The 179,927-nt window shown below is 37.8% G+C and carries 150 protein-coding genes, 2 tRNA genes, 2 rRNA genes and 5 pseudogenes (2 of these 159 only partly in view); 89 read left to right on the top strand and 70 right to left on the bottom strand.

Annotated elements, in window-relative coordinates; translation table 11 throughout:
• The 5 genes from G3I01_RS12040 to G3I01_RS12020 all read right to left on the bottom strand — a co-directional run.
• A 23S ribosomal RNA gene (locus G3I01_RS12040) occupies positions 1-1,669 on the bottom strand (it extends 1,166 nt beyond the left edge of the window).
• 229 nt (positions 1,670-1,898) lie between these two features.
• Positions 1,899-1,972 (bottom strand) — tRNA-Ala (locus tag G3I01_RS12035).
• A 120-nt stretch (positions 1,973-2,092) separates the two neighbouring features.
• Positions 2,093-2,166: transfer RNA gene (locus tag G3I01_RS12030), tRNA-Ile, on the bottom strand.
• A gap of 171 nt (positions 2,167-2,337) precedes the next feature.
• Positions 2,338-3,866, bottom strand: a 16S ribosomal RNA gene (locus G3I01_RS12025).
• The 16S and 23S rRNA genes sit together here with 2 tRNA genes alongside, the layout of an rRNA operon.
• A 638-nt stretch (positions 3,867-4,504) precedes the next feature.
• Positions 4,505-5,215, bottom strand: coding sequence for a DUF4294 domain-containing protein (locus tag G3I01_RS12020; protein WP_219548197.1), 711 nt, complete (start codon positions 5,213-5,215; stop codon positions 4,505-4,507).
• Positions 5,216-5,334: 119 nt separating this feature from the next.
• On the opposite strand from G3I01_RS12020, the gene G3I01_RS12015 reads away from it, so the two are divergent.
• The 4 genes from G3I01_RS12015 to G3I01_RS12000 all read left to right on the top strand — a co-directional run bounded on the left by G3I01_RS12015 (position 5,335) and on the right by G3I01_RS12000 (position 10,270).
• Complete coding sequence (locus tag G3I01_RS12015) at positions 5,335-6,423, top strand: M42 family metallopeptidase (RefSeq protein ID WP_219548195.1); 1,089 nt, start codon at positions 5,335-5,337, stop codon at positions 6,421-6,423.
• A 127-nt stretch (positions 6,424-6,550) separates the two neighbouring features.
• On the top strand, positions 6,551-7,633 hold the full coding sequence (locus G3I01_RS12010) for a DNA topoisomerase IB (protein ID WP_219548193.1): 1,083 nt from the start codon (positions 6,551-6,553) through the stop codon (positions 7,631-7,633).
• 40 nt (positions 7,634-7,673) lie between these two features.
• A complete protein-coding gene (locus tag G3I01_RS12005; protein ID WP_219548191.1) occupies positions 7,674-9,596 on the top strand; it encodes a DUF294 nucleotidyltransferase-like domain-containing protein in 1,923 nt (640 codons plus the stop codon).
• On the top strand, positions 9,593-10,270 hold the full coding sequence (locus tag G3I01_RS12000; protein ID WP_219548183.1) for a 3'-5' exonuclease: 678 nt from the start codon (positions 9,593-9,595) through the stop codon (positions 10,268-10,270). Before G3I01_RS12005 ends, G3I01_RS12000 begins: the two co-directional genes overlap by 4 nt.
• Here the strand turns inward: G3I01_RS12000 and G3I01_RS11995 are convergent.
• From G3I01_RS11995 to G3I01_RS11980, 4 genes are all read right to left on the bottom strand, one after another.
• Positions 10,267-10,977, bottom strand: a complete 711-nt coding sequence (locus G3I01_RS11995) for a hypothetical protein (RefSeq protein WP_219548181.1) — start codon at positions 10,975-10,977, stop codon at positions 10,267-10,269. The two genes, G3I01_RS12000 and G3I01_RS11995, sit on opposite strands and share 4 nt — an antisense overlap.
• Positions 10,978-11,024: 47 nt before the next feature.
• Positions 11,025-12,932: an acetate--CoA ligase gene (gene acs, locus G3I01_RS11990; protein WP_219548179.1), complete on the bottom strand. Its 1,908-nt coding sequence runs from the start codon at positions 12,930-12,932 to the stop codon at positions 11,025-11,027.
• Between the two features lie 159 nt (positions 12,933-13,091).
• Complete coding sequence (locus tag G3I01_RS11985; protein WP_219548177.1) at positions 13,092-14,045, bottom strand: phosphoribosylaminoimidazolesuccinocarboxamide synthase; 954 nt, start codon at positions 14,043-14,045, stop codon at positions 13,092-13,094.
• Positions 14,046-14,066: 21 nt separating this feature from the next.
• Positions 14,067-15,020, bottom strand: coding sequence for a PhoH family protein (locus G3I01_RS11980; RefSeq protein WP_219548175.1), 954 nt, complete (start codon positions 15,018-15,020; stop codon positions 14,067-14,069).
• Positions 15,021-15,230: 210 nt separating this feature from the next.
• On the opposite strand from G3I01_RS11980, the gene G3I01_RS11975 reads away from it, so the two are divergent.
• The 5 genes from G3I01_RS11975 to dnaN all read left to right on the top strand — a co-directional run bounded on the left by G3I01_RS11975 (position 15,231) and on the right by dnaN (position 20,091).
• Positions 15,231-16,064, top strand: a complete 834-nt coding sequence (locus G3I01_RS11975; RefSeq protein WP_219548173.1) for an SAM-dependent chlorinase/fluorinase — start codon at positions 15,231-15,233, stop codon at positions 16,062-16,064.
• Positions 16,065-16,361 (top strand): antibiotic biosynthesis monooxygenase family protein, encoded by a 297-nt coding sequence (locus G3I01_RS11970; protein ID WP_219548171.1) that lies wholly within the window; start codon positions 16,065-16,067, stop codon positions 16,359-16,361.
• A 1-nt stretch (position 16,362) separates the two neighbouring features.
• On the top strand, positions 16,363-17,100 hold the full coding sequence (gene gldF, locus G3I01_RS11965; protein WP_219548169.1) for a gliding motility-associated ABC transporter permease subunit GldF: 738 nt from the start codon (positions 16,363-16,365) through the stop codon (positions 17,098-17,100).
• The gene (gene gldG, locus G3I01_RS11960; protein WP_219548167.1) at positions 17,100-18,770 is read left to right on the top strand and encodes a gliding motility-associated ABC transporter substrate-binding protein GldG; all 1,671 of its coding nucleotides are present in this window, start codon (positions 17,100-17,102) and stop codon (positions 18,768-18,770) included. The genes gldF and gldG overlap by 1 nt, the downstream gene beginning before the upstream one ends.
• Positions 18,771-18,972: 202 nt before the next feature.
• Positions 18,973-20,091 carry a DNA polymerase III subunit beta gene (dnaN, locus tag G3I01_RS11955; RefSeq protein ID WP_219548165.1) on the top strand — a complete coding sequence of 373 codons (1,119 nt, stop codon included), beginning with the start codon at positions 18,973-18,975 and terminating at the stop codon, positions 20,089-20,091.
• Positions 20,092-20,321: 230 nt separating this feature from the next.
• Here the strand turns inward: dnaN and G3I01_RS11950 are convergent, their stop codons facing one another.
• The gene (locus tag G3I01_RS11950) at positions 20,322-20,660 is read right to left on the bottom strand and encodes a DUF4870 domain-containing protein (RefSeq protein WP_219548163.1); all 339 of its coding nucleotides are present in this window, start codon (positions 20,658-20,660) and stop codon (positions 20,322-20,324) included.
• A gap of 106 nt (positions 20,661-20,766) precedes the next feature.
• On the opposite strand from G3I01_RS11950, the gene mnmE reads away from it, so the two are divergent.
• The 3 genes from mnmE (at position 20,767) to G3I01_RS11935 (ending at position 24,265) form a co-directional block, all read left to right on the top strand.
• Positions 20,767-22,191 (top strand): tRNA uridine-5-carboxymethylaminomethyl(34) synthesis GTPase MnmE, encoded by a 1,425-nt coding sequence (mnmE, locus tag G3I01_RS11945; RefSeq protein ID WP_219548161.1) that lies wholly within the window; start codon positions 20,767-20,769, stop codon positions 22,189-22,191.
• Between the two features lie 222 nt (positions 22,192-22,413).
• Positions 22,414-23,556 carry a site-specific integrase gene (locus G3I01_RS11940; RefSeq protein WP_219548159.1) on the top strand — a complete coding sequence of 381 codons (1,143 nt, stop codon included), beginning with the start codon at positions 22,414-22,416 and terminating at the stop codon, positions 23,554-23,556.
• Positions 23,546-24,265, top strand: a complete 720-nt coding sequence (locus tag G3I01_RS11935; protein WP_219548157.1) for a hypothetical protein — start codon at positions 23,546-23,548, stop codon at positions 24,263-24,265. The genes G3I01_RS11940 and G3I01_RS11935 overlap by 11 nt, the downstream gene beginning before the upstream one ends.
• Before the next feature lie 7 nt (positions 24,266-24,272).
• Here the strand turns inward: G3I01_RS11935 and G3I01_RS11930 are convergent, their stop codons facing one another.
• Entirely contained in the window at positions 24,273-25,529 is a 1,257-nt protein-coding gene (locus G3I01_RS11930) for a HipA domain-containing protein (RefSeq protein ID WP_219548155.1), read from the bottom strand.
• Between the two features lie 3 nt (positions 25,530-25,532).
• A complete protein-coding gene (locus G3I01_RS11925; protein ID WP_121346087.1) occupies positions 25,533-25,820 on the bottom strand; it encodes a helix-turn-helix transcriptional regulator in 288 nt (95 codons plus the stop codon).
• A 290-nt stretch (positions 25,821-26,110) separates the two neighbouring features.
• Here G3I01_RS11925 and G3I01_RS11920 point away from each other — a divergent pair, with 290 nt between their 5' ends.
• The 6 genes from G3I01_RS11920 (at position 26,111) to G3I01_RS11895 (ending at position 30,396) form a co-directional block, all read left to right on the top strand.
• A complete protein-coding gene (locus tag G3I01_RS11920; RefSeq protein WP_121346088.1) occupies positions 26,111-26,395 on the top strand; it encodes a helix-turn-helix domain-containing protein in 285 nt (94 codons plus the stop codon).
• A 15-nt stretch (positions 26,396-26,410) separates the two neighbouring features.
• Entirely contained in the window at positions 26,411-27,595 is a 1,185-nt protein-coding gene (locus tag G3I01_RS11915) for a VapE domain-containing protein (protein WP_121346089.1), read from the top strand.
• Positions 27,596-27,800: 205 nt separating this feature from the next.
• A complete protein-coding gene (locus tag G3I01_RS11910; protein ID WP_219548153.1) occupies positions 27,801-28,652 on the top strand; it encodes a toprim domain-containing protein in 852 nt (283 codons plus the stop codon).
• 107 nt (positions 28,653-28,759) lie between these two features.
• Positions 28,760-29,056, top strand: a complete 297-nt coding sequence (gene mbpA / locus G3I01_RS11905) for a mobilization protein MbpA (RefSeq protein ID WP_121346091.1) — start codon at positions 28,760-28,762, stop codon at positions 29,054-29,056.
• Positions 29,053-29,931: a relaxase/mobilization nuclease domain-containing protein gene (locus G3I01_RS11900; protein ID WP_219548151.1), complete on the top strand. Its 879-nt coding sequence runs from the start codon at positions 29,053-29,055 to the stop codon at positions 29,929-29,931. The genes mbpA and G3I01_RS11900 overlap by 4 nt, the downstream gene beginning before the upstream one ends.
• Positions 29,932-29,943: 12 nt before the next feature.
• Positions 29,944-30,396 carry a DUF6730 family protein gene (locus G3I01_RS11895; protein ID WP_219548149.1) on the top strand — a complete coding sequence of 151 codons (453 nt, stop codon included), beginning with the start codon at positions 29,944-29,946 and terminating at the stop codon, positions 30,394-30,396.
• A gap of 290 nt (positions 30,397-30,686) precedes the next feature.
• Here G3I01_RS11895 and G3I01_RS11890 read toward each other — a convergent pair.
• Positions 30,687-31,399, bottom strand: a pseudogene (locus G3I01_RS11890) (transposase); the annotation flags it as partial.
• A 413-nt stretch (positions 31,400-31,812) separates the two neighbouring features.
• Between G3I01_RS11890 and G3I01_RS11885 the strand changes: the two are divergent.
• The 4 genes from G3I01_RS11885 (at position 31,813) to G3I01_RS11870 (ending at position 38,093) form a co-directional block, all read left to right on the top strand.
• Positions 31,813-33,153, top strand: a complete 1,341-nt coding sequence (locus tag G3I01_RS11885; RefSeq protein WP_219548147.1) for a TolC family protein — start codon at positions 31,813-31,815, stop codon at positions 33,151-33,153.
• Position 33,154: 1 nt separating this feature from the next.
• The gene (locus tag G3I01_RS11880) at positions 33,155-34,210 is read left to right on the top strand and encodes an efflux RND transporter periplasmic adaptor subunit (protein ID WP_219548145.1); all 1,056 of its coding nucleotides are present in this window, start codon (positions 33,155-33,157) and stop codon (positions 34,208-34,210) included.
• 10 nt (positions 34,211-34,220) lie between these two features.
• Positions 34,221-37,382 (top strand): efflux RND transporter permease subunit, encoded by a 3,162-nt coding sequence (locus tag G3I01_RS11875; RefSeq protein ID WP_219548143.1) that lies wholly within the window; start codon positions 34,221-34,223, stop codon positions 37,380-37,382.
• A gap of 111 nt (positions 37,383-37,493) precedes the next feature.
• A complete protein-coding gene (locus tag G3I01_RS11870; RefSeq protein WP_219548141.1) occupies positions 37,494-38,093 on the top strand; it encodes a TetR/AcrR family transcriptional regulator in 600 nt (199 codons plus the stop codon).
• Between the two features lie 77 nt (positions 38,094-38,170).
• Here G3I01_RS11870 and G3I01_RS11865 read toward each other — a convergent pair whose 3' ends face one another.
• From G3I01_RS11865 to G3I01_RS11830, 8 genes are all read right to left on the bottom strand, one after another.
• Positions 38,171-39,031, bottom strand: coding sequence for a lysophospholipid acyltransferase family protein (locus G3I01_RS11865; protein WP_219548139.1), 861 nt, complete (start codon positions 39,029-39,031; stop codon positions 38,171-38,173).
• Between the two features lie 190 nt (positions 39,032-39,221).
• A complete protein-coding gene (locus G3I01_RS11860; protein ID WP_156282221.1) occupies positions 39,222-40,052 on the bottom strand; it encodes a phosphatase PAP2 family protein in 831 nt (276 codons plus the stop codon).
• On the bottom strand, positions 40,049-41,206 hold the full coding sequence (locus G3I01_RS11855; RefSeq protein ID WP_219548137.1) for an adenylate/guanylate cyclase domain-containing protein: 1,158 nt from the start codon (positions 41,204-41,206) through the stop codon (positions 40,049-40,051). Before G3I01_RS11855 ends, G3I01_RS11860 begins: the two co-directional genes overlap by 4 nt.
• A 29-nt stretch (positions 41,207-41,235) precedes the next feature.
• Positions 41,236-42,075, bottom strand: coding sequence for a phospholipase A (locus G3I01_RS11850; RefSeq protein WP_219548135.1), 840 nt, complete (start codon positions 42,073-42,075; stop codon positions 41,236-41,238).
• A 40-nt stretch (positions 42,076-42,115) separates the two neighbouring features.
• Positions 42,116-43,507 carry a TolC family protein gene (locus tag G3I01_RS11845; protein ID WP_257710579.1) on the bottom strand — a complete coding sequence of 464 codons (1,392 nt, stop codon included), beginning with the start codon at positions 43,505-43,507 and terminating at the stop codon, positions 42,116-42,118.
• Positions 43,467-46,583, bottom strand: coding sequence for an efflux RND transporter permease subunit (locus tag G3I01_RS11840; RefSeq protein WP_219548133.1), 3,117 nt, complete (start codon positions 46,581-46,583; stop codon positions 43,467-43,469). Before G3I01_RS11840 ends, G3I01_RS11845 begins: the two co-directional genes overlap by 41 nt.
• Positions 46,584-46,598: 15 nt before the next feature.
• Positions 46,599-47,690: an efflux RND transporter periplasmic adaptor subunit gene (locus tag G3I01_RS11835; RefSeq protein ID WP_257710578.1), complete on the bottom strand. Its 1,092-nt coding sequence runs from the start codon at positions 47,688-47,690 to the stop codon at positions 46,599-46,601.
• Positions 47,680-48,270: a TetR/AcrR family transcriptional regulator gene (locus G3I01_RS11830; protein ID WP_219548131.1), complete on the bottom strand. Its 591-nt coding sequence runs from the start codon at positions 48,268-48,270 to the stop codon at positions 47,680-47,682. The genes G3I01_RS11835 and G3I01_RS11830 overlap by 11 nt, the downstream gene beginning before the upstream one ends.
• A 186-nt stretch (positions 48,271-48,456) precedes the next feature.
• Between G3I01_RS11830 and G3I01_RS11825 the strand changes: the two genes are divergently transcribed.
• The 5 genes from G3I01_RS11825 to G3I01_RS11805 all read left to right on the top strand — a co-directional run bounded on the left by G3I01_RS11825 (position 48,457) and on the right by G3I01_RS11805 (position 52,719).
• Positions 48,457-49,020, top strand: a complete 564-nt coding sequence (locus tag G3I01_RS11825) for a TetR/AcrR family transcriptional regulator (RefSeq protein ID WP_219548129.1) — start codon at positions 48,457-48,459, stop codon at positions 49,018-49,020.
• A gap of 332 nt (positions 49,021-49,352) precedes the next feature.
• On the top strand, positions 49,353-49,844 hold the full coding sequence (locus G3I01_RS11820) for a glutathione peroxidase (protein WP_219548127.1): 492 nt from the start codon (positions 49,353-49,355) through the stop codon (positions 49,842-49,844).
• 240 nt (positions 49,845-50,084) lie between these two features.
• Entirely contained in the window at positions 50,085-51,119 is a 1,035-nt protein-coding gene (locus G3I01_RS11815; protein WP_257710576.1) for an aldo/keto reductase, read from the top strand.
• A gap of 131 nt (positions 51,120-51,250) precedes the next feature.
• Positions 51,251-51,670, top strand: a complete 420-nt coding sequence (locus G3I01_RS11810) for a PaaI family thioesterase (RefSeq protein ID WP_219548125.1) — start codon at positions 51,251-51,253, stop codon at positions 51,668-51,670.
• A gap of 239 nt (positions 51,671-51,909) precedes the next feature.
• Positions 51,910-52,719 carry a class III extradiol ring-cleavage dioxygenase gene (locus tag G3I01_RS11805; protein WP_219548123.1) on the top strand — a complete coding sequence of 270 codons (810 nt, stop codon included), beginning with the start codon at positions 51,910-51,912 and terminating at the stop codon, positions 52,717-52,719.
• Between the two features lie 89 nt (positions 52,720-52,808).
• On the opposite strand, the pseudogene G3I01_RS17125 reads toward G3I01_RS11805, so the two are convergent.
• The 5 genes and pseudogenes from G3I01_RS17125 to G3I01_RS11780 all read right to left on the bottom strand — a co-directional run.
• A pseudogene (locus G3I01_RS17125) lies at positions 52,809-53,109 on the bottom strand (IS1595 family transposase); the annotation flags it as partial.
• Between the two features lie 266 nt (positions 53,110-53,375).
• Positions 53,376-53,543 (bottom strand): annotated as a pseudogene (locus G3I01_RS17215) (IS1634 family transposase); the annotation flags it as partial.
• Between the two features lie 85 nt (positions 53,544-53,628).
• Entirely contained in the window at positions 53,629-53,784 is a 156-nt protein-coding gene (locus tag G3I01_RS11790) for a hypothetical protein (RefSeq protein WP_219548110.1), read from the bottom strand.
• A gap of 259 nt (positions 53,785-54,043) precedes the next feature.
• Positions 54,044-54,231 (bottom strand): annotated as a pseudogene (locus tag G3I01_RS11785) (hypothetical protein); the annotation flags it as partial.
• Positions 54,232-54,594: 363 nt separating this feature from the next.
• Positions 54,595-55,086, bottom strand: coding sequence for a transcriptional regulator (locus tag G3I01_RS11780; RefSeq protein WP_219548108.1), 492 nt, complete (start codon positions 55,084-55,086; stop codon positions 54,595-54,597).
• A gap of 865 nt (positions 55,087-55,951) precedes the next feature.
• On the opposite strand from G3I01_RS11780, the gene G3I01_RS11775 reads away from it, so the two are divergent.
• Together G3I01_RS11775 and G3I01_RS11770 are read left to right on the top strand one after the other, a co-directional pair.
• Positions 55,952-56,776, top strand: a complete 825-nt coding sequence (locus G3I01_RS11775; RefSeq protein ID WP_257710574.1) for an alpha/beta hydrolase-fold protein — start codon at positions 55,952-55,954, stop codon at positions 56,774-56,776.
• Between the two features lie 317 nt (positions 56,777-57,093).
• Positions 57,094-57,615 (top strand): hypothetical protein, encoded by a 522-nt coding sequence (locus G3I01_RS11770; protein ID WP_219548104.1) that lies wholly within the window; start codon positions 57,094-57,096, stop codon positions 57,613-57,615.
• Between the two features lie 77 nt (positions 57,616-57,692).
• Here the strand turns inward: G3I01_RS11770 and G3I01_RS11765 are convergent, their stop codons facing one another.
• Positions 57,693-58,034: a MotA/TolQ/ExbB proton channel family protein gene (locus tag G3I01_RS11765; protein WP_219548102.1), complete on the bottom strand. Its 342-nt coding sequence runs from the start codon at positions 58,032-58,034 to the stop codon at positions 57,693-57,695.
• A 391-nt stretch (positions 58,035-58,425) separates the two neighbouring features.
• Between G3I01_RS11765 and G3I01_RS11760 the strand changes: the two genes are divergently transcribed.
• The 4 genes from G3I01_RS11760 (at position 58,426) to G3I01_RS11745 (ending at position 63,534) form a co-directional block, all read left to right on the top strand.
• Positions 58,426-58,947, top strand: a complete 522-nt coding sequence (locus G3I01_RS11760) for a LytTR family DNA-binding domain-containing protein (RefSeq protein ID WP_219548100.1) — start codon at positions 58,426-58,428, stop codon at positions 58,945-58,947.
• A 162-nt stretch (positions 58,948-59,109) separates the two neighbouring features.
• Positions 59,110-60,549, top strand: a complete 1,440-nt coding sequence (locus G3I01_RS11755) for a hypothetical protein (RefSeq protein ID WP_219548098.1) — start codon at positions 59,110-59,112, stop codon at positions 60,547-60,549.
• A 310-nt stretch (positions 60,550-60,859) separates the two neighbouring features.
• Positions 60,860-62,803 carry a helix-turn-helix domain-containing protein gene (locus G3I01_RS11750; RefSeq protein WP_219548096.1) on the top strand — a complete coding sequence of 648 codons (1,944 nt, stop codon included), beginning with the start codon at positions 60,860-60,862 and terminating at the stop codon, positions 62,801-62,803.
• A gap of 194 nt (positions 62,804-62,997) precedes the next feature.
• Positions 62,998-63,534 carry a hypothetical protein gene (locus tag G3I01_RS11745; RefSeq protein ID WP_219548094.1) on the top strand — a complete coding sequence of 179 codons (537 nt, stop codon included), beginning with the start codon at positions 62,998-63,000 and terminating at the stop codon, positions 63,532-63,534.
• Positions 63,535-63,738: 204 nt separating this feature from the next.
• Here the strand turns inward: G3I01_RS11745 and G3I01_RS11740 are convergent, their stop codons facing one another.
• Positions 63,739-64,239, bottom strand: coding sequence for a nicotinate-nucleotide adenylyltransferase (locus G3I01_RS11740; protein ID WP_219548092.1), 501 nt, complete (start codon positions 64,237-64,239; stop codon positions 63,739-63,741).
• A gap of 249 nt (positions 64,240-64,488) precedes the next feature.
• On the opposite strand from G3I01_RS11740, the gene G3I01_RS11735 reads away from it, so the two are divergent.
• The gene (locus G3I01_RS11735) at positions 64,489-64,671 is read left to right on the top strand and encodes a Lacal_2735 family protein (RefSeq protein ID WP_219548088.1); all 183 of its coding nucleotides are present in this window, start codon (positions 64,489-64,491) and stop codon (positions 64,669-64,671) included.
• Between the two features lie 352 nt (positions 64,672-65,023).
• Here the strand turns inward: G3I01_RS11735 and G3I01_RS11730 are convergent, their stop codons facing one another.
• Positions 65,024-65,497: a hypothetical protein gene (locus G3I01_RS11730; protein ID WP_219548086.1), complete on the bottom strand. Its 474-nt coding sequence runs from the start codon at positions 65,495-65,497 to the stop codon at positions 65,024-65,026.
• A gap of 284 nt (positions 65,498-65,781) precedes the next feature.
• Between G3I01_RS11730 and G3I01_RS11725 the strand changes: the two genes are divergently transcribed.
• Positions 65,782-66,813 carry a hypothetical protein gene (locus G3I01_RS11725; RefSeq protein ID WP_219548084.1) on the top strand — a complete coding sequence of 344 codons (1,032 nt, stop codon included), beginning with the start codon at positions 65,782-65,784 and terminating at the stop codon, positions 66,811-66,813.
• A gap of 39 nt (positions 66,814-66,852) precedes the next feature.
• Here G3I01_RS11725 and G3I01_RS11720 read toward each other — a convergent pair whose 3' ends face one another.
• Positions 66,853-67,818 carry an IS110 family transposase gene (locus G3I01_RS11720; protein WP_219552817.1) on the bottom strand — a complete coding sequence of 322 codons (966 nt, stop codon included), beginning with the start codon at positions 67,816-67,818 and terminating at the stop codon, positions 66,853-66,855.
• A 395-nt stretch (positions 67,819-68,213) separates the two neighbouring features.
• Between G3I01_RS11720 and G3I01_RS11715 the strand changes: the two genes are divergently transcribed.
• The 8 genes from G3I01_RS11715 to G3I01_RS11680 all read left to right on the top strand — a co-directional run bounded on the left by G3I01_RS11715 (position 68,214) and on the right by G3I01_RS11680 (position 73,336).
• Positions 68,214-68,627, top strand: a complete 414-nt coding sequence (locus G3I01_RS11715) for a cytochrome c oxidase assembly factor Coa1 family protein (RefSeq protein ID WP_219548082.1) — start codon at positions 68,214-68,216, stop codon at positions 68,625-68,627.
• A 156-nt stretch (positions 68,628-68,783) separates the two neighbouring features.
• The gene (locus G3I01_RS11710; protein WP_219548080.1) at positions 68,784-69,290 is read left to right on the top strand and encodes a hypothetical protein; all 507 of its coding nucleotides are present in this window, start codon (positions 68,784-68,786) and stop codon (positions 69,288-69,290) included.
• A gap of 237 nt (positions 69,291-69,527) precedes the next feature.
• Positions 69,528-70,226 (top strand): DUF6090 family protein, encoded by a 699-nt coding sequence (locus tag G3I01_RS11705; RefSeq protein ID WP_219548078.1) that lies wholly within the window; start codon positions 69,528-69,530, stop codon positions 70,224-70,226.
• Between the two features lie 50 nt (positions 70,227-70,276).
• Positions 70,277-71,092, top strand: coding sequence for a helix-turn-helix domain-containing protein (locus G3I01_RS11700; protein ID WP_219548076.1), 816 nt, complete (start codon positions 70,277-70,279; stop codon positions 71,090-71,092).
• 73 nt (positions 71,093-71,165) lie between these two features.
• Positions 71,166-71,534, top strand: coding sequence for a VOC family protein (locus G3I01_RS11695; RefSeq protein WP_219548074.1), 369 nt, complete (start codon positions 71,166-71,168; stop codon positions 71,532-71,534).
• A gap of 4 nt (positions 71,535-71,538) precedes the next feature.
• Positions 71,539-72,018 carry a DUF6265 family protein gene (locus G3I01_RS11690; RefSeq protein ID WP_219548072.1) on the top strand — a complete coding sequence of 160 codons (480 nt, stop codon included), beginning with the start codon at positions 71,539-71,541 and terminating at the stop codon, positions 72,016-72,018.
• 217 nt (positions 72,019-72,235) lie between these two features.
• Positions 72,236-72,571: a hypothetical protein gene (locus G3I01_RS11685; RefSeq protein WP_219548070.1), complete on the top strand. Its 336-nt coding sequence runs from the start codon at positions 72,236-72,238 to the stop codon at positions 72,569-72,571.
• Between the two features lie 405 nt (positions 72,572-72,976).
• Positions 72,977-73,336: a hypothetical protein gene (locus G3I01_RS11680; protein WP_219548068.1), complete on the top strand. Its 360-nt coding sequence runs from the start codon at positions 72,977-72,979 to the stop codon at positions 73,334-73,336.
• A gap of 52 nt (positions 73,337-73,388) precedes the next feature.
• Here G3I01_RS11680 and G3I01_RS11675 read toward each other — a convergent pair.
• A pseudogene (locus tag G3I01_RS11675) lies at positions 73,389-74,353 on the bottom strand (IS110 family transposase).
• A 360-nt stretch (positions 74,354-74,713) separates the two neighbouring features.
• On the opposite strand from G3I01_RS11675, the gene G3I01_RS11670 reads away from it, so the two are divergent.
• The 4 genes from G3I01_RS11670 (at position 74,714) to G3I01_RS11655 (ending at position 78,978) form a co-directional block, all read left to right on the top strand.
• On the top strand, positions 74,714-75,799 hold the full coding sequence (locus tag G3I01_RS11670) for an SMP-30/gluconolactonase/LRE family protein (protein ID WP_219548066.1): 1,086 nt from the start codon (positions 74,714-74,716) through the stop codon (positions 75,797-75,799).
• Between the two features lie 311 nt (positions 75,800-76,110).
• The gene (locus G3I01_RS11665) at positions 76,111-77,430 is read left to right on the top strand and encodes a hypothetical protein (RefSeq protein ID WP_219548064.1); all 1,320 of its coding nucleotides are present in this window, start codon (positions 76,111-76,113) and stop codon (positions 77,428-77,430) included.
• A gap of 235 nt (positions 77,431-77,665) precedes the next feature.
• A complete protein-coding gene (locus tag G3I01_RS11660; protein ID WP_219548062.1) occupies positions 77,666-78,100 on the top strand; it encodes a hypothetical protein in 435 nt (144 codons plus the stop codon).
• Between the two features lie 311 nt (positions 78,101-78,411).
• Complete coding sequence (locus G3I01_RS11655; protein WP_257710573.1) at positions 78,412-78,978, top strand: DUF2306 domain-containing protein; 567 nt, start codon at positions 78,412-78,414, stop codon at positions 78,976-78,978.
• A gap of 159 nt (positions 78,979-79,137) precedes the next feature.
• Here the strand turns inward: G3I01_RS11655 and G3I01_RS11650 are convergent, their stop codons facing one another.
• A complete protein-coding gene (locus G3I01_RS11650; protein ID WP_257710572.1) occupies positions 79,138-80,295 on the bottom strand; it encodes a transporter in 1,158 nt (385 codons plus the stop codon).
• A gap of 148 nt (positions 80,296-80,443) precedes the next feature.
• Here G3I01_RS11650 and G3I01_RS11645 point away from each other — a divergent pair, with 148 nt between their 5' ends.
• The 3 genes from G3I01_RS11645 to G3I01_RS11635 all read left to right on the top strand — a co-directional run bounded on the left by G3I01_RS11645 (position 80,444) and on the right by G3I01_RS11635 (position 83,971).
• Positions 80,444-81,712, top strand: a complete 1,269-nt coding sequence (locus tag G3I01_RS11645) for a HAMP domain-containing sensor histidine kinase (RefSeq protein ID WP_219548058.1) — start codon at positions 80,444-80,446, stop codon at positions 81,710-81,712.
• Positions 81,696-82,403, top strand: a complete 708-nt coding sequence (locus G3I01_RS11640) for a response regulator transcription factor (protein WP_219548056.1) — start codon at positions 81,696-81,698, stop codon at positions 82,401-82,403. Before G3I01_RS11645 ends, G3I01_RS11640 begins: the two co-directional genes overlap by 17 nt.
• A gap of 176 nt (positions 82,404-82,579) precedes the next feature.
• Positions 82,580-83,971, top strand: coding sequence for a vanadium-dependent haloperoxidase (locus G3I01_RS11635; RefSeq protein WP_219548054.1), 1,392 nt, complete (start codon positions 82,580-82,582; stop codon positions 83,969-83,971).
• 72 nt (positions 83,972-84,043) lie between these two features.
• Here G3I01_RS11635 and G3I01_RS11630 read toward each other — a convergent pair whose 3' ends face one another.
• Positions 84,044-84,784 (bottom strand): LytTR family DNA-binding domain-containing protein, encoded by a 741-nt coding sequence (locus tag G3I01_RS11630; RefSeq protein ID WP_219548052.1) that lies wholly within the window; start codon positions 84,782-84,784, stop codon positions 84,044-84,046.
• The gene (locus tag G3I01_RS11625; protein WP_219548050.1) at positions 84,774-85,934 is read right to left on the bottom strand and encodes a histidine kinase; all 1,161 of its coding nucleotides are present in this window, start codon (positions 85,932-85,934) and stop codon (positions 84,774-84,776) included. The genes G3I01_RS11630 and G3I01_RS11625 overlap by 11 nt, the downstream gene beginning before the upstream one ends.
• A 371-nt stretch (positions 85,935-86,305) precedes the next feature.
• Between G3I01_RS11625 and G3I01_RS11620 the strand changes: the two genes are divergently transcribed.
• The 4 genes from G3I01_RS11620 to G3I01_RS11605 all read left to right on the top strand — a co-directional run bounded on the left by G3I01_RS11620 (position 86,306) and on the right by G3I01_RS11605 (position 92,129).
• Complete coding sequence (locus G3I01_RS11620) at positions 86,306-87,124, top strand: hypothetical protein (protein WP_219548049.1); 819 nt, start codon at positions 86,306-86,308, stop codon at positions 87,122-87,124.
• A 99-nt stretch (positions 87,125-87,223) separates the two neighbouring features.
• Complete coding sequence (locus G3I01_RS11615; RefSeq protein ID WP_219548048.1) at positions 87,224-87,955, top strand: hypothetical protein; 732 nt, start codon at positions 87,224-87,226, stop codon at positions 87,953-87,955.
• Between the two features lie 320 nt (positions 87,956-88,275).
• Entirely contained in the window at positions 88,276-90,507 is a 2,232-nt protein-coding gene (locus G3I01_RS11610; RefSeq protein ID WP_219548045.1) for a TonB-dependent receptor, read from the top strand.
• 230 nt (positions 90,508-90,737) lie between these two features.
• Entirely contained in the window at positions 90,738-92,129 is a 1,392-nt protein-coding gene (locus G3I01_RS11605; RefSeq protein WP_219548043.1) for a vanadium-dependent haloperoxidase, read from the top strand.
• A gap of 99 nt (positions 92,130-92,228) precedes the next feature.
• On the opposite strand, the gene G3I01_RS11600 is transcribed toward G3I01_RS11605, so the two are convergent.
• Positions 92,229-92,960, bottom strand: a complete 732-nt coding sequence (locus G3I01_RS11600) for a LytTR family DNA-binding domain-containing protein (RefSeq protein WP_219548041.1) — start codon at positions 92,958-92,960, stop codon at positions 92,229-92,231.
• Between the two features lie 2 nt (positions 92,961-92,962).
• On the bottom strand, positions 92,963-94,018 hold the full coding sequence (locus G3I01_RS11595) for a histidine kinase (protein ID WP_219548039.1): 1,056 nt from the start codon (positions 94,016-94,018) through the stop codon (positions 92,963-92,965).
• Positions 94,019-94,465: 447 nt separating this feature from the next.
• Between G3I01_RS11595 and G3I01_RS11590 the strand changes: the two genes are divergently transcribed.
• The 6 genes from G3I01_RS11590 (at position 94,466) to G3I01_RS11565 (ending at position 101,321) form a co-directional block, all read left to right on the top strand.
• Positions 94,466-95,497 (top strand): c-type cytochrome, encoded by a 1,032-nt coding sequence (locus G3I01_RS11590; RefSeq protein WP_219548037.1) that lies wholly within the window; start codon positions 94,466-94,468, stop codon positions 95,495-95,497.
• Positions 95,497-96,849: an OprD family outer membrane porin gene (locus G3I01_RS11585; RefSeq protein WP_219548035.1), complete on the top strand. Its 1,353-nt coding sequence runs from the start codon at positions 95,497-95,499 to the stop codon at positions 96,847-96,849. Before G3I01_RS11590 ends, G3I01_RS11585 begins: the two co-directional genes overlap by 1 nt.
• Positions 96,850-97,397: 548 nt before the next feature.
• The gene (locus tag G3I01_RS11580) at positions 97,398-98,789 is read left to right on the top strand and encodes a hypothetical protein (protein ID WP_219548033.1); all 1,392 of its coding nucleotides are present in this window, start codon (positions 97,398-97,400) and stop codon (positions 98,787-98,789) included.
• A gap of 241 nt (positions 98,790-99,030) precedes the next feature.
• Entirely contained in the window at positions 99,031-99,663 is a 633-nt protein-coding gene (locus G3I01_RS11575; protein WP_219548031.1) for an SDR family oxidoreductase, read from the top strand.
• Between the two features lie 33 nt (positions 99,664-99,696).
• Complete coding sequence (locus G3I01_RS11570; protein ID WP_257710571.1) at positions 99,697-100,050, top strand: hypothetical protein; 354 nt, start codon at positions 99,697-99,699, stop codon at positions 100,048-100,050.
• A gap of 191 nt (positions 100,051-100,241) precedes the next feature.
• Positions 100,242-101,321 (top strand): hypothetical protein, encoded by a 1,080-nt coding sequence (locus tag G3I01_RS11565; RefSeq protein ID WP_219548029.1) that lies wholly within the window; start codon positions 100,242-100,244, stop codon positions 101,319-101,321.
• Positions 101,322-101,402: 81 nt separating this feature from the next.
• Here the strand turns inward: G3I01_RS11565 and G3I01_RS11560 are convergent, their stop codons facing one another.
• The 18 genes from G3I01_RS11560 to G3I01_RS11475 all read right to left on the bottom strand — a co-directional run bounded on the left by G3I01_RS11560 (position 101,403) and on the right by G3I01_RS11475 (position 118,494).
• A complete protein-coding gene (locus tag G3I01_RS11560; protein WP_219548027.1) occupies positions 101,403-102,032 on the bottom strand; it encodes a thioredoxin family protein in 630 nt (209 codons plus the stop codon).
• A gap of 17 nt (positions 102,033-102,049) precedes the next feature.
• Entirely contained in the window at positions 102,050-102,649 is a 600-nt protein-coding gene (locus tag G3I01_RS11555) for a TlpA disulfide reductase family protein (protein WP_219548025.1), read from the bottom strand.
• A gap of 71 nt (positions 102,650-102,720) precedes the next feature.
• Complete coding sequence (locus G3I01_RS11550; RefSeq protein WP_219548023.1) at positions 102,721-104,904, bottom strand: xanthine dehydrogenase family protein molybdopterin-binding subunit; 2,184 nt, start codon at positions 104,902-104,904, stop codon at positions 102,721-102,723.
• A 27-nt stretch (positions 104,905-104,931) separates the two neighbouring features.
• Positions 104,932-105,918 carry a xanthine dehydrogenase family protein subunit M gene (locus G3I01_RS11545; RefSeq protein WP_219548021.1) on the bottom strand — a complete coding sequence of 329 codons (987 nt, stop codon included), beginning with the start codon at positions 105,916-105,918 and terminating at the stop codon, positions 104,932-104,934.
• Positions 105,919-105,949: 31 nt separating this feature from the next.
• Positions 105,950-106,750 carry a 2Fe-2S iron-sulfur cluster-binding protein gene (locus tag G3I01_RS11540; protein WP_219548019.1) on the bottom strand — a complete coding sequence of 267 codons (801 nt, stop codon included), beginning with the start codon at positions 106,748-106,750 and terminating at the stop codon, positions 105,950-105,952.
• 153 nt (positions 106,751-106,903) lie between these two features.
• The gene (locus G3I01_RS11535; RefSeq protein ID WP_219548017.1) at positions 106,904-107,659 is read right to left on the bottom strand and encodes a sulfite exporter TauE/SafE family protein; all 756 of its coding nucleotides are present in this window, start codon (positions 107,657-107,659) and stop codon (positions 106,904-106,906) included.
• Between the two features lies 1 nt (position 107,660).
• The gene (glp, locus tag G3I01_RS11530) at positions 107,661-108,827 is read right to left on the bottom strand and encodes a gephyrin-like molybdotransferase Glp (RefSeq protein WP_219548014.1); all 1,167 of its coding nucleotides are present in this window, start codon (positions 108,825-108,827) and stop codon (positions 107,661-107,663) included.
• Positions 108,827-109,819, bottom strand: a complete 993-nt coding sequence (gene moaA, locus G3I01_RS11525) for a GTP 3',8-cyclase MoaA (protein WP_219548012.1) — start codon at positions 109,817-109,819, stop codon at positions 108,827-108,829. The genes glp and moaA overlap by 1 nt, the downstream gene beginning before the upstream one ends.
• A complete protein-coding gene (gene moaCB / locus G3I01_RS11520) occupies positions 109,812-110,708 on the bottom strand; it encodes a bifunctional molybdenum cofactor biosynthesis protein MoaC/MoaB (protein WP_219548010.1) in 897 nt (298 codons plus the stop codon). The genes moaA and moaCB overlap by 8 nt, the downstream gene beginning before the upstream one ends.
• Positions 110,709-111,152, bottom strand: coding sequence for a molybdenum cofactor biosynthesis protein MoaE (locus tag G3I01_RS11515; RefSeq protein WP_219548008.1), 444 nt, complete (start codon positions 111,150-111,152; stop codon positions 110,709-110,711).
• Positions 111,145-112,155: a HesA/MoeB/ThiF family protein gene (locus tag G3I01_RS11510; protein ID WP_219548006.1), complete on the bottom strand. Its 1,011-nt coding sequence runs from the start codon at positions 112,153-112,155 to the stop codon at positions 111,145-111,147. Before G3I01_RS11510 ends, G3I01_RS11515 begins: the two co-directional genes overlap by 8 nt.
• Entirely contained in the window at positions 112,155-112,391 is a 237-nt protein-coding gene (locus G3I01_RS11505; RefSeq protein ID WP_219548004.1) for a MoaD/ThiS family protein, read from the bottom strand. Before G3I01_RS11505 ends, G3I01_RS11510 begins: the two co-directional genes overlap by 1 nt.
• On the bottom strand, positions 112,388-112,996 hold the full coding sequence (locus G3I01_RS11500) for a nucleotidyltransferase family protein (protein ID WP_219548002.1): 609 nt from the start codon (positions 112,994-112,996) through the stop codon (positions 112,388-112,390). Before G3I01_RS11500 ends, G3I01_RS11505 begins: the two co-directional genes overlap by 4 nt.
• A complete protein-coding gene (locus tag G3I01_RS11495) occupies positions 112,993-114,147 on the bottom strand; it encodes an XdhC/CoxI family protein (RefSeq protein ID WP_219548000.1) in 1,155 nt (384 codons plus the stop codon). The genes G3I01_RS11500 and G3I01_RS11495 overlap by 4 nt, the downstream gene beginning before the upstream one ends.
• On the bottom strand, positions 114,144-115,298 hold the full coding sequence (locus G3I01_RS11490) for a cysteine desulfurase family protein (RefSeq protein ID WP_219547998.1): 1,155 nt from the start codon (positions 115,296-115,298) through the stop codon (positions 114,144-114,146). The genes G3I01_RS11495 and G3I01_RS11490 overlap by 4 nt, the downstream gene beginning before the upstream one ends.
• Before the next feature lie 73 nt (positions 115,299-115,371).
• A complete protein-coding gene (locus G3I01_RS11485) occupies positions 115,372-115,710 on the bottom strand; it encodes a winged helix-turn-helix domain-containing protein (RefSeq protein ID WP_219547996.1) in 339 nt (112 codons plus the stop codon).
• A 15-nt stretch (positions 115,711-115,725) separates the two neighbouring features.
• Positions 115,726-118,002, bottom strand: coding sequence for a molybdopterin cofactor-binding domain-containing protein (locus G3I01_RS11480; protein WP_219547994.1), 2,277 nt, complete (start codon positions 118,000-118,002; stop codon positions 115,726-115,728).
• A gap of 27 nt (positions 118,003-118,029) precedes the next feature.
• A complete protein-coding gene (locus G3I01_RS11475; RefSeq protein ID WP_219547992.1) occupies positions 118,030-118,494 on the bottom strand; it encodes a (2Fe-2S)-binding protein in 465 nt (154 codons plus the stop codon).
• A gap of 296 nt (positions 118,495-118,790) precedes the next feature.
• Between G3I01_RS11475 and G3I01_RS11470 the strand changes: the two genes are divergently transcribed.
• From G3I01_RS11470 to G3I01_RS11465, 3 genes are read left to right on the top strand one after another with little or no spacing between them, the layout of a single operon-like run.
• A complete protein-coding gene (locus G3I01_RS11470; protein WP_219547990.1) occupies positions 118,791-120,602 on the top strand; it encodes an alpha-amylase family glycosyl hydrolase in 1,812 nt (603 codons plus the stop codon).
• A 2-nt stretch (positions 120,603-120,604) separates the two neighbouring features.
• Positions 120,605-120,730, top strand: a complete 126-nt coding sequence (locus tag G3I01_RS17120; protein ID WP_257710570.1) for a glycerol-3-phosphate dehydrogenase/oxidase — start codon at positions 120,605-120,607, stop codon at positions 120,728-120,730.
• Positions 120,731-121,807 (top strand): FAD-dependent oxidoreductase, encoded by a 1,077-nt coding sequence (locus G3I01_RS11465; RefSeq protein WP_347709010.1) that lies wholly within the window; start codon positions 120,731-120,733, stop codon positions 121,805-121,807. It abuts the gene before it with no gap.
• A gap of 102 nt (positions 121,808-121,909) precedes the next feature.
• Here the strand turns inward: G3I01_RS11465 and G3I01_RS11460 are convergent, their stop codons facing one another.
• Positions 121,910-123,037 carry a porin gene (locus G3I01_RS11460; RefSeq protein ID WP_219547988.1) on the bottom strand — a complete coding sequence of 376 codons (1,128 nt, stop codon included), beginning with the start codon at positions 123,035-123,037 and terminating at the stop codon, positions 121,910-121,912.
• Positions 123,038-123,434: 397 nt separating this feature from the next.
• On the opposite strand from G3I01_RS11460, the gene G3I01_RS11455 reads away from it, so the two are divergent.
• Together G3I01_RS11455 and G3I01_RS11450 are read left to right on the top strand one after the other, a co-directional pair.
• Positions 123,435-123,641 carry a hypothetical protein gene (locus G3I01_RS11455; RefSeq protein WP_108173122.1) on the top strand — a complete coding sequence of 69 codons (207 nt, stop codon included), beginning with the start codon at positions 123,435-123,437 and terminating at the stop codon, positions 123,639-123,641.
• Positions 123,642-123,693: 52 nt separating this feature from the next.
• The gene (locus tag G3I01_RS11450; protein WP_219547986.1) at positions 123,694-123,933 is read left to right on the top strand and encodes a hypothetical protein; all 240 of its coding nucleotides are present in this window, start codon (positions 123,694-123,696) and stop codon (positions 123,931-123,933) included.
• A 49-nt stretch (positions 123,934-123,982) separates the two neighbouring features.
• Here G3I01_RS11450 and G3I01_RS11445 read toward each other — a convergent pair whose 3' ends face one another.
• Positions 123,983-124,204 (bottom strand): CDGSH iron-sulfur domain-containing protein, encoded by a 222-nt coding sequence (locus G3I01_RS11445; protein WP_219547984.1) that lies wholly within the window; start codon positions 124,202-124,204, stop codon positions 123,983-123,985.
• Positions 124,205-124,448: 244 nt separating this feature from the next.
• On the opposite strand from G3I01_RS11445, the gene pckA reads away from it, so the two are divergent.
• On the top strand, positions 124,449-126,026 hold the full coding sequence (pckA, locus tag G3I01_RS11440; RefSeq protein ID WP_219547982.1) for a phosphoenolpyruvate carboxykinase (ATP): 1,578 nt from the start codon (positions 124,449-124,451) through the stop codon (positions 126,024-126,026).
• 1 nt (position 126,027) lies between these two features.
• Here pckA and G3I01_RS11435 read toward each other — a convergent pair whose 3' ends face one another.
• Entirely contained in the window at positions 126,028-127,170 is a 1,143-nt protein-coding gene (locus tag G3I01_RS11435; protein ID WP_219547980.1) for a hypothetical protein, read from the bottom strand.
• Between the two features lie 172 nt (positions 127,171-127,342).
• Here G3I01_RS11435 and G3I01_RS11430 point away from each other — a divergent pair, with 172 nt between their 5' ends.
• The 7 genes from G3I01_RS11430 (at position 127,343) to G3I01_RS11400 (ending at position 139,657) form a co-directional block, all read left to right on the top strand.
• On the top strand, positions 127,343-130,591 hold the full coding sequence (locus G3I01_RS11430) for a SusC/RagA family TonB-linked outer membrane protein (RefSeq protein WP_219547978.1): 3,249 nt from the start codon (positions 127,343-127,345) through the stop codon (positions 130,589-130,591).
• A gap of 13 nt (positions 130,592-130,604) precedes the next feature.
• A complete protein-coding gene (locus G3I01_RS11425) occupies positions 130,605-132,023 on the top strand; it encodes a SusD/RagB family nutrient-binding outer membrane lipoprotein (protein WP_219547976.1) in 1,419 nt (472 codons plus the stop codon).
• The gene (locus tag G3I01_RS11420; protein ID WP_219547974.1) at positions 132,020-132,811 is read left to right on the top strand and encodes a DUF4886 domain-containing protein; all 792 of its coding nucleotides are present in this window, start codon (positions 132,020-132,022) and stop codon (positions 132,809-132,811) included. Before G3I01_RS11425 ends, G3I01_RS11420 begins: the two co-directional genes overlap by 4 nt.
• Positions 132,808-134,286 carry a DASS family sodium-coupled anion symporter gene (locus G3I01_RS11415; protein ID WP_219547972.1) on the top strand — a complete coding sequence of 493 codons (1,479 nt, stop codon included), beginning with the start codon at positions 132,808-132,810 and terminating at the stop codon, positions 134,284-134,286. The genes G3I01_RS11420 and G3I01_RS11415 overlap by 4 nt, the downstream gene beginning before the upstream one ends.
• Before the next feature lie 28 nt (positions 134,287-134,314).
• Positions 134,315-136,102: an Ig-like domain-containing protein gene (locus tag G3I01_RS11410; protein WP_257710569.1), complete on the top strand. Its 1,788-nt coding sequence runs from the start codon at positions 134,315-134,317 to the stop codon at positions 136,100-136,102.
• Between the two features lie 75 nt (positions 136,103-136,177).
• Positions 136,178-137,542 carry an Ig-like domain-containing protein gene (locus G3I01_RS11405; protein ID WP_219547970.1) on the top strand — a complete coding sequence of 455 codons (1,365 nt, stop codon included), beginning with the start codon at positions 136,178-136,180 and terminating at the stop codon, positions 137,540-137,542.
• A 450-nt stretch (positions 137,543-137,992) separates the two neighbouring features.
• Positions 137,993-139,657: a Zn-dependent hydrolase gene (locus G3I01_RS11400; protein WP_219547968.1), complete on the top strand. Its 1,665-nt coding sequence runs from the start codon at positions 137,993-137,995 to the stop codon at positions 139,655-139,657.
• A 74-nt stretch (positions 139,658-139,731) separates the two neighbouring features.
• Here the strand turns inward: G3I01_RS11400 and G3I01_RS11395 are convergent, their stop codons facing one another.
• Positions 139,732-141,219: an NAD(P)/FAD-dependent oxidoreductase gene (locus G3I01_RS11395; RefSeq protein ID WP_219547966.1), complete on the bottom strand. Its 1,488-nt coding sequence runs from the start codon at positions 141,217-141,219 to the stop codon at positions 139,732-139,734.
• Positions 141,220-141,655: 436 nt separating this feature from the next.
• Between G3I01_RS11395 and G3I01_RS11390 the strand changes: the two genes are divergently transcribed.
• From G3I01_RS11390 to G3I01_RS11380, 3 genes are read left to right on the top strand one after another with little or no spacing between them, the layout of a single operon-like run.
• Positions 141,656-142,018 (top strand): hypothetical protein, encoded by a 363-nt coding sequence (locus G3I01_RS11390; protein ID WP_219547964.1) that lies wholly within the window; start codon positions 141,656-141,658, stop codon positions 142,016-142,018.
• 1 nt (position 142,019) lies between these two features.
• On the top strand, positions 142,020-142,427 hold the full coding sequence (locus tag G3I01_RS11385; RefSeq protein WP_219547962.1) for a hypothetical protein: 408 nt from the start codon (positions 142,020-142,022) through the stop codon (positions 142,425-142,427).
• A 36-nt stretch (positions 142,428-142,463) separates the two neighbouring features.
• The gene (locus tag G3I01_RS11380; RefSeq protein ID WP_219547960.1) at positions 142,464-143,267 is read left to right on the top strand and encodes a hypothetical protein; all 804 of its coding nucleotides are present in this window, start codon (positions 142,464-142,466) and stop codon (positions 143,265-143,267) included.
• Positions 143,268-143,273: 6 nt separating this feature from the next.
• Here the strand turns inward: G3I01_RS11380 and G3I01_RS11375 are convergent, their stop codons facing one another.
• Positions 143,274-143,978, bottom strand: coding sequence for an arylesterase (locus G3I01_RS11375; protein ID WP_219547958.1), 705 nt, complete (start codon positions 143,976-143,978; stop codon positions 143,274-143,276).
• Positions 143,979-144,049: 71 nt separating this feature from the next.
• Between G3I01_RS11375 and G3I01_RS11370 the strand changes: the two genes are divergently transcribed.
• The 4 genes from G3I01_RS11370 to G3I01_RS11355 all read left to right on the top strand — a co-directional run bounded on the left by G3I01_RS11370 (position 144,050) and on the right by G3I01_RS11355 (position 151,022).
• On the top strand, positions 144,050-144,730 hold the full coding sequence (locus tag G3I01_RS11370) for an ABC transporter ATP-binding protein (protein WP_219547956.1): 681 nt from the start codon (positions 144,050-144,052) through the stop codon (positions 144,728-144,730).
• A gap of 2 nt (positions 144,731-144,732) precedes the next feature.
• A complete protein-coding gene (locus G3I01_RS11365) occupies positions 144,733-147,291 on the top strand; it encodes an FtsX-like permease family protein (protein ID WP_257710568.1) in 2,559 nt (852 codons plus the stop codon).
• Positions 147,292-147,436: 145 nt separating this feature from the next.
• The gene (locus G3I01_RS11360) at positions 147,437-148,471 is read left to right on the top strand and encodes an AraC family transcriptional regulator (RefSeq protein WP_219547954.1); all 1,035 of its coding nucleotides are present in this window, start codon (positions 147,437-147,439) and stop codon (positions 148,469-148,471) included.
• A 400-nt stretch (positions 148,472-148,871) separates the two neighbouring features.
• Positions 148,872-151,022, top strand: coding sequence for a M3 family metallopeptidase (locus G3I01_RS11355; RefSeq protein ID WP_219547952.1), 2,151 nt, complete (start codon positions 148,872-148,874; stop codon positions 151,020-151,022).
• 73 nt (positions 151,023-151,095) lie between these two features.
• Here the strand turns inward: G3I01_RS11355 and wrbA are convergent, their stop codons facing one another.
• A complete protein-coding gene (gene wrbA / locus G3I01_RS11350) occupies positions 151,096-151,698 on the bottom strand; it encodes an NAD(P)H:quinone oxidoreductase (RefSeq protein ID WP_219547950.1) in 603 nt (200 codons plus the stop codon).
• Positions 151,699-151,801: 103 nt separating this feature from the next.
• On the opposite strand from wrbA, the gene G3I01_RS11345 reads away from it, so the two are divergent.
• On the top strand, positions 151,802-152,386 hold the full coding sequence (locus G3I01_RS11345) for a pseudouridine synthase (RefSeq protein ID WP_219547947.1): 585 nt from the start codon (positions 151,802-151,804) through the stop codon (positions 152,384-152,386).
• Between the two features lie 70 nt (positions 152,387-152,456).
• Here the strand turns inward: G3I01_RS11345 and ggt are convergent, their stop codons facing one another.
• The 5 genes from ggt to G3I01_RS11320 form a co-directional block, all read right to left on the bottom strand.
• Complete coding sequence (gene ggt, locus G3I01_RS11340; protein ID WP_219547945.1) at positions 152,457-154,166, bottom strand: gamma-glutamyltransferase; 1,710 nt, start codon at positions 154,164-154,166, stop codon at positions 152,457-152,459.
• A 132-nt stretch (positions 154,167-154,298) separates the two neighbouring features.
• Positions 154,299-154,856, bottom strand: a complete 558-nt coding sequence (locus tag G3I01_RS11335; protein WP_257710567.1) for a biliverdin-producing heme oxygenase — start codon at positions 154,854-154,856, stop codon at positions 154,299-154,301.
• Positions 154,837-155,397 carry a response regulator gene (locus G3I01_RS11330; protein WP_219547943.1) on the bottom strand — a complete coding sequence of 187 codons (561 nt, stop codon included), beginning with the start codon at positions 155,395-155,397 and terminating at the stop codon, positions 154,837-154,839. Before G3I01_RS11330 ends, G3I01_RS11335 begins: the two co-directional genes overlap by 20 nt.
• Positions 155,398-155,463: 66 nt before the next feature.
• Complete coding sequence (locus G3I01_RS11325) at positions 155,464-157,677, bottom strand: ATP-binding protein (RefSeq protein WP_219547941.1); 2,214 nt, start codon at positions 157,675-157,677, stop codon at positions 155,464-155,466.
• Positions 157,678-157,684: 7 nt separating this feature from the next.
• Positions 157,685-161,347, bottom strand: coding sequence for a chemotaxis protein CheB (locus G3I01_RS11320; RefSeq protein WP_219547939.1), 3,663 nt, complete (start codon positions 161,345-161,347; stop codon positions 157,685-157,687).
• Between the two features lie 616 nt (positions 161,348-161,963).
• Here G3I01_RS11320 and proC point away from each other — a divergent pair.
• From proC to G3I01_RS11285, 7 genes are all read left to right on the top strand, one after another.
• A complete protein-coding gene (gene proC / locus G3I01_RS11315) occupies positions 161,964-162,770 on the top strand; it encodes a pyrroline-5-carboxylate reductase (protein ID WP_219547937.1) in 807 nt (268 codons plus the stop codon).
• Positions 162,771-162,802: 32 nt separating this feature from the next.
• Positions 162,803-163,576: a glutamate 5-kinase gene (proB, locus tag G3I01_RS11310; RefSeq protein ID WP_219547935.1), complete on the top strand. Its 774-nt coding sequence runs from the start codon at positions 162,803-162,805 to the stop codon at positions 163,574-163,576.
• A gap of 36 nt (positions 163,577-163,612) precedes the next feature.
• Positions 163,613-164,812, top strand: a complete 1,200-nt coding sequence (locus G3I01_RS11305) for a glutamate-5-semialdehyde dehydrogenase (protein WP_219547933.1) — start codon at positions 163,613-163,615, stop codon at positions 164,810-164,812.
• A 100-nt stretch (positions 164,813-164,912) separates the two neighbouring features.
• On the top strand, positions 164,913-166,784 hold the full coding sequence (locus G3I01_RS11300) for a peptidase M61 (protein WP_219547931.1): 1,872 nt from the start codon (positions 164,913-164,915) through the stop codon (positions 166,782-166,784).
• A 118-nt stretch (positions 166,785-166,902) separates the two neighbouring features.
• Entirely contained in the window at positions 166,903-168,906 is a 2,004-nt protein-coding gene (locus tag G3I01_RS11295; RefSeq protein ID WP_219547929.1) for a cation:proton antiporter, read from the top strand.
• A 48-nt stretch (positions 168,907-168,954) separates the two neighbouring features.
• Entirely contained in the window at positions 168,955-170,625 is a 1,671-nt protein-coding gene (locus G3I01_RS11290) for an AarF/UbiB family protein (protein WP_219547927.1), read from the top strand.
• 29 nt (positions 170,626-170,654) lie between these two features.
• On the top strand, positions 170,655-172,139 hold the full coding sequence (locus G3I01_RS11285) for a carboxypeptidase (protein ID WP_219547925.1): 1,485 nt from the start codon (positions 170,655-170,657) through the stop codon (positions 172,137-172,139).
• A gap of 5 nt (positions 172,140-172,144) precedes the next feature.
• On the opposite strand, the gene thrC is transcribed toward G3I01_RS11285, so the two are convergent.
• From thrC to G3I01_RS11260, 5 genes are all read right to left on the bottom strand, one after another.
• Positions 172,145-173,440: a threonine synthase gene (gene thrC / locus G3I01_RS11280; RefSeq protein ID WP_219547923.1), complete on the bottom strand. Its 1,296-nt coding sequence runs from the start codon at positions 173,438-173,440 to the stop codon at positions 172,145-172,147.
• On the bottom strand, positions 173,437-174,357 hold the full coding sequence (locus G3I01_RS11275) for a homoserine kinase (RefSeq protein WP_219547921.1): 921 nt from the start codon (positions 174,355-174,357) through the stop codon (positions 173,437-173,439). The genes thrC and G3I01_RS11275 overlap by 4 nt, the downstream gene beginning before the upstream one ends.
• 2 nt (positions 174,358-174,359) lie before the next feature.
• Complete coding sequence (gene thrA, locus G3I01_RS11270) at positions 174,360-176,807, bottom strand: bifunctional aspartate kinase/homoserine dehydrogenase I (protein WP_219547918.1); 2,448 nt, start codon at positions 176,805-176,807, stop codon at positions 174,360-174,362.
• 335 nt (positions 176,808-177,142) lie between these two features.
• Positions 177,143-178,606 carry a magnesium chelatase gene (locus tag G3I01_RS11265; RefSeq protein WP_219547916.1) on the bottom strand — a complete coding sequence of 488 codons (1,464 nt, stop codon included), beginning with the start codon at positions 178,604-178,606 and terminating at the stop codon, positions 177,143-177,145.
• A 10-nt stretch (positions 178,607-178,616) separates the two neighbouring features.
• Positions 178,617-179,747, bottom strand: coding sequence for a hypothetical protein (locus G3I01_RS11260; RefSeq protein ID WP_219547914.1), 1,131 nt, complete (start codon positions 179,745-179,747; stop codon positions 178,617-178,619).
• A 167-nt stretch (positions 179,748-179,914) separates the two neighbouring features.
• On the opposite strand from G3I01_RS11260, the gene G3I01_RS11255 reads away from it, so the two are divergent.
• A protein-coding gene (locus G3I01_RS11255) for a phosphatase PAP2 family protein (RefSeq protein WP_219547912.1) crosses the window boundary here: on the top strand, positions 179,915-179,927 show its start. The gene runs 809 nt beyond the window's last position; the window shows 13 of its 822 coding nt (coding positions 1-13); its start codon is at positions 179,915-179,917; the stop codon falls past the right edge of the window.

Raw genomic sequence — 179,927 nt, 5'->3', positions numbered from 1 at the left:
AATTTTGCCTAGTTCCTTAGCCATGAATCTCTCGAGCACCTTAGAATTCTCATCCCAACTACCTGTGTCGGTTTAGGGTACGGGTTGCCTCCACTCGCTTTTCTTGGAAGTCGCTCCTCTGGATTATCACTCCGGCCGTAGCTTTTGTGTACTATCGGGGTGTTACCACTCCCTTCAACGTACTATTCCGTCAGTACGCACCAAATTTACGCCTCCGTCCGCTTTAACGTGGGGCAAGTAGCAGAATATTAACTGCTTGTCCATCGACTACCCCTTTCGGGTTCGCCTTAGGTCCCGACTAACCCCCAGCTGATTAGCATAGCTGGGGAAACCTTAGTCTTTCGGTGTGCAGGTTTCTCGCCTGCATTATCGTTACTTATGCCTACATTTTCTTTTGTAACCGATCCAGCAAGCCTCGCGACTCACCTTCATCTCTGTTACAATGCTCCCCTACCACTATAGTAAACTATAGTCCATAGCTTCGGTAGTATGTTTATGCCCGATTATTATCCATGCCGAACCGCTCGACTAGTGAGCTGTTACGCACTCTTTAATGAATGAATGGCTGCTTCCAAGCCAACATCCTAGCTGTCTGGGCAGTTCAACCGCGTTTTTTCAACTTAACATACATTTGGGGACCTTAGCTGATGGTCTGGGTTCTTTCCCTCTCGGACATGGACCTTAGCACCCATGCCCTCACTGATATGCATCATTTTATAGCATTCGGAGTTTGTCAGGAATTGGTAGGCGGTGAAGCCCCCGCATCCAATCAGTAGCTCTACCTCTATAAAACTAACTATATCGCTGCACCTAAATGCATTTCGGGGAGTACGAGCTATTTCCGAGTTTGATTGGCCTTTCACCCCTACCCTCAGGTCATCCCAAGACTTTTCAACGTCAACGGGTTCGGTCCTCCACTATGTGTTACCACAGCTTCAACCTGCCCAAGGGTAGATCACACGGTTTCGCGTCTACCACTACCAACTAAAACGCCCTATTCAGACTCGCTTTCGCTACGGCTCCACAGCTGAACTGCTTAACCTTGCTGGCAACGGTAACTCGTAGGCTCATTATGCAAAAGGCACGCCGTCACCCCACGAAGGGGCTCCGACCGCTTGTAAGCGTATGGTTTCAGGATCTATTTCACTCCCTTGTTCAGGGTTCTTTTCACCTTTCCCTCACGGTACTGGTTCACTATCGGTCTCTCAGGAGTATTTAGCCTTGGCGGATGGTCCCGCCGGATTCATACAGGGTTTCACGTGCCCCGCACTACTCAGGATACCACTATGTTTTATACGAAGTTGCTTATACCGGGCTGTCACCGTCTATGGCCAGGCTTTCCAACCTGTTCTAATTCCTTGTACAAACAATATCGTGGTCCTACAACCCCAATAAGTCCGTAAACTCATTGGTTTGGGCTACTGCGCGTTCGCTCGCCGCTACTAGCGCAATCACTATTGTTTTCTCTTCCTCCGGGTACTTAGATGTTTCAGTTCTCCGGGTTCGCTTCCTTGCGGATGACATATCTTCAATATGCCGGGTTGCCCCATTCGGATATTCGCGGATCAATTTGTATGTGCCAATCCCCACGACTTTTCGCAGCTTATCACGTCCTTCATCGCCTCTGAGAGCCTAGGCATTCCCCATACGCCCTTATCTAGCTTGTATGCGCTTTGCTTAATGCTCTAATCTAACTTGATTGCTCAAGTTAGAAGTATTATAATGTATTACTTATATTAAATATTTCTATCTAATAGTGTTCTCGTATTCTTTGTTTCTCAATATGTCAATGAACTTTTTTCCTTATCTAGCGATATAACTTCGATGATCCTACAAACTAAAAACGTATGTTTCCTGGTTGTTTGTAAAAACTATACCCATTATACCTCAAGGAATCGTGGAGAATATCGGAGTCGAACCGATGACCTCCTGCGTGCAAGGCAGGCGCTCTAGCCAGCTGAGCTAATCCCCCATAATGAATTCAGAATTTAGAATTCAGAATTTAGAATTAGAATTCCTTAGCTTCTAGAATTTCCTTCAGTATTTCAATCAATGAACTTCATAAACCTGATGGCTTACTTTAATTAAAAAGTAGTCTCAGGCAGACTCGAACTGCCGACCTCTACATTATCAGTGTAGCGCTCTAACCAGCTGAGCTATGAGACTGTCCATAAATAGACACCAGTCTTCAGACTTTAGGCGTTAGACAATCTAACATCTTATATCTTAAGATCTCACATCTATATATAATCGAATTGACGATAAGAATCAAGACCAAATTGGCCTCTGAACTTCCCTTTCGTAATTGTCGCTTGTCACTAGGTGACAAAGCTCTAGAAAGGAGGTGTTCCAGCCGCACCTTCCGGTACGGCTACCTTGTTACGACTTAGCCCCAGTTACCAGTTTTACCCTAGGCCGCTCCTTACGGTGACGGACTTCAGGTACCCCGGCTTCCATGGCTTGACGGGCGGTGTGTACAAGGCCCGGGAACGTATTCACCGCATCATGGCTGATATGCGATTACTAGCGATTCCAGCTTCACGCAGTCGAGTTGCAGACTGCGATCCGAACTGTGATAGGGTTTGAAGATTCGCATCCCCTCGCGGGGTAGCTGCCCTCTGTCCCTACCATTGTAGCACGTGTGTGGCCCAGGACGTAAGGGCCGTGATGATTTGACGTCATCCCCACCTTCCTCGCGGTTTGCACCGGCAGTCTGGCTAGAGTTCCCACCATTACGTGCTGGCAACTAACCACAGGGGTTGCGCTCGTTATAGGACTTAACCTGACACCTCACGGCACGAGCTGACGACAACCATGCAGCACCTTGCAATCTGTCCGAAGAAGGGTCTGTTTCCAGACCTGTCAGACTGCATTTAAGCCCTGGTAAGGTTCCTCGCGTATCATCGAATTAAACCACATGCTCCACCGCTTGTGCGGGCCCCCGTCAATTCCTTTGAGTTTCATTCTTGCGAACGTACTCCCCAGGTGGGTTACTTATCACTTTCGCTTAACCACCCAGCCCTCAATTAGGCCGGACAGCTAGTAACCATCGTTTACGGCGTAGACTACCAGGGTATCTAATCCTGTTCGCTACCTACGCTTTCGTCCCTCAGCGTCAATATATTATTAGTGATCTGCCTTCGCAATAGGTGTTCTGAGTAATATCTATGCATTTCACCGCTACACTACTCATTCCAACCACTTCATAATAATTCAAGAACAACAGTATCAATGGCAATTCTACAGTTAAGCTGCAGACTTTCACCACTGACTTATTATTCCGCCTACGGACCCTTTAAACCCAATGATTCCGGATAACGCTTGGACCCTCCGTATTACCGCGGCTGCTGGCACGGAGTTAGCCGGTCCTTATTCATACGGTACCGTCAAGCATCTACACGTAGATGTGGTTCTTCCCGTATAAAAGCAGTTTACAACCCATAGGGCCGTCTTCCTGCACGCGGCATGGCTGGATCAGAGTTGCCTCCATTGTCCAATATTCCTCACTGCTGCCTCCCGTAGGAGTCTGGTCCGTGTCTCAGTACCAGTGTGGGGGATCTCCCTCTCAGGACCCCTACCTATCGCGGTCTTGGTAAGCCGTTACCTTACCAACTAACTAATAGGACGCATACTCATCTTTAAGCCATAAATGTTTAATATAATCACCAGGAGGTGTCTATATACTATGGGGTATTAATCCACGTTTCCATGGGCTATTCCCCGCTTAAAGGCAGATTGTATACGCGTTACGCACCCGTGCGCCACTCGTCAGCGGATTAGCAAGCTAATCCCTGTTACCGTTCGACTTGCATGTGTTAGGCCTGCCGCTAGCGTTCATCCTGAGCCAGGATCAAACTCTTCATCGTTAAATCTTAAATATATTCAACAACTACTAAAGAAATTGCTCAGTATGACTTTTTCTAGTCTTAATTCTTATACACTTGATTTTATCTATCGCTAAATAAAATCCTTGTCAATTCAATATTTCAATGAACTCGACCAGTTTCCCGATCTTCTCTTGTTAAAACCCAAGGAATCGAACCTTTCTATATCGCCCCATCCGGCGGTTTCTCTTAACTTCAGTCTGTTTTTGTGAACGCTTGCTCTGTCTCAAAGCGGGTGCAAATATACAACGCTTTTTCTTTATCCACCAAAACTTTTTTAATCAAATTTTTAGTTTCTTTTAAAGCCTTCAGCATCAATTTACTAACTCCCCTCTCTTCCCAATGAACATCACTTCGTTTCCAAAGCGGGTGCAAATATAAAACGACTTTTCCTCTCCAACCAAATAAAAAACAATCTTTTTTTTATTTAATTTTTAAAGGCTCAACTCGCGCTATACCCCATCCCCAGTACTTTCAGTGAACATCCGCCTTGCTCTCAAAGCGGCTGCAAATATACACCAACTTCTTTCTTACCGCCAAACTTTATTTTAAGTTTTTTTAAGGAAAATTAAGAAATACCAGTAACCTCCTAATTACCAGTATAAAATTGTAGAAAAAAATTAGCTGCTTTTCTTAGGACTTGGACTCTTGTTCCATTTATCGCTCAATTCAAGGTACTCGAAATCCAAAGCACTATTCTGTCTTTCCAGAATATTATCCCTGAAAGAACGCTGAAGAATGTCTTCTATAAGAAAGTCTTCCTGATTAGATTCAGGATTATATTCTTCTTTTAAAGAGATGTCGAACATGCTGGCAGTTGTATTATACCAGAATGCCCTCCATCCACTTTTAAGATCCTTGACCAGATCAAAAGTGGTTATTCCGGTTTGCCGGTGAATCAATTTCACAAGGATCTGTCCTTCTGTCCTGGTAAGTTTCTTTAATTCGGCAGAAAATTCCTCCTCTATATAGTTCTGTACTATTTTGGTGTATTTCTTTCTCGCCCTATTACCTTTAATATGGTCTAATCGTGAATTCAATTCTACTAAACGTTCAGATGCCAATTTAGCATAAGGATAAACCTTTCTCGTCTTCCGGCGCAATATCAAATAACGCTTTCTATCTGCATTACTATTAAATTTCAACTTTCTAAGTAATACAACTTCTTCTAGGTCTATGGCTTCTCGAGGAATGGAATCCCCTTCAATGATCATGTAGAATTTTTCAATAGTATCATTTTCAACACTATCTTTTGGAAAAGGACGTGTGGACTTCTGCCCTATCGCATTGAAGCCAACCAGGAAAATTAATATGGAAAAATATCTAATCACTAATAAGTATAATTTCAATCTATTAATTACTCAATGAAACCAAAATCATTCCAAAATTAATCAATAGCAAGTTGTCACCAATCTAAAACTTTTTAAATTCGTAAAAATTATTCTGAACTATGAAGAAAAGTAAAGTATTAGATAAGAAATCATTAGAGTTCCTGGAGAACTACCTTAATAATGCAGCCCCAACTGGTTATGAAGCCGAAGGCCAGAAACTTTGGATGGAATACCTTAAACCTTATGTAGATGAATTCATTACTGACACTTATGGTACTGCCGTTGGAGTAATTAACCCGGAAGCCGAATATAAAGTTGTCATAGAAGGACATGCAGACGAAATTTCATGGTATGTTAATTATATAAGTGACGAAGGTCTTATATATGTTGTACGTAATGGTGGTAGTGATCACCAGATCGCGGCTTCAAAACGTGTTAATATCCACACTAAAAAAGGTATCGTAAAAGGAGTGTTTGGCTGGCCAGCAATACATACAAGAGACAAGGAAAAAGAACAGTCCCCTAAAATGGACAATATCTGCATTGATGTTGGATGTACTAATAAAGAAGAAGTTGAAAAACTTGGAGTCCATGTTGGCTGTGTAATCACTTATCCGGATGAATTCTTTGTACTAAATGAAAATAAATTCGTTTGCCGTGCACTGGATAACAGGATTGGTGGTTTTATGATCGCACAGGTAGCAAGACTACTAAAGGAGAACAAACAGGAATTACCATTTGGTTTATACGTAACCAATTCTGTCCAGGAAGAGATCGGACTACGTGGAGCAGAGATGATCACTCACAGAATACAACCGAACGTTGCCATAGTTACCGATGTAACTCACGACACCACTACCCCAATGATCGAAAAAAAGACCAATGGATTGAACAAAATTGGTGATGGTCCGGTAATATCATATGCTCCCGCGGTACAGAATAAACTTAGAGAGCTTATAATAGAAACAGCGGAAGAAAAGAAAATTCCTTTCCAAAGACACGCTTCTTCCAGGTTCACCGGTACAGATACAGATGCATTTGCATACAGCAATGGAGGTGTCCCTTCAGCATTGATCTCTTTACCATTAAGATATATGCATACCACTGTTGAAATGGTGCATAGAGATGACGTTGAAAACGTGATCAACCTGATCTATGAATCTATATTAAAGATCAAGGAAGGAGATAGCTTTAGCTACTTCGACTAACCTATACAGGTCATAAATTAGTGTTAAACTCCCTGATACCAGGGGGTTTTTCTTTTTTAGACCTAAAAGTTTTCACAGTTCTTTAAATATTTAGGAGCCTTATTCCGCTTATATTTAAAGAAAAAAGATGACGCTATCTCCAGATGATGTTGAAACGGTAATGTCTGATCCCCACGAAGCTGTGAAACTAGCTAATCTTAGATATGTTTCCGAAAGCCATTTATCCATACACCGGAAGAAAGTTGGACGAGGGTTCGCCTATTATAAAAAGGAAGAAAAGATCTCAGATGATAAAACGCTGAAAAGAATTAAAAGCCTCGTAATTCCGCCGGCATGGAAAAATGTTAGGATCACCCACCTTGCAAATGGTCATCTACAGGTTGTAGGGCGGGATGAAAAAGAACGCAAACAATATATGTATCATCCCGTTTGGTCTAAAATCAGGAATCAAACTAAGTTCTTCAAAATGACCTCTTTTGGAAAAATGCTTCCGAAAATAAGAAAACAGGTAGATAAAGACTTATTGCTGGAGGGAATGCCAAAAAGAAAAGTTCTTGCTCTGGTAATTAGACTTATGGAAGAAACGCACATCAGGGTTGGAAACCATTATTACGCAAAAAATAATAAAACCTACGGTCTTTCCACTTTTAGGACCAGGCACGTAAAAACCTTTAAAGACGGCATTAAATTCGAGTTCGTAGGTAAAAAAGGTAAAGAACATTCTATTACTGTGGAAGATAAACGGTTGATCAATCTTATAAACCAGTGTGAAGAAATTCCCGGTTGGGAACTTTTCAAATTCTATAATGAAAATGGAGAGAAACAGACCATAGACAGTGAAATGATCAATGACTATATTCATGAAATAAGTGGAGATATATTCTCAGCTAAAGATTTCAGGACCTGGTCTGCTACCAAGATATTTTTTGAAACCTTGATGGAGATTGGTCACACAGAAGATGAAAAAGAGAATAAAAAGAATATCCTCATAGGATTTGATTCAGCAGCTGAAGGTTTAGGAAACACCAGGGCGGTTTGTCGCAGTTATTACGTACATCCTAAAGTAATTGAAACTTATGAAACAGGAGAAATAGTTCCGTATTTCAAAAAAGTAAATGAAGATAAGGCCCCGGTTTATACCCAGCTTTCAGAAACAGAAAAGGCTATTCACAAGCTTATCAAAGATTATAAAATCGAAATTGAGGATTAATTTAATTTCGTAATTGTCATATTTCAGATAAATTTGAATCATGACGAATTCAATCGCTTCGAGGATCGCGGATTTCCTGAGTAATTATCCTCCTTTTTCTTTACTTGACACCTCGCAATTAGAACTGATCGCCAGGGAGATCAAGGTCATGTATTTTGAGCAGGGCCAAACCATCTTTTCCAAAGATGAAAAGGTGCATGATTACTTTTATATTGTACAGAAGGGAGCCGTAGATCTGCAAAAGACAGATAAAAACCAGGAACCCGAAACTATAGACAAGTGCGATGAAGGAGACGTATTTGGTCTGAGGCCCCTTTTTGCAAAGGAAAATTACCAGATAAACGCGATCACAGATGAGGAAAGTGTCATTTATGCAATTCCGCTAAACGTTTTTAAACCTTACGCCATTAGCAATCCCTATGTTGGTAATTTCCTTATGGAAAGCTTTGCTTCTAACACAAGGAATCCCTATTCGAATGAACAAAAAGGTAAACTATTTGCTGATGAAGAGGATATTGTCCTAAAAAGAGAAGCTCTTTTCGAATTACAGCCGATCCCGATCATCAAAAAAATGGTGACGGTTTCCCCGGAAACCAGCATCCAGAAGTCGGCAATCCTAATGAGTAACCGTAAAGTGGGATCGGTCGTAGTTGTTGAAGATGAGAAACCTGTTGGAATTGTAACCGATGTTGATTTCAGAGAAGTAGTAGCAACAGGTAAATTACCCATTAATAGCCCTATAAGTGAGGTCATGAATTCTCCGGTGATCTGTTATTCGAAAGGCCTGACCATTGCCCAGGCCCAGCTCACCATGATGAAGCATAATATCAACCATATTTGCATTACCAAAGACGGCACCCCAAATACAAAGGTTAAGGGAATAGTTTCTGAGCATGACATAATCGTTTCCCAGGGTAACAATCCTGCGGTTCTGATGAAAGCGATCAATAGAGCCGGGAGTACGAAAAAACTGAAGAGAATCAGGAATAAGATCATGATCCTACTTAACGGTTACTTAAAAAGCAATATTCCTCTTACCCACATTTCCAACATTATGTTTGAATTGAATGATGCTACTATTAAAAGAACCATTCAACGTTGCATCGAAAAGATGGAAACTCCTCCTCCGTCTAAATTCGCCTGGATGTCTTTAGGAAGCCAGGGACGAAAGGAACAATTATTACATACAGACCAGGACAACGCTTTGATATTTGAAGATGTTCCAGAAGAAGAACTTGAAGAAACCCGGGCCTACTTTATAAAACTAGCCACCAAGGTTACTAAAAGACTGAATATTATAGGATATGAATTTTGCCCCGCCGAGATGATGGCCAGGAATCCAAAATATTGTCTTTCTAAATCTGAATGGAAGGGCCAGTTTTCTGAATGGGTGACCACTTCGGGACAGGATGAGATCTTACTTTGCCAGATCTTTTTTGATTTTGATATTTCTTTCGGAGAAGTAAAACTCACCAATGCGATCTCTGACCATATCTTCGATATATTAAAAGGCAACAAGAACTTCCTTAACCGGTTGGCTGCCCAGGCCTCGAGAAATCCTTCACCATTAGGTTTTTTCAGGCAATTTCTGGTTGAACAGGATGGAGAGAAAAAAGATCTTTTTGACATTAAAAAACGGGGGATTATGCCCCTAACCGATGCTGCAAGGTTACTTATACTTGAACATCGGGTAAAGAATATTAGCAATACTTCAGAAAGGTTTGAAAAACTGGCACAGCTTGAACCTAATAATAAAGAGATCTACCAGGCCTGTGCATATTCTTCCAGAGCTCTCATTAAGTTCAGGACCAAGCAGGGAATAAGGAATAAAGATAATGGCAGGTTCATTAACCTTGAAGACCTGGGCAAGGAAGACAAGATAAAATTGAAGCGCTGTTTTAAGACCATTAAAGAAATTCAGGAACTTATAAAAGTTCGATTTGAAACCACCTATTATTTATGATCAAAAATTGGTTCAAAAAAAGTCAGGATGAAGAAGATCTTCCAATTTTCTGGCAGAATTACTCAAAGAGTTTTGAAGACAAACTACCCGAGGAAATATCGAACATCAGATTTGTTGTTTTCGATACAGAAACTACCGGTTTTGATTTTCACCTGGATCGAATTTTAAGTATTGGAGCAGTTAGAGTTCAAAATAAAAGTATAGAGATCAGTGATAATTTTGAAGTTTTCCTGGAGCAAACCAAGTTCAACCCAGAAACAGTTAAGATCCACGGGATCATTCAGAACGAAAAATTTGAAAAGCTTGCTGAATTAGATGCACTGAAGAAATTCCTTAGTTATATTCAGAATTCAGTTCTGGTAGCGCATCATGCAGGTTTCGATATTAAAATGGTGAATAAGGCCTTATCCAGAAACGGACTTCCGAAATTAAAGAACAAAGTACTGGACACCGCCGTACTTTATAAAAGTACCAGGATCGCTACCAATTTAATAGACCGGGATAAGGTATATTCCCTTGATGAAATTGCCGAAGCATATAATATCGATCTTACAGACAGGCATACCGCTTCCGGTGATGCCTATATTACTGCGATTATTTTTCTGAAATTATTAGGAAGGATCAAACATAAGAAGCCTTTGACCCTTAAGGATCTATTTAAAATAAAGAATTAGATGGAATCATAGAATTCTAAAAACTCTACAGCATCCCGAACTTCTTTCAGCTTATGCTTATCTAGATATTCTTCAGCTTCACCATCCAGCTTTAATGCTTTTTCAAAATCTTTATTTTTGAGACGTACCGAATTTAAATTCTTATTCCCCAAATAATAATTCACATCGACTTTATAATTCGCTGGTTTTGACGCTGAGTAACCTGACCTAGGCTTCGTGGCTTCTCTTACCGAAATAACCGGGAAGCCATAAAATTTAAGATCGTCTGTTTCAAAATATTTAATAAAATATCCTTTCTTCCATCCATCTTCAGTTAATTTATTCTCCCATGAAAATTCAACACCATCAATGATATAAGTACTGAATTGATTTCTGGGTAATACGATCACCTCTGAATCTTCATTCACTTTTATTTCCATTTGATTAGAAAGAACATTGAACCTTAAATATCCCGGAATTTTCTTTCCACCTGAAATCACCATACCTGGTTTAAAATCTTCAGATAAATATGGTGAACCTGAATAATTTTCAGGTAACATGGCAGGATTCATGGCTCTTCGATTCATTTCATCAAAAAAATCCATAGAGACCTGGCTTACATCACGCACATTATTCATGGAATTTGATGGCATACTACCATCACCACCATTTTGAGCTCCAAGGATTGTAGAAAATAGAAGACAGACGGGTAATGTGAAAAATTTCATTATATTTTTTAGTGGCAAACGTTATAAATGAATTAGTGTGCCGCAAATTATAATGATTTCTCTATGATACCTTCTACTACCTCAGGATTTAAAAGGGTTGAAGTATCCCCAAGGTCTGATGTATCTTTAGAAGCTATCTTCCTCAGGATTCTTCTCATGATCTTTCCGCTTCTTGTTTTAGGTAATCCTTCAACGAATTGAATCTTATCTGGTTTAGCAATAGGTCCTATCTTATCTGAAATTTGTTGATTGATCTCTTTCCTAAGATTATCCTGGTTACGGGATTCTCCTGCCTCTTTTAGAATCACAAAACCGTATAAAGCATTTCCTTTAACTTCGTGAGGGAATCCTACCACAGCAGATTCTGCTACCGCCGGATGTTCATTTATCGCATCCTCAATTGGGGCTGTTCCTAAATTATGACCGGAAACGATAATCACATCGTCTACCCTACCAGTGATTCTGTAATAGCCCGTCTCGTCCCGTAAAGCTCCGTCACCGGTAAAATATTTATCTTTGAAAGCCGAAAAGTACGTATCACGATATCGATCATGATCACCCCAAATAGTTCTGGCCATTGAAGGCCAAGGGAATTTTATACAAAGTCTACCATCCACCTGGTTGCCTTTGATCTCTTTTCCTTCTTCATCCATCAACACAGGCTGAATACCTGGAAACGGCAGGGTTGCAAATGTTGGTTTTGTTGGTGTTACAAAAGGGATTGGAGAAATCATGATCCCACCAGTTTCTGTCTGCCACCATGTATCGACGATCGGACTTTTACTTTTTCCGATATTATTATCATACCAGTGCCATGCTTCTTCATTTATAGGTTCTCCAACAGTTCCGAGAACTTTCAGAGAAGAAAGGTCGTATTTATCTACAAAATCCAGATTCTTTTTGGCAAGGGCACGAATAGCCGTAGGCGCAGTATAAAACTGGCTTACTTTATGTTTTTCAACGATCTGCCAGAATCGGCCAAAATCAGGATACGAAGGTACTCCCTCGAACATTACCGTCGTGGCGCCGTTCAGTAATGGTCCATAAACTATATAAGAATGCCCAGTGATCCAGCCGATATCTGCAGTACACCAATAGACATCATCGTTCTCATACTTGAAAATATTCTTGAAGGTATATGCTGAATAAACCATATAACCTGCAGTAGTATGCAGCATTCCTTTAGGTCTTCCAGTGGAACCGGAAGTATAAAGAATAAATAAAGGATCTTCTGCATCCATGATCTCTGGAGCACATTTATCTGAAGCCTCATCCATTAAAGGTTTTAGCCACTTATCGCGGCCATCCTTCATATTTATATCGGCCCCAGTCCTTTTGGCTACCAGCACGGTTTCTACATCTGGACATTGCTCCAGAGCCTTGTCTACAATTCCTTTAAGATCTATAGTTTTATCCCCCCGGAAGGAACCGTCTGAGGTAATCATCATTTTACAATCTGCATCTTGAGTTCTCGTCGCTAATGCAGATGCAGAAAAACCAGCAAAAACAACAGAATGAATAGCTCCGATTCTTGCACACGCCAAAACGGCAAAGGCCAGTTCAGGGATCATTGGCAAGTAGATACATACCCTGTCCCCTTTTTTAATGCCATTTTCCTTAAGAACATTCGCGAATTGATTTACCTTCTTATGTAGCTCTGTAAAACTTAAGTGTACAGTTTCATCTTTAGGATCGTTAGGTTCCCATATGATTGCGGTCTTGTCACCCTGGGCTAAAAGGTGGCGATCTATACAATTCTCAGTAATATTAAGTTTAGCATTTTCAAACCATTTTACCTCAGGTTTTGAAAAATCCCAGCTAAGTACATTATCCCATTTTTTTCTCCATACAAAATGCTCTTCAGCAACTTCCTGCCAGAAATTCTCTGGCTCTCTAACAGATTTACGGTAAACCTGGAAATACTCTTCCAGATTTTTAATGTGATAATTACTCATAATTCAAGTTGGTTTAATTAAAAAAACAGAACCGGAAACACCGGTTCTGTTTTTAAAAATATTAAATCGTAAGGAATCAAAAAAGTTATTATGAACTAAAAGCAAAATAATATTCTAAATCTGTTAAAATAGCATCTGCTTTCTTAGCATAAATTCAATTTATCGGTTTTTTAAATAAGATTCCACATTCTTTTGTATCCTGTCTTCGATATGAGAAACATCAGCCTTTTGAAATTTATCGCCGGTGATATTCTCGTAAAGCTCAATATATCTTTCAGAAACAGATTCGATATACTCATCGCTCATTTCAGGTACTTTTTGCCCCTCCAGACCCTGGAATCCGTTTGATATCAACCACTGACGTACAAATTCTTTGGACAACTGCTTCTGAGCTTCACCCTTTTCCTGTCTTTCCTCATATCCCTTTTTATAGAAATACCTGGAAGAATCTGGAGTATGGATCTCATCAATCAGGACGATTTCTCCTTCAGGAGTTTTTCCAAATTCGTATTTCGTGTCTACAAGAATCAGATCCTGTTTTGCTGCGATCTCGGTTCCGCGTTCAAATAATTTCCTGGTATACTCTTCAAGTTTAAGGTAATCCTCCTTAGATACAATTCCTCTTTTAATAATATTCTCACGGGAAATATCTTCATCATGATCTCCATGTTCTGCCTTTGTTGCAGGAGTTATAATAGGTTCTGGAAACTTATCGTTTTCCTTCATCCCTTCAGGCATCGCAACACCGCATAACTCTCTCTTTCCAGCTTTATATTCTCGGGCTGCATGCCCAGACATATAGCCACGAATAACCATTTCGACCTTAAATGGCTCACATTTCTTACCAATGGCCACATTAGGATCTGGTGTAGCTTCCAGCCAGTTTGGAACTATATCCGCAGTTTTTTCCATCATTTTGGTCGCGATCTGATTCAGGATCTGCCCCTTATATGGAATTCCTTTTGGCATTACCACGTCGAAAGCTGAAAGCCTGTCTGATGCTATCATTACCAAAAGGTCATTTTCAAGCGAGTAAACATCCCTCACTTTACCTTTATATACCGATTCCTGACCGGGAAAATTGAAATTCGTTTTGGTTATCGTATTACTCATAAAGAGTTTATTCTATAATAATTAATCGTTGTGTTCAATAGTTTTATATGCGGCAATGATCTTTTTCACCAATCTGTGACGGATAACATCTTTATCATCAAGATAAACTGTGCCAACGCCTTTTACATCCTTAAGAACCAGTAGCGCTTCCTTTAATCCCGAGATCACTCTTCTTGGCAGATCTATTTGCCCCGGGTCTCCAGTGATCATAAATTTCGCATTCTTACCCATCCTGGTAAGGAACATTTTCATTTGGGCATGAGTGGTGTTCTGTGCTTCATCAAGGATCACAAAAGCATGGTCTAATGTTCGTCCACGCATAAAAGCCAGCGGCGCGATCTGTATAACCCCTTTTTCAATAAACACCTCTAATTTCTCATGAGGGATCATATCCCTTAGGGCATCGTATAAAGGCTGCATATACGGATCCAGTTTTTCTTTAAGATCCCCTGGAAGAAAACCAAGGTTCTCCCCTGCTTCTACCGCAGGCCTGGTTAGGATGATCCTTTTCACCTGTTTTTCTTTGAGAGCTTTTACCGCCAAAGCTACCCCGGTATAGGTCTTTCCTGTTCCTGCAGGTCCAATAGCGAATACCAAATCATTCTTTTTGGAAAGCTCCACCATTTTTCTCTGGTTGGCGGTCTGGGCTTTGATCACCTTTCCGCTAATTCCATGAACTATGGTTTCTCCACTTTCCTTTGAAGTTTCATAATCTTCTTCGCTCTCACTGGTCAAAACCCTTTCGATAGTATTTTCGTCAAGTTTGTTGTATTTCCCAAAATGATCCATCAACATCGAAAATCGCTTATCGAATTCTTCCAGCATTTCTTCATCTCCAAAGACGCGTATCTTACTACCCCTAGCAACGATCTTTAATTTTGGAAAGTACTTTTTTAAGAGTTCTATGTGTTCATTTTGCTGCCCGAAAAATTCTCGAGGGCTAATTTCTGAGAGTTCAATAAGAAGTTCGTTCAAAAGCTGTGGTTTTTAAGTTGTAGCATTGTAGATTTTTCAGGTCATTTTTATTTGTCCTTCGAGTTTCAATATCCTAATTTTGAAACCGAATTTATGGTATTTTTTACCTTTTAGTCCGCGCGAATCCCTAAAAATAAAATTATATTCGCCTTCTATACAAACTTAAGGAAAATAACCAGTCTCAGATTAAAAAAATATTAACAATCGCCTATGGCAATCATTACTTTAACGACCGATTTCGGGGAGAAAGATTATTTCGCTGGTGCGGTTAAAGGAGCTATCTATAGCGAATTAAGTGATGTTAGAATTGTTGATATTTCACATTCTGTTTCTCCATTTCATATTAGCGAGGCTGCTTACATTATTAAAAACGCCTATAAGAGTTTTCCAAAGGGCAGCATTCATATAATCGGAATAGATTCTGAACTTACTCCAGAGAATAAACATTTAGCGGTTAAACTGGATGAACATTACTTTATCTGTGCTAATAATGGAATCCTTTCTTTACTAGCTTCAGAAATAAGACCTGAAAAGATCGTTGAGATCAACATACATGATAAAATTCAGACTAATTTTCCTGTCCTGGATGTATTTGTAAAAGTGGCCTGCCATATCGCACGTGGCGGTACCCTGGAAGTGATAGGTAAAAGTGTAAGCCAGATCAAGTATCTCAAACAGTTTGAACCAATTATCAATTCAGATAAGAATCAGATTTTAGGTCATGTAATATATATTGATAACTACGGAAATGTGATCACAAATATTTCCAGAAAACTTTTTGAAACCGTTGGGAAGGGACGAGCTTTTAAAATAAGTGCCAGGACGGTTAATTTTAATGTGATCTACGAGACCTACAGTCATGCTATTAATTTTGATGTAGAGAAAGAAAAACGAAAAGAAGAAGATGGTAAAAAACTGGCTGTTTTTAATTCGGCAGGATACATAGAACTGGCCATGTATAAAAGTAATCCAAGTACTGTGGGAAGTGCAGCAAGTCTTTTTGGGCTTGAATACCTAGATACCATAACTGTAAATTTTGAATAGATGTTTGTAAGAATAGTAAAAATGGGCTTTCAACCGGAGAAGATCGATGAATTCCTGGCTAATTTCGAAGAGAATAAGGCTAAAATAAGAGGATTTGAAGGCTGCCTGTTTTTAGAACTCTATCGGGGAAAAGACAATACAAACCAGTTTTTCACGTATTCATACTGGAAAGATGAAGAATCCCTTGAAAACTATAGAAATTCTGAACTCTTTAAAAATGTCTGGGCAAAAACGAAAGTTTTTTTCAATGAAAAACCTGAAGCCTGGAGTGTTGATAAATTAGTTACGCTGGACTAGTATGCTTGCAATACTGAATAAAGAAATACAATCCTTCTTTTCTTCCCTTACAGGTTATCTCGTAATTGGGTTATTCCTTATTGCGTGCGGATTTTTTCTTTTCATTTTTTCTGGCGGATATAATATTCTGGATAGCGGTTTTGCAGATCTTAAACCATTTTTTAACCTGGCTCCATGGATCTTTCTATTCCTGATACCGGCCATCTCCATGAAAAGTTTTGCTGATGAAAAGCGAATGGGTACCATGGAAATACTGCTTACAAAACCAATAGGGCTTTGGAAGCTTATTACCGGAAAATATTTGGGAGTTGTTGTATTAGTTATTCTGGCTATAATTCCAACCCTGCTTTATGTTTTAACTATTAGTCAGTTGGGCAGACCTGTTGGAAATTTTGATGTTGGTGCGACCATTGGTTCTTATATCGGATTAATCTTTCTAGGCGCCTGTTATGCGGCAATTGGGATATTCGCATCGAGCTTATCCTCCAACCAGATCGTTTCATTCTTACTCGGAGTATTTCTTTGCTTTATTTCCTATTACGCATTCGAAGGACTGGCAGAAACTAATATTTTTGGTGCCTCCAGCTATATCCTGGAATCCTTCGGTATCAGTTTTCATTATAAAAGTATAAGCCGCGGTGTTATAGACACACGTGACATTATATATTTCCTGAGTTTGATTTTTCTTTTCCTGAAACTGACTGAAATCAATCTTTCAGCAACTAAGAACCGGCGATAATGAGAAAATCAAATAAGATAAAATCACTTTTGATCTTACTGGTTATTCTTGTAGCCGTGAATTTTCTTGCTTCAGAATTCTATTTACGTTTTGATCTTACCCAGGACCAGAGATATAGTCTCTCGCCTGCAGCTAAAGAAATTGTTGCCGATGTAGAACAACCCGTTATTTTTGATGTTTTTCTTGAAGGTAGTTTTCCATCGGAATTCAGAAGACTGAGAAATGAGACCCGGCAAATGCTGGAAGAATTTTCAGCCTATAACCGGAATATCAAATTCAATTTTGTAAATCCGCTTGAAGAAGGCGATGATGCCAACGCCATTGCCGAAGAATTCTATAAAATGGGAATGACCCCAGCAAGACTGAATGTTCAGGAAAATGGCAAGAATAGTGAAAGCATTATTTTCCCGTGGGCAATCGCAAATTATGGCGATAAAACGGTTAAAATTCCGCTGCTAAAAAATCAGATCGGAGCAACCGATGAGGAACGCGTAAACGCTTCGGTACAGCAACTGGAATATTCGCTGTCGGACGGTTTAAGCAAACTGATCTATCCCCGTGAAAAGAAGATCGCGGTGATGCGTGGGAGTGGAGAACTACCGGATGCCAAGATCGCCGATTTCATCAAGACTATCCAGGAGTATTACTTTATGGCTCCCTTCACCCTGGATTCCGCTGCTACCAATCCCGAAAAAACACTTGCAGATCTCAAGGAATACGACCTCGTACTGGAACCCAAACCAACACAGCCATATTCTGAAAATGAAAAATACGTGCTGGATCAATATCTAATGAATGGTGGCAAAATGCTTTGGCTAGCTGAAACTACTAACATGGAAACAGATAGTCTTTTCAATGAAAGAGGAACAGCTATTGCCCTACCGAGAAATCTCAATCTGGGGGATTACTTTTTCTCCTACGGAATTCGCATAAATCCCGAAATTGTAAATGACCTCTACTCTGCCCCTATCATCCTTGCTAGTGGAGACGGAAATAACACCAGGTTCAATCCTTATCCCTGGTTCTACAGTCCGCTAACAAGTTCGCCGAACCATCACCCGATAATAAACAATATCGAGGCAGTAAAATTCGAATATGCAAATCCAATCGATACGCTGGCCAACGATATTAAAAAGACGATTCTTTTAAGCAGTTCTCCACGTACAAAACTGGAAGGAGTACCTACGCAGATCAGCCTTAATATGGTTGGAGAGAAACCGGATATAAGTACTTATGACGCAGGAGAGCAGCCTTTAGCTGTTTTACTGGAAGGTAGATTCAAATCTGTATATAAAAATCGTATAAAGCCTTTTGAAATTTCGAACCCGCTTGATGAAGGTAAGGAGTCGAAAATGCTGGTAATTTCTGACGGTGATGTGATCAAAAATGATATCCAGGCAGGAAAACCACTTGAATTGGGCTTTCAGCGATATACCGGAAACACTTATGGGAATAAAGAATTCCTTCTAAATTCCGTGAATTATTTGCTTGATGATACAGGATTAATAAACATACGGTCCAAAGAGATCAACCTGGCCTTTCTTGACAAGGAAAAGACAGCTGCCCAAAGGGAACAATGGCAATTGATCAATTTGACGGGACCACTTCTATTATTAATCATTTTTGGAGTTTCTTTCAGGTTCTATAGAAAGAAGAAATATGTAAAGTAAAGCTTCCTCAGAATCCGGAGAAGCTTTTAACAAGCACATATTAACAATTTTGAATCGGTTTAAATCCTCAAAACCTTATTTTACAGCATCTTATATCATTTTCACAATACAAGTCTGTTAATAAAAACTCTTTGAACAACCCGTTATTTTTGACTTATTAAAATATATTTGTAATTGATTCAAAATAAATCAATAAAAGCCGATGAAATTTATTGTATCCAGCAACTATCTGCTGAAACAGCTACAAATACTTGGAGGGGTAATCAACAACAGTAATACATTACCAATATTAGATAATTTCCTTTTTGATCTTAATCACGACGAACTTACCGTTTCTGCTTCAGATCTTGAAACCACGATGTCTGCGAAACTAAAGGTAGAATCAGATTCTGAAGGTAAAATTGCAGTTCCTGCGAAATTACTTCTAGATACGTTAAAGACCTTTCCAGAGCAACCGCTAACCTTTGTAGTTGAAGATAACAATACCATAGAACTAAGTTCGAACCACGGTAAATATGCACTTGCTTATGCCGATGGTGAAGAATTCCCAAATCCGGTAGAGCTTGAAGATCCAAGCAGCACGGTGGTGGAAGCCGATATTCTGGCGTCTGCTATTTCCAAGACTATTTTCGCTTCGGGGAATGACGACCTTAGACCGGTAATGAGCGGGGTTTTCTTCCAGTTCAAGGAAGACGGACTTACTTTCGTGGCTACCGATGCTCATAAACTTGTAAAATATTCCAGAGAAGATATCAAGGCCAATCAGGATGCTGAATTCATCATGCCTAAGAAACCTTTGAACCTTCTTAAAGGAATCCTTGCCGGAAGTGAATCTGAAGTATTGATCGAATACAACGAATCCAATGCCAAGTTTACATTTGACGAAACTCAGCTGATCTGTAGATTGATCGATGGGAAATACCCAAATTATGAGGCGGTAATTCCGAAGGAAAATCCGAATAAACTGACGATTGAAAGAAACCAATTCTTAAGCTCTGTAAGAAGGGTTTCTATTTTCTCGAATAAAACCACTCACCAGGTTAGATTGAAGATCGCTGGTGCCGAGCTTAATATTTCTGCAGAAGATGTAGATTACAGCAATAAGGCAGAAGAGCGTTTAACCTGTTCATACCAAGGCGATGATATGCAGATTGGTTTCAACTCAAGGTTTCTTATTGAAATGCTGGGCAACCTAACTGCAGATGAAGTAATGCTTGAAATGAGCTTACCTAACAGAGCGGGTATTCTAACTCCGGTTGACGGGTTGGATCCAGGAGAAAAAATAACCATGCTGGTAATGCCAGTAATGCTTAACAGCTAAAAACTTTCCCTACTATTACAAAGATAAGGGAGCATTAAGAGAGTTTTATTTTTATAAAAAAAGCCCGTTCATTTATTTGAACGGGCTTTTTCTTACTAACTGAATAAAACCAACTAATTAAATTTTTATTGAGTCAAGCTTTGCCGAGGCGTCGGGGGGTTTTAGCTTCTATTCTATAACTTCTAAGTTGAGATCCTGAAATAAATCCAGAATGACGTTGTTTAATTTTCTTATTTCAGAAATTCTATGGTCAATGGGTAATAGGGCATTTCCCCATTACTGACTTTCAAAGCGTTTATTATTGGTAAAATTAAGGCGATCAATCCTATGATGATCAATCCCAGAAATCCTAATCCGAATAAAAGGATCAGCGGAATACATATGATGGAATATATAAACAAACTTATCTGAAAGTTCAGGATCATTTTTCCGTGCATATCCATTCCGGCTACTTTATCTTTTTGAGTTAGCCAAAGAATAAGGGGGACTATAAATCCGCCTATACCTGTAACCAGGTCTAATAACTGACTCAGGTGCGTCATGACTAACATTTGTTTGTCTTCTCTCATTTTTAATTTTTTGATGGTTATTGCTGGTGTCTATATAAAAGACGAGTAAAAATCAGCTTTGTTACAGAATTAGGCTTAGGAATGATTTCTTTTATAAATTTGCCACATGAAATTGAATGATACTATTGTTGCTCTTGCCACGCCTTCAGGTGCCGGTGCTATTGCTATTATAAGGGTTTCTGGACCCGAGGCCCTCAAAATTGTTGCTCCGCTTTTTAAAGCGAAAAGCAAAAAAGATCTTGCCGAGCAACCTACTCATACCCTGCACCTGGGAAATATAATGGATGGCGAAAGGACTATAGATGAAGTTCTGGCTTCCGTTTTTCGTGCTCCAAAATCCTATACCGGTGAGGAAACTGTGGAATTATCCTGTCATGGGAGTCCTTATATTCAGCAGGAGATCATTCAATTATTGATCAGAAAAGGATGTCGTTCAGCCGAAGCCGGGGAATTCACCCTACGGGCATTCCTGAATGCAAAAATGGACCTTAGCCAGGCAGAAGCTGTGGCCGATCTTATAAATTCTGAAAATGCCGCTTCTCACCAGATGGCCATGCAACAGATGCGCGGTGGTTTTTCAAATGAAATTCAGAAGTTACGTGAAGAATTATTGAATTTCGCATCCCTGATCGAACTCGAACTTGATTTTGCCGAAGAAGATGTAGAATTTGCCAATAGAGATCAATTCAGAGATCTGGTTTCCAGAATCCAGACAGTTCTAAAAAGACTGATCGATTCATTCGCAACAGGAAACGTGCTGAAAAACGGAATTCCCGTGGCTATTGTGGGTGAACCGAATGTTGGAAAATCGACCTTATTGAATGCATTGCTGAACGAGGAAAGAGCGATTGTTTCTGATATTGCCGGAACTACTAGAGATACAATTGAAGATGAAATGAGTATTGGAGGAGTTGGATTCAGGTTTATAGATACCGCTGGGATTAGGGAAACCAAAGATGTGGTGGAAAGCATCGGGATCAAAAAGACATTTGAAAAGATAAGCCAGGCACAGGTTGTAGTATACCTGGTAGACAGTTCACAGATCGCGGTAAACAGAGAAAGGCTTCAGGAGGTTAGAATTGAAATTGAAAAGATCAAGAACAAATTTCCACAGAAACCATTATTGATCATCGCCAATAAAACCGACCGACTTGCCCCTGAAGAAGTCGAGAACTTAAAAGTAAAGCTGGAAGATATTTCCAGTCATGCAGAAAGGGCTGAATTTCTCTTATTATCTGCAAAAACCAATCTTGGAGTTGAGGAATTAAAAGACAGATTACTGGAATTTGTAAATACCGGAGCACTTCGCAATAGTGACACTATAGTAACCAATTCAAGACACTATGCAGCCCTTCTAAAAGCCCTGGAAGAAATCAATAAGGTAGAAGACGGGTTAAACGCCGATCTTTCCGGAGACCTACTGGCAATCGATATCCGCCAGGCTCTGCATCATTTTGGTGAGATCACAGGTGAGATCACAAACGATGATCTTCTCGGGAATATTTTCGCGAATTTTTGTATTGGAAAATAAACAGAAGATTTTATTTGATACCAAATGACATCAAATAACACCAAATAATACTAAAATAGAGGCTTAAGAGCCTCTATTTTATTTTCATATTTTCCGAATCTAATTTCTTTTTACACCTTTCTTTACACTTAATTTACACCTCGTTGTTAAATTTCATCAATGAGGTGTATTTTTTTACACCTCAATATTTATTTTTCTTATATTTATAGAAATTAACCAGTTATGAAAATCAAACTCAAAAAGAAAAAATTAAAGACTGGAAAGTATAGCCTTTATATTGAATATTATAAAGGCTTCATCCAGAATGATAAAGGTAAGATTGAACATAATAGGGAATTTGAATATTTAAAAGAATACCTTATTATTGAACCAAAGACAACTAAAGAACGCCAAGAAAATGCTGAGGTCCTGTTGAGAGCCGAGCAGGTGCTATCAATCCGTAAGGCTGAATATGCACAAGGCAAATATGGTATAAAAGATAAAAATAAGGATAGACTACTCTTTATCACTTATTATGATAAACTTAAAGAGGATCGTTATGAAAGCAAAGGTAATTACGACAATTGGGATGCTGCTCAAAATCACCTTGAGGATTATATAGGTAAGAGAAAAATAACATTTGAAGATGTTGATGAAGATTTTGTTCTAGGCTTCAAAAAGTTTTTAAATCATAAATCCCGAACAAAATCGAATACTCCTCTATCTCAAAACTCAAAGTATACTTATTACAATAAATTTAAAGCAGCTTTACGGCAAGCTTTTAATGATGGCTATACGCGAAGAAATTTCGCTGCCACGGTCAAAGGATATGCCCAGGGTGAAACCTCCCGAGAGTATTTAACTCATGAAGAATTACAGGGGCTTGCTAAAGCCAGATGTAAACATCAAATACTAAAAAATGCATTTCTATTCAGCTGCTTAACCGGTTTAAGATGGAGCGATATTAATAAATTGAACTGGGCCGAAGTTCGAGATGAAGATGAAGGCTCCCGACTTATTTTTAAACAGAAAAAGACTGCCGGTCAGGAATACCAGTATATTTCAGGTCAGGCCAGGAATTTACTAGGAAAAAGAAGAAAAGAAAATGATCGGGTTTTTCAAGGTTTGAAGTATGGTGCACATTTTAATGCAGAAATTCTAAGGTGGTGCATGCGGGCCGGTATTACCAAGCATATTACCTTTCATAGCGCCAGACATACTCATGCAGTACTATTACTTGAAAACGGAGCAGATATTTATACGGTTTCAAAAGTACTCGGCCATAAAGAAATAAGAACCACTCAGGTATATGCTAAAATCGTAGACAAAAAGAAAAAAGAAGCAGCCTATTTAATTCCAGAGTTACAAATGGATTATGAATTTTGATATAATTACATATCTATCTTTCTTTGCATTTATATACGTCTATAGTCGTTTAGCTATTCATTATCTCCCCGTAATTTATTCACACTTTTTAAATGAAAATTTAAGCTTAGTCAATTCAGTAGAAAAACCAAGATTATTATTTCATTTTACTGGACTAAGTTTTATGCATTTGATGTCTAATTTTCATCATTCAAATCAAACTTCAAATTTGGCCGTCCAGCTTATAATAGTATTAGTCTATTTGCTAGGATTATATTTCTGCCTTACTTCCTGGAGAGAAAATTTTAAATCTTCTTTCTTAAAAAAAATAATCTCTAATTCGGATAAGTCTCCAAATAATTTCAATCTATCCATTTCGGATATTCATTTAACTCAATTATATAATGAAATGGTACGCTTTGATTTAATTGACCAGGAAGCAACTTCCCTACTAGATTTTAAAAACGTTTTACTAGAGGATTGGGGTAATAAACGCTCGAGAATTCATTTAAAAATGGACGGTCCTAGTTGCAGAGAATTTTATGATCACCTAATTAAAACATTTCCACACAATTCAATAACCTTGAAAAATCTATTTGTTACCTCTGGATTACTTATTAGACCTGATGGCAAGAAATACAATTATAACACGTTGAAAAATGCTCCTACCCGCTCTCCTATTTCTAAGCAACATGAAGCATTAGAAGCCATTTTTCAGAAGTTTAAATAAAGGCTTTTTATAGTTCCACTTTGAAAGCGGGTTCCATAATTAATTGCTCTTTCTGGGCAATACCAATCTTTTTTGCATAGTGTTTCCAATTACTTATTACAGATAAAATTTCTTCAATAATCTGATTCATATCATCTTCCCCTAAACGAAAATATTCTCCAACGCCTATGGCTAGATCTAAATCGAGTGCATTGTCGTCTGCATCGATATTCAATGCTAGTCCATCCTTTTCCACAGAAGGATTTATATCATAAGCCGGTGATAACTCCCATCCTTTTTCATTCATTATAAAGCCGTGATTTCTTAAATGATCATCAGTATTTGATACAGCGATATTAAAAATTAAACGGCGCCATAATTGATGTAAATTCTCCTCCACATTAATACCATAATTTTCAATTACATCAACGATATCAAGATAACTTGGACTAACATTTTTTAAAGATTCTTCGGTATTACCGGTCATTGTCATTGCTGAAGAAAAATGAATTCTTTGTCCGTCTTCACGATCGAACCTCTTTGTCAAAAATGTATGGTAAGGTCCTGTAATTTTTTCAATTTTCGATTCTGCCATTTCTATCCCACAATCAAGGGCTAGTCTATATGTTAGGAATTCCCATGCCCCCTTGTCAATTGTATCCGTTTTAGAAGGAAATTTTGCAATCCAAAGATCTCCATTTTTCCCTAATACATTGGCCTTTGGTCTGGCACCGCCAAGAGAAGATCCTGGAGCAATCAGTACAGCAAGCCATTGTCTGATAGTATTAGTTTCAGAATCACTTTCTATGTGATTTACCGCCTCCTGCAGATCGCCCAAAGAGGACCACGGCGGAGTTGGATTCTTAGTATCGTTATCTAAAAATGGTCCCTTCCTATCGGTCTTAAATCGTAAAGCCCCCATTCTACTTTCATCATAAACACCTAACAAGTAATCAATTTCATAGAGTTTGGGTATTTTTTCATTTCTAGATCTGGCCTCCTGTGCCGCCCTCCTCTTCATCAAAGTTTTACCCCATGTATCGGGCATACTATCTAAGAAAACTCCAAAATTTTCTTTATCTGTCGGATACTGAGGCCCGGAAAAAAAATTAATTTCAGGGTCCAGTAATTGATAAGAATTGCGCTTCAACCAATCTTTGTTGTACTCAAAGCTGAATGCCTTTTTGCCTTTAGCAAATTGTGTTGAAAGTACTCCGATCTCGGTGGGAGCTTCTAGTCCTTTCCAGTCGGCATACACGTATATATTGATTTTTCCTTCCGGCATAATTTAGAGTAAATCAAGGTCCTGAAGTTTACGACCAAGTTTATCATCATTTGCCAGATTAGCAAAATCCTTTTCAAGATTTAATACTTTCAGTACATTAAAATAGATACCTATTGCAACGGAAGGATCTCCCTTTTCTACTCTATGTAATGTTGCACGATGGATGCCCGCTCGTTCAGCCACCTGTTCAGCAGTTAGTTTTCTGCGTTTACGAGCAAGCTTAATATTTTCTCCTAATCCTGCGAATATCTTTTGATATCTCGGAAGAATTAATGCTTTTTTAGAATTCATATGTCGCTTATTTGCATCAAATATATATATTATGATATAAATAAACTACATTATGGTATATTTTTCACTATTAGAATGCAATGTTTTAAGGAAGGTCTTTCTTTTTCATAAATATACGAACTCCATTATCCCTATTATCCTCCTGCCACATATTTTCTCTTACATACCATTCAAATAGATTTGTATACCCAGCACGCATAGCACACCTTCCCTTTTATTTCACTTGCTAGTTTGGCTCCATGAATCGCTCATAAAGCGAAAATCAATCTCTAACTAATAACACTTTAATCATGGACTCATTACAAATACTTGAAAAACTTGACCGAATAGAAAATATGGTTCGCGCCAATAAGAATGTGTTAACCATTGAAGAGGCTGCGGAGTATACTGGTATCTCACGTAGCTACCTGTATAAACTAACTGCCAACGGAGACATTCCATTTTCAAAACCTCGTGGTAAAATGATTTACTTCTCAAGAGAAAAACTGGATGAATGGCTGCTATCCAGTCCCAGTAAATCAAAAGCTGAAATTCAACAGGAAGCGCTTAACTATACTTTCCGAAACAGGAGATAATTTTCTTGATCAGTTATGGACAGTAAACCACCAAATATCTATATGGTCGAGAATCCCAAGAAGAAAACCATTTACGATTATATGGAGGAATATTTATTTGATAAATACCAAATTCGATATAATGAGATAAGCCAGGATTTTCAAATCTCCCTGAAAAATTCTAAAAACTGGGAAGAACTTGAAGTTAATTCAGTTCTTATTGAATTGGCCAAATGTAATATTGAGGTTCCTCCCAATAAACTTGAGATCTTTCTAAGATCCTATGTTGTTCCGCATTTTAATCCTATTAGTAAATATTTTGAAGAATTAGAAGACTGGGATGGCCAAGATTATATTTCCAAATTATGTTCCTATGTTCCAGTTCAGGATTCTGATAGTTTTGCCTATCATTTTAAAAAATGGTTGGTTAGAACTATTCGATGTGCCCTGGAGGAAAGTTATTTTAATAAACAATGTCTAGTTTTAGTCCACAACCAACAGAATTCAGGCAAATCAACCTGGTGTCGCTTTATATGTCCTCCCCCTCTCTCTAAATATATAGCAGAAGACATTAGTAATGATAAAGATGCCCGAATTCAGTTAACCCGAAATTTTATTATTAACCTCGATGAACTTTCCATGCTAAACAAAAAAGACATAAATAGTCTTAAAGCATATTTTTCTAAAACATTCATAAATGAACGATTGCCTTATGACAGAAAAAATTCAACGCTATCTAGGACCTGTTCATTTATTGGTTCAACCAATCAGGCTAATTTCCTGAATGACGAAACAGGTTCTGTCCGTTGGTTATGCTTTAAACTTCTTAGGAAAATTGATTTTAATTATTCCAAGGAAATTCAGGTTAACCAGATTTGGTCACAGGCATATCATTTGGCCTATTCTGATCCTGATTTTTCTCCGGAACTAACTCTAAAAGATATTGAGGAAAACGAAGAAAGAAATCGCGAGTTTCGTCAGTTATCTACGGAAGAAGAATTAATCACCAAATATTTTGAACCGAGCCAGGATATAAAAGATTTTCATACCTCTTCCGAAATTCTAGCTAAACTTTCATGCCTCAATATAAGATTGAATGTAGTTTTTATCGGCAGAGCTCTGAATGCTTTGAACTTTCAACGAGTGAAACACCCTAAACGACAGGTCTATGGTTTCTTGACAAAACAATTGTTTACATCGAGCCCTTGGGAAATAACATAAATACTACTTACCTACTTACCTAAAGTTAGATCATCCCTTTTATGACAAGGCTTAAGACCAGGTAAGTAAAACTTAATTCATCTTACCTAAGTTACCTAAAACCTGGAATTTAGGTAAGATAGGTAACTAAAGGTAACTAGCATTTTTATTTGAAAAGCCTTGCTATGACTGGAAAAGGTAAGTAGGTAACTAAAATTATAGAAAAATGAAACTTCAAAAACTAACCTGTGAAAGAGCCCGCAATATTTGCATCGTGGAAACCCTCGCAAAATTGGGCCACTTCCCCAGTAGGAAAACGGAGAAAGAAGCCTGGTTTCTGAGTCCCCTTCGGTCAGAAACACAGGCCTCTTTCAAAGTGTCTTTAAAACTGAACCGATGGTATGACTTCGGAATTGGTGAAGGTGGGAATATCATTGATCTGGTGTGTCTACTATCAAATTGCAGCGTTGGAGAAGCACTGCAGTTTCTCTCGGATGAATTGCCTGTATTTAGCTTCCAGGGTACTATAACCGATACTTCAGAAAAGGAATGCGGTAATACCATCATACAAGTAAAACCGATCACCAAGAGCTACCTAAAGAAGTATGTAAGATCTAGAGGTATTTCCCTTGAAGTTGCCAGAAGCTACTGTAAGGAAGTCTGGTACGAATGCCGGGGAAAATCTTATTATGCCATCGGACTTCAAAATAAGGATGGTGGCTGGGAACTGCGCAGTCTCTATTTTAAAACTTCCAGTTCTCCTAAAAGCTATACCTACCTCCAGAATGAAAATGATAACCTGGTCGTCTGTGAAGGAATGTTTGATCTATTATCCATTGCTGAAATATATCCGGAGGAATTAAATGGTTCGGATATCATCGTTTTAAACTCGCTTTCATTTTTACAACAGATAACATCCTATTTCAAAAACTATACGTCGGTTGATCTCTACCTGGATAATGATCAATCCGGGAAGAAAAACGCAAAGAAATTATTTCAGTATTATCCCCACTTAAAAGACCAGAGTAATCGCTATAAAAACTATAAAGACCTTAATGAAAAACTAGCTTGTGGGTAGTCGATTTACAGTGGCCATAAATCGTTTTGAGTAGCAAAGCAAGATGTGTCATTGTCATGACAATCTTGCTTTGCGCCCGGAGGTTGCAAAGAAAATAAATATTAAAAATGAAACGGGAATACATCCAGATACGCTGCTCGATCTACGAGAAAAAGCTACTCAAAAAAAGAGCGGCCCGGGCAGGAATCTCCCTTTCAGAATATCTCCGGGCTACCGCTTTTAAAATCAATATCGTGGAACGATTAACTCCGGAACAAGTAGAATGCTACCAGCTACTGATCCAGTATAAAAACAATTTTATGCGAATCAGTAATATGTTTAAAAAAAGTGATCCCCGGCTGGCGAAAAATGTTGAAGATCTCGCTGAAGAAATTAGAACGCACCTTCAAAACTTTAAAAAATGATTGGCAAAGGACAGTCTATAGCAAGCACCAAGGCTTCCCTCGACTATGGATGGAATCAGGAAAAAGAAGCAGAAGTAGTTCTCAAACAACACCTGGCCGGTGATACGCCCGGGCAGATCACCGATGAGTTTAAGATCATTCAATCTCAAAATGACCGCTGTACTAAAAATACCCTGAGTTTTATAGTAAGTCCAACCATCAAAGACGGGAAGGAATTAAGCCACCAGGATTTAGAAAAGATTGCCCAGGGATTTATAAAGGAAATGAATCTCCAGAATAATCAGGCCATTGGTTTTGTCCATAAAGACAAGGAACATACCCATATTCACATCTATGCAAATCGTATCAGCTTAAAAGGGGAAGTTTATAAAGATAGCTTTATAGGAAAACGAAGTCAGATCGCCGCAGATAATGTAGCCAAACAATTAGGGCTAACCCGGGTAAGAGAAGTACAACAGGGAAAGCTACAGGAGTTAAAATGGCAGCGACTGGCCATTAAACATATCCATAACAAAGTTCTGGAATCAAGGCCCAAAACCCTGGATGAGTACATACAAAAAATGAATGCACGTAATGTAAAGGTCATTCCCAGTATCAACAAATCCAATCAGCTGCAGGGCTTCCGGTTCGAATATCAGGGCGCCAATTTAAAAGGAAGTGAGGTCCACCGGTCCATGAGTGGTAGTAAACTAATCGCAGAAATTTCTCAGAATAATTGTTACAGTAAACTCAGGGAAGTACCTAAGACTTTAAAGCTGGTGAATAACACCGTACAACTTAGCACAAACATGGCCAGTAAAATAGCTAAAGATCTGGCTAAACAGGTGATCAAGCGAGGACTTGATACCGGTATGGGTATGGGAATGGGCTACTAAATATTAATGAGTATGAAAAAACTAGATGAGATCATGGAACTGATGGCTGATGAAATGGCCGATTTTAAAGTTTCTATTTTAAAACTGGATTTATTATCCAAAAAGCTCAATAAAATGAGTATTCCTATCAGTAAAGCTGCTATTGATGAGAATCTAAAGAGCTTTCTTCAAAAACAGGAAGAGGCTGATGAATTAAAAAATGAATTATTTAGAGATATCAATATCCAGTTGGAAAGAGCCAGTCTGATCCCCAACTATATTCTTGTGTTATTTGGGAGTATTCTGATCCTGCTTTTATCCGGATTGGGATATTTTATTTACTCTTCCAAAATAACCGAAGGAGAGAAATTTCGGATCTATCGAACTATTTCTGAATCAAAACTTGAATCCTATCAAATCTTTTTCTCGGAAAATCTGGAAATAAAAGAAGGTTATTGCAATTGGCTGGAACAGTGGCATAAGTAAGTATGCCCCCTATGCTGTTTTTACTTTACGCTTAACTTTCCGTACACTATAAAAACAGCACAGGAACCACGCGCAAGGTTAGTTATGGGAGATATGGGGCCATAAATTGTGACTTCCTCGTAAAATAAATATTTGTGTTTGTTCCAGAACCAGATGGAATTTGTAAAAAGGTTCCATGCACGAAGAAAATAAAATAAGAAAGCCCACGCCGTTGTATATGCTTTACGCATTTAGTGAGTGCAACTAATGCCTCACATTACGGGTGTACAAGCACCCTCATAACCAAAACTTTAATCTATAATAAGTTCAATCCCGGCTTTCTCAGCCTTGTATTTTATTTTAGTGGTCAGCTCATAATAACTCCAATTTCTAGGACAAATTCCTCCTCTTTGGCAATGCCTATCTTATTTTCCTGGTTTATTAAAATTAGCGTTCCTGCTTGGTGTTTCACACAGAAATCAATTAATTTCCGGCTGTATAGGTGGAGGCGATGACTAACATAATTCTTTTCCTTTTCATGGAATCTTTGCACTGCTTTTGTTTTTCTTTTACGTCCTTGTCCTGATCTGGAAAAAGTAGCTCCTGCCTCTGCCCTTTTCCGTGCAGCCTGTATGGCTAACCTCCGATATAAAAACTCTTCCCTGGTACCAATGCTAAGTTTTGTCATTCCGATTTTTACAACAATCGGGTATTCAAGGGATAAAGAAGCCTGGGCAATAACATCCGGTTTCAGGGTATGCCTTTCCTTTTCAATTTCAAAAACCGCCAGTAAATAGGTTTTATTATCTTTCAGTTGAATCTGCGAGGCGCATAGCTTAGTTTCGCCTGCTACTAACCGCTCTAGCAATCTACGTTTATCGGTGTAATCTTTTCCTAAGTAGGTTTTCATAGGAACTGAAAATAAACGAAAACAGAATGCTTTTTTCTCTTCGTTATAGGTTAATCCACTGATACCTTCCATATCAAAAGGAAAAGCCAGATCTCTTTTGAAATTCATCAATGAAGCTTACAGATAACTTAACTAAACTAGTAACATTGTACAATTTTTGGTGATAATGATAGGTCGACTACCAGCTCAGACACCTGTTTCCTACAGCGTCCTGACGTATGACAGATGCTATTGGATCCCGATCATATATGAGATCGTTTGTATCATATAGTAGAAATGATCTTGGGTCAGTACATGACTTCCTTTTAAATCATAGGCATAAATTTCTTCATTTTTAATTGACATGATCCTATTTGATCAGAACGAAAACAACCGGTTCTAGTGGGGCATTCCACCATTAAAAAAAAATTTTCATTTTTACTTGGAGACTAATTTAAAAAAACAATAAAACTATTTTTGTATCATAGTTTCCTTTGTTTACCTTTGCGCCTGATTTCAGAAAAGCAGAAATTAAAAATAAAGTTTAAATGAAAAAAATACTGATATGTTTTCTTCTGGTAACGAGCCTTACTTCTGGGCAGGAACCAGTTATTTTAAGCCTGCCAGAGGCTGTTTCTTATGCTTTAGATCATAAAGCCGAAGCAGAAAAAGCACGTCTGGATATTATTAAGGCCAATGCGCAAATCGCCGAAGTAAGATCTAACGCACTGCCACATCTTAACGGAAGTGCAAATACATCTTATAATCCTCTTTTGCAGGAGAATATCCTGCCCGGGGAATTCTTTGGAAGGCCGGGCGAAGATATAGCTGTGGCATTTGGAAGAAAATGGAACTCGACTGCCACGGCGCAGTTGACGCAAACACTGTTTGACCAGGCGGTATTTACCGGCCTTAAAGCGGCTAAATCCACAAAGGAATTTTATCAACTGAATGCACAGCTTACGAACGAAGAAATTATTGAAAAGGTTGCAACTGCATATTACCAGGTATATCAAACCCTGCAAATGCTTGAAAATTTGGAGAGCAATCTGGAGCTAACAGAGCAAACTGTTGAAATCGTAAAAGGCCTTTATGAAACCGGACTGGCAAAAAAGATTGATTATGACAGAAGTAAAGTAGCATTGAATAATCTTATCGCAAACAGGCAGCGGATGATTAATGCCGTTGAGCTGAGTGAAAATACCTTGAAATTTATGATCGGGATGTCTATTAGTCAGGAAATAAAACTACCAGAACAAAATTTTCAGCCTTCATTGCTCCCCAATGAAAGTCTGGAAATGACTGAAAGAACAGAGCTTCAATTGTTGGCAAAGCAGATCGAGCTTTTAAACTGGCAGAAAAAAGCGACCCTTGCCGAATATTATCCTTCGGCATCTCTTTCCGCTAATTATGGCTGGCTTGGCCAGGGTGATGAGGTACCCCTTTGGAACGGTGAAGATAAAGGCGTTTTCTGGTCGGATCTTGCATCTGTTGGAATTAACATCAGAATTCCCATTTTTAACGGTTTTGCTACCAAATCCAAGGTAAAACAAAACCAGATCGACATTGAAAAGGCGCAGGCAGATTTCCAGGAAACAGAACTTGCGTTACAACTGGCCTACAGCAATGCTGTGGCACAGCTAGAGAACAGTTTTCTCACGATCGAAACCCAGGTAGAAAATGTAGAGCTTGCGCAGGGAGTGCTCGAAGACAGCCAAAACAATTATGAATTGGGACTGGCAAGCTTAAATGACATGCTTGATGCTGAAAGGGATCTCGCCGAAGCAAAAAATAACCTAACCAATGCCCGCCTTGATTATAAATTAGCCGAAGTGGAGCTATTAAAGTCACAGGGGAAACTAGAAATACTAAAAGAAAATAAGCTTTAAGATGAAAAAGAAAACAATCATAACCATTGTAGTGCTAATCGGCGTCGCCGTAGCTTTCTTCCTGATCCTGCAAAACAATAAAAAAAACAATGAAGAAGAACTGGAAATAGTTGCTCAGAAAAATTCAGAAGTAGCTGTAAGAACTGCCACCGTTCAAAAAGAAAGCCTTAGTGGAATGTTCACTGTAAATGGTACTTATGAACCTCAGACAAGGGTGCAGATTTCAGCCGAAATGAATGGACAGGTTGTGGCAATTTATGTTGAGGAAGGAAGCCGGGTCAAAGAGGGACAGGTTGTAGCAAAGCTTTCTGGTGATAAGACTAATGTAAACGTGACTAATGCAAAAGCCAATCTTGATAATGCCATTTCCAGTTTGAATAGGTTCGAAGCAGCCTTTAAAACAGGAGGTGTAACCGCAGCACAACTGGACCAGGCGAGGTTGCAGGTAGAAAATGCGAGAGCACAGTATCAATCTGCACAAATAAGCTCCGGAGACACCAACATCCGCTCCAAAATCAGCGGAATTGTAAATGAAAAAATGGTGGAAGTAGGAATGGTTGTAGCTCCGGGCAATCCAATCCTAGAAGTAGTGGATATTTCTTCCCTTAAATTACGCGTAGAGGTAGATGAAGCTTTGGTAAGCCAGTTACAAAGGGGCGACATTGTAAAAATGGTACCCAGCGTGACCAAAGATACCATTAGTGGGAAGATCAGTTTCATTGCGCCTGCCTCTAATGGAGCCCTTAAGTTTCCTGTGGAAATTACTGTGGACAATTCCGGAGGAAATTTAAGAGCAGGAATGTATGCTACTGCAGTGTTTAACGAAGCAGGGCTGGATAACATTTTGACTATCCCAAGAAAAGCATTTGTTGGTAGTGTAAGTGATAATAAAATATTTCTTGTAAAAGATAGTATCGCACATCTTACTACCATTAAGACAGGTATAAATTATGGCGATAAGGTTCAGGTTACCAACGGTCTTTCAGAGGGTGACGTGATCGTGACCAGTGGACAAATCAATCTTACTGACAATGCAGCGGTGAGAATCATAAAATAAAGAAAAACAAATGAAATTAGCAGAAGTATCTATAAAAAGGCCCAGCCTTGTAATTGTAATGCTCGCATTACTAATTATTGGTGGTCTTTTTAGCTATAGCCAACTCAGCTATGAGTTGATCCCAAAATTTGAAGTAAAGGTGGTTACCGTCATGACCGTTTATCCCGGTGCAGCTCCTGCCGAGGTGGAAAACACCGTATCCCGTAAAATAGAAGATGCAGTGTCTTCCCTTGAGAGCATTAAAAAGATCCAGTCGAAATCTTTTGAAAGCCTGTCGTTGGTGACTATTGAATTTGAAAACGAAGCGGATGTCGATTTTTCGCTCAATGAAGCACAGCGAAAAATAAACGCCATTCGCTCTGATCTTCCTGATGACGTAGAGGAACCTTCGCTCTCACAGTTCTCAATTTCAGATCTACCTATAATGAGTATGGGAGTAACCGCAAATCTCACAGAAAGTGAACTTTATGATCTAATTGATGAAAAAATAGAACCTGCCTTTTCACGGCTTCGGGGTGTCGCACAGGTGAATCTTGTGGGAGGACAGGAAAGAGAAATCAGGGTAAATTTGGATCCTGACAGGCTTCAGGGTTACGGGCTTACCGTTCCAATGGTGCAGCAAATAATAAGTGCTTCAAACCTGGATTTTCCTACTGGAAACCTTACCACCAGAGAGAATACTACGCTTATCCGGCTCTCTGGAAAAATTCAGTCTGTAGAGGAATTGAGAAATCTTACAATAGCTTCTCAAAACGGACAGAATATTAAACTTTCTGATGTTGCCGAAGTTCAGGATACGCAAAAGGAAGTAGAAAAGATTGCACGTATTGATCGTCAAAATACCATTTTACTTCAGGTTCAAAAACAAACCGATGCGAATGCGGTGACTGTAAGTGAACTTGTGCAGGAGAAAATTGATGAAATGGAGCAGCAATATGCCGAGCAGGGAGTACAGATAACAATAGCAGATGATTCTTCAGAATTTACACTTGAAGCGGCAAATTCAGTAATAAAAGATTTATTTATCGCTATTGCACTTGTAGCATTCATAATGCTTTTCTTCCTGCATAGCTATCGAAATGCCCTTATCGTAATGGTTTCCATTCCTACTTCGCTTATTGCCACTTTTATAGGAATGTATTTGATGGGATACACCCTCAACCTGATGAGCTTACTCGCACTTTCCCTGGTAGTGGGAATCCTGGTGGATGATGCCATTGTGGTTATCGAAAATATTCATCGCCATATGGAGATGGGTAAAAATAAAATCCGTGCCGCATATGACGGTGCTTCAGAAATTGGGTTCACGGTAACAGCGATCACCCTGGTAATCGTGGTGGTTTTCCTCCCTATTGCGATGAGTACCGGCCTTGTGGCAAATATTATTGCGCAGTTTTGTGTTACGGTAATCATTGCGACCCTCTTGTCCCTATTGGTTTCCTTTACGGTGGTGCCATGGTTATTTTCCAGATATGGAAAACTGGAGCTTATAACCGATAAATCTTTCTTCGGAAAGATAATAAATAAGTTCGAAGCAGGGATTTCCTGGTTTACTGCAGAAGTAACAAATATCCTGAACTGGTCTCTTGACAATAAAATTAAGACTTTTCTGGTAGTGATTGGTTTATTTGTAAGTTCTATTGCTCTTGTTGCAATGGGCTATATTGGATCTGATTTCTTTCCGGAAACAGATAGGGGAGAGTTTCTTGTTCAGTTAGAAATTGATAAAGATGCCTCCATTGAAGAAACCAACTTTATCACTCAACAAGCAGAAGCTTATCTGCAGGACATGCCACAGGTGGAGAGTCTTCTTACCACAGTTGGCCAGTCCAGTAGTGGAGGAATGGGCGCTGCGCAGGCTACCACTAATAAATCTGAGATCAATGTTACTTTAGTTGACAGATCTGAAAGAGAAGATAAAACCAATGTCTTTTCCGCTAAATTACAACGTGATCTTGAGCAGAAACTAGTGGGTGCTGAAGTAACTGTCGTCCCTGTGGGAATAATGGGGGCCCAGGCAGCCCCACTCCAAATGACTGTTACTGGTAATTCATTTGAAGAAGCTTTCGCCTATGCCCAGGCTGCTGAGGAAGTCTTACGGACTGTGGATGGTGCCACCGAAGTGGAGACAAGTGTGGAAGATGGTAATCCTGAAATCTCGGTAAGTGCAGACAGGGATAAAATGGCTTCCCTGGGATTAAATGTAGCCACAATTGGGCAAACTTTGCGCACAGCGTTTAGTGGCAATACAGACAATAAATTTAGAACCGGAGACAACGAGTATGACATTAATATTATTTTTGATGAAGCAGCGAGAAATGATATAGAAGATGTAAGAAATATCCAGTTTGTTAATAACAGTGGACAAAGGATCAACCTAGCCCAGTTTGCAGATATTAATTATGAATCAGGCCCTTCCCTGCTTGAACGTTACGACCGTTCGCCCTCTGTAACCGTTTCGGCACAAACAGTAGGTAAAACGACGGGAGCAGTGGCCCAGGAGTGGGAAGAAAAACTTGGGAATATCGAGCAGCCTAAAGGTGTGGAATGGACCTGGGGCGGAGATATGGAACGCCAAAGCGAAGGTTTTGGTACGCTGGGAATTGCCTTACTGGCAGCTATTATGTTGGTGTACATGATCATGGTGGTACTGTATGATGATTTCGTGAAGCCGTTTATAGTGCTGTTCTCTATTCCTCTATCCTTCATTGGAGCATTATGGGCACTGGCTCTTACCAACCAAAGTTTAAACATTTTCACCATTTTGGGGATAATAATGCTTATTGGGTTAGTTGCTAAAAACGCGATTTTACTGGTAGATTTTGCCAATCATAGGCTGGACCATGGAGAAAAAATAAGAACAGCTTTAATCCAGGCAAACCATGCGAGGCTGCGTCCAATTTTAATGACGACCATTGCCATGGTTTTCGGGATGCTTCCTATTGCACTGGCCTCGGGAGCGGCTGCGGAGATGAATAATGGTCTGGCAATTGTAATTATTGGAGGATTATTATCATCGTTATTCCTTACCCTGGTAATCGTACCGGTGGTATATATGATTTTTGTACGCCTGGAGGAGAAATTCTCTTCTAAAGAGGAAAAGAATTATGAGGAGCTGATGGTAGCAGATTATGAGCACATTCATCCTGAACAGGAATTAGAATTTGATTAAAGTGCAATAGCTGACTGTTAAAGGGCAGTCAGCTCCTTTTTGTACTAAAGCATAAAAAGGAATATTTTTATAAAACCAATTACCTAAATAAAATTTTTAAAACCAGAACAAATGGTGAAAGATATTGAATTACTAGAGAAGGTAGCAGATCTTTTCATCTACTACGGAGCCAAGACAGTGACCATGGATGACATCGCCCAGGAACTAAAAATTTCTAAAAAGACGTTGTACCAGAAATATAAAAATAAGGAAGTTCTGCTGGAAGAGGTGCTAACCTATAAGTTGGAAAAAGTTCTTTTAAAGATGAGAAATCTAGATGAAACCATAGATAACGCCGTGGAAAGGATGTTTGCCAGAGATGAGGATATTGAAAGAGCTTCAAGAACTAACGATTCCATTATGCTAAGGCAGCTAATAAAATATTATCCTGAGATATTTAATAGACACATGCTATATTTTTCTGAAAAGCTTTCGGAAATTCTTGTGCATAATATTGAAAGAGGTAGAAAACAGGGACTCTACAGGGAAGATTTTGATGCTAATCTATATTCAAAACTTTATTTTCAATTAACGATGACCTATGATAATTCACCCTTTTTGGATACCACTGAAATATCCAGGGCCCACTATCAGCATGAATCGTTAATGTTTTATATGAATGCTATAACTAATGAAAAAGGTAAGGTAAAAATGAAAAATATTATTTCTTAGATCATCTAAGTGCCAAAAAACCGCTAAGAAATTTAATTTTCGATAATGTAAGCTTAGCCTTAGCCTATAGTGAGTATCTATGAGCTCAATTTCCATCTTTTGTGACTCCATAACCATAATTCAGGACTTTTTCTTATGGAACTTTCCAAAAGTTTAATATAATTATCTATAATACTGCTTGTCTCCGTCTTTTCGACAATATGAAACTGTAACTCGTAATGTCCTCTTTTTATTTTTCTAAAATTTGGAAAAACCACGGCGGGTCCAGTTCTATCGGCGATTTTTTCTGCACCGGTCAAAAAAGCTGTTTCCCTATACATAAATTCTTTCCATATTTTTGCCTGTTTTCGTTTGGGGCTTTGATCCCCTATTATACAGTTCATTACGGATAGGTTTTCATTCTTCTGTCTTATGATAGTCCTGTATCCTTTTTTCGCCGCTATACATTTTACCCCGAATCGTTCTCTTATAGTTAAAAACAGTTCATTGAAATATCCATTTTTTAATGGTTTGTAAAAAGTATATGAAGGAATTTGAAAATATATTGGCAAGTAAACTAACCACTCCCAATTTCCCTGATGTGCGGCATACATTAATATACTCTGGTGCTTTTTCTGAAAATCTAGTAACAATTCTGGATTACGTATAATTAATCGCTTTTTGATTTCTTTTTCACTTATTGTAAGTGTTTTAATAGCTTCTACTGCAATATCACAAAGATGGTGATAAAATTTCTTTTCGATTATATTTATTTCGTATCCAGTTCTTTCTGGAAAAGCATTTACAAGATTATATCGAACTACCTTTTCTCTATAGCTAACAACTTTATAAACAATAATATATAAAACATCAGATATGAAATATAAAATAGGCATTGGTAATAGGGAGATCAAATAAAAGGGGAAAAATTTTAGACGGGCAATGTATGTTAACTTCATATGATTGAAATATTAGTATTTTTAAATCCTTTCTAAGCTAATAACCATGGTTTTCCATATGATTTAATATCCTTTATTAATATTCAGTTTGACCTATAATCATCGTAATGATAGAATATCCTTTGGGTATTTTTTCAAATCTTTCTAACAAATTCTTTCAATTTTTGATTAAAAAAACTTATTTAAAAAATCAGAAAGTCCCAATTAATCCTACTCTTCCTAAACCTATATTAAATTTCCAGCTTATACTATTCTTAAAACCTTGACCGTAATCTCTTTTTGTGTTTAGATAATTATCTATCGTATCAACTACCAAAATACTTATGGCCATGCTGAGTCCCACATCCGTTAGCCAATGAGCTCCTGCCCAAAGCCGCGAAACTGGGGCTATCATTCCCACTCCGTAAATTGCTGCTTTTAGTAATGGATTTTTAAATTGTTTACCTATAGCATAGGCTGTGGTAAAGGAAAGAATGGTGTGTCCAGAAGGGAAGCTATGGAAACCACCTTCTTTGCTAAAGGGCTTGAAAGAACCTTTGCCTTCTCCGGCACCAGGACGGCCTCTTCCTACAGTTATTTTAGAAATGGTTTGAATAAGGCCAGCTGTAGAGGCTGCTGAAATTAGCAAAACCCCAGTTTTTCGTATTTTTTGGTTTTTCGTTATCAAACCGTACAGATACACTACTCCATTTATTGCGTAATTATTTTGTGGACTGCCATAATACCAGCCGAAGTCTTTTATTATTCCTGGAATATCTTTTTCTTGATTTTCAAACCATATATTAGACTCTTCGTCAATTAGATACAATGCTCCTGTACCTATTATTATAATTCCAGCTGTCAGAAAATTGTTTTTTTTCCATTTCAAAGGTTTTGTGTAGGTGGTAGTTAGTCCATTGAAAGTACTGACTCCATCATATTTTAAAAGTTCCAGTGTAGTAGGAAGGCTGTCATTTTTTTTATTTTGGCTAAATAATAAAGACTGAAATGCCAAAAAAGCGATAAGGTATATTTTTTTCATTTATCTAAATTTTTATATTTATTTGTGTGGCGTCTTACACTAAATACCTCTATCGGTGACTCACGACCTTCCAAATTTTTTTGACCCAAAGAAGTTGTATGATACCTGTTTTGATCCTGGATAGAATTTTTTACCTCTCCGGAAATTAACAATGAGCTATCGTAGCTTTTACAAAGGTTTTCTAGCCTTGAAGCAACATTCAAAGTATCGCCATGATAAGCCAGTTCCCTTTTAACATCTCCTACTTCTATAACTGTAACCATACCCATATGTATTCCAGCTTTAAAAGTAGGAACCTCTCCAAATTGTTTATAGTAAAAATCCTCTCTAGAATTAAGTTGATCTTGAACTGAGAAAAGGAAACCTATTGGAGAGTTACCTTGGAATTTTTGAAGTGGCCAGCTAATTACGATTTCATCCCCCACGTATTGATAAATTTCGGCATGATATTCCCTGACAATTCTATTTATATCCAGAAAAGAATGCTGAATAAGTGAACTATATTTTAGATGGCCCAATTCTTCGGCTAATCTCGTGGATGAGTTTAAGTCCAAGAACATAAAAACCCTCTCTTGCTCTCGAGGAAAGCGGAATGTACCTAGAATCATATACCACAAATAGCCTGGGCCGAATTTAGAAGCTATTTGATTGAAGAAACTGATTACGAGTGTCATCAAAAAAGTATATATCAATAAAATATATTCAATACGTTCTCCACTTTCTTCTAAGATTATTGCAGATAATGAATTTTTCTCTATAAAATAGTTCGAAAAAACCTCACTTGCAGATCTAATAGCAATTACAAGTCCCGCAAGTAGACAAAAGTAAATGAACCCTCCAGCCAGAATATTTAATCCTAATGAGTGATTTCGATGATAAATTTTTGTAAGTAAATGATCCAACAAAGCCAACGATGTTCCAAAAATAACTCCTATTAAAACTGTAAATTTAACAGGGGGATCTCCTACTGGTAGCTCCTGATTAATTTCCAATTTTTGGCCTATCACACTGTACATTGCAAGTAGATTTTGATGGGCAATGAACATTAGGAGACTGTAGGAAGCTATCCAAAAAACTATATATTTAAGAATTTTAGATAAAAGGGGGTTGCTATGAATCAAATAAATAAAATCAATATTATAGTTTTGTTTCATAAAATCTATTTTAATATAAAGGACAAAACCTACCTAAGCTGCGCAGGTTTTAATAGTTGAAGGTCGGTTGACCTGATAATATATCCAATCCGGAGCATACTTCTATATTTGTCAAAAGCAATCAAATTTTCTCCATAGCCATTAAACCATTCCAACATAATGTACTGATTCGTTCTTTTAGCTATTGAATAAATCAAGCGACTTCTTAAGCTTCCTTTCCAGTTCCATTGATTACCCTTTTTAGCATTGAGTTCCAATTGTAAATCATTACTAATATTATGAACCAAATTTATTTCACCATATCCTATATATTTTATTAGCTTTGGATTATCTGATTTATAGGAGAATGGAAACCAGGTCTTTATACTTAAAAGTGTTTTCTTGCTAATTCGTGTATGGTAGCTAAGGGATATACTGTTCCAACTCCTAGAATAATAACTATCGCGACCATTAGACTCATGCTCAATTTTAAATTCTGTAAGACCAACCAGTTTATCACCGTTATTGAACAGAGGTTTTCCAAAACCGATTCCTGGATTAAAATTTACTTCCTGAAACGGACTGGAGAATGCATATACATCCCAAAAAGACTTTTGGGTGTACGTAATAAACAACTGAGTATTAAAAGGCAATGTATGCCTTGTTATTAATTGCTTAAAACTTATCTGGTATTTGGCATCTGCAGTTTCTTTAGAAATTCCTGTATGGGTGGGAACTCCTGTTATAAAATAAGTATCCTTATAGATTGAAAATGAAGGAAATATAGTATCTTTTAATTCATCTCTCGTAAGACGCTGAGATTGGACCTGGTGAAAGGAAAGTAGCGCTATAATGGTCGTGTAAAAAGATAATTTGAATGATATAGGCATCTTAAATGCATATTTAATTGTGGCTAAACATGATAAATTTTTAATTGAAATTTTGATAGTGTTCAGAATATTTATCTTCTAAATTATCTGTAACAAACAAGTATTTAGATTCTGCCAGTTTATAATTAGCATAAGCATTTATATATTCCGCCTCAGCTTCTTCTTCCTGTTGTTGAGCATCTAATAGATCGGTCAAATTATTTAGGCCACTATTGTAATTATCCCTTTGAACTTTTAAATTCTCGTTGGTATAGTACAAATTTTCTTGAGCATAATTAATTTGCTTGTAGGCATCGATAAGATCATACCAGGATTTCATAATACCAATTTTAAGCTGGTCTTTTTGCTCTTCCAGATTATTTTGAGCTATTTTTTCCTGAAGTATTTTTTGCTGAACTTTTTCCTTTCCTGCTCCCCACCAATCGGAAATTGGAATGCTTACCATTCCCAACCCAATAGGCTTAAACTGGCCAGGAAGATTATTGGAAAACGATCCAAAATAGGCGGCATTCACACCCACTGAAACTTGTGGTAAAAGATCGGCTTTAGTTATTTTTGTCATTAATCTGGCGGCTTCAACCGACTTTTCGATAAGTCGGTAATTATCATTGCCGGTCAAGTCTAAATCTGGTTCAGAATATTTAAGCTGTGGTGGGTTTACTTGTCTCAAAGTATCTATTGCAACCGTAGTAGTATCATAAATTTTTCCTACATATAAGCCAAGGTCCAATAATGCCAGTTTCCGCATATTCGCAAGTTTACTTTGTTGTAAAAGCACACGACTACGATTTGTTCTCACTCTTAGTAATTGATTTTTTGCAATAAGTCCGGCTCCTAACAGGTCTTCTTGTTGTTTCAACAATTCGGTGAGGTATATTTTGCTTGCTTGTATGGACCTTAGTTGTTCCTGTACCTTTACTAATTGCCAATACTTATCTTCGGTTGTATAAAGTACAGAATCTATAGACTGCTCTGCCTGTATTGTCTTGGTTTCCACTTGTAAACCTGCTAAATTGCTTGAGTTCCTAACTTTCCCGCCCGCATAGATTATTTCTGTTGCCCCAGCACTGGCCAGATAGATATTATCAATACCAATAGGTAATATATTCTGGATAGGATCTATAATATTGTTGTTAAATCCGTAAAGAACGGTCCCCTGTCCATTAATTTGGGGAAAGTAATTGGCAATTGCTTCACGTTTAGCTGCTTCAGCCTGTTCAATTCTTATTTCTCCGTTTTTTATACTATTACTATGAGATACCGCAGTTTTTTTAACCTCCCCCAGATTTAAGGTTTCCTGTGCAAACAAGCTTCCGAAGGATAGAAAGCTTAACAGGCTGCAAGCTATGATATAAGAACTATGCTTTGGATTCATATTTTCTATAGTTATATTAGGAATTCGCTTGATTTTCTTGGGATGCTTCACTTTCATTTTTTTTATTTCTGAAAAACAACCAGTACAATACCGGTAAAACAAATAATGTAAGCACCATCGAAACCATTAAGCCAAAAGCTATTACTGTACCTAAAGGCCCCCATAAAGTGGATCTACTAAGGATCATAGGAGTCACACCAACTGCTGCTGCAGAAGAGGTAAGGAAAATAGGTCGCATTCTTCTTTTGGCAGCCTGGGCAGCAGCTTCGAAAACTGAATACCCGTGATCTCTTCTTAATTCATCTGCAAAATCAATAAGGATAATACCATTTCTAACCACAATTCCACAAAGTGCTAAAAGGCCTAAGAAAGATGTAAACCCAAAAGGATACTGCATTAACAATAAGCCTAATGCTGCCCCAAATATGCTGAGTGGCATGGTGATAAAGCTTAAAACCGCATATGTAAAAGATTTAAAGTGCCAAAGCAGGATAAGGAAAATAATGAAGATGCTTATTAATAGAGAAATGCCCATAGGTAGTAGATTTTCCTGGGACATTTCGTATTCACCGCCGTAACCAATTGTAATATTATCAGGAATTTCTAATTCTTCTATTTTTGGGCGTAATTTTGCGAGCACTTCATTGGCAACAGCTCCTTTAGCAATATCTATCCGTACCGTTAAACATCGTATTCCATTACGTCTCACAATTTGTTCCTGTTCCCAATCGGGTTTGATATTCGCAATTTGCCGTAGGGGAATACTTGTACCTGTTCTAGGTAAAATTATTGCTAATTCCCTTATTGTTGATACTTTTTGGTCGGTTGGGTTCTTAGATTTTATCTTAACGTTTATGCCATATTCATCATCCCAGACTTGTGTTGCTATTAGTCCCTCCATATTCATAGCAATAGTGTTGGCAATATGTTCTCGTGTTAGGCCTACACGGGACGCTTCTTCTTCTTTAATATCAATAGAGATGGTTTGCTGAATTTCACCATAATTAGTCCTGGACCAAATGGTTTGTGGGGTTTTGCGAGAAAGGTCAATAATCTTATTTCCATACTCCTTTAGTCTATTGACATCTTCTCCAAAAAGCCGAACTTCCACCTGTGCCGGTTTCGCTATCATATTAAGTTGCTTCATTCTTAAATATGCATTGGGAAACATGTTGGCGTATTTCGCATCATATTCTTTAAGCACTTCTACTGTAGCATCATCTGAGGAGGTGGTAACCAAAACTTGGGCATAGTTCTTTGCTGGAAGATTTGGGGCATAGACCATATGAAAACGTGGCGAACTTTCACCTATAAAACTTGTATAATCTTCAACGCGCTCATCTTTTGCAAGAATCTTTTCAAATTCTTCAACTACGCTTTGCGTTTCTTCAAGGCTGCTATTTTTAGAAAGGTAGACCTCTACGGCAAATTGATTTCTTTCGATTACCGGAAACAATTCTTGCGACAAATTGGAGAAAAGAAATATACCTATAAGCACTGATGCTATTCCTGCAACAAGCGTAAGTTTATAGTGTTTCATCGCTTTTTCCACACTCCTATCAAAAATATTTTGCAAGCGGTCTAACAAAGATTTTTTCTGCTCTTTTTGATTATTTTTTTTGTTCTGCAATCCTTTTTTAATGAATAAGGTATTAAAATAGGGTACAAGCAATACAGAGATGGCGAGTGAGAGAAATAATGCGATCATTATGGTATATGGAAATGTGCTAAGGAAGTCTTTTGCGGTTCCCGACATAAAAAACACCAAAGGTAAAAAGGTAGCAGATATGGCCAGTGTTGCAGTAAATACAGAGGGGAAAAGTTCTAAGGCACTATTCTTTGCCGCTTCCCAAACAGATTGTCCTTCATCTAATTTTTCTACGTGATTATCAATTACAACAATGGGATCATCTACTACTATCCCTAATACAATAATTAGTGCTGCAAGGGTAACGGTATTTAGTTCCATTCCCAACATATACATAAGTGCAAGTGTAGATAAAATAGTAATAGGGATAGTTGCTGCCGCAACAGAAGCTATCCTAAAAGGCAGCAAAAACAAGGTAACGATGACCACTCCTAAAAGGGCATAGCCAAATTCTTTTAAAAAATGGCTTATAGCATCTTGTACAACACTGGGCTGATTAGCAATTTTCCTTACTTGGATATCTTCTGGAAGCTGATTTTTAATTAAATCAAGTTTTTCATCTATCCTATCTCCAAACTGGACAATATTGTTGCCCGAAGCCATCTCTAAAGTGATGATCATTGCTTTTGTTCCGCTCGTGGTTATAAATGAATTTGGGTCTTCATACTCTCTTTTTACTTCAGCAATATCTTTGATCCTGACAACTCTGCCATCTTCACCGGTACTTACAATGTGATTAGCTATATCTGTTATGTTTTCTAAAAAAACGTCCATATGAATGGGCCTATCAAACCCTGGTGACTCTAAAGTTCCACTTGGCCTTACAGTACCTTGTGATTGTAGGCTCTGCATTAACCCTCCTGGACTAATACCGTATTGTGCTAACTCATTTTGATCTATATATATAGCAATCTGCTCTGTAAGGCCTCCGGAATGGCTTATCTTGGCCATACCCTTAACCTGGCGGAGTTTATCTTCAATTTCTTCAACATGTAGCTGTAGATCTTTATAAGGCCTCGTTTTAGATTCCACCGCTATAATCATTGCGGCCGTACTTCCAAAATCGCTGTTAACAAGGATACCCTTAACGCCGGGTGGCACTTCTCGTTGTTGAAAAACAGGAACGTCGTTTTTTAGCTTATTCCAAAATTGCGAAGTCTCGTCTGGCCCTACTCGACTGTCTATTTCTACATAAATATACATTGCCCCATCCTGTGAGTAAGAATAGGTTTTTTCTTTATCTACTTCATTGTAACTAAATAGAAAAGCTTCCACTTTAGCAGTAAGTTGCTCTTCAACTTCTTCTGAATTGGCACCGGGGTAAAATCCCATAACCAATCCTTGCCTAATGGTAAACTCCGGAAACTCGTTTCGTGGCATATTGAATAAGCCTAGCAGGCCAATCACAACAAAAACAAAAGCCAGTGCCACGGGAAAAGCTTTGTTCTGCATCGCCCATTCTATTATAGAACCTTGTTTTTTCATAAAATAAGGGGCTTATTATTTATTAACAATATTTACCGGTGTATTTTCGGTGAGTTTGTGATAACCAGAGGTTATAAGCTGTTCGCCATTTTTTAAACCTTCTGTAATGGCTATACCCTCGTCAGTTAATTTTCCGGTCTTTACAATACGCCTTTTGGCTTTATTTTGATTATTGACTACATATACGAAGTTTTCATTTCCATCGGTTACAGATACGGTTTCTACCGGTACTATTATGGTGGCAGAGCTCTCTTCTTTAGCTTCTAACTTTTCTAAAATAGAAACGGTGCAAGTCATCCCAGGTTTAATTTTTCCGGTAGGATTATTAATACCTATTTGTGCTGTATATGTGGGGTTAGAACTATCTGTCTGTACAGATATTTCCGTAATTTCACCCTCATATTCTTTATTTAACGCATCTACTTTTACTACGGCTTTGTCCCCTTTTTCATACTGGTTAATCTCGTCATCAGGAATAGGGATAATTGCTTTAAGCATATCAATATTAAAAAAATAGACAACAGGTTGGCCGGGTGAGGCCAAGTCTCCTGCTTCCATCATTTTTTCCCCAACATAACCACTAAAAGGAGCCCTGATGCTGGTGTGTTTTACATTTTGATAGCTTGCTTCTGCAGCAGCTTGTGCTTGTTGGTAATTAGAGCGGGCCTCTACCATTCTAACTTCTGCAATACTTCCTTTTTCATACACTTCTTTTACCCGGGCATAATTATCCTCAGCCAGATCTGCCTGTGCTTTTTGGGTTTCATATTGCTTTTGATAAGTTGTAGCATCTATACTAGCGATGAGATCATTTTGTTTAACATATTCGCCCATCTTAACCGGGAATTGCTCGATAGTTCCAGATACCTGAAAACTAAGCTTCACATTTTTATCTGCAGCTATCCTTCCTGTAGCAGATAAGACATTACTATTATTTTTGAATGACTGCTCTCCAACAAGGATTGTTTTTACGTCGATAGGTTGAATTTCTTGTGTTTTTTCATCTTTTTTACAAGCTTGAAATATTATAAAAGTGATGCAGAGCAAAAGAATGGGATAAAATTGACGCATACGTTTAGCTAATAGTGAGTTTAATTTATTGATCATATTTTAGACCTTTTATAAGCAGGCTAACCAGCCACTGTAATCTAATATCCATATTGTCCACGGTACCATATAGGAGCATTTCTTTTTCTAAACTATTGAGGGCAGTACCCATGGCCATTGCCAAAAATTTAATATCATCATCGCTTATAGATGCGATTTCATCATTCTCCAAAGCCCAAGTAAGAATGTTTGTGAAGATTTCATTTTCTAAATGCCTTATTTTAAAATATATTAAGTTATTGAGGTGGGGATTCTGTTTTATATCTTCAACTAAAAATCTATATCCTTCTATTTTTTTGAATAGGCTATTGAGTTTACCGGCGACATATCCTGTTAAATTTTCCTCAATGCTGCGAGAGGGAGCAATTTTTGTTTTAGCAGGCTGTATAATAGTTAAATATTCAAGTAAGGCAACTTCCTCAAAGACTTCTTCTTTATTTTTAAAATAATAATAAATAGTACTTCTTCCTTTGTTAGATGCATTTGCAATATCACTCATCGTAATTTGGCTGAAACCACGCTCTTTAAATACATTTTTTGATGAATTTATAATATGTGCCTTTATTAAGTCGTTGTTCATTTGACAAAATTTATAAAATTGTCTAATTTTAGACAAATATAAATATATTGTCGAATCAATGGATTTTGATCGGAGAATATCTTTAACTTTATTATGCCTTGAAGTTGGTAATTCCTGAATTATTTGAAACAATTAACTATAATAGGTTTTTAAAAAGCCTGCGATGAATACTATAAATTAAATAAAATGACCCGATTGGAGGAGATATTGGAGGTTGCATGTAAACTCTATTACCAGCAAGGTATAAAATCAGTCTCTATGGATGATATCGCGGAGAGTCTAGCTATCTCAAAAAAAACTTTGTATAACACAGTAAGTAATAAAAATGAGTTACTTATCCTGGTCACAAAAAATTTATCGGCTATATTCATAAAATCGTTGCATGATATTAATGAAAGAAATAATATTACGCAAAAAGAAAAATTAAAACACATAGCTAAATTTATTCTGACATTTACCTGTGAAAACTTTCTTTTTATTCAACAACTTAAAAATACCCATAGGAGGTTGTGGGTAGAATTAGAGTATGACCAACATACTGCCATTTTGAAAATTATGGGTCCTATTTTTCAAGAATTACGAAAGGAGAAACTACTGAAAAGATCAGTGAACAAAGATTTGCTAAATTTTATTTTTCTAGGCATGTGTAAGGTTAAAAAGGATCATTTAAACTCAATGGAAAATTCACAAAAACGTATAGAGATTTCAGAACTATTAATTGACGGATTATTTGTTAACTTAGAAAATTAAATACTTACCTCTATAATTATTATTCAAATAAAATCCTGGGAAATCGTTTTTGTATGTCCAAAGAAGTACCTATTGAGTTCTAAATAAAATTGTACCCAAACAAATCAAGCTTGCCCATTAGATTGTTCAGGACAATGAAACTAAGAATACTTTCGGCTCCATACGCTTTTATTTAATATTGTGATTGTATATAGTGGGGCAGTAATCAAGAATTTATTGTCAAGACGGAAACTACGGTTAGATATAACAAGTAATTTAAAAGTTCAGTAGATGGGAGAAACAGGGAAGATAGCTTTTTGCTAAAAAAATTTATTGTAATAATTAATAATGCTATGGAATCAGAATTTTATCAGTTACAAGTTAAAAAGCCCACTGGAGAAATTATTGAAATGAAAGATTTCGAAGGTAAAACAATATTGGTTGTTAATACGGCTACAAAATGTGGCCTTGCCCCACAATTTGACGGTTTAGAAGCACTACACCAAAAGTACAAAGACAAAGGGTTGGTTGTTTTAGGATTTCCCAGCGCGCAATTTCTGAACCAGGAGCCTGAAACAAACGATACTGTCGAGGAAGCTTGCAAAATTAATTACGGTGTTACCTTTCAACTTACCGAAAAAATTGATGTAAACGGTAAAAACACCCATCCGGTCTTCGCTTATCTCAAGAAAAAAAAAGGAGGTTTTCTCGGAAACGGTATCAAATGGAATTTTACCAAATTTTTAATCGATAAAAACGGTAACCCGGTAAAACGGTTTGCCCCAACTGATAAACCTGAAAAAATAGAAAAGGATATTTTGAAACTTATTGAGTATCAGAATTAGCATATAGTATGCAGATCAAATAAAAAAACAGGAAAAATCAAATTGAGCATACTCGATCAATCGGTTATTAAGCCTGGCGATGATCAGTGAAAGAACAGCTCATTAAATTATCAAAGCATTTTGGAAACCTATGAAATTATAATTTCCTCAATATGTGTTGATTATGAGGCGTACAGAAAAATATTTGAGTTAAAGGCTTTACATTAATATATTTAATAATTAACACTTAAAAACAAAATTATGAAGTACAGACAATTAGGAAAATCTGGTTTAATGGTATCCGAACTTTGCTTAGGAGCTATGAGTTTTGGCGGCGAGGGCTACTGGAAAGTAGTCGGTAATTTAGATTATTCAGGCAGCAAAAAAATAGTAGATATGGCTCTTGATGCCGGTGTAAACTTTTTTGACACGGCCGATGTATATTCCCACGGTCAATCTGAAGAAATTCTGGGTAAAGCGCTAAAAGAGAAACGCAACGAAGTAGTGCTTGCCACTAAGGTAAGGGGGCGGATGAGCAAGGACATTAATGATGTGGGCTTGTCCCGTAAACACATTATTGAGAGCTGTAATAATAGCCTAAAGAGATTAGGCACCGACTATATTGACCTTTATGTGATGCACAGTTTCGATCCTATTACCCCCCTTGAAGAAACTTTGGGCGCTCTATCAGATTTGGTGCATCAGGGAAAAGTGAGGTACATTGGCGCCAGTAATTTCACAGCATGGCAGTTAATGAAAGCTTTGGCTATATCTAAAGAAAATCACTTTGAAAAATTTGTGTCACTTCAAGCCATCTATTCATTGATTTCCAGAGATGTGGAATATGAATTGACTCCGCTGCTCGAAGATCAAGGTTTGGGATTGACCCCATGGTCGCCGCTGGGAGGTGGTTTCCTAACAGGAAAATATAGGAAAGACAAACCCATGCCCGAAGATTCCAGAAGAACTAAAGAAGAAGAACAAAATTTTATCCCGATAGATGTGGAAAAAGGTTATGTTATTGTAGATGCCCTGGAAGAAATTGCTAACAATCACAACGCGAGTATTGCGCAGGCAGCATTAAATTACCTGCTCAGAAAACCAGTGGTTTCTTCTGTCCTGGTAGGTGCCACCAAACCCCACCAACTGGAAGATAACCTTAAAGCAACCGAATGGGAAATGAGTGCCGAGGAAGTAAGCCGCCTGGATGAATTAAGTAAATTAGACCCAATTTATCCACATTGGATGTTGCAATTCACTTACATGGACAGAACCAACACCGACAATTTCTTGTAATTGTAATTGTTTGACCAACAGAATCCCCCCGAGACTTTGCCTCGGGGGATTCATTAATTTGAGATAAATCACACGTAAAAATGAATAACATGAAAATTCCTGATGAATTTCAAAATTTAAAACCTTATGATATGAGTTTGTACACATATTCATTTGTTTCAGGGAAGCAACAGGATTACATAGATGTACAATATTATCATGATGAAAGCTTGTTGAAATTCTACGTCAGGGTTTTATTTCACGTTGAAACCCAGGGAGCCCCTGGAATTGTTCACGGTGGTGCCATTGCATCTGTAATGGATGAAGCCATGGGAGGGGTAGCCTTTTTAAATCATATGCCTGCTGTTACCGGGAACTTGACGCTAAATTATCACAGGCCATTACCGGTTGAAACCACCATGTATATGACTGCCACAATCGAAAAAACTGAAGGTAAAAAAGTCTATATCGCGGGAAAAATGTTTGATGGAGATGGGGTGCTTTTTGCCGAATCAGAAGGAATTTTTGTCAAAGTACCCCATGAAAGAATTGGTTTTACAAATAGCAAATAAAATTTTTGTCAATGAAGAAAATAATTATTCGTTATCGGCTACTGTAGAAGAGGCACTGTACCATTTAAGTGTTGTATGAACAATGAAATTATCTGGTTTACTTTCGCTGTGCACCGATTTTGAATACTTCAGCGTTTGTAAACCTGCTGCAATGCACTAAAACAATTTAAACACGAGGCTCGACCAACTAATAAGTGGGGAAACTGCATTTAAAGCGATAAGAAAAAAAAAGATACAGAATGGGAAAGTTACCCGTATATTTTATACCTCATGGTGGTGGTCCGTGGCATGTAACTAAAAATGCCATGGACGACCCTATTGGATATGGTCGGTTAAGGAAATACCTTAAAAATTTTGGTGAGCAATACAGCCAAAAGATAAAAGCTATTCTTGTTGTTTCAGGACATTGGGAAGAGGATTTGCCGACGCTGCAATTCGGTTCAAATCCACATTTGCTATATGATTATTATGGCTTTCCTGAATCTACATATCATTTAAAATGGCCAGCTCCCGGTAATCCCGAATTGGCTGAACAGACTGAAAATCTGTTAAAAGAAAGCGGTTTTAAAACAAAAAGAGACTATGAAAGAGGCTTTGACCATGGAATATTTGTGCCTTTAATGATTGCTTTCCCAAAAGCCAATATTCCGGTGGTTCAGCTTTCCCTGGTCAATTCCCTTGACCCTGAAACGCATATAAACCTTGGCGAAGTGCTTGAACCTTTACGAAATGAAGGTGTGTTGATTATAGGTTCAGGAATGAGCTACCATAATATGCAAGGGTTTATATCGGGTAGTTCTTCAGCTACAGGTGTTTCAATGCAATTCGATGATTGGCTCACCCAGACAGTTGAGATAAATGATGCTAAAAAGCGAAATGAAATGCTCATTAACTGGAAGAATGCACCGAAAGCAAGAGAAAGCCATCCAAGAAGTGAACATCTGGCACCACTGTTTGTAGTTGCCGGTGCTGCTGGCATTGATAAGGGCTCTCATGATTATTCGGGATTACTCATGGGTGTTAGAGTTTCAGGATATAAGTTTGGATAATTGATAAGAATTAAATTTTATAGAGGCCAGTAGTTACTTATAATTTGTTTCTGATACGCCTTTCTATCGGCCTTGATCATTTTTTTCTATCAGGATTCCTTGCTTTGGAAAGAATCGCTCCTAAAGCAGAACTTGTTGAAATACCTGTAGATATCAAGGTTGTTCAACGATGAGTCCATGACTTTATCTGGGGTATCATGGTATGCAGGGCCCTAAAGTTGGTTCCATTCTTAATTTCTATCTAATCGATATCATAGGCCTTTGCAATGGATCTGTCTCCTTTCCATTTATCAGTGGTGACCTTTGCCTCCCTACTGATGTTGTTGACAAAGATTGTAGCGACTTTACCGAGAAATGCTCTATGCGCCTGGCTTACATGCGCCTGACCTTCTAGGGTAAGTTGTACGGCTTTGACCGCTTTCTCCTATCTTCAGCGTTGCAATACCCTAGAAATTTTTCTCGATGATTTGATATAATTCAGCCTGCTGATCATCCATTTTCAGGAACTTTGATTTAGTTTGTTTAGAATCAGGAAGGGTATAAGTTATTTGATAAATATTATGTGTGAGTTCTGCTGCTTTTCTTAGTGATATAGTAGATTTTTCGGCATGGAGCTGCCTTTCCAATTCCTTGTAAATACTATAAGCCGTAAATGAGATGCAGATATGGGCTTCGATCCGGTGACGCAATCTGTGGTAAATGGGCCGTATTCGTAAATCGGTCTTTGACATTCTGAAGGCTTTTTCAATATGCCATAAGTTTTTATAATTTTCGACTACGAGTTGACCTGATAGTTCTGTATTGGTTGCGTAGCCTTTCAATCCATCCCAGGCGTTGTCTTTCCAGAATTTTTCATAATCAATTTCAATGGTCACATCTCCCTGCATTTTTAGATATTTATTGTAACCCTTATTGTTGATGTTGGATTGTGGTGAGCTTTCCAGATTTTATCCGCTTTTCCAGGCGCTGCAATCCTCTTTCTCGGTTGTGCTCATCTTTTGCCGCTCGATTGTTCGAATAGGTAAAAATCAGACGGGTTTTTTCAGCCTTTGGTATTTTGATCATTTGGCCATCAGTAAGCTTTTTTGCCAGTATCTGTTTCTTTATTTTTTTGGTTCGTTGTGTGCTGTGAGTGAGGGCAACTTAAAAGCATTAAAAAGCACCAGTTTTGTATTTAACAGTTGAGCTAATGATGCTGAATACAGAACAGCATTGTCTGATGTTTTAGAAAAATTTGTCGCAACTAGGATTGAGTACATAGTTTTGGTTAAAAAGGTTTATTAAGTATTTAATATTATCTCCATCCGCCGCGCAGCGCTTCATATTAGTCTACAAGCGAAACTAATTGTTGTAACTTTCTTCAACTTCATTTTTTCTAAACTCGAATTTTTTAGTTTCAGATTCAAAGGTAAACAACGCATTAGATACTTCACTCCCGGCAATCAACAGGGTCTTCTTAAACTCAAGTAAGGCTTGCTGTTGCTGTGCAAGTGCAACTTCTTTTTGAGTCTTGCCTTTACTTGTGCCACATTGATAAGTGCTTTGCTGCTGCAGCACCTTGACTCAACGCCTGTGTCTCTAACTTATATAACACTTCGCATTTTCGTAATTTTTTGCCCTTCGTCCACCAATACTTTTTGAATGTAACCAGATGTTTTAGCTCTAACATCACTGTTTATTATGCCCTCACTGGCTGCCGGGTATTCTGTAAATCCTGTAACTGTTTTAGGTTGCAGTTGTGTTACTGGAAAAGGTACAGGTGGCCTTTGAGAAACTTGTGGGTTTTCTTGTTTATCACTACAACTTACAATGACTAAGCATACACTTAGTGACTAGATGATTATCAGTTTATTGGATTTCATTTTTAATCTGACTTTAAATATTAAACTGGTTCTCTCTTAATTGTTTTATTGACATACTTGCTTCATCTAAAAATTTGATATAGTCATTATGAAAATTTAAATCGAATTTTTCTTCTTCATTTATAATTTTTTGCGTGTTAATCGTCTCTTTATATTTCTTTATTTCTAAATGTAACGCTTTAACTTCTTGCCATTCATTTATCATAGCATCGATGTACTGAACAATCAAATCCTTATTTATAATGAAATATCTTTTGCGATCTCCAGTTTTTGTGATATACACTATTTTTTTTAAATCCTGTAAATGATTGAGGTGTGTAGAAATAGTACTCTTACTTGCGCGAAGGATTGTCACCATATCGTCAAATGTGGTACCTATTTTACCTGTAAGAATGATATAAGCTAAAATACGTGCCGCAAATGGAGCTAACTGTTCTCTATTCTCTAAATGCACACCTAGTTTTTCAACTAAGTCCATTTTTTCTCTGCATATTTTTTCTTTCATTTCGAATTGTTTTTTCTCCTCATTGTCGATAATTATTAACTCACCCACAGTAAAATCCAGGCAAAAATAGTTATGGTTTCGAACAAACCGAACTATTCGAAATTAAATTTTTATTGATTATTGTTTATATATGATTTTACAACGTTTTTAGCTCAGTTTATAAATATGTGGTGTTGTGAAAATCCTTCATAAAATTTCAATAAGAATCCTGAAACTAAAGCTTCAGTTGAGTCTCTCCAGGATTTGCTCCCACAGAACTTGAATTTCCTTACAAGGGATAACCACCCCCATTTTACATTACTTGCAGTTATTATTTCGTTTTCAGGTTTTGTGTGGTTTATTGTTGGTTTTTCCGGCTTTATAGAGTAGGCACCTACTTCGTGCGATTAGTTGTTTTCTAGTATCTCCATTTTCAAAGATTAGTCACTGGAAGGTTTTTGTTTTTTAAGAGGGCTTGTTTGATTTGTTCATTCTCTAGGTCTATGGCATATCTTGTAAGGCTTCTAATGTAAGTTTTGTACCTGGAAGTATTTTAAGTAGTTGTTCTATGATGGGTCCTACTTGGAGCCAATTCGAAGTATAAACTCAATATTAGCTCAATGCCTTATTTTACTAATATTATTTAATGACTGTATTTTATGCAACATTTTAGTAGTTATTTTAAGATGTTAGAAATGGTTTTGTACCTGGATTACACCTCATTTTTAGCTAAGCCCAGCAAAATTAGGAGTTGAAAACTTCTGTATTGGAAAGTAGACAAACAAATCAAAATTAACCCATTACTAAAAATGTCACGACCACCTACCCTACTCCGCAACTTGCAATTATCGAGTCCCATCAAAACATAATGCAAATAATGAAAAACATGACATTTGTAATTTTATATATTTTTCTTTCGGGAGTGCAAACCACAATAGGACAAAATAAAACTGATATTGTACTAGGAAATAAGTTTGTCATTAAATCGAATATTTTAGATGAAGAAAGAACTTGTTTAATCAGTTTGCCAGATTCCTATAATGATTCATTTGAACAGACGAAAAAATATCCAGTTATCATATTATTAGATGGATATACTCATTTCAAAACAGCAGCTGGAATAGTACATTTTATGAGCTCCGATAGGAACCGAAACAATTTAATGCCAGAAAGTATTATTATCGCCATTGAGAATGTTGACCGTGAACGAGATTTTACTGTTACCAAAATCAAGACCAAACGACCAAATACTATGGGAGGTGGAAGAGATTTTTTGAATTTTATTGAGAAAGAATTAATCCCTTATATTGATGAAAATTACAGAACAGAGGCCTCCAGAACCCTCATTGGACATTCTTTAGGAGGTCTGCTTACCCTAAATTCATATATGGATGAAAATAGCGTTTTCAATGCTTACATTTCCATAGACCCAAGTATATGGTGGAGCGAAGAGATGATGAATAATAAAGTTGATTCTATTTCACCATTATCACTGAAGAAAAAACTTTATATAGCTACCGCCAACCAGGGAGAGGCGAATTACGAGAGGAATAAAAAAAGACACGACTATCTCTATTCATCGATCATAAAGAACACAGAAGAACCCTTAAATGTTGAAATAAAATATTTTGAAAAAGAAAACCATCGTTCTGTACCTTTAAAAGCTATGTACGATGGGTTAAGATATATTAATAATAGTCAGCAGCGCTAGGAAAAAATCATTTTTCTGACCAATAGAACCAATAATAAGTTGATTTAAAGATGTCCGGATCAAGTCCCCTTCATTGCTTCTTGTACTGATCTAAACCGACTATAATACTACTTAAACAGAAATTAGATTTGCGAAATAAATACTTTGAATTATCACCAAAACAAAAAAGAAACTTTTATATAAAGTTGATTTCAATTGTTTTATCGATTCTAATACCAGTCTTTCTTATTTCGTTTTATTTTAAATTTTATTTCCTGGCGCCAATAAGTTTCTGGATCGTACTTTCAGTAATAGCTTCATTTTTCGATATGCCATCGATGATAAAAAATGGAAAATTACGGTACGAATCTTCACTTTTAATTTCAGAGAAAGAAAAAGAGAATCAGATTACCATTCATGGAGGTACCCTGTTTGATTATTACTTTGTTTTAAATAAAGATGCTAATGGAAAAAATAGAAGAAATTATATTCTATTTGAATATCTAAACGGGATCCTGAATTTAATGGAATCGAACAAGGATAAACCAAATTTAGAAATTACTGGGACTACCTATGTACTGAATCAGAGAACGGCTAAGAAAATTGGATTTGAAGTTGAAAGAACGAATACAACACAACTTATTATCCTGATTTTAAATTATCCGAACTTAGTTTTCACCAAGTCTTTTGCCAATAAAAGATTGTCCTTTCCCAATATTAAGAACATCAAAACATATAGATCGAATATTGAGAAACTGGAAGAGAATAAACAGAGAATTTCTAAAATTAGAAATGCACTACAAATTTCTATAACCAAGAACGACTCATCGCAAATAAGCGCTGTTGTAGAAAAAAGGTAGTTTTAAAATCAGGAAAATAAAAACTAAGTCAGTTCTCGATATGTAGGGATGTGTCTCTTACCTGGAGCTTACAATATTCACGCTAAATTCCTGAATCTTCTAAAGTATCCATGAAGTATAATTCCCAGAATAAATATCAATGCCCCATAAATACTTGATATCATAGAAACTTCAAATCCTTTCATCATCATGGCTGGAGAAGCTTCCACAGATCCTATTTTCACCGCACTAAAGGCTGAAAACAAACCTATAAGCTGACCAAGTATTCCGAAGATCAATGCAAAAAGACTTAATGATTTTATATAATTATTGATTCTGATTAATTTGTCTGAATGATTGTTTCTTTCCCTGAAAAAAGGAATACTGATAAGAACAGCACTAATGATTATCGCCAATAGAACCAGTGATAGAATGCTCATAAATAATGCCCCACCTTTAAAAAACAGATCAATCATACCTTAAAAACTCTAAATCTGATATTTTTACAATCAAATATAATTAGATTTTGATTTAAGATCTTTAAAATGGTTTTTACATTCATTTCAATTTTTAAATAGGTTGTTCAGGAATCGCTACATACTGCATTCAGTTTTCTGGGGTATAATCCTTCTGTTCCTGACTTTGTTTTTTGGATTCAGTTGGAAAAGCTATAAGCTGGCATTTTATTTTTCAGTATTTCTACTCCCCATCGTAGTAATTACCACTTATATTTTCAATTTCTTCCTCGTTCCCAGGTATCTTCTAAAAGAGAGATACGGGAAATTCATCTTATATTTTATTTACTTAATAATAGCTTCCTTATATCTGGAAATGCTCGTAGCTCTATTTACTTTCGTGATGCTGGCGCAAACCAGCACCAATGTTGTAAGCCTCGAAGGTATTTCTATATTCACCCTTGGAATTATGCTCTACCTGATAGTCTTCGCAACAAGTTTTGTTCGACTCGTGATGCAGTTTCAAAAAAAGGAAACTTTAGTGGAGAAATTACAATCTGATAAAGAGAAAAACGAACAGGAAAAAATTTTGATAAGAGCAGATCGAAAAAATCACCTAATCGATTTTAAGGATCTCTATTATATTGAAAGTTTAAACGATTATGTGAAGATCGTAACTTCTAACGATGAATTGATAACCAGGGAAAAGATTACCAGCCTGAACAAGAATCTTCCAGATCAATTTTTAAGAATTCACCGATCCTTTATAATTAATTTGGAGTATGTAACTTCTTTCACAACTACTTCAGTAGATATTAAAGATCAAACACTTCCTATTAGCAGAACTTATAAAAAAGACTCGGTGGGTAAACTGCAAAAGTCAAAAATTGCTCAGTAGTTTCAAATCGTATCCATTTCCTCTCAAATTTTCAAAAACTGACTTCAGATTCGAGAATATCTAAGGTTTGTAGGTAGAATGCACATTTTGATATGGTTTCTACATTGCCCTGAAGCCCGATAATATCTAACATTGTAGGCACAAATCAATAAAATTTAAAGAATGCAGGTTTTTGAAATTTTACTTCTATTGGCTTCGACCCTATTTCTAATTTTTAATTTCTTTTCCAGGATCGAGATAAACAGATATTGGATAATTGGCGGATTAATAAGTTTTCTTTTTACTCATTTGATATTTGAAGGATTTCGCTGGCAAATGATGCCGGGATACCTTATCTGTCTCTTTGCAATTTTTAGCGCATTTAGACAAACACAAAAACGTTCCAAAAAGGCGCTAAGAGTTTTAAAAGGAATGGGATTCACTTTATTGCTCGCTCTTGCCATTGCCCTACCCTCTATTTTTCCTGTGTTTAAACTTCCTGAATTACAAGGTGAATACCAGGTAGGAACAAGGGATATGTTGTTTAATATAGACCGTGATGAAGTTATAACTGAAGATGCTTCAGATCGCAGAAAATTAATGGCCAAAATCTGGTATCCTTCCAAAGAAACCAACGATCAAAAAGATCTATACATCGATGAAGGCGGGCGTCATGGTTTTGCTCAGAAATATGGCCTTCCGGATGCTGCTTTCAATTATTTAGATAAGATTGAAACAAAAGTATACAGGGAAACTAGGGTTGCCGATGAAGAATTTCCTGTGCTAATATTTTCTCATGGTTATAATTCCAAAGCCAATGGATATTATGCCCTATTGACTGAGATTGCCAGTCACGGTTATATAATTATTGCTTTAAATCACACTTATGAAAGTACCGGTTCTAGCTTCCCCGATGGATCTGAAGTATATTTTGATTATGAATATGCCAGAAAGATTGAATCCGGGACCTGGGAAAAGCTTGCACCTGTTAGAGAGGCTTTTCAGCAAAACATAAAATTCGAAAAACGCCATCCTGTTGTAAAGAAAGGTCTGGAAAGTTATTTTGTAAGAGAAATCGTGGAGCGATGGTCCCAGGATATTTCAGATGTGGTATCAGAATTGGAGGACCTAAACGCTTCAGGCTTTTTAAAAGGTAAATTAGATCTTGACAATATTGGTGTTTTTGGACATTCTCGTGGCGGAGGTGCAGCTGGTAATGCTCTGCTCGTAGACGAGCGCATAAAAGCCGGTGCTAATATCGACGGTGTTCAATGGGGAAGAATTGTGAATACATCTTTCAATGATCCATTCCTATATATTTCTGCCGACTGGCCAGAAGATAAGGAAGATCTTAATTCTCATGCTTACATTAATAAAAGCAAGGATATTTTTTATGAAGCAAGGGTACTAAACACTCTTCATAGTAATTTCATGGACATCCCGTTGATGATTCCTATAAATGCAATTAGTAAGGCTGGTAGTATAGATCCTTATCTGGGGCTTGAGATCACTAATGATCTAGTAGTTGCATTCTTTGACAAACATCTTAAAAATCAAGAGGTAGACTTCACCGAATTAAATTCAGATTACGATATGCTAAAACTTGAAATATTCAAGAATTAAAAATCTTGCGAACAATACCGCTTTATCTTCGATAGGCAATAAAGTTCCGTTTTTAGCACAATTTCTGATAACCTCAGTAGAATTTGGAAATCCGGTTACTTTCACTCCATTAACCATATAGGTACCACTGACTATCGCATTTCATTTTTGAGCTATATAATGATTTAGATCAGCCTCCTTATTTTACCAACAGGAGTTTCACATCGTAACAACCTAATAATGAATATCTTATTTGACCCGAAATTCCGTAACTTGTTATGTCCCATTTCAATGAAAATGAAATAACTAATTCCTTTAAGTAAATCCCAGGATGGGCGGCCAACAATCCATAGATGAAAAGTTTATTCAAAGACTAACGGAGATCCTGGAAGAAAATCTGGAAAAAGAACACTTTGGGGTAAGAGAGTTGGCGGCTGCAATTGGAGTGAGCCGATCCCAGTTGCATAGGAAACTAAAAGCGATTAATGGAAAATCTACCAGCCAGTTTATCAGGGAATTCAGACTGGATAAGGCTATGGATATGCTACAGGATAATGTGGCCACAGCTTCTGAAATTGCCTATAAGGTAGGATTTAGCAGCCCAACATATTTTAATACATGCTTTCACCAATATTTTGGATATCCTCCTGGAGAAGTAAAATTCAGAAATCCCAGGGATAACGATAATATTCAAACATTTCTTAACAACCCCGAACCTACCTCTACAAAAAGCAGAAAACATCAAGTATATGTCATCGTCATTATGGTATTCTTCTTACTTGCCAGCCTGGGTTGGTATAAATACATAGACTCAAAAAAGGAAGATATTAAGACTAGGGAATTGCCTATTGATGAAACAGACAATTCCATTGCTGTTCTGCCTTTTAAAAATATGAGCGGGAGCCAGGAGAATGAAGCCTTTTGTGATGGAATGACCGCTGCAATCATCTCGAGGTTATCAAAAATCAGAAGCATTAATAAGGTTATTTCGCTTACATCAGTGATGAATTATAAAGAAAATGAAAAGACAATAACCGAGATCGCTGATGAACTTGATGTTCGTTATATTCTGGAATCGGGATTTCAGAAGTCAGGAAATTCCATTAAAATGAATCTACAATTGATCGATGGCAAATCAGAGCAAATGTTCTGGTCACAGGAATATAAAGGTACTTACGATTCAATATTTAAAGTGCAGGCTCAGGTCGCCGAAATGGTGGCCAAAAAATTAGATGCCAATGTTACAAAAGAGGAACAGGAGGAAATACAAAAAGCCATGACTCAAAATATGGAAGCCTACGAGAGTTATTTACTAGGTCAGTTTATTATGACTAATAATTCAGCAAAGAACTTTAAGGCCTCAAGAAAATATTTTAAAAAGGCCATTGAATTAGATTCAACATTTGCCGAGGCTTACGAAAGATTAGGTTGGACTTACTCAATCATGGGTACCTGGTTTGGAAATATGAATAAAAGGAAAGCCGATAGTTTAGCCGCACCCTATTATAGGAAAGCATTAGCGCTGGATCCTGATAATCTGACTTTATTGCGTACACGAGCTGAACAGGAATTTTACAATTGGAATTTCAAGGTTGCGGACTCTATGTTAACTAAATATCGAAAAGAGGTTGGTGAAAATTTCTTTTCCGATTTTCTGAATTTAATGCTAGGACGGTATGATAAGGTAATTGAAAGCGAAAATAATCGGCTTAAAGAAAATCCACAAAATAGTGGTCGAAGTTGGCCGGTAGTTTACGCCTATTATTTTAAAGGAGAGATAGATACAACCTTATATATCATGCAAAAGGAATTATTTCGATCTCCTAACTCTGAACCAAACAATGACCATTTCGGTAACATTTATATCGCTTTGAAAGATTATGAAAAGGCAAAGGATGTTCTGGAAACTGCGTTACAAATTTCGAGTAAACGCTATGCCTCTATGGTAATTCACCTCGCTATTGCCTATTATTACCTTGACAATGAAGAGAAATCCATGGAATACCTAAACGAGGTTATTGAAAGGGCCAATAACGGGGAACCTGAAATTAACGTGTTTGTAGCACATTATTATGCGCGTCTTGGAAGTAACGATAAAGCTTTTTACTGGCTGAATAGAGCCTTAAAAAATCACGAAGTAGATTTAATATGGTTAAAGACTGATCCAAATTTATTAATGTTGAAGGATGATCCCAGATACAAGGTTCTTTGTGAAAAGGTTGGATTCCCAGATTGTCAATATTATTTCGAAAGAAAATTCGATCTTAAAAAGTAGCCTATCCCCTATCATTTTAATGAAACAAAATCCCTACTCCTCGCAAATTCAACATAATTTATAGACTTCAAATTATGTGTACAAGCATTTAAATAAAACTTTATAGCAATAACAACATGACTGTTAAGTAGTGCTTCCCACTTTACGCCATCTTTGACCAATCAATAATTATCAACCTAATAAAAAGATGAGTCATGAAAAATCTAGTATTCGGTCTGTTCGTTTTAGGTCTTACCAACCTGGGGTTCTCACAAACCATTAATAACGAGAATAATGAAGTAAAATTAGAAGCAGTTGAAATTTCTGGTTATAACCTAAATTATCTTGAGGAAGTTGAAGAACCAGATGTTTCAGATAATGTAAGTTCTCTGGAAAAGGAAGCGGCGTCTTTTGATGTAAAGAGTTTAGATGAATTTGATGGACGTAAAGAACTTTATACCGTTAAGTTTATTGGTACCAATGGATTCCTTTTAGCAGACTATGACTGGAATGGAAAAATTGTAAAAACTACTGAACGCTACAGGAATATCAGTCTTCCAAAAAATCTAATTAAATCTGTATTGAATGAATACCCACAAAGTCAGTTTTTGAAAGTAGTTTATAACGTGAATTACGATGTTCAGAAAGAGGTGGAAAAAACTTATAGAATAAAAATTATGAATAATGGAAAGAATAGAAATCTAAAAATCAGTTCTGACCATAATTTCAATAACGTTATCACTATGAATTAAGGTTGAGAAATATTTTTCAAAAGGATCCTGCATTTAGCTGGACTCCTTAATCAAAAAACCGGTTATCATCACTTTAAGGTAAATATCGTTTATCGTGATCCAGCTTCAAATCCGGTTTATATCCATACCAAAAAAAACATCTGGAAGATTCGCTTAATAAAGATCTTCCAGATGTCTTTTATGATTAAAGGAAATTCAGCTTATCTAAAGGAAATTTCCTTTTTCATCAAGTTTCACGCGAAGTGTTTTTTCGCCATTTTCCAGTTTAAGTTTGTATTTTTTAAAGGTTCCTCTGGTATCATAGAAGGTTACCGCGTATATATCTTCTGTTATGCTCCATCCAGGAAACTTACCTACAACAGCATTCTTAACAGCTAAAGGAAGATTAACATTTTTAAATCTCTCGGCTGTACGTAGTATTTTTCCATCTCTGTCATAGGCAGCTAAAATCTTGCCTTCTGGAATATAAAAGCTAACGATATACTCATCATAATCATCATGATAAAATTCAGACTCTTTAACATCGAAATTAGCAACTTTTCGTTCAAGCTCCCTAACCGGAATCGAAGCGACCTCTTCAGAATTCACATCGTTCAGGTATTTGTAATTTGTCGCATAGACCGTAACTTCAGATAGCTCCTCGACCTGCGCGAATAACTGTGGAGAAAGTCCTAAGACCAACAATCCAATTAGTAATTTTTTCATAACCTTATTATTTGGTTAATATTTAAAAGAACATCAACTTGTTATTGAAGTTATCTAATTAATAGCTCAATAAATATGACTTAAATCATATTTAATTTAAATAATTCATGTATTGGTTGGATCTCGTAGTTTAATTACCACCTATACTTATGGCCAATTAAGATTAACGAACACAAAAGGATCCCGGAAAAGAAAGATTCTGTTACCCATAATTTAAATAGGTTATCCGTATCTTAATAAAAAAAAGAAATGTTCGGATTATTTAAGAAAAAATCAAAAATTGAAAAGTTGCAGTTAGAATACAAAAAACTGCTGGAAGAATCTCATAGATTATCTACCTCAAATCGCAGCCTTAGCGATGATAAGGCTTATGAGGCAAATGAAATATTAAAGGAAATCGATAAGATCAAAGAGGCTGAAAAAGGTACATGAGAGATCTGATCTTAGCATCTCTTAGAATGTCGTAAAATAGAATATCCTGATTTATTTAGTAACCTCATTGTGATTAAGAAACCTTATTTCTTGTAATGGGTGAAGACATCCATAAGACTTTTATGATATTTTCTAAAAGTTTAGGTAATAGTTGTATGCTGTTGTCAAGATTATTTAGAGTTAACCGTAATAGCAATTTGTTTTCGCTAACTTAGCCTGAAACCTGTTATTATCCCGTAATTTTTTATGATATTCGAATAGAATTCGATGGATATAACGAGTTGTAGCCAATTTTATAATTGAGATCTGAAGATAAAAACCAAAAGAAAAAAAGAAAATTTCAAGTATTCAATTAATTAAATAATAAGCCAAATACTCCACCTAAAATAGCCTCAGAAAAATTAGATGCTCCATTTGGATTAAAAGAGTCACGAACTGGATAACTAACGTCTTCGCTTAATAATAAAGAGGTACTTGGTAAAACACTATGATTTTCCATTACAGAATTACTTCCTAAAAATAATGTAGTAACAAAATTAGTCTTAGATCTAAAAATACTATTTGAACCACTGTAGCTATAACTATCATCAGTATGTAGATAAACGTCGTATAAATTTGTTGTTTCGTTATATAGAACTAGATTTTGAGCTTCCGACTTCATGTTCAAATTCTTTGGTACAAAAGGTTGATCTATTGAATAGCGGCTAGAATTATAAAATTGAGAATTTGAAATATTCCCATTTTGTAAAGTATCGTTCGTCTGACCATAAAAAGAAATACTTAGAAAAAATGACAATATTATAAATATAGATTTACTAAATTTCATATCGGTTTTATTCGTTAATAAAGAGAAAGGTTCTATAAAAATAGAATATATGCGCTTTATAAATTATAAAGTTCTAAGATAATTAATTACTTATGAGAAATTAAAATCATAATTGTGCTATATAAAACTGGCAACAACAACGGTTCATCGCCAATAAGCGGCACCGTTAGTTAGAAAATAATTAACTTGACCAACAAACCAATACTAAGCCGACAAATCCGCGTCCCGCACTCCGCCAACTGGCTATAACCGAGACCGTTGTAGCCAATTAATTAAAAACAAATATGGAAGATTTTTTTAAAATTTATAAAAGAATATTTAATAGCTTTTTTAAAACTGGGTTTCCCTTAATACTCATATTAATTCTAATATTTACATTTTTTGTTTTAGAAAACTATGAAAAAACAGATGATTTAAGTGCTATTCTAAATAAGCCGGAATTTATATTATCATTAGCGGGTTTAACAATTACGGTTTTTTTCTTTCTTTTTCAATATTTAGAATCGGGGAAAAGTAATTTAAAAGAATCTAAGGATGTTGAATATGAACTTGAAGAAATAAAAAATTTAATTAGAAAAAACTTTAAAAATAGAGAAGAGTCTAATGAGAGTTTAAATAAGATCTTTCAAGAATTTAAAACAGAAATAAATTCGACAAGAAATCAGAAAATTGATTTAACTGAAATTGATAAAGAAAAACTTTATGATATTCTAAGTGATAAAATAGATAAAAATCTCACTTCAGAAATTTTAAATTCTATAAACGAAAAATATGGTGAGTTAGCAATAGAACACAATCGGTACAATGAATTATTAAGAGATCTGCACGAGTTAAAATTTAGAATTATTAGCGAAATAAAACAATTATCTAAAAGAGCTAATATTAATTTAGGAATAGGTTCTGCTTTGACTGTTGTTGCTGGTGCTGTACTATGGATTACCGTAATTTCCACAACCTTAGAGTTTCAAGAAATCACACCTTTATTAAGTTTTTATATTCCTCGATTATCTATAATAATTTTTATAGAAGTATTTTCTTTCTTCTTTTTAAAACTATACAAAGCAAACCTTGATAATATTAAATACTATCACAATGAGATGACCAATATTGAGTTAAAAATCACATCTCTCAAATCATCTTTAATGAAGGGGGATAAAGATTTATTATCCAACGTTATAAACGAACTTTCTCAAACTGAACGAAATTTCATAATTCCAAAAGGTAACACAACTATAGAGCTTGAAAGAATTAAAACTGAAAAAAACAATTCTGATAAATTGATAAAATTGCTAAAATCAACAATTAGTAAGAATTAACTGGCTACAACAAAGAACTAAGGTAAAATCCAAGTACTTCTAAGCTAATTTCGATATATAATTTTCCTGGTAAGAAGTTCCTGATTTAGCTATGGCAAATGCCTGTTTCAGGAGCTTATTGCACACAGCTATAAGTGCCAGTTTCTTACTCTTACCCTTCTCAACTATTCGTTCATAAATTTCCCTGCAAGCTTTATTAGTTTTGCAAGCAGTGAAACTACACATGAATAGTAAATTCCGAAGCTTTCGATTGCCTACTTTACTAATTCGACTGCGTCCTCTTACACTGGTTCCGGATTGCCTGATCGTTGGGGTGATCCCGGTAAAACAGCAAAGCTGCCTGGCATTCTCAAAACTGGTAAATCCGTCTGTAAGCACAATTAACAACATCGCTGTCTTCTTACCCATCCCTGGAATACTAGTTAATTGCTCCAGTTGATCTTCCTGGGTTTGCCTGACTAAGAATTCCAGCTTGGTTTCAATCTGATCTAATTCCTTCTCTAATTGCTTTAGCATTCGGACGAGTGATCTACTAACAGTCTTTGAAGGTGTACCGAGAGCTTTCTCTCCGTGTATCTTATTCTTCACCGCAGTGCGTTGTTTCAAATAAAGATCCTGAAGACTTAGTAGCTGCAAACACTCTGCCTGCATGGCGTTTCTGGCTGTGTACAAAGGAACTTTTGTAGCCTGTGCATATTCACAGATCGCTTTGGCATCACTTTTATCGGTCTTGATCTTGGAGAGTTTCATCTGAATAAAACGCTTCACCGAAAGTGGATTCACAACCGATACCGTTATACCTTTCTCATATAAATACTGGGCTAATCTGTAATGATAATAACCAGTAGCTTCCATAACTACCAGGCTGTCATTCTTAATTAACTTCAGCAAGCCTTTAAAGCCTTTTACATCATTAGAGAACTGGTCATGCCTTCCATTTTGATCAACCACATCAAAGAATGATTTACTAATGTCTACTCCGTAAAAATGTTTAAATTTATCCATATGAGAATGATTGGAAAGAACAGCTACTTTGGTTTTCATCGACTTAAAAACGAGATCTAGGTCTCACAGAACTAAACGAAATTAAAGTAGAAAAGAGAGGGGATTATCATTGTTGACGGAATCTCAAGTTCCCACGGTTCATGTAATCTTATTCCTCTCTTTTGTTCTTTCTGGTTATACAATCAAAATTTAGAGAAATTAAACTTAAGACGGTTCATCGCCAATAAGCGGCACCGTTAGAAGGAAAATAATTAACTTGACCAACAAACCAAGACTAAGCCGACAAATCCGCGTCCCTTACTCCGCCAACTGGCGATAACCGAGACCGTTGCCAGCAATTTTTAGAAAATCCAGGAAAGAACTGAATTTAAAATCTCCAATAAATTAATGTCCAAATGAGTAAAAGTCTAAAATGGTTGATTCCAATTGTAGTTGTTATAGGAATTATATTCTATTTATTTACATCATCCGGAATGGGAAAAATTGCAACTGATTTAACCCAGGCATATGCAGATCCAGAACTTTACAATAATGCAATTGAGAAGGCTAACTCTGACCAGAGGATATTAGAAAACATTGGAGAAATACAGCCAATAGACAAAATGAGTATTTTGAACGGAGAAGTTAATTTTTCAGATGATAACCAAAAAGTAAATTCAACGATAAAAGTTATTGGTTCAAAAGGAAATGGAAAATTAGATTTAACCGCAGAAAGAGAAAATGAAAGCTGGCGCTACGAGAGGATTAATGTTCGAATTAAAGATTCTGCAAAGAAGAAAAAAACTATTGAAATAATAAATCTACCATAAACTGCAGGCAACAACGGTTCAGCACCAATAAGCGGTACCGCTAGAAAGAAAATAATTAAATTGATCAACAAATCAATACTAAGCCGACAAATCCGCGTCCCATACTCCGCCAACTGGCGATAACCGAGACCGTTGTGGTGCATTTAATAAAGAATCGTGAAAGTAGAAATTATCAACCAACCTTATTCTGGAGAATATCAAGAAAAAATTTATGATATTGAAAGTGTTTGGAATTCTAAATTTTGGTCTTGGATTAAAATGACAAATAAAGATTTAGAAATTGTCGGACAATTTCGAGGATCTTCTAAAGAAGTAAAGTGCTCTGATCCTTTAAATGAAATTATAGTTTTAACATCAGATTTTATCTACAGACTAGAAGGAAATAATTTTGAAATCATTGAAGCAGAGAGACAACCACAATATCATGACTTAGAAGTTTCACCAAACGGAGATTTTATTTTACATGATTATTACAATATTTATAGAATGAATGGTGAGTTTTCAAAAATGATAAATATAGAAGGTCCTGTACAGATGGATGATATAAAATTTATAAAATGGGAAAATAATAAGCTTTATTTTGAATTTGAAGAAATTGGAAATTGGGAAGAAAAAAGATTAATGTATTTAGATACATCTACTTGGAAAATTCAACAACTTTAAACGCACCACAACAGCGGTTCATCTCAAATTCCGGGTTTCACAAAAAAGAAGTAAATTAGGTTTCTAACAAACAAAAGCGTTAGCCGACAAGTCCGCGTTCCTACTCCCGCAACTTGCGATAACCGCAAACCGTTGTGCTTCATTATTTTAAATAGCGATTTTCTATAGCTCATTCATTTCTGAGGTCAACCTAATTGATTAATTATTATATATTTAGAGCAGTCAAACAATTCTCTAATGATAAAATTCTTTCGTAGAATTAGGCAAAAAATACTCTCTGAAAATAAATTCAGCAAATACCTGATTTATGCCATAGGAGAAATAGTACTTGTGGTTATTGGAATTTTAATAGCTGTACAAGTTAACGACTTGAAGAAAACAAATATTGAAAATGAATTAGAGCAAAATTACCTAATGAATCTTATAATTGAACTAAAACAAGATTCTATAGGTTTGACTAAGAATTATAAAAAATTAGAAATACAAGCACGAACTAAGGATCTTTTTCTAGATATAATCCGGGGAGGTACTAAAAGTGATTCTGTAATAGAATTCTTTGAATACCAATGGAGACCAATTCAACCTTATATCCCAACCAAAGCAACATTTACTGAAATGAGTTCAAGCTCACACTTGAGAATAATTAAAAATGATTTGCTCCGAGAAGAAATAATCAAATTGTATAATTCATATGATGCATTTGAAAAAGAAGAAGCTTTATTAGTTCAAACTTCAACTCAAAATATAATTAATAGATTATCTCAAACAATACCAGATATGTCTAATTATGATACAAATGATATTATGTCATTGAAATCTGACACCTATCTATTGAATAGTATTCAATTGAATGGGGCATATACGAGGAGAGATAATTATAAAGTTATGATTGACAACTGTACTGACTTAATTAAAAATATTGAAGAATATAGATAAATGAGATTCCAAAAATAATTTGGAATAGAATATAACAAAAGCACAGTACTATGACTTACCTAACATTTGAACCGAGCGATGATTTAGCGACACTCGTCAAATGCTATTGGACCTTGGAAAGTCCGAGAGAAGAATCTCCCGAAAAACAAACTATAGTTCCTGACGGCTGTATGGAAATGATTTTTCATTACGGGGATTTGTATAAACAGTATATCGGTCTAGGGAACAGTTTAATCCAACCTAAATGCTTTGTGATAGGGCAACTTACAAGACCCCTTGAAATTGAACCAACAGGCAAAACAGGAATTTTTTCCGTTCGTTTTCATCCCAACGGATTTTTACCCTTTGCCAATATTCCCATAAAGGAAATGGAAAATACAGCCGTTTCTTTGGAAAAATTGTTTGGAAATGACGGACTGGAAATTGAAAAAAGGGTTTTAAAAGCGACTACGACTTCTCAAAAAATAAAACTAATTGAAACCTTCTTACTCAACCGACTTACAAACACCGCAACAATTGACCGCATTGTAAAATCAACCGTCGAAACGATTTTAACAGGTAATGGACAACTTTCGGTTTATGAACTTTCCAAGCAAACCAATATCAACCGTAGACGGTTAGAACGGAAATTTTCATTGGCCATTGGCTTAAGCCCAAAACAACTTTCAAAAACAATTAGATTACAGTCAACACTTAAAATGTTGCTGACCAAAAATTTTACAAGCCTTACAGCTTTGGCTTACGAAAACGAATACTACGATCAAGCCCATTTCATAAAGGATTTCAAGGAGCTTACTGGATTTACACCTAAAGAGTTTTACGGGAACAATTTGAAAATGTCTTCGCTTTTCTACGGCAAAGATTAACCTTGTCGCATTTTTACAATTTTAGGTTTTTAAGGCTTTGCAACTTTACACCTTAATGTAAAAATATCAGAAAATGGAAAATTTAATTAATTGGTTTGAAATTCCCGCTACAGATTTCAGCAGGGCAACAACATTTTACAAAGTTATTTTAGGCCTAGACATCCAGGAAACCAAAATGTTTGGTACTAAAATGGGATTCTTCCCAACTGATGGGAAAAACGTTTCGGGAGCAATCGTACAAGGCGAAGATTATAAACCTTCGACCAGCGGAGTTGTTGCATTCTTGAATGGTGGGAAAGATTTACAAAAGGTATTGGATAAAGTAGAAAGTGCTAGCGGAACTGTTATTGTTCAAAAAACGCAAATCAGTCCTGAAATGGGTTACTTCGGAATGTTTATTGACACCGAAGGCAATAAAATGGCAGTTCATTCAATGGGATAAAACCATGAAAACGGGAATGAAATTGTTTATTGTAGCTGTGGGCTTGGTTATCCTGGGCGCCTGGACTCCTAAGCAAACGAATGACATTGACAAAGCGGCATGGCTAATCGGAACTTGGGAAAACTTTACTGAAAGAGGAAAGATTTATGAAACCTGGAGCAAGGAAAGTAACAATGGGTTATCTGGAATTAACTACTCAATTAAGAATAGAGATACTGTTGTATTTGAAAATATTCAATTGGTTCAGGAAAAAAACATTCTGTTTTATATTCCGATAGTTAAGAATCAAAATGACGCTTTGCCGGTTCGTTTTGCTAACAAAATCAACACAGAAAATCCATTGGTTTTTGAAAATAAACAGCACGACTTTCCTCAAGTTATTGCATATACTAAAATTAATGCAGACTCATTAGTGGCGGAAATTTCAGGAATTAGAAATGGGCAAAAGCAAAAGCAAACCTTTCCAATGAAAAAAATAAATTAGAGGATTGGAGTTCTAGTGAAAAGAGATCGTCCAATTTTCCACCAAAGAAGCAAGTAATTTATCAATGCGGCCCATTGGATAATTATTATATACTGAAATGGCACATTATGTTTTTCCGTAAATTTAGATCACAATAGAACTTTTGTGGAAGAAGGCGATAAGGTAATTACTATAAAAAAGAGTTCAAATAATTGTTAACCAAAAATGAATATAATTAATGGCCCGGTTACAAAACAAATTAAACTGGCGAGTTTTTACAAACAAACAGAGAAATGAAGCAATTGAAGACTTAAAAAATGCCATTTCAAAAACTGATGGTTATATAATCAATTTTAACACGTTTTCTGATCTTGCTTTAAGTTTAACGGTTGAGATCGAAGAAAAAAGCATTCATAAATTATATCAAAAAATCAATGAAGTACTCAAAATATCCGAATCGGAACCTGAAAATCTGAATTTGAATTCGAATAAAGATTGGTGGATCTTTATAAATTTCTCTTTTGGTAAAGGTAAAGGAGAACTAAAAGTTAATGTACCTGATGTTCCTGGTTAATAGTCAAAATCTAGAAAATGTAAATTCTACAATAGATTTTAATCCAAATTTCCCGATCGAATAAATCGTTTAGAAACACCAGTGAAGTTGTAATGATGCAGAAAGATAATCCTAATTCTACTTAGAAAGGCTTTAAGGAATTAATAAAGAATCCTATCAGTTATAATTAGACATCAAAGCCTATTTAAAACAAAAACGTCTAAAATAACGATAGCACAACAACGGTTCATCGCCAATAAGCGGCACCGTTAGAAAGAAAATAATTAACTTGACCAACAAACCAATACTAAGCCGACAAATCCGCGTCCCCTACTCCGCCAACTGGCGATAACCGGGACCGTTACCTTTAATTGCACCAGCCAGCATTTTCATTTTAAAATTGTAAATTGATAGAAAACCAGTAAGATGAAAAATTTAAACACGTTTATTTTAACAATCAGTACCTTATTCATTTTTGGCTGTTCTTCCAATAAAAAAACAGCAAATTTTGAAGAAGACTTTAAACAAGATTATAAACTAGAAAAAATAGTTTACGACATCAAGGATAATAAATCCAGACGGCTACTAGAAAAGGAAGTTGAGCAAACCAAATTCAAAGAAGGACAATCTTTAGATAAAGTAACCTTTATAAAAGAAAGAAAACGAATTACTTCATTAATAAGAAAAAACATTAATCCTGATTTTTCAGAAGATAAAGTTCGTTTCGAAATTGATACAACTTTAGCAAACAATAAATTTTCGGTCTTGGCGATAGTGGAAAATTAGTAGTAGGTGCAACTAAAAGGTAACAAAGAACTAAGGTAAAATCCAAGTACTTCTAAGCTAATTTCGACATATAATTTTCCTGGTAATAAGTTCCTGATTTGGCTATGGCAAAAGCCTGTTTTAGTAGCTTGTTACACACGGCAATCAGTGCCAGTTTCTTACTCTTTCCTTGTTCCACAATGCGTTCATAAAGTTCGCTGCAGGCCTTGTTATGTTTACAAGCGGTAAAGCTACAGAGGAATAGCAGGTTTCGCAGTTTCCGGTTCCCTACTTTGCTGATTCGGCTACGCCCTCTTACACTGGTTCCGGATTGTCTGATCGTTGGTGTTAGCCCACTATAACAACAAAGTTGCCGCGCATTCTCAAAACTGCTAAATCCATCAGTAATTACAATCAATAGCATCGCCGTCTTCTTTCCCATTCCTGGAATGCTGGTTAACTGCTCCAGTTGATCCTTTTGAGTTTCGCTGACTAATGATTCCAACTTTGATTCCAGCTGGGTTAATTCCTTCTCTAATTGCTTCAGCATTCGGGTAAGCGATCTACTTACAGTCTTTGAGGGGATTCCCAGGGCTTTCTCTCCATGGATCTTGTTCTTCACAGCAGTGCGTTGTTTTAGGTAAAGATCCTGAAGACTCAGAAGCTGCAAACATTCTGCCTGAACAGAATTTCTAGCCGTATATAAAGGAACTTTATTGGCTTGGGCATATTCACGATCGCTCTGGCATCACTTTTATCGGTCTTGACCTTGGAGAGCTTCATCTGAATAAAACGCTTCACCGAAAGTGGATTCACAACCGACACCGTTATACCTTTCTCATACAGATACTGAGCTAATCTGTAATGATAATAACCAGTGGCTTCCATAACTACCAAACTGTCTTTCTTAATAAACTTCAGCAAGCATTTAAAGCCTTTTACATCATTAGAGAACTGATCATGCTTTCCATCCTGATCAATTACATCAAAGAACGATTTACTAATGTCTACTCCGTAAAAATGTTTAATTTTATTCATATAAGAATGATTGGAAAGAACAGCTACTTTGGTTTTCATCGACTTTAAAACGAGATCCAGGTCTCACAGAACTAAACGAAATTAAAGTAGAAAAGAGAGGGGATTATCATTGTTGACGGAATCTCTAGTTCCCACGGTTCATGTAATCTTATTCCTCTCTTTTGTTCTTTCTGGTTATAACATCAAAATTTAGAGAAATTAAACTTAAGACGGTTCATCGCCAATAAGCGGCAACCATTAGTAAGAAAATAATTAACTTGACCAACAAACCAATACTAAGCCGACAAATCCGTGTTCCCTACTCTGCTAACTGGCGATAACCCAGACCGTAATGTATTTTTATAATAAACCTAATTCTAGATGATGAAATTTTTCCGACAATTTTTAATTCTCCATTTATTATTCTTTATATCCTGTAATAATCAACAAAAAGAAAACAGTAAGACGGAGAAAAAAGAAACTGTAGTTCAAAAAAACTTTCCTCATTATAACTACTCAGAGAAAAATTCTATTCCAAAATCTACCAATTTAAACGTACCTGAAGATGGTGTAGGTCTTCCAGACGGAAAAATCATTGTAGCTGATAACAATGATGGTCTTCATGTATTATTAGATAATGGTTCTACTAAACCCTTTGGAAACATGAGAGCAGCTGGATACCTAGAAGGTGGTGCTAGAGGAGTATTTCTGGAAAATGATAACAAACATATTCTTGTTTCTTGTATAAACTCTGGTAAAATATTCCGTGTAGATATCGTAAATGAAACTTCAGAAGTCATATTTCAGCATACGTATGGAGTCAACAATATTTATAAGGATAAAAAAGGAAATATTTGGTTTACACAATCAGGAGAAAATCCAAATGGAACAACAAAGGCACTGGATGAAGCATTTGCAAGTCCAATTCCAACCGGTGCATTATTTCGTTTGCAAAAGGATAAAAAGCAAGATTCATACAATGTAAAAATGATGGCAGATAGTTTATTCTTTGCAAATGGGATCACAATGGATGAAAAAGAAGAATATGTTTATGTGGCAGAGTTGAGATTAGATAGGATTTTAAGATTCCAAATAAAGAATGATACAATTCAAAATAAAGAACAATTCTCTATCATTCTATCTCCTGATAACCTTGAAAGAGGACCGAATGGTGATATATGGGTAGCATCATTGATACAAAATAAAATTTATGTGATAGATATGAACGGTCGAAATAGATATGAAGTATTTTCTGCAAAATCGAGCATGAATGAAGAGAAGCAACAGGAGTGGGTATTGAAAAATCATTTAGGAAAATCTTTACACGATATTGGACATCCAGATATGTGGAATCCTCTCACAGGCCCTTTAACAGGCCTATTTTGGTCTTATGATCAAACTGAAATTTATTTTACTGGACTTGGAACAAAGATTCTAAAATATCCTTTTACAGGGAAAGCTTATTAAAACATAATACAACATCAGTTCATCGCCAATAAGCGGTACCGTTAGAAATAATATAATTCACTTGACCAAAAAATCAATATTAAGCCGACAATCCATATCCCTCACTCTGCCTATTAGCTATGACCGTGATAATAAATAACCAAAGAAATCTTCGAACTCCATTAAACCCGATTTACTAATTCCTAAAAATGCAAATCTTAGAATCCCTTCTTGTAAAATTTTAATTATTTAATATTTTTGGTCCTTCTAGGACCAAAAATGGAATTTTTTCCGTTACCTGTTTTTTAAAACCCAATAATTTTAACCTTTAAATGAACAATTTTATTTCTCGATCGCTGCTATTGGCATCTACTGTTTTATTGTCTTCCTGCCAGAAGGAAGACAATATTCCCCAAACCGATTATTCTATAGAATCTGATGATTATTTCCAAGTTATAAGCAATTATCCTAACGGCTGGATCAAGGAGGCTCAATACACTGATTATTCTTTCGATGAAGATGTTCCTCATTCTGAATTTGAATATTATGAGAACGGTTATATTAAGACAGCAAAGGTATATTCCAGTTATCCTCAGCAACATTTGTATATGGAAGTTAGCCGGAGCGAGGATAATAAACCCCTTTGGTCTAAATATTATACACCGGAAGGTGATCTGTGGTTTAAGACGGATTATGAGAACGGCCTGCCTTCTGAAAAAATAGTATATAGTGAGAAAGGAAAATCTGTTTATAGTTATGAAGCAGGCGATCTGGTAATGGTAGAATTTACCAGTGCCGACGATAGCAGTGCAAGTATCACAGTTTTCGATAAAACTGCAGAAACCAGAACAGTCACTATTAAGAAAGATGGCGAAACCATTCTGGAAGAAGTGTATCCTTACACAGAGGGTCTTGGTTCAACGATGTTAACCGATAACCAGGTTCCGCTGGCTAATCCTTTTTCGAATATTGAAGCAAATTATAGAAAATTAAATGAGTCTTTTTTCCACAACCCTATCTGGCAGAACAGTACAGATCCTATCAAAGAAATTCATCCATTTCGGTATTTTTACAATTATTTCCATTTTAACTTCAACCACACAACCTTTGCTACGAAACTGGCAGTTAACTCAGATCTTTACCAATCTATCATTGAACAGTACCCGGTTAAGGAGAGCGAGGTTCTTGTAATGAATTATAAATATAAAGAAGGCACAATCGGTTTTCTTCCTCGATCTGAAGAAAGAAAATCCCTTAGTGAAGAAATGGCACAGGATCCATCACTATTTGAATTAAAATACGGAAATGAATATGTAGAAAATGTTTATTTCGGGAAAATAATTTATATGATTGGAGTATTGAGAAATATGCCTACCGGTGACAAAGCTGAAAAAGAAATTCAAGGTTTAGTCCGAAAGAAAATGGGATTCATCATTGATGGAGAAAAACCTTTAACCGCTGATGAACAGGAGATCTTAAATAAAGTTTGGTTTGAAGTAAAATTCTTTTCTACGCTGAAAGCTCACCGAAATGGAATTGTTTTAAATACAAATAACGATTACAAGGAGGTCCTTCAGGAATTTGAAGATGCAGAGTCCTCTGTTATCCAATTGGAGTATGCTCCTTTTGAACATATATTTTCCGGAAATTAAAATTTTAAGCTTCTTTAGAAAAAGTCACCCTAAAATGGGTGACTTTTTTATTTTGGAAAAAAGTTACAGTAAGGACTGCGATTAAAAATAATGTTTGATCTCCAGCAGATGTCACCGTTAGAAAGAAAATAATTAAATTGACTAGCTCCGCCAGCTTGAGAACTCCAAGAACGTGGCAACAAATTTTGAAGCAACCAAATCAAAGATTTTACATCTAATATTAAATGATAAGATTATGAAAATCCAAAATATGATGATAATACTCTTTTCAATATTTCTACTTAGCAGTTGTTCTAAAGATGAGGTTAGAGAAGGGATTCCCTACGAAATAATTAAAGACGATCATTTAAGTTATTCAGAAGAAGAAAAAATTCAAAAACAGTTTAAAGTTTTTGAAAATGAAAATCAATGGTTAGACTTCATCCCTGAAATTGAAAGAGTAAATCCTCATCGTGCGGAAAATCTAAAGAATTTAAATTTTGACTTTACAAATAACCATTTAATAATCGTAATTGGAGAGTTTTTTAATTATTGCTGTAGCCAAATAAGTATAAATCTCATTTATAGAAATGGTAATCAAATAATTGTGGATTTCGAAGAAAGCGGACCCCGGGAATTAACTGCTTTAAGTCAAGCTTACCTACTTATACAGATTCAAAAAGAACCTTGAATTGCACAATAGCCTTCACAAAACTTACCACTACCGTTATTTGCCAATAGCCGACACTGCTAGAAAGAAAATAAATAACTAGACCAACAAACCAATACTAAGTCGATAAATCCGACTCCCCAACTCCTCCAATTAGCGACAAAGAGGACATCTACACTGTATCAAGAAAAAATTTCCTGTGAAATTTGATATAATTAAACTAATTTAAGCAAGGAAAATTATAGTTGTATTTTAGGTTGAGTAGAATAATTCATAGATCAAAATGGTTGCTATTTGGGTTTCTGAGTATTTCAGTTGGCCTATACCCTATTTTGTATTTTATTATAGATAGACAATTTGGATTATTATCATCTAAAACCCAGGTGCTCCTAAATGATCTTACCTGGAATTATGCTTTTTATGGGCACATTATTCTTGGGGGACTGGCATTGCTAATAGGATGGATTCAGTTTAGTTCTAGAATACGTAGAAAGAGAATTTCACTTCATAGAAATATCGGAAAAATTTATGTCTTAGCTGCTTTAATTTGTGGATTATGTGGACTTTACATAGCTCAATTTGCAACCGGTGGAATATCAAATGTAATCGGGTTTTCCTTAAGTGCAATTATTTGGTTAACCACTACCTTATTAGCATATCATTCAATTAAAAATCGTAAAATTCAGTTACACAAAGAATTTATGATTTACAGCTATGCCATTTGCTTTTCTGCGGTTACCCTAAGAATTTGGCTTCCAGTTTTGATATCAATAACAGGGGAATTTATTACTGCCTATCTTATAGTTGGTTGGTTGAGTTGGGTTCCAAACTTATTTGTTGCTTATATAATAATTCTAAGAGAGAGAAAAAGATTTTCTGTTCAAAAGTTCTCAAGGTAAATTGACTTAGGTTCACCAAAACTTATTGGTCCTCAATGGGTAGAAAATGAATATAGTTACATAATTTCTTCATTCCTAAACATTCGACTGAATCATAGAACAAAAGAAGCCCTGGGGGCCACCAGAGCTTCAATTCCAACTAAAACATTATTAAGGGCTTTATTCTATTTGATAATCTGTAGTAGATTCCAGTCTTTCTACTTTATTCTTTCTGGGTATCCTGTAAGATATACCAAAATTTATAAGATAATCGGCAAACGCGGCATCACCATTTCTAGGATTGCCGGTAGCTATTTCGGTTTCACGGTCAGTTACACTTTGTGGACGTTCTCTTCGCAACGCCACCGGAACATTAAGGTTGAACAGTATATTCTGATATGCAATTGATAACCCTGGATCTATAGATATTACGTTCCCTGGCCTTCTAAATCCTTCGCTGCCTCCTATAACATCTTCCACAGGAACACCTTCATATCGGACTCCTAGAGATGCAGAAAGGCTATTTGAAACCGTATAACCAAAACCTGTATTTACAGAGAATTGATCTGGAACAGACATGATGGATTCGTTTTCCAGGATTGGATTCAAAGTTTCTCTGAATGTCCTGATTCCATTGGTTTCCCTTGGATTGAATAAATAGAAACCTCCACCATACACAAACAATCGTGAATTTATATTTTGGTAGAACTGAAGACTGGTAGTGAATCCAAATCCTCCATCTCCTGGCTGTATAGACTGGTCTACAGGTCTTACTTGGGGAGAACCTTCAGGTCCTACATTATAAAATATATCAGAAGCATTGTAATTCCCTGTGGGGAGCTTCAAACCAAGTCCTAAAGAAATGTTTCCATCCATATGTGTTGCCGGATCTAATAACCAGTAACCTGCACCTATTCTGATATCAGCAAGTCCACGTGAAAATGTTTTATTCCTTTCTTCCCTTCCATGTTCATAAAGGGACGATCTTTCATTGAGCACCAGTGGCAATGTTATTGAAGCAAACAACCTATTGGTTAACCCGTAGTTTATGCTAAAATCCCAGGAATGAGAATAATTGATAACTTCGGTATTATTTGCAACCCTGTCCGGTTCTTCTTCGGTTCCTTTGAAGTGCCTGAAAGATTTGAAATAACGGTAATTCATTCCTAATAACACATCTCCAGCCTGTAATTGATTTGCCTCCAATTCATTTCCAATTCCGCAGGAAAAATGCCTTATGGCAACACAGCCCTGGGCTTGTATATTCCAAGACGACAGCAAAATGCTCAAAATCAGAAATACTAAAACGGTCTGGAATCTTTTTATAATTACTTTCAAGTTGTAGGTTATTTGGTAGCACAATTTAGAGCCAAAGTATACACCATTGGAGTAACGATAAGTGAAAAAGATTAATGAAAGGTTAATAGAATTAATAAAAAATAAACGCTCTGTCGGAAAGAAAAATTTTAGTAATATAGGATCTATATTGAAAACCAGGATCTTCTATATAGGCATATTTATAGTTTCAGTCATTGGGCTGTTCATAGTGCAGTACCAATTCTTAAGAATTGGACTGAACCTTGCCAAAATACAGTTTGACCAAAAACTTGAAAACACTTCTCGAGATCTGAAAGAGGATTTTGGGAATGAAAATCAACTAAGTTTTTTAATTGGGCATTCTTACCAGGACGAAGGCTATTTTAGTTTGAGCAAAGATAGTTTACAGGATGCTTCGAGACATTTTACCTATGATTTCATTAAAGACAGGTTAAAGCATAATAGAATTGATACAGATTTTTCTTATCAATTGTATTCTGAAGATAGCCTGGTTAATTTGGAATCTCCGATTAGGTTTGAAAATGATGAATCTGTTATTAAATATCCTATAATCCTTACTGGATATTTACCCGATCTTCTGGATAAAAAATTAACCCTGGAACTCAAATTTCAAGACCTTAATACTTACTTTCTTTCGCAGTTAAAAGGCTTGCTCATCCCCGGATTTTTATTCCTTGCTATCATCGTTTTTGTAATGATATGGATGCTTAGGATGTTTTTCTGGCAGCGAAATCTTATCACAATTACCAATGATTTCATTAATAACCTTACCCATGAGTTTAAAACTCCCGTATTTTCTATTGGCATCGCCACTAAGATCCTCGAAAAGGATGTTGATGAAAAGCAAAAACCTATAATTTCAGAAATAAGAAAACAGGTTAGCAGGTTAAATAAACATATTGAACAGGTGCTGGGCCTGGCCAGTCTGGAATCAAAAAAATTCATGGAACTCGAACTGATGGATTTGAGGCCGGCACTACTGGAATGGTGTGAGAATTTTAAAATGCTTGCAGAACTGGAAAATTTCAAGTTTTCCTATGATGTGGAATCCGGAAAGTTTATGCTGAAGGCTGCTCCCTCTCATTTAGAGAATGTAATAACAAATCTCCTGGATAACGCTAAAAAATATTCTGATGAGCCTGAAATATTCTTAAAAACATCAACCCAAAATCAGCAACTTAAAATTGAAGTTATTGATAAAGGGAAAGGTATCTCAGAAAAAGACCAGAAACTTATTTTCAAGAAATTTTACCGGGTCTCGGAAGGAGACCTTCATAAAACAAAAGGTTACGGACTTGGTTTAAGTTACGTGAAAGAAATAATAAAGAGACACCACGGCAAGATCAAAGTTGAAAGCAAACTCAACACTGGTACTAAATTCACTATATTAATCCCTCTACATGAAAAGGAAAAATAAGATTTTACTGGTTGAAGATGATGAATCTCTTGGGTATTTGTTGTCTGAATACTTAAAGATCAAGAATTTCGATGTTTCCTGGGCCAAAACAGGAACAGCAGCTTTGGATCTTATAGAGGAACATATTCATGATTTGATCGTTTTAGATGTGATGCTACCAGATATTGATGGCTTTACTCTTGCGAAGAAAATAAAAGTAGCCAATACTCAAACCCCGTTCATATTCCTTACTGCCAGGTCCCTGAAAGTAGATGTTCTCAAAGGCTTTTCAATGGGAGCCATGGATTACCTGAAAAAACCCATAGATGAAGAAGAACTTGTTACAAGAATTGAAGTTCTTATCTCCAGACTTCAACCCCGAAATAAGGAATTGAATGAGAATAAGGAGATATATGAAATTGGAGAATACATTTTTGAATCAAAGAACCAGAAATTGAGGATTAATGGTGAAAGTTTTTCCCTTACTACAAGGGAAAATGATCTTCTTTTATACCTCCTGAAAAACAAGAATCAGCTATGTTCTCACAAAGAAATTTTAGATCTGCTTTGGGGTAAAAACGATTACTTTAATCGTAAGAGCCTGAACGTATTTATATCCCGCCTAAGAAACTACCTTAAACTCGACCCAAGGATTTCGATTGAAAATCTTCATAAAAAAGGATTTATACTAAACATTCCTGAGGATAATTAAACCCAATTATTTATCCCTTCGGTAAAAATGTAATTCCTCCGAAAATAGTTTATCTCTACAAAAGTGTTTTCTATCCTGAAACATGTCTGTCCCGTCTATTAATCGATTTGCAGCAGTATTCCTACCCTAACTTTAGTTAGATAAACAATCCTTTCCAGGATCAATTGTAAAATATTATGAAAACAAAAAATCACCTTCCGTTAGCTCTATGCTTACTAACATTTTTATGCTCATGCAATAAAGATGAGTTACCGTCGAATGAACCTGATGAATCTTCTATTCAGGATTTATCTTTTAGGAATTATAACAATGGGATGATCAAGTCCTATAATAGTGAGACACTAATTAGCTGGAACATACTTCTTGGTTCCATTGTCGATGAAAAAATGCCTCCGCCACCTGAAGCGAAGATCTATGCGATGGTAACCATAGCTATGCATGATGCATTAAATAATGTTGTGCCAAAATATGAAACATATGCTTTGGATAATACCATGGTTGATGCCAGTTACGTTTCTAAAAAGAATATCCAGGCTTTGGCTGATGCTGCCATATCTCAAGCTGCCAGGGACGTATTGGTTGCTATGTTTCCCGCTTCAGCAACTTCAGCTGATGCTCTATTAAGCGATATTTATTTAAGTATTGAGGATGAGGAATCAAAAACAAAAGGGATGGAAATAGGTAAAGCTGCTGCTGCTGCAATTTTAGAAAAAAGACAGAGTGATTTTCCTTTTATCTTTACTGCTTATTCCGCTCCAGACAATGAACCTGGAACTTATCAGGCAGATTATCCACCCTATATGTTTCCAAACCCACCAATCTGGCCTGCTAACGCTGTCTATACAGTTAATCTGGGAGATCTAACTCCGTTTGGAATAAAAAGCAGCGACCAGTTTCTTGCTGGTTCTCCATATACTGTAGATACTCAGGAATACACTGATGACTACAATGAGGTTAAAAGTTTGGGATGTAGCAATTGTCCTGAAAGAACAAATGAACAAACCGAAATCCGTGATTTCTGGTTTGAACACACCTCCAGTTCCATCAATCGTATCGCCAGGGATTTAATTATGAGAGAAGATCTAAATGGTTGGCAAGCAGCCCGTTTGATCGCTCTTTTAGAAATGAGCCAGATGGATTCTTATATTGCTTCCTTTGAAGAAAAGGACTTTTTCAAATATTGGGCACCAATTACAGCCATACGGCGGGGTGATTCAGATGGAAACTCAGAAACTGTTGGAGATCCAGGATGGGCCACGCTTCGCCCTACCCCTCCCGTCTATGAGTTTCCGTCTACCATGTCTTATGCATCGGCAGCTTCAGCTGAAATTTTAAGACTGTTCTTTGGTACCGATGATTACTCCTTTACCGTAAGCAGCCCTTATTATGTGCCTGGTGTTGAAAGGACCATGAAGAGTTTCTCACAAATATCTCATGAGACTGGACTATCGCGTATTTTCCTTGGTCATCATTTCCGTCATTCAGTTGATGCAGGTGAAAGCAATGGGATCGAACTGGGAAACTATATTTTCGAGAATAATCTTCGGGAGTTGAAGAAACTTAAGTAAAAGTTACAAGAACAACTTATTCGTTTAAATGTGTCTATGAACCTGCTCATGAAAGGGCAGGTTTTATATTTTCTAGGAAACCCGGGATTCCATAGTTTTTAGAAAATGATTCAGGTAAAACTTTCCTATAGGCAGTTCCTTTTTATTGACCTCAACCAGTTCATGGGTATAAGATCTGATTTTATTAACCGGCACTATAAATGATCTATGGATACGCACAAATGCATTTTTATTGATTGCAGCTTCAATAGCTGTAATGGTTTGCCTGCATAAATGCATCTTATCATAAGTGAAAATCTTCACATAATCTTTCGCGCTCTCTATGTACAGGATCTCATCCAGGATAATTCTAACCTGTCTTCTATCTATACGGAGGTAAATGGCATCGACTCCAGATTTTCTTTCCGGCTCATTAGACACATCTGCGAACAAAACATTTTCATAGCCCGGTAACGCTTTATTAACCGCTTTAAGAAATCGGTCAAAGCGTATAGGTTTAAGCAGATAATCCACTGCATCCAGCTCGAAGCCATCCCAGGCATATTCTTTATAAGCGGTGGTGAAAATTACTTTTGGAGGTTCTTTTATAGATTGCATCAGTTCTGTCCCCAGTAATTCCGGCATCCGGATGTCCAAAAAAAGAATATCAATTTCGTTTGATTGCAGAAATACAAAGGCATCAATCGCATTACTACATTCTCCAGCTAATTGCAGAAACGGTAATTTTTCAATATAACGTCTTATCACATCTCTTGCGAGCGGCTCGTCATCTACAATGAGACATCTTGGCTTTATGTTTTCGCTAGGTTTCATATGCGAGAAGTGTTTCTGTTTCCATTTCAATGGCTTCCGAATTAATTGTTTTTAGATCAACGCTGAGATCTACAATAAAAACATCCGGCTCTTCTTTAATCTCAAAGATATGTCTACCAGGATATAAAAGCTCCAGCCTTCTGCGAACGTTTTCAATGCCTGTCCCGGGTCGTTTTTCTCCAGGAATGACTTTATCCTTTCTTCCGTTCATCAGTTTTATGTAAAAGGTATCTTGCTTAAGCTCAGCTTTTATATTGATCCAGGGTTTATTGATCATTTTACTAGCTCCATGTTTAAAACAGTTTTCAACCAAAGGAAGTAGCAGCAATGGTGCAATGCTCTTATCCCCGACATTATCGGGTAGATCATAATGAAGATCCAGTTTTTTGTCATACCTGATCTTTTCAAGATTTAGATAGTCTACTACCATTTGTAATTCATTCTCCAAAGGAACCTTTTCTTTCTTGCCTTCATCCAGAATATACCTCAGGATATGGGAAAGCTCCAGGATCATTTTTGCGCTTTTAGGTGATTCTTCCTGGGCTTGGGAGTAAATATTATTGAGGGTATTGAACATGAAATGAGGTTGAACCTGTGCCATTAAAAGACGAAGTTGTGCTTCTGAATTCTCTTTCAGCAGTTGCTGGTTCCGCAGAGATTTTAAATAATAATGTTTGAACATTTTAAAGCTTGAGGCCAATGCCACTGCAGTAAGTAAGCCCAAAATACTTCCAAGATAGGCCATGAAGATTTTTTGCGGGAAAGTACTGGTGGTTAAAAAAAGCTCGGCATTAGGGATCCAAGGCATTTTTGACCAGGGAACAAATATTAGAAAAAATGCATTTACAGAAATACCAACCAAATAAAAAACACAGAACCATAAAAATGCACGACCAAATTTTTGCTTGAATACAAATTTCGGGAGTATAAAATATAGTGCGGGATAAACAATAAATGTTTGAGGAAAAAGAAAAAAGAAAGTTTCCACTACAGTCTTCCAAAAATCAGGAAATTTCCCTGTCGTTTGATAGACCATAGGATTAAAATAGCGGGTTATGGTAAAGTAACCGCCCCATAAAAGCCAGAATAAGACGTGTCGCCAAAAACGATATTCTTTCTTATCTGATAGTATAAACTCCCGTAATGACATCTATACCAATATTTTATTTAAATGTATTGATTTAAGCCACAAGCTCGAAGCCATATCCACATACACGCATTTTCTCAAGACATAAAGAACCTTTGTCGCTATCAAAAATTTTTATCGCCGGTAAATTAGCCTTTGTCGCCATTGATTATCTCTCTGTCGACTTAAAAAAATTACTTCAGAAGCATAGATTAAATTTAGTGATAATTTACAAGTTATGATTCTGAAAATCAGCACTTAACAACCATTATGACATTCAAATAAATCAATTCTTAAATTTTTGATCTTGTCTGTTTTAAGGGTAGAATAATTAAATAAGAACAACATTGAAAGGTATAGCTCAGTTAATAGTCTGGATTGAAAATTTATCAGTAATGAAAACGATTATAACATACATTTTATTAATGACAGTCCCTGTAATCTTTACAAACTGTTCCAGTGATGACGATGTTCCGCAAACAATAAATGCAAATTCAGAGGATATAGATGATCTACCTCTGGAGCCATCACCAGCGAATACTGCGTTTGAATTACCAGGATATCCCGGGATCATTAAAAAATACGAAAATGGAAAACTTAATTATTGGGCTCAATATTATTACAGGCCTGATGGAAACTTGCTAAAGATCAATTATAGTCATCCCGAGTCCAGTCCAGAAGTTTTTACCGATTCCTTTTATTACAATAGCGCCGGAAAACTACTCAAAATAGATGGTCATGATGTTTATGATTTCTATTGGGAGGGTGACCGCATTGTAGAGGTCGGTAGGTATAATGGAATGTGGAGCGGTAGGTCTAAAATACAATTTGAATACAATGCCAGAGGCCAGATTATTGAAAAAAAGGAAACAAACATCGACTTTTTAGATAAAGAGAAATTAGTCTACTATTATTTTGACGATGGTAACCTAAAGATGATCGAGCAATACGGAGATTACAACGTAACAGGAATTTACACCTTGTATTTCGTTACCAAATTTGAAGGCTATACGAATGATAAAAACCTTTTCTGGGAATTAGAGATCATTCCACGACAGGTCGCACAAAATTATTTTCCTACCGCTATGAATTTTAAACATCTTACTGAAACAGGTTACGATAAACAAGAAATTTACAATTATCAATATGACAGCCAGGGAAGGGTAATCGAGAAAACTTTCGGCAAGAATAGAATTATCTACCTGTACTATTAATTGGAAAAAGGCATTTGAATTCATCTTCATCAAATCTAGGAAGATAATCCAAGCTCTCAGAAGCTATTTAATGCAGCCATGTTAAATAAATGATTTTAAATGAAAACAATACGGGTGGCAACCCTGAATGCCGGAAAATTTAATACTATGTTCTCCTATCTTACGAATTGGCAAACCTTATTTGTTATAGGTTTATGGCTTATAATCTCCTGTTCTAATTCTGAGGATTTCGAAGGACTCGATAATAACTCGGTTATTGATAAAGAACCACCTGCTCAAAATGAACCACCAGTAGACGATGGTGCACCGGTTGAGGAAGAGCCAACAGTGGATGAAGAACCTGTAATAATCTATACTGATATTGAACCAGATTTCAAATCTGAAAATAAGATTTTGAATTATGATATCGATCTTAATGATGATAATATCATTGATTTTTCTATAACATTCAATAGTGATGGAAGTTATGAATGGCTTGGAATCGCATCTGATAATCCTAATAATGGGATTTTATCATTAGCTCCCTGGTATACGCATCCTATGCCCCTTGATCTTGATGCAAAGATTTTCATTGGCGGTTTCAATAATGGTGAATTCTATGCCCCGGGAGCTATTTTTAATATTGATGAATGTTTTGGAGGAGAATCAGGCTGCTATTTAGACTGGATGCACAAAGGTGAAAAGTACCTGGGCTTAAGGTTCCTGATAGATGGGAAGTTTCATTACGGATGGATTAGGATAGAGATTATAAGCGCGACTGAATGGATCGTAAAAGATTTCGCTTATAATGCTACACCAAAAAAACCCATTCTTGCTGGTCAGTTAAAATAATTATTTCTACACTCCTAAATATTGATCTTATTTAATTTCAAGGGCTCTTTTGAGCACAAAACATAAACAACTGATTTACAGAGTTAAAACAATAACTGAATGTATTTCATGACGAAAAAAATCCTACATTTAATATAGTTATCCAAATATGTTTTAATATAAATCGTTGGCAATAGCCAGCGCTGTTATCAATAGAATAGAACCCAAATTGAACCTTCAATTGTGTAGTCACATTGAAATATTCAATTTGGGTTTGTTTTTATGCGGTAAGGATAATACTCTGCTAAATATTAGAATTTTGGATTTAAAAAACATTACCTATGAAAATATCAGCTGTTTTTTTCATTTTCTCGTTTCTTTCATCGCAAATTATCTTGGCTCAGAATGTAGATCAGGCTAAAGACGCGGTAACCGATACACTTCCGGAAGTTATGGTTACCTCACTACTTCGTCCTCAAAAGATCACCCGTGCTCCTGCTTCTATTCAGGTAATAACGTCCAGGGATCTTGGGCTTTTTGCAGGATCTAATACGGGAGAGCTTATTTCCAGAATACAAGGTTTGGAATTTACACGCTATGGCGTCGATGGAATAACCTTTAATTCCAGGGGATTGAACAGCGCGTTCAATAACAAAATACTTCAGATCGTAGATGGTCGTATTAGCACCGCGGCCTTAAGTGGAGGCTTGCCAGTATTTAATAACGGTACTACAATTAAGGATGATATCCAGCAAATAGAGATTGTTGTGGGTCCGCAAACGGCCTTGTTTGGTCCTAATGCCCATAATGGAGTTTTTAATACCATTACAAAAGATCCTCGCTTATATCCTGGAACTTCGGTATCACTTAGCGCAGGAAACCAGGAACAGTTTAGTGGGCGTTTCAGGCATGCTCAAAAGATCGATGATCGCTGGGCCTGGAAAATAACCGGAGAATATGCCAGTGGGCGGGAGTTTCACTTCATAGATAGTGTGTATGTGGGCAATCCTCCCCAAGGGGTCCCTGAGCATAATGTAGATTTTGATTTCCGCCATCTTAGAGGTGAAGCACATCTTTATTATAATCTTGATGCAAACACCGAAATTGTAGTTTCAGGTGGAGCTAGTACCAATGATTTTTTACAAGTCACCACCAGCGGCCGCAATCAAATGAAAGATGTTGGGTATAGCTTTCTACAAGCTAGGTATAAAAGTCCGCATTTCTATGCCAATATTTACAACACTTGGGGAACACTTGGAAACAGTTATACCCTTGCCGGGTATACCCAGATATTCTGGATGAGATCCCAACCGGGGCCATTATATTTACCTCCCGATGAAGCAGAAAAGGCAGCTTTAAGTGGGTCTGAGTTCAAAGAAAAGAGCAGAAGGTTTAATGCAGATATTCAGTACCATACAGACTTTCCAGAAGCAGGACTATTTCTTGTTGGAGGTCTGGATTTCGAAAATTCCCAACCCAACATAAATGATGGAACTACGCTGGTAGGGGAAGCCGGTGATATTTCTATATCACAAATCGGTGCTGTTCTACAACTCGAAAAAAAACTTCTGAAAGACCTGCGAATTATTGGAGCTTTTCGATATGACAATAATGAAAATTTTGAAGATCTATTTGCTCCTAAACTTACTCTGGTGAAAGATCTTGACCGAGGTAACATAAGGCTGGGATGGGCTAAGGCCTATGCCCTGCCTTCAATTCAAAATCAATATGCCAGTATTCGCGATTTCTTTTTCGGTAATGGCGGGAAGGGAATTCAATATATCCTGAATAATTCGTTGATCGATGATCCCGGGGCTGTACTAACCACTAAGCCTTTAAAGCCTGAAGAAGTGAAAACCTGGGAAATAGGTTATAAAGGGCAACCTCTTCAGAAGATCTGGCTGGATGCCAATGCTTATTACGGCGTTAGCAAGAATTTTATTACTCCGGCATTACCAGTTGGCGGTAGAGCCCTTTCATTAAATGGAATTGAAGTAAACCATAACCCGGTTTTTGCAGGTACAATAAGCAATGATACCTTACAGGGTGCTTCCTTTTTTACTTTTTTTAATTATGGCAAGGCTAAAGTTTATGGTTTAGACCTTAGTGTTACTTATTACCTAGCTTCCTCTATTAATCTGGCTTTGAAATATTCCTGGCTTAATGCCGATTTTGAGGAAAATGATGCGAACAGGGATGGACAAATAACCCAGGATGAAAAAAGTATAAATGCGCCAAATCATCGAGCTGTTGCACAGCTAACCGTAGACGAGCTTTTGAAGGACCGACTTTCCCTTTCCTTAGGAACCAGAATTATACAGCAATATGACTTCTATAGCGGCAATCAGATAGGAAGTTCAGATGGTGCTGGTACCAGAACACCACCAAAAAACTTCAATTATGGTCCTTTAGGAGGATTTACCACATTCAATTTTGGCGCCGAATATCTTTATAGTAAAAATGTGGTATTAAATTTTAATATGACCAACATCTTCAATACCAGGCAGATCGAATTTATAGGTGCTCCTTCAATAGGCAGGCTGGCAATGGCGAGTATAAAAATATCAAATTGACAAATTCAGGTCCTGAATTATTGTTTTAAAACTTTATGCTTTTACTACTGAAGTACTTTTAGTCAACTTGCTATCAGATGTAATTACTTTAACCCGGTCCAACAGCCTTTCTTTACAATCTTAGTCGCTATATATCAACTCTTTAACACCTGGAAGCCCTTCTCCACCGAAGAAAAACTTTTTCAGTTGTATTTCAGGATACATTTAATTGAATCAATTAATTCGAAATCATGAAAACAACTGCCAAAATTCTAAACGGATTACTAATCCTTTTTCTTCTGGTTTCCTGTGAAAAGGATGAACTGGAATCCACCGATCCTAATCTTCTGAATTCTGCCAATAGCGAGGCTTCAGAAAACTTTAATAACGGAATGATCAAATCCTATAGTAGTGATGTTGTAATTCAATGGAACGAATTGCTGAGTCAGTCTATAGATAACAGGTTACCGCAACCCGCTGAAGTGAAGATCTACGTGATGGTTACTCTGGCCATGCATGATGCACTTAACAATGTGGTTCCAAAGTATGAAACCTACGCCCTGGATAATAGTGAAGTAGATGCCAGTGATATTACAAAGAAGAATATTCATACTATAGCTGACGCCGCCGTTTCTAAAGCAGCCAGGGATATGATGGCTCAGGTATTCCCTCCTTCCACCGCTACAGCAGACGCATTATTGAATAGCATTTTATCAAATATTGAAGATTCAGATCTCAAAACAAGAGGCATAGCCATTGGGCAGGAAGCTACCGCGGCAATTCTGCAAAAACGATCCGGGGATTTTCCTTTGGCCTTTGCTGGCTATCCACTTTATACTGAACCGGGAGAATATCGTTCAGATTTCATGCCTTGGGCTATGGCAAACCCTCCCGTATGGCCAGCGAATGCCGTATATGCTCCTAATTTGGGAAGTCTAACGCCTTTCGGGATAGAATCTGGTGATCAATTTAGGGACCAGGCCCCTTTTCCGTTAAATTCAGCAGATTATATAAAAGATTACAATGAAGTAAAAATGCTTGGATGTACTTCCTGTCCCGCCAGGACCGAAGAACAAACTGAGATCGGAGCCTTTTATATAGAGAATACTTCAAGTTTCAACAACAGGGTCGCCAGGGCACTGATCGTTCAGAAAAAACTGGATGGTTGGGAAGCTGCACGATTGATCGGTCTTATTGAAATGTCACAAATGGATTCCTACATTGCCTCCTTTGATGGTAAATATCATTTCAATTTATGGAGACCTATTACTGCTGTTCGCTTAGGAGATTCAGACGGTATCGACGAAACAACCGGTGATGCTTCATGGACTCCAACCTTCACAACTCCTCCTACCCCGGAATATCCTTCAACCCATTCTTATAATGGCGGTGCTGCAGCCGCAGTTTTCAGAGCTTATTTTAACACCGATCATTGTGATCTGGACCTAATTAGTCCTTACAACTTACCCGGCACAACCCGGCATTTAAGTAGCTTTTCACAAATGGCGCGTGATAATGCTCTTTCAAGGATCTATATAGGTTATCACTTTAGAAACGCCATTGTGGTTGGAGAAAGACAGGGAGGTGAACTAGGAAAATATGTTTTTGAAAATAACCTTCGAGAGATCAAAAAACTAAAATAGTCGAATCAAGCAGGTTGGAAAAGTCCGGTATGAAAATCCGGACTTTTCTCTTGATCAAAATTCGGCACTAAAAAAATCTCCTGCAGAAAAAAAAGAGATCTATTCTCTCTCCTCTACTCCATTAGGGAGATTAGCGTTGGTTGGCACTAATTTGGAAAATGAACTGCAATAACTCTTACCTATAGGTAATTCTATACGGCCAATCTCAACGTCTGTTTTGGTGAAAGCGGTTATCTTATCTATAGAAATTATATAAGACCTGTGTATTCTTAAGAATTTGATTTCCGGTAGCATTTCAATCACTTGGTTAAGACTTAACTTTACGCGAAGCTCTCTGTTGCCTTCCAGGTGTATAATTAGATAATCGCGAATACTCTCTATATAAAGGATCTCATCAATAAAAACTTTCATCATCTTCCGGTCTGACCTGAAATACACAAAGCTAATCCCGAAGTTCCTTGTTTCTGGTAATGGATAGTTTACCTGAAGAACTTTATTAACCGCTTTTAAAAATCTCTCAAAAGAAATAGGTTTAAGTAAATAATCTACAGCGTCAAGTTCAAAGGCTTCTATAGCAAAATCCTTATGAGCTGTAGTAAATATAACCTTTGGTGGATAAGGGAGTGTCTTTAATAATTCGGTCCCCATGAGTTTAGGCATTTGGATATCCATAAAGACGAGATCTGGCCTTTGCGAACTCAGTACATCTAAGGCTTCGAAAGCATTCTTACACGTTGCGAGAAGCTCTAACTGGACGATAGTAGATATATAGTTTTCTAAAACTTTAATTGCCGGAGGTTCATCATCTACGATTATACATTTGCATGACATTTCTAAACTATTTTGGTTAGGTGTAATTTATCCAGATATTGATCTTCCAGTAATTCAAGTTCAAGTTTTAAATTGATCACAAACACTTCCTCCAGTTTTTGACAGTTCAGGGCATACTTATCCTTATAATAAATATCAAGTCTTTTTCTCACATTCTCCAGGCCTAAACCACAGGGCATTTTGTCCATATGAGAATAATCCTGATCTATACTATTTACCAGTTTAAATCGCATTAAATCTGCTTTTTGAACCAGATTAAAGCTGATCCAGCATTGATCAATTTGTTTGCTTGTCCCATGTTTAAAGGCATTTTCTAAAAATGGGAGCAATAACAAAGGTGCGATCTGGAACTTATCTATATCTCCACTAATGTTCACAGATATGTCCAGCCTGTCCCCATAGCGCAACTTTTCCAATGCAATGTAGTTTTGCAGAAGATCGATCTCCTTAGATAATGGGATCCTGGGGGAATTACTTTCATAGATCATGAACCGGAGCAGAGCCGATAATTTAAGCACGATCTCGGGAGCATTTGGCGAATATTCCAGAGTTAGAGAATAAAGGTTATTTAATGTGTTGAATAGAAAATGCGGATGAAGTTGTGCCTTCAATAATTTTAGTTCAGCAATCGTCTTTTGTTGTTCTGCTTCCTGAGTTTGTTTACCCTGAAGGTACCAGTATTTCAGAAGTTTTATCGAAGCAGCTATCCCGGCAATATGAATAAATGGAAGAATATTTCTTCCTACTGAAAAGGTCGCTCCCTGAAATCTTGGATCTGCTGAGATTGAAAGCTGTGCGATCACTGTATAAACTCCGCAGATAAATACTAAAATCACCAGGCCAAGAAAGAATTGCCAGTATTTCCTGTTTAACAGGAATTTTGGAACCAGGAAGTATAAGAGACTATACACCATAATCAAATGTCCCGGCAGGAAAAACAACGCGTTATAAATAGACTTCATAGGATCAAGACCAAGGCCAAATCCCCAGGCGAAATACAAAACGACCAGAATCCAGAAAAGGATATGCAGGCCAATAGTTCTAAGCTTTTTACCCACGATTGCAAAATAATAAAGGTCTTTAACTATGATTTTAACTGAACAATAAATAAACCACCCGGAGGGAGTAGATCATATGCATGAGTTCAAATGAATTTCTTTAAATACCCTACAAACTCAAAATCCAAAATCGCAAAGAAAAGGTACGAAATTAAGCCGATATCCAGATCATTATTCTTTCACTAAAAGCATGACTTAAAATTATATTTAACTGGTTTTCAATGATTTAATATGCGATAGCATAGATAATTTACATTATTCAAAGGAATCGATCGTAGGATGAAAATTAAAATAAATTTTATAGGATAATTTGTTATTAAAAAACTCTATTTGAATTGCAGTTCCAGCCTTATTTCTGGTTCAGTACTGTAACAATTGTTACTGCTGTATGGGCTTTATTGGTCTAAGTTTGACAGAACTAAAAATAAACTTTTTCATATTTAGCTAATGAGTAATTTCAGTACACTGGTAAGATCTATCGCAAAAATTTTTTTGTTGGTAACTGTTCTTGTAATTATTGTTTTTATAGGAGTGATCACTTACACAACTCAACCAGCTATTTTTACCGGGTATAAGATCGCCCCGGAAAATTGGAACCCGAAAAACCCTGATTCCATTTATGCTTCTGGCTTTATGGATCCCGAAGTAGAATACGGCTACCTGCTAATATCCGAAACTTCGAAATATATGGGTCCACAATCTGAAGATCCCGAAATGAGATTAGCTGGTAATAATCTCTCCTGCACCAATTGCCATTTAAGAGCTGGAACGCAGGCCGGCTCTGGTTCCTGGGTTGGTGTGGTTGATAGGTTTCCTCAATTCAGAGGTAGATCAAATCAGGAAGGGACTATTGAAGATCGTATAAATGGTTGCATGGAACGAAGTATGAACGGCAGGAAAATGCGCGATGATTCAAAAGAGATGCAAGCTATTGTAACTTATATGAAGTGGCTTAGCGAAGGACTTCCTGAAAAAAGAGAAAAAGAATTCAAGGGCTTTCCGGCGATTGAGATCCCTGGAGTTGCGGTTGACCTGAAAAAAGGTAAAGAATTATATGCTAGAGAATGCTCCGTTTGCCATGGGGATAATGGAGCCGGTCAAAAATTGAATGATGGTTCCAATAACTATCTTTATCCTCCACTCTGGGGACCAGACAGCTTTAATGATGGAGCAGGAATGCATAGGGTTTTGACGGCAGCTCAATTCATTAAATCAAATATGCCTTTTGAACAGGCTACCTGGAAAGATCCAAAACTTACTGACGAAGAGGCCTATCATCTCGCAGGCTATATCAATAGCTTCTCACGACCTCATAAAAGCGATCTGGAAAAGGATTTTCCTGATCGTAAGCTAAAACCTGTTTCTACGCCTTATGGACCGTGGGAAGATAATTTTTCAGCAGAACAGCACAAATGGGGACCTTTCCCTCCAATAATTGAATTCTACAAAAAGAATTACAACCTCCAAAAGATCAAATAATGCTTCAGAAAATTACTGTGATACTTTTGATCTTTTTATCCTTTCAGCTATTCTCACAGGAAGAAAAAGAGGCGAAAAATTATGGAAAATTATCCGGGCAGTGGAGAAGCTTTTATATGCTTACTGATAATACTGAAGATCTCAAAGACTATAATGCTCTTGCCACCGGTGGTCATTTAAATTATAAAAAGAATTTCTTTAAGGGTTTTGAAATTGGTGCCGCCTTATACACCACCTGGAACCTCGGAATTCAGGATCTTACCGTACCTGATCTACAAACTCAGAAAACAAGCAGGTACGAAGAGGGCCTTTTTGACCGGCTGGACCTGGAAGACCACTCGATTTTTATATTAGGAGAATTATATGCCAGTTACCAAAATGATCAACATTTTATCAAATTAGGCAGAATGAAGTTTAATTCTCCGCTGGTAAATGGCCAGGACGGCAGGATGATCCCTTCATTATTTCAGGGCGTTCATTACGCTTTTGATTCCAATAGAAATACCAAAATTCAAATGGCAGCATTCAATTTTATGGCGCCTCGTTCTACCGGGGAGTTTTTTAAGATCGGAAGAAGCCTGGGCACCTATCCAATTGCCAGGAATAATGATGGAGAAGGCTCTCAATATGACAATAACAATACTGATTCAGATTTTTTACTGATCGCAAATATAGACCAGGAAATCTCCAAGAATCTGAAGCTTGAGGTCTGGAATTATTTTATAGAAAATGTATCAAATTCATTTTATTTAAAACCAACGTACCAGGTAACCGATCATATTGATATACAGGGAGAATGGCTACATCAAACCAAAATTAATAATGGAGGAAATAAACTGGATTCTTTAAGTTACTTTCAGGATAATTCATCAGATCTGCTAGGATTAAAGATACAATATAACTGGTTTAAGAAGAATTCATTATCGCTTGCCTATAACCGGATACTTCCTGGTGGAAAATTCCTTTTTCCCAGGGAATGGGGAAGAGAATTCATATTCACATTTCAAAAACGGGAACGCAGTGAAGGTGTTTCAGACAATCATGCATTGGTCGCTTACTATGACCAACATTTCAAATTGTTTAATGAAAACTTAGCGGTAAGATCAATTTTTAGCTTAGGAAAACACTGGAACCCTTCTGTTCTCGATCCTGCATCGAATAAATATGCGATGCCAGATTATACTCAGGTAAATATTGACCTTTTCTTCTCATTTAAGAATTGGAAAAATTTGAAACCAGAAATATTACTTGTCCAAAAATTCGGGAATGGAGACATCCCAGATAATCCAAATCTATTCTTTAATAAAGTGGATATGTTTCAGCTAAATTTTGTGCTAAACTATAATTTTTAGCCTATTTCTTAAAACGGACTTCCACCGTTCTTTAGAAGCATTAATATTTTAAAGGATTACAATTCAATTAAATTTTTTTGCCATAAAAAATTCGAACTTCTTCTCCTTTAAAATTATATTAATCAGCTAAAACACACAATTCAATAAAGCTAAAACCTGCTCATTTTCAGTATTATAGCGATTTAGTAGGGAGTTGGTCTAAAAAATTTCCCAGATATATTCTTCTTAGCTAAATTGGATGACTATTGACTTATATATTTCAAAAACAGGAATTTTGAATTCCTAAGAAGAAATGGATTAAACCGGCTTCTTTTTGAAAATTAATGACAAAGAAAAATAAAGGTCACAATTAGCATCCCCCCTATTATTTAGTCCCCCCGAGTAATTTTTAAAGACGGAATTGTGCTTTTTCCAGAAAGCTCATGTAGTATCTATCAAAAATGTTTAAAGATCTATTCCATTTGAAATAGATCCTTAAGCTGAAAGTTCATTTGAGAAAGCAGGTGATAAAGAAGCCCGCTTTCTAAAGAAATCTAAAATTTAAATTTATGAAAACTTTGAAATTACACCTGGTTATAACAGTTATCATCGCCCTGTTTTTTTCTTCCTGTAATCAGGATGAACCAGTTACTGATCCTGAAATATCGCAGGATGTTGCCATACTATCGTTAGGTCCTGTTTTAAATGATATGATCAACCGCGCTGCAGAAAGACAACAGGTTAATGATATACCGGATTGTTCAGAGGAAGCCCCTGCATTTGCGCAAATATCACTTATCTATGGGGATTCTGATACTCCTATTGATGTAACTGCTGAAATATTGAACGATGAAAATGGCTTTTTTACAGCTTATAATGATGAGTTGGAGATTCCAGTGCCAACAGGCGCGACAACAGTATCTGTTACCTTAACCGATTTTCTGGTTCTGAGCGATGACGCCGGATCACCCGGAGATATTATCTGGGCAGCTCCTAAAACGGGTAGTGAATTTGCCGTATTTGTAGATCAACCGCTTCCTATTTCTTGGGATCTTAGGGCTGGATCTAAAACCTATGTTGATATTCCTGTGTTATGCTTTGATGACCGGGAGGTAAATCTGTATGGTTATGTATTTTTTGATATTAATCCAACAGAACTTTCAACCCTATGCTTCTTTGCAAACTATTGCACAGATTCTGGCAGACATTACACAGCAAATTATAGTCTGGATCTTTACCTGGGGACTTCAAATTCAGGTACTCCACTATATTTAGGACAAATTCCTGTAACCGGAAATGACGGACAATTTTATGCAGAGCCCATTTGCCTGGCAGTACCTGCTCCCGGAGATGATATAAGCGCAGGTGAACCTTATCTTTATTATGAAATAAGCTTAACGGACTGGCCAGGTAACTATGGAAGTGCCGGAGACTATATGGAAACAGGTACTTTAAGCTGGATACAGGTCCAGGATTTACTTAATGACGATGGAACAACAGCTGAGTATTTACATGTTTTTCTCAATTGTGAGGAGGGTGAAGATGAAGGCGAAGATACTTACGTCACTGTAACGGTTGATACCGAAAATATTAATGAGGATAATCTAAACGAAACGGTCTTTTTTACCGACAGCAGGAGTAACTCTACCTCAACCGTTAGCAGCCCTGAAAATCATATCGCTCTGGTAAATCAAAATAGGAGGATCTTCTGGAGTGGAAAAACTTTGAATGGAAACAGCGAAGAAACAATTGAAATTATTGAAATCTATCGCAAGCCTGAGGGTGGGCCGATGATATTAACCAGAACTTATACAGATCCTAATCTTGAAGGAACAATTATAGGAGATATTAGGTCAGATTACGTTGAAGGTCTGGAGCTTTACAATTTGGTTTTAAGTATAAATGGCGAGAGCGAAAGAACCTTTACCATAGATCCTAAGATCCAGATGCAACCAAATTAGGCAGAACTAATGATAATTTATAATAAAATATCTGGCCGTCTCAATTCGAGGCGGCTTTAGGTTTTTGCATAAGATTGCATTTGAGTTCAAATATAGGTCGATCATCTAAATTGTTTATAGAAATAAGAATAAACCAATTTTAAGGTTTGTTACTTATTTTTAGACATCTGCTTTAATCCTAAATTTATCAGGAAATTGTTTCTTCAATTGTGGATCTTATAACATTTAAATTTCGATCACCGTGAATATTCTAATTATCGGGGGAACGGGTAAAACTGGAAAGGAACTTATTAAACAAAGCATCGAAAAGGGATATTTGGTTACTGCGCTAGCACGTAATCCACAAAAAATTGAATTAAATCATTCTCACCTCATATTAAAAAAGGGAGATGTATTGAAACCAGAGACTTTCGGTGATGCGTTTAAAGGCCAAGAAGCAGTTTTATCTGCTTTAGGGCATAAAAAATTTATCATCAAGACCAGCATACTTTCTGAAGGCACCAAGAATATCATCGCTGAAATGAAAAGACAAAATATCAAAAGATTTATTTGCATTACTTCCCTGGGAATCAACGACAGCAAATTTAAGTTAGGCCTATACTACACCCTGTTTTTAATCCCATTTATCCTCTACTTCTATTTTTCTGATAAATCCAATCAGGAAAAAATAATTGAGGAAAGTAATTTAGATTGGACCATCGTGCGACCCGGTCACTTTGTGAGCGGAAGAAGAACAGGCAAATATAAACATGGAGAAAATCAAGGTCATTACATTTTCACCAGGAAAATTTCTCGTGCAGATGTCGCAGATTTTATGATTAAACAGTTAAAGAATGATACCTATTTACATAAAAAACCAGGTCTCACCTATTAAAGCCTAATAGATTAATGTTTTAAAGGAGGTAATGTGACGATAAAGACAAAGGAAAACAAACTTCTGATTATTAAACTGATCCATACCATTATCTGGATGTTTTTCGTCCTGGTGATCTTCTACATCTTATATTCCGGGATATTCAATAAAATTACAACGTTCACCTGGATAGGGGTAGGATTGGTCATAGGAGAAGGTATTGTATTAATGATCTTTAATAAATTTTGCCCTCTAACCTTGATAGCTCGCAAATACTCCAACTCTCAAAAGGATAATTTTGATATTTTCCTTCCCAACTGGCTGGCGAAAAATAATAAGCTGATATTTACTTCGATCTTCCTGGCAGGTTTGATCATTATTATCATAAGATTATTCCAGAACTCATAAACCATTGATTTTAATATAATGACGACTCCTGTGATTATTCAGATTAAGGTTAAGAATAAGATTTGGAATCGGCTAAGTTGGCAGAAATTTATTTAACTTAACCATGCATTAAACTTGAATACGCCACTTTTACTATCTCCCTTACCTGCATTTTAAGCTATTAACAAACATTTGTTCAAATAGGCTGGCACATGAGTAGAGTATTCAAAAATCTCAGAGCTTTAAGTATTAAAAAAGATAAGCTAAGAAAATACGTGGCCTATGCCTTAGGCGAGATCCTTCTTATAATCATTGGAATCCTGATTGCCCTCAATCTTAATGAGAAAAGTATCGAAAGAGATAAAACAGCTAATTTTAATACGGCAATATCTCAGATCTACACCAACCTTTATTGTGAATATAGCTGGTATGAATATACTCTTGAAGGTTTGATGAAGCAAAGAAATATCGTAGCGCTGGAAATGAATGATGATCTGCAGGTAACCGATAAGGAAATTCCCTATCTCTTAGTATACCTCAATTCATCCTTTCTTTTTTATGAGACGAACAGTCCGTCTATAATTGCCAAAGCTCAGGAGAATATTATTGATCCTAAACAAAGTATCCTGGTAAATCAAACTACCTCTTATTATTCCATCTGGACCGAATGGGACAATAACTTGAAAAAAGAACGAACAAAATTCCTGAATGAATTGTTCAGTAAATACAACTTCCCGTATTATCCGAGATTGGAATTATATAATGATGATTTTATTCTCAATACACAGTTCAATGATAAGATCACAATCCAGGAAATTCAAATTGGCAAACAGATAAGAGCAGATGAAGAGTATAAATTTATTTTAAAATCGATTCTAAATCAAACCGACAATTTAATATTCATGATCGGTTACAGAGTAAATGAGACCAAAGCACTCATGGAATATTTCAACGACTATAATTCTGATATAAATTTAAATTTTTCAAATATTGGAATTTTAGGTACTGCTTTACCAGATGGCTGGGAAAAATCCACACCCATGCATCTAATAGATGTAAATAAGCAGATCTGGCAGATTAAAATTCAACTAAAGGATGGAGTTCTAAAATTCAGAAATGGAAATAGCTGGAACCAAAATTGGGGTGCAACAGATTCCTATAATGGGAAGGCGCTTTTCTTTGGCAAGGATATTCCTGTTACTGAAGGCTTTTATCAGATCGATCTGAATATAGTTGATAAGATCTATTCAATAAAAGCAATTAATGAAGTCGAAAATGGTCAGGATGAATAGAAAATTCCTTTAGTATTGAAATAAAAAGCAGGTAACATTTTTAAAATGAAACCTGCCTGATCCTTTTTTTATTTATTATAACTAAGCTGTTTTAATACTACAGCCCACGGCCTTGGTAGTTCTGTTGTCCGGATCTTTCCCGGCTTCTATTGCTTTTATGGCTTCCTCAACAAATTTCTGACTTACGCCAGACTCATCCCGCGGACTATCATCTATCGCTCCATGATACCGCAGGATCCTTTTTGAATCTATTAAATATACCTCAGGCGTCTTGGTAGCGCCATATTTAGGATACACCTCCTGCCCTTCATCAAAAAGATATAAAAAAGGAAAGCCCTTTTCACTGGCATTTTCTTTCATGGCCGCAAAACTGTCCCCCGGCTGAACTGAAGGGTCATTCGGCTGGATAGCGACCACAGGATATCCCTTGGAAGCATAATTGTTGTGAAGTTCAATAAGACGCTGCTCATTCGCTATGGCATAAGGACAGGTATTACAGGTGAACACAACAATGTAACCTTTAGGAGTTTTTCCGTTTGCGTCTTTAATATTGTCGAAAGAATAGAACTTGCCGTCGATGTTCTTAAGTTTAAATTCGGGTGCCTTATCTCCTATCTCTATCCCTGGAACATTTGATCTATCAGAGATTTCATAACCGATAAAGGACATCAGTAATAAAGCGGCAGCTATTAGCAAAAATGTCTTTTTCATAATTAGATGTATTTAGTTTATAAAAATGGTTCAATAACCTCAACAAGTTCACTTGTGTTTTCAAAAGCGCCCTGGAATAAATCATTACTATCCTGGTTAAAAATATAGGTGGCTGGAATAGCACCAGACCATTCCGGAGAAACCTTATCTATCCAGTCATTGTACTTACCATCCAGTAGGACAACCACCTTATCTTCAATTTGATTTTCCTTTACAAATGATACAAGTTTGGTGTCAACATCTTTTGGAAAGTCTAAACTAACCAGAACGACCTTCATTTTTTTGTCCTTATAAATTGAATCCAGATCTTTAAAATGCGGGAGTTCCTTGATACAGGGTTTACACCAGGTAGCCCAGAAATTGATAACATAGGTGGTATCGTTTTGAATATTTAAAATAGGCTCAAAATCTTCAAACTTCTCATATACCGGAATTCCGCTAGTATAATAATCTGGAACAGCCTTTTTGGACCTTTCATTTTCTGAAGGTTCTTCAACTTTGGCAGTTTCCTTTACATTTTCTTTTTCTTTTTTCTCCTGACAATAGATTAATGAAAATGAAATGATAATTAAGAATATCAATTTGAAAACCCTGTATTTTATGACCGCCAGTTTCATCCTTAGATTTAAAAAAATAGAATACTAAAAATACCTTTCACCAAAAATTAGTTCAAGTACTGAAGCCCAACTTAGGATAATGAAACACCCTCTTCCACTTCGGCTTCAATTAATTTCTCCGGAGTTATAGGCAGGTCACGCATTCTTTTTCCTGTTGCGTTGAATATCGCGTTAGCAATAGAAGCTGCCACACTGGTAATACCTAATTCGCCAATCCCTTTGATGCCCATTTTGTTCGCAATCTTATCTTCCTCAGGTAGAAATACCACATCTATATTAGCCATATCCAGGTTTACCGGAACATGATAATCTGCAAAAGATCTGGTAATAAAATTCCCGAAATTAGGCTCCACCTGTGTTTTTTCAGCAATCACCATTCCTGCACCCATGGTAAGACCACCAATGATCTGCCCGTAGGCAGTTTTAGGATTCAGAATTTTTCCTGCTGAACCTACGTTCACCATCCTTTTGATCCTGTACATTCCTGTATCCTTATCTACCCAAACTTCACAAAAGTTAGCGCCGAAAGAAAAGACCGAATATTCCTCAAATTCTTTAGATGGTTCTGCCATTCCCTCAGCTTCAAAGGTTTTGATCTGATTTCTTTTCAGGAGTTCAGCAAGGGCTACTTCTTCTTCCTGAGGAATATTTCTGTTATCTTTTAAACCTTTTACAGCATTTTCACAGGCAGCTCTAGCTCCATTACAATAGGAAGCTGCTCCCCAGGATCCACCGGAACCCGGAGTTACCGGGAAGTTGGAATCTCCCAGCTCAACACTTACCTGTTCAACCGGTATATTTAAATATTCTGAAGCGGTTTGCGCGATAATTGTATAACTTCCGGTACCTATATCTGTCCCGTCCATCTGAATGGTCGCATGCACTTTCTCATCATCTTCAAGGTCCAGGATCACTTTGGAGTATGTTTTTTGATATGGTGAATTTCTGGAAGCAGCACTCACACCATAGCCAATAAGCCAGTTGCCTTTTTTGTTCGTTCCGGGCTCCATCTTTCGATCTTCCCAGCCGAATTTCTCTGCACCAATCCTTAAGCATTCCACCAGAAGTCTAGATGAAAAAGGTCTGTTCTCATGAAGATCTGTTTGTGTATCATTTTTTATTCGAAAATCGATCGGGTCCATTTTCAGTTTCCAGGCCATTTCATCCATTGCAGATTCCAGGGCAAAACTTCCCGTGGCTTCTCCCGGTGCTCTCATCGCAAAAGGCGTTTGAATATTCATGGGAATCAGCTTATAGGTCACCTCGTTATTGGGCACTTTATAAAGCATTTTTGAAACCATTCCGCAGGGCTCCTGGTATTCCATGTTTGTAGAGGTGTGGGAGAGAGTTTCATGAGAAAGCGCAGTTAGCGTACCATCATTTTTAGCCCCAATTCGCATCTTTTGCTCATTTTGCTGGCGCATACCTGTGTTGGTAAACATTTGCGTCCTGGTAACCGTAACCTGTACTGGCCTGCCTACCATTTTGGCCGCCATCACCGCCAGTATCGCATGGCGTTCCAGGTTCAGTTTAGACCCAAAGCCTCCACCAACAAATGCTGAAACTACCCGCACATCCTTCTTTGGAATTTGAAAAGTAGAAGAAATAGCGATCGTTGCATCGTCCACCATCTGCTGACTCGCATAGGCCATTACCTTTCCATTATCCCATGAGGCGATAATCGCATGTAGTTCCATAGGATGATGATGCTCAATTGGTGTGTTGTAAGTTTGCTCTACCACCACATCAGCTTCAGAAAGGCCTCTCTGCATATCCCCACGCGAATAATTAGAACCATTATCGGGAGTATAGGCTTTAGATCTCGATTCCTCAAATTTGATTACGGCAGAAGGATCTTTCTTATATTCAAATTTCACTAAACGGGCCGCATATTGTGCCTGTTCAAAAGTTTCTGCTACCACTAATCCTACATATTCACCATAATAATTCACTTTGTTGCTCTGTAAAACAGGAGCAATAGTATCTGTAGCAATAGCAGTCATTTCCTTATCGAATGTCTTCAGCTTTTCGGCATTCTTATAGGTAATTACTTTTAGAACCCCGTCTAGTTTTTCGGCTTCGGAAGTATCTATAGATACGATCTCTCCTTTGGCGATCGTACTATTGATACCCTGCGCAAAAACCTTATTTTCCACTGGAAATTCAGAAGCATATTTAGCCTTTCCTGTAACTTTAAGATGGCCTTCTACTCTATCTATGGCTTGCCCAACTCCCGATGCTTTAACTGTCTTCATAATAATATTTTTGATTTTGAGGTTGGACTATACTTCTCTTTCGAATGCCTGGGTAAGTGCTCTTACGATCGCTTTTTTACCCATATCTACTTTCCATTTATTAGCTTCAAATGGTTTGGCGTCTTTCAGTGCGATCTCTGCCGCCTGCTCAAAGTTGGACTGGCTAGGTTTTTTCCCTTTCAGAAATTCTTCAGAATCATAAAGTTTCCAAGGCTTATGTGCAACACCCCCCATGGCTAATCCTACCTTAGTGATAGTTCCGCTTTTTACCTGAAGTCCGGCTGCAACCGAAATCAAAGCAAAAGCATAACTGGATCGCTCCCGGATCTTTAAATAATAATAGTGATCTGCAAACACAGGTTCGGTAAGGTGAATAGCCGTAATTAATTCGCCCTCTTCAAGATTAGTGTCCTTCTCGGGCTTATCTCCCGGTAAACGATGAAAATCTGTAAATTCTATCATTCTGGATGAACCTACGGGTTGCTCGACTTCAACCGTGGCCCCCAGTGCAGCCAGAGCTACACACATATCTGAAGGATTGGTAGCAATACAACTATCACTATAACCAAAAATAGCGTGCAGGGAATTCATCCCCTCCAAAGCTCCACATCCAGAGCCGGGTTGCCTTTTATTACAAGGCATGGAAGTCTCGAAAAAATACGGACAACGCGTGCGCTGTAATAGGTTTCCGCCATTACTCGCCATATTCCTTATCTGGGCAGTAGCTGCAGAAAGCATCGCCATACTAAGTAGTGGATATTGCTTCCTAATGTCGGGATGATTTGCAGTCTCAGAATTACTAAGCATTGCTCCCAGTGTCAAACCTCCCTTATCGTTCTTAGTGATCTTTTTATAATCAAGCTTGTTTACGTCTATTAACTGGTCTGGCCGCTCTACATCTTCTTTCATTAGGTCTACCAGGTTAGTACCTCCGGCGAGATAGTGCGAAGTTTTAGTGGTAGCCTTTAGCGCCTGTTCCTTATTTGTTGCACTTGTATAGGTGAATGGTCTCATGTTCAGTTCAATTAAATTTAAATTCTAAGGTCTAGGCTTTTTTAGCTTTGTCCATTTGTTCCTGGGTAGCGAACTCCCAGGTTGGCATCTCATCATTTCCGGAATTTACCTCTTTAAAGGCCTGAACAATATTATTATAGGCACCGCAACGGCATATATTACCAGACATTCTTTCCCTGATCTCTTCCTCCGAAAGGCTTAAATTTTCCTCTATTTTTTTGAGATCTTCAGTCACATAACTGGCTTCTCCATTTTTAGCTTCCTCTAATAAGGCTACTGAAGAACAGATCTGTCCTGGAGTACAATAACCACACTGGAATCCGTCATGCTTTAAAAAGGCTTCCTGCATTGGGTGCATTTCTCCATTTTTTGCAAGGCCTTCCACGGTAGTGATCTCCTTACCCTCGCAGGTTGCCGCTAAAGTTAAACAGGAAAGATTCCTCTTTCCGTCGATTATTACCGTGCACGCACCACACTGGCCATGATCACATCCCTTTTTTGTCCCGGTTAGGGCTAGTCTTTCTCTTAACGCATCAAGCAGACTCATTCTGGAGTCTAGTGTCAATGGTTTTACCATTTCATTTACCCTTAGATTCACTTTGATTTCGTTAAGTAGTATTTGTGGATTATCTGGAAGATCTTTCATATTGCTGGCGAATAATTCTGAAGTGAAATATGAAGAAGCCCAGATACTTAAACTGGCTGCAGAAACCTGTTTCAAGAATTTTCTCCGGGAACTCCCACTCAACCCCATTTCATCAAGGATCATTTTTTCATCATCGCTGAGATTATCTAGATCAGCATTCTTTTTCCATTTATCAATATCTTTCATAAAAAATGTATTAGGGAAGTAAGTAGGTTCCTAAAATTAAAGATTAAAATCTTGTAAAGAGTTAGTATTATGTTAATCAGGAAGAATATTTAGAAATAATGCGTTAAAAATCTACTTAATATTCAAACCCTAAAGATTTTAAAGGACTGGAAATTATATGCTTATGCCGAACCCCTTTAAAAGTATAAGCCTTAAACCGACGTAGAAAACAAGAATGGCGGTCAGAATTCCCAGAAATTTCAGATTGAATTTTTTAGTGGAAAGGTATGATCCCAGGCTTCCGCCAAGTACTACTGCGACAATGAGTTTTATTACAAGCTGATAATCCAGGTAAAAAGTTCCGGCAACGTTGAGTCCAATGAGTCCGGCTAACGAATTCACCAGGATAAATACCGAAGCCAGGGAAGCAATGATCCTGGGATCTTTCCATTTCAGAAGATTTAATACTGGCGAGAGAAAAATACCTCCACCAATTCCTGAAATTCCTGACAATAGACCAATGCTTCCTCCGAGAATGAATTTCTTAGGTTTAGAGAACTCCTGGGATTCAAGTTTGCCTTTTACAAATCTTAAGCTCATAAAAATCCCGGCCAAGACCAGGGCACTTCCAAGGATCAGAAAAAATACGGTTTGAGAAAGTTTTACCATAGCTCCCAAATACGCCATTGGAATACTTAGAACAAAAAATGGCCATATTAGTTTTGGTTTTAAAACTCCGTTTTTAATATAAATGATGGTGCCAATCGTAACCACACAAATATTCAGGATAAGTGCTGTAGAGCGTATTTCGTAGAAATCGGTTATGACAAGACTAAGAATTGCCAGGTAACTGGACCCGCCTCCGAAACCAACAGAACTATAGAATAATGCAATAAAGAAAAAGATTAACGGGAGGTATTCTAAGGACATATTATGAAATTAGAAGACATTCTATAAGATCCCCTTTTTTAACCGAGGTTTCGGCGTCCAGAAATGCGAGGGCATTCCCAAGCGCCATCGATTGTATCATCGAGGAGCCTTGCCCATTCAAAATTTCTACCTTAGAATCACTCACTTTAGCCTTTAAAAATGAAGGCCGGTCTCCTCTGTTTTCAAAATCATGGGAGATTGCAAAGGAATATCGGTCGAGTCCCTTTTTATCTGATCCGCTTAACTGGTAAAGAAAAGGCAGCACATAAACATAAAAACAACTAAGTGAAGATGCAGGATTTCCCGGTAAGGCAAATACAAACTTATCTCCTTTCTTTCCAAAATACAGCGGTTTTCCCGGTTTCTGGAAAACTTTATAGAACTGTTCCTTTACCCCATTTTCTTCCAGCGCCTGTTTTACGAAATCATAATCCCCAACCGAAATTCCACCCGAAAGGATGAGTACATCGGTAGTTTCCAGAGATTCTTTAATTCCTGATTTTATAGCTTCAAAATCATCTTCGATCTGTTTCTTATCCTGACAGTGAAAACCGAAATTCTTACAGGCAGCAGCGAGGGCATAGCTATTGGATTCATATATCTGGCCTTCGGCTTTTGGCTTTCCGGGCTTTATCAATTCATTCCCGGTAGTAATTAAATTAATGACCGGCTTTTTAAAGACCTCAACCTTTTCGATTCCCAGGCTTCCAATCAAACCGATACCTGCTGGAGTAATGCTGTAGCCTTTCTCAAAAACAAGCTGACCTGCCTTTAATTCTTCTTCTTTTCTGCGAATACACTGTCCTTCTTTTGGTTCTGTCTCCAGAAGTAGTTTATCTCCATGAACAGAGACCTTTTCCTGCATTATCACTGCGGTAGTTTTTTCCGGAACTTTTGCCCCGGTAAAAATGCGAACGGCCTCCCCTTCTTTCAATGCTATCTCGCTCATATCGCCGGCAGCGACTTCCCCTACAATTTTATATTCTTTATGTATGCCACAGAAAGCATAACCATCCATCGCGGAATTGTCGAATGAAGGCATATCAAATGGAGCAGTTATATTTTCGGAAAGGGAAAATCCGAGACAATCCTCAAGATGCCGGTTCTCGGTTTTTAGTTTTACAGATTGATCCTGAATGATCTTTAAAGCTACTTCGATTGTTACCATTAGCCTCCTATTGATATCATTGACCTGTTCTTTTCGTAATGCTCGGGATCCATTTTCACATCCATTCCATCACGGGAATATTTCTTGGTTTTGATCGCGTTAATGATAATATTGTCCATCTCCTCACCATTTCTAAGTGGAGTAAGTAGATCGGTTTCAGAATTAGCAAAAAGGCAGTTCTTCATTTTCCCGTCGGCCGTAACCCGAATTCTATTGCACTCAGAACAGAAAGGATTGGTAATAGTACTCACGATCGAGAAACTTCCCGTATGCCCTTCCACCTTAAAATTATTAGATGTACTATGTTTCGGGTTTTTCAATTCCTCAATTTTTCCGAATTTTTCAGAAACTATATCAAGAATTTCCTGTTCCGAAACACCTTTGCTCCAGTCCCACTTATTGCCCTTAAACGGCATAAACTCAATGAACTTGACCGTAAGCTTTTTATTTTTGGTAAGCTCTATAAAATCATTGATCTCGTTGTCATTAACACCTTTAATAAGAACAATATTCATTTTGACTTCCATATCCATCTCTAAAGCCTGCTGAATATTCCTCCAGATCCGGTCAAAATAATCCCGTTTGGTAATAAACACCGACTTTGCTTTATCCAGGGTATCCAGGCTGAGATTAATCTTTTTTAAGCCTATTTTCTGAAAAAGATCCAGATATTTATCCAGCATGATCCCGTTGGTGGTGATCTTTAAAGTAACGCCCAGTTTTGCGAGTTCCTCTACCAGGTAGCCGAAATTCTTCCGAACTAAAGGCTCCCCGCCGGTGAGTCGGATCGTATCCACCCCCAGGTCACGGAATGTCCTCGCCAGATCAATGATCTCTTCCAGAGTTATGATATTAGATTTCTCCATGAGTTCGATCCCTTCTTCCGGCATGCAGTAAAAGCAACGAAGATTGCACCTGTCGGTCAGGGAAATCCTGAGATAGGTATGCGGCCGTCCAAAATTATCTACTATTTTCTTCTTTTCTTCAATCATGTCTCTTTCCTTCTATCACTTTAAAAACGTGCAATACATGCGGAAATATCGCATCCATGCATTCTGCTGCTCCTTTGGTTGAGCCTGGCAATGCCAGCACCACTTTTCCGTCCATTATCCCGGCTACAGACCTTGATAACATTGCATATGGCATCCGCTGCTGGCCATAATTCCTCATTTGCTCCTCTACCCCTTTTAACTTAAGATCGAGGAGAGATTCTATGGTTTCCGGTGTTACATCACGCGGGCCTACTCCTGTTCCTCCTGTAAAAATGACCATATCAGCTTTTGCATTTTTCAAAGCCGATCGTATTTCTTCAGATTCATCGGGAATAATGATGATTTCAGATTCAATTCCCTGTTCTTTCAGTTTTGAAGCGATCGCCTTGCCAGCTTTATCTTCTCCCTGGCCTTTTGAAATGGTATCTGAACACACCACGATTTTTGCATTTAAACCTTCAGAGTTGATCTTAAAAGATGATTTTCCACCTTTTTTATTCTGAAGCCGGATGGTCCCGATCTCCACATTTTTATCGATAGGTTTCAGCATATCATACATCGTAAGCGCTACAATACTGGCGCCATGCATGGCCTCCACCTCAACCCCGGTCTTGTAGATCGTCTTAACTGTAACCGAGATCTGTATCTCAAGTCCGTTAATTTCGTATTCAATTCCGGTATACTCGATAGGCAGCGGATGACAGTCGGGAAGCAACTCCGGCGTTTTCTTCACTCCCAGTAATCCCGCGGCTTTAGCCATTTCAAAGACATTCCCTTTCGGAACTTTATTTTCCCTGATCGCTTTAATCGTCTCCTCGCTTGAAGTCCGTACCACAGCAATGGCAGTGGCTTCCCGAAGCGTAGTTATCTTATGCGTTATATCAACCATCTATTTATTCACTTTCCATTGATGAGTTTCATCTTCAAAAATCTCTTTTCCGAAAATGGGCACATTGGCCTTAATTTCTTCTACAAAATAGTTACAGGCCTCTATAGCAACCTTTCTGTGTGCCGAAGAAGTGAAAACGAAAAGACAAATTTCGCCAGTTTTCACTTCACCCAGGCTATGATAAATATGCGCACAGGTAATGTCGAATCTCGAAAATGCCGCTTCCCTGATCTCATGAAAAACATTTTCAGCCATTTCTTCATAGGCTGAATAATTTATGACGCTTACTGTTTTTCCATCAATTTCATCTGCCCTGATCTGGCCCAGAAAAATACTATGTGCTCCAATATTAGTTTTGGACTGATGATTCGCAATGGAGTTAGCGATCTTTTCCGGCGGAATGGCGCCCTGTACAAATACTTTTTTCGTTTTTTTCTTATCCATCAATTATTGTTTCTACTCCTCCTTCAACATTTATAAGATTATTGAATTCGAATTGTGCTTTTAATAAATCCACTACTTTCTTGCTTCTTTTTCCAGACTGGCAAAAAACCAGTACCTCTTCCTGCTTCGGAATTTCTTCTAAACGGTCTTCCAGCTCACTAAGCGGAATTTGAAGTACTTTCCCAGAATTGACCCTTGGTTGTTCGAATATTTCCCGGATATCCAGGTAAAGCTTTGACTCGTCAGAAATTTTGCATTCTATCCTCACAGGAATGATTCCTCCCCTTTTGATCTTTTCGATCTCTTCTACTCGCTTTGAAATATTTAATAGTTGATCTTGTCCTGATAGAATATTGATCAGTTTCAATTTCCCCGAAAGTACATTTCCGGCATCAAGTACCATTTTTAAAACTTCAGCGGCCTGCATGGTTCCCAGGATCCCCGGGGTAACGCCAAGTACTCCTGTTGCTTCACAACTTATATTCTGCCTGGTGGTCTTCGGAAAAAGGCATCGGTAAGAAGGTCCCTCCTCATAATTGAATACTGAAAGCTGGCCTTCATTTTTATAGATCGAAGCGTAGACCCAAGGTTTTTCCGTTAGTATACAGGCATCATTGATCAAATATTTTGTTTCAAAATTATCTGTGCCATCAAGGATGATATCATAAAGCTGAAACAAGTTTTTCGCATTATCTATACTTAAAGGTTCTTCAAAAACATCAATTTCTACTTCTGAATTGATCTGCTGAAGTTTTTGTTTTGCCACCACAGCTTTTGATTTTCCCAGATCCTCCTCTGTAAACAATAACTGCCGATGAAGATTTGAAAGCGAAATCCGGTCGTGATCGATAAGCCCGAGCCTGCCAATTCCTGCGCCAACGAGATATTGCGCGGCAGGACAGCCTAAGCCGCCTACTCCAATAATAAGTACACTGGCATTGCGGAGTTTTTCCTGACCGGAAACTCCAACCTCATCTAATTTTATTTGTCGGTCGTATCTCATTATCCTCCTGCGAATGGCGGCAAAAATGCTACCTCATCGCCTTCATTTAATTCTACTTTGTTATCTAAATTCTGATTCACCGCCAGCTGTACAGATTCAGGATCCTGAATCTGGTATTTCCGTACCTGTTGATCTTTCAGCTCTATAGAGGAAGTTCCCGAAGCAACTTCCAGAACCTCTTCGGTTCTACCAGTAGATTCAGCGATCATTCCAAAATATTTTACAGTCACTTTCATTCTTTCTCTAGCTTCTTTAATAATTCCACATCTTCTTTAGTATCCACATCAAAATTCCCTTTTTCAAATTTTACCGTCCGGAACTGGATTTTCTTATCATAGACCAGTTTTTTAGCTCCGTGATCTCCTTTCAATTCTTTCAAATACGGGAATACAGAACTTGAAAAAATCGCAGGAACACCAACCTCTCCGTCATATTCTGAAAAAGTAGCCTCACTATTTGTGGCTAATTGTTCCTTTATCAAGGCTTCAATTCGTTCCCTACTCAAAAACGGTTGATCTGAGAGCAGGATAAGTAAATATTCCAAATCTTTTTCCTTTTCCAGAGACCTCTCCAGACCTGCCCTGATACTTGAAGCCATTCCTTCCTGCCAGTTTTTATTAAAAAGGATTTCGAAATTTTTCGGTTCGATCGTGCTTTTTATTTCTTCTGAATTAGCACCAACCAACAGCACTTTAGTTTCAAATTCAAAAGAATCTGCCACATCTATAATATGTTGCAGCATTGGTTTCCCTTTGAACTCCACCAATTGTTTAGGGTACCCCAGCCGACTCGAAGAACCGGCAGCAAGAATCACAACTCCTATTTTTTTATAATTCTTCAAATCTTTATTTCCTTAAACTGAGAATTACTTTTTTCATGTATTGGTGTAGACTTCTCCTTAAGTGGTCTGGCACTTTTTCCTGTTAACACCGATTGAATTTCAGATAAGATCGATAATCCTATCTCTGCCGGTGTTTCCGCTCCAATTTCCAGTCCTACCGGAGCATGGATCTTTTTCAGAATCTCATCTTTTAATTCAAATCCTCCCTCCTTGAGATCATCCAGCATTCTCTGATATTTCTTTAATGGACCAAGGATCCCGATGTAAGGTATCTTCTGTTCATCAAGCAATAGTTTTAAAACTGCGAGATCGTAATTATAATTATGGCTCATCAGCACAAAACAACTTCGCTGATCTATTTCTATATTTTCTAGTGTTTCCCCGGGTTTTGAAACGATCACCTGGCAGGAACTGGTAAATCGTTCTTTATTAGCGTGAGTGGGCCTGCCATCGGTCACGATCACATCCCAGCCTAGCAGATCGGCTTGTTGTGCAAGGATCTGGGCATCATTCCCGGCTCCAACAATAATAAGTTTTACCGGAGGCTGATAATTCTGAATAAAAATTTGACTCGCCTCATTATCTAATGATAACTCCGCAAAAACCGATCGGTTTTCCTTTAAAACCAATTGAGATTGTTCCAGAATTTGTTCCAGTAATTCTTGTTCCGGTTTCTTACCCCAAAAAGTTGATTTTTCATCAATTATCAGGGAAGTTCCATACTGCTCTTTGGTTTTATCCAGATTGAACTGAACGACAATTGCCAAAGGATCTTTTTGAGCAATCACCTTTTTCAGCAATTCACAGGGATTCATTTGATCCTGATAATCTAAAGGTTCAAAAAGCACCTGGATGATGCCGTTGCAACCCAACTGGGCTCCAATTATCGCATCATCTTCATCACTTGTATCATAAGTGATAAGTTTATTTTTCTGTTGGTGCAAGGCGTGCAGTGCCTTTCTAAGTGCATCTCCCTCCAGGCATCCACCACTTATCGCTCCGGTTATATTCCCGAATTCATCAACCAGCATTCGGGCACCGGCTCTACGGTAGGATGATCCCTCCACATGAACCACGGTAGCCAGAACGCTTTGCGTCCCTTCATTTTTCAGAAGTTCATATTGATTTATAATGGCATCCAGTTCTCTCATACCACTGCTCTTTTTAACTGGTTCACGGTATTTTTTATTTCTTCGGCTGCGAATTCGATATCTGAAAGGCTTGTATTTCTTCCTAAACTAATGCGTAAAGAGGATAATGCCTGTTCATCGCTTAAGCCCATGGCTTTTAAAACATGGGAAGGTTCAATAGTATTAGCTGTACAGGCCGACCCACGTGAAACCGCCAGGCTATTCAATTTTCTGATAAGTTGGTTCCCGTCAATATTCTCAAAGGAGATATTGGTCGTATTTGGTAACCGATCAGAAGTCCTGGAATTGATTTTACAAGAACCTGATTCCATTAAAAGTCCTTCCAGTTTATCTCTAAGTTTAGAGATCCTTGTCGACTCTTTTTCCATTTCAGAAAAAGCAATTTCGGCAGCCTTTCCAAATCCTGCGATACCCGGAACATTCAAAGTTCCCGGACGCATTCCTTTTTCCTGTCCCCCTCCAAAAACCTGAGGTTCAATTTCGATCTTATTTTTCTTGTTGATATATAATGCTCCAACGCCTTTTGGTCCGTAGATCTTATGAGAAGAGAAGATCGCTATATCAAGATCCAGAGCTTTGAGATCAACAGGTATTTTACCCACTGCCTGGGTAATGTCACTCATTAGCTTCACCCCTTTTGAATGAACAATTTTTTCTATATCCTGCATGGGATGAATTAGGCCAGTTTCATTATTTGCCAGCATGAGGCAAACCAGGATCGTTTCTGAAGTAATAGAACTTTCCAGTTCACCAAGATCAATATTTCCATCAGAATCCACATCCAGATAAGTCACTTCAAAACCATCATTTTCCAGAGCTTTTAAAGTATCCAGAATGGCTTTATGCTCTGTTCTACAGGAGATAATGTGTTTACCTTTTGATCGATTCGATTTACAAAATCCGAATAGTGCCAGATTTGCTGCTTCCGTAGCGCCTGAAGTAATAGTGATGCCAGTTGGTTTGCTGTTAATCAATCTTGCGATCTGTTCCCTGGAATTTTCTACCGCTTCATTACTATCCCAGCCATAAACATGATCGCTACTGGCATTCCCGAATTTCTCGGTAAAATAAGGTAACATCGCTTCAACCACCCGTTGATCAGCTGGTGTGGTTGCATTATAATCCAGGTATATTTTCTTTTTTACTGCCATTTAAGCGTTATGTATATACGTATATATCGCAATTTAAAATTAAAGGCTCAGGAATTTCCAAAGCCTTAGATTTTTATTTTAAAACTTTGATCAGATCGGTTTGCTGTTCTACCAGTTCATCGATCTTTCTCTGCAAATTCTCAAACTCTCTCGTTATTTCCAAGCCATCCGGAGTAACCTCAGCTCCTCCACCGTGCTGGCCTCCTTTTTTCAGTATAACCAAAGGTACTTCAGCATGCTGATTCAACCTCTGAACCAATTCCCAGGCTTTTTTATAAGACATTCCCATCTTAGTAGCCGCCCTGGAAAGAGATCCTTCTTCCTGTATCCTTTTCAAAAGTTCATTAGGGCCGGGGCCATAAAACTTCTCTCCTTCATCTTCAACCCAGCATTTAACTTTGATCTTTTTCATAATTGAAAGGATCTATTAGGTTTTCAAATCGCTACCCGCATTTTTCAATTCATTGATAAAAGGTTGTTTATAGAATCTCTTTCCGGTCGCCTTATAAAGAGCATTAGCCAAAGCTCCCTGAACGGGTGGAAATGGCGGCTCTCCCAGGCCGGTAGGATCTATACCATTATCTATAAAATGCACGTCGATCTTTTTCGGCGCCTGCTTATGACGTATTAAATTATAAGTGTCAAAATTACTTTTTTGCGGTGCTCCATCTTTAAAGGTCATTTCGCTATAAAGCGCATGACCAATTCCATCAACCGTTCCACCTTCCACCATATTTTTAGCGGCATCTGGATTCACCACGATTCCGCAGTCTACCACACAGGTGACCTTATCTATTAAAGGTTCATTTTTTTCTAGAGTCAGGTCAAGGATTTGCGCCACGTAAGAATTATGACAATAGTATGCCGAAACTCCTCGACTTTGAGAAGAACTTCCATTATTCCATCCAGATTTTTCCCTGGCGACCTTTAATACACCGGCGTATCTTTTAGGATCGTAATCATTCTCTTCACCTACAGGATCTGATTCTGCTCTTTTTAGCATATCCAGTCTAAACTGAATTGGGTCCTGCCCCATTTCCTCTGCCAGTTCATCTAAAAACGACTGTTCTGCCCCAGCAATGAAATTAGAACGTGGAGCTCTGAAAGCTCCTGTTGAAATATTTGATTCAAGACTCCAGCTTTCTGCAAGATAATTATCAACAGCTCCTGCGGGGAAACGATTGGCGAAAAGCGGGCTTTCCGGAATTCCTCCGGCATTTACATGAAAAGCAGTTAGTTTATTGTTCGCATCCAGCGCCGCACGATATTTCACATGGTAAGCCGGGCGATATACCCCATTGGTCATATCATCTTCACGGGAATAAACCAGTTTGATCGGTTTTCCCATTTTCTGAGAGATCACGGCAGCTTCCACCAGGAAGTGACCATAAAGTCTACGGCCAAAACCACCTCCCATTCTCGTCATCTGTATATCGATATCTTCAAGATCGAAGCCAAGGCGTTTATTTACACTCTTTTCAGCATATTCAGGAGTTTGAATAGGTCCTAACAATAAGGCCTTTTTATCTGTAACATCTGCAAAAAAGTTCATTGGTTCCATGCAATTATGCGCAAGGAACGGGCAAGTATAAGAACGTTCGATAACCCGGGCCGCATTTTTAAATGCTTTTTCCGGTTCACCATCTTTTCTTACTACCTCAGATTTTTTCTCACCAACCTCAGCCATAAGAGTATTATGGATATCACTGCTTTCAAGTCCGGTAGCACCGGCCATTCCTGCAGATTTCTCCAGGATCTGTATCTGTTCGGTCAATTTTGGATTCAGGTCCCATTCTACCTTTAATTCTTTCTTAGCCTGCATTACCTGCCAGGTAGACTCACCTACCACCACAACCAGTTTTGAAAAGGCTGCCACATCGCTCCATTCTTTTTCCATATCTTCCGGATAGGTGTCTATGGTAAAAACGTCAACTATACCGGGCATTTCTTTTACCTTTTCGGCATCCATTGATTTGAATTCCATCCCGAATGCAGGTGGTTGTAACAACATCGCGATGAGCATTCCGTCTTTATAAGTATCCAGGCCATAAAGAGGCTCCCCGGTCACAATTTTCTTCGCGTCTACATTCTTTCGGGAAGTCCCTATTATTTTGAAATTATCGTTATCCTTTAATTCCACTTCTTCCGGAACTTCAACCTGGGCGGCAGCTTTGGCGATCTCGCCATAACCCATAGTTTTATCACTTCCCTTGTGCTTTATAATACCATTTTCGACAGAAAGTTCAGAAACCGGAACTTCCCATTGTTTAGCTGCAGCAGTAAGTAGCATTTGTCTGGCTGTCGCTCCAGCTGTTCTCAAAGATTCCCATCCCTGACGGATAGACTGACTACCACCGGCAAGCTGCCTGGTGAAAATATCAGTATTTAAGGGTGCCTGCTCTACGATGACATTATTCCAATCCACGTCAAGTTCCTCAGCCACGATCATGGGCATGGAAGTTTTTACGTTCTGACCAATTTCAGGATTTGGAGAATAGATAGTTACTATTCCATTATCCCCGATCTTCAGATAACCGTTAAGTTCGAACCACTCATCTGGCATTTGCATAGCCATTTCTTCAGAACCTTCTTCTTCAGGTCGTTTACATGCCAGCCAGTTGAAACCGATGATCAATCCACCACTGGCAAAAGAAACGCTTTTTATGAAAGACCTTCTGCCTATTCCTGTTTTTACTTTTGTCATTTTTCTCGATTTAAATTCAACTAAAGATTAGGCTATTTGAGAATCTGAAGCTGTTTTGATAGCAGCCTTAATTCTGGTATAGGTTCCGCAGCGGCAAATATTTCCGTTCATGGCATTTTCAATTTCTTCATCGCTGGGACTCGGATTCTTTTTAAGCAAAGCCGTAGCCGTCATGATCTGCCCCGCCTGGCAATAACCACACTGGGGAACATCATGTTCCAGCCAGGCCTTTTGAACCGGATGATCCCCATTTTCAGAAAGTCCTTCAATAGTCGTGATCTCATTACCTGCAGCAGATGAAACTGGTAACTGACATGATCTTACAGCAGAACCATTAAAATGTACAGTACAGGCTCCGCATTGGGCAATACCGCAGCCATATTTTGTTCCAACCATTTTGAGATGGTCTCTTAAAACCCAAAGCAATGGAGTATTTGAATCTACATCCAAAGTCTGCTTTTTTCCATTGATCGTTATTGTTAATTCTGCCATGATCTTAAATTTTCCTAAAAATTAATAATTTCTTTTCTATTATAGTGGCTATGGAAACAATTAATTCGAAATATTCAGATTTCAACTACCACCCTGAAATCTAATTTTTTCAGTTTTTGAAAAATATCTATTCAGACATACCTGGATCTTTCCAAAACATGAGTCTCACTTAGTAGAAATAAGATCACCATTTACCTTTTTAAGAATCCAAATAGATTCTGAGTTAATTTCCTCACAAATAAAATTTTAGCATTCAATCCTGAGGTAATTTTCATGGTTTTTATAAAAAAATTGAAATGAGAAATGTAGATCAAATTAAGCTTGCTATTGCTCCATCCCCGGGGATGGGTTCTATAGTTGAAGACACTCATACCACCTTCAGGGTTTGGGCTCCTCATGCCGATGAGGTATATGTTATAGGAGATTTTAATGAATGGAATGCAAATTCTTTTCCATTGGAAAAAGAGGAAAATGGTTACTGGGCGGGGACCTCAGAGTCCGCCAAAGAAGGTCATCAATATAAATACCATATTAAGAATGGGAAAGACAGCTTTCATCGTAATGACCCCTACGCCTTTGAGGTGACTAATTCTAATGGCAATTCGATCATCAGAAAAATGGAATTCGATTGGGAAGATGACAATTATACTTTGCCGGCATGGAACTCACTAGTGATCTATGAACTACACGTAGGAACCTTTTTCAGAAAAAACCCGGACCAGGTAGGAACATTTGAAGAGGTGATAGAAAAACTACCTTATCTAAAAGAGCTGGGGATAAATTGTATCGAACTTTTACCGGTAGCGGAGTTCGCAGGAGGAATTTCCTGGGGATATAACCCCGCACATCCATTTGCAATTGAGCAGGATTATGGTGGCCCGCAAGGTTTATTCAGGCTTGTGAAAGAAGCTCATAAACTTGGGATTGGTATTATCATGGATGTGGTATACAATCACCTGGGACCTTCAGACGTAGACCTATGGCAATTTGATGGCTGGAGCGAAAATGGTAAAGGAGGTATTTATTTTTATAATGATCACCGGAGCGAAACACCCTGGGGTGATACCCGCCCCGATTATGGCCGTCCCGAAGTACGACAGTATTTAAGGGACAACGCACTAATGTGGCTTGAAAAATACCATTGTGATGGTTTACGGATGGACGCCACTTCTTACATACGTTATGAAGGGGGAGGTTTAGGTTTTGATACAGAGATCCTTGAAGGCATCATTCTTATGCGGGATATTAATTCAGAAATAAGAAGTAAATACCCAAATGTTTTAACCATCGCCGAAGATCTTAAAGGAGATGATATCATGACCAATGATCCAGAACATAGCGGAATTGGTTATGGAACCCAGTGGGATATGAAATTTGTTCATCCCGTACGTGAAGCTTTGATCACCCCTGAAGATGAGGACCGAAACCTGGAGAGTATTGTGGAAGCCATTACCTATCGCTACAGCGATGACGCTTTTTGCAGGGTGATCTATACAGAATCTCATGATGAAGTAGCGAATGGCAAAGCCCGTGTGCCTGAAGAGATACATCCCGGGGATGCTGAAAGTGCTTTTGCTAAAAAAAGAGCGATCCTGGGATTAGTCCTGGTCACAACTTCTCCAGGAATACCTATGATCTTCCAGGGGCAGGAATTTCTAGAGGATGAATATTTCAAAGATCACGAAGGTCTGGACTGGGAAAAATTCGAAAAGCTACAGGGGATACATAAGTTAACTACAGACCTCATAAAGCTTAGAACTGGTGAATACGGAATGTCTGCAGGATTAAGAGGACAGGAAACACAGATCGTTCATCAAAATCAGGAAACAAAAGTTCTGGCCTATAAACGATTAAATCATGGCGAAAACCCTGAACCGGTGCTAGTGGTGCTGAATTTTAGCCATCAGGATTACGAAGATTACGGAATAGGCATTGACGAAGATATTCACTGGAAGCTTAGGTTTAACAGTACCTGGAAAGGTTATGATGAGAATCTGTCTGATCTGGAAGTGCCGGGTATGAGCAAGGAAGAAATAGAAACAGATAACAACTCCTGGACAGGAAAGATCAATCTTCCTGCTTATGGCGCACAGATATACACGCTATAGCAATGGATATTAGATCCAACGAGCCTTACTGGCTTATAAAGAACAGCCTGGGAAAAAGTTATCCTTCCCTACAGGAAAATATAACTTCAACGGTTGTAATTATTGGTGGTGGGATAACTGGTGCCTAAATCGCCTATAAACTGGTTAATGAAGGTTTTAAGGTGGTAATGGTGGAACGAAGAGATGTCTTCAACGGCAGCAGTGCCGCTAGTACCGCTATGCTCCAGTATGAAATTGATGAACCTTTGCATCTGCTTATAGAAAAAGTAGGCATAACCAATGCGGTAAGCAGTTATAAGAATTGCGAAAAAGCCATATTTGACCTTGAGAAGATCGTGAAGAGAATAAATAGTGATTGCGAATTCCAGAAAAAGAAAAGCGTTTACTTCACTTCACGAAAATCTGATATGGATTTCATCAGGAAAGAATTCGAAGCTAGAAAAGAACATGGTTTTGAAGTGGAATTACTGGAGAATAATGAATTGCAAAAACTGGGCATCCAGAAGGGATTACTAGGAATTAGATCTAAGTCTGGAGCGGTGATGGATCCTTACGAGCTCTCCAAGGACCTATTAAATTATTGTACGGAGAAAGGACTTAGAATTTTTGATAGAACCGAGATCGTGGAATTTAAAAACACTGAAGACGGGATGGAATTAGTAACCAACTCAAACATTAGCATTAAAACAGAACATGTGATCCACTGCACCGGTTATGAAAGTACAAAAACCCTGAAGGAAGATGTGGTTAAACTGAAAAGCACCTATGCTATGGCCAGTGAAACCTTCAAGAAAATTCCTACAGGATTTAAAGATCATATATTCTGGAATACCGAAGAACCTTATCTCTATTTTAGAGCTACCGCTGATAACCGGATCATTATGGGTGGCGGAGACGAAAACTTTAAAAATGCTAAAGGTAGAGACGCTTTATTACCTAAAAAGGAAAAAGCACTGCTCAAGGCGTTCAAAAAAACCTTTCCCGAAATTGACTATATCCCAGATTATTCCTGGGCGGGTACATTTGGCGAAACCAAAGACGGGCTCCCATATATTGGAAAACCAAACCTTCAGAAAAATGAATCCTATATTCTTGGCTTTGGAGGCAACGGGATCACATTTAGCGTGATGGCCATGGATTGTATTTTACCAATCTTAAATAATGAACCACATCAATATCTGGAGTATTATAAATTTGGTAGATGATCTAAACCCGGGAAAAAATCCCGGGTTTATTATGTTCTGGAGAAAGTATTTGTAGTTAAGAAACTTGAAATTGGAAACATGGCTTAAACCTGAAAAAAATTCTTAGAAATATTTGCTGTAGGAATTGCTGAGATCTATACGAATTCCGAGAGTTAAAACATCTATTTCACTTATACCCACTCTGGTATCGCCGCTTGCGACCCTATATTCTCCATATAAATATGCTCTTTTTGTAGGCTTGAATTCTGCACCAAAAATCAGATCACGGGTATTAAAATCACCATTAATGGGAAGATCATTTACATCTGGATCATAGTGATTATATCCTGCAATTATAGAATATTTTGGTTTTATGAATTTCACAAAAGCTTCAAAACCATTTGCATCATAAACTCCAGCGACCAGTTCTTCTGCTACCAATAGATCAGTAAGGTCTCCATTAGTTTGATTGGCGTATACTAAGCCTATGTTCCAGGTTTCATTAATAAAACTAAGTCCGAAGGAATAATATTCCGGATGATCATCCATTCCCAGCGTATTATCTATAATCAGGTCTGGAAAATAACTACGGTTATAAGCAGCTCCAAGTCTAAGTCCTTTTAGGAGTTCATATTGCGCGCTAAGTCCAAATCCATCAAGGAAATGATTATTACTGGTGGACCGGAATTGAAACTGTGCTGCCGTATAAAAGTTTCCAAAGTTATTCCTGTATATTAGGGATTGTGAGGCTCTTCCAGTTCCTGTTTCCCCACCATCAGAATTGGCCACATAGGTAGCACTTCCCTGGCCTCCAAAAACATTGAATTTATCTGTATATCCAGTTATATCATAATAAACGCTCCATTGCTTTCCTATAGAGACCATTCCAAATTTTCCAAAATCAACCCCAATGAAACCCAGCCTGTTTCCAAAAACCTGGGTTTGCTGCGTATTATCTATGGCCAGAAATCCGCTGCTGGTATTAGCATCTGTATTAAATCTTTGATTGCTTCTAAAAAGATTGATTCCTAATTCTACCCCGGCGAAAAACCTAAGATCTTTTTTATAAACTGAGATCTCAAACCCAATTCTTGAAGCGTTTTCCTGTATCTCGACCTCCTCATTATAAACTTCAAAATGACCACGAAAACTGGAATAAGGCGAAAGTTCAATTTTTAAAGAATCTGAATTCTGACCGAGAGTAAATTGAGAAAGCAATAAGAACAAGAGGAGAGTAAAGATCTTTTTCATAATATTTTTTGATCAGAGATTAGTGTATAACACTACAACTTATTGAAGTTCAGAATGTTAAATGAATTTACTTTAATTAGTTCATTGCTCCAAAAATTTTTTCAGGAAATAAGAATTCAAATTATTGATTTTCAGAATATTAAAATCATTTCAGAGCTATAAGTAAGCGTGAATTCTCAAAAACTTACCACATTGAAAAGACATAGCTGGCCTCTTACATCAACAGCAGACAGTAAATGGATATCTAGAAATTATAGGTTTAATACTATCGAACTTTTTCCACTAAGATTAAAAAAAGCATTCGTATCTTGCCCTTTTTTTTATATTCAATATATTTAATTCTAAATATTTCCGAAATAAGGATTTATATTGCACACGGAGGTAAAAAAAGATAACTATGGGAAGGCCATCAACAAAACCGAAAGAATTAAGAGACGGATACTATATAGAGGTCCGGAATAAGAATCAAAAAAGTGGTGTTAAGATACACCGTGATACTAAAGAACAGCTTAAGCTAGCCATTGAAGAATATAAGGAAAGCAAAGAGGTGATCGTACTCGGGCACTTGAAAAATGGAAAATTCAAGGAGATCCCCGATCTTTAGAATAAATTCAAATTACTACAATTTCCTGTGAACTATCCAAATTTCTAAAACCATGAATTTAGTTGACTGGATAGGTTTCGCGGGAGTATTCCAGATCTTACTTGCTTATATTCTTAATGTAAGCAAGATGATCACCAACGAAAGTCCCGCCTTTATACTATTGAACCTAATTGGAGCAGCAATGGCCTGCCTTGCCTCTGTTCTTATGGATTACCTGCCTTTCATTATCCTGGAAGCAGTCTGGGCATTCGTTTCCCTTATAGCACTTATTAAATATTTCAGACTCAAATAATAAAGCAACACCCTTTTGAATGCTGCTTTTTGAGACTTAATCTTTAATATTATTTTTTAGGAGGAAGATCAAAAGCTTCTGCCGTATGCTCAAAATGATTCCTGTGAGAACCGTCACAGAATGGTTTATTGCCAGATAAACCACAACGACATAGAGAGACCAACTCCCTGCCTCCAAGGTCATACACATTACCATCTTTATCTACGATCTCAAAATCACCCTGAACCTTTAATGATCCATTGCTCAACACTGTAAGTTTTGTTTTAGACATGCTATTTCTGAATTTTTATGTTTGATTAATTTTCTGAATTTCTGTTGAAGTTCCAAGCTCCAAATATGAATTAAAAATGTGGATCCATGCTGATTTTATTTGGTATCGGAAAATTATTTTTAAGTAATGATCTGATAGACAGAACCATTAAATTTTAATAAAATTTAATAAAAAACTTTAAACTACAAGGTTTTCGTAATAATTTCCACATATTGCTAGGCGTTAGTTAATAAAACTTAAAAATATGAATATCGAGAATTCGAATTCCAAAGTGTATTTTCAGTTAGATCCTGAAGAATTAACAGATATAACTTTAAAAAATAATCAGGGAGAGTTAACAGATTCCGGAAGCCTGGCCATAAACACAGGAAAATTTACCGGGAGGTCTCCTAAAGATCGATTTATAGTCAAGGACGAGATAACCGAAAATAAAGTGAACTGGGGAGATATAAACCTACCTTTCACTCCCGAAAATTTCAATAAGCTTAAAAAGGACGTTCTTGAATACCTAGACGGAAAAGATCTATTTAAAAGATATGCCTATGCCGGAGCTCTTGAAGAATATCGTTTGAACCTTGAGGTTATTACAGAATATGCCTGGTCCAACCTATTTGCCTATAATATGTTCTTAAGACCGGGAAAATCTGAGCTTGAAAACTTCATAAAAGAATGGACCGTTATTGATGCCCCTGGATTTATGGCAGATCCTGGAGTTCACGGAACCCGACAGGAGAATTTCGCTGTTCTTAATTTTAAGGAAAAAACAGTATTGATAGGCGGGACAGGTTATACAGGAGAAATTAAAAAAGGTATCTTCTCTGCCCTTAATTTCATACTTCCGGTAGAACATGATGTTCTTCCTATGCATTGCTCTGCTAATGTTGGCAAGGATGAAGACACAGCAATTTTCTTTGGATTATCTGGTACGGGAAAAACAACCTTATCTGCAGATCCTGATAGAAAACTTATTGGTGATGACGAACACGGCTGGACTCCAGATGACCGTATCTTCAATTTTGAAGGTGGATGCTACGCTAAAGTGATCAATCTGGATAAAGAGTCGGAGCCCGATATCTATAATGCTATTAAAAAAGGTTCTTTACTTGAGAACGTTATTATTAAGGATGGGAATGTAGATTTTACCGACACCTCCATTACTCAAAATACCAGGGTTAGTTATCCCATAGATCATATTAATAATATTCAGACGCCTTCAGTAGGTAAAAACCCTAAAAATATCTTTTTTCTTACGGCTGATGCTTTTGGAGTATTACCTCCAGTTTCTAAATTAACTTCCAGCCAGGCAGCATATCATTTTATCTCGGGTTATACCTCTAAAATTGCGGGTACTGAAGCTGGTATTGTAGATCCTGTACCTTCTTTTTCGGCCTGTTTTGGAGCTCCATTTATGCCGTTGCATCCTACAAAGTATGCTGAGATGTTAAGCGAAAAGATCGATAAGAGCGGGGTGAATGTATGGCTTATCAATACCGGTTGGACGGGAGGCCCATATGGCGTTGGGGAAAGAATTAAACTGAAATATACCCGAGCCATGGTAAATGCCATCCTGGAAGGTAAGTTAGGCTCAAAGTATTCTTATGAAAAGTATCACATACACTCCGTTTTTGGAGTTGCGCAGCCAAGGACCTGTCCGGGAGTTCCAGACAAAGTTCTGAGCCCACGAGCAACCTGGAATGATGACCAGAAGTATTACACTACCGCTTTTAAATTATCTAATTCCTTCAGAAAGAATTTCGAAAAATTTGAAGCCTACGCCAATGAGGATATTAGAAGAGGTGGTCCTCAAAGATTTGATTTTTAATCTACCTGCAGATATTATTGATATACTGATCTTCCAGCACAAAGATCTTCTCATAATCAACTAAAAACCTACCGGTGGTGAACTGGCATTTAAAACTCAGTTCATCACCTTCGTTTATATAATGGAAATCTACATTAGGAACCTTTGCCGGTTCACAACTTATAGGTTTTGAAAAATCTTCCAGCCTGTTCTTGGCTATAGAATTGATCTCACTTTTTAGTTCTTCTACCAGTTTTTTATTTCCAACATTCTCCATTAGTTCATCTTCATCCAGGAATTGAATATCCCGGCCTATTGCTTTACCTTTTCTATCGATTAATGTACTGTCTATACTAAATTCATTTCTGAAGAAAGTATGCACATTTGCTAATAGAACAAAATTATCATCCTGCGCCAGGTTAGACGTGTTATAGGATTCTTTAAGTTTTGTGCGGTTATTTGGAATTAAGAATGAGTCTATTGGTAATTCTCTTTTGTCATACCATATCTCATGCCTTTGATATTCATATCCTTCAAATTGTTTCCCGTCGGCACTACTTTCCTCCATACTTCTTGCAAACATAACTGCCTCTTTGGCCACATAATGAAAACCATTACGTTCCCTGAAGAAAGGGATCTTATATTCATTCTTCAAGGTCCATTTCCCCTGATATTTATAGGAAGGATAATCGCAATCTGCCGGCAACTCCTTAAGCTTCACATAGGGTTTGATATATTTATTTTCGAAACTCCATTTAAGCATTTCATACCTGGAATCTTCACTGGCAATCTCTTTTTGTTCGGGTTCTTCAAAATAATCAAGGATAATAAAGCCTAAAAGGAAAAGAATAACGATCCCTAAAACATATAATATCCAGTTGCTTTTCTTCCCAGATTCTACTTTTTCAGTTGAACGATGCTCTTTTTGTAGCCTGGTTTCATTCAGAAGCCGGTTAACATTTCTTAAAGTTCTCTTGAATTCACCTTCTGAAGCAGTATTATTTATAAGCCTTGAGAACTGGGAATCACTATAACACAGGTCTCTTGCTATCCTGGAATTACTTGTAGATTCAAATTTTTTCTTAACAGGATCAAAGGTTCCGTAGAGAGACTCAAGTTTAGAAACAAATTCTTTATGATAAGAGGTGGTATTTTCCTGACCCATATTAGATTCTAATCGCTAAAAATTGATAAAATTCATTAAAAATTATTAAAGTGGCAATCATAAAGCTTAATTTTTATATAATTGCTAACAAATGATGCAAAATTTTACGGTTACAACAATAGTCCTTAAAGGTACAATTAATCAATCAGTACTTTAACAAAACCCAAAACCAATGAAATATTTTATTACGAAAACCTTTTTCATCTTACTCTTTTCCTTTTCCCAATTCGCTGTAAGTCAGCATGAGGTTTCTGGAATTGTGAAAGATGAATATGGTGTCTCTCTGGCCGGTGTTACCGTCCTGGAAACAGATACCAAAAATGGAACTGCTACCGATTTTGACGGTAAATTTACGATAACGATTTCGAATGAGGATGGTTCTCTTACATTTAGATATCTTGGTTTTAAACAAAAACTAATTAATGTTAATGGCAAGAACGAAATCGATGTAGTGCTGGAAGAAGATGTGGAGTCTCTGGAAAGCGTCGTCATTAACTCTCTAGGATTTAAAGAAAAACGGGATGAACTAGGATATGCCAGCTCTACTGTTGACGGAGAAACCGTTAGCGAATCTGGAGAAGCCACTTTATTAAATGGATTATCAGGTAAATCTTCTGGAGTTCGAATTTCAAGAAACTCAGGAGATCCCGGTGCCGGTGCTTATATCCAGATCAGGGGTTTATCTTCCATTACAAGAAACAGTCAGCCGCTAATTGTTGTGGATGGTGTCCCGATTAGTAATGACGTGAGAGGAAATTCTGAAAGTAGTGGTGTTAGCCAGGAATCCCGTCTTAATGATATCAATCCGAATGATATTGAATCGATTTCGGTATTAAAAGGTGCTTCTGCGGCGGCTCTTTGGGGAACACAGGCGCTTGGAGGTGTTGTGATTATCACCACTAAGGACGGAAGTTATAACCAGGGTCTTCAGATTAATTATTCTACTACTTTTTCTTATGATGTGATCAATCAGAAGTATCCATTACAGAATGAATACGGACAGGGCGATAATGGAGTTTATGATCAGCGTGCAAGAGATTCTTATGGAGACCTTATTGCAAACCGCGCCGGCGGACAAGATGATTTTGATACTACCGGTGAGTTTTACCAGGACCAGGATGGCCGTATCTACTACCCTATTGTAAATAAAAATTCCAGAGAGACTTATGATGACTCTAATTTCGACCAGGTATTCGATAATGGTTATTTCTGGGAAAATAATATTAGCCTTAGTGGAGGAAGCGCAAAAAGTTCAGTTTTCTTCAGTATAAGTGATCTTGATCAACAGGGTATTATTAAAAATAATTCTGATTACAGAAGAACTACAACGCGTTTAAACGCGAAACATAAATTTAATGAGGTATTAAGTCTTGACTTTAGTTCAACTTATGCCCGAACAAACTCCAACAGAATTAGAAAAGGTGCCAGCTCATCAGGTTTATATCTTGGTCTTTTAAGAAACCCTACAGATTTTGATATATCCGGATATAGAGGAAATTACTATTCCGGGCCTGATGCCTCACCTGTTTCAGACAGACACAGATCATATAGAGAACCGCTTGGAGCAGATGGATCACCAACTTATAATAATCCATTATGGACCATCAACGAGCAGGAGAATGAATCTAAAGTAGATCGTTTTATTACGAATTTCGAATTAACAGCTGAGCCAATGGACTGGTTAGATCTTATCGCCAGAATCGGGCTTGACCACTATAGTGAAGAAAGAGGAGAGTTTTTTACACCCGGATCTGCTGCCGGTGCATATAGATCTGGTTATATAGATAATTCACTGGCGACCAACACCATTTTCAATATGGATTATATAGCCAAATCTCAGTTCAACATAAGTGATGATTTTGGTGGTATTTTCCTTGCCGGATTCAACTATAATTCAAAATCAAGAAGTGTTGAGGGAGCGTCCGCAAGAAATTTCATTCAGTTTGTAGATCTAGACAGCGGAATTCGTGATATAGACAATTCATTGCCTGAAAATAGATCGGTTACAAGTTCTGAAGGCCATGAAAGGACTGCCGCGGTTTATTCATCCTTGTCCTTAAACGCCTTAGAAATGTTTTACTTCACAGGTACAATAAGAGTAGAATCTGCTTCTACATTTGGGAATAATGTTGACAATACTTTTGCATTTCCGTCTGCCTCACTCGCCTGGCAATTTACAGATATACTAGATTTAAATGATAATTTTCTTTCTTTTGGAAAACTGAGAACCTCCTATGGTGAGGTTGGGGTGCAACCCTCTCGTTATAATACTTCAAATATATTTGTTTCACCTTCATTTGGCGATAGTCTTGGTGGTGCCCTCGATTTGACCCTATTCGGAAATGGAGCTTTCATTCCAGCTGCTGGTAGAGGAAATACCGCACTAAGACCTGAAAGAAAAAAAGAAGTTGAATTTGGAGTAGATCTTAGATTCCTTCAGGATAAACTTCGATTTAGTGCTACTTATTTCGATAATAAAACCGAGGACGTCCTTTTAGATTTTCCTTTACCCAACTCAACCGGTTACAGTTCCATTTATGCTAACGGAGCAGAAATTGAGAATAAAGGGCTCGAGTTAGATTTAGGATATCAAATAATCCTGACAGATAATTTCTCATGGAGCATTAACTCAAATTTCACCACTGTAGAGAATAAAGTTACCGACCTAGTTGGTATAGAATCATTCGATTTAGGAGGGCTGGCAGCAGTTTCTTCCAGAGCGGTTAAAGGCGAGCCACTAGGTGTACTTTGGGGTTCGAGAGTTTTAAGGGATGAAGAAGGTAATTATGCTTTAGATGAAAATGGATTTCCTATACAAGATCAGGAAGTAGGTGTGATTGGAGATCCCAATCCAGATTGGCAGGGAGCATTGTCTACTTCTATTAAATACAAAAATTTTAGACTTTCAGCATTGCTGGAAACCTATCAGGGAGCCGATATTTTCGCTGGAACAAAATCTGTACTTCGTGATCTGGGTAGATGGTACGATACAGCTAACCGAGTTACTGCTGAACGAAATTATGTGACTTCAGAAGGTAATGTGATCAATATAGGTGAAACCTTCCGTGGAAATATTCAGGATTTTGGTGGAGGACCTGTAGCACTTACCGAATCATGGTATAATGGTGAAGGAGGATATTTTGGTGGAGGGACTGATGAACTTTATATTGAAGATGGTTCCTGGACAAGGCTTCGTGAATTAAGTCTGGGTTATTTATGGGATTCCCAATGGCTGAAAAATACAACCAAATTACAGTCGATTGAATTTACAGTAACAGGAAGAAACCTGTTCTTATGGACAGAGTTTGAAGGTAATGATCCAGATACCAACCTTTCCGGTATTAGTGCAGCTCGTGGTATTGACTATTTCAACAACCCGGCAACAAAATCATACCTGGTTAATCTTAACGTAAAATTTTAAAACTATCAACAACATGAAACGAATTATAATTTTAATACTTGTTGTAAGCTTTCAGCTCTCGTGTAGCGACCTGGTAGATGGCATTAATGACGACCCTAATAATATTACAGAAAGTACATTTGGCAGTATCCTAACAGGTGCTGAAGTTGGAAATCTTCTTGTACAGAGTGGGGAAACAGCAAGAAGGTCTGCCCTTTTTGCCGGACAATACACAGGATTAGACCGCCAGCACCTGAGTTTAACACAATACAATGTAACCACCAGTACTTTTGATGCTTTATGGTATGATCTCTATGTAAATGCATATAGAAATGCAGTTGTTGCTGAAACTGTTGCGATAGATGATAATATTGGTCCTGTAAGCCTTGGAATTACCCAGGTTTTACAGGCATATATTATTGGGACTGCAGCTTCAATTTATGGAGATGTTCCTTATGATGAAGCTGGCGATATTGAGAATACGAATCCTGCTTATGAAGATCAGCCTGCCGTATTTCAGAAAATCCAGGATCGCCTGGATGAAGCTATCTCAAATTTACAAATGGGTGGAGGGCGACCTGTTGGAGGATCTGATATTTATTATGATGGTGCCCCAAATAAGTGGATCGAATCCGCCTATACTCTAAAAGCAAGATTTTATTTAGTTACAAAACAATATGATCTTGCCTATGAGGCCGCCCAGAATGGGATAAGTTCTTTCGAGAACAGCATGTACGCTCCACACGGTACAGCAGTTCAAAATTCAAATTTAAATTATCAGTTATTTGCTGTCGCAGTTAGACAGGCCGATGTGGTAGTTTCTGATTTTATGACCAGTTTGGTGCAGCCCGGCAGTAGTAACCCTATTCCGGCAAATTACCGTGGAAATAGTAAAACAGATGAAACTGCCAGGTTTAACTACCTGTTCAATATTACAAGTGTGGGCGTACAGCCAAATACTGAAGACGGATTCGCTGCACAAACAGCCCCTGCCCCACTGGTGACATACCAGGAGAATTTATTGATCCTTGCTGAAGCTGCCCTTCGTTCTCAAGGTTTCCAGGCCGGGCTGGAGGCATTAAACGATTTTAGAGCCTTCATGAATACTGGTGGATATTTAATGAATATAGACCCTGCCAATCTGCAATACGATCCCTACATCGTTGCAGATTTTGCGGCAGGCGGGATTGAAAATCCTAACGGATTAAGCCAGGAGGATGCCTTATTAAGAGAGATCCTGGAAGAAAGATATGTTACACTTTTCGGACTTATTGAACCATTCAATGACATGCGAAGAACTCTTAATGAAAGTAACGTAAGGGTTCCGGTAGAGCCTAATACAGGTAACCAGTTGCCTCAGCGTTTTCTAATCCCCCAAACTGAAATAGACAGGAATGAAAACGTCCCAAACCCAATTCCAGACTTTTTTGAACCTACAGATATTAACTTATGATCAAACTGAAAATAAATAATGCTATGGTAATAAGACTTCGTAGTCTATCATTAATATTATTTCTACTCCCTGTCTTTTTATTTGCCCAGGCAGAGGAAAAGGAAAAAGTTCTCTTTGTGGGAAACAGTTTCACCTATTTCTGGAATATGCCCCAAATGGTTGAAGCAATAGCAAAAGATCAGGGTGTTCCCCTTGAAACTGCTCAATCTACAGTAGGTGGAAGTAATCTAGAGCAACACTGGAAAGAAGAAAAAGATACGAAGACGAGACAACTTCTGGAAGGTAAAACCTGGGATTATGTGGTCCTGCAAGATCACAGTATGAGTACCATAGACCATCCTGAAAGATTTAAGACCAACGCTACCAAATTGATAGATCTTGTTAAAGAGAAAAATGCCCAACCCCTATTATCAATGACCTGGGCTTACGATTCTAACCCTTTAATGCAGGAAACCATAGATTCCTCCTACCAGTCTTTGGGAAAGGAAACCGGAGTAAGAGTAGTTCCAGTAGGATCTATTTTTATGAAAGCCCAAAAAGCCAGACCAGATCTTAAAATGTATTTTGATGACAAGCATCCGTCCTCAGATGGATCATACCTTATCGCTCTTATTTATTACAAATATTTTACCGGAAGACCTGTAATGGATATTCCAAATCGCCTCATTACCACAGATGCGGACGGTGATCAACTTTACCTGATTTTTGTTTTGCCTGAAACCGGTAATTTCCTTAGACAATTAGTGGAAGATTATGATATGGACACTTTAAAAGGAGCTGATAAATGAAAATTAATAAAAACATATTTCTGATCCTTGGACCTATACTGTTTATTGTCCTGCAAAGCATAGGTGGACCAGAAGGAATGCCCGAGTCGGCCTGGGATGTTCTAAGCGCAACCCTATGGATAGCATTATGGTGGGTAACTGAAGCAGTCCCTATAGCTGTTACCGCATTGTTACCGATAGTGCTATTCCCCTTAACCGGAGCTTTAGACCTCTCAACGACGACGGCATCCTATGGTCATAAATATATATTCCTCTACATGGGTGGATTTATTCTGGCGATAGCAATAGAAAAATGGAATCTCCACAAAAGAATAGCCCTGCATATTATTAAGCTCATAGGAACCAATGTGAGAAATATCATTTTGGGTTTTATGGTCGCGACCGCATTCTTATCTATGTGGATCTCGAATACGGCAACTTCGGTAATGATGTTGCCTATTGGAATGTCTATAGTATCCCAGTTAAAGGATAATCCTTCAACGATCAAAGATGAAAATAAGATCTTCGGAAAAGCACTGATGCTTAGTATTGCTTACAGTGCTTCTATTGGAGGTATAGCCACTTTAATTGGTACTCCTCCAAACCTGGTATTTGCAGGTTATATTCAGGAGATATATGATATTGATATTAGCTTTTTTCAATGGCTGAAATTTGGTTTGCCTATTTCTATAACCTTATTGATCGTTTCCTGGTTCTACATTACCCATATCGCTTTCAATTTTAAACAGAAAGAATTTCCAGGTGGGAAGAAGGAAATCCAAAAGTTGATTTCAGAATTAGGCCCTATGAAACGTGAAGAAAAGATCGTTTTAAGCGTATTTGTGATCACGGCTATTTGCTGGATCTCCAGGTCTTTTATCCTGGAAAAATTCCTGCCGGGAATAGATGATACCATTATTGCGATGGTTGCAGGTATTACCCTGTTCACTCTAAGTTCGGGCAAGGAAGGAGAACGCATTATCCACTGGAAAGAAGCAGTAAAAATGCCGTGGGGGATCATCCTTTTATTCGGCGGTGGTATGGCCCTGGCTTCAGGTTTTGAAGTTACGGGACTTGCACAATGGTTCGGAATGCAAATGACCTTATTGCAGGCATTACCATTATTACTATTGATCTTAATCGTTATTTTTAGTGTTAACTTCATTACAGAGTTAACTTCGAATCTTGCGACTACAGCAATGCTACTTCCTATTCTGGCCCCAATCGCCCTGAAACTTGACCTAAATCCCTATATGCTATTAGTGGCCACCACGGTCGCTGCTTCCTGTGCATTCATGCTTCCGGTAGCAACTCCGCCAAATGCGGTGGTATTTGGTTCGGGATATTTAAGGATCCCAGATATGGTGAGAACAGGAATCTGGATGAACCTGATATCGATCATCTTCCTGACAGCCATGGTTTATTTCATGCTGCCATTTATTTGGGATTTTGATCCATTTGGATTTAGCGAACAATTCTCATTAGACCAACCATAAACCAGATTAACTCTATAAAAACTAAATAATGGAAACATTCATAAAATCTAAAACAAGAGCTCTTTTAAGTTCAGGTGTTTTGATATTTTTTATCCTCGCCCTGGCTGCCTGCTCTAATGATGATGATGTAACGATCACAGATGACGGAATACTTCGCCTGCTCAAAACGAATGTAGGTGAAGACGTCCTGGAAGAAGGAGCAGAAAATATTCCTGTAGAAACTCCATTGACCCTCATTTTCTCACATAGTATGAATACAGATGAACTAAGCTCTGCTTTACAGCTTAGTTCCCCTAACGGAGATGCAGATTATGACCTGGAGTTCACTAACTCGAATTCTACAGTGATCATTACTCCTGCTAGCCGTTTCGACTATGAGACCACTTATACTTTGAACATACCTGAAGGTGCTTATGGCACCAACGGTGAGGCCTTATCGAGCCCTATCAATTTCAACTTTAAGACCGCAGCTTTCGTTCCACCGGTGATCAAGCTTAGCGCTGCTGCAGATGTAATCAAGGAAAGTGCAGAAACCGTGGTCGTAACTGCTGAACTGGATAAAGACAGCGAGGATGATGTGACTATAAATCTTGATTTTTCAGGTTCTGCATTACTTGACACAGATTATACTACCAGTAGTTCAGAATTAACTATCCCAGCGGGAGAACTTTCCACAACTTTCGAGATCACTTCAATTCCAGACCAGGAAAATGATGATAACGAATCCATTATTGTTTCAATTGCTTCCATAGAGAATGCAACCGATAATGATAATACCACAGCAGAGATCAATATTACCGAGGAATTACCGCCGCTTTCCTTAAAAGGAGTTCTTGCCCTTACCTGGGATGGCTCAGATACCAATGATGGTAAAGCGGTTCACGTCGTTGCCAATGCAGATATTGCAGATCTAAGTATCTATAGTCTAGGCGTCGCCAATAACGGTGGCGGAACAGACGGACCGGAATATACTTTCCCAGCTATATCCCTTTCTGAAGGTGATAACGTATTAGTTGCCCGTAACCCGGCAGCATTAACCGCTTATTTTGAAGACTGCGGAAGTGAATTTGAACAGATACTTGAATCCAATAATTCAATTAGTCAGAATGGTGATGATGCGATAGAATTGTTTATCGGCGAGACCATTATTGAAGTTTACGGTGATTCAGATGTAGACGGAACCGGGGAAGCCTGGGAATATTCAGGATCATGGGCTTATAAGGTAGGTAGAGAATGGAGCACCGGCGGTATCGATTGTACGGTAGGTGGAACGCTAAATAGCAACTCACCTTGCCCTTACCCAATTTGTAAAGAAGCTCTGGAAATTAAAGGAGTATTGGCCTTGCTTTGGGATGGCAGCGGAACCAACGGAGGAAAAGCCGTGCACTTTAGAGCTAACAAGGATATTGAAGATTTAAGTATTTACGGCGTTGGGATTACCAATAACGGTGGAGGAACAGACGGAGTTGAATATAATTTCCCTCAAATTTCTGTGGAGGAAGGTGATGACATCTTATTAGCCAGGGAACCGGGAACCATTGCTGCCTATTTTGGAGATTGCACAGACGAATTTGAGCATGTATTTGAGTCAGATTCCATGAATCAAAATGGGGATGACGGCGTGGAGCTTTTCAATGGGGATACAGTCATCGAAACCTATGGAGATGCAGACGTTGATGGTACCGGTGAAGTATGGGAATACTCTGGATCCTGGGCCTATAAGATCAATGGCGACTGGACTACCGGAGGTATAGATTGTGCAGATGGTTCTACCTCCACTCAGAGTTCCGCATGTATTTATCCAATTTGTGAATAGAATTAGCTGGAGGTTGTTTGAAATATAAAACAGTGAATCCTGATTTGATCTCAGGCGACCTCCATAAATTAGAATATGATGAAAAAAATAAATTACAGCATACGAATATTGACTGCCTTAGTGTTTACGATCTTTCTAAGCAGTTGCAGCAATGACGATGATTCTATAGACACTTTAAATGTTTATTCTGCAACAGTGAACGGAAGCAACCTTAGCGATGGATTATCTAATGTCGCCTTATCGGGCAGCATCGAAATTGCTTTTTCCCATACCCTGGAAGCGGAAGCTTTTGAGGAGTCATTTTCATTTTCAGATGCGCAGGGAGAAGCAAACTATACTGCCAGTTTGGGAAATGCAGGCTCTAAGGCAGTAATCTCTTATTCCGGGTTGAATCCGGGGTCTGCGTATAGCATTGTGGTAGATCAAAGCTCCCTGGGAGAAAATGGAGAATCCCTGAATACAGATTTTTCCGGGTCCTTTACTACTACCAGTGAAGTTGAAGAGACTAAAACGCCCTGTACTTCTGCCACGGCAGATTGTATTGAGCAAATAGAAATCGCAGAGGGAGCTTCATTTAATTTCTATAGTTCTTACGATATTATTTCAGATCAGGAATATACCTGGGAAGAGATCGAAGAAGTGGTTTTTGTGATCCATGGCCAGAACAGGGATGCAGATGAATATTTCAGATATATGACCAATGCTGTAGGAGATGTAGGCAAACTTGAAAATACCCTTATCATTTCTCCGGAATTTAAGGAAGAAACCAATGCTGCAGACGGAGAATTGTTCTGGGACAATAACTGGCGGGAAGGAGCTAATTCAGGCAATACAGATATTGCAATTAGTTCTTTCAGCGTTCTGGATGACATCGTAGTATACCTTTCTAATCAGGAAAAATTCCCTAATCTAAAAGAAATAAAATTTGCCGGTCATAGTTCAGGCGCCGCATTTGTTCAACATTATGCTTTTGTGAACACTTCAGAAGCTGCCTATACCGAATATGAATTTCAATATATAGTGGCTAATAACCAGTACTTCTATTATCCAGATGGTAGACGTTATAACGAAGATACCAATGAATTCTATGTACCTACAGATTGCACAGGTTACGATTTCTGGCCTTACGGTTATGAAACCGCACCTTCATATGTAGACGGGATGAGCCAGGAAGATTTATTGCAACAGCAAATTACCAGAAACACAATTTATTTACTTGGTACAGATGATACTAATACAGAGGGCACATTAAATACTACAGATTGTGCGGCCACCTTACTTGGTTCAAACAGGTTGGAACGTGGAAGGAATATTTTTACCTTTTTCGATACCTTTTATACCGAAAACAATCAGGAATTGATAGAGGTTCCAAATGTAGGTCACGATGCCGATGCGATGTTCAATTCAGATGAATTCAAGAATATATTAAGCAGAGATTAATTCTCGATAGTTGGAATGCTTAATTTAAATAAGGCCACTCTATGAGTGGCTTTATCTTTAGAACAGGTTATTTAAATCTTACCACATTAATCCCAAGAAGCCTTATGTAATTTTGTTTAAACTTTTGTTAAAATAATTAAACAAAACGATTTGTTTTATATATTTATTTAGTAATCAGATGTTTGAACCATATCCCATTTCTACAATAAATAATTATAAAAAGTATATGATTATAGAAATAATCAAAATCTTATCAATTTAAACGTTGAGACCTAAAAAACTTTTAAACTCCAATTAATGCTATCAAGCCACTCCTGCCCCGAGTGGCTTGATTATTTAATAACTTAATCTTACAGGTGGTTCAGAACTGTTTTATTCCCCTTTTCAGGCTTTAATTTTATCTAGATCAAAAAGTTTAAATTTATAGTTGCTAAACTTAAACTAGAGAAAATGAATAAACCCTTTTTATCACTTTTAATTCTAAGCGTTCTTTTCCTTACGGGATGCAAGAACGATCCAAAAGATAATTCTGAAGAGGAAACTCGTGATACGTCAATGGTAGTGGCAGATAAGGACATTAGCCAACTGGTCCAGCAATACGCCGAGGTGGAACTTACTTCAGAAATGTCCAGCCTTTCTAAAAATCAGAAGAAAATGATTCCGCTACTCATTGAAGTTGCCAAGATCACCGATGAACTTTTCTGGTATCAGGCCTTCGGAGGACGTGACAGTCTCTTACCTAAACTCGATGATAGATCTGCAGAATATGTTCAGATAAATTATGGTCCATGGGACCGGCTTAATAACCTGGAACCTTTTATTGAAGGTTACGGCCCCAAACCTGAAGCAGCTAATTTCTATCCGGTAGATATGACCAAAGAGGAATTTGATAATTCGGATATTGAGAATAAAGAAAGTCTTTACACCTTCATCAGGCGAAACGATAATGGTGAGCTTACCTCTGTATGGTATCACGAACAATTTCCAGATAAGCTAAAAAAAGCATCAGACCTGTTGAAACAAGCTGCAGAACTGGCCGAAGATCCAGGGTTTAAAAAATACCTGAATTTGCGTGCTGAAGCCTTTATCACTGACGAATATTATGAAAGTGACGTTGCCTGGATGCAAATGAAGAATAATGCCATAGATATGGTAACCGGACCGATTGAAACTTATGAAGATCGTTTGTTCGGCTATAAAGCTGCATTTGAATCCTATGTGCTCATAAAGGATAAGGAATGGAGTGAGCGTCTCGCAAAGTATGTTACATTTCTGCCAATGCTTCAGGAAGAACTGCCTGTAGATGCAAAATATAAAAAGGATAGTCCGGGAACAGAATCAGACCTTAATGCCTACGATGTGGTTTATTACGCCGGTGACTGTAATTCCGGAAGTAAGACGATCGCCATTAACCTTCCGAACGATGAAAAGGTCCAGGAGCAATATGGTAGTAGAAGGCTACAGTTAAAAAATGCCATGAAAGCGAAATATGACCAGATTTTGGTGCCAATTTCTGAACAATTGATCGTTCCTGAGCAAAGGCAAAATATCACATTCGACGCATTCTTTGCTAATACAATGTTTCATGAAGTTGCCCACGGGCTAGGTATCAAGAATACCATCAACAACAAAGGTACGGTGAGAGAAGCGCTTAAAGAACATGCGGGCGCGCTGGAAGAGGGAAAGGCAGATGTATTAGGAATCTATATGATCACTAAACTTCATGATAAGGGCGAACTAAAAGATGCCGAATTACAGGATTATTATGTGACCTTCCTTGCTAGTATTTTCAGATCAATTCGCTTTGGAGCCTCCAGTGCCCACGGAAAAGCAAATATGGTTCGGTTTAATTATTTTAAAGACAAAGGTGCTTTCACTCAAAATGAAGACGGGCTTTATAAAGTAGATATGGAGAAATTCAGGGAAGCAACTGATGCGCTTTCCAATGATATCCTGGTGCTTCAGGGCGAAGGAGATTATGAAGGGACAGGAAATTTATTGAATGAATCGGGTCAGATAGACAGTGACCTTCAGGCATCCCTGGATAAATTATCTGAAAAGAATATTCCTGTAGATATAGTATTTAAACAAGGGACAGGAGTTTTAGGATTATAGAACTTTTTGTATTGAAATAGAAATGCCGGTAGAAAGATCTACTGGCATTTTCTTTAATTTATAGGTCTGAATCTTCATCCTATTTCATGAACCGCATTTGCCGCTCGAACCCCAGAGCGTAGCGCCCCTTCCATCGTACTTCTCAAAATGCTGGTGTGTTCTCCTGCAAAATGAATATTACCATGAGGAGCCTGTAAATTTTCCAGATGAGTGGAAACATCTCCCGGCGCAGGCCAGCTAGGACCGCCTAAGGCATATGGATCCTTACTCCAACCTTTTACATGGGCCTTTTGAAAATGGCCTTCAAAATCTGGAAATACTCTTTTGATAGAATCTTGCATCATCCTTTTTATCTTTTCATCTGAAGAGTTTTCGATATTTGTAGCGAATGGGCCGGCTACCATACTTTCAAGAATAGCAGGACTAGAATCTGGATTATCAGAATTTAAGATGGGGTTTATTGCCCTTACATCAAGATCTGTATAAGCTACTCCAGAAAGGTCATTTTTCTTCCAGAAGGGCTCATCTACCTGTAAATAAGTACGGTTAATATTCATTACTGGAATATCCCTTATTGCAGTAAGCTTTTCTGCAGGCAAGGCAGGTTCGAAAGATATTTTCTCAAGGACTTTCAAGGGGAAAGTGACAATTACTTCATCTGCACTGAATTCCTTAGGATTACCGTTCATTTTTGCTGAAACTACTACTCCATTATCAGAATCTTTCACTTTATCTACCACAACATTATACTGAATATTCTCCTGTAATCTTTTTGCCATTTCCCGGGGAAGTTTGTCATTACCTCCTTTTAGGGTAAAAGGAGTTCCTCCCATAAAAAGTCCGGCGTCAGATACCGCCATCGAGAGTCCTGAAGTTTCGTCGGGTTTGGCAGCGAACCACATAGTATTTTTAAATAGTTCTACTGCTCCATCACTGGCTCCCTGTTGTTTTAAATACTCAGCCAGGGAAATTTGATCCATTTTTATCAGAGGTGGTTCATTCCAGCTTTGTGGATTACCTATCTCCGGTGGTAATGTTTTTAGAATATATTTTACCACCATTCCCATAGGACCCATTTTTTGTTCTTCCGGGGTTAGATCAAATGGCCATTCTACGGTTTCATTAGGTCCTACTGTAAAAGCCTTACCATTTAAGTGATAGGTAACGGCCTTCTCCGGCACTGGCCAGGGAATCCTTTCCAAACCAAATTCATCAATAAACTTTAAGGCATGTGTATAAGACGATGAATATCCTGCGGCACCTTCTTCAGCATATAATCCATCTGCAAAAGGTTCTCTTATCGTAGAAACTCTTCCTCCTGGTCGGTCACGGGCTTCAAGAACCGTTACTTTATGGCCTGCATTTCTAAGTTCCCATGCCGCCCCCAGCCCGGCAAGACCAGCTCCAAGTACGAGAATATTTTTTGGCTGACTGGTTTTAGTAGTTAAAAAGCTTTGAGCAGAAAGCATTCCGGGAAATATAATTCCTGTTCCCAAGGCGCCAAGTCCCAATTGTTGCACGAATAATTTTCGGGAAATGTGGTTTTTTTCAATTTTATCCATATCAAAGGCTTTGATGGTTAGTAAAAATTAAATAGAATCTAATCTTATGACTTAGCGAGATATAAAAACACTGATTTACAATTTTTTGACACTATTTAAATTAAGAAAAAAACGGCGATAAACTGAGTCCCATCTATTAAAAGCAGATTTTATAGATAACCTGAACAATATTCGCTAAGAAAGAATTTTAAAATTTCCCATTTTTGCAGACAGCAAATTCTGAAGACATTTCTAATCTGAAAGCGTGCGAAACCTCTTTAAAAAATCACCGGTTCTAATATTCATTACCCTGCATTTTTCTTTCATCATAGCCGCGATTTATGAAAATCAGGCTGACTCCCTGTCCCTACTTTTTCTGATTTTAATCGGGTTGTTATTGGCTCACTTCTATTACAAAAATCATAAACCCGAAAGATCTGTTTTTAGAAGAATCGATTTGTTACTTATAATTCTCAGCATTATTGGTGCTGTAACCACTTATTGGCTGAATGTTGAACTTGACCTTGGTACCGTCCTTTCAGCCGGGATCACTGGACTTTTAAGCTCTTTCATTCCATTTATCAATAGAAGATCAGATACTTTAAGAGAATTACCCGCAGCCATATATTGTGGAGCATTCGCAGGAATGACTGCCCCGTTTTTAGCTAACGGATATACCTTCATTTCTTTTGCAGGCCTTTTCACCGGGATTATACTTATAATTTCTAAAAGCACGCTGCACGGTTTTGGTGGTAAACTGGGTACTGTCGCCTTTGGCGGAGTTTCTTTAATGTCACTCATCCTGTTCTTATTTTTCTAAGATGGATATAGTTATCATTATAATTTCGGGCTTTATTGCCGCTCTCGCCACTTTTTATCTGAATAATCGCTTACAATTAGGCGGGGTAATGGCTTCTGCGGCTATATCTGTTATCGCAGGTGGATTTTTTCATTTTTTTCCGGATTTATTTGATGAATATTACACTATAAATATTCCACTGGTGATCATGGGAGCTTCCTTTGTTGGCATGGCAAGTTCCAGAGTGATCAGGAAATACTGGATCATTGGGATCTCTGGAATTATATTTTCAATCTTATATCTCTTAACGGGTTCCTTTTTTGAAGGTTTTGGCGGTGGACTGGGAACCACAGCGGCCATATCCCTATGCTCCTCGTATGTTCTTAAAAGATTTCAGAGCAAGAAAAAAATTTCAAAATCGAAGCCATAAATATTTACATTTGGATCTACAATCCATTTTTATAAAATGAAAAGATTTTTATTGCTGATAGCCCTATTCGGGATGCTATCCTGCTCCTCAGATTCTTCAGAAATCATTGAAAATGAACCTGAAATTAATTTTGAAGTTACCCTTACCCCTTCTGCTGAATTTGCCTTAGTAGACATGCCATTTACCATAAAGGTGAGTTCTAATTCCCAAATTCATGAGATCAAGCAGATCTTCGAAAATGGCAGTGTATCAGTAGGTGGAGATGGTGAAAGCGGAGTTATAGATAGCCAGTTCGAAACCCTCCACTATCAGCTTCCTAATGTGGGCTTAGAAAAAATGAACTATGTTTTTACCGATATTAACGGGAAGCAGATCACTAAATCTATCGATGTAACCGTTAACCGCGGAGATGCTGTGCAGATAACAGGATTAAAGATCAATTCTTTTTACAACATTCATGGAACTTATGATGAGCAGTATGCGGAGAATGATCCGGAAAGACTGGCAGATATTGTCTTCGCTATAAACAAGGCTTTCAGCTGGAATTTCGCCAACGAAGATAGAAGTAAAGGCCGCTGGTTCCTTTCTGAGATCTATCCTAACGAAGAAAAACTGGAGTTTGAGCTAAGGGATGAAGAATTATTCATCGCTCCTTATGCAAATTTCGAAGTAGGTATTGGAGATCATGACGAAGGAGGCATAGGATCTGATTTAGCTCGAGATGCGTCGGGAATGACCGTAAACCTATATCCTCTTCAATATGAAAAACCCTCGGAAATTCACATTATTAAAGAAGATGCTGATGTTGATATTACGATATTTCTAGAATGGCCTGAATAATCCTAATTACTCAGCTTTCTGCATTTCTTCCGTAAGAACAGGCTTTAAAACATCCCAGACATTTTCTGCAAGGATCTCTTGTCCTTCAGCAGTTGGGTGGATTCCGTCTTGCTGATTAAGTTCCGGATCTCCAGCAACACCTTCCAGGAGGAATGGGATAAGGTGAACATTATTTTTTTTGGCAAGTTCCGGGAAGATATTTCTGAATTCAGTGGTATAATCCTGACCCATATTCGGCGGGATCTGCATTCCGGCGAGAATGATCTCAATATCCGGATTTTTTCCGCGTACAAAATCAATGATCTCCTGTAAATTCGTTCTGGTCTCTGAAAGCTGTATACCGCGTAAACCATCATTTGCTCCCAACTCCAGAATAAAGACATCTACATTTTGTTTAAGCACCCAATCTATTCTATTCTTCCCGCCAGAGGTAGTTTCTCCGCTTAATCCAGCATTCACCACCTGGTATGAAAGTCCTAGTGAATCTATCTTCTGCTGAATGATCGCGGGAAATGCTTCCCCCTGCTCAAGCCCGTAACCCGCAGTAAGACTATCACCAAAGAAAAGTATTACTTTATTATCCTCTTCTGCGGCTACATCACTGTTGGTAGCCTCTTCAGCAGTATCTTTCTCCTCTTTTTTGGCGGTATCGCCGCAAGAAGTGAAAATGAGGAACATAAACAATGATAAAAATAAGGTGAAGCTTCTCATGGTTCAGTAGATTTTATTGAAATCATTTCTTTATTTTGTTTGAATTGATAAAGAAACCTAAAAGAAAGAAGATGGCAAAAATATTAAGTATTCAAAATCTGAAGAAAAGCTACCGAAGCGGTTCAAAAGAACTAACTGTTCTGGAAGATATCAGTTTTGAAATTGAAGAGAAAGAAACCTTTGCCATCGTAGGTCCTTCCGGAAGTGGAAAAACTACCCTTTTAGGCCTATGTGCCGGTCTGGATCAACCTGATTCTGGCCAAATAGAACTTTGTGGAACGCAATTAAACGATCTCAATGAAGATCAAAGAGCGATCTTAAGAAATAAAAAAGTTGGTTTTGTGTTCCAGGATTTTCAATTGATACCAACGCTTACCGCCCTCGAGAATGTAGCTGTTCCATTGGAATTAAGAGGAGATCCAGATGCTACCAGAATTGGTAAAGAACTTCTGGAAAAAGTTGGCCTGGGAGACCGCTACGACCACTACCCTTCCCAGTTATCTGGCGGCGAACAGCAGCGAGTGGCTGTGGCCAGGGCTTTTAGCAATAAACCTGAAATACTTTTTGCTGACGAACCGACTGGAAACCTTGATGAAGAAACGGGAAAAAAAGTTATAGAACTCCTTATCGAATTAAATGAAGAATCTGGCACAACGCTGGTCATTGTAACCCATGATATGGAACTGGCTCAAAAAACTCAGCGTATCCTGAGGTTGAAAGGTGGCAGGATCATGGAAACGGTAAACGTTTAATTATGGCTGCATCTAAACCAAAAAGTTCAGCGAAAGCAGGGTTCAACTGGCTCTTGAAAATGGCCATTAGGGATGGAAAAGCGAGCAGCAGAAAGCTTCTGTTGTTTATGGCATCCATTGTACTTGGGATCGCTGCAGTTGTTTCCATACAGTCCTTTAGCAATAACCTAAAGGAAAATATTGCGCTTCAATCTAAATCCCTAATGGGAGCCGATTATATTATTGACCTTGAAAACCAGCCTAATGAAAGGGTCTCTTTTATTATGGATTCCCTGGGAGGACCCAAAGCCGAAGAGATAAGTTTTGCCTCCATGGCAGCTTTCCCGGGAACAGAAGGAACCAAACTAGTTAGGGTTCGAGGTATAAAAGGTGGTTTTCCATTTTATGGTGAACTTGAAACTGAACCTGTTTCGGCAGCAAAAGAATATCAGGAAAAAGGAGTGGCCTTAGTAAATGCTACCTTGATGCTTCAATTAGGAATTGAAAAGGGAGATAAGATCAAAATAGGAAATATTGAATTACCGGTTGGTGGGGCTTTAAAATCGGTTCCGGGAAGCGCGGCTCTTTTTAGCTCAATTGCTCCCCCGGTAATTATCCCTCATAGTTTTATTGAAAAGACCGGCCTTATTCAAACTGGCAGTAGAATTGGTTACAATTATTATTTCCTAGCCGATCCCAATCTGGACCTGGAAAAGTTCGATGAAAAGCTCGATCCCATTCTTGATGCTAATGATGCAGACCTGGATACTCATACCTCTACGAGTGCAAGATTGGGACGTCGCTATGAGAATTTTGGTAAATTCCTCAATCTGGTCGCCTTTATTGCACTACTATTGGGATGTGTGGGTATTGCCAGTGCTATCCATATTTATATAAAAGAAAAACTGAAATCTATCGCGGTTTTAAAGTGTCTTGGCGCAACCAAAAAACAAACCTTTTCAATATATCTCATTCAGATCGCCATTATCGGTTTTATTGGCGGTATTGCGGGAACTTTACTCGGCTTAATGCTTCAGCAACTATTTCCTTTGATCTTGCAGGATATACTACCGGTTGATGTACAAATCTCCTTTGATCCCAGAGTGATCTTTATGGGGATTTTATTGGGCGTGCTCATGTCTGTATTATTCGCTTTATATCCCTTGATAGGGACATTATACGTTTCACCGCTGCAGACCTTAAGGGTTCAGGGTACCGAAAGTTCCAGCTCTAAAAAAGCTGGAATCCTGGTATTAACAGGTATCTTCCTTTTCATTTTTCTTTTCGCTTTCTGGCTGCTGGAAGACTGGAAATATTCTATATTCTTTGTACTTGGTATCATTATTACCTTTTCCCTGCTAGCCGGTGTTGCAAACTTATTCATGAAGGCTATAAAAAGGTATTTTCCTACTAGTTGGGGATTTATTCCGAGGCAGAGCTTATTGAATCTTTTCAGACCTCAGAATCAAACGCTTATTCTCGTGCTGGCCATAGGAATTGGAACTTTTTTGATTAGCACCCTTTATTTCACCAAAGATCTGCTATTGGCGCAGGCAAGTCTGGACGAACAGGCTAATAGTCCTAATATGATCCTTCTGGATGTACAAACAGACCAGCAGGAGAAAGTTGCTCAAACAATAAATTCACAGCAATTACCAGTTCTGGAAAATATTCCAATTGTGAGCATGAGAGTTGAAAGTATTAAGGGAAGATCGGTTAACGAAATTAGAGATGACACAACTTCCAGGGTAAACGGTTGGATCCTGGACCACGAATTCAGAACTACCTATAGGGATTCTTTAATAGATTCCGAAGTTCTCGAACAGGGAGAATTCATAGGAGAAAAACCTCAAAGTGAAATCATCCCAATTTCAGTTAGCAATAATTTTGCTGAAGATGCGAAGGTAAGTGTTGGCGATAAAGTTAATTTTAATGTTCAGGGAGTTTTGCTGAATACCGTTGTGGGAAGTATCAGAGCTGTAGACTGGAGCAGGATGCAGTTAAATTTTTCAATAGTATTCCCAACTGGCGTGCTAGAGGATGCTCCTCAATTCAGAGTGCTTACAACAAAGGTTCCAGATGAAACAATATCTGCAGACCTGCAGCAAAGCCTGGTAGAGAAATTCCCAAACCTTACCATTATTGACCTTAGGCAGGTATTAACCCTAATCGAAAAGATCCTTACCAAGATCTCATGGCTTATAAACTTCATGGCTTTCTTCAGTATTCTCACTGGAATTATCGTGTTAATAGGTGCTGTGCGAACCAGCAAATACCAACGTATTAGAGAAAGTGTTCTTTTGAGAACCCTGGGAGCAAGAAGTGACCAGATATTAAAAATCCTTGCGCTGGAATATTTCTACCTGGGCGTTCTTGGGGCATTATCGGGGATCTTATTATCTCTAATTAGTAGTTTGCTATTAGGTTATTTTGTTTTTGAAACCACTTTCATCCCATCATGGATCCCATTTTTGGTTCTTCTGCCAGGTATTATCTTACTGGTGATGAGCATTGGTTTAGGAAATAGTTTGAGTGTGATAAAAAGTCCGCCGTTAGTGGTGCTTCGGAAAGAAGCTAATTAATTGTATAATCAATAAATACTTACAAATCAGAATTCCACCATTTAAAACCAAATCATTTAGTATAAGTTTAACTGAGTTTTTTCCGAAAATTCTAGCCTAGACCGTAATTTTAAAGTCATTTCTTTTAACCAACTAAAATGATCAAATGGATACTTATCATTTAGAACTAAATGATGTAGACGACATAATTCCGGAACTGGCAAATCACTTCGGGACGATATACAGCGAAAACCTGGGAGAGTTCATTTTAAAAATCCCTAGATCGAAGGGAGAAGGTCAAATTAGAGTTATAAACTTTCCAAATGGTATTGGCCTTTATACCTATGAATGTAAACTGAAGGAGGAACTGCAGTTGAACCTTTATCATCTTCATGCAAAACCCATTAGATTTATCTATTGTGTTGAAGGCTCTTTAAGCAGTAGTTTTGCACATAACGAGGAATGCACCTCGATCATTGAGCACGAGTACATTATTGCTGCTCCCAAGGAACAGGAAACTCATAACCTTCATTTTCCTAAAAATGAGGAAGTGGTGCTATGCTATCTTGAAATAGACCGACTCAAGTTTCAGGAGTATCTATCATTCGACCTTAAGCAGCTGGAACCTATTTTCTTTGACTTGTTTAATGACCACAGTGCCAAAGAAAGAATTTCAGAAAAATCCAGTTTCAGTTTTAAAACGGCAGAATCTATCAAGGAGCTTAGAAACAGTGATATTTCAGGATTTCCAAGGATCAATTTTATTGGAGCCAAAGCGCTCGAGATCCTGAGTTATATGCTCAACAGCTTCAAACGAAATGATTCCAGAACAAATCAATTAGGCCTGAAAGAAAAAGATAAAAAAGCCATTGAGAAGGCGGTCGAATATATCGATGCCAACATATCTAATACTGGAACCGTGACCGACCTCTCTAAAGTTGCGGGAGTGAACATCAATAAGCTTCAGGAAGGCTTTCAAACAATTTTTGGAAAAACGGTGAATGAGTACATCAGGGACGTTCGTCTTACCAGGGCTCTGAATATTTTACTGGCAGGAAATAAAAATGTTAGTGAGGTTGTGTATGAACTGGGTTTATCCAGTAGAAGTTATTTTTCGAAGATCTTCAAAGAAAAGTATGGAGTTTCTCCCCGGAAAATACTGGCCAGAAAAGTTCCTAGTAAAAATCTGGAACAAAAATAACCCATACCCTAAACAGCTGATAAATAGCGAATAAAATAAAAAATAGGGTGATTCTCCCCTTTCTTTATAAGCTTTGGTATAGTACTTTAGTAGTGTTATTCTAAAAGCGAAAATCCGTTTCTGGAATGGGAGGTCACAAGGTATTAAAGGGGTCATCATTTATCATTCAAATATTCAAAACAAGCAGCCCGGTGACAATGAAAACACATCTTTTCAATTTCCATATTCAGTTCAAATTCTGTCCTTTCCTGAATTAGCCAAATAATAAAAAACCGGATTTTCGCTTTTCGGTAATTATTGGTTTGTTTATAAACTACAATCCTATAGATTCTACTTCCCTTGACTCCAAAAAAACACTAATTGTTCGTATATTCAGGCCTGTTTACAAATCAAATTTATAATGAAATTACACATAAAAAAAGGCTTGAGTGTTTTTGCTCTTGTCTCTATTATTGGCTATTGTAATGGCCAGGAAAATGAACAAAAATCTATGAATAATCCTTTGCTAGCTGAATGGACGGGGCCCTATCAGGGAGTTCCGGCCTTCGATGAAATGAAAGTTGACCTTGTAAAGCCTGCCATTCGAAAAGGTATGGAAATGCATCTTTCAGAAATTGAAAAGATCACAGCAAATCCAGAAGAACCTACTTTTGAGAATACCATTATCCCTTTAGAAAAAGCCGGGGAAGAACTTGACCGGGCTTTTACTTATTATGGAATATTCAGTAGTAATATTTCAAGTCCTGAATTTAGAGAGGTTCAGAGAGAACTTGCACCTGAGATCTCTGAATTTTCTTCCAAGATAAGTCAGAACGAGGAACTTTTCAAACGTATAAAAACCATCTATGATAAGTCACAAAAGGACCCTCTCGATGCTGCAGAACAAAGAGTAATTGATCTTATCTATGAAGATTTTGCCATGCAGGGAGCTGAGCTGAACAAAGAGGATAAGCAACGATATGCTGAAATAAATAAAGAGCTATCAGGTTTATACACGAAGTTCTCAAATAACGTACTGGCAGATGAAGAAAATTATGTCATCTATCTTAGCGAAGATCAACTAGATGGTCTTCCTGAATCTTATATCAAGTCTGCCGCCCAGGCTGCTGAAGAGCGAGGGGAAAAAGGCAAATATGCAGTGACCAATACGCGGTCCTCAATGGACCCATTCCTTACTTATTCTACAGAAAGGGAATTGCGCGAAAAGGTTTGGAAAAATTACTATTCCCGCGGTGATAATAATGATGAATATGATAATAACGAAATAGTTAAAAAGATCCTGAAGCTTCGTGATGAAAGAGTTGAGCTTTTAGGGTATGATAATTATGCTGAATGGAGATTACAGAACAGGATGGCAAAAAATCCTGAAAATGCCATGGACCTTATGATGAAAGTCTGGCCGGCAGCCCTTGCCCGGGTTGAGGAAGAGGTTCAGGATATGCAGGAAATTGCAAATACTGAAGGTGAGGATATTACCATAAAGCCTTGGGACTATCGCTTTTATGCTGAAAAAGTTAGAAAGAAAAAATATGACCTGGACAGTGAAGAAGTGAAACAATATCTGGAACTAGGAAATCTAACCCAGGCATTGTTCTTTACTGCCGGAGAGTTATTCAATTTTGAATTCACTCCCGTGGAAGAAGGAACTGTTCCTGTATTCCATGAAGACGTTAAGGTATGGGAAGTGACAGACAAAGATTCGGGGGATATCATTGGTCTATGGTATCTTGACCCATATGCGCGCCAGGGAAAAAGATCTGGTGCATGGGCAACCACCTATCGTAGTTATAATGAACTGATGGGAGAAAAGCCTGTACTCGCTTCGAATAACTCTAATTTTATTGAACCTGCGCCAGGAGAACCAGTTCTGGTTTCGTGGGATGATGCTGAGACATTTTTCCATGAATTTGGTCATGCCCTGCATTTCCTGTCTGCAGATATAAAATATCCTACCCTAAATAGTGGGGTTAGAGATTATACCGAATTTCAGTCTCAGTTATTGGAAAGATGGCTCTCAACAGATAAAGTGATCAATCAGTTTTTAAGGCATCATGAAACCAATGAAGTGATTCCTGAAGAGCTTGTGAAAAAGATCCAGAAAGCTTCTACATTTAATCAAGGATTTGCAACAACTGAATTTCTTGCGTCTGCAATCATGGATATGAAATATCATACTACAGATCCAGATAAAATAGATCCAGATACTTTTGAAAGAGAAACTTTGAAGGAGTTGAATATGCCGGAAGAGATAGTAATGCGTCACCGTACCCCTCATTTTGGACATGTTTTTTCAGGTGAAGGATATGCTACTGGATATTACGGTTATTTATGGGCAGATGTTTTAACCTCAGATGCGGCAGAAGCTTTTGCTGAAGCACCAGGCGGGTTTTATGATAAGGAAGTAGCCAACAAACTGGTTAAATATCTATTTGCACCTAGAAATGCCATGGATCCGGCTGAAGCCTATAAGAAGTTTAGAGGTCGAGATGCCGAAATTGATGCTCTTATGCGGGATAGAGGTTTTCCAGTTCCTGAAGACAAAAAAGAATAGACTTAGAAATTTATAATAAAAATGCCCTGAGATTTCAGGGCATTTTTCATTTTATACATTAAGCCAAAAGCTCTTAGCTCATTCCTTTCTTTATACATTCAGCAATATTGATTGCACGTTTCACCTGGTGTGCAATAGATGTTTTTGACTTTTCATCAAGATTCTCCACTCCTCCATCTGTACTGAATCCATATGGATTTCCACCAGTTTTAAAAAGTTCCTCTGATGTATATCCCGGTGCAGCCACTATAGCGCCCCAGTGATACATGCTTTTATAGAGAGAAAGCAAGGTGGTTTCTTGTCCACCATGTGGATTTTGTGCACTGGTCATCCCTGAAACTACTTTGTTTACCAATTTCCCCTGGCTCCAGAGACCACCGGTAGTATCGAAAAAAGCCTGCACCTGTGATGGCAAATTTCCATATCTCGTGGGAATACTAAAAATTATAGCATCAGCCCATTCTAAATCTCCTAATTCAGCTACTTCTATATCCTGAGTTGCCTGATGATGCTTTTTCCAGTCATCATTTGACTCTATAGCTTCTTTTGGAGCAGTTTCTTTTATTCTCCTTAATCTTACATCGTTTGTTCCTTCAGATTTAGCAGCTTCAGTGGCCCATTCTGCCATTTTATGGTTTGTACCTGTAGCGCTGTAATAAATGATTGCAATATTCATAATTATATGTTTTATTTAATCTTCACTGTAACTTAATCAGATTACTTGAAAACAACCTTTAAATTTATTATAAACTTTAAGGTAAATATCTATATTGATCCTAATGCAACAAGAATTTCACAAACATTTTAAAATTTACAAGCCCTATGGCTACCTAAGCCAATTCATTACTAACCAGAAGTCTGCCGGAAAATTTAAGTTATTAGGTGAGTTATATGATTTTCCTGAAGAGACTATGTCTATAGGAAGGTTGGACAAGGATTCCGAAGGACTGCTATTATTGACAACGAATGGAAAACTGAGCACTAAGATAACTGCCGGAAATAGCGAAAAAGAATACTATGTTCAGGTTGATGGCAAGATCACCGAGGAAGCGATTTCCCAGATTAAAACCGGGGTTGAAATAAGTATCTATGGAAAAGCCTACCAAACTAAAGAATGTAAGGCCGAGATTCTGAAAGAAAGACCAGTCTTCCCCGAACGGGCCAAAAAAATTAGAGATGAGCGCCATGGACCTACAAGCTGGATCAGTGTTACTTTGACCGAAGGTAAATTCCGGCAGGTTAAAAAAATGACCGCGGCGGTGGGCTTTCCTACTCTACGACTGGTAAGGGTGCGAATTGGCCGTGAAACTCTTGAGAATATGGAAGCCGGTGAAGTTATCCCAAGAACAACTTTTGATCTTTGATTCTTATCAATTTTAAATTTAATAAGCTGAACCTACCAATAATCGGAAGTTTTCGCGATAAAAAATTTTATCAATACCCCACAGCTTTCCCATCATAGCTTCTCGAATCTGCCGCTCCTTCCAGTAATCCGGTTTCAGGATCTATATAAATTCCCATAGCCTGACCTTGTGAATTTCTGGTCTTTGTTTCATGCCCCATCTCTTCATAGATCCTTTTAGTATCGGGTGAAAAACCCCAATCTTCGAAATAAGTCACATCTGGCAACCATTGATGATGTAACCTTGGAGATTCAATGGCCTTTGCAATATCAAGCTGATAATCTATTACGTTCAGAATCACCTGCAAAACTGTATTTATTATTGTTCTACCTCCCGGTGAACCAATAATAATAAAAGGTTTTCCATTTTTAGTAACTATGGTCGGGCTCATACTCGAAAGCATTTGTTTTTCAGGCTCGATCTGGTTAGGTTTAGTACCAATTCTTCCTTTGGAATCTGTATAACCTGGAATAGCATTGAAATCACCCATTTCATTATTCAACAGAAAACCTGCTCCATCCACTACGATTTTAGAACCATAGGATTGCTCTAAGGTATACGTAAGTGATACCGCATTTCCATCACTATCTATAACGGAAAGATGTGTGGTTTCCGGGCTTTCGTAAATAAGATGACCTTTATTAAAATTTGTAGAATCGCTTACAGAGGCTAAATTTTTCCTGATCGAATTTCTTAAATCTTCCGCATATTCTTTTGAGGTCAATTTTTCCAGAGGCATTTGGTCATTGAACTTAGGGTCTCCCAGGAATAAGGCCCTGTCTGCAAAAGCCCTTCTCATAGCTTCGGTAATCAAATGTAAGCTGGCAGCAGAATTATGACCTTCATTTAGCAGATCATAACCTTCCAGTATATTTAGCATTTCCACGACTGCGACCCCGCCAGAACTTGGTGGTGGCATACCTATAATACCATAACCTCGATAATTCCCTCTTATAGGTTCCAATTCTGCCGCTTCATAGCGCGAAAGATCCTTCTTCGTAATAATTCCATCGTTCTTCTTCATAAAATCTGCGATTAATGAAGCAGTCTTGCCCTTATAAAAACCTTTTGGTCCCTTGTCCCTAATTCGTTTAAGTGTTTCCGATAGATCTTTTTGAACTAGAGTATCACCGGGCTTCAGAGCTGTATTCGGGTCTTTAAGAAAAACTTTAGCGGTAGATGGATAGTCGGTTTTATTATTTAATACCCAGTTAGAAAACCTGGCGAGAGGTGAACTAACCACAAAACCATTTTCAGCTATATCTATTGCCGGTTGAATAAGTTTTGACCATTCCAGTTTTCCAAATTTTTCGTGAGCTGCGTAAAGTCCAGCGACCGTGCCGGGAACTCCCACAGAAAGAATTCCTTCATGATTTGAATTATCCTTCACCTTACCGTTCTCATCCAGATACATTTCCCTTGTTGCAGCCAGTGGAGCTTTCTCCCTGAAATTAAAAGTAGTGGCCTTCTCATTGCCGTAATGAACCAGGAAACCGCCGCCACCAATATTTCCGGCAGAAGGCAAAGTTACTGCCAGTACAAATGCTGTAGCAACCGAAGCATCAACAGCAGAACCTCCTTGCATCAATATATCATTACCCGCCTGCGAAGCCAGGTAATGACTGCTCACCACCATCCCGTTTTCAGCCGGAACCGGGATCCTTCCTCCCTGGGCGCTTAGTTGAAAAGAAGTAGAAAAAATTAATAGGCAAAAAACAAGGCTGCGAAAAATATGATACATCTATCTGGATTTAGGATTCTAAACCTAAATAAAAAAAACCGGATAAAAAATAAGCTTTCTTAAAGGAGAAGGTTCCTTTAGCCAGATAGTATAATTAGAAGACCAAATGATCTCTAAAGAAATATAAAAATATTAGCAGTTTGTGTAGTCTAATTTAAATGCTTCACCAAAAAGCAGGAAGGTTTGCATTGCCTTATTTACAGCCAGGTCTATTTCTGATTCAGAAAATTCACGCGATCTTAAAAATTTCAAATATTCATTCCAGCCTTTTATACTATCACGTTTACCGTTAAAGAATTGCTGTTCAGGAATTTCATTAGAAAAATCACATTTTTTAAGTTCCTTGCCAATAAGCATTCCCCCCATAGCTGAACCTTCAATCACGTAAGCTGCACCAATAGCCTCAGCTTCAGAATTACAAGAAAAGTCCATGGGACAATCAAAACTTTCAACTCCAATTCCCTGAAGATCCTGTTTTAACCTTTGGGTTTTATCGCTCGAATATTCCGGTAAGAATTTAATTATCTCTGCTTCCGCACATTCATAAGCAACAAAATTCTGAAAAAGCAGGGCTCTGTATTCATTCAGGCTTATGGATTGATCCATTATTTTATTGGCCAGATTATCTTTCTCCAGCTCCCGGTGTAATTCTGCAGTTTCCTCCCGTAACCTATTCAACATCTTCATCATCGATCCTAAACTGATTTATCGCATTCCTAATCTTTTCAACATTCTCCCTATGCTCCAAATTATCCTCATTGATCTTATCCAGATAATCATAGATCTGGTTTACGGTGATCTTATTATCCCTAATTCGATCTCTTAACTCATCTCTTGCTACCATATTGATCACCACCTTTTTAAAAAGCGGTTCTAATTTCTCTGCAAGATTGTTCATGTGCTTTTTGAGAATGTAACCGGAGGCTCCATTCAATATCGTATTTGCGGCAAGTTCTTCATCATTGATGGTACCGGTTATAAAGATGAATGCAATATTCTCATCGTAATCTTTCACCAGTTCCATTACCTCCAATCCAGTACAGGTAGGCAGATTATAATCTGAAAGAACCACATCTGGAGCGAAATTTACCAGAAGTTCCTGGCATTCCTCAAGATTATCTGTCACTTCGATCTCTGGAGTTTTGACAATTTTTTTTATTTGTCTTTGAATCAAGGCGGCATCAGTCTCAAGGTCTTCTACCAATAATATTCTGAGAGAGGTATTAATCATTATTACACTGGGTATAAAAAGTACACGAAAATATCACAAAGCTGTTTAACTGACAATTTTGAATTGTTAAACATAAAAGTAAAAGGTTGTTCCTTTTCCCAGCTCACTTTCTGCCCATATTTTCCCATCATGCTTTTCAATGATCTTTTTGACAATGGCAAGTCCGACTCCTGTTCCTTTGAAATTATCTCCGGAAAACCTGGAAAAAAGATCAAAGATCTCTTCACTATATTTTGGATCAAAGCCTACTCCGTTGTCTTTAACGTAATAAACCGTTTTTCTATCCAGGATCGTGGTTCCTATTTCAATCTGGGGATTGCTGGATCTTTCGCTATATTTAAGAGCATTAGTAATAAGATTGGCCCATACCTGCCCTAACATCCTTTTATCGCCCACAATTTTGGGCATTCTTTCCTCAACCTCAATTTTAGTATTGGGATAATTTGACTTCACATTGAAGGAAACAAAAATATCCTGGATCATATTATTGGCTGAATTAGTGGTCTTGCTAATATCGTTGTTGGATACCCCTGCAAAATCAAGAATATTATCAATTAGATCCTGCATCTCTTCCACCGATCCTAAAATAGTATCCACGGCTATTTGACCTTCTTTTTGCAGATCTGCGTAATGATCTTCTTTTAGAATATGTGCATAACCATCGATTCCCCTTAGCGGTGCTTTTAGATCGTGAGATAATCCCTGGCTGAATAGTTCCAGTTCGTTATGAGCATCTATTAATTGTTCATTTAATTTATCGATTTCTTTCTTCTGGTTTTCCAGAATAACATAACTAATACTTTCGCTTAACTTCCTGGCTCCGCTTATTTCAAAATCCTTCCAGGTATCGGAAACACCTGTTAACTCCTGAGTCCATTTTTCGAAAGATTTCCTTGGAGTAAGACGTTCTTTTTCCTCATCATAGGTTGCTTTATTTTCAGGATTACCACCCCAATCGACGGTCTGAACAACTTCTGGCCTGAACCAGATTAAAAAATCACGATCTCCCTGGCCTAACCTTACACTCAGGATACCTGATCCTGTCTCCTTGAAATTCTTTGCTTCCGGATAATACTGTAGAAGATTCCTGGTGAAAAAGAGACTATCATTTTTTCTGGCCAGAAAATTCCCGATAAGCTTTTTTATCTGAGTTTTTTCTGGGGTATTTCCTACAAGCTTAATCTTTCCATTCAGAACAATTGCGGCGCCAGAACAGGGAAAAAGATCGGTGACCTTAACAGGAAAATTACTTAATCCCTTTTTAATACTGTCTTTTTGATTTACCTGATTGATCAGTTTAACCCTTAGATCATCAAGCTTTTCAATATTACTTACAAAACTATTTGAATTCTTTAAAGACAGTTCATTAGAAAATATCTGAATCAAAAATTCACACGTCTGCCGCTGATAATAATTTATATATTTTGAATCATAATGGTGGCAGGCCAATAAGCCCCATAACTTACCATTGCTTATAAGAGCAGCGGTAAGGGATGCTCCTACCTTCATATTTTGTAAATATTCAATATGAATTGGTGAGACCGCTCTTAATTTCGAATTACTAAGATCCAGGGGATTTCCATCTATTGGAGAAAGCGTAGGGATTATCTTTACCGGTGAATAATTTACATCTGTAATAATACGAACCCTGTTTTTAAGAAATAATTCCCGGGCTTGTTTGGGTATATCACTGGCAGGATAGTGCAATCCCAGCCAGCTTTCCATATCTTCATTCTTCTCCTCAGCGATCACCTTCCCGTTCCATTCTTCATCAAACTTATAGATCATGACACGATCATAACCAAAAATAGATTTCGTGATCTTTGCAGCGTCTTCACAAAGTTCAGCGGGAGATTCTGATGCGCTTAAAGTATTTAAAAGGCTGGATAGATCCTTCTGAAAATCGTAACTGTTCTTTTTTGCGTTTACAGGCTCAATATCAAGGATCAGGTTTTCTCCTGAAATATGAGGAATAACCACGAAATCCTTATTATTGATGGTGGTTTCCTTTACTTCAAAAACCCCATGACCCACTACCGTTTCCCTCAGTTCACTGGATAATTCTGCTTCTAGTAGAACGCTCAGATCATTTCCTAAAAGTTCTTCCGCAGAGATTCCGAAAATATCTTTACAGTTCTCACCCACCTGGGTGATCGTACCGTTAGATTTATTACAGGAAACAAGAACCCCATGGGATTGGGTCGCTGCAATAATATGTATAGGTTCTTTTTCGCAACTTGAGAGATCTACTTTTTCAGGATACTGAATATTTTCAGGCATTCTAATCTTATGCTTTTAATTTAAAATAGAAAGTACTTCCCACACCTTCCTGCGAATCCACCCAAATGGTACCTTCATGTAAAAGCACGATCTTCTCAACATGCGCCAGGCCTACGCCGGTTCCTTCCATATCTTCATTTCCAGGCACACGATTGAATATTGTAAAAATGTTTCTTTGATCTTCTTTAGAAATTCCCAACCCGTTATCCATAATGGAGAATACCCAGTAATCATTTTCCTTATAAGACGAAATTCTTATCTCGGGATCACGGTCATTCGGGACATATTTTATGGCATTACTAATAAGGTTTTGAAACAACAGCCTGAGCTCTACTTCATAACCCCTCAACTTTGGAAGGGCGCCCGTGTGAATTTTGGCATTGGCATCCCTAATACTCTTACCAAGGTCATATTTTACAACCTCAACAATTTCTTTGGTATCTACCAATGTCTTTTCGCCATTCTTCCCTATCCTTGAATGCTCCAGTAATGCGCGAATTTGCGCTGAAAGTCTGTCTGAAGCATTTTTGATATACTTAATATAGTTCTCCCCTTTTTCATCCAGCTTGCTGGCGTACATTTTCCCCAGAACGTCACTACCAAACTTGATAGTAGCCAACGGCTCCTGAAGGTCATGAGAACAGATGGAAACGAATTGCTCCAGATCTCTATTTGCTCTTTCGAGGTCACTTTTCTGCTCCTTTAATTGCTCCTGAGCTTTCTTAAGGGCAGAAATGTCTACACAGGTATATCTTATAGTAATTAAATTGTCATTTTCGTCTTTCTCTGCAGTAGCATTAAGAATTACAGGTAGAATCCTTCCTTTATTGGTAACCATGTTCTGCTCGAGATTTATCAACTCTCCAGATTTCTTAATGCTCGTTTTGAGTTTCATCGCGGTTAACTGCGAATCCTTATCGAAAAGTTCATGGATAGCTTTACCAATTAGGTCATCCTTAGTATCATAACCTAGCTTCTGAACAGCTTTCTTATTACACTGTACAATTTTAGAGGTCTTAGGATCCACACTTACGTGCAGCACTGGATCATCCTCATAAAAGGATTTAAATCTCTGTTCACTGGCAATCAGTTTCTCTTTGGATTTCTGAATGGTCTCAATATCGATAAATGAAATTACTACTCCATCTACCTCATTGTTAGAATCCATATAAGGACTAATCCTTTGCAGATAGTTCTTTCCTTCTCTAGAAACTATGTGTTTTTCTAGTGTTTTACCATTATTCAAAACTTTCTGACATCTATCCAGGAAACTTTGCTTTCTGGTTAGGCCAAAACTGTTGGTAAAGTTATCTATAGGTCTTCCTATATCACCATTAATAAGACTGAAATGCTTTTTGATCGCCGGTGTAAACTTCCTGATCTTAAAATCTGAATCAAGGAAAATAACCCCGATATCGGTACTTTTCAAAAGGTTGTTCATGTCTGCGTTTAAAGCAGCCAGATCATCCATCTTCTGAATATTCTCAGCGTTAACGGTATTTATTTCTTCATTTACACTCTGCAGTTCCTCATTGGTACTTTGCAGTTCTTCGTTAGAGGCCAGCAGCTCTTCATTTGCTGCCTGCAATTCTTCATTACTCGTTTCTATCTCTTCAAGCGAAGTTTGCAGGTCTTCCTTGGTGCTTTTTAATTCATTTTCAAGGCTGGCTACATATTCTTTTGTTTGATTGGTAGGGCTTATCTTCTGAACTTCTTCTACCTTATCAAAGTTGAGCTCCTTCTCTATAAAAGTAATAACGTAATTGGTCTCACCTTCAAGAGAATGATCTGTGAATGGTTTAATCACGATATCGGCTCCAATATCCCCGCTTTTCTGTTTTATTACCGCATCACGGTACACAACCCTTTCCTTCTGCTTATGCGCTTTATTGAATGTAGACTGTACGACATATTTAAGATCGCTGTCTAGCATATCCAGAAGGTTTATAGAAAAACCGGTTAAAGGTAAATTGGCATATTTGCGGAATTCACCTACTGCCTGGAGAATATTATAATCTGAATCTACGAACACCGAAGCTCCACCAAATTGTTCCAGAATGGTTTCGTTAAGTTCGGTTTGCAGTTTCTGCCTTATAGGATTACTGGCCTGGTTCCTGAATCTCTTCCTATCTCGCTCTGTTTTATTCTCAAGTAAAGAAGCATTCACTCCCCCGGTTGCATTAGCATGACTAATACCATTCTTTATTCTTGTACTTGGCTTAATGTTTTTGTAGATCTTCCACCTACGGTCTATTTCAGCAAAATTTTCTTTGTGACTATGTACACTTTCACTGGTTCCAAGAACAAGAACTCCATCCTTTTTAAGTGCATAGTGCAACATATTCATGGCCTTCTTTTGAATACTATTTTGAAAATAGATCAAAAGATTTCTACAAACCACAATATCCATATTACTGAATGGTGGATTCTTAATGATATTATGCCTGGAAAAAATTACAGTCCTTCTAATCTTTTCAGAAACCTGGTAACCATTCGGTTTACTGAGGAAATATTTCAGCAGAAGATCTTTGGAGACATCTGCAACAATACTTTCAGGATAAATTCCCTTGCTCCCAATATCCAGGTGAGGCTGAGAAATATCTGTAGCAAAGATCTTTATCTCAAGATCTTTCCCCTGCTTATCCATTTCCTCGTGCAGGCACATGGCAAAAGAGTATGCCTCTTCCCCTGTACTACAACCTACATCCCATAATTTAAGAGTTTCACCATCATTTTTTTCTTCAATAAGCTTTGGAAAAACATCTCTTTTAAGGATTTCCCAAACTTTATCGTCGCGGAAGAATTTGGTCACACCAATGAGGAATTCCCTGTACAGGATCTCAACTTCTTCTTCTTCAGATTGCAAGTATTCGTAATACTCCTTTAAATTCTTACATTTACAGATATTAACCCTTCTGGCTACTCTTCTAGCAAGCGTTGCATATTTATATTCTCTAAAATCGAGGCCTGCTTTCTCATCAATGTAATTAAGGATCTTATTTAATTCCTTTTCGTCATACTTAACATCACCATCTTCAAAATGAAAAATTGGTGGTGCAGAAATAAATTCCTTTAATTCGGGGCCCATTTCCTCTACCGGAAGAATATAATCTACAAGGCCAGTATTTATGGCGCTTTTCGGCATCCCATCGAATTTAGATTCGGCAGGATCCTGTACCATTACCATTCCGTCATTTTCCTTTATGGCTCTTACACCTCTGGTACCATCACTTCCAGTTCCACTCAAAACAATACCAATACTTTTTTCCTTGCGTTGTTTCGCCATAGATTCAAAGAACATATCTATAGGAAGGTTCAGGGTCTGGTTATTTGGTTTATCAACAAGTTTCAGGGCATTACCATCCAGGATCAGATTATTCGCCGGTGGAATTAAATAGACATGACCCGGTTTGATCTCCATTTTATCTATTATCTGAACTATAGGAAGATTTGTATTCTTTTTAAGAAGTTCCCCCATCATACTTTTATAATCGGGCGATAAATGTTGAATAACAACATAGGCATTCTTATCACCGGCAGGAATATTCTTAAAAAAAGCTTTTAAGGCTTCCAGGCCACCGGCACTTGCACCAACCGCAACTATACGGGTCTGTTCAACATTATTTTCTTTTACAGACTCAGCTGTAGAACTCTCTTTAGTACTTTTCATTAATCTGAGTAGTAGGTTTTTACTTGAATAATCGAATAGATTATTCACAATCTGTAATTATAAAATATTTTTCTTGAAGCAAATGATACATTTCAAACAATTATTGCATCAAAAGCCTGTATTTCTAAGTGATTCCCGGTTATCGGGCTACTTTTGCTGAAATTTTCATGCCAGAATTTAATATCTCGTTCCTGGAATAAGATAATTCCTATTAAAAAGACCTGACAGAATTACAGATTGTTGCCATTTCTGCAAATATTTCGATTTCTTAAGAAACTTAAATTATAAATAACATTTTTTTAAGAATCAGGTTAAAATTGCAGTTCAATCCTTTTTATTTCAATTATCATATCCGCAAATCTGGATACTCAAAGCCTGTAATTTCATATAAATCAATTCTATAAACTGAACATTTAGAAGTTAAAATGACTGTCTGTTTAGGATATTTTATAGGATTTTATGTTTTTCTTAATGCAAGCTTCGCCAAAATCAGGGTAAATTATCGCTTCAAAATAAATGCTAACTAATATTATTGGCTTTGTCGCATGGTCTTTGTCCAATATAGGGCGCAACCATTTGGCAGAAAGCCAATGAAAATTGAACCAAAAAAACAAAAATGAAGACATTAGTTATTGGAGCAGGAAACATGGGATTAACTTACGCCGAAGGAATGGCACAATCTGCAATGCTTAACAGAAGGAACCTTATGGTTTTCGATAAGTCTGCAGATGTGATCGCGAGATTACGCGATCTAGACCACTTCGATGTATTTGAATCTCTTGAAGATTGCCTGCCCAAAGCAGATATGGTATTCGTAGCTGTAAAACCCTACCACTGTGATGAACTTTTTGAAGAAATGAAACCAATGGTCAATGAGGATCAAATCTTTGTATCCCTCATGGCTGGAGTAACCATTAGCAAAATCCAGGAAGGACTTGGCGTAAAGAAAGTTGTTAGATCTATGCCAAATTTACCGGCCCAGGTTGGAAAAGGAGTTACTTCTTATACAGAATCTAAGGAAGTATCCAGAGTTGAATTATTAATGGTACGCAATTTACTGGATACTACTGGGGAATCGATACACGTAGAAAATGAGAACTTTATAGATGCCTCTACAGGTATTTCAGGAAGTGGACCAGCATATGTATTCTATTTTATGAATTCCATGTTGGAAGCAGCCCAGAAAATGGGATTCTCAAAAAATGATTCCAAAGTGCTGGTAAGCCAGACCTTTGAAGGTGCCGTTGAGCTTTTCAATCAAAATGATCTTTCTCCAGATACCTGGATGGATCGTGTAGCTTCTAAAGGTGGAACTACCAGAGCAGCCTTAGATTCAATGGATGATAATAACGTAAAGGAATTGATCAAAGATGCAGCTTATGCAGCTTTTGATCGCGCCGTAGAACTAGGAGAAGAAAAATAATAATATTCAAAAGTTAGATAAACACTCTAAAAATGGATAATAAGAGAAGAATTGTTGTAAAGGTCGGAACAAACGTAATGACCAATAAAGACAATAGAATTTTAGGACCTGTATTAAAAAGTCTGGTAAGACAAATCGCTACCTTATATGAAGAAGATATACTAGTAGTACTAGTTTCCTCAGGTTCGGCTATCGCCGGGAAAGAAATTCTTGGAGAAATAAAAATTGAGGACGACAGTAAACGTAGACAGGTTTATTCCTCGGTAGGACAACCAAGAATGATGCGACATTACTATAGCATATTCCATGATTATGGAATGAGATGTGCACAGGTCTTAGCTACCAAAAGAGACTTTAGCCCTGGTATTCATAGGGAAAATATGATCAATTGCTATGAATCTCTTCTATCTGAAGGTATCATTCCAATTGCGAACGAAGATGATGCGGTTTCTGTAACCATGTCTATGTTCTCTGATAATGATGAACTGGCAAGTCTGGTTGCTGAACTGATTGGAGCTGAAAAACTTATTATATTAAGTGATACTGACGGATTGTATACCGGTCATCCGGAACATGACGATTCAGAAAAATTAAACAAAGTTCAGATCGATGAAGATGTAGAAAAATATGTTCAGGAATCTGATAAAGGTGAAGGTGAAGGCCGCGGAGGTATGGAGTCTAAAATTAAGATTGCCAAAGGAACCGCCGCAAAAAATATCACAACATATATAGCTAACGGAAAGCGTGAGGACGTGATCCTAGATATTATGGCTGGTAAACCAGTTGGAACCAAGTTTACATCATAAAAAAATTAGATTAACTAAACTAAAAGAAACGAAGAAATGAAGTTGATAAAATCTGAAACTAAAAATAACGTACTTAAATCCATGATGAATATCCTGGATAGAAGACGTAAAGAAATTATTGAAGCTAACAAAAAGGACCTGGAAGCTTTCAGTAAAGACGATCAGGCAATGTATGACCGATTGATCGTTGATGAAAAGAAAGTGGATGGAATGATCCAGTCTGTAAAAGAGGTAATGGAGCAGGATGATCCTGTTGGACAGGTGATCGAACATAGAAAATTAGACACAGGTCTTGACATTACCAATAAAACAGCACCTTTCGGAAATATAATGATCATTTACGAATCCAGACCCGATGTTACCATCGAGGCTGCGGTTCTGGCTTTTAAAGCTAACAACAAGATCTATCTAAAAGGTGGTAAAGAAGCCATCAATAGTAATAAGATTCTTGAGGAATGCTGGCATGAAGCTCTTGAAGAAAATGGTTTGGGTAAAGAATGGATCAAATTGCTTCACCTTAACAGAACTGAAACTCAGGATTTCCTGAAAAACCCACCAGAACAATTAGACCTTATCGTACCACGAGGTGGTGAAAGACTAATTGCATTTGTAAAAGAACATTCCACGGGTGCAGTACTAGTGAGTGGTAGAGGAAATAACTTCCTATATGTATCGAAAAATGCAGACTTTGAAGTCGCTAAAAAAGTGATGCTTAATGCTAAGATCGATAAGATTTCTGGATGTAATGCCCTTGATAAAGTTCTTGTAGATAAGAATATTGAAGGCTATGAATCTAAGTTGAAAGAACTTGAAGAACTTTTCAGAGACAACAAAGTGAATATCCTGGTAGATGAAGAAGTTTCCAAAGTACTTAGTGACCAGGAGAAAGTGCCTTCTGAAGATACCTGGTATGAGGAATTTCTTGCCATGAAGATCGTGATTGGAGCGATTGATGGTCTGGATGCCGCAATTGAAAAGATTAATCAGTATTCTGGAGGTCACTCTGCTTCTATTATTACTAAAGATAAAGAAGAAGCGGTCACTTTTATGGAGCAAGTAGACAGTGCAGCTGTTTATCATAATGCTTCCACTAGATTTACCGATGGTGGACAAATGGGAGTTGGTGCAGAGCTTGCGATCTCAACAGATAAACTTCACCATAGAGGGCCACTAGGATTGAAACAATTAGTGACAAATAAATATTATGTTCTTGGTGAAGGACATGTAAGGGTATAATTACCTGGATTATAAAATTTAGAAAAGGCGCCGCATGGCGCCTTTTTGTTTGTAACATTTTTCATATTATAGTGTCTTATACTTCAAAGACATGTTTTATATGAAAAAAATAATAATGGGAGTAACGGCAGCGTCACTTTTGTTTGCCTGCAAAACCCAAAATGTACCTCAATCCCAACCGGAACAACCCATTGTAGCTAATATCAACCTTGTAGATGTACAGGATGATAAAGTTTGGGTAACTGTAGACCCGGACAGATTTACTGTAGACAGCACCACCTTTTATATCCCTAAAACAGTTCCCGGAACTTATTCTGAAGACAACTACGGGAAATTCTCTGAAGGATTTAAAGCCCTGGACTATAAAGGAAATGAATTAGCCTTTACGAAACTTGATGATAATAGTTATAGCATTCCTAAGGCTAAAGACCTGGACAAAGTAATGTATCAGGTGAATGATTCTTTTGATTGGGAAAATGAAGGCGGAGTTTATTCTATGGCAGGAACAAACATTCTTAAAGATGAGAATTTTCTTTTGAATCTTCACGGCTTTGTTGGTTACTTCGATAAAATGAAGGAGAAAGAATTTCGTCTTGAAATTATGCGTCCCGCAGACCTCATACCCGCATCTTCCTTAACTGTAGATAATACAACTACAGGAGAAAACAACACTAAAACTGATATTTTCAACCTGGACAGGTATTTTGAAGTTATCGACAATCCTATTATGTATTCTTCTCCAGATACTACGAGTTTCATGGTTCAGGATATGGAGGTTCTTTTAAGTGTTTATTCTCCTAATAATAAACATTCAGCTCAAAGTTTAAAACCTGGAATGGAGAAAATGATCCGCGCTCAAAAGAGATTCCTTGGTGATATTAATAGCACAAATAAGTATGCTATCCTGGTTTATCTATCAGACTCTCCGGGTGAAGGTAACGCTGGTAATTTTGGCGCATTGGAACACCACACCTCCACTGTGGTAGTAATGCCTGAATCTATGGAACCTAAGGCCCTGGATGAAAGTATGACCGATATAGTTTCGCACGAATTCTTCCATATAATTACCCCTTTAGGAATACATTCTAATGAAGTTCATTATTTCGATTATAACGACCCTAAAATGTCTCAGCATTTATGGATGTATGAAGGCGTGACTGAATATTTCGCAAATCTATTTCAGGTGAATCAAGGTCTTATTAGCAACCAGGAGTTTTATAATAGAATGGTTGAAAAGATCACTACCTCGAGAAGGTTTGATGATACGGTGCCGTTTACTGTAATGAGTAAGAATATTCTTGAAGATGAATATAAAGACAGCTACTACAATGTTTATCAAAAAGGTGCATTAATCGGAATGGCTCTCGATATTCGTTTAAGAGAATTAAGCGGCGGTAAAATGGGCATTCTTGACCTTATGAAAAAGCTGAACGAGAGATATGGTAAGGACAAACCATTCAATGATGAGGATCTTATCCCTGTTATTGTCGAGCTTACTTATCCTGAGATCCAGGAGTTCTTTGATACTTATGTAAGCGGGGAAACTCCTATTCCTTATAATGAATTCTTTGAAAAGGCTGGACTGGTAGAAAAAGAGATAATGACCGAAGTTGGATATTTCATCAATGGCCAAACACCTTACATTACGGCAAACCAGCAAACCATGGAAATCGTGTTTAGAAATAACATTGAATTAAATACTTTCCTGACAGATCTTGGAATTCAGGGTGGAGATACTTTGAAAACCGTAAATGGTACTGAATACACCATCAAGAATGTATATGATCTTATCATGGAAAGTCAAAGCTGGAGCGAAGGGAGCGACATCACGATGACGATCATGAGAGATGGAGAAGAAATGAAGTTGGAAGGCAAGATATCAACTCCAAAAGCTAAAGACAAGAGTTATGTAGAAATGCAAAATGCAGACGGAGACCAGATAGAACTCCGCAATGCCTGGTTAAAGGGATAATAAACATTAATTCTAATTTAAAAGCGGCAGGAAATCCTGCCGCTTTTTTTATATTATCTTTTATGCTTAAGTATACTTAACTTATTATCTTTATTTTTCAAAATTAACCAACTCATTTATGGAAATCCCGATCCTCCAGGATATTGTTATTATTTTAGGTTTATCTATTGTTATAATCCTGGTATTTAACCGATTAAAGTTACCGGCCATCCTAGGGTTTCTTCTCGCCGGAATAATTGCGGGACCTCATGCATTCAATCTGATAAGTTCACAACATGAAGTAGAATTACTCTCAGAAATCGGGATCATTTTTCTTCTTTTCGTTATTGGGATCGAACTCTCGCTGAAAGGCCTGGCATCGATTAAAAAAATTATTTTCCTGGGAGGAGGTTTACAGGTTGGAGGAACCATCCTAATCACGGTTGGAATTTCATCAGTTTTAGGCCTGTCACTAAATACCTCTATTTTTTTAGGTTTCCTATTCAGCCTTAGTAGTACGGCCATAGTTCTCAAATTATTACAGGAAAGAGGCGAAATGTCAACCCCTCATGGCAGAATTGGTCTGGGAATCCTGATTTTCCAGGATATTATCGTAGTACCTATGATGCTTTTCACGCCACTGCTGGCTGGTGAAACGCCTAACATACTTTCTACCATAGCCATTATGGCTATAAAGATATTGTTGGTGCTGGTGCTTGTTTACATCCTGGCACGATATGTTGCACCAAAGATCTTTGGATGGGTCGTAAAAACAAAGAATCAGGAATTATTCATTTTAACCGTTGTAGTGTTCTGTTTTGGCGTCGCCTGGCTTACCTCGACAGTTGGCCTCTCCCTTGCTTTAGGAGCCTTTTTCGCCGGACTGATTATTTCTGAATCAGATTATAGTCATCAGGCAACTGCTAATGTTCTGCCGTTCCGTGAGATCTTTATCAGCTTTTTCTTCATATCTGTAGGAACTCTTTTGAACCTTGAATTTTTCATAGAAAATCTATTGAATATCTTATTATTGGTTCTCGGAGTAATCCTGTTAAAAATGCTCGTGGTTGCTGCAACAGTTCTTATTTTAAAATATCCTGCCAGAACAGTGTTTCTGGCCTTATTCAGTCTTTTCCAGGTAGGGGAATTTTCCCTTTTGCTTTCAGGAGTAGGAAAGGAAAACGGCCTGATTCCGGAAAATATTTATCAATACTTTCTGGCCATTTCTATTATCACGATGGGGATCACACCGTTCCTAATCACATCTGCCCCAAGGATAACATACGCTTTACTCAAAGCACCGATTCCAGCCGGTGTTCGGAAAAGACTTGAAAACATTAAAAAAAGTACCAAGGCCGAGGAAGAATTTTCAGAAGAAAGTCTCCACGACCACCTTATAGTTATAGGCTATGGAGTAAACGGGTCCAATATTTCCAAGGCCGCGAGAAAAGCCGAAATACCCTATGTACTGATAGATACAAGTCCTGAGAGTTTTGAGAAGGCCAAAAAGAATAATGAACCCATCATTTTTGGAGATGCCACCCAGACTACTATTCTAAAACATGCTCATGTTCAGGAAGCCAGGGTGATCGTAATTGCCATATCAGATCCTGAAGCTACCAGGAAAATGCTAACCAGTATCAGGCAGTTCACCCAGACAGCGACTATCATCGTAAGAACCAAATATGTCAAAGAAATTGAGGATGCGATTAGATTAGGTGCAGATGAAGTGGTGCCTGAAGAATTCGAAACCTCTATTGAGATATTTACCAGAGTATTGAAGAAATATTTGGTTCCATTTGATGAGATTCAGGAATTCATTAACCAGATTCGTTCATCAGATTACGAAATGCTGACCTCAATGAAAAAGAGTCCGCACTCCCCTGCCCTTCAGCATTTGAATATTCCGAATAAAGAGATCGTGACTCTAAAAGTTCAAAGAGATAATCATCAGATAGTAGGAAAAACCATTGAAGAGTCTGGTATTGGTAAGAATTACAGGGTCACTCTCCTTGCAATCCACAGGGATCGGAGATACCTCACTGAGATATCCCCCGAGACGGTTATTAAACAAGGTGACCTGTTATATTTGTTTGGCCACCCAAATAATATTAATCATTTAAATAAACTGCTTTCCTTCTAATCTCGCTTTATTTTTTAAATTTAGGCACCTAACCATTTATCGTGATTAATGAGCAATACGCCAGAGAGAATCCGAAATTATTATAAGTTCATACGTTTTATGCTGAAATACTGGAACAGCGATCTTTTTCGCCAAACCAGCTCAGTGGCAATGAATGGAGAACTTTCAGAGGAAGATAAAGAACATAAGTTCGATCAGTCACCAGAAGAACTGGTGGAAGATCTAAAACAGATGGGGCCCACCTATATTAAACTAGGCCAGTTACTATCTACAAGGCCAGACCTTTTACCAGATGAATACCTGAACTCACTTTCCAACTTGCAGGATAATGTTTCTCCTGTTCCATTTGAAGAGGTAAAAGGGATCATTGAAGAGGAACTGGGCACTAAGATCTCAAAGGCATTTAATTCCTTTGATGAAAAACCTTTGGCCAGCGCATCCATTGGCCAGGTACACAGAGCAGAACTTCATTCTGGAAAACCTGTTGCGGTAAAGGTTCAAAGACCTGGAATCGCTAAACAGTTCATGGACGATCTCGATACCCTTGATGAATTAACTGCCCTCGCTGTAAAACATCTGGAAACGGCAAAGACCTACGCTATAGATGAAGTATTTGCCGAGTTGAGACGGATTTTGATCAATGAACTGGATTATAAAAAAGAAGCTCAAAATTTAAAAACATTAAAGCGGAATCTTCAACAATTTGACAACCTCATTATTCCAGCACCAGTAGATGATTATAGCTCTACAAGGGTTTTAACAATGGAGTTCGTTAGCGGGAAAAAGATCACTTCTCTTTCTCCCTTGCGACAAATGGAGAATGACTTTTCAGGCCTGGTTGAAGACCTGGTAGAAGCCTACCTTCAGCAGATAATAAATGATGGTTTTGCTCATGCAGATCCTCATCCCGGGAATATTAAGTTCACAGAAAATAATCAGATCGCATTGATAGATCTGGGCATGGTTGCAAGATTCGCGCCCCAGCTTCAGGAAAATTTAATAGAACTACTTCTCGCAATTAGCCAGAGTAACGGTGAGAAAACTGCTCATACTCTTTTAAAAATGAGCGAACTAAGTGAAGACTCTCAGAAGAAACAATTTACGAAGACCGTGAGCGATGTGATCATGGAAAGTGAGAATAGCATGGCGAAAGACCTCCAAACCGGTAGAATTTTAATTCAGCTAAATAGATTAGCTCTTACTACACATATAAAGTTACCGGTAGAGATCAATATTCTGGGAAAAATTTTACTGAATCTTGACCAGATCGTGGCCATGCTGGATCCAGATTTCGATCTAAGGGCTGCCATACAGAGAAATGTGCATGAGATCATGCGCAAGAAAATGATAAGCGAATTAAAGCCAGAAAATTTCTTCAGTACTTTAATTGAATCGAAGCATTTCCTGGAAAAGATGCCGGAAAGAATGAATGCAATTTCTGAAAATCTGGCCAATAATGAATTCAAGATCAAAATTGATGCGATCGATGAAAAGAGGGTTACCGATGGATTTCAAAAAGTGGCTAACCGAATTACCTTAGGATTGATCATCGCTGCGATGATCATTGGTGCCTCTATGTTAATGCAGGTACCTTCAGACTTTACCATATTCGGCTACCCTGGTCTTGCCATGCTCTTCTTTTTATTAGCAGCAGCGGGAGCTATCGTACTTAGTTATGTCATCATTTTCAGAGATGAAAACCTTAATAATAAAGATTAGTTTTTAACCTTCAGATTTAAATTATAATAATGCGAAAATTTTCACTTTTATTGATCTTAGGATTAATTCCTTTACTAAACCATGCTCAAAATATTGAGATTCCATTAGATACTACGGTAACGACCCAACATTCAGCAACTATCAATGGTAAATCTATAGATTATACTGCTGAAACGGGTTTTATGCCTTTGTGGAACGAAGACAGGGAACCTATTGCCAGTTTATTCTACACATATTATAAGCGTAGTGGAGTCAAAAATACCGAAAACCGGCCATTGGTTATTTCTTTTAATGGAGGACCCGGATCTGCTTCAGTTTGGATGCATATCGCCTATACGGGACCACGTGTATTAAAGATAGATGATGAAGGTTTCCCGATCCAGCCTTACGGAATTAAAGACAACCCGCATTCTATTCTTGATGTGGCCGATATTGTTTTTGTAAATCCTGTAAATACTGGGTATTCCAGAGCGATCCCAAATGAAGAAGGTAAGATTAACAGAGAAAAGTTCTTCGGGGTGAATGCAGATATTCAATATCTGGCAGAATGGCTAAATACTTTCGTAACCCGTAAAAACAGATGGTTGTCGCCAAAGTATTTGATCGGTGAAAGTTACGGAACAACCAGGGTTTCAGGTTTGGCACTTGAACTTCAGAACAGTCAGTGGATGTACCTTAATGGAGTGATTTTAGTCTCTCCAACAGAAATAGGATTAGATCGTGAAGGTCCTGTAGAAATCGCGAACAGGTTACCGTATTTTGCGGCGGCTGCCTGGTACCATAAAGCATTACCACAGGAGCTGCAACAAAAGGATCTTGATGAATTACTTCCTGAAGTAGAAGATTATGCGATAAACGAATTACTTCCTGTTCTGGTAAAAGGCGGATTCATCGAAGATTCTAGAAAACAACAGGTAGCAGAAAAAATGGCTTATTATTCCGGGATCGATAAAAAGGTGATTCTTCAGAATAATTTAGAAGTGCCTTTCAGGTATTTCTGGAAAGACCTGCTTCGTGAAGAGGGAGGATTTACAGTAGGGCGACTTGACTCCAGGTATAGAGGGATTGACGCTAAAGAGGCCGGGGATAATCCAGATTATAACGTAGAACTTACTTCTTGGTTGCATTCTTTCACTCCTGCTATCAACTACTATTTGAGAGAAGAACTGGATTTTAAAACAGATTTGAAATATAATATGTTTGGGCCGGTTCATCCATGGGATAGAAGCGGAAATAATACTGGTGAGAACTTGAGACAGGCTATGGCACAGAATAAAAATCTCGACGTTTTGATCCAGTCAGGATATTTTGATGGTGCAACCACTTACTTCAATGCGAAATATTCTATGTGGCAATTAGATCCAAGTGGAAAGATGAAAGACCGCTTAAGTTTTAAAGGTTACCGAAGCGGCCATATGATGTATTTAAGAAATGAAGACCTTAAAAAGGCGAATGATGACCTTAGGGAATTCATCCAGAATAGCCTTCCAGGAGAGGAACCAGCGAAATATTAAAATTTTCAGCTTAATAAATATCCCTTTAGATCCTCGTAATTGCTGATCTGAAGGGATTTTTTTTGCTCATCCATTAAAGCCTGAATAACGTCCGGTATTTCTACTTTATCCCCTATTGCTGCTTCAACAGTATCCAGAAATTTAACCGGATGCGCCGTCTCTAAAAAGGTACCGTAATACCCATCTTTGTTTTTTAAATACTTCTTGAGGCCCAGGTATCCCACAGCACCGTGAGGATCCATGACATAACCTGTTTCGGTATATATTTCTTTCATAGCCTTCCTGGTGGCTTCATCATCAAAACTATATGCTGAAAGCACCTTTTTCAGAGACGAATATTCATCATCGAACAACCTTAGAATCCTAATAAAATTGCTGGGATCTCCAACATCCATAGCATTAGAAATGGTTGCTACGCTTGGTTTAGACTTATAGTTTCCAGTATCCAGGTAGTTTGTAACCGTATCATTGGCATTATTGGCCGCAACAAAATGATCTATAGGCAATCCCATTTCACGGGCCAGCATTCCTGCACAAATATTTCCAAAATTTCCACTGGGTACAGAAATTACCAGTTTCTTATTTTTGTGTGCCAGTTGCCGGTAGGCAAGGAAATAATAGAACATTTGCGGTAACCACCTGGCGAGATTAATAGAGTTCGCTGAAGTCAGCCTGCGGTGCTCTGTGATATCCTTATCCAGAAAAGCTTGTTTTACCATTTTCTGACAATCGTCAAAAACTCCATCCACTTCCAAAGCAGTTATATTCTGTCCCAAAGTGGTAAGCTGTTTCTCCTGAATATCGCTAACCTTCCCTTTAGGATAAAGTATCACCACATCTATACCATCAACTCCTAAAAATCCATTGGCAACCGCACCACCAGTATCTCCAGAAGTTGCAACCAGCACGGTCACTTTACCAAGATTTCCTTTTTTGATAAAATAGCCCAAACTTCCCGCCATAAACCTCGCTCCTACATCCTTAAAGGCCAAAGTAGGTCCATGAAAAAGTTCCAGGCTGCCGATATTTTCTTGAACATTGACTACCGGAAATTCAAAATCCAGGGTTTCATCTATAATATCCATCAATGCTGAATCTGGAATCTCGCTACTTACATATTTTTGAATCGCCTTTAAAGCGATCTCGGTTTTATCGAATTGATCCAACTCTTTAAAAAATGACGCGGGTAGTTTTACAATTTCTTCCGGAAAATAAAGCCCTTTATCCGGAGCCAGACCTCTAACTACCGCATCCGCGAAATTACTTGTATGCTCTTTATTATTTAAACTGAAATATTTCATAAGATCTTTACTCCTTTTTCATTTATAGCTGAAAGATGTAATTCGAAATCTATATCTTTTTTTGAATAAAATGTTTGGATGGAATTTCTTACTTTTTCGGCATTTTCATCTCCCCTGCACAAGGCATAGACCGAAGGCCCGGAACCTGAAATACCAAATCCCAGGGCACCATTTCCAGTGACCAATTCATCAAGCTCCCTGAAATAAGGAATAAGAATAGACCTCACTGGCTCCACGATCTCATCCTGCAGACTTCTCCCGAGAAGTTCATAATCTTCAGTATAAAGTGCGCTTACAAATGCTCCTAGATTTCCCCACTGGTTAATGGCACTTTTGAGACTCACATTTTGTTTAATAATAGATCTTGAATCTTTGGTCTTTATCTCGATTAAAGGATGTAGAACCACCACCCTGAGATCTGAAGGCACCGGCAAACTTAGCACTTCTAGTGGGCAGTAACTTCTTACCAGGCTAAAACCTCCTAACAGTGCCGGGGCTACATTATCTGCATGAGCATTTCCGCTGGCAAGCAGCTCTCCTTGCATCGCAAAAGGGATTAGGTCCTTCTTTTGAAATGGTTCACCTAATAATTTATTTACGGCAAAAACAGCTCCTGCCGAGCTGGCAGCACTGCTACCTATTCCGCTACCAGGTTTTATCTTTTTAACGATCTCGATATCAAAACCTTCATCTGAACCTAATTCTTTCAACAGAGCTTTTACTGCCACGCCGGCAACATTTTCATCTGCATCAAGAGGAAGGTCCTGCCCGGTGATCTTTGTGATCTTAACTTCCTTAAGTTCATTTTTCCGTATAAGCATTTCATCCCCAACTGAATCGAGACAACACCCAAGGACATCGAAACCGCAGGAAAGATTGGCCACCGTGGCCGGAGCGAATATTTTTAATTCTTCCATAATTATTTCTTTCCTATTCTTATGATATCGGCAAATATACCAGAGGCAGTAACCTCAGCTCCTGCACCAGCTCCTTTTACGATCAAAGGCTGCTCGGGATATCGATCTGTAAAGAACAATACGATATTATCGCTTCCGCTTAAATTGGCAAATGGGTGCTGGGCATCTACTTTCTGAAGGCCCACTTTAGCCTTGCCATTTTCCAGTTGCGCGACATATTTTAATTCAGCACTATTTTGCTCAGCATCTTTATATAGCTTCTCGAACTCCGGTTCATCCCGTTTTAGTAATTCAAAGAATTTTTCATTCGACTCTGAATTCAAACTTTCTTCAGAAAGAAAATTATCTCTTTCAATATCTTCCAGTTCCAGTTTAAGTCCGCTTTCTCGTGAAAGGATCAGAATTTTCCTGGCAACATCCACTCCGCTAAGATCGATCTTTGGGTCTGGTTCGGTATAACCTTCTTTCATAGCTGTTTCCACCACTTTATAAAAAGGCTCTGAAGCATCATAATTATTGAATACAAAGTTCAGGCTACCAGAAAGCACTGCCTGGATCTTCCTGATTCGGTCACCCGAAGCCATTAAATTCTGTAAAGTATCTATGATTGGTAATCCCGCGCCCACATTGGTTTCATAGTGGAAAGAAGCACCATATTCCCTGGCCAGGTTTTGTAGATTTTCATAATTCTCATAAGCATCTGCACAGGCAATCTTATTGCAGGTAACCACCGAAATGGAATTTGCGAGGTATTCTTTATACCATTCAGAAATTTCGGCGCTGGCAGTGTTATCAACGAAAATACTATTACGCAGGTTGTATTGTTTAACCCGGTTAAAAAATTCCTTTTTATCGGCTTTTTCAGCTTTATCCAGATCCTCTTTCCAATGATCAAGATCAATTCCATCCTCATTGAAAAGCATTTTCCTAGAATTTGAAACGGCAAGTACTCTTACCTTCAATCGTAATTTTTCCAGCAGGTAAGTCTCCTGTTTTTTCAATTGGTCTAATAATTTACTTCCAACGTTTCCAACTCCGGTTACAAAAAGGTTAAGTTCTTTAGAAGGAACCTCGAAGAACTGCTCATGAAGCGTATTAAGCGCCTTGGTGACATCTTTCTTAGCAATGACTGCAGATATATTCCGTTCTGAAGAACCCTGCGCTATAGCTCTTATATTGATGTTGTTATTCCCCAGGGCACTAAACATTTTACCGCTTAAGCCATGGTGACTTTTCATGCGGTCACCAACCAGTGCGATAATGGAAACATTATCCTCAATTTCTACCGGTTTAATTTTCTTGAAAGTGATCTCCGCTTCGAATGCTTCATCCAGAGCTTCTTTAGCTTTCTCAGCTTCATCGGCTTTCACCGCAATACAAATACTATGTTCTGAAGAGGCTTGAGTAATTAGAACAACATTTATATGCTCCTGAAAAAGGATCTCAAAGAAACGCTTGGAGAAACCTGGGATACCAACCATGCCGCTACCTTCAATATTCAATAATTTAATGGAGTCGATATGAGTAATACCAGTTACCCACCTGAAATTCTTTTTGCTGGATTTTGAGATCAGGGTTCCCGGTTCATCAGGCTCAAATGTATTCTTAATATGGATCTCTATATTCTTATCCAGTAATGGCTGCAAAGTTGGCGGGTAAAGCACTTTCGCACCAAAATGTGATAGTTCCATAGCCTCTTCATAAGATATATTCTTAAGTGAATATGCTTGAGGAACAAGGTTAGGATTAGCCGTAAACATCCCGTTAACGTCGGTATAGATAAACACTTTTTCCAGGTCCAGAGCCCCGGCAATGATAGCTGCGGTAAAATCTGATCCTCCCCTACCTAAAGTACTGGGAACACCCTGGTCATTTTTCGCGACAAAACCAGGAACTATGTAAAAGTCGGCTTTATTCTTTTCAAAAAAATCTTTTAATTTACTATTGGTAACCTCATAATTAACAAGCACTTTCTCGTTTGTATTCTTACAAACAATCAGCTCCCGGGAATCTGTAAACAGGCTATCCAGGTTCAGACTTTTAAAATATTCCGCAATGATTAAGGAGCTAAGGATCTCACCAAAACCGGAAATCACATGTTTGGTCTTGTCCGATAGTTCATTTAGAAGGTATACTCCCTCATATAATGTCTCCAGCCGGTTAAACTGATTTTTGACCTGGCTGAGAATACTGCTTTGTGCGGTGACAGGAATAAGTTCTCGAACCACTTCCAGGTGTCTTTTTTCATTCTTCTCAAGAATCTCTTTATAAGTAAGATCTTCCTTTGACGCGAGTTCGGCCATTAGAAGAAGGTCGTTGGTCACCCCTCCAAATGCCGAAAATACTGAAATGACAGCATCCTTTTTTAAATGTTCTTGAATAGTTTGAGCTACTAGTTTAATTCGCTCTGAAGTGGCTAAAGATGAGCCGCCAAATTTCAGGATATACATAACTGAAATTGTTTATAAGATTAATATGAAAATTAAATATACAGGTGTACGGACGGAAGTTATATAGCAAGGACCCCAAAAGGGGTAATACCTGTAATCGTGATAATCATAGTAAACATGCCAGAGAAATTATCCCCGGTATTACTAATCATATTTTGCTGAAGTATTTTCACGATTTTTCCTAATAACTTTTTTAAAGGTATTTAAATAAAATTACCGGCAAAATTTTTTCTTAGAAAGTCCAAAAAAATTATCAAATTGATAATTTTAAAGGCATAAAAAACCCGATACTAAAAAATATCGGGCTTTATTTTAATGATTTTGAATCAGATAAATTATAATCCGCTTATGTAGCTTCCATATAGATCTTTAAATTGAAGACCTTTTGAAAACCTCTGCTTGCTCAGTTTTTTATACTCTACTAGTGCCCATAAAAGAAACTCTTTCATAAAGTACTTATCTTCAGTTTTAAGTTCCGGTTGGTATTTCTCGATCAATTTATTCAAAGGTTCAATAGAATCCAGCTTTTCCTTGTATTCTGAATCTGGAAGGTCATCAGGTAATTCAAAACCAGAGCTTTCAAAGAACCACTCCACCAAATCATCATAAGGCGTTGTTGCGTCTGGTTTTTGCAGTTTTTCAATCTTCGGAAAATAATCTGGAAACAAAGTTTTAACAGCATCACCAATTAGTTGCTGTGCAACAAAAGCAGCTCCTTCCTGTTCACCTTCGTAAACCAACTCGACCTTTCCGGTGATTGAAGGGATCACTCCCAGAAAATCACCAAATCTTAATAATGTTTCTTCTTCACCGTTTTTGATAGCCCTCCTTTCGGCAGTACTCAATAAATTTTCAAATGCAGTGATGCTCATTCTGGCACTAACACCACTTTTATGATCTATAAATTCACTATCCCTCGCTTCAAAACTGATCTGCTCAAGAAGATCCTTGGCCATTTCAGGCACATGAACTAATTCCCTTTGTCTCGTGTCTAATTGTGCTTCCTGAGAAGTAATAGTTTTAGCAATCTCAATATTTTCAGGATAATGCGTCAGTATCTGAGAACCAATACGATCCTTAAGAGGGGTTACTATACTACCTCTATTGGTATAATCTTCAGGATTAGCCGTAAATACGAATTGCATATCCAAAGGTAATCTAAGTTTAAAACCTCTAATCTGAATATCTCCTTCCTGAAGTATGTTGAAAAGTGCAACCTGTATCCTAGCCTGGAGATCTGGCAACTCGTTGATAACAAAAATACTACGGTTAGCCCGCGGGATCATACCAAAATGGATAACGCGGTCATCTGCATAACTTAGTCTTAAGTTCGCTGCTTTAATAGGATCTACATCTCCAATAAGATCTGCCACAGTAACATCTGGTGTCGCCAGCTTCTCAAAGAACCTATCTTCGCGGTGAATCCATTCAATAGGAGTTTCATCTCCCTTGGCGATAATAAGATCCTTGGCAAACCTGCTTATTGGGTTTAATGGATCGTCATTGATCTCAGATCCTTCGATCGTAGGTATCCATTCATCCAATAGGTTAACCATCAACCTAGCCAGCCTTGTTTTCGCCTGACCTCGTAGTCCAAGGAGGTTAATATTATGTCGGGAAAGAATCGCTCTTTCCAATTCCGGTATAACAGTATAATCGTAACCATGAATTCCTTCAAAGGCATTTTCGCCTTTTCTGATCTTGTCCTTAAGATTATCTCTAAGTTCCTCTTTAATGCTTTTACTCTCGTAACCTGCTTTTTTGAGGTCTCCTAACTTCTTTATCTTGTCCTTGTTCATATTCTTATTCTTAGCCTCTTATTCTTTTTTTACGATTAATTTCATAATCTTCAAATATCATTTCACCTAAACCTTTTAAGCCGGTATAAAATGCCTTTCCCTGGTTTGCCATAGTAAATTCCTGCACAAACCTGGTTAGATATGGGTCCTGTGCGATCATGAAAGTAGTAATAGGAATTCTAATTTTCCTGGCCTGCCTGGCCATATTATAACATTTATCTACAATATATGGGTCCAACCCCATACTGTTCTTATAATAACTTCCATCACGCTCACGCACGCAACTAGGTTTCCCATCAGTGATCATAAAGATCTGCTTATTGGTATTTCTTTTACGGCGCAATAGATCCATAGCCAGTTCAAGACCGGCAACGGTATTTGTGTGATAGGGTCCCACTTTTAAATAAGGTAATTCGGCAATAGATATAGGCCAGGCGTCATTTCCAAAAACCAGAATATCGAGCGTATCTTTAGGATATCTCGTGGTAATTAATTCTGAAAGAGCCATTGCTACTTTTTTTGCCGGGGTGATCCTATCCTCTCCATAGAGGATCATACTGTGGCTTATATCTATCATTAAGACAGTACTCATCTGGGATTTATGATGTGTTTCTTCCACCACCAGGTCATCTTCAGACATCGTGAATTCGCCAATACCATGATTTATCTGTGCATTGCGAAGACTTTCAGTCATGGAAATCCTGCTAAGAGAATCACCAAATTGATAAGATCTGAAATCTCCCGTGTGCTCATCCCCTCTTCCAATTTGATTTGTGCGATGATTGCCCGATGAACTTTTTTTCAATCTGCCGAAGATCTGTTCCAGGGCCTGCTGCCTTATAGCTCTCTCGGTCTTAGCTGTAATTGCCATAGAACCATTCCCGTCCTGATCTATTTCCTCTCTTATATATCCCTTTTTCTTAAGGTCTTCTATAAAATCATCTAGGGTATAATCCTCATCGGTCAATTGATACTCTTCATCAAGCTGTTTCATCCAATCCAGAGCTTCGTCCAGATCCCCAGAGGTGTGAGTGATAATTTCCTTGAAAATTTCGAATAATTTATCAAAAGGAGAAACTTCAGGTTCATCATATTTATTAAATATAAAACCTCTTATCGCCTTATCTGCATTCCTTTTCATAACTCTAAAAATAAAGCTTTTTAAACAGAATTTAAAAACAAGTCTCGTAAACACTAACTAAACTTTTGTTAATTGAAAATGTCGCAGCTTACAGTCTTCTATTGTTATTCTTTTCTTAATTACCTCTCATTTTTTCTAAGGAAATAAGAGATTTGAAAAAAAATAATATGAAAAATGCCG

Source organism: Gramella sp. MT6 (assembly GCF_019357415.1).
Taxonomy (GTDB): domain Bacteria; phylum Bacteroidota; class Bacteroidia; order Flavobacteriales; family Flavobacteriaceae; genus Christiangramia.
This window is presented reverse-complemented; position numbering and strand designations above follow the sequence as displayed.

Coding starts and splice junctions, on each gene's coding strand:
- G3I01_RS11490 (WP_219547998.1), bottom strand. CDS start 115,298: ATGGCAGTAAAAAAGAAAATATACCTGGATTATAATGCAACCACACCA.
- mnmE (WP_219548161.1), top strand. CDS start 20,767: ATGAAATTGAATGATACTATTGTTGCTCTTGCCACGCCTTCAGGTGCC.
- pckA (WP_219547982.1), top strand. CDS start 124,449: ATGAATATCGAGAATTCGAATTCCAAAGTGTATTTTCAGTTAGATCCT.
- G3I01_RS11385 (WP_219547962.1), top strand. CDS start 142,020: ATGGATATAGTTATCATTATAATTTCGGGCTTTATTGCCGCTCTCGCC.
- G3I01_RS11815 (WP_257710576.1), top strand. CDS start 50,085: ATGAAGTACAGACAATTAGGAAAATCTGGTTTAATGGTATCCGAACTT.
- G3I01_RS11870 (WP_219548141.1), top strand. CDS start 37,494: ATGGTGAAAGATATTGAATTACTAGAGAAGGTAGCAGATCTTTTCATC.
- G3I01_RS11925 (WP_121346087.1), bottom strand. CDS start 25,820: ATGAATTCTAAAAAAGCATTAATTCTTCCGAGATATCAAAAGATATTC.
- G3I01_RS12010 (WP_219548193.1), top strand. CDS start 6,551: ATGACGCTATCTCCAGATGATGTTGAAACGGTAATGTCTGATCCCCAC.
- G3I01_RS11400 (WP_219547968.1), top strand. CDS start 137,993: ATGAATAAACCCTTTTTATCACTTTTAATTCTAAGCGTTCTTTTCCTT.
- G3I01_RS11740 (WP_219548092.1), bottom strand. CDS start 64,239: ATGAAAAAATTACTAATTGGATTGTTGGTCTTAGGACTTTCTCCACAG.
- G3I01_RS11415 (WP_219547972.1), top strand. CDS start 132,808: ATGAAAATTAATAAAAACATATTTCTGATCCTTGGACCTATACTGTTT.
- G3I01_RS11715 (WP_219548082.1), top strand. CDS start 68,214: ATGAGTAAAAGTCTAAAATGGTTGATTCCAATTGTAGTTGTTATAGGA.
- G3I01_RS11330 (WP_219547943.1), bottom strand. CDS start 155,397: ATGATTAATACCTCTCTCAGAATATTATTGGTAGAAGACCTTGAGACT.
- G3I01_RS11845 (WP_257710579.1), bottom strand. CDS start 43,507: ATGAAAGTGAAGCATCCCAAGAAAATCAAGCGAATTCCTAATATAACT.
- glp (WP_219548014.1), bottom strand. CDS start 108,827: ATGGTAACAATCGAAGTAGCTTTAAAGATCATTCAGGATCAATCTGTA.
- G3I01_RS11360 (WP_219547954.1), top strand. CDS start 147,437: ATGGATACTTATCATTTAGAACTAAATGATGTAGACGACATAATTCCG.
- G3I01_RS11380 (WP_219547960.1), top strand. CDS start 142,464: ATGAAAAGATTTTTATTGCTGATAGCCCTATTCGGGATGCTATCCTGC.
- G3I01_RS11355 (WP_219547952.1), top strand. CDS start 148,872: ATGAAATTACACATAAAAAAAGGCTTGAGTGTTTTTGCTCTTGTCTCT.
- G3I01_RS11305 (WP_219547933.1), top strand. CDS start 163,613: ATGAAGTTGATAAAATCTGAAACTAAAAATAACGTACTTAAATCCATG.
- G3I01_RS11545 (WP_219548021.1), bottom strand. CDS start 105,918: ATGAGACCATTCACCTATACAAGTGCAACAAATAAGGAACAGGCGCTA.
- G3I01_RS11950 (WP_219548163.1), bottom strand. CDS start 20,660: ATGAGAGAAGACAAACAAATGTTAGTCATGACGCACCTGAGTCAGTTA.
- G3I01_RS11295 (WP_219547929.1), top strand. CDS start 166,903: ATGGAAATCCCGATCCTCCAGGATATTGTTATTATTTTAGGTTTATCT.
- G3I01_RS11970 (WP_219548171.1), top strand. CDS start 16,065: ATGTTTGTAAGAATAGTAAAAATGGGCTTTCAACCGGAGAAGATCGAT.
- G3I01_RS11670 (WP_219548066.1), top strand. CDS start 74,714: ATGATGAAATTTTTCCGACAATTTTTAATTCTCCATTTATTATTCTTT.
- thrC (WP_219547923.1), bottom strand. CDS start 173,440: ATGAAATATTTCAGTTTAAATAATAAAGAGCATACAAGTAATTTCGCG.
- G3I01_RS11515 (WP_219548008.1), bottom strand. CDS start 111,152: ATGGATAAGAAAAAAACGAAAAAAGTATTTGTACAGGGCGCCATTCCG.
- gldF (WP_219548169.1), top strand. CDS start 16,363: ATGCTTGCAATACTGAATAAAGAAATACAATCCTTCTTTTCTTCCCTT.
- G3I01_RS12000 (WP_219548183.1), top strand. CDS start 9,593: ATGATCAAAAATTGGTTCAAAAAAAGTCAGGATGAAGAAGATCTTCCA.
- G3I01_RS11895 (WP_219548149.1), top strand. CDS start 29,944: ATGAAAAAACTAGATGAGATCATGGAACTGATGGCTGATGAAATGGCC.
- G3I01_RS11780 (WP_219548108.1), bottom strand. CDS start 55,086: ATGAAAGAAAAAATATGCAGAGAAAAAATGGACTTAGTTGAAAAACTA.
- G3I01_RS11840 (WP_219548133.1), bottom strand. CDS start 46,583: ATGAAAAAACAAGGTTCTATAATAGAATGGGCGATGCAGAACAAAGCT.
- G3I01_RS11445 (WP_219547984.1), bottom strand. CDS start 124,204: ATGTCTAAAACAAAACTTACAGTGTTGAGCAATGGATCATTAAAGGTT.
- G3I01_RS11395 (WP_219547966.1), bottom strand. CDS start 141,219: ATGGATAAAATTGAAAAAAACCACATTTCCCGAAAATTATTCGTGCAA.
- G3I01_RS11690 (WP_219548072.1), top strand. CDS start 71,539: ATGAAAACGGGAATGAAATTGTTTATTGTAGCTGTGGGCTTGGTTATC.
- mbpA (WP_121346091.1), top strand. CDS start 28,760: ATGAAACGGGAATACATCCAGATACGCTGCTCGATCTACGAGAAAAAG.
- G3I01_RS11610 (WP_219548045.1), top strand. CDS start 88,276: ATGAAAATATCAGCTGTTTTTTTCATTTTCTCGTTTCTTTCATCGCAA.
- proC (WP_219547937.1), top strand. CDS start 161,964: ATGAAGACATTAGTTATTGGAGCAGGAAACATGGGATTAACTTACGCC.
- G3I01_RS11790 (WP_219548110.1), bottom strand. CDS start 53,784: ATGATCAAAATACCAAAGGCTGAAAAAACCCGTCTGATTTTTACCTAT.
- G3I01_RS11820 (WP_219548127.1), top strand. CDS start 49,353: ATGGAATCAGAATTTTATCAGTTACAAGTTAAAAAGCCCACTGGAGAA.
- G3I01_RS11875 (WP_219548143.1), top strand. CDS start 34,221: ATGAAATTAGCAGAAGTATCTATAAAAAGGCCCAGCCTTGTAATTGTA.
- G3I01_RS11700 (WP_219548076.1), top strand. CDS start 70,277: ATGACTTACCTAACATTTGAACCGAGCGATGATTTAGCGACACTCGTC.
- G3I01_RS11915 (WP_121346089.1), top strand. CDS start 26,411: ATGGACAGTAAACCACCAAATATCTATATGGTCGAGAATCCCAAGAAG.
- G3I01_RS11580 (WP_219548033.1), top strand. CDS start 97,398: ATGAAAACTTTGAAATTACACCTGGTTATAACAGTTATCATCGCCCTG.
- G3I01_RS11810 (WP_219548125.1), top strand. CDS start 51,251: ATGAGTTTGTACACATATTCATTTGTTTCAGGGAAGCAACAGGATTAC.
- wrbA (WP_219547950.1), bottom strand. CDS start 151,698: ATGAATATTGCAATCATTTATTACAGCGCTACAGGTACAAACCATAAA.
- G3I01_RS11615 (WP_219548048.1), top strand. CDS start 87,224: ATGAAAACAATACGGGTGGCAACCCTGAATGCCGGAAAATTTAATACT.
- G3I01_RS11920 (WP_121346088.1), top strand. CDS start 26,111: ATGGACTCATTACAAATACTTGAAAAACTTGACCGAATAGAAAATATG.
- G3I01_RS11935 (WP_219548157.1), top strand. CDS start 23,546: ATGAATTTTGATATAATTACATATCTATCTTTCTTTGCATTTATATAC.
- gldG (WP_219548167.1), top strand. CDS start 17,100: ATGAGAAAATCAAATAAGATAAAATCACTTTTGATCTTACTGGTTATT.
- G3I01_RS11425 (WP_219547976.1), top strand. CDS start 130,605: ATGAAACGAATTATAATTTTAATACTTGTTGTAAGCTTTCAGCTCTCG.
- G3I01_RS11265 (WP_219547916.1), bottom strand. CDS start 178,606: ATGAACAAGGACAAGATAAAGAAGTTAGGAGACCTCAAAAAAGCAGGT.
- G3I01_RS11835 (WP_257710578.1), bottom strand. CDS start 47,690: ATGATCAATAAATTAAACTCACTATTAGCTAAACGTATGCGTCAATTT.
- moaA (WP_219548012.1), bottom strand. CDS start 109,819: ATGATTGAAGAAAAGAAGAAAATAGTAGATAATTTTGGACGGCCGCAT.
- G3I01_RS11470 (WP_219547990.1), top strand. CDS start 118,791: ATGAGAAATGTAGATCAAATTAAGCTTGCTATTGCTCCATCCCCGGGG.
- G3I01_RS11325 (WP_219547941.1), bottom strand. CDS start 157,677: ATGCCTGAAAATATTCAGTATCCTGAAAAAGTAGATCTCTCAAGTTGC.
- G3I01_RS11635 (WP_219548054.1), top strand. CDS start 82,580: ATGAAAACAAAAAATCACCTTCCGTTAGCTCTATGCTTACTAACATTT.
- G3I01_RS11775 (WP_257710574.1), top strand. CDS start 55,952: ATGACATTTGTAATTTTATATATTTTTCTTTCGGGAGTGCAAACCACA.
- G3I01_RS11985 (WP_219548177.1), bottom strand. CDS start 14,045: ATGAGTAATACGATAACCAAAACGAATTTCAATTTTCCCGGTCAGGAA.
- G3I01_RS11560 (WP_219548027.1), bottom strand. CDS start 102,032: ATGAAAAAGACATTTTTGCTAATAGCTGCCGCTTTATTACTGATGTCC.
- G3I01_RS11510 (WP_219548006.1), bottom strand. CDS start 112,155: ATGAGATACGACCGACAAATAAAATTAGATGAGGTTGGAGTTTCCGGT.
- G3I01_RS11405 (WP_219547970.1), top strand. CDS start 136,178: ATGATGAAAAAAATAAATTACAGCATACGAATATTGACTGCCTTAGTG.
- G3I01_RS11345 (WP_219547947.1), top strand. CDS start 151,802: ATGCAACAAGAATTTCACAAACATTTTAAAATTTACAAGCCCTATGGC.
- G3I01_RS11410 (WP_257710569.1), top strand. CDS start 134,315: ATGGAAACATTCATAAAATCTAAAACAAGAGCTCTTTTAAGTTCAGGT.
- G3I01_RS11760 (WP_219548100.1), top strand. CDS start 58,426: ATGCTCGTAGCTCTATTTACTTTCGTGATGCTGGCGCAAACCAGCACC.
- G3I01_RS11900 (WP_219548151.1), top strand. CDS start 29,053: ATGATTGGCAAAGGACAGTCTATAGCAAGCACCAAGGCTTCCCTCGAC.
- G3I01_RS11435 (WP_219547980.1), bottom strand. CDS start 127,170: ATGGGTCAGGAAAATACCACCTCTTATCATAAAGAATTTGTTTCTAAA.
- G3I01_RS11605 (WP_219548043.1), top strand. CDS start 90,738: ATGAAAACAACTGCCAAAATTCTAAACGGATTACTAATCCTTTTTCTT.
- G3I01_RS11290 (WP_219547927.1), top strand. CDS start 168,955: ATGAGCAATACGCCAGAGAGAATCCGAAATTATTATAAGTTCATACGT.
- G3I01_RS11685 (WP_219548070.1), top strand. CDS start 72,236: ATGGCCCGGTTACAAAACAAATTAAACTGGCGAGTTTTTACAAACAAA.
- G3I01_RS11755 (WP_219548098.1), top strand. CDS start 59,110: ATGCAGGTTTTTGAAATTTTACTTCTATTGGCTTCGACCCTATTTCTA.
- G3I01_RS11485 (WP_219547996.1), bottom strand. CDS start 115,710: ATGAAAAAGATCAAAGTTAAATGCTGGGTTGAAGATGAAGGAGAGAAG.
- G3I01_RS11725 (WP_219548084.1), top strand. CDS start 65,782: ATGGAAGATTTTTTTAAAATTTATAAAAGAATATTTAATAGCTTTTTT.
- thrA (WP_219547918.1), bottom strand. CDS start 176,807: ATGTATATCCTGAAATTTGGCGGCTCATCTTTAGCCACTTCAGAGCGA.
- G3I01_RS12015 (WP_219548195.1), top strand. CDS start 5,335: ATGAAGAAAAGTAAAGTATTAGATAAGAAATCATTAGAGTTCCTGGAG.
- G3I01_RS11770 (WP_219548104.1), top strand. CDS start 57,094: ATGATAAAAAATGGAAAATTACGGTACGAATCTTCACTTTTAATTTCA.
- G3I01_RS11480 (WP_219547994.1), bottom strand. CDS start 118,002: ATGACAAAAGTAAAAACAGGAATAGGCAGAAGGTCTTTCATAAAAAGC.
- G3I01_RS11260 (WP_219547914.1), bottom strand. CDS start 179,747: ATGAAAAGGAATGCAGATAAGGCGATAAGAGGTTTTATATTTAATAAA.
- G3I01_RS11885 (WP_219548147.1), top strand. CDS start 31,813: ATGAAAAAAATACTGATATGTTTTCTTCTGGTAACGAGCCTTACTTCT.
- G3I01_RS11660 (WP_219548062.1), top strand. CDS start 77,666: ATGAAAATCCAAAATATGATGATAATACTCTTTTCAATATTTCTACTT.
- G3I01_RS11705 (WP_219548078.1), top strand. CDS start 69,528: ATGATAAAATTCTTTCGTAGAATTAGGCAAAAAATACTCTCTGAAAAT.
- G3I01_RS11275 (WP_219547921.1), bottom strand. CDS start 174,357: ATGGAAGAATTAAAAATATTCGCTCCGGCCACGGTGGCCAATCTTTCC.
- G3I01_RS11750 (WP_219548096.1), top strand. CDS start 60,860: ATGGGCGGCCAACAATCCATAGATGAAAAGTTTATTCAAAGACTAACG.
- G3I01_RS11430 (WP_219547978.1), top strand. CDS start 127,343: ATGAAATATTTTATTACGAAAACCTTTTTCATCTTACTCTTTTCCTTT.
- G3I01_RS11370 (WP_219547956.1), top strand. CDS start 144,050: ATGGCAAAAATATTAAGTATTCAAAATCTGAAGAAAAGCTACCGAAGC.
- G3I01_RS11540 (WP_219548019.1), bottom strand. CDS start 106,750: ATGAAAGATATTGATAAATGGAAAAAGAATGCTGATCTAGATAATCTC.
- G3I01_RS11910 (WP_219548153.1), top strand. CDS start 27,801: ATGAAACTTCAAAAACTAACCTGTGAAAGAGCCCGCAATATTTGCATC.
- G3I01_RS11335 (WP_257710567.1), bottom strand. CDS start 154,856: ATGATGAAGATGTTGAATAGGTTACGGGAGGAAACTGCAGAATTACAC.
- G3I01_RS11640 (WP_219548056.1), top strand. CDS start 81,696: ATGAAAAGGAAAAATAAGATTTTACTGGTTGAAGATGATGAATCTCTT.
- G3I01_RS11930 (WP_219548155.1), bottom strand. CDS start 25,529: ATGCCGGAAGGAAAAATCAATATATACGTGTATGCCGACTGGAAAGGA.
- G3I01_RS11865 (WP_219548139.1), bottom strand. CDS start 39,031: ATGAAGTTAACATACATTGCCCGTCTAAAATTTTTCCCCTTTTATTTG.
- G3I01_RS11585 (WP_219548035.1), top strand. CDS start 95,497: ATGCTTCAGAAAATTACTGTGATACTTTTGATCTTTTTATCCTTTCAG.
- G3I01_RS11825 (WP_219548129.1), top strand. CDS start 48,457: ATGACCCGATTGGAGGAGATATTGGAGGTTGCATGTAAACTCTATTAC.
- G3I01_RS11475 (WP_219547992.1), bottom strand. CDS start 118,494: ATGGCAGAATTAACAATAACGATCAATGGAAAAAAGCAGACTTTGGAT.
- G3I01_RS11630 (WP_219548052.1), bottom strand. CDS start 84,784: ATGAAACCTAGCGAAAACATAAAGCCAAGATGTCTCATTGTAGATGAC.
- G3I01_RS11495 (WP_219548000.1), bottom strand. CDS start 114,147: ATGAGAGAACTGGATGCCATTATAAATCAATATGAACTTCTGAAAAAT.
- G3I01_RS11860 (WP_156282221.1), bottom strand. CDS start 40,052: ATGAAAAAAATATACCTTATCGCTTTTTTGGCATTTCAGTCTTTATTA.
- G3I01_RS11995 (WP_219548181.1), bottom strand. CDS start 10,977: ATGAAATTTTTCACATTACCCGTCTGTCTTCTATTTTCTACAATCCTT.
- G3I01_RS11680 (WP_219548068.1), top strand. CDS start 72,977: ATGAAAAATTTAAACACGTTTATTTTAACAATCAGTACCTTATTCATT.
- G3I01_RS11730 (WP_219548086.1), bottom strand. CDS start 65,497: ATGAAATTTAGTAAATCTATATTTATAATATTGTCATTTTTTCTAAGT.
- G3I01_RS11285 (WP_219547925.1), top strand. CDS start 170,655: ATGCGAAAATTTTCACTTTTATTGATCTTAGGATTAATTCCTTTACTA.
- G3I01_RS11300 (WP_219547931.1), top strand. CDS start 164,913: ATGAAAAAAATAATAATGGGAGTAACGGCAGCGTCACTTTTGTTTGCC.
- G3I01_RS11830 (WP_219548131.1), bottom strand. CDS start 48,270: ATGAACAACGACTTAATAAAGGCACATATTATAAATTCATCAAAAAAT.
- G3I01_RS11565 (WP_219548029.1), top strand. CDS start 100,242: ATGAGTAGAGTATTCAAAAATCTCAGAGCTTTAAGTATTAAAAAAGAT.
- G3I01_RS12005 (WP_219548191.1), top strand. CDS start 7,674: ATGACGAATTCAATCGCTTCGAGGATCGCGGATTTCCTGAGTAATTAT.
- G3I01_RS11505 (WP_219548004.1), bottom strand. CDS start 112,391: ATGAAAGTGACTGTAAAATATTTTGGAATGATCGCTGAATCTACTGGT.
- G3I01_RS11850 (WP_219548135.1), bottom strand. CDS start 42,075: ATGCCTATATCATTCAAATTATCTTTTTACACGACCATTATAGCGCTA.
- G3I01_RS11320 (WP_219547939.1), bottom strand. CDS start 161,347: ATGAAAAGTACTAAAGAGAGTTCTACAGCTGAGTCTGTAAAAGAAAAT.
- G3I01_RS11975 (WP_219548173.1), top strand. CDS start 15,231: ATGGCAATCATTACTTTAACGACCGATTTCGGGGAGAAAGATTATTTC.
- G3I01_RS11745 (WP_219548094.1), top strand. CDS start 62,998: ATGAAAAATCTAGTATTCGGTCTGTTCGTTTTAGGTCTTACCAACCTG.
- G3I01_RS11590 (WP_219548037.1), top strand. CDS start 94,466: ATGAGTAATTTCAGTACACTGGTAAGATCTATCGCAAAAATTTTTTTG.
- G3I01_RS11450 (WP_219547986.1), top strand. CDS start 123,694: ATGAATTTAGTTGACTGGATAGGTTTCGCGGGAGTATTCCAGATCTTA.
- moaCB (WP_219548010.1), bottom strand. CDS start 110,708: ATGGTTGATATAACGCATAAGATAACTACGCTTCGGGAAGCCACTGCC.
- G3I01_RS11365 (WP_257710568.1), top strand. CDS start 144,733: ATGGCTGCATCTAAACCAAAAAGTTCAGCGAAAGCAGGGTTCAACTGG.
- G3I01_RS11555 (WP_219548025.1), bottom strand. CDS start 102,649: ATGAAACTGGCGGTCATAAAATACAGGGTTTTCAAATTGATATTCTTA.
- G3I01_RS11455 (WP_108173122.1), top strand. CDS start 123,435: ATGGGAAGGCCATCAACAAAACCGAAAGAATTAAGAGACGGATACTAT.
- acs (WP_219548179.1), bottom strand. CDS start 12,932: ATGAGTAATTATCACATTAAAAATCTGGAAGAGTATTTCCAGGTTTAC.
- ggt (WP_219547945.1), bottom strand. CDS start 154,166: ATGTATCATATTTTTCGCAGCCTTGTTTTTTGCCTATTAATTTTTTCT.
- G3I01_RS11620 (WP_219548049.1), top strand. CDS start 86,306: ATGAAAACGATTATAACATACATTTTATTAATGACAGTCCCTGTAATC.
- G3I01_RS11735 (WP_219548088.1), top strand. CDS start 64,489: ATGTTCGGATTATTTAAGAAAAAATCAAAAATTGAAAAGTTGCAGTTA.
- G3I01_RS11665 (WP_219548064.1), top strand. CDS start 76,111: ATGAACAATTTTATTTCTCGATCGCTGCTATTGGCATCTACTGTTTTA.
- proB (WP_219547935.1), top strand. CDS start 162,803: ATGGATAATAAGAGAAGAATTGTTGTAAAGGTCGGAACAAACGTAATG.
- G3I01_RS11420 (WP_219547974.1), top strand. CDS start 132,020: ATGATCAAACTGAAAATAAATAATGCTATGGTAATAAGACTTCGTAGT.
- G3I01_RS17120 (WP_257710570.1), top strand. CDS start 120,605: ATGGATATTAGATCCAACGAGCCTTACTGGCTTATAAAGAACAGCCTG.
- G3I01_RS11535 (WP_219548017.1), bottom strand. CDS start 107,659: ATGTCCTTAGAATACCTCCCGTTAATCTTTTTCTTTATTGCATTATTC.
- G3I01_RS11695 (WP_219548074.1), top strand. CDS start 71,166: ATGGAAAATTTAATTAATTGGTTTGAAATTCCCGCTACAGATTTCAGC.
- G3I01_RS11940 (WP_219548159.1), top strand. CDS start 22,414: ATGAAAATCAAACTCAAAAAGAAAAAATTAAAGACTGGAAAGTATAGC.
- dnaN (WP_219548165.1), top strand. CDS start 18,973: ATGAAATTTATTGTATCCAGCAACTATCTGCTGAAACAGCTACAAATA.
- G3I01_RS11720 (WP_219552817.1), bottom strand. CDS start 67,818: ATGGATAAATTTAAACATTTTTACGGAGTAGACATTAGTAAATCATTC.
- G3I01_RS11375 (WP_219547958.1), bottom strand. CDS start 143,978: ATGAGAAGCTTCACCTTATTTTTATCATTGTTTATGTTCCTCATTTTC.
- G3I01_RS11460 (WP_219547988.1), bottom strand. CDS start 123,037: ATGAAAAAGATCTTTACTCTCCTCTTGTTCTTATTGCTTTCTCAATTT.
- G3I01_RS11600 (WP_219548041.1), bottom strand. CDS start 92,960: ATGTCATGCAAATGTATAATCGTAGATGATGAACCTCCGGCAATTAAA.
- G3I01_RS11550 (WP_219548023.1), bottom strand. CDS start 104,904: ATGAAGACAGTTAAAGCATCGGGAGTTGGGCAAGCCATAGATAGAGTA.
- G3I01_RS11765 (WP_219548102.1), bottom strand. CDS start 58,034: ATGAGCATTCTATCACTGGTTCTATTGGCGATAATCATTAGTGCTGTT.
- G3I01_RS11855 (WP_219548137.1), bottom strand. CDS start 41,206: ATGAAACAAAACTATAATATTGATTTTATTTATTTGATTCATAGCAAC.
- G3I01_RS11880 (WP_219548145.1), top strand. CDS start 33,155: ATGAAAAAGAAAACAATCATAACCATTGTAGTGCTAATCGGCGTCGCC.
- G3I01_RS11805 (WP_219548123.1), top strand. CDS start 51,910: ATGGGAAAGTTACCCGTATATTTTATACCTCATGGTGGTGGTCCGTGG.
- G3I01_RS11625 (WP_219548050.1), bottom strand. CDS start 85,934: ATGTCATTACGGGAGTTTATACTATCAGATAAGAAAGAATATCGTTTT.